The organism is Cupriavidus sp. C2SS-8b (assembly GCF_057073745.1).
The window spans coordinates 172,512-394,138 of record NZ_CP172716.1 but is presented as its reverse complement, the minus strand read 5'-3'; the positions used below and the strand labels follow the sequence as shown (position 1 = coordinate 394,138).

Annotated in this window: 225 protein-coding genes, 2 tRNA genes, 1 pseudogene and 2 riboswitches (2 of these 230 cut by a window edge); of the genes and pseudogenes, 79 read left to right on the top strand and 149 right to left on the bottom strand. The window is 66.2% G+C overall.

All coding sequences use genetic code 11. The features are described from left to right. The 6 genes from ispE to ACIGJB_RS01800 form a co-directional block, all read left to right on the top strand. On the top strand, positions 1–345 hold the 3' portion of the coding sequence (ispE, locus tag ACIGJB_RS01825; RefSeq protein WP_483731125.1) for a 4-(cytidine 5'-diphospho)-2-C-methyl-D-erythritol kinase. 534 nt of this gene lie to the left of the window's left edge; 345 of the gene's 879 nt are visible here — the last part of the coding sequence; its start codon lies beyond the left edge, outside the window; its stop codon occupies positions 343–345. A 59-nt stretch (positions 346–404) separates the two neighbouring features. Then, positions 405–481: transfer RNA gene (locus tag ACIGJB_RS01820), tRNA-Gln, on the top strand. Between the two features lie 94 nt (positions 482–575). Continuing rightward, the gene (locus tag ACIGJB_RS01815) at positions 576–1,529 is read left to right on the top strand and encodes a ribose-phosphate pyrophosphokinase (protein WP_483710328.1); all 954 of its coding nucleotides are present in this window, start codon (positions 576–578) and stop codon (positions 1,527–1,529) included. Between the two features lie 130 nt (positions 1,530–1,659). Then, positions 1,660–2,274: a 50S ribosomal protein L25/general stress protein Ctc gene (locus ACIGJB_RS01810; protein ID WP_483710327.1), complete on the top strand. Its 615-nt coding sequence runs from the start codon at positions 1,660–1,662 to the stop codon at positions 2,272–2,274. A 133-nt stretch (positions 2,275–2,407) separates the two neighbouring features. Further along, positions 2,408–3,004, top strand: coding sequence for an aminoacyl-tRNA hydrolase (gene pth / locus ACIGJB_RS01805; protein ID WP_483710326.1), 597 nt, complete (start codon positions 2,408–2,410; stop codon positions 3,002–3,004). A 225-nt stretch (positions 3,005–3,229) separates the two neighbouring features. Further along, complete coding sequence (locus tag ACIGJB_RS01800) at positions 3,230–5,083, top strand: PhoX family protein (protein WP_483731124.1); 1,854 nt, start codon at positions 3,230–3,232, stop codon at positions 5,081–5,083. 116 nt (positions 5,084–5,199) lie between these two features. Here the strand turns inward: ACIGJB_RS01800 and ACIGJB_RS01795 are convergent, their stop codons facing one another. The 5 genes from ACIGJB_RS01795 to ACIGJB_RS01775 all read right to left on the bottom strand — a co-directional run bounded on the left by ACIGJB_RS01795 (position 5,200) and on the right by ACIGJB_RS01775 (position 9,841). Further along, the gene (locus ACIGJB_RS01795) at positions 5,200–5,460 is read right to left on the bottom strand and encodes a YfhL family 4Fe-4S dicluster ferredoxin (protein WP_066739904.1); all 261 of its coding nucleotides are present in this window, start codon (positions 5,458–5,460) and stop codon (positions 5,200–5,202) included. Between the two features lie 69 nt (positions 5,461–5,529). Beyond that, positions 5,530–6,015 carry a pantetheine-phosphate adenylyltransferase gene (coaD, locus tag ACIGJB_RS01790; RefSeq protein WP_211947085.1) on the bottom strand — a complete coding sequence of 162 codons (486 nt, stop codon included), beginning with the start codon at positions 6,013–6,015 and terminating at the stop codon, positions 5,530–5,532. A 179-nt stretch (positions 6,016–6,194) separates the two neighbouring features. Continuing rightward, positions 6,195–6,839, bottom strand: a complete 645-nt coding sequence (gene rsmD, locus ACIGJB_RS01785; protein ID WP_483731123.1) for a 16S rRNA (guanine(966)-N(2))-methyltransferase RsmD — start codon at positions 6,837–6,839, stop codon at positions 6,195–6,197. A gap of 82 nt (positions 6,840–6,921) precedes the next feature. Next, positions 6,922–8,295, bottom strand: coding sequence for a M16 family metallopeptidase (locus tag ACIGJB_RS01780; protein ID WP_483732233.1), 1,374 nt, complete (start codon positions 8,293–8,295; stop codon positions 6,922–6,924). Between the two features lie 25 nt (positions 8,296–8,320). Next, positions 8,321–9,841 (bottom strand): M16 family metallopeptidase, encoded by a 1,521-nt coding sequence (locus ACIGJB_RS01775; protein WP_483731122.1) that lies wholly within the window; start codon positions 9,839–9,841, stop codon positions 8,321–8,323. A gap of 194 nt (positions 9,842–10,035) precedes the next feature. Here ACIGJB_RS01775 and ftsY point away from each other — a divergent pair, with 194 nt between their 5' ends. Then, positions 10,036–11,142, top strand: coding sequence for a signal recognition particle-docking protein FtsY (gene ftsY, locus ACIGJB_RS01770; RefSeq protein WP_483731121.1), 1,107 nt, complete (start codon positions 10,036–10,038; stop codon positions 11,140–11,142). A 65-nt stretch (positions 11,143–11,207) separates the two neighbouring features. Here ftsY and maiA read toward each other — a convergent pair whose 3' ends face one another. Together maiA and ACIGJB_RS01760 are read right to left on the bottom strand one after the other, a co-directional pair. Further along, positions 11,208–11,855 (bottom strand): maleylacetoacetate isomerase, encoded by a 648-nt coding sequence (maiA, locus tag ACIGJB_RS01765; RefSeq protein WP_483731120.1) that lies wholly within the window; start codon positions 11,853–11,855, stop codon positions 11,208–11,210. Positions 11,856–11,859: 4 nt separating this feature from the next. Next, positions 11,860–12,561: a fumarylacetoacetate hydrolase family protein gene (locus ACIGJB_RS01760; protein ID WP_483731119.1), complete on the bottom strand. Its 702-nt coding sequence runs from the start codon at positions 12,559–12,561 to the stop codon at positions 11,860–11,862. A 217-nt stretch (positions 12,562–12,778) separates the two neighbouring features. Here ACIGJB_RS01760 and ACIGJB_RS01755 point away from each other — a divergent pair, with 217 nt between their 5' ends. From ACIGJB_RS01755 to ybiB, 5 genes are all read left to right on the top strand, one after another. After that, entirely contained in the window at positions 12,779–13,432 is a 654-nt protein-coding gene (locus ACIGJB_RS01755) for an ANTAR domain-containing response regulator (RefSeq protein WP_483731118.1), read from the top strand. Positions 13,433–13,790: 358 nt separating this feature from the next. Next, positions 13,791–15,104 (top strand): CmpA/NrtA family ABC transporter substrate-binding protein, encoded by a 1,314-nt coding sequence (locus ACIGJB_RS01750; protein ID WP_483731117.1) that lies wholly within the window; start codon positions 13,791–13,793, stop codon positions 15,102–15,104. Positions 15,105–15,156: 52 nt separating this feature from the next. Next, positions 15,157–16,059, top strand: coding sequence for a nitrate ABC transporter permease (ntrB, locus tag ACIGJB_RS01745; RefSeq protein ID WP_483731116.1), 903 nt, complete (start codon positions 15,157–15,159; stop codon positions 16,057–16,059). A 32-nt stretch (positions 16,060–16,091) separates the two neighbouring features. Beyond that, entirely contained in the window at positions 16,092–16,895 is an 804-nt protein-coding gene (locus ACIGJB_RS01740; protein WP_483731115.1) for an ABC transporter ATP-binding protein, read from the top strand. Between the two features lie 87 nt (positions 16,896–16,982). Then, entirely contained in the window at positions 16,983–17,993 is a 1,011-nt protein-coding gene (gene ybiB, locus ACIGJB_RS01735; protein ID WP_483731114.1) for a DNA-binding protein YbiB, read from the top strand. Positions 17,994–18,005: 12 nt separating this feature from the next. On the opposite strand, the gene ACIGJB_RS01730 is transcribed toward ybiB, so the two are convergent. Further along, a complete protein-coding gene (locus ACIGJB_RS01730; RefSeq protein WP_483731113.1) occupies positions 18,006–18,881 on the bottom strand; it encodes a pirin family protein in 876 nt (291 codons plus the stop codon). 348 nt (positions 18,882–19,229) lie between these two features. Here ACIGJB_RS01730 and rpoH point away from each other — a divergent pair, with 348 nt between their 5' ends. Continuing rightward, positions 19,230–20,159 (top strand): RNA polymerase sigma factor RpoH, encoded by a 930-nt coding sequence (gene rpoH, locus ACIGJB_RS01725; protein ID WP_483731112.1) that lies wholly within the window; start codon positions 19,230–19,232, stop codon positions 20,157–20,159. An 83-nt stretch (positions 20,160–20,242) separates the two neighbouring features. On the opposite strand, the gene ACIGJB_RS01720 is transcribed toward rpoH, so the two are convergent. From ACIGJB_RS01720 to ACIGJB_RS01700, 5 genes are all read right to left on the bottom strand, one after another. Next, on the bottom strand, positions 20,243–20,863 hold the full coding sequence (locus ACIGJB_RS01720) for an SCO family protein (protein ID WP_483731111.1): 621 nt from the start codon (positions 20,861–20,863) through the stop codon (positions 20,243–20,245). Positions 20,864–20,998: 135 nt separating this feature from the next. Further along, positions 20,999–21,934, bottom strand: a complete 936-nt coding sequence (gene cyoE, locus ACIGJB_RS01715; protein WP_483731110.1) for a heme o synthase — start codon at positions 21,932–21,934, stop codon at positions 20,999–21,001. After that, positions 21,931–23,034 carry a COX15/CtaA family protein gene (locus tag ACIGJB_RS01710; RefSeq protein WP_483731109.1) on the bottom strand — a complete coding sequence of 368 codons (1,104 nt, stop codon included), beginning with the start codon at positions 23,032–23,034 and terminating at the stop codon, positions 21,931–21,933. The genes cyoE and ACIGJB_RS01710 overlap by 4 nt, the downstream gene beginning before the upstream one ends. A 12-nt stretch (positions 23,035–23,046) precedes the next feature. Then, positions 23,047–23,703, bottom strand: a complete 657-nt coding sequence (locus ACIGJB_RS01705; protein ID WP_483731108.1) for an SCO family protein — start codon at positions 23,701–23,703, stop codon at positions 23,047–23,049. A gap of 59 nt (positions 23,704–23,762) precedes the next feature. Next, positions 23,763–24,518: an SURF1 family protein gene (locus ACIGJB_RS01700; RefSeq protein ID WP_483731107.1), complete on the bottom strand. Its 756-nt coding sequence runs from the start codon at positions 24,516–24,518 to the stop codon at positions 23,763–23,765. Between the two features lie 126 nt (positions 24,519–24,644). Between ACIGJB_RS01700 and ACIGJB_RS01695 the strand changes: the two genes are divergently transcribed. After that, on the top strand, positions 24,645–24,854 hold the full coding sequence (locus tag ACIGJB_RS01695; protein ID WP_483731106.1) for a twin transmembrane helix small protein: 210 nt from the start codon (positions 24,645–24,647) through the stop codon (positions 24,852–24,854). A 127-nt stretch (positions 24,855–24,981) separates the two neighbouring features. Here the strand turns inward: ACIGJB_RS01695 and ACIGJB_RS01690 are convergent, their stop codons facing one another. The 8 genes from ACIGJB_RS01690 to ACIGJB_RS01655 all read right to left on the bottom strand — a co-directional run bounded on the left by ACIGJB_RS01690 (position 24,982) and on the right by ACIGJB_RS01655 (position 31,844). Continuing rightward, positions 24,982–25,842 carry a cytochrome c oxidase subunit 3 gene (locus ACIGJB_RS01690; RefSeq protein WP_483731105.1) on the bottom strand — a complete coding sequence of 287 codons (861 nt, stop codon included), beginning with the start codon at positions 25,840–25,842 and terminating at the stop codon, positions 24,982–24,984. A gap of 111 nt (positions 25,843–25,953) precedes the next feature. Next, positions 25,954–26,178, bottom strand: coding sequence for a DUF2970 domain-containing protein (locus tag ACIGJB_RS01685; protein WP_483731104.1), 225 nt, complete (start codon positions 26,176–26,178; stop codon positions 25,954–25,956). A gap of 16 nt (positions 26,179–26,194) precedes the next feature. After that, a complete protein-coding gene (locus ACIGJB_RS01680; RefSeq protein ID WP_483731103.1) occupies positions 26,195–26,821 on the bottom strand; it encodes a cytochrome c oxidase assembly protein in 627 nt (208 codons plus the stop codon). A gap of 25 nt (positions 26,822–26,846) precedes the next feature. After that, entirely contained in the window at positions 26,847–26,978 is a 132-nt protein-coding gene (locus tag ACIGJB_RS01675) for a cytochrome oxidase small assembly protein (protein WP_483711445.1), read from the bottom strand. Positions 26,979–27,049: 71 nt separating this feature from the next. After that, the gene (ctaD, locus tag ACIGJB_RS01670) at positions 27,050–28,666 is read right to left on the bottom strand and encodes a cytochrome c oxidase subunit I (protein ID WP_483731102.1); all 1,617 of its coding nucleotides are present in this window, start codon (positions 28,664–28,666) and stop codon (positions 27,050–27,052) included. Between the two features lie 38 nt (positions 28,667–28,704). Beyond that, the gene (gene coxB / locus ACIGJB_RS01665; RefSeq protein ID WP_483710303.1) at positions 28,705–29,970 is read right to left on the bottom strand and encodes a cytochrome c oxidase subunit II; all 1,266 of its coding nucleotides are present in this window, start codon (positions 29,968–29,970) and stop codon (positions 28,705–28,707) included. Between the two features lie 58 nt (positions 29,971–30,028). After that, a complete protein-coding gene (locus tag ACIGJB_RS01660) occupies positions 30,029–30,538 on the bottom strand; it encodes a DUF2244 domain-containing protein (RefSeq protein ID WP_483711444.1) in 510 nt (169 codons plus the stop codon). Between the two features lie 304 nt (positions 30,539–30,842). Beyond that, on the bottom strand, positions 30,843–31,844 hold the full coding sequence (locus ACIGJB_RS01655; protein WP_483731101.1) for a methyltransferase domain-containing protein: 1,002 nt from the start codon (positions 31,842–31,844) through the stop codon (positions 30,843–30,845). Between ACIGJB_RS01655 and ACIGJB_RS01650 the strand changes: the two genes are divergently transcribed. Both ACIGJB_RS01650 and trmL read left to right on the top strand, forming a co-directional pair. After that, positions 31,779–32,603 carry a phosphoribosyltransferase family protein gene (locus ACIGJB_RS01650; RefSeq protein WP_483731100.1) on the top strand — a complete coding sequence of 275 codons (825 nt, stop codon included), beginning with the start codon at positions 31,779–31,781 and terminating at the stop codon, positions 32,601–32,603. The genes ACIGJB_RS01655 and ACIGJB_RS01650 overlap by 66 nt on opposite strands. 84 nt (positions 32,604–32,687) lie before the next feature. Further along, positions 32,688–33,158 carry a tRNA (uridine(34)/cytosine(34)/5-carboxymethylaminomethyluridine(34)-2'-O)-methyltransferase TrmL gene (trmL, locus tag ACIGJB_RS01645; RefSeq protein WP_483731099.1) on the top strand — a complete coding sequence of 157 codons (471 nt, stop codon included), beginning with the start codon at positions 32,688–32,690 and terminating at the stop codon, positions 33,156–33,158. Between the two features lie 17 nt (positions 33,159–33,175). On the opposite strand, the gene ACIGJB_RS01640 is transcribed toward trmL, so the two are convergent. From ACIGJB_RS01640 to ACIGJB_RS01620, 5 genes are all read right to left on the bottom strand, one after another. Next, positions 33,176–34,153, bottom strand: a complete 978-nt coding sequence (locus ACIGJB_RS01640) for a Bug family tripartite tricarboxylate transporter substrate binding protein (protein WP_483731098.1) — start codon at positions 34,151–34,153, stop codon at positions 33,176–33,178. Between the two features lie 34 nt (positions 34,154–34,187). Beyond that, a complete protein-coding gene (locus ACIGJB_RS01635) occupies positions 34,188–35,204 on the bottom strand; it encodes an NAD(P)H-dependent glycerol-3-phosphate dehydrogenase (RefSeq protein WP_483731097.1) in 1,017 nt (338 codons plus the stop codon). Positions 35,205–35,314: 110 nt separating this feature from the next. Beyond that, positions 35,315–35,839: a protein-export chaperone SecB gene (secB, locus tag ACIGJB_RS01630; protein ID WP_483731096.1), complete on the bottom strand. Its 525-nt coding sequence runs from the start codon at positions 35,837–35,839 to the stop codon at positions 35,315–35,317. A gap of 130 nt (positions 35,840–35,969) precedes the next feature. Beyond that, entirely contained in the window at positions 35,970–36,227 is a 258-nt protein-coding gene (gene grxC / locus ACIGJB_RS01625; protein ID WP_483731095.1) for a glutaredoxin 3, read from the bottom strand. Between the two features lie 92 nt (positions 36,228–36,319). Next, the gene (locus tag ACIGJB_RS01620) at positions 36,320–36,733 is read right to left on the bottom strand and encodes a rhodanese-like domain-containing protein (protein WP_483731094.1); all 414 of its coding nucleotides are present in this window, start codon (positions 36,731–36,733) and stop codon (positions 36,320–36,322) included. A gap of 176 nt (positions 36,734–36,909) precedes the next feature. Here ACIGJB_RS01620 and gpmA point away from each other — a divergent pair, with 176 nt between their 5' ends. From gpmA to ACIGJB_RS01605, 3 genes are all read left to right on the top strand, one after another. Continuing rightward, the gene (gene gpmA, locus ACIGJB_RS01615; RefSeq protein WP_483731093.1) at positions 36,910–37,656 is read left to right on the top strand and encodes a 2,3-diphosphoglycerate-dependent phosphoglycerate mutase; all 747 of its coding nucleotides are present in this window, start codon (positions 36,910–36,912) and stop codon (positions 37,654–37,656) included. 171 nt (positions 37,657–37,827) lie between these two features. Further along, positions 37,828–39,426 carry a S41 family peptidase gene (locus ACIGJB_RS01610; RefSeq protein WP_483731092.1) on the top strand — a complete coding sequence of 533 codons (1,599 nt, stop codon included), beginning with the start codon at positions 37,828–37,830 and terminating at the stop codon, positions 39,424–39,426. Between the two features lie 96 nt (positions 39,427–39,522). Beyond that, positions 39,523–40,272, top strand: a complete 750-nt coding sequence (locus ACIGJB_RS01605) for a HesA/MoeB/ThiF family protein (RefSeq protein WP_483731091.1) — start codon at positions 39,523–39,525, stop codon at positions 40,270–40,272. Between the two features lie 18 nt (positions 40,273–40,290). Here the strand turns inward: ACIGJB_RS01605 and mnmH are convergent, their stop codons facing one another. From mnmH to ACIGJB_RS01545, 12 genes are all read right to left on the bottom strand, one after another. Continuing rightward, positions 40,291–41,391 carry a tRNA 2-selenouridine(34) synthase MnmH gene (gene mnmH, locus ACIGJB_RS01600; RefSeq protein WP_483731090.1) on the bottom strand — a complete coding sequence of 367 codons (1,101 nt, stop codon included), beginning with the start codon at positions 41,389–41,391 and terminating at the stop codon, positions 40,291–40,293. Continuing rightward, positions 41,384–41,533 (bottom strand): hypothetical protein, encoded by a 150-nt coding sequence (locus tag ACIGJB_RS01595; RefSeq protein WP_483732375.1) that lies wholly within the window; start codon positions 41,531–41,533, stop codon positions 41,384–41,386. Before ACIGJB_RS01595 ends, mnmH begins: the two co-directional genes overlap by 8 nt. 145 nt (positions 41,534–41,678) lie before the next feature. Then, on the bottom strand, positions 41,679–42,158 hold the full coding sequence (bfr, locus tag ACIGJB_RS01590; protein WP_224081290.1) for a bacterioferritin: 480 nt from the start codon (positions 42,156–42,158) through the stop codon (positions 41,679–41,681). A 121-nt stretch (positions 42,159–42,279) separates the two neighbouring features. Beyond that, the gene (locus tag ACIGJB_RS01585; protein ID WP_483731089.1) at positions 42,280–42,672 is read right to left on the bottom strand and encodes a (2Fe-2S)-binding protein; all 393 of its coding nucleotides are present in this window, start codon (positions 42,670–42,672) and stop codon (positions 42,280–42,282) included. A gap of 123 nt (positions 42,673–42,795) precedes the next feature. Then, entirely contained in the window at positions 42,796–44,556 is a 1,761-nt protein-coding gene (gene ptsP, locus ACIGJB_RS01580; protein ID WP_483731088.1) for a phosphoenolpyruvate--protein phosphotransferase, read from the bottom strand. Between the two features lie 49 nt (positions 44,557–44,605). Further along, positions 44,606–44,875: an HPr family phosphocarrier protein gene (locus tag ACIGJB_RS01575; RefSeq protein ID WP_483710288.1), complete on the bottom strand. Its 270-nt coding sequence runs from the start codon at positions 44,873–44,875 to the stop codon at positions 44,606–44,608. Further along, positions 44,844–45,299, bottom strand: coding sequence for a PTS sugar transporter subunit IIA (locus tag ACIGJB_RS01570; protein WP_483731087.1), 456 nt, complete (start codon positions 45,297–45,299; stop codon positions 44,844–44,846). The genes ACIGJB_RS01575 and ACIGJB_RS01570 overlap by 32 nt, the downstream gene beginning before the upstream one ends. 110 nt (positions 45,300–45,409) lie before the next feature. Then, on the bottom strand, positions 45,410–46,363 hold the full coding sequence (gene gshB / locus ACIGJB_RS01565; protein ID WP_483731086.1) for a glutathione synthase: 954 nt from the start codon (positions 46,361–46,363) through the stop codon (positions 45,410–45,412). Between the two features lie 9 nt (positions 46,364–46,372). Beyond that, entirely contained in the window at positions 46,373–47,668 is a 1,296-nt protein-coding gene (gene gshA / locus ACIGJB_RS01560) for a glutamate--cysteine ligase (RefSeq protein ID WP_483731085.1), read from the bottom strand. 437 nt (positions 47,669–48,105) lie between these two features. After that, entirely contained in the window at positions 48,106–49,629 is a 1,524-nt protein-coding gene (locus tag ACIGJB_RS01555) for an ammonium transporter (protein ID WP_483731084.1), read from the bottom strand. 26 nt (positions 49,630–49,655) lie between these two features. Further along, entirely contained in the window at positions 49,656–49,994 is a 339-nt protein-coding gene (locus ACIGJB_RS01550; RefSeq protein ID WP_483731083.1) for a P-II family nitrogen regulator, read from the bottom strand. A gap of 51 nt (positions 49,995–50,045) precedes the next feature. Beyond that, positions 50,046–50,843, bottom strand: coding sequence for a TorF family putative porin (locus ACIGJB_RS01545; RefSeq protein ID WP_483731082.1), 798 nt, complete (start codon positions 50,841–50,843; stop codon positions 50,046–50,048). Between the two features lie 379 nt (positions 50,844–51,222). Here ACIGJB_RS01545 and ACIGJB_RS01540 point away from each other — a divergent pair, with 379 nt between their 5' ends. Both ACIGJB_RS01540 and ACIGJB_RS01535 read left to right on the top strand, forming a co-directional pair. Then, positions 51,223–51,501 (top strand): accessory factor UbiK family protein, encoded by a 279-nt coding sequence (locus ACIGJB_RS01540; protein WP_483710282.1) that lies wholly within the window; start codon positions 51,223–51,225, stop codon positions 51,499–51,501. Between the two features lie 116 nt (positions 51,502–51,617). Next, positions 51,618–53,159: a YifB family Mg chelatase-like AAA ATPase gene (locus ACIGJB_RS01535; protein WP_483731081.1), complete on the top strand. Its 1,542-nt coding sequence runs from the start codon at positions 51,618–51,620 to the stop codon at positions 53,157–53,159. A gap of 15 nt (positions 53,160–53,174) precedes the next feature. Here the strand turns inward: ACIGJB_RS01535 and ACIGJB_RS01530 are convergent, their stop codons facing one another. From ACIGJB_RS01530 to ACIGJB_RS01520, 3 genes are all read right to left on the bottom strand, one after another. Continuing rightward, positions 53,175–53,345 carry a hypothetical protein gene (locus ACIGJB_RS01530; RefSeq protein WP_483731080.1) on the bottom strand — a complete coding sequence of 57 codons (171 nt, stop codon included), beginning with the start codon at positions 53,343–53,345 and terminating at the stop codon, positions 53,175–53,177. An 82-nt stretch (positions 53,346–53,427) separates the two neighbouring features. Then, positions 53,428–54,072, bottom strand: coding sequence for a LysE family transporter (locus ACIGJB_RS01525; protein WP_483731079.1), 645 nt, complete (start codon positions 54,070–54,072; stop codon positions 53,428–53,430). Between the two features lie 35 nt (positions 54,073–54,107). Next, on the bottom strand, positions 54,108–54,704 hold the full coding sequence (locus ACIGJB_RS01520; RefSeq protein ID WP_483731078.1) for a hypothetical protein: 597 nt from the start codon (positions 54,702–54,704) through the stop codon (positions 54,108–54,110). A 130-nt stretch (positions 54,705–54,834) separates the two neighbouring features. Between ACIGJB_RS01520 and ACIGJB_RS01515 the strand changes: the two genes are divergently transcribed. The 3 genes from ACIGJB_RS01515 (at position 54,835) to ACIGJB_RS01505 (ending at position 58,249) form a co-directional block, all read left to right on the top strand. Then, entirely contained in the window at positions 54,835–55,329 is a 495-nt protein-coding gene (locus tag ACIGJB_RS01515; RefSeq protein ID WP_483731077.1) for a thioredoxin fold domain-containing protein, read from the top strand. A gap of 116 nt (positions 55,330–55,445) precedes the next feature. After that, a complete protein-coding gene (locus ACIGJB_RS01510) occupies positions 55,446–55,982 on the top strand; it encodes a TlpA disulfide reductase family protein (RefSeq protein ID WP_483731076.1) in 537 nt (178 codons plus the stop codon). A 149-nt stretch (positions 55,983–56,131) separates the two neighbouring features. Further along, positions 56,132–58,249 (top strand): ATP-dependent helicase, encoded by a 2,118-nt coding sequence (locus tag ACIGJB_RS01505; protein ID WP_483731075.1) that lies wholly within the window; start codon positions 56,132–56,134, stop codon positions 58,247–58,249. Positions 58,250–58,270: 21 nt separating this feature from the next. Here the strand turns inward: ACIGJB_RS01505 and ACIGJB_RS01500 are convergent, their stop codons facing one another. The 5 genes from ACIGJB_RS01500 to ACIGJB_RS01480 all read right to left on the bottom strand — a co-directional run bounded on the left by ACIGJB_RS01500 (position 58,271) and on the right by ACIGJB_RS01480 (position 62,334). Next, a complete protein-coding gene (locus ACIGJB_RS01500) occupies positions 58,271–59,467 on the bottom strand; it encodes a class I SAM-dependent rRNA methyltransferase (RefSeq protein WP_483731074.1) in 1,197 nt (398 codons plus the stop codon). Between the two features lie 120 nt (positions 59,468–59,587). Beyond that, positions 59,588–59,893, bottom strand: a complete 306-nt coding sequence (locus ACIGJB_RS01495) for a YbeD family protein (protein WP_483731073.1) — start codon at positions 59,891–59,893, stop codon at positions 59,588–59,590. Between the two features lie 51 nt (positions 59,894–59,944). Next, positions 59,945–61,144: a D-alanyl-D-alanine carboxypeptidase family protein gene (locus ACIGJB_RS01490; protein WP_483710274.1), complete on the bottom strand. Its 1,200-nt coding sequence runs from the start codon at positions 61,142–61,144 to the stop codon at positions 59,945–59,947. Positions 61,145–61,226: 82 nt separating this feature from the next. Further along, positions 61,227–61,868, bottom strand: a complete 642-nt coding sequence (locus ACIGJB_RS01485) for an alpha/beta hydrolase (RefSeq protein WP_483731072.1) — start codon at positions 61,866–61,868, stop codon at positions 61,227–61,229. Between the two features lie 145 nt (positions 61,869–62,013). After that, positions 62,014–62,334 carry a (2Fe-2S) ferredoxin domain-containing protein gene (locus ACIGJB_RS01480; RefSeq protein WP_483731071.1) on the bottom strand — a complete coding sequence of 107 codons (321 nt, stop codon included), beginning with the start codon at positions 62,332–62,334 and terminating at the stop codon, positions 62,014–62,016. Positions 62,335–62,752: 418 nt separating this feature from the next. Here ACIGJB_RS01480 and ACIGJB_RS01475 point away from each other — a divergent pair, with 418 nt between their 5' ends. The 3 genes from ACIGJB_RS01475 (at position 62,753) to ACIGJB_RS01465 (ending at position 67,453) form a co-directional block, all read left to right on the top strand. Further along, on the top strand, positions 62,753–64,048 hold the full coding sequence (locus tag ACIGJB_RS01475) for a dicarboxylate/amino acid:cation symporter (protein WP_483731070.1): 1,296 nt from the start codon (positions 62,753–62,755) through the stop codon (positions 64,046–64,048). A 91-nt stretch (positions 64,049–64,139) separates the two neighbouring features. Then, entirely contained in the window at positions 64,140–66,119 is a 1,980-nt protein-coding gene (locus ACIGJB_RS01470) for a sensor histidine kinase (RefSeq protein ID WP_483731069.1), read from the top strand. 8 nt (positions 66,120–66,127) lie between these two features. Next, positions 66,128–67,453 carry a sigma-54-dependent transcriptional regulator gene (locus ACIGJB_RS01465; protein WP_483731068.1) on the top strand — a complete coding sequence of 442 codons (1,326 nt, stop codon included), beginning with the start codon at positions 66,128–66,130 and terminating at the stop codon, positions 67,451–67,453. A 628-nt stretch (positions 67,454–68,081) separates the two neighbouring features. Here ACIGJB_RS01465 and ACIGJB_RS01460 read toward each other — a convergent pair. Beyond that, entirely contained in the window at positions 68,082–69,080 is a 999-nt protein-coding gene (locus ACIGJB_RS01460) for a Bug family tripartite tricarboxylate transporter substrate binding protein (protein ID WP_483731067.1), read from the bottom strand. A gap of 223 nt (positions 69,081–69,303) precedes the next feature. Here ACIGJB_RS01460 and ACIGJB_RS01455 point away from each other — a divergent pair, with 223 nt between their 5' ends. Beyond that, complete coding sequence (locus ACIGJB_RS01455; protein ID WP_483710268.1) at positions 69,304–70,281, top strand: NAD(P)H-dependent flavin oxidoreductase; 978 nt, start codon at positions 69,304–69,306, stop codon at positions 70,279–70,281. A 100-nt stretch (positions 70,282–70,381) separates the two neighbouring features. Continuing rightward, positions 70,382–70,750 carry a YbaN family protein gene (locus ACIGJB_RS01450; RefSeq protein ID WP_483732232.1) on the top strand — a complete coding sequence of 123 codons (369 nt, stop codon included), beginning with the start codon at positions 70,382–70,384 and terminating at the stop codon, positions 70,748–70,750. A 138-nt stretch (positions 70,751–70,888) separates the two neighbouring features. Here the strand turns inward: ACIGJB_RS01450 and ACIGJB_RS01445 are convergent, their stop codons facing one another. From ACIGJB_RS01445 to ACIGJB_RS01415, 7 genes are all read right to left on the bottom strand, one after another. Further along, positions 70,889–72,139, bottom strand: coding sequence for a phenylacetate--CoA ligase family protein (locus ACIGJB_RS01445; protein WP_483731066.1), 1,251 nt, complete (start codon positions 72,137–72,139; stop codon positions 70,889–70,891). A gap of 77 nt (positions 72,140–72,216) precedes the next feature. Continuing rightward, on the bottom strand, positions 72,217–73,032 hold the full coding sequence (locus ACIGJB_RS01440; protein ID WP_483732231.1) for an ABC transporter ATP-binding protein: 816 nt from the start codon (positions 73,030–73,032) through the stop codon (positions 72,217–72,219). A 107-nt stretch (positions 73,033–73,139) separates the two neighbouring features. Further along, the gene (locus ACIGJB_RS01435; protein ID WP_483731065.1) at positions 73,140–74,477 is read right to left on the bottom strand and encodes an ABC transporter substrate-binding protein; all 1,338 of its coding nucleotides are present in this window, start codon (positions 74,475–74,477) and stop codon (positions 73,140–73,142) included. Positions 74,478–74,560: 83 nt separating this feature from the next. Beyond that, the gene (locus ACIGJB_RS01430) at positions 74,561–75,637 is read right to left on the bottom strand and encodes a branched-chain amino acid ABC transporter permease (RefSeq protein WP_483731064.1); all 1,077 of its coding nucleotides are present in this window, start codon (positions 75,635–75,637) and stop codon (positions 74,561–74,563) included. A gap of 26 nt (positions 75,638–75,663) precedes the next feature. Further along, complete coding sequence (locus tag ACIGJB_RS01425; protein WP_224081250.1) at positions 75,664–76,578, bottom strand: branched-chain amino acid ABC transporter permease; 915 nt, start codon at positions 76,576–76,578, stop codon at positions 75,664–75,666. 46 nt (positions 76,579–76,624) lie between these two features. Further along, positions 76,625–77,617, bottom strand: a complete 993-nt coding sequence (locus ACIGJB_RS01420; RefSeq protein ID WP_483731063.1) for an ABC transporter ATP-binding protein — start codon at positions 77,615–77,617, stop codon at positions 76,625–76,627. A gap of 16 nt (positions 77,618–77,633) precedes the next feature. Then, on the bottom strand, positions 77,634–79,592 hold the full coding sequence (locus ACIGJB_RS01415; RefSeq protein ID WP_483731062.1) for an AMP-dependent synthetase/ligase: 1,959 nt from the start codon (positions 79,590–79,592) through the stop codon (positions 77,634–77,636). A gap of 237 nt (positions 79,593–79,829) precedes the next feature. Here ACIGJB_RS01415 and ACIGJB_RS01410 point away from each other — a divergent pair, with 237 nt between their 5' ends. The 3 genes from ACIGJB_RS01410 (at position 79,830) to ACIGJB_RS01400 (ending at position 81,608) form a co-directional block, all read left to right on the top strand. After that, complete coding sequence (locus tag ACIGJB_RS01410) at positions 79,830–80,498, top strand: Crp/Fnr family transcriptional regulator (protein WP_483731061.1); 669 nt, start codon at positions 79,830–79,832, stop codon at positions 80,496–80,498. Between the two features lie 4 nt (positions 80,499–80,502). After that, positions 80,503–80,931 (top strand): DUF3293 domain-containing protein, encoded by a 429-nt coding sequence (locus ACIGJB_RS01405; RefSeq protein WP_483731060.1) that lies wholly within the window; start codon positions 80,503–80,505, stop codon positions 80,929–80,931. 95 nt (positions 80,932–81,026) lie between these two features. Next, entirely contained in the window at positions 81,027–81,608 is a 582-nt protein-coding gene (locus tag ACIGJB_RS01400; protein ID WP_483731059.1) for a DUF2459 domain-containing protein, read from the top strand. Between the two features lie 240 nt (positions 81,609–81,848). Here ACIGJB_RS01400 and ACIGJB_RS01395 read toward each other — a convergent pair whose 3' ends face one another. Further along, positions 81,849–82,247 carry a hypothetical protein gene (locus tag ACIGJB_RS01395; RefSeq protein ID WP_483731058.1) on the bottom strand — a complete coding sequence of 133 codons (399 nt, stop codon included), beginning with the start codon at positions 82,245–82,247 and terminating at the stop codon, positions 81,849–81,851. Between the two features lie 132 nt (positions 82,248–82,379). Between ACIGJB_RS01395 and ACIGJB_RS01390 the strand changes: the two genes are divergently transcribed. Beyond that, positions 82,380–82,775 carry a hypothetical protein gene (locus ACIGJB_RS01390; protein ID WP_483731057.1) on the top strand — a complete coding sequence of 132 codons (396 nt, stop codon included), beginning with the start codon at positions 82,380–82,382 and terminating at the stop codon, positions 82,773–82,775. Positions 82,776–83,237: 462 nt separating this feature from the next. On the opposite strand, the gene ACIGJB_RS01385 is transcribed toward ACIGJB_RS01390, so the two are convergent. From ACIGJB_RS01385 to icmF, 3 genes are all read right to left on the bottom strand, one after another. Then, positions 83,238–84,092, bottom strand: coding sequence for a 3-hydroxybutyryl-CoA dehydrogenase (locus ACIGJB_RS01385; protein WP_483731056.1), 855 nt, complete (start codon positions 84,090–84,092; stop codon positions 83,238–83,240). A 45-nt stretch (positions 84,093–84,137) separates the two neighbouring features. Continuing rightward, the gene (locus tag ACIGJB_RS01380) at positions 84,138–84,575 is read right to left on the bottom strand and encodes an HIT family protein (RefSeq protein ID WP_483732230.1); all 438 of its coding nucleotides are present in this window, start codon (positions 84,573–84,575) and stop codon (positions 84,138–84,140) included. A 120-nt stretch (positions 84,576–84,695) separates the two neighbouring features. Then, positions 84,696–87,977, bottom strand: a complete 3,282-nt coding sequence (gene icmF, locus ACIGJB_RS01375) for a fused isobutyryl-CoA mutase/GTPase IcmF (RefSeq protein WP_483731055.1) — start codon at positions 87,975–87,977, stop codon at positions 84,696–84,698. A 218-nt stretch (positions 87,978–88,195) separates the two neighbouring features. Here icmF and ACIGJB_RS01370 point away from each other — a divergent pair, with 218 nt between their 5' ends. Further along, positions 88,196–88,498 (top strand): HigA family addiction module antitoxin, encoded by a 303-nt coding sequence (locus ACIGJB_RS01370; RefSeq protein WP_483731054.1) that lies wholly within the window; start codon positions 88,196–88,198, stop codon positions 88,496–88,498. A gap of 55 nt (positions 88,499–88,553) precedes the next feature. Here the strand turns inward: ACIGJB_RS01370 and ACIGJB_RS01365 are convergent, their stop codons facing one another. Continuing rightward, on the bottom strand, positions 88,554–88,895 hold the full coding sequence (locus ACIGJB_RS01365) for a DUF2917 domain-containing protein (RefSeq protein WP_483731053.1): 342 nt from the start codon (positions 88,893–88,895) through the stop codon (positions 88,554–88,556). Between the two features lie 149 nt (positions 88,896–89,044). Between ACIGJB_RS01365 and ACIGJB_RS01360 the strand changes: the two genes are divergently transcribed. Further along, positions 89,045–90,448, top strand: a complete 1,404-nt coding sequence (locus ACIGJB_RS01360; protein ID WP_483731052.1) for an aminotransferase-like domain-containing protein — start codon at positions 89,045–89,047, stop codon at positions 90,446–90,448. A gap of 6 nt (positions 90,449–90,454) precedes the next feature. Here the strand turns inward: ACIGJB_RS01360 and bcaP are convergent, their stop codons facing one another. From bcaP to aptA, 3 genes are all read right to left on the bottom strand, one after another. Then, the gene (bcaP, locus tag ACIGJB_RS01355; RefSeq protein ID WP_483731051.1) at positions 90,455–91,852 is read right to left on the bottom strand and encodes a branched-chain amino acid transporter BcaP; all 1,398 of its coding nucleotides are present in this window, start codon (positions 91,850–91,852) and stop codon (positions 90,455–90,457) included. A 152-nt stretch (positions 91,853–92,004) separates the two neighbouring features. Next, entirely contained in the window at positions 92,005–93,522 is a 1,518-nt protein-coding gene (locus ACIGJB_RS01350) for a CoA-acylating methylmalonate-semialdehyde dehydrogenase (protein WP_483731050.1), read from the bottom strand. A gap of 14 nt (positions 93,523–93,536) precedes the next feature. After that, entirely contained in the window at positions 93,537–94,868 is a 1,332-nt protein-coding gene (gene aptA / locus ACIGJB_RS01345; protein WP_483731049.1) for an omega-aminotransferase AptA, read from the bottom strand. A 329-nt stretch (positions 94,869–95,197) separates the two neighbouring features. Here aptA and ACIGJB_RS01340 point away from each other — a divergent pair, with 329 nt between their 5' ends. Next, positions 95,198–96,646, top strand: coding sequence for an aminotransferase-like domain-containing protein (locus ACIGJB_RS01340; protein WP_483731048.1), 1,449 nt, complete (start codon positions 95,198–95,200; stop codon positions 96,644–96,646). 322 nt (positions 96,647–96,968) lie between these two features. Continuing rightward, complete coding sequence (gene dmeF, locus ACIGJB_RS01335) at positions 96,969–97,997, top strand: CDF family Co(II)/Ni(II) efflux transporter DmeF (protein ID WP_483731047.1); 1,029 nt, start codon at positions 96,969–96,971, stop codon at positions 97,995–97,997. Between the two features lie 90 nt (positions 97,998–98,087). Here dmeF and ACIGJB_RS01330 read toward each other — a convergent pair whose 3' ends face one another. From ACIGJB_RS01330 to bfr (ACIGJB_RS01320), 3 genes are all read right to left on the bottom strand, one after another. Continuing rightward, the gene (locus ACIGJB_RS01330) at positions 98,088–98,531 is read right to left on the bottom strand and encodes a GNAT family N-acetyltransferase (RefSeq protein ID WP_483731046.1); all 444 of its coding nucleotides are present in this window, start codon (positions 98,529–98,531) and stop codon (positions 98,088–98,090) included. Positions 98,532–98,814: 283 nt separating this feature from the next. Next, a tRNA-Cys gene (locus ACIGJB_RS01325) sits at positions 98,815–98,889 on the bottom strand. 89 nt (positions 98,890–98,978) lie between these two features. Continuing rightward, a complete protein-coding gene (bfr, locus tag ACIGJB_RS01320; protein ID WP_483731045.1) occupies positions 98,979–99,455 on the bottom strand; it encodes a bacterioferritin in 477 nt (158 codons plus the stop codon). 381 nt (positions 99,456–99,836) lie between these two features. Between bfr (ACIGJB_RS01320) and ACIGJB_RS01315 the strand changes: the two genes are divergently transcribed. Together ACIGJB_RS01315 and ACIGJB_RS01310 are read left to right on the top strand one after the other, a co-directional pair. Then, complete coding sequence (locus ACIGJB_RS01315) at positions 99,837–100,469, top strand: dihydrofolate reductase family protein (RefSeq protein WP_483731044.1); 633 nt, start codon at positions 99,837–99,839, stop codon at positions 100,467–100,469. A 176-nt stretch (positions 100,470–100,645) separates the two neighbouring features. Then, positions 100,646–100,948 (top strand): annotated as a pseudogene (locus ACIGJB_RS01310) (DUF6691 family protein); the annotation flags it as partial. Between the two features lie 113 nt (positions 100,949–101,061). On the opposite strand, the gene glmS reads toward ACIGJB_RS01310, so the two are convergent. Next, positions 101,062–102,900 carry a glutamine--fructose-6-phosphate transaminase (isomerizing) gene (gene glmS / locus ACIGJB_RS01305; protein WP_483731043.1) on the bottom strand — a complete coding sequence of 613 codons (1,839 nt, stop codon included), beginning with the start codon at positions 102,898–102,900 and terminating at the stop codon, positions 101,062–101,064. A gap of 142 nt (positions 102,901–103,042) precedes the next feature. Beyond that, on the bottom strand, positions 103,043–104,407 hold the full coding sequence (gene glmU, locus ACIGJB_RS01300) for a bifunctional UDP-N-acetylglucosamine diphosphorylase/glucosamine-1-phosphate N-acetyltransferase GlmU (RefSeq protein ID WP_483731042.1): 1,365 nt from the start codon (positions 104,405–104,407) through the stop codon (positions 103,043–103,045). A gap of 289 nt (positions 104,408–104,696) precedes the next feature. Between glmU and ACIGJB_RS01295 the strand changes: the two genes are divergently transcribed. After that, entirely contained in the window at positions 104,697–105,524 is an 828-nt protein-coding gene (locus ACIGJB_RS01295; RefSeq protein WP_483731041.1) for a DUF6279 family lipoprotein, read from the top strand. A 69-nt stretch (positions 105,525–105,593) separates the two neighbouring features. Here ACIGJB_RS01295 and ttcA read toward each other — a convergent pair whose 3' ends face one another. The 3 genes from ttcA to ACIGJB_RS01280 form a co-directional block, all read right to left on the bottom strand. Next, positions 105,594–106,520 (bottom strand): tRNA 2-thiocytidine(32) synthetase TtcA, encoded by a 927-nt coding sequence (gene ttcA / locus ACIGJB_RS01290; protein ID WP_483731040.1) that lies wholly within the window; start codon positions 106,518–106,520, stop codon positions 105,594–105,596. 79 nt (positions 106,521–106,599) lie between these two features. Continuing rightward, positions 106,600–107,001, bottom strand: coding sequence for a dihydroneopterin aldolase (locus tag ACIGJB_RS01285; protein WP_211946974.1), 402 nt, complete (start codon positions 106,999–107,001; stop codon positions 106,600–106,602). Between the two features lie 75 nt (positions 107,002–107,076). After that, on the bottom strand, positions 107,077–107,889 hold the full coding sequence (locus ACIGJB_RS01280; RefSeq protein ID WP_483732229.1) for an SDR family oxidoreductase: 813 nt from the start codon (positions 107,887–107,889) through the stop codon (positions 107,077–107,079). A gap of 54 nt (positions 107,890–107,943) precedes the next feature. On the opposite strand from ACIGJB_RS01280, the gene ACIGJB_RS01275 reads away from it, so the two are divergent. Both ACIGJB_RS01275 and ACIGJB_RS01270 read left to right on the top strand, forming a co-directional pair. After that, positions 107,944–109,146, top strand: coding sequence for a class I SAM-dependent methyltransferase (locus ACIGJB_RS01275; protein ID WP_483731039.1), 1,203 nt, complete (start codon positions 107,944–107,946; stop codon positions 109,144–109,146). A gap of 12 nt (positions 109,147–109,158) precedes the next feature. Next, on the top strand, positions 109,159–109,353 hold the full coding sequence (locus tag ACIGJB_RS01270; protein WP_483710206.1) for a DUF2905 domain-containing protein: 195 nt from the start codon (positions 109,159–109,161) through the stop codon (positions 109,351–109,353). Here the strand turns inward: ACIGJB_RS01270 and ACIGJB_RS01265 are convergent. The 4 genes from ACIGJB_RS01265 to ACIGJB_RS01250 all read right to left on the bottom strand — a co-directional run bounded on the left by ACIGJB_RS01265 (position 109,330) and on the right by ACIGJB_RS01250 (position 114,562). Further along, positions 109,330–110,577 (bottom strand): multifunctional CCA addition/repair protein, encoded by a 1,248-nt coding sequence (locus tag ACIGJB_RS01265; protein ID WP_483731038.1) that lies wholly within the window; start codon positions 110,575–110,577, stop codon positions 109,330–109,332. The two genes, ACIGJB_RS01270 and ACIGJB_RS01265, sit on opposite strands and share 24 nt — an antisense overlap. A 37-nt stretch (positions 110,578–110,614) precedes the next feature. After that, positions 110,615–111,304, bottom strand: coding sequence for a glutathione S-transferase family protein (locus ACIGJB_RS01260; RefSeq protein WP_483731037.1), 690 nt, complete (start codon positions 111,302–111,304; stop codon positions 110,615–110,617). A 195-nt stretch (positions 111,305–111,499) separates the two neighbouring features. Next, complete coding sequence (locus ACIGJB_RS01255) at positions 111,500–112,522, bottom strand: complex I NDUFA9 subunit family protein (protein WP_483731036.1); 1,023 nt, start codon at positions 112,520–112,522, stop codon at positions 111,500–111,502. Positions 112,523–112,603: 81 nt separating this feature from the next. Next, a complete protein-coding gene (locus tag ACIGJB_RS01250) occupies positions 112,604–114,562 on the bottom strand; it encodes a lytic transglycosylase domain-containing protein (protein WP_483731035.1) in 1,959 nt (652 codons plus the stop codon). A 113-nt stretch (positions 114,563–114,675) separates the two neighbouring features. Between ACIGJB_RS01250 and ACIGJB_RS01245 the strand changes: the two genes are divergently transcribed. Next, complete coding sequence (locus ACIGJB_RS01245) at positions 114,676–115,266, top strand: 5-formyltetrahydrofolate cyclo-ligase (protein WP_483731034.1); 591 nt, start codon at positions 114,676–114,678, stop codon at positions 115,264–115,266. Positions 115,267–115,298: 32 nt separating this feature from the next. Here the strand turns inward: ACIGJB_RS01245 and ACIGJB_RS01240 are convergent, their stop codons facing one another. From ACIGJB_RS01240 to ahcY, 5 genes are all read right to left on the bottom strand, one after another. Next, positions 115,299–116,051: a Mut7-C RNAse domain-containing protein gene (locus ACIGJB_RS01240; RefSeq protein ID WP_483731033.1), complete on the bottom strand. Its 753-nt coding sequence runs from the start codon at positions 116,049–116,051 to the stop codon at positions 115,299–115,301. Positions 116,052–116,088: 37 nt separating this feature from the next. Then, complete coding sequence (locus ACIGJB_RS01235) at positions 116,089–116,451, bottom strand: TfoX/Sxy family protein (RefSeq protein ID WP_483731032.1); 363 nt, start codon at positions 116,449–116,451, stop codon at positions 116,089–116,091. 2 nt (positions 116,452–116,453) lie between these two features. After that, positions 116,454–117,284, bottom strand: coding sequence for a methylenetetrahydrofolate reductase [NAD(P)H] (gene metF, locus ACIGJB_RS01230; RefSeq protein WP_483710198.1), 831 nt, complete (start codon positions 117,282–117,284; stop codon positions 116,454–116,456). A gap of 70 nt (positions 117,285–117,354) precedes the next feature. Beyond that, entirely contained in the window at positions 117,355–117,705 is a 351-nt protein-coding gene (locus ACIGJB_RS01225) for a phage holin family protein (RefSeq protein WP_011296404.1), read from the bottom strand. 77 nt (positions 117,706–117,782) lie between these two features. After that, a complete protein-coding gene (gene ahcY / locus ACIGJB_RS01220) occupies positions 117,783–119,216 on the bottom strand; it encodes an adenosylhomocysteinase (RefSeq protein WP_483731031.1) in 1,434 nt (477 codons plus the stop codon). 142 nt (positions 119,217–119,358) lie between these two features. Continuing rightward, positions 119,359–119,440, bottom strand: a riboswitch (S-adenosyl-L-homocysteine riboswitch). A 70-nt stretch (positions 119,441–119,510) separates the two neighbouring features. Here ahcY and thiD point away from each other — a divergent pair. After that, complete coding sequence (gene thiD / locus ACIGJB_RS01215) at positions 119,511–120,347, top strand: bifunctional hydroxymethylpyrimidine kinase/phosphomethylpyrimidine kinase (RefSeq protein ID WP_483731030.1); 837 nt, start codon at positions 119,511–119,513, stop codon at positions 120,345–120,347. 11 nt (positions 120,348–120,358) lie between these two features. Beyond that, positions 120,359–120,793: a PGDYG domain-containing protein gene (locus ACIGJB_RS01210; protein WP_483731029.1), complete on the top strand. Its 435-nt coding sequence runs from the start codon at positions 120,359–120,361 to the stop codon at positions 120,791–120,793. 1 nt (position 120,794) lies between these two features. On the opposite strand, the gene ACIGJB_RS01205 is transcribed toward ACIGJB_RS01210, so the two are convergent. From ACIGJB_RS01205 to thiC, 7 genes are all read right to left on the bottom strand, one after another. Next, positions 120,795–121,241, bottom strand: coding sequence for a PaaI family thioesterase (locus ACIGJB_RS01205; protein WP_483731028.1), 447 nt, complete (start codon positions 121,239–121,241; stop codon positions 120,795–120,797). A 108-nt stretch (positions 121,242–121,349) separates the two neighbouring features. Then, complete coding sequence (relB, locus tag ACIGJB_RS01200; RefSeq protein WP_483731027.1) at positions 121,350–121,574, bottom strand: type II toxin-antitoxin system RelB family antitoxin; 225 nt, start codon at positions 121,572–121,574, stop codon at positions 121,350–121,352. Positions 121,575–121,640: 66 nt separating this feature from the next. Continuing rightward, positions 121,641–122,777, bottom strand: coding sequence for a thiamine phosphate synthase (locus tag ACIGJB_RS01195; protein WP_483731026.1), 1,137 nt, complete (start codon positions 122,775–122,777; stop codon positions 121,641–121,643). Beyond that, positions 122,774–123,610: a thiazole synthase gene (locus tag ACIGJB_RS01190; RefSeq protein ID WP_483731025.1), complete on the bottom strand. Its 837-nt coding sequence runs from the start codon at positions 123,608–123,610 to the stop codon at positions 122,774–122,776. Before ACIGJB_RS01190 ends, ACIGJB_RS01195 begins: the two co-directional genes overlap by 4 nt. A gap of 4 nt (positions 123,611–123,614) precedes the next feature. Continuing rightward, the gene (gene thiS / locus ACIGJB_RS01185) at positions 123,615–123,812 is read right to left on the bottom strand and encodes a sulfur carrier protein ThiS (RefSeq protein ID WP_483731024.1); all 198 of its coding nucleotides are present in this window, start codon (positions 123,810–123,812) and stop codon (positions 123,615–123,617) included. Positions 123,813–123,822: 10 nt separating this feature from the next. Further along, positions 123,823–125,031, bottom strand: coding sequence for an FAD-dependent oxidoreductase (locus tag ACIGJB_RS01180; protein ID WP_483731023.1), 1,209 nt, complete (start codon positions 125,029–125,031; stop codon positions 123,823–123,825). A 129-nt stretch (positions 125,032–125,160) separates the two neighbouring features. Then, the gene (gene thiC, locus ACIGJB_RS01175; RefSeq protein ID WP_483731022.1) at positions 125,161–127,050 is read right to left on the bottom strand and encodes a phosphomethylpyrimidine synthase ThiC; all 1,890 of its coding nucleotides are present in this window, start codon (positions 127,048–127,050) and stop codon (positions 125,161–125,163) included. Positions 127,051–127,150: 100 nt separating this feature from the next. Continuing rightward, positions 127,151–127,253, bottom strand: a riboswitch (TPP riboswitch). A gap of 196 nt (positions 127,254–127,449) precedes the next feature. Here thiC and ACIGJB_RS01170 point away from each other — a divergent pair. Further along, a complete protein-coding gene (locus tag ACIGJB_RS01170; protein ID WP_483731021.1) occupies positions 127,450–129,108 on the top strand; it encodes an acyl-CoA dehydrogenase family protein in 1,659 nt (552 codons plus the stop codon). A gap of 15 nt (positions 129,109–129,123) precedes the next feature. Here ACIGJB_RS01170 and ACIGJB_RS01165 read toward each other — a convergent pair whose 3' ends face one another. From ACIGJB_RS01165 to metK, 3 genes are all read right to left on the bottom strand, one after another. Further along, entirely contained in the window at positions 129,124–130,803 is a 1,680-nt protein-coding gene (locus ACIGJB_RS01165) for a GMC family oxidoreductase (RefSeq protein ID WP_483731020.1), read from the bottom strand. A 155-nt stretch (positions 130,804–130,958) separates the two neighbouring features. Then, complete coding sequence (gene kdoO / locus ACIGJB_RS01160; RefSeq protein ID WP_483731019.1) at positions 130,959–131,867, bottom strand: Kdo hydroxylase KdoO; 909 nt, start codon at positions 131,865–131,867, stop codon at positions 130,959–130,961. Positions 131,868–132,015: 148 nt separating this feature from the next. Beyond that, positions 132,016–133,179 carry a methionine adenosyltransferase gene (gene metK, locus ACIGJB_RS01155; protein WP_483731018.1) on the bottom strand — a complete coding sequence of 388 codons (1,164 nt, stop codon included), beginning with the start codon at positions 133,177–133,179 and terminating at the stop codon, positions 132,016–132,018. Between the two features lie 310 nt (positions 133,180–133,489). Between metK and ACIGJB_RS01150 the strand changes: the two genes are divergently transcribed. From ACIGJB_RS01150 to ACIGJB_RS01135, 4 genes are all read left to right on the top strand, one after another. Next, positions 133,490–134,374, top strand: a complete 885-nt coding sequence (locus ACIGJB_RS01150; RefSeq protein WP_483731017.1) for a lysophospholipid acyltransferase family protein — start codon at positions 133,490–133,492, stop codon at positions 134,372–134,374. Next, entirely contained in the window at positions 134,371–135,264 is an 894-nt protein-coding gene (locus tag ACIGJB_RS01145; RefSeq protein WP_483731016.1) for a lipid A biosynthesis lauroyl acyltransferase, read from the top strand. The genes ACIGJB_RS01150 and ACIGJB_RS01145 overlap by 4 nt, the downstream gene beginning before the upstream one ends. A gap of 43 nt (positions 135,265–135,307) precedes the next feature. After that, complete coding sequence (dapF, locus tag ACIGJB_RS01140; RefSeq protein WP_483731015.1) at positions 135,308–136,174, top strand: diaminopimelate epimerase; 867 nt, start codon at positions 135,308–135,310, stop codon at positions 136,172–136,174. An 80-nt stretch (positions 136,175–136,254) separates the two neighbouring features. After that, a complete protein-coding gene (locus ACIGJB_RS01135) occupies positions 136,255–137,064 on the top strand; it encodes a polyphosphate kinase 2 family protein (protein ID WP_483731014.1) in 810 nt (269 codons plus the stop codon). A 30-nt stretch (positions 137,065–137,094) separates the two neighbouring features. Here the strand turns inward: ACIGJB_RS01135 and ACIGJB_RS01130 are convergent, their stop codons facing one another. Together ACIGJB_RS01130 and pyrE are read right to left on the bottom strand one after the other, a co-directional pair. Next, the gene (locus ACIGJB_RS01130) at positions 137,095–138,276 is read right to left on the bottom strand and encodes a patatin-like phospholipase family protein (RefSeq protein WP_483732371.1); all 1,182 of its coding nucleotides are present in this window, start codon (positions 138,274–138,276) and stop codon (positions 137,095–137,097) included. 187 nt (positions 138,277–138,463) lie between these two features. Next, positions 138,464–139,165, bottom strand: coding sequence for an orotate phosphoribosyltransferase (pyrE, locus tag ACIGJB_RS01125; protein ID WP_211946943.1), 702 nt, complete (start codon positions 139,163–139,165; stop codon positions 138,464–138,466). 30 nt (positions 139,166–139,195) lie between these two features. On the opposite strand from pyrE, the gene ACIGJB_RS01120 reads away from it, so the two are divergent. After that, positions 139,196–139,972, top strand: coding sequence for an exodeoxyribonuclease III (locus tag ACIGJB_RS01120; protein WP_483731013.1), 777 nt, complete (start codon positions 139,196–139,198; stop codon positions 139,970–139,972). 9 nt (positions 139,973–139,981) lie between these two features. On the opposite strand, the gene ACIGJB_RS01115 is transcribed toward ACIGJB_RS01120, so the two are convergent. Together ACIGJB_RS01115 and ACIGJB_RS01110 are read right to left on the bottom strand one after the other, a co-directional pair. After that, positions 139,982–140,383: a type II TA system antitoxin MqsA family protein gene (locus ACIGJB_RS01115; protein ID WP_483731012.1), complete on the bottom strand. Its 402-nt coding sequence runs from the start codon at positions 140,381–140,383 to the stop codon at positions 139,982–139,984. A 31-nt stretch (positions 140,384–140,414) separates the two neighbouring features. Then, positions 140,415–140,711, bottom strand: a complete 297-nt coding sequence (locus tag ACIGJB_RS01110; RefSeq protein ID WP_483731011.1) for a type II toxin-antitoxin system MqsR family toxin — start codon at positions 140,709–140,711, stop codon at positions 140,415–140,417. 172 nt (positions 140,712–140,883) lie between these two features. On the opposite strand from ACIGJB_RS01110, the gene argC reads away from it, so the two are divergent. Then, the gene (gene argC / locus ACIGJB_RS01105) at positions 140,884–141,831 is read left to right on the top strand and encodes an N-acetyl-gamma-glutamyl-phosphate reductase (RefSeq protein ID WP_483731010.1); all 948 of its coding nucleotides are present in this window, start codon (positions 140,884–140,886) and stop codon (positions 141,829–141,831) included. Between the two features lie 63 nt (positions 141,832–141,894). Here argC and ACIGJB_RS01100 read toward each other — a convergent pair whose 3' ends face one another. After that, the gene (locus tag ACIGJB_RS01100; RefSeq protein WP_483731009.1) at positions 141,895–142,854 is read right to left on the bottom strand and encodes a M48 family metallopeptidase; all 960 of its coding nucleotides are present in this window, start codon (positions 142,852–142,854) and stop codon (positions 141,895–141,897) included. Positions 142,855–142,975: 121 nt separating this feature from the next. On the opposite strand from ACIGJB_RS01100, the gene ACIGJB_RS01095 reads away from it, so the two are divergent. Next, positions 142,976–144,235: a muropeptide transporter gene (locus ACIGJB_RS01095; RefSeq protein ID WP_483731008.1), complete on the top strand. Its 1,260-nt coding sequence runs from the start codon at positions 142,976–142,978 to the stop codon at positions 144,233–144,235. A 16-nt stretch (positions 144,236–144,251) separates the two neighbouring features. On the opposite strand, the gene ACIGJB_RS01090 is transcribed toward ACIGJB_RS01095, so the two are convergent. The 3 genes from ACIGJB_RS01090 to metX form a co-directional block, all read right to left on the bottom strand. Continuing rightward, the gene (locus ACIGJB_RS01090) at positions 144,252–145,103 is read right to left on the bottom strand and encodes an acyl-CoA thioesterase (protein WP_483731007.1); all 852 of its coding nucleotides are present in this window, start codon (positions 145,101–145,103) and stop codon (positions 144,252–144,254) included. 106 nt (positions 145,104–145,209) lie between these two features. Next, entirely contained in the window at positions 145,210–145,821 is a 612-nt protein-coding gene (gene metW / locus ACIGJB_RS01085) for a methionine biosynthesis protein MetW (protein ID WP_483731006.1), read from the bottom strand. Continuing rightward, positions 145,818–146,990 carry a homoserine O-succinyltransferase MetX gene (gene metX / locus ACIGJB_RS01080; protein WP_483731005.1) on the bottom strand — a complete coding sequence of 391 codons (1,173 nt, stop codon included), beginning with the start codon at positions 146,988–146,990 and terminating at the stop codon, positions 145,818–145,820. Before metX ends, metW begins: the two co-directional genes overlap by 4 nt. Before the next feature lie 334 nt (positions 146,991–147,324). On the opposite strand from metX, the gene creB reads away from it, so the two are divergent. From creB to creD, 3 genes are all read left to right on the top strand, one after another. Further along, the gene (gene creB, locus ACIGJB_RS01075) at positions 147,325–148,029 is read left to right on the top strand and encodes a two-component system response regulator CreB (RefSeq protein ID WP_483731004.1); all 705 of its coding nucleotides are present in this window, start codon (positions 147,325–147,327) and stop codon (positions 148,027–148,029) included. Between the two features lie 18 nt (positions 148,030–148,047). After that, on the top strand, positions 148,048–149,496 hold the full coding sequence (gene creC, locus ACIGJB_RS01070; protein WP_483731003.1) for a two-component system sensor histidine kinase CreC: 1,449 nt from the start codon (positions 148,048–148,050) through the stop codon (positions 149,494–149,496). A gap of 108 nt (positions 149,497–149,604) precedes the next feature. Beyond that, positions 149,605–151,017 carry a cell envelope integrity protein CreD gene (creD, locus tag ACIGJB_RS01065; protein ID WP_483731002.1) on the top strand — a complete coding sequence of 471 codons (1,413 nt, stop codon included), beginning with the start codon at positions 149,605–149,607 and terminating at the stop codon, positions 151,015–151,017. Here the strand turns inward: creD and slmA are convergent. The 3 genes from slmA to argB all read right to left on the bottom strand — a co-directional run bounded on the left by slmA (position 151,014) and on the right by argB (position 153,648). Continuing rightward, positions 151,014–151,679: a nucleoid occlusion factor SlmA gene (gene slmA / locus ACIGJB_RS01060; RefSeq protein ID WP_483731001.1), complete on the bottom strand. Its 666-nt coding sequence runs from the start codon at positions 151,677–151,679 to the stop codon at positions 151,014–151,016. The two genes, creD and slmA, sit on opposite strands and share 4 nt — an antisense overlap. Next, positions 151,676–152,641 (bottom strand): pyrimidine 5'-nucleotidase, encoded by a 966-nt coding sequence (locus ACIGJB_RS01055; RefSeq protein WP_483731000.1) that lies wholly within the window; start codon positions 152,639–152,641, stop codon positions 151,676–151,678. Before ACIGJB_RS01055 ends, slmA begins: the two co-directional genes overlap by 4 nt. Positions 152,642–152,718: 77 nt before the next feature. Continuing rightward, the gene (argB, locus tag ACIGJB_RS01050; RefSeq protein WP_483710169.1) at positions 152,719–153,648 is read right to left on the bottom strand and encodes an acetylglutamate kinase; all 930 of its coding nucleotides are present in this window, start codon (positions 153,646–153,648) and stop codon (positions 152,719–152,721) included. 236 nt (positions 153,649–153,884) lie between these two features. Between argB and ACIGJB_RS01045 the strand changes: the two genes are divergently transcribed. The 3 genes from ACIGJB_RS01045 to ACIGJB_RS01035 are packed head-to-tail and all read left to right on the top strand — an operon-like array spanning position 153,885 to position 154,953. Next, entirely contained in the window at positions 153,885–154,478 is a 594-nt protein-coding gene (locus tag ACIGJB_RS01045) for a sigma-70 family RNA polymerase sigma factor (RefSeq protein ID WP_483730999.1), read from the top strand. A 29-nt stretch (positions 154,479–154,507) separates the two neighbouring features. After that, positions 154,508–154,738 (top strand): zf-HC2 domain-containing protein, encoded by a 231-nt coding sequence (locus tag ACIGJB_RS01040; protein WP_483730998.1) that lies wholly within the window; start codon positions 154,508–154,510, stop codon positions 154,736–154,738. Beyond that, entirely contained in the window at positions 154,735–154,953 is a 219-nt protein-coding gene (locus tag ACIGJB_RS01035) for a cysteine-rich CWC family protein (protein ID WP_483730997.1), read from the top strand. The genes ACIGJB_RS01040 and ACIGJB_RS01035 overlap by 4 nt, the downstream gene beginning before the upstream one ends. Here the strand turns inward: ACIGJB_RS01035 and ACIGJB_RS01030 are convergent. After that, a complete protein-coding gene (locus ACIGJB_RS01030; RefSeq protein ID WP_483730996.1) occupies positions 154,938–155,456 on the bottom strand; it encodes a DMT family transporter in 519 nt (172 codons plus the stop codon). The genes ACIGJB_RS01035 and ACIGJB_RS01030 overlap by 16 nt on opposite strands. 94 nt (positions 155,457–155,550) lie before the next feature. Between ACIGJB_RS01030 and ACIGJB_RS01025 the strand changes: the two genes are divergently transcribed. Next, positions 155,551–156,486: a LysR family transcriptional regulator gene (locus tag ACIGJB_RS01025; protein ID WP_483730995.1), complete on the top strand. Its 936-nt coding sequence runs from the start codon at positions 155,551–155,553 to the stop codon at positions 156,484–156,486. On the opposite strand, the gene ACIGJB_RS01020 is transcribed toward ACIGJB_RS01025, so the two are convergent. Beyond that, the gene (locus ACIGJB_RS01020) at positions 156,450–156,632 is read right to left on the bottom strand and encodes a hypothetical protein (protein ID WP_483730994.1); all 183 of its coding nucleotides are present in this window, start codon (positions 156,630–156,632) and stop codon (positions 156,450–156,452) included. The two genes, ACIGJB_RS01025 and ACIGJB_RS01020, sit on opposite strands and share 37 nt — an antisense overlap. Before the next feature lie 24 nt (positions 156,633–156,656). Further along, on the bottom strand, positions 156,657–157,133 hold the full coding sequence (locus ACIGJB_RS01015) for a copper chaperone PCu(A)C (RefSeq protein ID WP_483730993.1): 477 nt from the start codon (positions 157,131–157,133) through the stop codon (positions 156,657–156,659). A 158-nt stretch (positions 157,134–157,291) separates the two neighbouring features. Here ACIGJB_RS01015 and ACIGJB_RS01010 point away from each other — a divergent pair, with 158 nt between their 5' ends. Together ACIGJB_RS01010 and ACIGJB_RS01005 are read left to right on the top strand one after the other, a co-directional pair. Next, positions 157,292–158,647 (top strand): ATP-binding protein, encoded by a 1,356-nt coding sequence (locus ACIGJB_RS01010; protein ID WP_483730992.1) that lies wholly within the window; start codon positions 157,292–157,294, stop codon positions 158,645–158,647. Beyond that, positions 158,644–159,255, top strand: coding sequence for a response regulator transcription factor (locus ACIGJB_RS01005; protein ID WP_483730991.1), 612 nt, complete (start codon positions 158,644–158,646; stop codon positions 159,253–159,255). The genes ACIGJB_RS01010 and ACIGJB_RS01005 overlap by 4 nt, the downstream gene beginning before the upstream one ends. A gap of 31 nt (positions 159,256–159,286) precedes the next feature. Here the strand turns inward: ACIGJB_RS01005 and ACIGJB_RS01000 are convergent, their stop codons facing one another. Next, the gene (locus ACIGJB_RS01000) at positions 159,287–159,583 is read right to left on the bottom strand and encodes a hypothetical protein (protein ID WP_483732370.1); all 297 of its coding nucleotides are present in this window, start codon (positions 159,581–159,583) and stop codon (positions 159,287–159,289) included. Positions 159,584–159,854: 271 nt separating this feature from the next. On the opposite strand from ACIGJB_RS01000, the gene ACIGJB_RS00995 reads away from it, so the two are divergent. Then, the gene (locus ACIGJB_RS00995) at positions 159,855–160,409 is read left to right on the top strand and encodes a YcnI family copper-binding membrane protein (RefSeq protein WP_483730990.1); all 555 of its coding nucleotides are present in this window, start codon (positions 159,855–159,857) and stop codon (positions 160,407–160,409) included. A gap of 65 nt (positions 160,410–160,474) precedes the next feature. Here the strand turns inward: ACIGJB_RS00995 and hslU are convergent, their stop codons facing one another. The 3 genes from hslU to ACIGJB_RS00980 all read right to left on the bottom strand — a co-directional run bounded on the left by hslU (position 160,475) and on the right by ACIGJB_RS00980 (position 163,623). After that, positions 160,475–161,806, bottom strand: coding sequence for an ATP-dependent protease ATPase subunit HslU (gene hslU, locus ACIGJB_RS00990; protein WP_483730989.1), 1,332 nt, complete (start codon positions 161,804–161,806; stop codon positions 160,475–160,477). A gap of 50 nt (positions 161,807–161,856) precedes the next feature. Continuing rightward, on the bottom strand, positions 161,857–162,393 hold the full coding sequence (gene hslV / locus ACIGJB_RS00985; RefSeq protein ID WP_483710158.1) for an ATP-dependent protease subunit HslV: 537 nt from the start codon (positions 162,391–162,393) through the stop codon (positions 161,857–161,859). A 243-nt stretch (positions 162,394–162,636) separates the two neighbouring features. After that, a complete protein-coding gene (locus tag ACIGJB_RS00980; RefSeq protein ID WP_483730988.1) occupies positions 162,637–163,623 on the bottom strand; it encodes a tripartite tricarboxylate transporter substrate-binding protein in 987 nt (328 codons plus the stop codon). A 320-nt stretch (positions 163,624–163,943) separates the two neighbouring features. Here ACIGJB_RS00980 and ACIGJB_RS00975 point away from each other — a divergent pair, with 320 nt between their 5' ends. The 6 genes from ACIGJB_RS00975 (at position 163,944) to ACIGJB_RS00950 (ending at position 170,635) form a co-directional block, all read left to right on the top strand. After that, on the top strand, positions 163,944–164,462 hold the full coding sequence (locus ACIGJB_RS00975) for a Fur family transcriptional regulator (protein ID WP_483730987.1): 519 nt from the start codon (positions 163,944–163,946) through the stop codon (positions 164,460–164,462). A 31-nt stretch (positions 164,463–164,493) separates the two neighbouring features. Next, a complete protein-coding gene (locus ACIGJB_RS00970; RefSeq protein ID WP_483730986.1) occupies positions 164,494–165,567 on the top strand; it encodes a CobW family GTP-binding protein in 1,074 nt (357 codons plus the stop codon). 582 nt (positions 165,568–166,149) lie between these two features. Beyond that, on the top strand, positions 166,150–166,569 hold the full coding sequence (gene dksA / locus ACIGJB_RS00965; protein ID WP_211947140.1) for an RNA polymerase-binding protein DksA: 420 nt from the start codon (positions 166,150–166,152) through the stop codon (positions 166,567–166,569). A 194-nt stretch (positions 166,570–166,763) separates the two neighbouring features. Beyond that, a complete protein-coding gene (locus tag ACIGJB_RS00960) occupies positions 166,764–167,951 on the top strand; it encodes a GTP-binding protein (protein WP_483732369.1) in 1,188 nt (395 codons plus the stop codon). Continuing rightward, on the top strand, positions 167,941–168,351 hold the full coding sequence (locus tag ACIGJB_RS00955) for a hypothetical protein (protein WP_483730985.1): 411 nt from the start codon (positions 167,941–167,943) through the stop codon (positions 168,349–168,351). Before ACIGJB_RS00960 ends, ACIGJB_RS00955 begins: the two co-directional genes overlap by 11 nt. Before the next feature lie 154 nt (positions 168,352–168,505). Continuing rightward, entirely contained in the window at positions 168,506–170,635 is a 2,130-nt protein-coding gene (locus tag ACIGJB_RS00950; protein ID WP_483730984.1) for a TonB-dependent receptor, read from the top strand. A 333-nt stretch (positions 170,636–170,968) separates the two neighbouring features. Here ACIGJB_RS00950 and ACIGJB_RS00945 read toward each other — a convergent pair whose 3' ends face one another. From ACIGJB_RS00945 to ACIGJB_RS00820, 26 genes are all read right to left on the bottom strand, one after another. After that, positions 170,969–171,898, bottom strand: a complete 930-nt coding sequence (locus tag ACIGJB_RS00945; RefSeq protein WP_483730983.1) for an MBL fold metallo-hydrolase — start codon at positions 171,896–171,898, stop codon at positions 170,969–170,971. A 12-nt stretch (positions 171,899–171,910) separates the two neighbouring features. Continuing rightward, positions 171,911–172,156 carry a DUF1289 domain-containing protein gene (locus ACIGJB_RS00940; RefSeq protein ID WP_483730982.1) on the bottom strand — a complete coding sequence of 82 codons (246 nt, stop codon included), beginning with the start codon at positions 172,154–172,156 and terminating at the stop codon, positions 171,911–171,913. Between the two features lie 4 nt (positions 172,157–172,160). Then, positions 172,161–172,589, bottom strand: a complete 429-nt coding sequence (locus tag ACIGJB_RS00935; protein ID WP_483730981.1) for a thioesterase family protein — start codon at positions 172,587–172,589, stop codon at positions 172,161–172,163. Next, a complete protein-coding gene (locus ACIGJB_RS00930; RefSeq protein ID WP_483730980.1) occupies positions 172,586–173,095 on the bottom strand; it encodes a YbaK/EbsC family protein in 510 nt (169 codons plus the stop codon). Before ACIGJB_RS00930 ends, ACIGJB_RS00935 begins: the two co-directional genes overlap by 4 nt. A gap of 30 nt (positions 173,096–173,125) precedes the next feature. Beyond that, on the bottom strand, positions 173,126–174,061 hold the full coding sequence (locus ACIGJB_RS00925; RefSeq protein ID WP_483730979.1) for a hydroxymethylglutaryl-CoA lyase: 936 nt from the start codon (positions 174,059–174,061) through the stop codon (positions 173,126–173,128). 42 nt (positions 174,062–174,103) lie between these two features. Then, complete coding sequence (locus ACIGJB_RS00920; protein ID WP_483730978.1) at positions 174,104–175,045, bottom strand: 2-hydroxyacid dehydrogenase; 942 nt, start codon at positions 175,043–175,045, stop codon at positions 174,104–174,106. A 104-nt stretch (positions 175,046–175,149) separates the two neighbouring features. After that, positions 175,150–177,180, bottom strand: coding sequence for an acetyl/propionyl/methylcrotonyl-CoA carboxylase subunit alpha (locus ACIGJB_RS00915; RefSeq protein WP_483730977.1), 2,031 nt, complete (start codon positions 177,178–177,180; stop codon positions 175,150–175,152). Between the two features lie 74 nt (positions 177,181–177,254). Further along, entirely contained in the window at positions 177,255–178,280 is a 1,026-nt protein-coding gene (gene bioB, locus ACIGJB_RS00910) for a biotin synthase BioB (protein WP_483730976.1), read from the bottom strand. An 18-nt stretch (positions 178,281–178,298) separates the two neighbouring features. Beyond that, positions 178,299–179,036: a dethiobiotin synthase gene (gene bioD / locus ACIGJB_RS00905; RefSeq protein ID WP_483730975.1), complete on the bottom strand. Its 738-nt coding sequence runs from the start codon at positions 179,034–179,036 to the stop codon at positions 178,299–178,301. After that, positions 179,033–180,259, bottom strand: a complete 1,227-nt coding sequence (gene bioF / locus ACIGJB_RS00900; RefSeq protein ID WP_483730974.1) for an 8-amino-7-oxononanoate synthase — start codon at positions 180,257–180,259, stop codon at positions 179,033–179,035. The genes bioD and bioF overlap by 4 nt, the downstream gene beginning before the upstream one ends. After that, positions 180,249–181,658, bottom strand: a complete 1,410-nt coding sequence (gene bioA, locus ACIGJB_RS00895) for an adenosylmethionine--8-amino-7-oxononanoate transaminase (RefSeq protein WP_483730973.1) — start codon at positions 181,656–181,658, stop codon at positions 180,249–180,251. Before bioA ends, bioF begins: the two co-directional genes overlap by 11 nt. 544 nt (positions 181,659–182,202) lie before the next feature. Continuing rightward, positions 182,203–182,991, bottom strand: a complete 789-nt coding sequence (locus tag ACIGJB_RS00890) for an enoyl-CoA hydratase/isomerase family protein (RefSeq protein ID WP_483730972.1) — start codon at positions 182,989–182,991, stop codon at positions 182,203–182,205. Positions 182,992–183,047: 56 nt separating this feature from the next. Next, the gene (locus tag ACIGJB_RS00885) at positions 183,048–183,953 is read right to left on the bottom strand and encodes a dienelactone hydrolase family protein (RefSeq protein WP_483730971.1); all 906 of its coding nucleotides are present in this window, start codon (positions 183,951–183,953) and stop codon (positions 183,048–183,050) included. A gap of 33 nt (positions 183,954–183,986) precedes the next feature. Next, positions 183,987–185,594, bottom strand: a complete 1,608-nt coding sequence (locus ACIGJB_RS00880) for a carboxyl transferase domain-containing protein (protein ID WP_483730970.1) — start codon at positions 185,592–185,594, stop codon at positions 183,987–183,989. Between the two features lie 71 nt (positions 185,595–185,665). Then, positions 185,666–186,352, bottom strand: coding sequence for a glutathione S-transferase family protein (locus tag ACIGJB_RS00875; protein ID WP_483730969.1), 687 nt, complete (start codon positions 186,350–186,352; stop codon positions 185,666–185,668). Continuing rightward, on the bottom strand, positions 186,349–186,780 hold the full coding sequence (locus ACIGJB_RS00870) for a YchJ family protein (protein ID WP_483730968.1): 432 nt from the start codon (positions 186,778–186,780) through the stop codon (positions 186,349–186,351). Before ACIGJB_RS00870 ends, ACIGJB_RS00875 begins: the two co-directional genes overlap by 4 nt. Next, a complete protein-coding gene (locus tag ACIGJB_RS00865) occupies positions 186,777–187,496 on the bottom strand; it encodes an HAD family hydrolase (protein WP_483730967.1) in 720 nt (239 codons plus the stop codon). The genes ACIGJB_RS00870 and ACIGJB_RS00865 overlap by 4 nt, the downstream gene beginning before the upstream one ends. Next, on the bottom strand, positions 187,493–188,152 hold the full coding sequence (locus ACIGJB_RS00860) for a DsbA family protein (protein ID WP_483730966.1): 660 nt from the start codon (positions 188,150–188,152) through the stop codon (positions 187,493–187,495). Before ACIGJB_RS00860 ends, ACIGJB_RS00865 begins: the two co-directional genes overlap by 4 nt. Before the next feature lie 107 nt (positions 188,153–188,259). Beyond that, entirely contained in the window at positions 188,260–189,390 is a 1,131-nt protein-coding gene (locus ACIGJB_RS00855) for an acyl-CoA dehydrogenase family protein (protein WP_483730965.1), read from the bottom strand. Positions 189,391–189,422: 32 nt separating this feature from the next. After that, positions 189,423–190,103 carry an SDR family oxidoreductase gene (locus tag ACIGJB_RS00850; RefSeq protein ID WP_483730964.1) on the bottom strand — a complete coding sequence of 227 codons (681 nt, stop codon included), beginning with the start codon at positions 190,101–190,103 and terminating at the stop codon, positions 189,423–189,425. Between the two features lie 105 nt (positions 190,104–190,208). Next, positions 190,209–191,390, bottom strand: coding sequence for an acetyl-CoA C-acetyltransferase (locus ACIGJB_RS00845; protein ID WP_483730963.1), 1,182 nt, complete (start codon positions 191,388–191,390; stop codon positions 190,209–190,211). Between the two features lie 53 nt (positions 191,391–191,443). Next, positions 191,444–192,115, bottom strand: a complete 672-nt coding sequence (gene can / locus ACIGJB_RS00840) for a carbonate dehydratase (RefSeq protein WP_211946889.1) — start codon at positions 192,113–192,115, stop codon at positions 191,444–191,446. Continuing rightward, entirely contained in the window at positions 192,112–193,935 is a 1,824-nt protein-coding gene (gene aceK / locus ACIGJB_RS00835) for a bifunctional isocitrate dehydrogenase kinase/phosphatase (RefSeq protein WP_483730962.1), read from the bottom strand. Before aceK ends, can begins: the two co-directional genes overlap by 4 nt. An 89-nt stretch (positions 193,936–194,024) precedes the next feature. Then, positions 194,025–195,206: an isovaleryl-CoA dehydrogenase gene (locus ACIGJB_RS00830; protein WP_483730961.1), complete on the bottom strand. Its 1,182-nt coding sequence runs from the start codon at positions 195,204–195,206 to the stop codon at positions 194,025–194,027. A 43-nt stretch (positions 195,207–195,249) separates the two neighbouring features. Continuing rightward, the gene (locus ACIGJB_RS00825; RefSeq protein WP_483730960.1) at positions 195,250–195,729 is read right to left on the bottom strand and encodes a PaaI family thioesterase; all 480 of its coding nucleotides are present in this window, start codon (positions 195,727–195,729) and stop codon (positions 195,250–195,252) included. A 93-nt stretch (positions 195,730–195,822) separates the two neighbouring features. Further along, positions 195,823–196,278, bottom strand: a complete 456-nt coding sequence (locus ACIGJB_RS00820; protein WP_483730959.1) for a MerR family transcriptional regulator — start codon at positions 196,276–196,278, stop codon at positions 195,823–195,825. A 211-nt stretch (positions 196,279–196,489) separates the two neighbouring features. Here ACIGJB_RS00820 and ACIGJB_RS00815 point away from each other — a divergent pair, with 211 nt between their 5' ends. Further along, the gene (locus ACIGJB_RS00815) at positions 196,490–197,566 is read left to right on the top strand and encodes an MBL fold metallo-hydrolase (protein ID WP_483730958.1); all 1,077 of its coding nucleotides are present in this window, start codon (positions 196,490–196,492) and stop codon (positions 197,564–197,566) included. 44 nt (positions 197,567–197,610) lie between these two features. Here ACIGJB_RS00815 and ACIGJB_RS00810 read toward each other — a convergent pair whose 3' ends face one another. The 5 genes from ACIGJB_RS00810 to argS form a co-directional block, all read right to left on the bottom strand. Next, the gene (locus ACIGJB_RS00810; RefSeq protein WP_483730957.1) at positions 197,611–198,438 is read right to left on the bottom strand and encodes a helical backbone metal receptor; all 828 of its coding nucleotides are present in this window, start codon (positions 198,436–198,438) and stop codon (positions 197,611–197,613) included. Positions 198,439–198,440: 2 nt separating this feature from the next. Next, positions 198,441–199,238: an SDR family oxidoreductase gene (locus ACIGJB_RS00805; protein ID WP_483730956.1), complete on the bottom strand. Its 798-nt coding sequence runs from the start codon at positions 199,236–199,238 to the stop codon at positions 198,441–198,443. 72 nt (positions 199,239–199,310) lie between these two features. Beyond that, entirely contained in the window at positions 199,311–199,946 is a 636-nt protein-coding gene (locus ACIGJB_RS00800; RefSeq protein ID WP_483730955.1) for a thiol:disulfide interchange protein DsbA/DsbL, read from the bottom strand. A gap of 92 nt (positions 199,947–200,038) precedes the next feature. Continuing rightward, complete coding sequence (locus tag ACIGJB_RS00795; RefSeq protein WP_483730954.1) at positions 200,039–200,794, bottom strand: SPOR domain-containing protein; 756 nt, start codon at positions 200,792–200,794, stop codon at positions 200,039–200,041. 130 nt (positions 200,795–200,924) lie between these two features. Beyond that, a complete protein-coding gene (gene argS, locus ACIGJB_RS00790; RefSeq protein WP_483730953.1) occupies positions 200,925–202,712 on the bottom strand; it encodes an arginine--tRNA ligase in 1,788 nt (595 codons plus the stop codon). Positions 202,713–202,998: 286 nt separating this feature from the next. On the opposite strand from argS, the gene ACIGJB_RS00785 reads away from it, so the two are divergent. Beyond that, complete coding sequence (locus tag ACIGJB_RS00785; protein ID WP_483710121.1) at positions 202,999–203,316, top strand: DUF1840 domain-containing protein; 318 nt, start codon at positions 202,999–203,001, stop codon at positions 203,314–203,316. 176 nt (positions 203,317–203,492) lie between these two features. Here ACIGJB_RS00785 and ACIGJB_RS00780 read toward each other — a convergent pair whose 3' ends face one another. Beyond that, on the bottom strand, positions 203,493–203,927 hold the full coding sequence (locus tag ACIGJB_RS00780; RefSeq protein WP_483730952.1) for an ElaB/YgaM/YqjD family protein: 435 nt from the start codon (positions 203,925–203,927) through the stop codon (positions 203,493–203,495). A gap of 46 nt (positions 203,928–203,973) precedes the next feature. Further along, the gene (locus ACIGJB_RS00775; protein WP_211946877.1) at positions 203,974–204,138 is read right to left on the bottom strand and encodes a DUF1328 domain-containing protein; all 165 of its coding nucleotides are present in this window, start codon (positions 204,136–204,138) and stop codon (positions 203,974–203,976) included. A gap of 300 nt (positions 204,139–204,438) precedes the next feature. Here ACIGJB_RS00775 and ACIGJB_RS00770 point away from each other — a divergent pair, with 300 nt between their 5' ends. Next, positions 204,439–205,845 carry a sensor histidine kinase gene (locus ACIGJB_RS00770; protein ID WP_483730951.1) on the top strand — a complete coding sequence of 469 codons (1,407 nt, stop codon included), beginning with the start codon at positions 204,439–204,441 and terminating at the stop codon, positions 205,843–205,845. A 68-nt stretch (positions 205,846–205,913) separates the two neighbouring features. Here the strand turns inward: ACIGJB_RS00770 and ACIGJB_RS00765 are convergent, their stop codons facing one another. The 5 genes from ACIGJB_RS00765 to ACIGJB_RS00745 form a co-directional block, all read right to left on the bottom strand. Then, positions 205,914–206,324, bottom strand: coding sequence for a response regulator (locus ACIGJB_RS00765; protein WP_483730950.1), 411 nt, complete (start codon positions 206,322–206,324; stop codon positions 205,914–205,916). Positions 206,325–206,399: 75 nt separating this feature from the next. After that, complete coding sequence (locus ACIGJB_RS00760) at positions 206,400–207,032, bottom strand: response regulator (RefSeq protein ID WP_011296311.1); 633 nt, start codon at positions 207,030–207,032, stop codon at positions 206,400–206,402. A 217-nt stretch (positions 207,033–207,249) separates the two neighbouring features. After that, positions 207,250–207,669, bottom strand: a complete 420-nt coding sequence (locus ACIGJB_RS00755) for a hypothetical protein (protein WP_483730949.1) — start codon at positions 207,667–207,669, stop codon at positions 207,250–207,252. Positions 207,670–207,930: 261 nt separating this feature from the next. After that, positions 207,931–210,678: a methionine synthase gene (gene metH / locus ACIGJB_RS00750; RefSeq protein ID WP_483730948.1), complete on the bottom strand. Its 2,748-nt coding sequence runs from the start codon at positions 210,676–210,678 to the stop codon at positions 207,931–207,933. Between the two features lie 17 nt (positions 210,679–210,695). Beyond that, positions 210,696–211,751, bottom strand: a complete 1,056-nt coding sequence (locus ACIGJB_RS00745) for a homocysteine S-methyltransferase family protein (RefSeq protein ID WP_483730947.1) — start codon at positions 211,749–211,751, stop codon at positions 210,696–210,698. Between the two features lie 197 nt (positions 211,752–211,948). On the opposite strand from ACIGJB_RS00745, the gene ACIGJB_RS00740 reads away from it, so the two are divergent. Further along, on the top strand, positions 211,949–212,341 hold the full coding sequence (locus ACIGJB_RS00740; protein WP_483730946.1) for a rhodanese-like domain-containing protein: 393 nt from the start codon (positions 211,949–211,951) through the stop codon (positions 212,339–212,341). A gap of 87 nt (positions 212,342–212,428) precedes the next feature. On the opposite strand, the gene ACIGJB_RS00735 is transcribed toward ACIGJB_RS00740, so the two are convergent. The 4 genes from ACIGJB_RS00735 to ACIGJB_RS00720 form a co-directional block, all read right to left on the bottom strand. Beyond that, positions 212,429–212,686, bottom strand: a complete 258-nt coding sequence (locus ACIGJB_RS00735; RefSeq protein ID WP_011296306.1) for a BTH_I0359 family protein — start codon at positions 212,684–212,686, stop codon at positions 212,429–212,431. 215 nt (positions 212,687–212,901) lie between these two features. Continuing rightward, entirely contained in the window at positions 212,902–213,750 is an 849-nt protein-coding gene (locus ACIGJB_RS00730; RefSeq protein ID WP_483730945.1) for an alpha/beta fold hydrolase, read from the bottom strand. A gap of 52 nt (positions 213,751–213,802) precedes the next feature. After that, positions 213,803–214,411 carry a DUF3108 domain-containing protein gene (locus tag ACIGJB_RS00725; RefSeq protein WP_483730944.1) on the bottom strand — a complete coding sequence of 203 codons (609 nt, stop codon included), beginning with the start codon at positions 214,409–214,411 and terminating at the stop codon, positions 213,803–213,805. A gap of 480 nt (positions 214,412–214,891) precedes the next feature. Continuing rightward, entirely contained in the window at positions 214,892–215,725 is an 834-nt protein-coding gene (locus ACIGJB_RS00720) for an IclR family transcriptional regulator (protein ID WP_483730943.1), read from the bottom strand. A 256-nt stretch (positions 215,726–215,981) separates the two neighbouring features. Here ACIGJB_RS00720 and ACIGJB_RS00715 point away from each other — a divergent pair, with 256 nt between their 5' ends. The 6 genes from ACIGJB_RS00715 to ACIGJB_RS00690 form a co-directional block, all read left to right on the top strand. After that, a complete protein-coding gene (locus tag ACIGJB_RS00715) occupies positions 215,982–216,980 on the top strand; it encodes a Bug family tripartite tricarboxylate transporter substrate binding protein (protein ID WP_483730942.1) in 999 nt (332 codons plus the stop codon). Between the two features lie 38 nt (positions 216,981–217,018). Continuing rightward, on the top strand, positions 217,019–217,999 hold the full coding sequence (locus tag ACIGJB_RS00710; RefSeq protein WP_483730941.1) for a fumarylacetoacetate hydrolase family protein: 981 nt from the start codon (positions 217,019–217,021) through the stop codon (positions 217,997–217,999). A gap of 118 nt (positions 218,000–218,117) precedes the next feature. Further along, positions 218,118–218,951 carry an enoyl-CoA hydratase/isomerase family protein gene (locus ACIGJB_RS00705; RefSeq protein ID WP_483730940.1) on the top strand — a complete coding sequence of 278 codons (834 nt, stop codon included), beginning with the start codon at positions 218,118–218,120 and terminating at the stop codon, positions 218,949–218,951. A 74-nt stretch (positions 218,952–219,025) separates the two neighbouring features. After that, on the top strand, positions 219,026–219,805 hold the full coding sequence (locus tag ACIGJB_RS00700; RefSeq protein ID WP_483730939.1) for a PhaM family polyhydroxyalkanoate granule multifunctional regulatory protein: 780 nt from the start codon (positions 219,026–219,028) through the stop codon (positions 219,803–219,805). 35 nt (positions 219,806–219,840) lie between these two features. Further along, a complete protein-coding gene (locus tag ACIGJB_RS00695; RefSeq protein WP_483730938.1) occupies positions 219,841–221,124 on the top strand; it encodes a patatin-like phospholipase family protein in 1,284 nt (427 codons plus the stop codon). Positions 221,125–221,317: 193 nt separating this feature from the next. Next, positions 221,318–221,627, top strand: the 5' end (the start) of a protein-coding gene (locus ACIGJB_RS00690; RefSeq protein ID WP_483710106.1) for a ferritin family protein. 548 nt of this gene lie beyond the right edge of the window; only the first 310 of its 858 coding nucleotides appear in the window; its start codon is at positions 221,318–221,320; the stop codon falls past the right edge of the window.

Here is a 221,627-nt window from a genome sequence, read left to right as displayed (position 1 = left end):
CCGAAACAACATGTGCCGACGTCTGAAATTTTTTCGGACGAGTGCTTGACAAGGGACACCCCCCTCTCCATAATTGCGGTCTTCGCTGCTTGCACAAACAAATTCTCTTTCGGTCGCAACGACCTGGAAGCGATAGCAACAGCGAAGTTCGGCGAAGTTGCCCGAGCCCTTGGATGGCTGAAGCAGTTCAATCAGCATGCAAGGATGACCGGTTCCGGAGCCTGCGTGTTTGCACGTTTTCCCGACGAGCAGACTGCGCAGCAGGTCTTGAATCGGTTGCCTCCTGAATGGGATGGCAGATGTGTGCGCAGTTTGGCACATCATCCGCTCGCAGCGTTCGCATAGCAAGTTATGGTTCGGCGCGGTACAGCAGTCAGGTATCACGACGAGCAGCAAGGTTGTGTAGGGGAGTCGCCAAGTTGGTCAAGGCACCGGATTTTGATTCCGGCATTCGAAGGTTCGAATCCTTCTTCCCCTGCCATTACATTCCTATAGTGTCCTCACGGACCCTCAGTATCAGTCACCGGCCTTGCCGGTGACTACAAGCTCCCCCAGCAGCAAGACAGGTGCCCCGAATGAGCAGCGAAGGCTTGATGGTATTTACCGGCAACGCCAACCCCAAACTCGCGGAGGCTGTCGTACAGCACCTCGGCATTCCTCTGGGCAAGGCGCTCGTTGGCCGTTTCTCAGACGGCGAAGTTCAGGTTGATATCCAGGAAAACGTGCGCGGCAAGCACGTCATCGTGCTGCAGTCCACCTGCGCGCCGACCAACGACAACCTGATGGAACTGATGGTGATGGTCGATGCGCTCAAGCGCGCCTCGGCACGCAGCATCACCGCCGCCATGCCCTACTTCGGCTATGCCCGCCAGGACCGCCGCCCGCGCTCGGCGCGCGTTGCGATCTCGGCCAAGGTCGTGGCCAACATGCTCGAAGTCGCCGGTGTCGAGCGCGTGCTGACGATGGACCTGCACGCCGACCAGATCCAGGGCTTCTTCGATATCCCCGTCGACAACATCTACGCATCCCCGGTACTCCTGGGCGACCTGCGCGAGAAGAACTACGGTGACCTGCTGGTCGTGTCGCCGGACGTCGGCGGCGTGGTCCGCGCCCGTGCGCTGGCCAAGGAACTGAACTGCGACCTGGCGATCATCGACAAGCGTCGTCCCAAGGCCAACGTGGCCGAGGTGATGAACATCATCGGTGAAGTCGACGGCCGCAACTGCGTGATCATGGACGACATGATCGACACCGGCGGCACGCTCTGCAAGGCGGCCCAGGTGCTGAAGGAGCGCGGCGCGCTGAAGGTTTTCGCCTATTGCACGCACCCGGTGCTGTCCGGCGGCGCGGCTGCCCGCATCGCGGACTCGGCACTGGACGAAGTGGTGGTGTGCGACACCATCCCGCTGTCGGAAGAAGCTGCCAAATGCAGCAAGATCCGCCAGCTGTCGACCGCCCCGCTGCTCGCCGAAACGTTCACGCGTATCGTCAAGGGCGACTCGATCATGTCGCTGTTCGCGGGTTCCTGATAGAATTTTCGGCTTTGCCGCGCTGATTGCGGTTTTCCGACAATCAGCGCGTGTGACCGGCGCATCAGTTTCGATTGCGCCACAACAGGGCTGTCTGGTCGCGGACAGCCTTCTTTACTTTGGAGTCATCATGAAAGTAGTCGCTTTCGAGCGTAGCGTACAGGGAACGGGTGCGAGCCGCCGCCTGCGCAATTCGGGCAAGACCCCCGGCATCATCTACGGCGGCGCTGCCGATCCGAAGATGATCGAACTGGATCACAACGCGCTGTGGCACGCCCTGAAGAAGGAAGCCTTCCACTCGTCGATCCTGGACCTGGAAGTTGCCGGCAAGTCGGAAAAGGCCCTGCTGCGCGCATTCCAGATGCACCCGTTCAAGCCGATGGTGCTGCACGTCGATTTCCAGCGCGTGTCGGCCAGCGAAAAGATTCACGTCAAGGTGCCCCTGCACTTCATGAACCAGGAAACCGCTCCTGGCGTGAAGCTGGGCCACGGCCTGGTCAACCACATCGTGAACGACCTGGAAGTGTCGTGCCTGCCGGCCGACCTGCCCGAGTTCATCGAAGTGGACGTCGGCACGATGGAACTGGGCCAGACCCTGCACCTGGCTGACCTGAAGCTGCCGAAGGGCGTGACCGTCGTGACCCACGGCGACGAAAACCCGGCCATCGCCAGCATCTCGCTGCCGGCTGGTGCCGCTTCGGCTGCCGAAGGCGCTGAAGGCGAAGGCGAAACGCCGGCTGCCTAAGCTGCCTACCCGGCATTGCGGCCTGGCCGCAAGACGGAAAAAAACCGCCGGTCCTGCCGGCGGTTTTTTTTGGCGTATGCTTGGCGGCTGCGGTTCGACATGAACCCCGCCGCCATCCTATCCAGTTCATCGCATGATCAAGCTCATCGTCGGCCTAGGTAATCCCGGCGCGGAATACGAGGCGACCCGCCACAACGCCGGCTTCTGGCTGGTGGACCAGCTGGCCCGCATGGGCGGCACCACGCTGCGCGTGGAAGGCCGTTTCCACGGCCTGGCCGGACGTGCCCGCCTGTGGGACCAGGACATCTGGCTGCTCAAGCCGTCCACGTTCATGAACCGCTCTGGCCTGGCCGTGGTCTCGCTGGCCCGCTTCTACAAGATCCTGCCCGACGAGATCGTCGTCGCGCATGACGAGATGGACCTGCCGCCGGGCGCCGCCAAGCTCAAGCGCGGCGGCGGCGCGGGCGGCCACAACGGCCTGAAGGACATTGCCGCCCACCTGACCACGCAGGAATTCTGGCGCCTGCGCCTGGGCGTGGGGCATCCGCGCAACCTGCCCGGCGGCGCCGGCGCGGGCCGTGAGGATGTCGTCAACTTCGTGCTCAAGCCGCCGCGCAAGGAAGAGCAGCAGGCCATCGACGAAGCCATCGACCGCTGCGTCGACCCGCTCGGCCTGCTGGCCAGGGGAGATGCGGAGCGCGCCATGGCGCAGCTGCATACCGCGCGTTGATCCAGCCGGCGCAGGCATGGCTCTGCGACCACTACGTGAAACCGAATGACAACGGGCCGCCATCAGCGGCCCGTTGTCATTTCGATATCCGTTTCGCATCCGGTCTCTTGTAGCAGACATCTTGTCATCAGCATTACACGGACAGCACCTACATTGCGGGCTCAGCAAGCGGGCCGGCATTACAGGATGGCGGCCGCACATGACAAACCCCACAGGAGAGAGTCCATGTCGTACCTGACCGACGCAGCGCGCGCCGCCAGCCGTGCCGCCAAGCCCGATGTTGACGTGCCCGGCCAGAGGCTGGAGGACATCGTCGCCGCCAATCCGGCCCGCCGCCGCGTGCTGCGCGGCGGTCTGGGCTTGTCGCTGGCCACTGCTTTTGGCAGCGGCATGCTGGCCGCATGCGGCGGCGGCGACGATCCGGTAGCGGCACCTGCAGCGGCGCCTACCCCCGCGCCGGTCACACCAGACGCCGTCCCCTTGAGCTACGAAGTCACCTTCGAACCTGTGGCCAGGTCGACCGCCGATACCGTGGTCGTGCCCAAAGGCTACAACGTCGACGTGCTGTTCTCCGCAGGCGATCCGGTCGAGGCCGGCTCCCCCGGCTATGCCGGCACCTTCCAGTCCTCGGCCGAAACCGAGCGCCACGCAGGCGGCAACCACGACGGCATGCACTACTTCGCGCTGCCCGGCGTCGATCCGCAGAAAGGCGGCCTGCTCGCGATCAACCACGAGCTGCCCGACTACAACATCCTGTTTGCCAGCGGCACCTACAACGCCGGCACCGCCACGCCCGAGGAAAAGCGCATCGCGCTTTCGGCCGTCGGCATCTCGGTGATCGAGGTGGAATTGGCCGCAAGCGGCAACTGGCAAGTCAAGCGCGGCTCCGCCTACAACAAGCGCCACACCGGCAACTCGCTGTATCGCGTGAGCGGCCCGGCCGCGTCCGCAGTGGGCTCGACCGTGGTCGGCATGCTCAACAACTGCTCCAGCGGCTACACGCCGTGGGGCACGTACCTGACCTGCGAAGAAAGCACGGACAATTACCTCGACCCGACCCAGGACGAGAAGGGTTACGGATGGGTCGTCGAAATCGATCCGTACAGCACGCTCGGCGCGCCGGCCAAGCGCACCGCCATGGGTCGCTTCGACCATGAGAACGTCGCCTTCCTGGCCGATGCCGGCAACAACGTCGCCTTCTACATGGGCGACGACGGCACGCCAGGCTGCATCTACAAATTCGTGCCGACCAAGGCGTTCGACCCGGACAACCGCGCCGCCAACGCCAATCTGCTGGACAACGGCACGCTATTCGTCGCCAGGTTCAACGCCGATGGCAGCGGCCAGTGGGTGGAGCTGACGCAGGGCAAGAACGGCCTGACCGTCGGCGCTTCCGACCCGGGCAACTGGACCCAGTTCGCCACATCACCGGCCCCGGCCACGGTCGACTTCACCAGCCAGGCCGACGTGCTGGTCAACACCAAGGCGGCCGCGCGCGTAGCCGGCGGCACGCTGATGGACCGCCCCGAGTGGATCACGGTGGCGCCGGACAAGTCCATCTATTGCACGCTGACTAACAACAGCGGACGCAAGCAGACCGACGCCGCCAACCCGCGCACGAGCAATCTGCATGGGCACATCATCCAGTGGCGGGAAGCCGGCGGCTCGCCGCTGGCCACCACGTTCACCTGGAGCATCCTGCTGCTGGCCGGCGACCCCTCGCTGGCTACCGCCAACCTCAAGGGCAATATCAACGGCGACACGTTCTCGAGCCCGGACGGGCTGCGCGTGGATCCCAAGGGCCGCATGTGGGTCGAAACCGACTCGAGCACCAGCGCCAGCTACATCAACACCTTCGGCAACAACAGCATGTACTACATCTCGCCGACCGGTCAGTCAAAGCGCTTCCTGACCGGCCCGACCGGGTGCGAGATTACCGGCATTGCGTACACGCCGGACCTGACCACCTGTTTCATCAATATCCAGCATCCCACCGGCAAGTGGCCGGATGCAGCCAAGCCGCCGCGCTCGTCCACCATCGTGGTACGCCGCCCCGACGGCAAGCCGATGGGCGCCTGACCGCGCAGTGTTGCAGGCAGTACCGTAGTAACTGGGGAAAATTAAACCCCCGCCACCTTGCGGTGGCGGGGGCTTTTTTGTGCCGTATCGACCTGTCGCCCGTATGGGACGGCAATTCAGGCAGCGTGCTTGGCGGCCGTCAGCAGGCGGTAGCGCTGCATCAGCACCTCGTGGGTCTCGATCCGGTTCGGATCCTTGGGGATGCAGGCGACCGGGCAAACCTGCTGGCATTGCGGTTCGTCGAAATGCCCGACGCATTCGGTGCACTTGTTGGGGTCGATTTCATAGATCTCGGGCCCCATCGAAATGGCTTCGTTCGGGCACTCGGGTTCACAAACGTCGCAGTTGATGCAGTCGTCGGTGATCAGTAGCGCCATGGTGTTTCCTTCCAGCTGACACGCCCGCGCCCGAACTGGCCGCGAATCGACGCGTCTGAAACCGGTATTTTATTCCGGTTTGGCGATTTTCTCTTGCAGCCAGCGCTCCACCGACGGGAACACGAACTTGCTGACATCGCCGCCAAGCACCGCAATCTCGCGCACGAAGGTGCCGGAGATGAACTGGTACTGGTCGGACGGCGTCAGGAACATGGTTTCCACGTCCGGCAGCAGGTAGCGGTTCATGCCCGCCATCTGGAACTCGTACTCGAAATCCGACACGGCGCGCAGGCCGCGCACGATCACGCGTGCGTTGTTCTTGCGGACAAAATCCTTGAGCAGTCCGGCAAAACCTTCGACACGCACATTGGGATAGTGGCCCAGCACTTCACGAGCGATGCTGATGCGCTCTTCGAGCGAGAAAAACGGGCGCTTATTGGGGCTGTGCGCCACGCCAACCACCAGCTCGTCGAAAATATTCGACGCACGGCGGACCAGATCCTCGTGCCCCCGGGTCATGGGATCAAACGTACCGGGGTAGACCGCGATGGCCATACTTCCTCCTTGATCTGCCCGCTGCCGGCCCTTTTCCGGACCGCCCTGACCTACCGGCCGCGCCGGGTGGTTGATGCGTCGCGAGCGTTATAACAGCGGCGTAGTGTAACGCTAATTCCGTGAATTGGAAGTCGTCAACGTGTGCTTTTGCCGCATCGCACCGTGCGCCGCCGCATGCATCAAGCCGCACCGTTCCCGGCGCTGCGGTGCTGCAGCAGGTGGAAATGCACCGCGCCGGCGCGTGCCTGGCGGACGATTTCCAGCGAGGCGGGGACCGGCGCATCCGCACCGGTCAGCGAACGGTCCGTTTCCACGTACACGGCGCCGCCAGGGCTCAGGAGCCGCGCCGCATGTTCCAGTGCGGGCCGCAGCCAGTCCTCGGCAAAGGGCGGATCCAGGAAGATCACATCGAAGCTGGCGTCCGGCATCTGCGAGGCAATCGCAAATGCGTCGCCTTGCATCACGCGGATCTGGGGGGCATCGAGCCGGTACTGGTTGTCGCGCAACTGCTTGGCCACGCGCGGGTTGAATTCGACCAGCGTGACGCCCTGTGCACCGCGCGACGCCGCTTCGAAACCGAGCGCACCGGAGCCGGCGAACAGGTCCAGGCAGTTCAGGCCGGCGAGGTCCTGCCCCAGCCAGTTGAACAGGGTCTCGCGCACGCGGTCGGGCGTGGGCCGCAGCCCTTGCGCTTCAGGCACGGGCAGCATCGTGCGCTTCCAGCGGCCACCGATGATACGGACCTGGGACGGCGCCTGGCGGGGCGCCGGAGAAGACGATCGCCCGCTCGCGGCGGGCGAAGGAGATCGGGAACGCGAATTCATCCCGTGATTGTAGGGCCTGTCGGCGCTTCGGCTATCAGTTGTCGTTGCACACCGGGTGCGGCAGGCCGAAGAGGACGAGGGCTCACTCCGGACCGCCGACGATCACCGTGGCCATGGCATTCGGGTGGACATGGCGCCCGAAGGCCGCCTTCACCTGCTGGCTGGTGACCTTGCCGACCTGCGCCGTCCACGTGTCCAGGTAGTCGAGCGGCAGGCCGTACCAGCCGATATTGGCTACGTTGGTCAGCAGCTTGCGATTGCTGTCGATGCGCAGCGGAAAGCCATTGATCAGATTGTCCTTGGCGGCCTTGAGTTCGGCGTCGGTCGGGCCTTCGGCGACGAAGCGGGCCAGCACCTGCCGTACCAGCGCCAGCGCCTCGTTGGTTTGCTCTTTCTTGGTCTGCAGGCTGATGCCGAACGGACCCGGCTGCTTGGACGGCGCAAAGTAGCTGTCCACGCCGTAGGTGAGTCCGCGCTTCTCTCGCACCTCATCGGTCAGGCGCGAGCTGAAGCCGCCGCCGCCAAGCACGTAGTTGCCGACCAGCAGCGCGAAGTAATCCGGATCGCCGCGCGCTATCGACGGCTGGCCAGTCACCACCGCCGCCTGCTGCGCGGGATGCGGCACGCGCTGCTCGCTGGCCGGGATGGTCATCTGTACCTGCGGCATGGCCGGCGGCGCACTGCCCTGCGGCAGGCCGCTGGTCAGCTTCTCGGCGATCGCTTCGGCCTGCTTGCGGTCGACCGCGCCGATCAGCGTGACCACCGCGCGCGACGCGCCGTAGTTGTCGCGCCAGAACTTGGCGATGTCATCGCGCGTGATCGACTCGACCGAGGCCGCTGTGGCCGACACGCCGTACGGATGGCCCGGATACATCGCCTTGGCCAGCGCCTTGTCGGCGATCACGCCCGGCTTGGCGTCGGCCTCGCGGATGGCGCTGATCAGGCGCTGTTTTTCGCGGCCCACCACGGCATCCGGATAAGTGGGCGCCTGGATAAGTTGCATGGCCAGCGCCACGGACTGGTCGAGCTCCGGCTGCGCGGTCAGCGTGCGCATGCCGATGCCGCCGCGGTCACCGCCCGCGGCGCCGCCGAAGACGGCCCCGGTATCGGCAAAGGCGTCGGCAATCTGCGCCTCGTCGCGCGCGGGCTGGCCGTTGCGCGCGGCCGCGCCCTTGTCGAGCAGCGCCGCAGTCAGCGTGGCAAGCCCGGCCTTGCCCGCAGGGTCATAGCGGCTGCCGGCGTCGAAATCGACATTGACGTCCAGCATCGGGATCGACGGGCTGTGCACGTAGAACACCTGCGCGCCGGTGGAGGCGGTCCAGTGTTCGATCGGAATGGCGGCCAGCGCGCCTTGCGCAAGCAGCAGCGCCAGCGCGCCCAGCGCCGCGCCAGCCAGCCGGCGCAGCGCGCGCGGCGAAGGAATAGTCGACTCGCTCATCGCGCTCATCTCGCTCATCTCAGATAAGGACATGCGTGGATTCTCAGTGGCGCAGGCCTTCAGGGGCCTTGGCCTTGGGCTTGTTCGGATCAATCGGCTGCGGCAACAACGTGGCTACGGTCAGGTTGTCGTCGTTGAAGTACTTCGCGGCCACGGCCTGCACCTGGGCCGGGGTGACTTCCTTGATCTTGTCGAGGATGCGATCGATGTTGCGCCAGGAAATGCCGGAGATCTCCGCGACACCGATTTCCATGCCCTGCCCGAACACCGAATCGCGCTTGTAGATCTGGCTGGCGACGACCTGCGCCTTGACGCGCTTGAGTTCCTCCGGCGACACGCCGCTCTTGGCGATGCGCTGGATTTCCTCGCGCAGCGCCGCCTCGATCTGGTCGGTGGTGTGGCCATCGGCCGGCGTGCCGTCGAGGACGAACAGGGAATTGCCGCGGTTGATGCTGTCGTAGCCGACGTTGACGTCGTCGGCCAGGCGCTGCTCGCGCACCAGCTCGCGCGTCAGGCGCGCGTTGTCGTAGCCGTTGAGCACGGCGGCCAGCACTTCCAGCGCATACGGGTCGACATCCTTTTCCACGTCGCGCAGGCGCGGCACCTTGTAGGCCATCACCATGTACGGGTTCTCGGCCGGCGCCTTCACCCAGACGCGCTTGATGCCGATCTGCGGCGGATCGACCTGCTCCTTGCGCAGTGGCAGCGTGCGCGGCTTGAGCTTGCCGTAATAGCGTTCGGCCATGGCACGCACCTCGGCCGGCTTGACGTCGCCGGTAACGATCACCGTGGCGTTGTTGGGCACGTACCAGCTGCGGTACCAGGCCTGGACATCGTCCAGGCGCATGTTGACCAGGTCGTCCATCCAGCCGATCACCGGGTGCCGGTAAGGCGCGGCGACATAGACCGCGGCGAGCAGCTGCTCGTAGACCGTGCCGCGCGCCGAGTCGTCGGTGCGCAGGCGGCGCTCCTCCATCACGACCTTCATCTCGCGCTCGAACTCGCCCTGGTTGAAGATCAGGTTGGCCATGCGGTCAGCCTCCAGCTCCATCATCCGTGGCAGGTATTGCTTGCTGATCTGCTGGTAATAGAGCGTGAAGTCGCGGTTGGTCATGGCGTTCTCGCGCCCCCCGAGCGCCGCGACTTGCTTGGAGAACTCGCCCACGCCGACCTTGGGCGTGCCCTTGAACATCATGTGCTCGAGCATGTGGGCGACGCCGGTGGTGCCGCTGACCTCGTCGACGCCGCCGACGCGATACCAGATCTGGTGCGCCACCGTGGGCGCGCGATGGTCTTCCTTGACGATCAGGCGCAGGCCGTTGGACAAGCGGTATTCGGTGGTGCCCTGCGCCGTGGCGCCGACCGGGGCCGTCTGTCCGGACGGCATGGGCGAGGCGACCGTGCGCTGCGCCTCGGCGCCGGCCGACCACGGCAACACGGCCAGCAGCAGCACGGGTAGTGCCCGCCTGGCCAGGCGTTGCAGCGACGCCCGGCCCGCGGCACGGGCGGGGAAGGGTTCAGGGCGGGCGGCGCCCGTTCCGGTCAAGACTGTGCAATGGTCCATGCAACCCCGTCTGCTAGAATTTTGCCGATCGATTCATGTATCCATGAATCCGCTGTGTTACGAACTATACGCAAAAGCAGGCGCGCACCACAACGAGAGGCTGGTGGGGTGCCGGGATAATGCGTAAGGCCTGATTGATTAACGACGCCGCCGGACGGCGGCCGATCCTGACGGGGTATTGACCCCTTTCCCCAATGTTTAGTTTCTGGAAGAAGCGCAAGGCCGAGCCGGCCCCAGCGCCGGCAGAACAGCCCGCCGCCACGCCGGCTCCCACTCCGGAGCCCTCTCCTGTCGCCAGCCCGGCACAGTCCTATGCCCCATCCCCCGCGCCCATTGCACCGGTCGAGCCGGTCGCGCTCGAAGAGCTGGAACTGACCCCGGCGCCGGCGCAGACGGCCGAAGCCCGCCGCGGCTGGGTGCAGCGCCTGCGCACCGGCCTGTCGAAGACCAGCCGCAATATCAGCACGCTCTTTGTCGGCATGAAGGTCGACGAAGCCCTGTTCGAGGAGTTGGAAACCGCCCTGCTGATGGCTGACGCCGGCGTCGAGGCGACCGAATACCTGCTTGGTGAACTGCGCAAGCGCGTCCGCAACGACCGCATCGAGACCGCCGAGGGCGTCAAGGCCGCACTGCGCGACCTGCTGATCCAGCTGCTGCGCCCACTCGAAAAAACCATGGCGCTGGGCCGCGAACAGCCGCTGGTGATGATGATCGCGGGCGTCAACGGCGCCGGCAAGACCACCAGCATCGGCAAGCTGTGCAAGCATTTCCAGCACTACGGCCAATCCGTGCTGCTGGCCGCCGGCGATACCTTCCGCGCCGCCGCGCGCGAACAGCTGACCATTTGGGGCGAGCGCAACAACGTGACCGTGGTGGCGCAGGAAAGCGGCGACCCGGCCGCCGTGATCTTCGATGCCGTCAATGCGGCGCGCGCGCGGGGCATCGACATCGTGATGGCCGACACCGCCGGGCGCCTGCCCACGCAGCTGCACCTGATGGAAGAGCTCAAGAAGGTCAAGCGCGTGATCAGCAAGGCCATGCCCACGGCCCCGCACGAGGTCCTGCTGGTGATCGACGCCAACACTGGCCAGAACGCCCTGGCGCAGACGCGCGCGTTCGACGATGCGCTCGGCCTGACCGGCCTGATCGTGACCAAGCTCGATGGAACCGCCAAGGGCGGCATCCTGGCGGCCATCGCGCGCCAGCGGCCGGTGCCGGTCTACTTCATCGGCGTCGGCGAGAAGGTCGAGGACCTGCAGCCGTTCAAGGCTGAAGAGTTCGCCGACGCGCTGCTCGGCTGATCACGCCACCCGAATGAAAAACGCCCCGGCATGACCGGGGCGTTTTTCATGGCCGGGCCGGCGCATCACTCCGCGTCGGGCTGTTCCTTCGGCTGCGCCTTCTGGAACGCCGGCAGCGCCATGCATGCTTGCTCGATCCGCGCGATGGTCGGGTAACGGCTCACGTCGATATTGAAGCGCTGCGCGTTGAAGACCTGCGGCACCAGGCAGATATCGGCCAGCGTCGGCGTATCGCCAAAGCAGAAGCGGCCGGCCTTTCCCTGGCGCTCCAGGTTGGCCTCGACCGAGGCAAAGCCCAGTTCGATCCAGTGCCGGTACCACGCGTCCTTGGCCTCGTCGGCAACGCCCAGCGTGCGCTTGATGTACTTGAGCACGCGCAGGTTGTTCAGCGGATGGATCTCGCAGGCTACCTCCAGCGCCAGGCCGCGCACATAGGCGCGGTCCAGTGCGGTGCCGGGCAGCAGCTTCGGCTCGGGATGGATCTCGTCCAGGTACTCGATCATGGCCACCGACTGCTGCAGCACCTTGCCGTCGTCTAGCACGAGCGCGGGCACCAGGCCGTCCGGGTTCAGCGCCCGGAACTCGGGCAGCAGCTGCTGCCCCCCGTCCTTGAGCAGGTGCACCGGCATGTAGTCGTACGGCAGGCCCTTCAGCTCCAGCGCGATACGCACGCGATAGGACGCGGAGCTCCGGAAATAGCTGTAGAGCTTCATCGGATCAGACCACCTTGATGGTCAGGTTGCCCACGCCGCCGACATGGCACTGCATCACGTCGCCCTTGACCACCGGGCCCACGCCCTCGGGCGTGCCGCTGAAGATCACGTCGCCGGGCTGCAGTTCGAACAGCTTCGACAGGTACGACACCATTTCCGGCACCGACCAGATCAGGTCGGCCAGGTCGCCGCGCTGCTTTTCCACGCCGTTGACGGACAGCGTCACCTCGCCCTTTTCCGGATGGCCGATGGCCGATGCCGGCACGATCGGGCCGATCGGCGCCGAATGGTCGAAGGCCTTGCCGGTCTCCCAGGGGCGGCCCGTCTTCTTCGATTCGTTCTGCAAGTCGCGGCGCGTCATGTCGAGGCCCACGGCGTAGCCGAACACGTGGCTGGCGGCCTGCTCGACCGGGATGTCCTTGCCGCCCTTGCCGATCGCCACGACCATTTCCACTTCATAGTGGACGTTGCTGGTGCCCGGCGGGTACGGGAAGGTGCCCTCGGCGCCGTCCGCCACGTAGCTGACCGCGTCCGACGGCTTGCAGAAGAAGAACGGCGGTTCGCGGTCCGGGTCCGAGCCCATTTCGCGGGCGTGGGCGGCGTAGTTGCGGCCGACGCAGTACACGCGGCGCACCGGGAAACTTGCGTTGCTGCCGCGCACCGGCACGCCAACGGGTGCCGGCGGGGCAAAAACGAATTCGGTCATGCATCTCTCCAGGCTTGTTCTGATATTCCTGCGCACGAGTGAGCGGCGTCGCCAGCAGACACCCCCGCGCGCAGCAGGGCAACAGCATACACCTTGCCCACGGGGCTGCGTACGACGGCATACAGTGGATGGGGGAAAGCCCCCGATGTACCGGCGGACGTGCCGCAGCGGGTTCCCGGCGCGGATCTTGCATAACGCGAGGCAACCCAGAATACCCATGACTCGCCACCCTGCGCCCCCCTCGCCAAACCAGTCCAGCGCCTCCTCGCACGGCAGCGCACCGGCCACGCGCACGTTGCGCATCCTGCTGGTGCGCGACCCGCATGACGTCGACCCGCTCAATGTCGAGACCATCCGGGGCGGGCTGATCAGCACGGGATTTACGGACATCGAGACGGTGGACGCCGACCTGCGCCTGCCCGATGTCATCGCGGCCAGGCAACCGGACTTGATCATCATTGCTTCCGAGTCCGCCGCGCGCGACACGGTGGAGCATGTGTGTGTGTCCACGCAGCATGCGCCGCGCCCGATCGTGCTGTTCACCGACAACGACGACGCCCAGCGCATCAAGGCCGCGCTGTCGGCCGGCATCACGGCCTATATTGTCGACGGCCTGCGCGCCGAGCGCGTCAAGACCGTGCTGGACGTGGCCTACGCCCGCTTCGAACTCGACCAGCAACTGCGCGCCGAACTCGACGCCACGCGCCTGAAGCTGGCCGAGCGCAAGGTGGTGGAACGCGCCAAGGGCCTGCTGATGCAGGCGCGCGGCCTCAGCGAGGATGACGCCTACAAGCGCCTGCGCAGCATGGCCATGGAACGCGGGCTGAAGCTCGTGGAGGCAGCCCAGCGCGTCATCGACGTGATGGGCTGAGTCCGCGCGTGCGGTGCGGCCGCGGCACGCGGCTGGTGCAATGCACAAAACTGGCGCCGATCCATGACCGTCGCGCCTCCGCCCTGGACCCGGCTCGCGCAGCTGGCGGGCATGCCTGTCCCCAAACTCTGCTTTTGTCCCGCTCTCGGCCGTCGGACGGCCTCTCCACCCACCGCAACGCCCTGGCACAGCCATTGCGTTATCCGCACATCGGCCAACGAGGGTCGATCACAACTCAGGCGGGCATGGCCAACGCGGGCCGCGCTACGCCACGGACAACGGCGTCCTGCGCTGCACCCTGTCTTCTGGCAAATGCGGGGTTGCGGATCGGGATGCTTTTTTTTCTTGGAGCCAAGCAATGCCCTCTCGCCTCAGGATTACCAGGCCGCAGCACGCCGCGGTCGACGCCAGCCTCGCCACCGCCGACGCGGCACCGGCCAGCAGCGGCCGCCGCCGCGCGCTGGCCACCATGGCCGGGGCCAGCGTGATGACGCTGGTGGATCCGCTGGTGCGCGCCGGCGCTTGGGCGGCGGGTTCGGACGCGCCCGAGAAACCCGAGGTGCGCATCGGCTTTATTCCGCTGACGGACTGCGCCTCGGTGGTCATGGCTTCGACGCTCGGGCTGGACAAGAAGTACGGCATCAGGATCACGCCGACCAAGGAGGCTTCCTGGGCCGGCGTGCGTGACAAGCTGGTCAACGGCGAACTTGACGCCGCGCATGTGCTGTATGGGCTGATCTATGGCGTGCAGCTCGGCATCGGCGGCCCGAAGAAGGACATGGCGGTGCTCATGAGCCTGAACCACAACGGTCAGGCCATCACGCTGTCGTCCAAGCTGGCCGAGAAAGGCGTAAGGGACGGCGCCAGCCTTAGGGCGCTGATGGCCAGGGAAAAGCGCGACTACACCTTCGCGCAGACCTTCCCGACCGGCACGCATGCGATGTGGCTCTATTACTGGCTGGCCGCCAACGGCATCAACCCGATGCAGGACGCCAAGGCCATCACCGTGCCGCCGCCGCAGATGGTGGCGAATATGCGGGTGGGCAATATGGATGGCTTCTGCGTGGGCGAGCCATGGGGCGCGCGCGCCATTGCCGACAAGATCGGCTTCACGGTCGAGACCACGCAGGCGATCTGGAAGGACCACCCCGAGAAGACGCTCGGCACCACCGCCGAATTCGTGCAGAAGTATCCGAACACGGCGCGCGCGATGGTGGCGGCAATCCTCGAAGCCTCCAGGTTCATCGACGCATCGGCCTCGAACCGCCGCAAGACGGCCGAGACCATTGCCGCGAAGTCCTACGTCAATACCGACATGGACATCATCCTGGACCGCATGCTGGGCCGCTACAGCAATGGCCTGGGCAAGACCTGGGATGATCCGGACTCGATGAAGTTCTACCAGGACGGCCTGGCCAACTTCCCGTTCCTGTCGGACGGCATGTGGTTCCTCACGCAGCACAAGCGCTGGGGCCTGCTCAAGACCCACCCCGACTATCTCGCGGTGGCGAAGCAGGTCAACCGCATCGACGTCTACAAGCAGGCCGCCACGGCGGCGCAGGTGCCGCTGCCCAAGAGCGACTTCCGCACCGCGAAGCTGATCGACGGCGTGGTGTGGGATGCCACCAAGGATCCGAAGGCCTACGCCGACGGCTTCAAGATCGATGCCTGACGTGCAGGTCATCGACATCGTTTCGGATTGCCCCTGAACCAAGGAGCCAGACGTGAATGCCATAGCCAGACCCGCGCCGGAAGGCGCCACCGGCTTGCAGGCCGACCCTGATGCGAGCGAACGCGCGCGGCGTCGCGCGCTGGAAATCGAAACCCAGGCACGGCGCGCCGAACGCCGCGAGGCGCTGCGCGCCGCCCTGCTCGGATGCATGCCGCCACTGCTGGGCTTCGCGCTGTTCGTGCTGGCCTGGCACGGCATCGCCACGTTGATCCCCGCGCTGCCAACGCCGGGCGCCACCTGGCATGCCGCCGTGCCGCTGTTCACCGACCCGTTCTATCGCAATGGCCCCAATGACCAGGGTATCGGCTGGAACGTGCTGGCATCGCTCGCGCGCGTGGGGGCGGGCTTCGGGCTGGCGGCACTGGTTGGCATTCCGGCCGGCTTCATCCTCGGGCGCTTCGCCTTCCTGAATGCGATGGCGTCGCCCGTGATCAGCCTGCTGCGGCCGGTGTCGCCGCTGGCGTGGCTGCCGATCGGGCTGCTGCTGTTCAAGGCCGCCAACCCGGCCGCGATCTGGGCCATCTTCATCTGCTCGATCTGGCCGATGGTGATCAATACCGCCGTGGGCGTCACGCGGGTGCCGCAGGACTACCTGAACGTGGCGCGCGTGCTGGACCTGTCCGAATGGAAGGTGTTCACGCGCGTGCTGTTCCCGGCGGTGCTGCCATACATGCTGACTGGCGTGCGGCTGTCGATCGGCACCGCGTGGCTCGTCATCGTCGCCGCGGAAATGCTGACCGGCGGCACCGGCATCGGCTTCTGGCTGTGGGACGAGTGGAACAACCTGAAGGTCGAGCACATCGTCATCGCCATCTTCGTGATCGGCGTGATCGGGCTGCTGCTGGAACACGCGCTGCTCGCGCTGGCCCGGCGCTTCAGCTACGGCAACCCCTGACTGCACCGCGCGCAAACCCAACGGAAATCCCCATGAAAAAGTTCGTCAGCATCGAAAACGTCGGGCAGACCTTCAAGACGCGCAAGGGGCCGTTCGTGGCGCTGCGCGACATCGACCTGCAGATCGCGCAGGGTGAGTTCATCACGCTGATCGGCCACTCAGGCTGTGGCAAGTCCACGCTGCTGAACCTGGTCGCGGGCCTGGCCACGCCGACCACCGGGACGCTGATCTGCGCGGGCCGGGAAATCGCCGGCCCGGGACCCGAGCGAGCGGTGGTGTTCCAGAACCACTCGCTGCTGCCGTGGATGACCTGCTTCGACAACGTCCACCTTGGCGTGGAACGCGTGTTCGGTGGCAGCGAGAGCAAGGCGCAGCTCAGGGCGCGTACCCAGGACACGCTGGCGCTGGTGGGCCTGACCCACGCGGAAGGCAAGTTCCCGCACGAGATCTCGGGCGGCATGAAGCAGCGCGTGGGCATTGCGCGCGCGCTCGCCATGGCGCCCAAGGTGCTGCTGATGGACGAGCCCTTCGGCGCGCTCGACGCCCTGACGCGCGCCCATCTGCAGGATGCCTTGCTGAAGATCGTGGAGCAGAGCCGCAGCACCGTGGTCATGGTCACGCACGACGTGGACGAGGCCGTGCTGCTGGCCGACCGCATCGTGATGCTGACCAACGGCCCGGCGGCCACGATCGGCGAAATCCTCAGCGTCGGCCTGCCGCGTCCGCGCGACCGCGTGGCGCTGGCCGAGGACAAGGACTACCACGCCTGCCGCACGGCGGTGCTGGATTTCCTCTACCGCAAGCAGCGCAACCCGGCCCTTCAGGAAGCGGCGTGAACGGCCACGGACGCGCCCGCCGCCATGGGCGTGGCGGCGACGCTCCGCTATCATGAAGCGAAACACCAAACCCCACGCTGCCCGCCCATGACTACATCCACCGCCACACCTGCCACGGGCCCGTTTTCAGCGGCCCGCTACATCAAGGAAATCGGTCGCGGCGTGAACGGCGCCCGCGCACTGCCGCGCGAAGACGCGCAAACCCTGTTCGACGCCATGCTGGCCGGGCGCGTATCCGACCTGGAACTGGGTGCCGTGCTGATGGCCTATCGCATCAAGGGCGAAGCCCCGCACGAACTGGCCGGCATGCTCGAGGCCGCGCACGCGCACTGCCAGCCGCTGGCCGCGCCGGGCGATCGACAGGTGGTAGTCATCCCAAGCTACAACGGCGCGCGCAAGCAGCCCAACCTCGTACCCTTGCTGGCCCTGTTGCTGGCTCGCGAGAATATTCCGGTGCTGGTGCACGGTTCGCGCGAGTTCCAGGGCCGCGTGACCAGCCTGGCCCTGTTCGAGGCGCTGGGCGTACCGCTGTGCGCCACCACCGACGAGGCCACTGCGCGCCTGCGCGATGGCGATGGGGCGAATGGGCCGCTGGCGGTGGTGCCCGTGGATGTGCTCTCGCCGGGCCTGTCGCAGTTGCTGGACCGGCGCATGGTCATCGGCCTGCGCAATTCGTCGCACACCGTGGCCAAGATGCTGCAGCCGGTCGGCTCGCATTCGCCGGCCGAGGCCTTGCGCCTGTACAGCTACACGCACCCGGAATACCGAGAAACGCTGACGGACTATTTCTCGCACGAGCCCGCCAATGTGCTGCTGGCCCGCGGCACCGAAGGCGAGGTGGTGGCCGATGCGCGCCGCGGCAGCCGCATCGACTGGCTGCATGACGGGCACCAGCAGACGCTGGTTGACCCGACCAGCGGATCGATTGCCGATGTGCCCGAGCTGCCCCAGGGCAGCGACGTGGCCGACACGGCGGCCTGGACGCGCAAGGTGCTGGACGGAGCAGTGCCGGTGCCCGCGCCGATCGCAACGCAGGTGCGCGCCATCCAGGAATGCCTGCGTCAGGGCACGCGCGTGGCCTGGGCCAGTCCGCTCTGACCCGCAGGCGCTTCAGGTCTTGCGCGGCGGCAGCGGAATGCGTTCGGTCTCGCCGGGGACATGAGGAAAGCCGTCATCCTCCCAGCGCTGCGAAGCCGCCTCGATCGCTTCCTTGCTGCTGGCGACGAAGTTCCAGAAGATAAAGCGGTGACCGTCGGTCGGATCTCCGCCCAGCAGCATCACGCGCGACGGCGCGGTGGCCGTCAGGGTGGCAGCCTGGCCAGGCGTCAGCACGACCATATGCTCGGCCGGCAGCGCTTCGCCGTCGAGCGCCACGCTGCCGTCGACCGGATAGATGCCCCGCTCGGCATGCTCCGGCGGAATCTCCACGCTCGCGCCGGCATCGAGTTCAATCGCCACGTACAGCGTGCGGCTGAATACCTTGACTGGCGATGTCTTGCCAAAGGCATCTCCGGCAATCACCGTCATGCGCACGCCCGGCTGTTCGATCTTCGGCAGCGTGGCACCGGGATGATGGAAGAACGACGGCGCCACGGTCTCATGGTCCTTCGGTAATGCCACCCAGGTCTGGATGCCATGCAGGCGCGCGCCGGCTTCGCGCACGGTCTCGGGCGAACGCTCCGAATGGACAATGCCGTTGCCGGCGGTCATCCAGTTGACGTCGCCGGGGCGAATGAGCTGCTCGCTGCCAAGGCTGTCGCGGTGCATGATCTCGCCGTCGAACAGGTAAGTCACCGTGGCCAGGCCGATATGCGGATGCGGCCGCACATCGGCACCGTGGCCAGGCGGCAGCGTCACCGGACCCATATGGTCGAAGAAGATGAACGGGCCGACGGTCTGGGCGGCAGCGGCTGGCAGCAGGCGACGCACGGTGAAATCGCCCAGGTCCCGCACATGGGGCTTGAGCAGGTGTTCGATGGCAGACATAGCTCCTCCGGATCTTGAAGCAGGCTCTTGTGCACGCCGTGACGGTGCTCGTGACAGCACTGTCAGTGTAGCGGCTGGCGCAATACTGTATCCCGCCGGCGAGTGCGAACCGAGGGCCCGCGCGGCCCTCTAACTCAGGATATCCGAGCACCGGATATGCAGTCTGAGTATCTTGTTGCGCATAACACTATCTGAACATAGATGACAATCATCAGGAACTATCAGGCCGTTAGGGACTCCAATTAGCACTCACCCGGCTTGAGTGCTAAGATGTGTTGCAATGCTGTGCCTTCCCATCCGGAGCGGCACACCGGCAACCGAACCGCCGGATGCGAAAGGAGTAATTGAGTGAACGCAGTCTTGCCTGCCGACCAAACCGTGCTGAACAGCCGTCTGCCGACGGCGCCCAAGCTGGCTGGAAGCTTTGCATTGACCTTCCCGGCCACCGTGGGCAACCTGGAAAGCTATATCCAGGCCATCCACCGCATTCCCCTGCTGACCGCCGAGGAAGAGCAGCGTCTCGCGCGCGAACTGCGCGACCATGATTCCGTTGATGCCGCACGCCAGCTGGTGATGTCCCACCTGCGCCTGGTGGTGTCGATCGCACGCCAGTACCTCGGGTATGGCCTGCCGCACGCCGACCTGATCCAGGAAGGCAATATCGGCCTGATGAAGGCCGTGAAGCGCTTCAACCCGGACCAGGGCGTGCGCCTGGTGTCGTATGCGATGCACTGGATCAAGGCCGAGATCCACGAGTATGTGCTGAAGAACTGGCGCATGGTCAAGGTGGCGACCACCAAGGCCCAGCGCAAGCTGTTCTTCAACCTGCGCAGCCACAAGAAGGGCGCCCATACCTTCACGCCGGAGCAGATCGAAGCCGTTGCGCGCGAGCTCAACGTCAAGCCGGAAGAAGTGATGGAGATGGAAACCCGCCTGTCGGGTGGCGATCTCGCGCTGGAAGGGCAAATCGAAGACGGCGAGGAAGACTTCGCCCCGATCGCCTACCTGGCGGACAACCACAACGAGCCCACGCGCGTGCTGGAAGCCAAGCGTCACGACCGCATGCAGGTCGAGGGGCTGGAAGAAGCGCTGACGCGCCTGGACGACCGCAGCCGCCGCATCATCGAGGCGCGCTGGCTAAACGTCGAGGATGATGGCTCGGGTGGCGCCACGCTGCATGAGCTGGCCGATGAATTCGGCGTATCGGCCGAACGGATTCGCCAGATCGAGGCGGCCGCCATGAAGAAGATGAAGGGCGCACTGCAGGCATTTGCCTGATCGCCGCCGCGCCCCGGGCAACCGCTGGCGCCATGCAAAAGGCCGGTCCACTGGACCGGCCTTTTTTCATTCCCGCGCTGCGCTCAGGACAGCAGCTGCTTGATATCGTGAGCGATCGGCTCCGGCCCCTGCCCGTGGCGGATGAACAGCCGCAGCCGCCCTTCCGGGTCGAACACGTAGCTGCCGGCCGAGTGATCCATCGTGTAGTTGTTCGGCGAAGAACCCGGCACCTTCGCGTAGTACACCTTGAAATCCTTGGCGACCTTCTGCAGCGCCGCCTCGTCGGCCGGCCGCATGCCCAGGAAGCGCGGATCGAACGCCGGCACGTACTGCGCCAGCAGCGCCTGCGTATCGCGCTCCGGATCGACCGTGACGAACAGCACCTGCACCTTGTCGGCGTCCGGGCCGAGCTGCTCCATCACCGCCTTGAGTTCGGCCATGGTGGTCGGGCAGACGTCGGGACAATGCGTGTAGCCGAAGAACATCACCACGACCTTGCCCTTGAAGTCGGCGATCGTGCGGACCTTGCCGTTGTGGTCGGTCAGCGAAAAATCCTTGCCGAAGTCAGCGCCGCCGCTGATGTCGACGTTGCGGAACGAGGCCTTCTGCTGGCCGCAGGCGGCAAGCGCCAGCGCCAGGAGGGCCAGCGCGGCAAAACGGCGGAACGAGGCGAGGAGCCCGGAAGATTGGCTTGGCTTGTTCATGCGAGATTGGAAGTCGGGGCGCCGGCAAGACTGCGGTGGCGCGCGATGGCGAGGGCAGCACACAGTATCGCCCATCCGCGCCGTGCGGCACGGCGGCCGCGACAAGATGCCGCAGGCCGCGAACAATGGTGCCGCTCAGATCTGCGGCACGAACTTGAAGTAGTGATCGACGAGCAAAGCCGCGAACAGGATCGACAGGTACAGGATCGAGAAGCGGAAGGTGCGCTGCGCCAGTTCGTCGGAGTAATTGCGGTACAGCGTCCACGAGTACTTCAGGAACCAGACACCCAGTACCAGCGCGCTGGCCAGGTAGATATAGCCGCACATGCCATACACAAAAGGCAGCAGCGTCGCGGCGATCATGACCAGCGTGTACAGCAGGATATTGAGCAGCGTGTACTTCTCGCCGTGCGTGATCGGCAGCATCGGCAGGCCCGACTTGGCGTAGTCGGCGCGGCGGTACAAGGCCAGCGCCCAGAAATGCGGCGGGGTCCAGGTGAAGATGATCAGCACCAGGAACCAGGCCTCGGCCGGCACGTCGTTGGCCACGGCCGCCCAGCCCAGCGCCGGCGGCATGGCGCCCGACAGGCCGCCGATGACGATGTTCTGCGGCGTGGCCGGCTTGAGCAGGATGGTGTAGACGACGGCATAGCCAAGGAAGGTGGCGAAGGTCAGCCACATCGTCAGGTCGTTGGCGAACACATGCAGCAGCCACATGCCGGCGCCGCCCAGCACGGCCGAGAAGATCAGCGTCTGGGTGGTGGTGATCTCGCCGGTGGCCGACGGGCGCCAGGCGGTGCGGCGCATCAGCGCGTCAATCTTCTGCTCGACCAGGCAATTGATCGCGAACGCGGCCCCGGCCAGCAGCCAGATGCCTGCGGCGCCGCCGATCAGCACGCGCCAGGGCACCATGCCCGGCGTGGCCAGGAACATGCCGATAATGGCGCAGAACACCGCGAGCTGCGTGACGCGCGGCTTGGTCAGGGCGGCATATTGGCGAGCCAGGTGACGCAGCCGGCCCACGGGATGGGGTTGTGTTGCAGTAACCACGGGAGGGAGTTTGTCTTTCATGTGGCGCGAGCGGCAGCCGGCACGCTGGAGGCAGCGTCGGCGCGTCGGGTCGCGAGCCCTATATTGTAGTTGAGTCGCACCAGCAGCAGCAGGAGCACCGCCGCGCCGCCGTTGTGGAGCACGGCGGCCACCAGCGGCCAGTCGAGCACGATGTTCGAGAGTCCGGTCGCCAGTTGCAGCGCCAGCGCGGCCAGCAGCCAGCGCGACGTGCCGCCCAGCCCTTCAAGCCTGCGTGCGCGCAGGCCGAACCACGCCAGGTAGCCCAGCACGACCACGGCGAAGCAGCGGTGCACCCAGTGGATCGCCACCAGCGCCGCATGCGGTATGTAGTCGCCATCAGCCGTCATGCCGAGCTGCCGCCATAGCGTGAAGCCGTGCGTGAAATCCATCTCGGGCACCAGCTGGCCGTTGCACAGCGGGAAATCGGTGCACGCCATCACCGCGTAGTTGGTACTGACCCAGCCGCCCAGGAAGATCTGGATTATCAGCAGCAGCAGCGCCACGCGCGCGGGCCAGCGCAACGCCCCGGCCTGCGGCGCGACAGCATGCGGCGGATCATTGCGCGAGCCGAGCCAGATCAGCGCCGCCAGCAGGCTCATGCCGAGCAGCAGGTGCGTCACGACGATGATCGGCTGCAGCTTCATCGTCACCGTGAAGGCGCCGAACGCGCCCTGCACGCACACCAGCAGCAGCACACTGGTGGCGAACCACGGCGACTGCTTCAGTTCCTTGCGCTTGACCCACGCCAGCACCATCAGCGTGATGATCAGCACGCCCACCGCCATGGCGAAATAGCGGTGGATCATCTCGATCCACGCCTTGGCCAGCGTCACCGGGCCGCTGGGCAGCGCGGTCTGGGCAGCGTGGATCGGCTCCATCGCCGCGTGCGGGTTGGAATGGCCGTAGCAGCCCGGCCAGTCCGGGCAGCCGAGGCCGGAATCGGTCAGCCGCGTGAAGCTGCCGAACATGATCAGGTCAAGCGTCAGGAACGCGGTGATCCAGACCAGCTTGCGGTACTTGTTGCGGTCGCCGCGGACCAGCACGTAAGAGATCGGGAACAGCGCGATCAGGACGCCGATGATGGCGAGTTGAAGCAGCATGCCAGTCGTCCCTCAGCCGATGCGCGAGACCCGAAGCAGCTTCTTGAGGTCGCCGCTCATCTTCTTGGGGTCGGGGTCTTTCGGGAAGCGCATCATCAGGTTGCCGAGCGGGTCGACCAGGAAGATGGTGTCTTCGATATGCCCGCCCTCGGCCGCGGGCAGCCATTGGCGCGCCACGTCAGGCGCGATGCGCAGGAAGCGCACGCCGGCATACGGCTCGTTGTAGGCGGCCGACAGGCGTTCGTCGACGGCACCCTCATCCGTGATCAGCCAGACCGGCACGATCCGTTCGCGGTCCTGGCCCTGGCCAGCGCGGATCTGGCGGATGGTGAACAGCTTCTTTGCGCACGCTTCGCCGCAGGCGGACGGATCGGTCGTTACCAGCAGCCACTTGCCGCGGAAACTTTCGAGCGGCACGGCTTCGGCGCGCTCGTTGGCGACGCGCACGGCCGGCATCGGACGCTGCGGATCGATCAGCGCGCCATAGTTGGTGGCGCCGCCGGCCGGCTTGAAGACGTAGAACGTCAGGTAGGACGCGATCACCGGCGAGGCGCACACCAGCAACAGCATCAGCATCTGGATGCGGCCGCGGCGGGTGCGGGCGTCGATGCGCGAGTCCGGCGCCGGTGCCGTGCCGGCCGGAGCCGGGGCGGAGTCTTGGTGTGGCATGCGTACGTCTGTCGTTCGTTGGTCGTGGCGCCCGCCCGATGGCGCGCGCCTGTTGTTCGTCAAGTGGGTCCTGCCACGGCAAGCCGGCGCGCGCGGCGCCAGCCCAGCGCTACCACCAGCACCAGTGTCAGCGCGGCCAGGCCGAACCACTGGAAGGCGTAGCCGTAGTGCCGGTCGGCCCCCAGGTCAGCCGGCGCCCAGTCGCGCGCGAGGCCATCGCCGGTATCGGTGCGCTGCTCGATCACAATCGGCTGCAACGCCACGCCGGTCTCGGCCGCGTAGGCAGCCAGGTCCACGTTCTGTCGAATCCGTTGTCCGGCTTCGGCGCTTGCGGGCTGGCCCAGGCTATAGACCTTGGGCACGGCAGCAAGTGCCGTGCCTTCGATGGTGACTTCACCGGCTGGCGTCGGGAATGGCGCAATGCGCGTGCGGTCCTGGACATCTCGTGGGAGCCAGCCCCGCAGCACCAGCACGCTGCGGGCGGCGGCGCCATCACTCCGGATCTGCAGGGGCGTCAGCACCAGGAAGCCGGCGCGGCTGTCGGCGCCATTGCCGTGGGGGCGATTATCCAACAAGACGGACCGGTTCGCTTCAAAGCGCCCGGTGACGCGCACGGTGCGGTCCGCCAGGCCGCCCGGAGCGGGCGCGGTGGTCAGCGTCACCGGCGGCTGTGCGGCCAGTGCCTGCAGCCGTTCGGCACGCGCGATCTTCTCGTGCGCGCGATTGAGCTGCCAGTTGCCGAGCGCGCAGGTCGCCGCGATCACCGCTGCGGCCGCGACAGTCGGCACCGGACTCAGGGCGCGCCACAGCTTCATCGGGCCGCTCCCGTCGCATACGGCGACATGCCGGCGGTGCGATAATGACACTTTCCGCCCCCGAGCCCGCGGCACGTATCGTACCTGTCGTACGTATCGTACGTATCGCGGCCAGCCTGCCCCGCCATGCGCTTTGTCATCATCGTCGCCTTTCTCCTGATCATCGGCAGCCTGGCCTCGGCCCTCTTCTTCATGATGCGCGACCGCGGCAGGACGCCGAACATGATGCGCTCGCTGATGCTGCGCGTGGGCTTCTCGGTGGCGCTGTTCCTGTTCATCCTGTTCTCGAACTGGATGGGCTGGATCCACAGCACCGGCATCCGCATGAGTCCCTAGACGCCGCGTCTTCCGATACCGCAAAAAACAAGCGCCGCAGGCTGGGTTTCCCTCCTGCGGCGCTTCTGTTTTGTGGTCCCGCAGCGGAAGGCGCTTCAGGCCTTCCGCCGGTACGACAAATTGCTGCTTACAGCCAGTACACCACGATGTAGAGGAACAGCCACACCACGTCAACGAAGTGCCAGTACCATGCGGCGCCTTCGAACGCGAAGTGATGGTCGGGCGTGAAATGGCCCTTGAGCACGCGGATCAGCACCACGGTCAGCATGATCGCGCCCATGGTCACGTGGAAGCCGTGGAAGCCGGTCAGCAGGAAGAACGTGGAACCGTACACACCCGAGGTGAGCTTCAGGTTCAGTTCCGAGTAGGCGTGCATGTACTCGTACGCCTGGAAGCACATGAAGATTGCGCCGAGCATGATGGTCAGCACCAGGCCCTGGATCAGCTGGCTGCGCTTGCCGGCCAGCAGCGCGTGGTGCGCCCAGGTCAGCGTCACGCCCGACATCAGCAGCAGTGCCGTGTTGATGGTCGGGATCGGCCACGGGCCCATGGTCTGGAAGGTCTCGACCACGCCGGCCGGGCCGGTGTTGGGCCAGACGGCGGCGAAGTCGGGCCACAGGATCTTGTTGTCGAGGTCGCCCAGCCACGGCATGGCGATGGTGCGGGCGTAGAACAGCGCGCCGAAGAAGGCCGCGAAGAACATCACCTCGGAGAAGATGAACCAGCCCATCGACCAGCGGAACGACAGGTCGATGTTCTTGCCGTACATGCCCCCTTCGGATTCACCGATGGCGTCGCTGAACCAGCTCTTGAGCACGAACAGGAACCACAGCAGGCCGAAGCCGCACAGGTACGGCGCCCAGTGCTGTCCGTTCACCCAGCCGGCAGCGCCGGCGCCGGTCATCAGCAGGCCGATGGCTGCCGTGATCGGGTGGCGCGACGGTCCCGGTACGAAGTAGTACGGAGCGTTTGCGCGATTCGCACTCATTCTTTTATCTCCAGCTCAGAGTCTTGGTTCAATCGTTATATCGGCGCATCCGGCGGCTTTGTCTCCCTGGCCGCCGGCGGCACTGCTTTTCTGTCTACCCTACCTGCCCTGCTAGGCCGCGGCGGAACTGACCACGACCCGTACGATCATGATCAGGATCGCGATGAACACCGCCGCCGCGATCACCCCGGCAATGACCACATGCACCGGGTTCAGCCTGGCCATGTCGCTCTCGTGCTCCGCGCCCTTGCGCAGGCCGATGAACGACCACAACACCGCACGCATGGTCTGCGCGAACGACATCTTGCGCTTGACCGCGTCCTTCATTTCACCCACGGCGCTTCCTCCTGCCTCAACCGCCGCTGCGCGCCGCGGGCGGGCTTTCCAGCGCGCCCTGCGGTGCCTGCGCCACCGGCGTACCGACTTCAAAGAAGGTGTACGACAGCGTGATGTTCTTCACGTCCTTCGGCAGCTTCGGATCGATCACGAACACCACCGGCATCTCGCGCGCTTCCTTGGCCTTGAGCGTCTGCTGCTTGAAGCAGAAGCACTCGAGCTTCTTGAAGTACTCGGTCGCCTGCTTGGGCGCGTAGCTCGGGATCGCCTGCGCCGAGATATCGCGCGACTGCCCGTTGGCCACCTCGTAGACGATCGTCACCATCTCGCCCGGATGCACTTCCATGCTGTTCTTCACCGGACGGAAGGCGAACAGGCCGCGCGCGTTCGAATCGAACTCCACCGTGACGATGCGGCTCGTGTCGACCTGCGTGTTCTTGAGCGAGCCGCCATACAGCTCGCGCGTGGTCACCACGTTCAGCCCGGTGAGGTCGCAGATCTTCTTGTACAGCGGCACCAGCGCGTAGCCAAAGCCGAACATCACGCCAACGATCACGACCAGCCGCAGCATCATGCCGCGGTTGAACCGCTTGTCGGCTTCCCTGCCCTGACCTTGCTGCTGCTCCTGCTGATCGACGCTCATCCCGCTTCCCCGCTACTCCGCAGCTTCAGCCAAGGAACACCATCTTGGCGAAGAACCCCAGAAAGAAAACCACCACGATGGAAAACAGGATCAGCCCCAGGCGCCGGTTGGCGGCTTTCTGGCCTGCTTGCGATGGTTTTTTTTGTGGAGCCTGCATCTTCTGCATCTTGTATTACCTGCCGGCACGGAAGGCGGCTGGCGCCCTCCGTGCCTTGTTGCGTTCAGTGCTTAGCGAACTTGCGGCGGCACTTCAAAGGTGTGGAACGGCGCCGGCGACGGCACGGTCCACTCCAGGCCCTCGGCACCATCCCAGGGCTTGTCCGCGGCCTTCTCGCCTCCACGGTAGGACGGCAGCACCACGAAGAAGAAGAAATACACCTGCATCAGGCCGAAGCCCAGTGCCCCGATCGATGCGATCGCGTTGAAGTCCGCGAACTGGGTCGGGTAGTCGGCATAGCGACGCGGCATGCCGGCCAGGCCCAGGAAGTGCATCGGGAAGAAGGTCACGTTGAAGAAGATCAGCGAACCCCAGAAGTGGATCTGGCCGCGGGTTTCGTTGTACATGAAACCGCTCCACTTCGGACCCCAGTAGTAGAAGCCCGCGAACAGCGCGAACAGCGAGCCGGCCACCAGCACATAGTGGAAGTGCGCCACGATGAAGTAGGTGTCCTGCAACTGGATGTCGATCGGGGCCACCGCCGGCATCAGGCCGGTGAAGCCGCCGATGGTGAACACGAAGATAAAGCCGATCGCGAACAGCATCGGGGTCTCGAAGGTCATCGAGCCGCGCCACATCGTCGCGATCCAGTTGAAGATCTTCACGGCCGTCGGCACCGCGATCAGCATGGTCGCGTACATGAAGAACAGCTGGCCCGTCACCGGCATGCCGGTCGTGAACATGTGGTGCGCCCACACGATGAACGACAGGATGGCGATCGAAGCCGTGGCGTACACCATCGAGCTGTAGCCGAACAGGCGCTTGCGGGCGAAGGCCGGCACCACGTGCGAGATGATCCCGAAAGCCGGCAGGATCATGATGTACACCTCGGGGTGGCCGAAGAACCAGAAGATGTGCTGGTACATGACCGGGTCGCCACCGCCGGCGGCCGAGAAGAAGCTCGTACCGAAGTGCCGGTCGGTCAGCACCATGGTGATGGCGCCAGCCAGCACGGGCATCACGGCGATCAGCAGGTAGGCGGTGATCAGCCACGTCCAGCAGAACATCGGCATCTTCATCAGCGTCATGCCCGGGGCGCGCATGTTGAGGATGGTCACGATGATGTTGATCGAGCCCATGATCGACGACGCGCCCATGATGTGCATGGCGAAGATGGCCATGTCCATGCCCGGACCCATCTGGACCGACAGCGGCGCATACAGCGTCCAGCCGGCGGCCGTGGCGCCGCCCGGCGCGAAGAACGAGCCGGCCAGCAGCAGCGCGGCCGGCGGCATCAGCCAGAAGCTGAAGTTGTTCATGCGCGCGAACGCCATGTCGGACGCGCCAATCTGCAGCGGGATCATCCAGTTGGCGAATCCCACAAAGGCCGGCATGATCGCGCCGAACACCATCACCAGGCCGTGCATGGTGGTGAACTGGTTGAACAGTTCGGGGCGGAAGAACTGCAGGCCCGGCTCGAACAGCTCCAGGCGGATCAGCAGCGCCAGCACGCCGCCAGACAGCAGCATGGTGAACGAAAACAGCAGGTACAGCGTGCCGATGTCCTTGTGGTTGGTCGCGAACAACCAGCGGCGCCAGCCATGCGGGTGATCGTGCGCGTGGTCATGTTCATGATCGTGCGCGTGATCGTGCGGATGGCCGATTGCGTCGTGGGTAGCAGTACTCATCGCAAATGCTCCTCTAATCCTGTCCTGTCTTCAGCCGGTCAGCCCGCGCTGCGGTTGCCCGCGATGCTGGCCTGCTTGCTACCCTGGTCCTTGGCGGGCTTGGCGTCCGCCTTCGGTGCCTCGCCGCCCGCGGCGCCGCCGCCTTCGGGGAACTTGCCGGCGCGGGCATTCACGAAGTCGCTGGGCTGGATCACTTCGCCGGTCTTGTTGCTCCAGCTGTTGCGCACGTAGGTCATCGCAGCGGCCAGTTCGGTATCGGACAGCTGCTTCCACGACGGCATGGCGTTCTTGCCTTCCAGCATGATGTGCATCTGGCCGGCCTTCGGGCCGTTCACGATCTTGGAGCCGTCCAGCGCCGGGAATGCGCCGCCGCCCTTGCCGTTGGGCTGGTGGCAGACCGCGCAGTTGGCGGTGTAGACCTTCTCGCCGCGGACCTTCATTTCGTCCAGCGTCCAGGTCTTGTTCGGATCATCGGCCTTGGCGGCCATTTCCTTCTTCTTGCCGTCGACCCACTTGGTGTAGTCGGCATCGGACACGACGCGCACGACGATTGGCATGAAGGCGTGTTCCTTGCCGCAGAGCTCGGCGCACTGGCCGCGGTAGACGCCGATCTTCTCGGCCTTGAACCAGGTGTCGCGCACGAAGCCGGGGATCGCATCCTGCTTGACGCCGAAGGCCGGGATCATCCACGCGTGGATCACGTCATTGGCCGTGGTGACGATGCGCACCTTCTTGTTGACGGGCACCACCAGTTCGTTGTCCACCTCCATCAGGTAGGTGTTGGACTTCGGCGCTTCGTTGTTGATCTGCTCGCGCGGGGTGGTCAGGGTCGACACGAAGGAGATGCCTTCGCCCTCGCCCTTCAGGTAGTCGTAGCCCCACTTCCACTGGTAGCCGGTGGCCTTGATGGTGACGTCGGAATTGGTGGTGTCCTTCATGGCCACGACGGTCTTCGTCGCCGGCAGGGCCATGGCGATCACGATCAGGAACGGGACGATGGTCCAGACCACTTCGACCGTGATGCTTTCGTGGAAGGAGGCGGACTTGGCACCCTTGGCCTTGCGGTGCGTGAAGATGGAATAGAACATCACGCCGAACACGGCGACGAAGATCACCGTGCAGATGATCAGCATCATCCAGTTCAGCCAGTGAATCTGCTCGGCGATCTTGGTGACCGGCTCGGTCAGGTTCAGCTGACGCACGGCGGGACCGCCGGGCATGTCACTGACCGCCAGGGCCGCCTGGCTGGCAAGCAGGGATGCGCTCGCCAGACAAACTGCGGATGCCTTCTTCCACATTTTCATTTGTTATCTACCCAATTTACAGATTCAAATCTGCCCCCGCCTCCGCCCCTGCCACCTCTCAGAGGCGGCGCAGGGCCGCTGCGAGCTCCTGGGCGAACTTGCGCCGCCTGTGCAGGTCCAGATAGCACCCCACCTGCACATCGCGCCCGCCCGAGCGCAGCGTTACCAGCGCGCGGGGCGATTCCCCCAGTTCGACCCGCACCCAGTGCGGGTTGAATTCCTCGCGCGTCAACCGCTGCGCGCTGGCTGTCTCCACGACCAGCACGCCATCGTTGATGCTGACACGCTCATAGTCCGTCGCATGACGTGCGTACACAAGCAGAGCAATCCCCAGTCCGAGCAGGTCCAGGCCGGCAAATGGCAGCACGAGCCAAGACCCTTGCACCGCGAAAAACAACGCGATGGCAAGCGAGACAGTGAAGATCGAGAGGTAAAACCAGCCGACCTGGCGTGGAGAGAGCGAGCAATTCCGCTTCATCAGCCAGTCGTGGGGCGCGGGAGGAGGTCCGTCGAGATTTCCGCCGGAGTCACCACTTGCCGTCTGGAATGCGATACCCAAGTCTTGCATCGCCAACCACTCTGCATTTGGATGCACACCCGGGACGATTGCGCCAGGAGTGCACCTTGCGAGTGCAACTCCAGGACGTTCTTGTGCCAGGGGACCACTGCGACAAACTGGCGCATTATAGGGCGCTTCGCATACACGGACAAGGCCGCACATTGACCAAAGCGCTTGCGCGCCGTAAGGATTTATGCTTAGACGCTATCAATCGGACTACCCGTAAAGCCAATGCCAGCGCGGCTTTGCGGGCGATCGGCACATCGTGCCGCTACACGAAAGTCAATACAGTCGTAACCGCTCGGCGCCGCGTTCAGCGACGCGGTCTTGCCCGGCCAATCTTGTCCAGCGGCACCACGGCGTGGCCCTCGTCATCGAGCTGCTGCGCACCACGCGGGGGCAGTTTCCACGCGTGGCCATAGACGATCTCGAAGCTCAGCGGGATCACACCATCGGCGTTGCGCCGGCGCGCCAGCGCCGCGCAGACCGCCTCGTGCCAGCGCCGGCCATGCAGGCCGGCGTGGCGCGCGTCCGGGTGCGCACGCAAGCCACCGAAGGCCTGGACCTCGCGCAGCAGCGTCTCGGGCGATTCGTAGGTCACGGTCAGCGTTTCCATGTCCATCACCGGCGTGGACCAGCCGCTGTGGACCAGCATGTCGCCGATGTCGTGCATGTCGACAAAGCGCAACGTATGGGGCGCGGTATCGACCTCGGCGAAGGCCGCGCGCAGCTCGCGCAGCGTATCGGGCCCGAACAGCGAAAACATCACCAGGCCGTCGTCCTGCGTCACGCGATGCCATTCGGGGAACACGCGGTGCGGCTCCGGATGCCAGTGCAGCGCCAGGTTGGACCACAGCAGGTCGAAGCTGCCGGGCGCAAAAGGCAATGTGGCAAGATCGCCCTGGACCAGATCGAACAGCGGGCGCTTGCCGAGCAGGCGGCCGACCCAGCCGGGCCGCCGCTGCGGATCGCGTTGCCCCGCTTCGGCCAGCATCGCGCCGGAAATATCGAGGCCGGCGATCTGCGCATCGGGAAAGCGCGCCCGCAGGCCCGCCAGCCCCTGGCCATGCCCGCAGCCAAGATCCAGCGCGCGCTGCGGCGCCAGGCGCACGACTTCCATGCGCTCCTGCATGCGGCGGCCGATCTCGCCGAGCAGGAAGTCGAGCTGGCCGAACGCGGCGCTGCGCCGGTCGAAGGCCAGCCGGGTCAGGCGCGTGGGCGGCAGGAAGGCATCGGGGGAATCGGCGGCATGCAGGGACACGGGAAAACCAGGCAACAGGAAGACGGGGAAGTCGCGGCAGCAGACGCCGCGCATGGCGGCCGCGCGCGTTGGCGGGCGGCTGGACGGCAAGTATACGCGCGCACCGCGAAAGCCGCCGGGCACGTGCGCGGGCTGGCGCGTGCGCTGTTGCCGTGCGCCTGTGCGCTCTGCGGCGTGGTGCAGGACGAAGTGGTCTGCCGTGACTGCGTCAGCGACCTGCTCTACCCGGTGTCGCGCTGCCCGGTCTGCGCGATGGGCCGGGCGCCCGGCGATCCGTGCCCGGCCTGTGCCGAGCACCGCCCCGCATTCGACCAGGCCGTCACGCTGGGCGACTACGCGTTCCCTCAGGATTCGCTGGTGTTGGCACTGAAGTACGGCAAGGTACTGCCGCTGGCCAGCTGGCTTGCCGCCGCGCTGGCTGAGCGGATGGAGCGCGGGTTGCGCACCGGCGCGCTACTGCTGGACCTGCTCGCACCGATACCGCTGTCGCCGCAACGGCTGGCCGAACGCGGCTTCAACCAGGCCTGGGAGATCGCCCGGCCGCTTGCGCGCCACCTCGGCGTGCCCGGCGACCCGGTACTGCTCGAGCGCCCGCGCGACATCGCTACCCAGCACCTGCTGGACCTGGCGCATCGGCAGTTGAACGTGCGCGGCGCGTTCCGCCTGGCCCGCCCGCAGTCGCTGGCGGGCAGGCACATCGGTCTGGTCGATGACGTGATGACCACGGGCGCCACGCTGGATGAAGCGGCGCGCACGCTCAAAGCGCACGGTGCGGCGCGGGTCAGCGTGATCGTGGCGCTGCGCACGCCCTGAGCGGATGACAGCGCGGATGACAGCGCCGCGGTCGCGCGGTAAGCTGCGCACCGTTTTCGATGCCCCCTTTGCAAGGAAGTCCCCATGTTCAACGTCGTCCTGGTCGAACCGGAGATCCCGCCCAACACCGGCAATGTGATCCGCCTGTGCGCCAACACCGGCGCGCAATTGCACCTCGTCAAGCCGTTGGGTTTTCCACTGGAAGACGCCCGCATGCGGCGCGCGGGACTCGATTATCACGAGTACGCGACCATGCGCGTGCATGACAACTGGGACGCGCTGATGGCCAGCGAACAGCCCGACCCGTCCCGCATGTTCGCGCTCACCACGCATGGCTCGACGCCGTTCGGGCAAGTCAGTTTCCAGCCTGGCGACTGGTTCGTGTTCGGTTCGGAGACACGCGGGCTCGCGCCGGAACGGCGCGAAGGGTTCCCGGCGTCGCAGCGCATCCGCCTGCCGATGCGGCCCAATAACCGCAGCCTGAACCTGTCGAACACCGTGGCGGTGGTCGTCTTCGAAGCCTGGCGCCAGAACGGCTTTGCCGGCGGCGCCTGAGCGAGCCTTTGTGACCGTTATTCGGGCTGCACGCCCGCGGCGCGGATCACCTTGTCCCAGCGCACTTTCTCGCTCGCCATGGTCTGGCGCAGCGATGCCGGCGCCGTACCCGCCGGCACGAAATACTGGGCGCGCATCTTCTCGCGCACGTCGGCGCTGCCGATGATGGCGACCAGTTCGCGGTAGAGCCGGTCGATGATGGCCGGTGGCGTGCCCGCCGGCGCCAGCACCGCCTGCCAGGAAATCGCTTCGAATCCCGGATAACCCGATTCCGCGACGGTCGGCACCGAAGGCAACACGCCCGTGCGTCCCGTGGTGGTGACTGCGAGGATGCGCAGCTTGCCCGCATTGACCAGCGGCATCGCAATCGCGGGCACCATGAAGCCGGCCTGGATCTGCCCGCCGACCATGGCGGTGGTGACCTGCGGGAAGCCCGGATAGGGCACATGCTGCAGCTCGATGCCGGCCATGGCCTTGAGCTGTTCCATCGCCAGGTGCGCGGCGCTGCCATTGCCGACCGAGCCGTAGTTCAGCGCGCCGGCCTTGGATTTCGCCAGCGCCACGAACTCGCGCACGTTATGCACGGGCAGGTTGGCATCGACCACCAGCACATTGGGCGACGTCGCCACCAGCGTGACGGGAGCCAGCTGGCGGAACGGGTCATAGTTCAGGTTGCGCGACAGCGATGGCGCCGTCACCAGGGGCCCGTTGATCGTGAACAGCAGCGTGTAGCCGTCCGGCGCCGCCTTCGCCACCATGCCGGTGCCGATGTTTCCCCCGGCGCCAGGGCGGTTTTCCACCACCACTGGCTGGCCCAGCGTGGCCGCCAGCTTTTCCGTGAGGATGCGCGCGATCAGGTCCGGCGATGATCCCGCCGGGAACGGCACGACCATGCGCAGCGGCCGCGACGGCCAGGTATCGGCCCAGGCCGGGGAAGCAGCGCCGGCGGCGCAGGCGCAGGCAAGCGCGATCAGCGCGCGGCGACGGGAAGTCATGCGATGTCGAGTCGAAAAAAAAACTGGAAGGAGGCTATTCGTCGCGCGCGTCGCGCTGCAGCAGTTGCGCCACGGCATCGGCGGCGCTCAGGCCTTCGAACAGCACGGCGCACACCGCACGCGTAATCGGCATCTCGACCTTGTGGACAGCGGCCAGCGCCGCCACTGCCTGCGCGCAACGCACGCCTTCGGCGACATGCCCGAGTCCGGCAAGGACCTGCTCCAGGGTCTGCCCGGCCGCGAGTTGCTGGCCGACCTTGCGGTTGCGCGACAGGTCGCCGGTAGCGGTCAGGATCAGGTCGCCCACGCCGGCAAGGCCCATGAAAGTCTCTACGCGGCCGCCGAGCGCCAGGCCCAGCCGCGTCATTTCAGCCAGGCCGCGCGTCACCAGCGCGGCGCGAGCGTTCAGCCCCAGGCCCAGGCCATCGCTGGCGCCAGTGGCAATCGCCAGCACGTTCTTCACTGCGCCGCCGACCTCGACACCGGTCAAGTCGTCGCTGCCGTAGATGCGCATGGCGTGGTGATGAAAGGCGGCCTGCGCGCAATCGGCGAGGTCGGGGACGCTGCACGCCACCGTCAGCGCGCACGGCAAACCCAGCGCGACTTCGCGGGCAAAGCTCGGCCCGGTCAGCACGCCGTAGTCGAATCCGCTGGTACGGCCGGCGGCATCGAGCTCCTCGCGCACCATCTGGTGCGGCAGCGCGTGCGTGCCGGCTTCGAAGCCCTTGCACAGCCACAGCATGCGGACATGGCCCTGGCCGCGCGTGGCCAGCCTTCGGGTCATCTCGCGCAGGCCCGAGACCGGCGTGGCGACCACCACGAGACCGCCCGGATCGTCGGCGGCATGCGCAACCGCCTGCTCGAAATCGGCCTCGACGCGCAGCCGCTCAGAGAGCCGCACACCCGGCAGATAGGCATCGTTGCTGCCGCTGGCCCCGATCGCGGCAAGCTGGGCAGGATCGCGCCCCCACAGGATCACGTCATGGTTGACGGCGGCATGGCTGGCGAGTGCGGTACCCCAGGCACCCGCACCGAGGAAGGTCAGTTTCATGGCGGCTCGAACGGTGGATCGGCGCAATCGATGGTAATCCGGTGCGCGTGGCCCGGAAAGGCAAAACGGGGCCGCAGCCCCGTTTCGTCAGGCAGTGCGGGACTGCCGGATCAGTGGCGAGCCTGGCTGCCGTCGGGCATCACGATGCCGCTGTTGCCGTTGCCGCCGCCGGCGGCCTGGGCTTCTTCCATGGCGGCCTGCAGGCGCTGCTCGTACAGGGCCTGGAAGTTGATTTCCGACAGGTGGATGGCCTGGAAGCCGGCGCGCGTGATCACGTCGGCGATATTGCCGCGCAGGTACGGATACAGGATCGTCGGGCAGGCAATGCCCAGCAGCGGGTCGAGCTGCTCGACCGGCACGTTGCGGATGTCGAAGATGCCGGCCTGGTGCGCTTCCACGAGGAAGGCGACCTTTTCCTGGACCTTGGTCGTCACGGTGCCCGTCACCACCACTTCGAAGATGCCTTCCTGCAGCTGCGAAGCGGCCACGTTGACCTGCACTTCGACCGACGGCGCTTCCGATTCCAGGAAGATGCCCGGCGAGTTCGGCTGCTCGAGCGACATGTCCTTGAGATACACGCGCTGGATGTTGAAGAAGGGTTGGTCTTCCTGCTGGGTGTTTTGCTGGTCGCTCATGAAAGGCTTCCGGGATGGGCGTTGGGCGTGGCGGCCGGTATCGGCACGAGCCTGCGCCCGGTTGGAAAACGCATATGGTACATGACGCGGGTGGCAATATCACCCGCGCCGGGCCGGCCGTGCGGCGGGCTCAGGCAGCCAGCAGCGGCGACAGGCCGCCCTGGCGGTCGAGCGCGGAGAGATCGTCGAAACCGCCAACATGGGTGTCGTCGATATAGATCTGCGGCACGGTACGGCGGCCGGTGCGCGACATCATTTCTTCGCGCTTGCCGGGTTCGCGGTCGATCAGGATCTTCTCGATCGTCTCCACGCCCTTGGCCTTGAGCAGGCGCTCGGCCATCACACAATAGGGACACACCATCGTGCTGTACATGACGACGCGGGCCATGCTGAATCTCCTTCGATACTCAAACGCCACGGCCCTGCGAGATGCGAGGTCCGGCGCGATGTGACGGACAGGCCGGGCCAGTCGGGCGCGGCTTACTTGATGACCGGAAGACCGGCCTGCTGCCAGGCGGCGAGGCCGCCTTCGAGCGCATAGGTCTCACTGTACCCGGCTTCCTTCAGCGCTGCCTGAGCCTTGCCGAGGCCCTGGCCAGTCTGGGATACCACGATGATGGGGACGGCCTTGTCCTTTGCAAGACCGGCCGCGCGCGAGGCCAGGTCGGCCAGCGGGGCGCTCTTGGCCTGCGGCAGGTGGCCCTTGGCATACTCGGCCGCATCACGGATGTCGACCACCACGGCGCCGCGCTTGTTGATCAGCTGCGTGGCGGCCACCGTATTGACGGCTTTTCCGCCGGTGCCGCGGGCGATCGTGGGCCAGGCGAGCAGTCCGCCGGAGACCACTGCAAGGGCGATCAGGGCAAGGTTGTTATAGTCGGCGAAGAAATTCACGTTGGCGTTCCGTTGGGTTGGGTCGGCGGCATTATAAAATACGCGGTTTGGTGTCCGGGCCTCCGCTGTCAGGCCACAGCGGCCATTGTCGCCTCATTGTTGCCTGGCTGGCACATGGCGACGCTGATGAGGCGATACCGGCGCACGCAGGTTACCTACACTCTGGAAGCAGCAGCATGTACAAGCTAGTCCTTATCCGCCACGGCGAATCGACGTGGAATCTCGAAAACCGCTTCACCGGCTGGGTCGATGTCGACCTGACCGACACCGGCGCCGCCCAAGCCCGCCTGGCCGGTCAGCTGCTTAAGGAAGCCGGCTTCGCCTTCGACGTGGCCTATACCTCGGTGCTCAAGCGCGCGATCCGCACGCTGTGGCATGTGCAGGACGAAATGGACCAGATGTGGATTCCGGTGCGCAACGAGTGGCGCCTGAACGAACGCCACTACGGTGCGCTTGCCGGCCTGAACAAGGCGGAAACCGCCGCGAAGTTCGGCGACGAGCAGGTGCTGGTGTGGCGCCGCAGCTACGACACCCCGCCGCCGGCGCTGGAACCGAGCGATCCGCGTGCCTCTTACGATGATCCGCGCTACGCAAACGTGCCGCGCGAACAAATTCCGCTGACCGAATGTCTGAAGGACACCGTGGCCCGCGTGCTGCCGCTGTGGAACGAATCCATCGCCCCCGACATCAAATCGGGCAAGCGCGTGGTCATAGCCGCTCACGGCAACAGCATCCGCGCCCTCGTGAAATACCTGGATCAGATCTCGGATGACGATATCGTCGGCCTCAACATCCCCAATGGCACCCCGCTCGTCTATGAGCTGGACGCCAACCTGCGCCCCCTGCGCCACTACTACCTGGGCGACCAGGAAGCCATCGCCGCCTCGCTGGCGGCCGTGGCCAGCCAGGGCAAGGCGCGCTGAAAGCCCGCCGGGCGGTCTGCACCAGCCATGGTGCGGCCGCCCACCGACCGCCGGTACGTGACAGGCCTTTTTCTTCACACCCACTTATACTGTCGGACAAACCGACCCGCGCCCCACGCGCGGCGGCTGCAGCCGGCATAATCCCCCTACGTACACGTTCAGGCAGCCCTCATGCGTAAGACGCTCAAGAACATCAGTCTCGTTTCGGTCGGACTTGTCGCCGGCGTGCTGGCCACGCTGCAGATTTCCGCAACCGCGCAGAATTCTTCCGGCCCGTTGCCGCTGGACCAGCTGCGGCTGATGGCCGACATCTTCGGGCAGATCAAGCGCGAATATGTGGAGCCGGTCGATGACAAGAAGCTGCTGACCGAAGCCATCAAGGGCATGGTCGCCAGCCTCGACCCGCACTCGGCCTACCTGGACGAGAAGGACTTCAAGGAACTGCAGGAAGGCACGCGCGGCCGCTTCGCCGGCCTGGGCATCGAGATCTCGCAGGAAGAAGGCCTGGTCAAGGTCATCAACCCGATCGAGGATACGCCCGCGTTCCGCGCCGGCATCCAGCCCGGCGACCTGATCACCCGTATCGACGACAAGCCCGTGCGCGGCCTGCCGCTCGAGCAGGCGGTCAAGCGCATGCGTGGCGAACCGGGCACCAAGGTTACGCTGACGATCTATCGCAAGAGCGAGGAACGGACCTTCCCGGTTTCGATCACCCGCGCCGAGATCCGCGTCCAGTCGGTCAAGACCAAGATGCTGGACAACAACACCATCGGCTGGGTGCGCCTGACCAGCTTCCAGGAACGCACGGTGGCGGACCTGGGCCGCAGGCTGAACGACATGGCGCAGAAGAACCCGGGCCTGAAGGGCATCGTCCTGGACCTGCGCAACAACGGCGGCGGCGTGCTGCAAGGCGCGGTCGGCGTGGCCGCGGCGTTCCTGCCGGAAGACTCGACCGTGGTCTCCACCAACGGCCAGGTTCCCGACGCCAAGCGCGTGTACAAGGCGACCTTCAACAACTACCGCCTGTCGTCGATCGAGGACGATCCGCTCAAGGACCTGCCCGCGCTGTACAAGAAGATCCCGATGGTCGTGCTGACCAACGCCTATTCGGCGTCGGCGTCCGAGATCGTGGCCGGCGCGCTGCAGGATCACCACCGCGCGCTGATCATGGGCAAGACCACGTTCGGCAAGGGTTCGGTGCAGACCGTGCGGCCGCTGACCAATGACACCGGCATCAAGCTGACCATCGCGTACTACTACACGCCGACGGGCAAGTCGATCCAGGCCAAGGGCATCCGCCCGGACATCCCGGTCGACCAGAACGCTGACGGGGATCCGGACGACGCGCTGATCACCCGCGAGATCGACACCGAGCGCCACCTGCACAACAAGCAGGAATCGGAAGAGCCGGAAATGAACGAGCGCGAACAGCGCCGCGTGGAAGAATTGCGCCGCCTCGAAGAGGAAAACGCGAAGAAGACGCCGGAAGAGCGCGAGAAGGATCGCCGCAAGAAGCCGATCGAATTCGGCTCGGCCGACGACTTCATGCTGCAGCAGGCCATCGCCCAGCTCGACGGCCAGCCGGTCAAGCGTTCCAAGTCGAAGCTCGAAACCAACCCGCCCGCCGACAAGCCGGCCAAGGCCGCGCCAGCGAAGAAGAGCAGCGCTCCGGCGGCCAAGCCTGCGCCGGCCCCGGCCAAGCAGCCGCCGGCCAGCGCGCCAATCGGCCAACCGCTGGGCACGCCGACCGGCAAGGCGCCCTCGCCCTGAGCGGCACCCTGACCAGAAGCGGCCCCGCGGGGCCGCTTTTACATTGCACGCCCTGCCCTGAGCGCTGTCTCCGGGCCCTGTCCTGAGCCTGATGCCATGAACGACGATCAACTGCTGCGCTACTCGCGCCATATCCTGCTCGATGAACTGGGCATCGAAGGCCAGGAACGCCTGCTGGGCGCCCACGCGCTGGTGATCGGCGCCGGCGGCCTCGGCGCCGCGGCCCTGCCCTACCTGGCGTCGGCCGGCGTCGGGCGAATCAGCGTGGTCGACAACGACCATGTGGACCTGACCAACCTGCAGCGCCAGATCATCCACACCACGGAAAACGTCGGCCGACTGAAGGTGGAATCGGCGCGCGAAGGCATGCTGCGCATCAACCCCGGCGTGCAGGTGGAAATCATCGCGACCCGCGTCGGCGATGCGGAGCTGGACCAGCTCGTGGCGCAGGCCGATGTGGTGCTCGATTGCTGCGACAACTTTGCCACGCGCCAGGCTGTCAACCGGGCCTGCGTGCGGCACCGCGTGCCGCTGGTATCCGGTGCGGCGCTGCGCTTTGATGGCCAGATCAGTGTGTTCGACCGGCGCCGCGATGACGCGCCGTGCTACGCCTGCCTTTTCCCGCCGTCAGAGCCAGCGCCCGAAGTCGCCTGCGCCACCATGGGCGTGTTCGCGCCGCTGGTGGGCATGGTCGGCACCGTGCAGGCGGCCGAAGCGCTCAAGCTGCTGAGCGGCGTGGGCCAGAGCCTGGCCGGCCGGCTGCTGATGGTCAATGCGATGACGATGGAGTGGACCACGATGCAGCTCGCACGGACGCCGGACTGCCCGGTCTGCGCGGGACAGTAGCGCGACGCCGGGCCAACCTCAGCGCGCGGAGCGCTCCCGCAGCCACTCGGTCACCGCGGCGCGGTCGCCGCGGAACACGATGCGCGCCGCGCGGTTCTGCTTCTGGTAGGCGTACATCGGATCGTAGTAATCGCGCAGCAGCACTTCGATCCAGCCGCGATGCAGGCCGGTATCGCCTTGCTCCGACTGGCGGACCAGCGCCTGTTCGAGCAGCGTCGACAGCAGTGCGTAGCGCTCGCCGCCCAGGCGCGGGGAGATTGCCGTCATGGCGTCACGCAGACGCGCCGCATACGCTTCGAACCCGGCCTCCGGACCGAGCTGGTCGATGTGCTCGGCAGCCAGGCCCAGCACATAGTCGCGCAATACGCGTTCGACCCGCTCGTCGAATGACGCCTCCAGCCACACCAGCGGGCTTGCCTGCATGCGTTGCCACAGCACCTTGGGCAGGTCGCGGCCGCCGATGAAGCGGCCCTCGTCCTCGACCACCAGCGCGCGGTAGCCGGCATCGGCCCGCCGCAGCAGGTCGATGGCCAGCGCATTCTCGAAATCGACCTGCGGCGGCTGCGCCTGCGCGCGGCGGCCAAACGCGGAGCCGCGGTGACGGGCCAGCCCCTCAAGGTCCACGGCCGCCGGCACCTCGTCGATAACGTCGGTCTTGCCGGTACCGGTCATGCCGCCCAGCACGAGAATATCCCGCGTGGCCGCGGCCTGCTCCGTCACGTCGATCAGGAAGCTGCGCATGGCTTTGTAGCCGCCGGTCACGCGCGGGTATTCGATGCCTGCCTCGTCGCGTAGCCACCGCTGCACGATCTGCGAGCGCAGCCCGCCACGGAAGCAGTACAGGTAGCCGTCCGGATGCGCGCGGGCAAACGCCGCCCATTGCGCGAGCCGCGCGGCCTTGATATCGCCCGACACCAGGCGATGACCGAGTTCGATCGCCGCGTCCTGCCCCTGCTGCGCATAGCAAAGGCCGACCTGATGCCGCTCCTCGTCGTCCATCAGCGGCAAGCTGACGGTGCCTGGGAAAGCGCCGCGCGCAAACTCCAGTGGCGCCCGCACATCCATCATCGGCGCGCCGCTCAGAAACAGCTGCCGGAAGTCGCCGGTGTCCTCACGCATCAGACCACCTCCGGCGCACGGCGAGTTCGACGACAGGGGCAAGCTCCGCACCGGCGCGGCTTACGTCGGGCACATTGGGGGCAATGTTGCAGCCACAGCCGGCCCCGTGGCTGTACTGCGTCAGGCGAATGAATTCGGCCATGGTCATGGCTCCTGTACGGCGGTCTGGATGGAGAGAATTGGAATGAGAAGGGTTACTGCAGGCGGGCAAACAAGTCGGCGGCGCCCGGATGCGCCACGCGGGGATGCCGGCCGCCCGAAAAGGCAGCCCGGCAGGAACTGGCGGCTTACTGCTCGCCCGGCTCCATTTGCGACTGCAGGTAGTTCTGCAGGCCGACCTTGTCGATCAGGTCCAGCTGCGTCTCCAGGTATTCGATGTGCTCCTCGGTGTCGGTGAGGATATCGACCAGGATCTCGCGGCTGACATAGTCGCCAACGGATTCACAGTAGGCAATCCCTTCCTTCACAGTGGCATGCGCGCCTTGCTCCAGCTTCAGGTCGCACTTGAGCATCTCCGGCGTGTCTTCGCCGAGCAGCAGCTTGTGCAGGTCCTGCAGGTTGGGCAGGCCGTCGAGCATCAGGATGCGCTCGATCAGCCGGTCGGCGTGCTTCATTTCGCCGATCGATTCCTTGTACTCCACGTCGCCGAGCTTCTTCAGGCCCCAGTGGCGATACATGCGTGCGTGCAGGAAATACTGGTTGATCGCGGTCAGCTCGTTCTTGAGCTGGGCATTCAGATGCTGGATGACCTTCTTGTCACCTTTCATGGGTGGCTCCTGTTGCATCGGGCCCGCGCCAAAACACGAACGGCGCCAGAGGCGCCGTTTGCAGTCGAATCAAGAATGCGCGAAAACGCGCCGTGAACCGCGTTTCAGTTCATGGGCGCATTCAAGCCACCAGCGCCTGACGCTGGTCGTTCGCGACTGCCGGGTCCCGAGTGTCCATTATGGTACATGTGCTGGACACCGAACAGGTAGAAATCTCCACAACCGGAATGCTCCCGATCGTGGCCGCGGTCACATTGCGCACGGCAGCTACGCCTTCCTGCAGCACCTCGCGGGCGCACTCGCGGCACCGGCCGCAACAAGTCCCGACGCCAAGCGTCTCGGCCAGTTCGTCGAGGGTCTCGACGCCCAGAAGAGCGGCTCCATGGATTTCGCGATCGGTAATCTGGTTGCAGATGCAGACGTACACAACTCCCTCCTTGGGGGCTGGCGGCACCGGCATGCCGCTCGAATGAACGTCAGAATACCAAAGATCGAAAATGATAACAATTCCCATTAAGCCACATGTGCGAAGGTGGGATTTGCGTCACGTCCAGGCGCGCAACAAGCAATTTCTGGCGCACATTCGCCGTAAAAAGTGACGGTTATGCGCAAAACTTGCAGAAAAACCCTTTGACTTCTAGGGCTTAGCGAGTTGCCGCAGCGCGGCTTCCTGCTCCTCGGGATCGTAGGCGCAGAGCACCTGCTCGACGAGCGGCTCGAGACGGGTGCAATCGGCGTGCAGGACTTCCTGCTTGACTCGCAGCAGTTGCGCCGGATGCATCGAGAATTCGCGCAGCCCCATGCCCAGCAGCAGACGCGTCATGCCCGGATCACCGGCCATCTCGCCGCAGACCGCCACCGGCACGCCGGCCCGGTTGGCTTCGCGGATGGTCCGGGCAATTAATTGCAGCACGGCGGGGTGCATCGGATCGAACAGGTGTGCCACGGCATTGTCGGCACGGTCGATGGCGAGCGTGTATTGCGTCAGGTCGTTGGTGCCGATCGACAGGAAATCCATGCGCTTCAGGAACAGCGGCAACATCAGCACCGCCGCAGGGATCTCGATCATGGCGCCAACCTTCAGGCCGGGATCATAGGGCACGCCGCAGTCGTCGAGCTGGCGCTTGGCCTGCGCGAGCAGCTCCAGGGTCTGGTCGATCTCGCGCGCATGCGACAGCATCGGCACCAGCAGCCGCACCGGCCCGAAGGCTGAGGCGCGCAGCAAGGCACGCAGTTGCGTCAGGAACATGGTCGGCTCCGACAGCGACCAGCGGATCGCACGCAGCCCGAGCGCCGGATTGAGCGCGGTCTCGAAATCGTCGCCGCGTCCGTCCAGCGGCTTGTCGGCACCGACGTCGATGGTACGGATGGTCACCGGCAGGCCATGCATGGCTTCGACCGCGCGGCGGTAGGCGGCAAACTGCTCGTCCTCGTCGGGCAACTCGCCGCGCCGGTTCATGAACAGGAATTCCGAGCGGAACAGGCCGACCCCCACGGCGCCTGCCGCCAGCGCGGCGCCGGCGTCCTCTGCCATTTCGATATTGGCCAGCAGGTCGATCTCCTGGCCGTCCAGCGTGACCGCGGGCGTATGCCGCAAGCGCTGCAGGCGCTTCTTTTCGAGCGCGCGCTCGCTCTGGCGGTGGCGGTATTCCTCGAGAATGATGGCCGACGGATCGACGATCACCAGCCCGGCGTCACCGTCGATGATGATCCAGTCGTCCTGGCGGATCAGCTCGCTGGCGCTCTGCACGCCGACCGCCGCCGGGATGTCCAGGCTGCGCGCGACGATGGCCGTGTGCGAGGTGCGCCCGCCCATGTCCGTCACAAAGCCGTGGAAGACGGTGTGGCGGAACTGCAGCATGTCGGCCGGCGCGATGTCGTGGGCCACCACGATCACGCCCGGCGCCGGCTCTCCGTCGGCGGCCAGGGCGGGCACAGGCGCGGGCGCCAGCACCGGCGCGCCGGCCAGCACCTTCAGGATCCGCTCCACCACTTGCTGGATGTCGGCCTTGCGCTCGCGCAGGTATTCGTCTTCGATCTCGTCGAACTGGCGCATCAGCTCTTCGAGCCGCGTGGTCAGCGCCCACTCCGCGTTGTAGCGGCGCCCGCGAATCAGGGCTTCCGGCTCGCGCGACAAGGCCTCGTCATCGAGGATCATCGCGTGCACGTCCAGGAACGCCCCCATTTCCTCGGGGGCTTCGCGCGGCAGGTCGCGCTTGAGCGCGGACAGTTCGGCCCGCACGGCGGCGCGGGCCGAACGCAGGCGCTCGACCTCGTCGTCGAGCCGGTCTTCATCCACCAGGTAGTGCGAGACGTCCAGCGCCGCGGGCGCCAGCAAATGGGCGCGGCCAATGGCGACGCCGCGGGAGACCGGGATGCCGTGCAGGGCAAATGACATGTGCCGCTCCGTCAGGAACGTTCAGGGAAGCGTCGTGGCGCGGCGGACCTCACTCGCCCTCGCCAAAGCGATTGGCGATCAGCGCCAGCAGCGCGTCCATCGCCGCCTGCTCGTCCGGCCCGTCGGTCTCGATGGTCACCGTGGAGCCGATGCCCGCCGCGAGCATCATCACGCCCATGATGCTCTTGGCATCGACCTGGCGCCCGTTGCGGGACATCTTGACCTGACTGGCAAAGCTGCCGGCCAGCTGGGTCAGCTTGGCCGATGCGCGGGCATGCAGCCCGAGCTTATTGATTATGGTGGTGTCCCTCTGCAGCATATCGGTCGGGATGGTTGGCTGTTTGGTTTTGTACGGTTGTTGTGCCGACCTGCAGCACGCCCTGCGATCCGCCGGCAAGCGCCTTGGCCACCAGCTGGTCGAGCTTTTCCCCGCGATAGCAGATGGCGCGCACCAGCATCGGCAAGTTGACGCCGGCCAGCACCCGGACACGCCCCGGTTCCGCCAGCCGCGCCGCAATATTGGCCGGCGTGGCCCCGAAGATGTCGGTCAGCACCAGCGCGCCGTTGTCTTCGCAGACGGCGTCGAGCCGTTGCCGGGCTTCGGCAAGGACGGCAGCAGGATCCGCGTCAGGAAGAACGTCGATGGCCTCCAGCCGCTGCGGCTGGCCACAGTAGACATGGGTGGCGCAATCGCGCAAGGCCGAAGCCAGGGGAGTGTGCGCGATGATCAGAATTCCTGCCATGGTGTGAATCCGTTGGACTGGCCCGATTGTAGCAGGCGCCTTCCCCGGTCTTTTCGCGCTCCTGACCCCATTCCGCCCGCTTTCGGACTCCTCCTACCGGCAAGCTGCGCTCAGGCCCCAGGCGCCTCTACCGCATGTTCGAGCGCGTCGATGAACATCGCGGCCACCTGGAATCCGGTCTGCTGGGTGATCTCCTGGAAACAGGTCGGGCTCGTCACATTGACTTCCGTGAGGTAATCACCAATCACATCGAGCCCCACCAGCAGCAAGCCTTTCTCCCACAACCCCGGCGCCAGCGCCTCGGCAATCTCGCGGTCGCGCACGCTCAACTCCTGCGCGCGGCCCGTGCCGCCTGCCGCCAGGTTGCCGCGCACTTCGCCGGCCATCGGCACCCGCGCCAGCGAGTACGGTACCGGCACCCCGCCGATCAGCAGGATGCGCTTGTCGCCGTCCTTGATCGCCGGGATATAGCGCTGGATCATCAGCGTGCGGCGGCCGTCCTCGCCCAGCGTTTCGACGATGGCACCGAGGTTCATGCCGTCCGCGCCCACCCGGAACACGCCCATGCCGCCCATGCCGTCGAGCGGCTTGATGATGATGTCGCGGTGTTCTGCGTGGAAGTCGCGAATGCGCGCGATGTCGCGCGTCACCAGCGTCGGCGTGATGAATTCCGGAAACTGGTTGATCGCCAGCTTCTCCGAGTGGTCGCGGATGGCGCCCGGCTTGTTGAACACGCGCGCGCCCTGGGACTCGGCCAGTTCCAGCAGCCAGGTGCTGGTGACGTACTCCATGTCGAACGGCGGATCCTTGCGCATCAGCACCGCGTCGAAGTCCTTCAGCGATGTGAGCGCCGGCGTGCCTTCGCGGAACCAGTCATGGCTGTCGCCCGTGAGTTGCAGCGGCGTCGCCACCGTCTCGACCTGGTCGCCGAACAGTGACAACTGCGACTGCAGGCTCCAGAACAGCTGGTGGCCGCGCGCGGCGGCCTCCGTCATCATGGCGTAGGTGGAGTCCTTGTAGGTCTTGAAGGTCTCCAGCGGATCGGTGATGAAGAGGATGCGCATGGCGGCTCGTCAGAGAATCGGATTCGGGTCGGTCTTTTCGAGTTCGAGCGAGGCCGCCAGCAGGGCCAGCCGCGCCACCACGCCGTACATGTAGAAGCGGTTCGGCACCGCCGCGCCCGGCTTGGCGTGGCTGTCCGGGATGCCGTTGGGCGCGAACGCCAGCGGCACGAAGTGCATGCCAGGGGCGTTCAGGTTCTCGTCGTTGCCGCGGCCGGTGTGCACGCGATAAAAGCCGCCGACCACGTAGCGGTCGATCATGTAGACCACCGGCTCGGCCACGGCCTCGTTGACCTTCTCGAAGGTATGGACGCCTTCCTGGATGATGACGTCGCTGACCTCCAGGCCTTCCTTCACGACGCTCATCTTGTTGCGTTCCTTGCGGTTCAGGCCCTTGACCTCGGACGGGTCGCGCACGGTCATGATGCCCATGCCGTAGGTGCCCGCATCGGCCTTGACCACCACGTAAGGCGTTTCCTTGATGCCGTATTCGCGATACTTCTTGGCCACCTTCTTGAGCACGGCCTCGACCGAGTCGGCCAGCGCTTCCTCGCCGATGCGCTCGTGGAAATTCACGCCCGAACAGCGCGCAAAATACGGGTTGACCATCCACTGGTCGATGTCGATCAGCTTGGCAAACTTCTTGGCGACCTCGTCATAGGCGGCGAAGTGGCTGGTCTTGCGGCGCGTCGACCAGCCCGCATGCAGCGGCGGCAGCAGGTACTGTTCGTTGATGTTCTCGAGGATCGGCGGAATGCCGGCCGAGAGGTCGTTGTTCAGCAGGATCGAGCAGGGATCGAAATCCTTCAGCCCGAGGCGGCGGTCCTTGGTGCCGAGGCGTGCCAGCGGCTCCACCACCAGGGTCTGCCCGTCGGGCAGTTCGATCGGCGTCGGCTCCGTGATTTCCTCGGACAGCGATCCGAGGCGCACATTGAGGCCCGCCTGGCGCATGATCAGCGACAGCCGCGCTACGTTCTGCAGGTAGAACATGTTGCGGGTATGGCGCTCGGGAATCAGCAGCAGGTTCTTGGCGTCCGGGCAGATCTTCTCGATCGCGGCCATGGCGGCCTGGACCGCCAGCGGCAGCATTTCGGGCGCCAGGTTGTTGAAGCCGCCCGGGAACAGGTTGGTGTCGACCGGCGCCAGCTTGAAACCGGCATTGCGCAGGTCCACCGAACAATAGAACGGAGGCGTATGTTCCTGCCATTCCAGCCTGAACCAGCGCTCGATGGACGGCGTGGCGTCCAGGATTTTCTTCTCCAGTTCGAGCAGCGGACCGTTCAGCGCGGTGATGAGATGCGGGACCATATCCATCCTGTTGATCTATTGGTCGTCTTAATCGTTCGCCCAGATTGTAGAGGAACGGCCAATTGGCTGCTGGCACGCCCTTTATAAGGATATGCCCGGCGCAGCATAAGGGATGTGGATATGGGGACGTCCGCGCAGATGTAAACCCCGGCGTCGGCACAAAAAAAGAAGCGCGGCATTGCCGCGCCTTCAAATGGCCTGACAGATACGGGGAGCGTTCTGCAGGTGGAGGAAACTGCCTCACTGGCAATGTATGTGCGCTACCCCCCAAATACAATTGAAGCTTTTTAAGATCGGATTTAAGCACCCGGCGAAATCAGCCCGCTTCCGCGCCACGCCGGGCCGGGCGGCGCAAATGAAAAAAGCCCGGCACGCGGCCGGGCAAAACTCCTGAGAGTCGATTCCCAAATCAGCTCTCCAGCACAACACCTTTGCGATCAGACCTCATAAGCGGTTTCACCGTGCGAGGTGATATCCAGGCCCTCGCGCTCTTCTTCTTCCGGCACCCGCAGGCCGATCAGCATGTCCACCAGCTTGTAGGCCACGAAGGCCACCACGCCTGACCACACGATGGTGGTCAGCACGCCCTCGAACTGGATCCAGACCTGGCCGGCGATCGAGTAGTCGTCCGCCACCTTGTTGGCCACGTAGTCGTAGATGCCCGTGCCGCCCAGGCTCGGTGCGGCGAATACGCCGGTCAGCAGCGCACCCATGATGCCGCCGACACCGTGCACGCCGAACACGTCGAGCGAGTCGTCCATGCCGAGCATGCGCTTCAGGCCGGTCACGCCCCACAGGCACAGCAGGCCAGCCAGCAGCCCCATCGCGATCGAGCCCATCGGGCCGACGAATCCGGCCGCCGGGGTGATGGCCACCAGGCCGGCCACCGCACCCGAAGCACCGCCAAGCATCGACGGCTTGCCCTTGCCGATCCACTCGCCGAAGGTCCATGACAGCACCGCGGCGCAGGTCGCCAGCAGCGTGTTGACGAAGGCCAGCGCGGCCGAGCCGTTGGCTTCCAGGGCCGAGCCGGCGTTGAAGCCGAACCAGCCGAACCACAGCAGCGAGGCACCAACCATGGTGAAGGTCAGGCTGTGCGGACGGATCGCCTCGCGACCGAAGCCGATGCGCTTGCCGAACAGGAAGGCACCCACCAGGCCCGCCACGGCGGCGTTGATGTGCACCACGGTGCCGCCGGCGAAGTCGAGCGCGCCCTTCTGGAACAGCCAGCCGGACTTGCCGGTTGCAGCCGTACCCGCGGCGGCATCGGTGAAGGCGTCAGGGCCGGGCCAGAACCAGACCATGTGGGCCATCGGGATGTAGGCGAAGGTGAACCACAGCACCACGAACACCAGCACGGCCGAGAACTTGGCGCGCTCGGCGAAGGCACCGATGATCAGGCTGCAGGTGATGCAGGCAAAGGCGCACTGGAAGGCGAAGTAGCCCAGTTCCGGCACGACCACGCCCTTGCTGAAGGTCGCGGCCACGGCATCGACCGTGAGCCCCTTCATGAACAGCCGGTCGGTGCCGCCGAAGAACGCATTGCCCTCGGTAAAGGCGAAGCTGTAGCCATAGATGGCCCACAGCAGCGCCACCACCGAGAAGATCACCAGGCACTGCATCAGCACCGACAGCATGTTCTTGGAGCGCACCAGGCCGCCATAGAACAGCGCCAGGCCTGGCAGCGTCATCAGGATCACGAAAGCCGTGCTGACCAGCAGCCAGGCGGTGTCGCCCTTGTTGGGCACGGGGGCAGCCGGTGCGGCAGTCGCTTCCGCCGGCGCAGCGGCGGCGGCGGCGGCGGCAGGGGCCGCCGCGGGCGCCACGGATGCGGCTGGCGCGGAGGCTTCGGCCGCCGGCTTGTCCTGCGCGACGGCATGGGTGGACAGGCCGACACCGGCCGTGCCGATGGCCAGCGCCATCGCGCCCGCCGTCAGGATTCGCTTGAACCAGGTTTTCATTTGCTTACCCTCTTGTCGTTGTGCTGTCACAGGGCATCGCTGCCGGTCTCGCCGGTGCGGATGCGGATGACCTGCTCGATCGGCGCGACGAAAATCTTGCCGTCGCCGATCTTCCCGGTGCGGGCGGATTTCTCGACGGCTTCGATGGCGCGTTCGACCACGTCGTCGGGAACGGCCACTTCGATCTTCACCTTGGGCAGGAAGTCGACGATGTACTCCGCGCCGCGATACAGCTCGGTGTGGCCCTTCTGGCGGCCGAAGCCCTTCACTTCCGTGACGGTGATGCCGGATACGCCCACGTCCGACAGTGCCTCGCGCACTTCGTCGAGCTTGAACGGCTTGATGACTGCGATGATCAGTTTCATCGATTTCTCCTGTGGGCACGACCGCTGCGGCGTGCCCGGACTGACGCTCGATTAGAAGGTCTTGGAAAGCGACACCCACCCCGTGTTGTTGCCGACGTTGTGGTTATAGCTGTTGGTGTAGAAAGAGTCCTTCGCGTTGGTGCCGATATAGGCCACCGCCACGGCGAAGCCCTTGCCCAGGTCCTTGGTCAGGCCGAGCTTCCAGTCCAGGTAGGACGCGGCGCTGATGTGCTGGACGTTCTGGTAGCCGACATGCGCGTTCAGCGTCAGGTCCCACACATTCAGCGGGTAATTGAAGCTCAGGTCGATGTAGCTGCTGTACTGGCTGTTGGCGATGCCGAACAGGTTGGTCAGCGCCTGGGAGTACTTCAGGAATACCGGGCCATAGCCAATGCCGGCATACACCTCGGTGGTGTAGGGACGCGGCTGGCTGTAGCCGCCCGGATAGAAGTACTGCAGCACGCCGACGTCATAGTTGAATTCGAGGTCGCTGGCCTTGAAGGTGTTCTTGAAGCCGCCGTAGAAATCCATCTCGACCGGTGCCGACACCGACTTGTCGGCATCCGAGATCCAGCTGATGCTGGAGTTCCAGTTGCCGAGATAGAAGCCGCTTTCGTGCGCGTAGTCGAAGCCGCCCTGGATGGCCGGACGCCGGTTGGTCTGGCTGAGACCGCGATAGCGGTAGTCCGATACCAGCGCGACGTTGGCCGTGAACGTATGGGGCGATGCGGGCTCGGCGGCAGCGGCAGCCGGGGCTGGCGCTGCCGCATCCGTGGCGCTCTGGGCGAATGCGGTGGCAGCGGAACTACAGAGAACGACCGCGCTGACTGCAAGGGCCAACTTCCTCATGGATTCCTACTCCTTTTCCTTATCTGGCTCGGATTTCGTTTATTTGCTTATCGGTGATCTTGCGAACCCACTACTGCAACAGCCGTGCCAGCTACGCGAGAGACGAGCATCCGGGGAGGCCGGTCATGTGAACGGTGATCCGGACGAGGCGTCAATCTGGCTTGCAACAAGGCCAGAATCGCGTCAAAAGGTGTGAACAGCGACGCGGCACACTTTCACCCACGTGCCTGAAGGGCGATAATCGAAGCCTGAAGATGACTGGCCGACACGGCAGCGAGCACGTCGCCCGCGACAGGCGCGCCCAATTGCTGTGCGAAAGCGAGGCATGCGGCAGGTCGTCCCCGGCATTGGCACCACCACGGTGCGCGAAGGAGAAACCATGAAACCGACCGATCTCTTCAACGACCTGCAGAACAAGGTCAACGAGGCACTGCGCAACTCGCCGGCAAGGGACATCGAAAAAAATGTGCGCAGCATGATGACCCAGGGCTTCGCCAAGCTTGACCTGGTCACGCGCGAGGAATTCGATGTGCAGTCGCAGGTGCTGGCCCGCACGCGCGCGCGCCTGGAGGAACTGGAAGAACGCGTGGCCGAGCTCGAGCGCCGCGCCGGCATTCCGCCCGGCCCTGGTGCCGTGGACAGCACCGGGGGCGCATGACGCCCAGGCCGCTGGCCCGACCCGTTGCCGAAAGGCCGCCGTTTCACGGCGGCCTTTTTCGTTAACGTTTCCAACAAGCTTCCATCACAACCGCGTCACAACGACGTTCGAGACACATGAGCCTTGCCGTCCTGCACAGCCGCGCGCTCACCGGCATCGAGGCGCCGCCCGTGCGTGTCGAAGCCCACCTGGCCAATGGCCTGCCAGTCTTCACCATCGTCGGCCTGGCCGACACCGGCGTGCGCGAAAGCCGCGAGCGCGTGCGCGCCGCCATCCTGAACAGCGGCTTCGAGTTCCCGAACCGCCGGATCACCGTCAACCTGGCGCCGGCGGACCTGCCGAAGGAGTCGGGCCGCTTCGACCTGGCCATCGCACTAGGCATCCTGGCGGCCAGCGGGCAGATACCGTCGGCGGAGTTCGACCAATACGAGTTCGCCGCCGAGCTATCGCTGTCGGGCGATCTGCGGCCGGTGCGCGGCGCGCTGGCGATGGCCATGCGCCTGGCGCGCGAGAACGCCGTGCGGCAGGCCTGCGGCGACGCCCCGCGCGCATTCCTGGTGGCAGCGGGCAACGCTGCCGAGGCGGCACTGATCGAAGACCTGGCCGTCCATGGCGCCGCCACGCTGCGAGAGGTCTGTGGCCACTTCGCGCCGCCGCTCGACCAGCGCATTGCCCGCGCGGTCCCGGCCGCGCTCGCGCGGGTGCCGGAGCCTGGGCCGGACTTGCGCGACGTGCGCGGCCAGGCGCAGGCGCGGCGGGCGCTGGAAGTGGCCGCCGCTGGCCAGCACTCCGCGCTGCTGGTGGGTCCGCCCGGCACGGGCAAATCGATGCTGGCCCAGCGCCTGCCCGGACTGCTGCCACCGATGTCGCTCGACGAGGCACTGGAATCGGCCGCCGTGCTGAGCCTGACGCCCGGCGGCTTCAAGCCGTCGCGGTGGGGCGTGCGGCCGTGCCGGTCGCCCCATCACACCGCGTCCGGGCCGGCCATGGTCGGCGGCGGCGGCAATCCACGCCCTGGCGAAATCTCGCTGGCGCATCACGGCGTTCTGTTCCTGGACGAACTCCCCGAGTTCGACCGCAAGGTGCTGGAGGTGCTGCGCGAGCCGCTGGAATCGGGCCGCATCACCATTGCGCGCGCCGCGGGCCATGCCGACTTTCCGGCCTGCTTCCAGTTCGTGGCCGCCATGAACCCCTGCCCTTGCGGCTATCTTGGCCATCCGGAGCGCGCATGCCGCTGCACGCCCGATCAAGTCCGGCGCTACCAGTCGAAGATTTCCGGGCCGCTGCTCGACCGGATCGACCTGCAGATCGAGGTGCCGGCGCAGGATCAGGGCGAGATGCTGGATGGTCCCGCCGGCGAACCGAGCGAAGTCGTGCGCGCCCGCGTGCTCGCAGCGCGCGAACGCCAGCTGGCGCGGCAAGGCAAGCCCAACAGCGACCTGGCCGGACGCGAGATCGAGCACCACTGCCCGCTCGAGCCGACCGCCCAGGCGTTGCTGCGCGGCGCCATGGCTCGGCTGGCATGGTCGGCACGATCGTACTTCCGGGTGCTCAAGGTGGCACGGACGATCGCCGACCTCGAGGGCGCCGGGAACCTGACCACGGCGCACATCGGCGAGGCCATCCAGTATCGGCGTGCATTGCGCACGCCTGGTTGATATCGCACGATGGATTCAGCGCCGCGGCGGTACGCCTACAGGCGGTTCCACGGGTGGCGGGACCGGATCGTCTTCCGGCGGCAGGGGCAGGTCGGGCGGGACCCCCGGCGGCGTGGGATCGTCGACGGGCGGGACGGTATGCGCGGGGCGCGCGGTCGTACCGGCGGGCAAAAGGAAAGTCGGCATCAGGGGATCTCCGCGACGAAGGTCTCCCCTCATTGAAGCAAACGGGACCGCTTATCGCCAGCAGCGACCAGGCAAGCCGCCTTCAGGCGTGCTGGCGGCGCACGAAGAACAGCGCCGCGCCGACGGCCATCAGCACGCTGCCGAAGAAGCGGTTCTGCCAGCGCACAGCGCGCGCATTGCGGAACAGGCCCTGCATGCGCGAGGCCAGCAGCGCATAGCCATGCATGACGACCAGATCGACGCCGCACATCGTCGCCGCGAGGATAGCCAGCTGCGGCCCGAGCGGATGCGCGGGATCGATGAACTGCGGCAGCACCGCGACCATGAAGATGATCCCCTTCGGGTTGGTCACGTTGGTCAGCAGGCCGGTGGCGAAGCGCCGGCGCGGGCTCATCGGCGTCACGCGCACGGCACCGCTGCCATTCGCTGCCGTGCCTTCTTCGACCCGCGCGCGCCATTGCTGCAGGCCCAGGTAGATCAGGTACATGGCGCCCACGGTCTTGACCGCGGCGAACGCATGCTCCGACGCCAGCAGCAGCGCCCCGAGCCCGCCGCCGGCGACCAGCAGGATGATGACCAGCCCGGCCTGCAAGCCGAAGATGGTGGTCGACGTCCTGCGCACGCCGTACGACAGGCCGTGGCTCATCGACAGTACCGCGCCCGAACCGGGCGACACGGCAATGACCCAGCACGCGGCGAAATAGGCCAGCCAGACTTCCCAACGCATCACTTCTCTCCTTCAGATAAGACTTTGTCGGCGGATCAATACGGATGGAATCCGCCCAGGAACTGTTCCACCTGCTCGGCGTGGCGCTGGTCGCGAGCGCCCTCGCCCGACTCCAGCACCACCGCCTGGTAAGCGCGCGGGCCCACGGCCACGAGCCGCGCGGTCAGGCGGCGCGGCGCTTTGTCCTGCGGCGACACGCCGCTGACTTCGACTTCGATGCCGTCGAGCGGCCGCGCCGGCTGGTCGGCGGACTGGATCGTCACCGCACGCGTGCGCACGGGCTCGCCGGCATGCACGCCAAGGTTGGCCAGCAGGCCGGATTGCATGGCAGCCAGCGCCTCGCGGCGCAGGGCGGCATCGTCGGCCGGCAGCGTGACCACGCCGACGGCGAACAGCATCTCGTCGACGCGCGCCGCCTGCATGGTCATCGGCAGCTTGTGCCCGGCAATGGCCACGTCGCGCGCGGCGCTGGTCGGCTTGCCCGGATAGAGCGCGGCATAGCCGCCCTCGCCCGACTGGATCGTGCGCCAGTCATAGCGCGGCGAACACGCGCAGAGCCAGGCCACGGCAAGCATGGCCGGCAACGCCAGGCGAAGCCGGGAGAACCACTGACAGACCTGAGGAGGGGGCATCGGGGGCGTGGCCGCTACGTTGCGGCGCGGATTGTCGGGGCCGGGACGGCGGCGGGCAGAGGCCTCGCCGCCGGGCGGAAACCGGTATTATCCGGGAAGCCGCCAGCCCGTGCTTGCTGCGCTTCACACCATGCCCCCGTTGATCCCGACCCGTCGCTCCTCCGTTCGTCTTGCGGCAGCCGCGCTGCTGGCATTCGCCACGCTCGTCGGCCCCGCCAGCGCGGGCACGCCACATTTGCCGCGCGCGACTGACCTTGCCGCCCACGCCGCCGAAGCGGCTCGTCGCGGCGAGCCGCTCGTGGTGCTGGTCTCGCTGCCCGATTGCGGCTACTGCGACACCGTGCGCAAGAGCTATCTCGGCCCACAGGCGGCAGCCGGCGAAATCGCCGTGCGCGAAGTCGACATGACCGCCGACACCCCGATGCGCGACACCAATGGCTCGATGACCACGGCACGCGCGTGGGCCAAGGCCCATCAGGTGCGCGTTGCGCCGACCGTACTGTTCCTCGATCGCGACGGACGGCAGGCCGCCGCCCCGCTACGCGGCCTCCAGCCCGATTTCTACGGCGCCTACCTGGAACAGTCGCTGGGCCAGGCGCGTGCAGCTGTCGCCACCGCACGCTGACCCACCCGCCACTGCGGCGGATTGACGCACGCGACGGATTGCAGCACCACGCCGCGCCCGGGTTTAGAATGGCCTGTTGACAGTTGAACGGCCCCCCCCTGCCGGACCGCATTGCCATGACAAACGCCGCCTCCACCACTTCCCGACCCCGCAAGCTTTGGCCCATCGCCGTGGTCGTCGTCGTACTCGCCGCGCTGGGCTGGTTCGGCTACCGCGCGCTGTCGCCGTCGAGCCAGGTGCCCGCCGCCACCTTCACGCTGCTCTCTGGCGAAAAAGTCAGCACGGGCGACCTCAAGGGCAAGGTCTACCTGGTCAACTTCTGGGCCACGAGCTGCGCAACCTGCGTCAAGGAAATGCCGGACATGGTCCGCACCTATGAGCAGTACAAGGACAAGGGCCTGGAATTCGTGGCCGTGGCCATGAACTACGATCCGCCGATGTACGTGATGAACTACGCCAAGACGCGCGGCCTGCCGTTCAAGGTCGCGATGGACTCGGATGGCACCGCATCGAAAGCCTTCGGCAATGTGCAGCTCACGCCCACCACCTTCGTCGTCGACAAGGACGGCCGCATCCTGAAGCGCTATGTCGGCGAGCCCGAATGGGACGCGCTGCACAAGCTGCTCGACGGCGCGCTGGCCAAGGCGGCCTGACGAATTTCCGGCAACGGCTGCAAAACAGCGATAAAAGGTGCTCATCGAGCACCTTTTTTGTTGGGCTGGTGCCGCGCCCGCTTCAAGCGGCTTGCGCCGGGGGCCTGTATGGATATACAGTTTGCGCCAGTCTTCCTGCCCGCCCTCCCGTGTCACTGGATCTTGCCCCCCTCGCGGAATCGCCTTCCGCCCTTGCCGAACAAGCCTCGCCGGACGCTGATGTCCCCGCCTACCTTGCGCGGCTCAATCCGGAACAGCGGACGGCGGTCGAGCACCCCAGCGAAGGTCCGCTGCTGATCATCGCGGGCGCGGGCTCGGGCAAGACCAATACGCTCGCCCATCGTGTCGCGCACCTGGTGCTCAAGGGTGCCGATCCGCGCCGCATCCTGCTCCTGACGTTTTCACGCCGTGCGGCGGCCGAGATGGGCCGGCGCGTGGAGCGCATCGTCGACCAGGCGCTCGGCATCAGTACCGGTGCCGGCCGTGCCGCGCTGCAGTGGTCGGGCACCTTCCACGCGATCGGCGCACGGCTGCTGCGCGAATACGCGGAAACGCTGGGCTTGTCGCCGGCTTTCACGATCTGCGACCGCGGCGACGCGGCCGACCTGATGCACGTGGTGCGGCATGACCTGGACCTGTCCGAGCAGGCCAGCCGCTTCCCGAAAAAGGAAACCTGCCTGTCGATCTATTCGCGCGTGGTCAACACGCAGGCCCCGCTCGAGGACGTGCTCAAGCGCTGGTTCCCGCGCTACACCATGTGGGTCGATGCACTGCGCGCGCTGTTCGCAGGCTATGTCGAAGCCAAGCAGAAGCAGCAGGTGCTCGACTATGACGACCTGCTGCTGTACTGGGCGCAGGCGCTGACCGAGCCCGCGATCGCACAGGACATGGGTGCGCGCTTCGACCATGTGCTGGTCGACGAATACCAGGACACCAACGCGCTGCAGGCGTCGATCCTGCTGGCGCTGCGGCCCGATGGCCACGGCCTCACGGTGGTCGGCGACGACGCGCAGTCGATCTACGCGTTCCGCGGCGCCACCGTGCGCAATATCCTCGATTTCCCCGCGCAGTTCACGCCGCCCGCGCGGCAGGTCACGCTGTCGCAGAACTACCGTTCGACGCAGCCGATCCTGCAGGCCGCCAACGCGGTGATCGGGCTTGCGTCCGAGCGTTACACCAAGGATCTATGGTCCGAGCGCACCTCGGCCGAGAAGCCGGGCGTGGTCGTGGTCAACGATGAAGCCGACCAGGCCCGCTTCGTGGTCGAGCGCGTGCTGGAGCGTCGCGAGGCTGGCCTGGCCCTGATGGCGCAGGCGGTGCTGTTCCGCGCCGCCGACCACAGCGCGCAGCTGGAGATCGAGCTGGCCCGGCGCAATATCCCGTTCGTGAAGTTCGGCGGCCTCAAGTTCCTCGAATCCACGCACGTGAAGGACGCGATGGCCGTGGTGCGCTGGCTGCAGAATCCGCTCGACCGCATCGCGGGTTTCCGCACACTGCAGCTGCTGCCCGGCATCGGACCCAAGACCGCCGCGCGCGTGCTCGACGCACTAGCAGTCGCCACCGAGCCGCTGTTCGCGCTGGAATCGTTCGAGGCGCCGCCGGCCGCCGCGCCGGCCTGGACCGACCTGCTGGCGCTGGCCCGCACGCTGCTGGGCCCGGCGTCGCCGTGGCCATCGGAGTTCGAGCAGGTGGTCGCCTGGTACCAGCCGCACCTGGAGCGCATCCACGACGATGCCGCCGCGCGCATGGCCGACCTGCAGCAGCTGGAGCGCATTGCCGCGACCTATGCCTCGCGTGAGCGCTTCCTGACTGAACTGACGCTGGACCCGCCCAGTGCATCGAGCGATGAATCGGGCGTGCCGCTGCGCGACGAGGATTTCCTGATCCTGTCGACGATCCACTCGGCCAAGGGCCAGGAATGGAAGGCGGTGTACGTGCTAAATGCCGTAGACGGCTGCATGCCGTCGGACCTGGCGACGGGCACTACGGAAGAGATCGAAGAGGAAAGGCGGCTGCTGTACGTGGCCATGACGCGCGCCAAGGACCATCTGGATGTCGTGGTGCCGCAGCGTTTTTATGTGCACCAGCAGCCGGGGTTCGGCGATCGCCATGTCTACGCATCACGCACGCGTTTCCTGCCAAACCGGGTGATGCCGAATTTCTATAGCAGGTCGTGGCCGCCTGCGCCGATGCCGGGGGAGACGCCGTCGAAGGCGACGCTGGCGCCGGTGGATCTGGCCAGCCGCATGCGCAATATGTGGCGCTGAGCGCGGCCGGCTCCGCCGTCGTCAGGCCACTTTCTCCAGCAGTAGACCCTTCAGGTACTCCCCTTCCGGGAATGCCGACAGCATCGGATGATCCGTGCCCGCCGACAGCCGTCGCAGGATCCGCGCATCGGCACGCGCATCGGTCACCGCGCCAGCCACGATCTTCTGGAACAGCTCCATGCTGATCGCCCCCGAGCACGAGTACGTGAACAGCAGGCCGCCCGGACGCAGCAGCTGCGTGCCGACCAGATTGATTTCCTTGTAGGCGCGGGCGGCACGGTCAATATGCTGGGCCGACGGCGCGAACTTCGGCGGGTCGAGCACGATCAGGTCGAACTGGCGGCCTTCCGCGCGGAATTCGCGCAGCGTCTTGAACACGTCGGCATCGAGCCAGGTCGCACGGTTCTCGTCGAAGCCATTGAGCGCGACGTTGCCCGCGGCAATCTTCAGCGCCTCGCCCGAGGAATCGATCGACGTCACCGACGTGGCACCGCCACGCAGCGCCGCCAGCGAAAAGCCGCCGGTGTAGCAGAAGCAGTTCAGCACCTCGCGCCCGGCGGCGAGGTCGCCGACCAGCTTGCGGTTGTCGCGCTGGTCGACATAGAAGCCGGTCTTGTGGCCGTTGCGCACGTCCACGTAGTAGCGCACGCCATGCTCGGTCACCGAGAGCGCGGGATCGGGCTCGGCTCCGGCAAGCACGCCAGTCACCAGCTCCAGCCCCTCGCGCTGGCGCACGGCGGCGTCGGAACGCTCGTACACGTTCGGGCAGCCGGTCTCCTTGACCAGCGCCTGCACGATGGCGGTCTTCCAGTGCTCCACGCCGGCGGAATTGAACTGGCACACCAGCTGGCCATTGGCACCGTTGCCGTAGTAGTCGACGATCAGGCCCGGCAGGCGGTCGGATTCGCCGAAGATCAGGCGCACCGCATCGCTGTCCTTCACCCATTGGCGGCGATAGGCGATCGCCGCCGCCACGCGGCGCTTGAACAGCGCGTGGTCGACCGGCTCGTTTTCGTCGAAGGTCCACACGCGCGCGCGGATCTGCGATTCCGGGCTGTAGGCCGCCTTGGCCAGGAAACGGCCATCGGCGGCGCGCACGATGACGGTCGCGCCGGGCTCGCAGCGGCCTTCCGTGGTGGCAATGCCGGTGGCGTAGATCCACGGGTGACGGCGCAGCAGGGACTTTTCCTTGCCGGGCTTGAGGGTGATGGTGTTCATGTTGGTATGGAAATACAGCAGAGTCCGGGGCGTCAAAACCGCGGATATGCAAGCCGGAGGGCTCCCCTCTCCCACGAGCGGGAGAGGGAGAAAACAAGCGGTGTTCTGTGAGTCGATGCCTTACAGCACCACCTTCACCATCGGGTGCGCCGTCAGCGCGCGATAAAGATCGTCAAGCTGTTCGCGGCTGGTGACCCACACCGTGACCGTCAGGCCAAGATAGTTGCCCTTGCTCGACGGACGCATTTCCATCTTCCCGGCGTGAAAGCCCGGGTCGAACTCCTGCACCAGCGTCACGATGGCTTCGGCAAAGCCATCCTGCATCGCACCCATCACCTTGATGGGGAAATCACTGGGATACTCGATCAGCGACTGCTCGGGCGGGATATCGCCCGGCTTGCCGCCGCCATTGCTGTCGGTTGCCATTTCAGTTTCTCCAGCAACCCGGCGCGCATGGCGTGCCGGGCCGCTTCATCATCACTTGCGCTTGAACCACAGGCGGATGGTGTCCCACAGGCGGCCGAAGAAGCCGGCCTCGGGCACTTCTTCCAGCGCCACCACGGGGAACTCCGCCACCTTGGTGGTGCCGTCCATCAGTTTCACCGTGCCCACCTGCTGGCCTGCCGCGATCGGGGCGATCATCAGTTCCTGGCGCTCCAGCACCGGCTTCAGGCGACCGCCCGTGCCCTTGGGCACGGTGACGAAGGTCTCGTTCTGCACGCCGATCTTGACCGTGCCGGCCTTGCCCTTGTAGATGTCAGGCGTGGCCAGTACCTGGCCCTTGTCGTACAGGCGCAGCGTGTCGAAGAACTGGAAGCCGTAGTTCAGGATCTTCAGGCTTTCCTGCGTGCGGATCTGCTCGGTGGCCGTGCCGATCACGATCGACACCAGGCGGCGCGAGCCATTCGGCACGTTGGCCAGCGGGCGCTGGGCCGACGAGATCAGGCAGTAGCCGGCGGACTTGGTATGGCCGGTCTTCAGGCCGTCCACGGTCGGGTCGATGTACAGCAGGCGGTTGCGGTTGGGCTGCCTGATCTTGTTATAGGTGAACTCCTTCTGCGAGTACATTCCGTAGTACTCGGGGAAGTCCTTGATCAGGCGCGTGGACAGCGTGGCCAGGTCCACGGCCGTGGTGTAGTGGTTCGGATCGGGCACGCCATCGGTGTTGGTGAAGTGCGTGCCCTTCATGCCCATGCGCTGGGCTTCGCGGTTCATCATCGCGACGAAGCCTTCTTCCGAGCCGCCCACGGCTTCGGCCAGCGCCAGCGAGGCGTCGTTGCCGGACTGCACGATCAGGCCCATCAGCAGGTCGTTCACGCTGACCGGCTTGCCGGCTTCGATGAACATGCGCGATTCATCGCTTTTGACCTTGCGCACGATCTCGGTCGGCGTAATGGTCTGGTCCAGCGTCAGGCGCTTTTCCTTGAGCGCCTCGAACACCAGGTAGGCGGTCATCAGCTTGGTCAGCGAAGCGGGCTCGATGCGCAGGTCGGCATTCTGCGACGCCAGGGCCTGGCCGCTGGTCACGTCGTACAGCATCCAGGACTTGGCCGCCACCTGCGGCATCGGCACACCCTGTGCCAGCACGGCGGCGGGCGCGGCGGCAAGCGTGACGGCCGCGACGAGTGCGGCGGGGGCAAAGACGGACGCAAGGCGCGGCGTGGCTCTGTTCAGCATGTTTCAGTTTCCGACAAGATAAGTTTCGCGAAGAACGGTTGCGGGCACCGGCATGGCGCCTGGGACGGCGTGCCGACTGGCCTCACCGGTCCCACGCATTGACGACGAGCTGCTTGATCAAGTGCAGCTTGCGGTGAAAGAAATGATCGGCGCCGGGGATGACAATGACCGGCAACTCCTGCGGGCGGGCCCAGTCGAACACGCTCTGCAGCGGCACGGTGTCGTCCTGCTCGCCATGGATGACGATGGTATCGGCCGGCACGTCGGCGACTTCCCAGCGGCTCGCGGCGGTGCCGACCAGCGCCAGGCGCTGCGCGGGCGTGCTGGCATCGGCCAGGCGCTTCGCGACGTGCGTGATCACGAAGCTGCCGAACGAGAAGCCGCCCAGGGCCAGCGGCAGCGTGGCGGCATCGGGCGACCACGCGGTCTGTTCGCGCATCCACGCGACCACGGCCAGCAGGTCGTCCTGCTCTCCCACGCCGTTGTCATGCACGCCGGCGCTGTTGCCGACGCCGCGGAAGTTCGGACGCACCGTGGCGTAGCCCAGCTGCACGAAGCAGCGCGCCAGGGTCTGCGCCACCTTGTTGTCCTTGGTGCCGCCGAACAGCGGGTGCGGGTGCGCCACCAGCGCCAGGCCGCGCGGCGCCGCTTGCGGCAGGTCGACCGAGAGGTCGATCGCGCCGGCCGGGCCGGCAATGGTCAGTACCTGGGTATGCGCGTTCATGATGGCAATGGACGATGCAACAACAACTGGGGGCAAGGGAAACGCTGCCGCTACGCTTGCGCTGAAGCGGCACTGCTACGGGAACAACCGGAATACCTTGGGGACATCCTCGACGCCGGCGCTGCCGCACCGGCAGGCGTCGCCATCAGTGGTCAACCATCAGCCGCTCGACCGGCTTGCCGTGCAGCAGATGGCTGTCGATGATCTCGTCGATATCGTGCTCGTCGACGTAGGTGTACCAGACGGCCTCGGGGTAGACCACCAGCACCGGTCCGAGTTCACACCGGTTCAGGCAGCCGGCCTTGTTGATGCGCACGCGGCCTTCGCCGCCGGCGATGCCCAGCTCCTTGCAGCGCTTCTTGGCGTATTCCTGCATGGCCTTGGCGTTGTGCTGGGCGCAGCAGTTCTCGCCGTCCTCGCGCTGGTTGAGGCAGAAAAAAACGTGGTGCTGGTAGTAGCTGCTCATGCGTGCTGGGGAAAAAAGGCGAAAACCGCGGTGGCACCGGCTCGGGCTCCGATGCGTCCGGCGGCATTGATGGAAGCTCGGAATTATACGGTGTGTCGGCGGCCAGACTAAGGCAATCCGGCCCGCCATCGGCATCGCCGGCACGCCCCGCGCCCAAACCTGGCCGCGGATGTGCCATATCGGCCACCCCAGGCATCGCCGCCATTCCGGATCCCCGGAGCCGGCGATTCCGAAATTCCGGAAATCCGGAGTGCCGGACCCTGCGCGTGATGCCACGCTCCGTTTCAAATCAACGGGTTAGCCGATCCCCACACGCTGGCATATCGATTGCAATTCCTGAGTCCGAGACGCGCTGCATTCCGTGACGGCGTGCGCCCGCCACGCCGATGGGCATGGTCAAAAAACCGAGGACGACATCATGAGGAAACCCTTCTACAAGATCCTGTACGTGCAGGTGCTGTTCGCCATCTTCGTCGGCATCCTGCTGGGCCATTTCTGGCCCGAAACCGGCGTGGCCATGAAGCCGCTGGGCGATGGCTTCATCAAGCTGATCAAGATGATCATCGGCCCGATCATCTTCTGTACCGTGGTGACCGGCATTGCCGGCATGAGCGACATGAAGAAGGTCGGCCGCGTCGGCGGCAAGGCGCTGCTGTACTTCGAAATCGTCTCGACCTTCGCGCTGCTGATCGGCCTGGGCGCCGCGCATCTGCTCAAGCCGGGCGTGGGCTTCAACATCGACCCGTCCACGCTCGACACCGCGTCGATCTCGCAATACGTGTCCAAGGCGCACGGCCAGAGCACGGTCGAGTTCCTGATGCACATCATTCCGGAAACGATCTTCAGCGCGTTCTCCAACGGCGATATCCTGCAGATCCTGCTGGTCTCGCTGTTCTTCGGCGCGGCCCTGTCCGCCATCGGCGAGCGCGCGCGCATCGTCGTGCAGCTGATCGAGCAGGTGTCGAAGGTGTTCTTCCACATCGTGCACGTCATCACCAAGGTGGCACCGATCGGCGCGTTCGGCGCGATGGCCTTCACCATCGGCAAGTACGGCCTGGGCTCGCTGGTGCCGCTGCTCAAGCTGATCGGCACGTTCTACTTCACGGCCATCATCTTCGTGGTGTTCGTGCTCGGCACGATCGCGCGCCTGACCGGCTTCAACATCCTGCGCTTCATCGCGTTCATCAAGGAAGAGCTGCTGATCGTGCTGGGCACCAGTTCGTCCGAAGCCGCGCTGCCGCACCTGATGGAAAAGCTGGAGAAGCTGGGCTGCTCCAAGTCCGTGGTGGGCCTGGTGGTTCCGACCGGCTACTCGTTCAACCTGGACGGCACCAACATCTACATGACCATGGCGGTGATCTTCATCGCGCAGGCGACCGGCATCGAACTGACGCTGATGCAGCAGCTCACCATCCTGGGCGTGGCGATGCTCACCTCCAAGGGCGCCAGCGGCGTGACCGGCGCGGGCTTCATCACGCTGGCCGCGACGCTGGCGGTGGTGCCGACCATTCCGGTGGCCGGCATGGTGCTGATCCTTGGCATCGACCGCTTCATGAGCGAGTGCCGTGCGCTGACCAACATCATCGGCAACGGCGTGGCCACCGTGGTGGTCTCGGCCTGGGAACGCGAGCTTGACCGCGTCAAGCTGCGCCGTGCGCTGAAGCAGAGCACTGACGATGAGGCAGAACTCGCCGACGCCGGCCAGAACGTCTGAGGCCGCGCGCGGGGCTGGCCGGCCTGATGTGCCCGATGGGCCGGCCGCCCCGCAGCGAGTATCATCGGCGCGACAGCCTCCGCGCGCGCCGATGCCCCATTCCGACGACTTCCTCGCCGTACATGACCCCGCCGCCGCCCAGGCGGCGCACGAGCCCGGCAGCGAGAACCGCCGCTGGTGGGGCTTTGCCGTGGCGCTGGGCGTCGGGCTGGTGCTGCTGTGCGCGCTCACCTGGCTGGTATCGGTGCAGCGCGGCCTGGCGACCCTGCAGGAATCCACCGCCACGCGCGCCGACCGCTACGCCGCCACGCTCGAAAGCACGCTCGACCGCTACGAATTCCTGCCCGCGCTGGTATCGCTGCACCCGTTCGTGCGCGGCCTGCTGCAGGCCCCCGGCGACCCGGCCCGCGTGGCCGCGGCCAACCACTACCTGGCCGAGGTCAACCGGCGCTCGCACGCGTCGGCCACCTACGTGATCGCCGCCAACGGCATCGCGCTTGCCGCCAGCAATGCCGGCGAACCCGGCAGCTTCGTCGGCACCGACTACCGCTTCCGACCCTATTTCCAGATTGCCGCACGCGGCGAGATGGGACGCTTCTACGCCATCGGCATCACCAGCGACGAACCTGGCTACTACATCGCCCAGCCCGTGGAGTCAGGCGGCAAGGTGATCGGCGTGACCGTGGTCAAGCTCAACCTGGAGTGGTTCCAGCGCGCCGGCGGCGGCAGCGCCGAGCCGCTCATGGTCAGCGACGCCCACGGGGTGATCTTCCTGTCTTCCGTGCCGGGCTGGCAGTACCGCACGCTGGGTCCGCTGCCGCCCGAACTGCGCGACGAACTCGGCAAGACGCGCCAGTACCACGACCGCGACGTGACACCGCTGCCGCTGGAACCGCTGACTTCGCCGGTAACCGCGTGGCTGGCCGCCACCGCGCTGGACCCGGGCGCGCGCCTGGTGCGCGTGCGGGCCAACGGCACCAATCCCGACGGCAGCGAGCGTGCCGACCGCTACCTCGAGGTCGGCCGCAAGGTGGGTCCGGCGAACTGGACCATGCAGGTGATGGCGCCGCTCGACCCCGTGCTGGCCAATGCGCGCAACGCCACCGTGGCCGCGGCGCTGGCCTATGCCTGCATCTGCCTGCTGCTGGTCAACTGGCGCCAGCGCCGCCAGCGCGCGCGCGACATGCAGTACAGCCGCCGCCTGCTCGAAGCGGCCTATGACGAGCTGGAGCGGCGCGTGGAAGCGCGCACCGCCGACCTGATGGCCATCAACGAAAAGCTGGAGGACGAAGTCGCCGAACGCACCCGCGCCGAAAGCGAACTGCGCGCGGCGCAGGACGAACTCGTGCAGGCCAGCAAGCTGGCCGCGCTCGGGCAGATGGCGGCCGGCATCACGCATGAGCTGAACCAGCCGCTGGCCGCGTTGCGCACGTTCTCGGACAACACACGCGTACTGCTGGAGCGCGGCCAGCTCGGCGCGGCCGAAGGCAACCTGTCGGCCATTGCCGACCTGACCGAACGCATGGGCAAGATCACCGGGCAGCTCAAGCTGTTTGCCGGCAAGGCGCGGCCGCCGAGGCGCTCGGTGCAGGTGCGCGCCGCGCTTGAACATGTGGTGGCCTTGCTGGCACCTCGGTTGTCCGCCGTGACGTTGCATGTGGATGGCCTGGACGCGCTGCCCGGCATCGCCGTGCGCGCCGACGAACTCAAGCTCGAGCAGGTGCTGCTCAACCTGATCGGCAATGCGCTCGACGCCATCGCCAGCGCCGCGCCCGCGCAGGGCCGCATCGACGTGTCCGTGCGCGCCAAGGCTGGCGCCGTGATGATCGAGGTGCGTGACAATGGCACCGGCATCCCGCCGGAAGACCTGCCGCGCCTGTTCGAGCCGTTCTTCACGACCAAGGAAACCGGCCAGGGACTGGGGCTGGGCCTGGCCATCACGTCGTCGATCGTGCGCGAATTCGGCGGACAGCTGAGCGCCGCCAATGCCGATGGCGGCGGCGCGGTATTCACCATCGTGCTGACGCGCGCCCCGGCGGAAGCCGGCGCGCCGGCCAGCCAGACACATTGAGGCATCCGATGCAAGACGGTTTGCGCGTCCTGTTCGTCGAAGATGAACCACTGGTGCGCCAGGCCACCGCACAGAGCCTGGAGCTGGCCGGCTTCTCCGTGCTGGCACTGCCCTCGGCCGAGGCCGCCCTGCCCCACCTGAGCGCCGATTTCCCCGGCGTGCTGGTCACCGACGTGCGCCTGCCCGGCGCCAGCGGGCTGGACCTGCTGCACCATTGCCGCAACGCCGCGCCCGGTATCCCGGTGATCCTGGTGACCGGGCATGGCGACATCACGATGGCCGTGCAGGCGATGCGCGAAGGCGCGTATGACTTCATCGAGAAGCCCTTCGGTGCCGACCGCCTGACCGACACGGTGCGGCGCGCCATCGAACGGCGCGGCCTTGAGCTGGAAAACCAGGCGTTGCGGCGGGAACTGGCGGGCTCGGCGGCCGGCACGCGCATTATTGGCCGCTCGCATGCGATCGACCAGGTGCGCGGGCTGGTGGCCAACGTCGCGGCCACCGACGTGCCGGTGATGATCAATGGCGAGACCGGCACGGGCAAGGAGCTGGTGGCGCGCAGCCTGCATGCGCTGTCCAACCGCGCCGACGGGCCGTTCATCGCGCTTAACTGCGGCGCCGTGCCGGAGTCGATCTTCGAAAGCGAGATGTTCGGCCACGAAGCCGGCGCGTTCACCGGCGCCGGCAAGCGGCGCATCGGCAAGCTCGAGCACGCCTCGGGTGGCACGCTGTTCCTCGACGAGATCGAAAGCATGCCGCTGGCGTTGCAGGTCAAGCTGCTGCGGGTCTTGCAGGAAGGGATGCTGGAGCGGCTGGGGTCCAATGCATCGGTGAAAATCGACGTGCGCATCGTGGCGGCCGCCAAAGGCGACATGGATGCGCTGGTCGCGCAGGGCGTGTTCCGGCAGGATCTCTACTACCGCCTCAACGTCGTCACCATTGCGCTGCCGCCGCTGCGCGAGCGGCGCGAGGACATCGTGCCGCTGTTCGAGCATTTCATGCTGATCTCGGCGGTGCGGTACCAGCGGCCGGCCCCCATCCTGTCGGAGTCGCAACGCCAGGCGCTGGCGCAGCGGCCGTGGCCGGGCAATGTGCGGGAGCTGCGCAATGCGGCGGACCGGCTGGTACTGGGCGTGCCCGAAGGTGGCCAGGCCGGCGCGGCCACGGCTGCGCCCGACGAGACCGCGCCGCTGCGCGAACGGATGGAGCATTTCGAACGCGCTGTTATCGCCGATGCGCTGGCGCGCACCGGCGGCGCCGTCAGCCAGGCGGCGGACCTGCTGCAGGTGGGGAAGGCGACCTTGTATGACAAGATCAAGCGATATGGGTTATAGGCTATAGGCAACGCGCTGCATAACGTGCCTCGGGGTTTTCACTACGCTGCCATGGCAACGTCACAATCGACGACTATATTTCGTGTGCGGTTGCGGCATTGGCAGGTGCCCTGGCTGCTTGCTTCTTTTATCAGTCTTCGTGGTAATTGGTGCCCCGCTTGTGCGGGGCGTTTTTTTGGCTCTTCGGCGAATTGCAGGGCGGAGTTCTTGGCAGGCGCCGCTGTTTCGCAGGCGTAGCCTGCGAGTCACTTTTTGTCCGAGCGACAAAAAGTAACCAAAAAACGCGTTGACTTGTCCTAGCGGACGAATATTGATCGTAGTGTGCGAAGAATTTCGTACGGGTACTCGCTTCAGAGCGTGCCCCGCTGCCTGCCGCGTGGAGCGCGTCCACCTGCAGGCTCTCCGACAATGATTGAACCAGCCCCGAAACTGTCCGTGGCCCGACACTGCCAACGTTATCGCATCATCGCCTTCGGCTGCTGCGCGGCTCAGTAGTGGGTCGGTCGGTGCCATCAACGACGCCGGCGCCTGCTTCCCTTTCCCCTCTGCCATTCCCCTCCGGTTTTCTGGTGAGTGCGCGCAGCGCAGCCGTAGGCGTCCTACTGATGGCGTGTTTTGGGAGTCGGCATCAATCCGCCCGAATGCCGTTGTCCTCGATCACCTTCCCCCACTTCCGATACTCTTCCCGCATGCGCGCAGCGAACTGCTCGGGCGGCATGTAGGCCGCCAATGTTCCGGCGCCCTGCAGCTTCTCCTGCACGACGGGATCGGCCAGCACGCGCTTCAGGTCGCCAGTGAGCTTGGCAACGATCTCAGGTGGCGTGCCTGCCGGCGCCACGATGCCCGCCCACGACGTCGCATCGAAACCCGGGAAGCCCTGTTCCGCGATCGTCTTCACATCCGGCGCAAAGCTGACGCGCCGCGCCGAACCCACCGCGAGCGGCCGCAGCTTGCCAGCCTTGATGTGCGGCAGCGCCGCGATCATGTCCGAGAACATCATCGGCACCTGTCCGGCCAGCACATCCGCCATGGCTGGCGCGCTGCCTTTGTAGGGCACGTGCTGTGCATCGAAATGACCCAGGCTCTTGAGCAGCTCCGTCGAGATATGGCCGAAACTGCCATTGCTGGCGCTGGTGTAGTTGTTGGCGCCCGGGTGCGCCTTGGCGTAGGCGATGTACTGCGGCAGCGTGGTCACATCCGGCATGGTCTTTGGGTTGACCACCATGACGATGGGCAGGTCATAGGCCGACGCCACCGGCGTGAAATCCTTGAACAGGTCGTAGCTCTTGCGGTGCGTCAGGCGCGGCGCCAGCAGCGTCGGGTTGGTCATGACCAGCAGCGTGTAGCCGTCCGGCGCACTGCGCGCGACCGATTCGGCACCAATGGTGCCGGAGGCCCCGGGACGATTGTCGATCACCACGGGCTGGCCCAGCGCCTCGCCCAGCTTCTGGCCGATGATGCGCGACGCGGTATCAGTCGGCCCGCCAGGCGGGTACGGCACCACCAGGCGCACTGGTCTCGCGGGATAGCTGCCTGCTGATTGCGCGCCGGCGATGCAAGGCAGCATGCCGGCAAGACAGAGGGCACTCAATTGGACGGCGAATCCACGACGGCTTTTTGCGGGCATGACTGTCTCCATGAGGTGTCGGACCGCCGTGCAAAGCGGCAGCCGCTTGCGTGTCCTAAGCGATTCTTGCGGTCGACTCATCCCGCAGGCTTCGTCGGAAGCGACGATTCCCCGAATTGGCGTAGATTGACGCTTCTAGCCTCCCCAATCTGAAAATCCCTATAATCGAACGACCGTTCATTTCAGGGTGCCACCGGCGCCCGCACGTGGTTCAGGAGACTCCATGCCCGCCGCCCGACAATTGCCTCAGGTGCTGCAAAACCTGGCTCTTCCCGTCATCGCCTCGCCGATGTTCATCGTCAGTTATCCGGAACTGGTGCTGGCGCAGTGCAAGGCCGGCATCGTCGGCTCGTTCCCGGCGCTGAATGCTCGCCCGGCGGAACTGCTCGACGAATGGCTGACGCAAATGCAGGAAGAGCTGGCCAGTTTCCAGGCGGCCAATCCCGGCAAGCCGGTTGGCCCGATCGCGGTGAACCAGATCGTGCATGCTTCGAACGCGCGGCTCGAACATGACATCAAGGTCTGCGTGGACCACAAGGTGCCGATCTTCATCACCTCGCTGCGCGCGCCGATGAAGGAGATGATCGATGCCGTGCACAGCTACGGCGGCATCGTGCTGCACGACGTCATCAGCCTGCGCCATGCCGAAAAGGCACTGGAAGCCGGCGTGGACGGCCTGATCCTGGTAGCCGCCGGCGCCGGCGGACATGCCGGCATGCTGTCGCCGTTCGCGCTGGTCGGAGAAGTCCGCAAGATTTTCGACGGCCCGATTGCGCTGTCGGGTTCGATCGCCACCGGCGATGCCGTGCTGGCCGCGCAAGCCATGGGCGCCGACTTCGCCTACGTCGGCACGCGCTTCATCGCGTCGCAGGAAGCGCACGCGAACGAGTCGTACAAGCAGTCGATCACCGGCTCGGCCGCCGCCGACATCATCTACACCAACCTGTTCACCGGCGTGCACGGCAACTACATCCGCGAGAGCATCGTGGGGGCCGGCCTCGACCCGGAGAACCTGCCCGTGGCCGACAAGAGCAAGATGGATTTTTCCAGCGGCAGCTCCAAGGCCAAGGCATGGAAAGACATCTGGGGCGCCGGCCAGGGCGTGGGCCAGATCCACGATATCCCGCCCGCCGGCGAGATCATCGCGCGCATGAAGGCGGAGTACGACGCCGCCAAGGCGCGTCTCGGTATTGCGCGCTAAGCACGGATCACGCTTGTCTCCTTTGACGTCCCTGCACCGCGATACTTCGAAGCCTGCCGCCACGGCCGGACTAAGCCGCCGGCAGCGGCTGGTGCGCGCGATGTGGGTGACATTGGGGGCGATCAGTCTTTTGCTGGGCATCATCGGCATCTTCCTGCCGGTGCTGCCGACCACGCCGTTCGTGCTGCTCGCGGCGGCTTGCTTCGCGCGCGGCTCCGAACGCTTCCACGGCTGGCTGCTGGCGCATCCGCGCTTCGGCCCACTGGTCCGCGACTGGCAGCGCCACCACAGCATTCCACCGCGCGCCAAGTGCCTGGCACTGGTGATGATGTGGACGTCGATGGGCGCCACGGCCTGGTTCATGCGCGCCCGGCCGATGGCGTCGGCCGCGCTGATTGCGTGTGCGGCGGCGGTGAGCATATGGATGCTGCGCTTGCCGACACGGCCGCCGAGCGGGCACGATCGCTAACGCTCGTTCAATTGGCTGCATGCCGCGGCGCGTAGGGCCGCACAGGATGCTGCTATTGCGAGCGCCGGCCCTCTCCCCCAGCCCCTCTCCCGCAAGCGGGAGAGGGGAGCAAACCGGCGGTCATTTGGATGGCGCTGGTTAGTCGTAGCGGCGGGCGTCCTCGATCACCTTGCCGTCCTGCGGCAGCGATCCCGCTGGCACGAATGTCACCTCGCCGCGCAGGCGCATCACTTCACGCAGCGACTCCGCGACAGCCTGGCGCAACGCATCGTCGTCGCGCGCGGCATCGCAATGCAGAGTCATCACATCCGAGCCCATGGTGCCCGTCACGATCAGTCTCGCAGAGCGGATTTCCGGATGCCGGCGCAGCACGTCGGCCACCTGGCCCGGATGCACGAACATGCCCTTGACCTTGGTGGTCTGGTCCGCACGGCCCAGCCACCCCTTCAGGCGGATATTGGTGCGGCCGCACGGGCTCGCATGGTGCGAGGAATCGGCGACCATCGCCGACAGGTCGCCCGTGCCAAAGCGGATCAGCGGATAGTCCCCGTTGCCGAGCACCGTGACCACCACCTCGCCGGTTTCGCCTTCCGGCATCGGCCGCGTGCCGCCCGGCTCGACGATCTCGACCAGCACGCCTTCGTCCACCACCCAGCCATCGCCGCCCTCGGTTTCATAGGCGATCAGGCCGAGATCGGCCGTGCCATACATCTGTTGCACGCGGATGCCGCGCTCCTGGAACCAGCCGCGCAGCGAAGGCGGCAGCGCCTCGCCCGATACCAGCGCCTTGGACAGGCTGTGGCATGGCGTGCCCATTTCCTCGCCGCGTTCGAGCAGCAGTTTGAGGAACGATGGCGTACCCGCGTAGGCGGAAGGCTGGAGGCTGGCCAGCGCCTGCACCTGCGACTCGGTTTGGCCGACACCCGCGGGGAACACGCAGCAGCCGAGCTTGTGCGCACCGGTTTCCATCATCATGCCGGCCGGCGTGAAATGGTAGGAGAAGGTGTTGTAGACCAGCTCGCCCGAGCGGAATCCCGCCGCGAACATGGCGCGCGCGATGCGCCACCAGTCGGCGCCATGTCCGTCCGGCTCATGGATCGGGCCAGGTGACTGGAAGATATGGCGCAGGCCGCCGATTGGCGTGGCATTGAGTCCGCCCAGCGGCGGCATGGCCTTCTGCCGTGCGCTCAAGTCCGATTTGCGCGTCACCGGCAACGCGGCCAGTGCGTCGCGCGAGGTCAGCGCGGCAGGGTCCACGTCGCGCAGCGCTTCGGTGAAGTAAGGCGCGTGCGCTTTGGCATGGGCGACCTGGCGCGAGAGCGCGGCCAGGAGCGCCTGCTCGCGAATTTCCGGCGCGCGGGTTTCCAGCGAATCGAAGTATTCGGACATGGTGTGGTGCTACGGATTAGGTTAATACGGCGGCATCCCTCTCCCTCTGAGGGGAGAGGGAAAACAATCGGGATGCGCTACGCCAGCCAACGCTTTCTTCGCCGGTAGCTCTTTACGTCGCGGAACGACTTGCGCTCCGCGCCATCGGCATCATTGGCGGCCACGCCAAGGTAGAACTCCTTGACGTCCTCGTTGGTGCGCAGCGACTCGGCGTCGCCATCCATCACCACGCGGCCGTTCTCGAGGATGTAGCCATAGTCGGCATAGCGCAGCGCCACCATGGTGTTCTGCTCGGCCAGCAGGAAGCTGACCTTCTCGCGCGTGTTCAGGTCCCGCACGATCTCGAAGATCTCTTCGACAATTTGCGGCGCCAGACCCATCGACGGTTCATCGAGCAGGATCATCGCGGGCTTGGCCATCATGGCCCGGCCGATCGCGCACATCTGCTGCTCGCCGCCTGACGTGTAGCCCGCCTGCGACTTGCGGCGCGTCTTCAGGCGTGGGAAATAGTTGTAGATCTTCTCCAGCTCGTCACGGGTCTCGCCACGCGACAGGCCGCGCGTGTAGGCGCCGGTTAGCAGGTTTTCCTCGATGGTGAGGTGGGCGAAACAGTGCCGGCCCTCCATCACCTGGATCACGCCGCGCCGGACGAGATCGTTCGGCGTGAGCTGGTCGACGCGGTCGCCGCGGTATTCGACCGAGCCCTTGGTGACATCGCCGCGCTCCGCATGCAGCAGGTTGGAGATGGCCTTGAGCGTCGTGGTCTTGCCCGCGCCGTTGGCCCCAAGCAGGGCGACGATCTTGCCCTCCGGCACTTCGAGCGACACGCCCTTGAGCACCAGGATCACGTGATCGTAGATGACTTCGATATTGTTGACGCAGAGAAGGGTCATGGTACGGCTCGAATTGGCGTTGCGATAACTCTGGACCTTGCGTTCCATTCGGCTGTCTCCCCTCTCCCTCAGGAAGAGGGGAGACAACCATCAGAACGCGTATGGCATCACGACTTCATGCACCCCGGCGTGATCCCCTTCTCCTTCGCGTATTGCGCCGCGGTCGCCTTGAACAGCGGATGGATCAGGTTCTTGTTGCCTTCGATCCAGTCGGACACCACGACCCACTTGGTGCCATCCCACTGCTGGATCTTCACCTTGCCCGAACCTTCGTGGTTGTCGCAGCTGGTCTTGATTTCCGGCAGCAGGCCGGTCGCGCCAAGCTGCTGCAGGCGCGCGTTGGTCAGGTTCAGGTTCTCGAAGGCCCAGCGCATCTGATCGCCGGTCATCGGCTTGCCCTTGCCGAACTTCTCCTGCGCCACGCGGATCGCTTCAACCGTCACCACGGCCGCCGAAACCCCACGGTTGTAGAGCACCGAGCCAACCTTGTTCTTGTCCTGCATATTGCCCTTGCCCGCGCCATAGACCACCTTGTCGATGTCGGCGATCAGCGGCACGCCGCGGCCGGCCACGTTCCACGTCGCGCTCATATAGCCCTTCGCGGCTTCGCCGGCCGGCACGGTGTCTTCTTCCGAGCCCGCCCACCACGAGCCGATCATCTTGTCGCGCGGGAAGCCCACCTTCTGCGCGGCCTTCAGCGCGGTCTGGTTCATCACGCCCCAGCCCCAGAAGATCACGTAGTCGGGGTTCTCCTGGCGGATCTTCAGCCATTGCGCGCCCTGCTCGTTGCCAGGGTGCGCCACGGGGATCTCCACCAGGTTGAACTTGCCCAGCCTGGCTTCCGCCTGCAGCGCGACGATCGGCTCCTTGCCATAGGCCGAGTCGTGGTACAGGTAGACGATCTTCTTGCCGGCAAGCGAGCCGCCATTCTTGCTCGCCAGGTATTTCACGATGGCCGACACCTGCATCTGGTAGGTCGTCACCAGCGGGAAGGCATAGGGGAACACCGAGCCATCGACCGCATCGGTGCGGCCGTAGCCCATCATCACCAGCGGCACCTTGTCGGCGGCGGTCTTGTCGACCAGCGCGTACGAGATGCCCGTCGACATCGAGTGATACGCGGTGCCCTTGGTGGTGGCGTTCTTCGCCTTCAGGCGTTCATAGCACTCCACGCCCTTGGCGTTGTTGTATTCGGTCTCGCACTCTTCCCAGCTCAGCTTGACGCCATTGACGCCACCGTCCTTCATGTTGACGTAGTTCAGGTAATCGACGAAGCCGCCATACCAGGACTGCCCGTTGGCGCCATACGGGCCCACGCGGTAGCTCGGCAGCGCCACGAACTGCTCGTTGGTCTGCGCCAGCGCCGTTGCAGCCGGCACCATCAGCGCCGCGGCGGCGCTCGCGGCCAGCACGGCACGCTGCACATTGCGAATCAGGGTTGTCATGACAGTCTCCTTCACCTTGGCAGGTGCGTTTGTTATGGGGTACCCGTTTGATGGAACGCTACGTCAGAAAGCAGGGACTACGATCAGTGCGGGAACGGCCACAGCCTCAGCTTCTCCTTGGCGATCTGCCACAGCCGCGCAAGGCCGTGCGGCTCGACGATCAGGAAGAAGATGATCAGGCCGCCGAACACCATCAGCTGGATGTGCGACACCGTGGCATTCGTGAACGGCAGGTGCAGCAGCGATGCCAGCGGCGGCAGCACGTTGTCCAGGAAGATCGGCAGCAGCAGGATGAACGCCGCGCCCAGGAACGAGCCCAGGATGCTGCCCACGCCGCCGATGATGATCATGAACAGCACGCGGAACGACAGGTCCAGCGAGAAGCCGTCGGGCTCCACCGAGCCGAGGTAGCAGAACGCGTACAGCGCGCCGGCCACGCCGCAGTAGAACGAGCTGACGGCGAAGGCCAGCAGCTTGGTGCGCATCAGCGGAATGCCGATCACCTCGGCCGCCACGTCCATGTCGCGCACCGACATCCACGCGCGGCCCGTGGCCGAGCGCACCAGGTTCTTGGCGATGAACGCCAGCACGGTGACGATCGCCAGCACGAACAGGTACTTCTTCACCGGCGTGTCGATGGCCATGCCGAACAGGTCCAGCCGCTGCGCGGTAATCACACCCGACGAACTGTTGTTGGAGAACCAGGGAAACTTGGTCAGCGCCCACACCACGAAGAACTGCGCGGCGAGCGTGGCCACCGCCAGGTAGAAGCCCTTGATGCGCAGCGACGGCAGGCCGAACGCCACACCGACCAGCGCAGCGGACAGGCCCGCGAGGATGAACGTCAACAGCACCGGCAGGCCTTCCACGCGCAGCTGGAAGTTATAGGCCGCATAAGCGCCCACCGCCATGAAGGCCGCCGTGCCCAGCGACAGTTGCCCGGCATAGCCGGTGAGGATGTTCAGGCCCAGCGCCGCGAGCGCGAAAATCAGGAACGGGATCAGGATGGCCGAGAACCAGTATTCCGAGCCAACGAACGGAATCACCAGGAAGGCCACCGCCATCAGCACGGCAAAGCCGATGCGGTCCTGGCGGATGGGGAAGATCTGGCTGTCGGAGACGTAGCTCGTCTTGAACTGGCCGGCTTCACGATAGAACATGGAAAATCTCCTGGAGCGAAGTCGGTTCAGACGCGGTCGATATGCTTCTCGCCGAACAGGCCTTCGGGCCTGACCAGCAGGAACAGCAGCGCGAACACATACGGGAACCAGCCCTCGATGCCACCGAAGTTGCCGCCGAACGCCGACTGGAACACCGGGGGGATATAGATCTCGGCGAGCTTCTCCGAGGCACCGATGATCAGGCCGCCGACAATGGCGCCCGGCACCGAGGTAAAGCCGCCGAGGATCAGCACCGGCAGCGCCTTCAGCGCCGTCAGCGTCAGCGCGAACTGCACGCCATTGCGCGAGCCCCACAGCATGCCGGCCACCAGCGCGACAAAGCCGGCCACGCCCCACACGATCGCCCAGATATGCTGCAGCGGAATGCCCAGCGACAGCGCGGCCTGGTGGTCGTCAGCCACTGCGCGAAGTGCGCGGCCTACCTTGGTGTACTGGAAGAACAGCGCGAGCGAACCGACCAGCACGCCGGCGATCGCGGCGGCGGCAATGTCGAACTTGGAGAGCACGATGTTGAAGCGTGTGAGGATCGCTTCGATCGGCTCGTCGACGATGCCGAGGTTGATCGGGCGCACTTCATTGCCGAACAGCAGCGGCCCCAGGCCTTCGAGGAAGAACGACAGGCCGATGGTCGCCATGAACAGCGTGATGGGCGGCTGGTTGACCAGCTTGCGCAGCACAAAGCGCTCGGTGCTCATGCCGACAATGATCATCACGACAAAGGCGCCAATCACGGCGGCCCACATCGGCAGGCCCTTGTCCATCAGGCCGACCACGGCGAGCGCGGCGAAGTAGACCATCGCGCCCTGCGCGAAGTTGAACACGCCCGAGGCCTTGTAGATCAGCACGAAGCCCAGCGCCACCAGCGAGTACATCAGGCCCGACAGCAAGCCGCCGAGCAGGATTTCTATGAAGAACGTCATGGCTGCGTTCCGGTGGAATCAGTTGAGTGGAAAGCCACGTGCGGGCTCAGTGCGACGTGCCGAGGTAGGCCTTGATGACATCCGGATTGGCCTTCACCTCTTCCGGTGTCCCGTCGCCAATCTTCTTGCCGTAGTCCAGCACGACCACGCGATCCGAGATATCCATGACCACGCCCATGTCGTGCTCGATCAGCACGATGGTGGTGCCGAACTGCCGGTTCACGTCGAGGATGAAGCGGCACATGTCCTGCTTCTCTTCCACGTTCATGCCGGCCATCGGTTCATCGAGCAGCAGCATCGACGGCTCGGCCGCGAGCGCGCGCGCCAGCTCCACGCGCTTCTGCAGCCCGTAGGGCAGGCGCCCCACCGGTGTCTTGCGGATCGACTGGATCTCCAGGAAGTCGATGACCTCCTCGACCTTCTGCCGATGCCGCATCTCTTCATTGCGCGCCGGGCCCCACCACAACGCGTGAGCGAGAAAGCCCGTGCGGAACTGCGTGTTGCGGCCGGTCATGATGTTGTCGAGCACCGTCATGCCCTTGAACAGCGCGATGTTCTGGAACGTGCGCGCAATGCCCTGGCGCGCCGCCGCGGTCGGATGCATCTGGCGGCGTTCTTCGCCGCGGAACACGATGCGACCCTGCTGCGGGTGGTACACGCCGTTGATCACGTTCAGCATCGAACTCTTGCCCGCGCCGTTCGGGCCGATGATGGCGCGGATCTCGTGCTCGCACACATCGAACGAGATATCGGTCAGCGCCTTCACGCCGCCGAATGACAGCGAGATGTGCTGCAGGTCCAGAATCACCTCGCCACCGGTACGCGCCTGCTCATGCGTCTGCTGCGACCGCTGTGCGCCGGTCTGCAGGCCAGCATCGGCCAGCGGCGCACCGGGCACCATCGGGCCGGCCGGCGCGATGGCGCCGCCGCCGGGGATGGCGCCCGATGCATCCGTGCGCGCCATGCCATTCCATTCCGCTTGTCCGCCGCGCTGTCCTGCGCTCGCGCGGTCCGATCCTTGCCAGGCCACTTGCGTCATGCTCTTGCTCCCCTGCTCACGCCGCGCGTGCCGACGGCGGCAGGCGTTTGGCATCCACCAGCTTCAGCGTGGCGGACACGCTGCCCTCGCGCCCGTCCTCGAACTTCACGCGCGTCTCGATGAACTGCTCGCTCTTGCCCGCATACAGCCCTTCGATCAGCACCGCATATTTCTCGGCGATAAAGCCGCGCCGCACCTTGCGCGTGCGAGTCAGCTCGTCGTCGTCCGGGTCCAGTTCCTTGTGCAGGATCAGGAAGCGCGAGATCTGCGAGCCGGCCAGCATGGCATCGTTGGCCAGGTCCGCGTTCACCTGGTCCACGCATTCGCCGATCATCGCGATCACATCCGGCTGGGCGGCCAGGTCGACGTAGCCGGCATACGGCAGGTGGCGGCGCTCGGCCCAGTTGCCCACCGCATCGAAGTCGATGTTGATGAAAGCGCAGACCTGGTCGCGGCCGGTGCCGAAGGCCACCGCTTCCTTGATGTAGGGGAAGAACTTCAGCTTGTTCTCGATGTACTTGGGCGCGAACATCGAGCCATCGGCCAGCTTGCCCACGTCCTTGGCGCGGTCGATGATCTTGAGGTGCCCGTCGGCATCGATCACACCAGCGTCGCCGGTCATGAAATAGCCTTCGTCGTTGATGGCCTCGCGCGTGGCGTCATCGCGCTTGTAGTAGGACTTGAGCAGGCCCACGCCGCGCACCAGCACTTCGCCGTTGTCAGCGATGCGGATTTCCATGCCGGGCGCCGCCGGTCCGACGGAATCGAACTTGACCTGCCCGTCCGGCTGCAGGCAGACATAGGCGCAGGTTTCGGTCTGGCCGTAGAACTGCTTGAGGTTCACGCCGATCGAGCGGTAGAAGCGGAACAGGTCCGGGCCGATCGCCTCGCCGGCGGTATAGCCGACGCGGATGCGGCTCATGCCGAGCACGTTGCGCAGCGGGCCGTAGACCAGAAACTCACCGGCGGCATAGCGCATGCGGTCGGCCAATCCGACGGGCTTGCCGTCGAGGATGTCGGCACCGCAGCGGCGCGCGACATCCATGGCCCAGTGGAACAGCTTGCGCTTGATCCAGCCCGCGTCTTCCATGCGGATCATCACTTGCGTGAGCAGTCCTTCATAGATGCGCGGCGGTGCGAAGTAATAGGTCGGCCCGATCTCGCGCAGGTCCGTCATGACGGTCTCGCGCGATTCCGGACAGTTCACGGTGAAGCCCGCCACCATGGCCTGTGCGTAAGAGAAGAGGTTGTCGCCGACCCATGCCATCGGCAGGTAGGACAGCACGTCGTCCTTCTCAGTGAGGCCGTCGAAACCGCAACCGTTCTGCGCCGATCCGATCAAACCGCGGTGCGCGTGGCACACGCCCTTGGGCTTGCCGGTGGTGCCCGACGTATAGAGGATGATGGCCGTGTCTTCCGGCTCGCCCGCGGCAATCGCCTCGTCATAGAAACCCGGATGCGCCCGGTCATAGTCGCGGCCGATCTCCTGCAGGCGCTGGTACGACATCAGCGACGGATGATCGTAGTCGCGCAGCCCGCGCGGGTCTTCGTAGATGACATGGCGCACGCTGCGGCCGGAGGCGGCCAGTTGCTCTTCGACTTCGAGCAGCTTGTCCACTTGCTCCTGGTCTTCGACGATGGCGAAATCGATCTCCGCATCGTTGAGGACGTAGACCATTTCATTGGCAATGGCGTCCTGGTACAGCGGCACCGGCACGCCGCCAAGCGCCTGCGCCGCGGTCATGGCCCAGTACAGGCGCGGACGGTTGTCGCCCACCACAGCCAGGTTCATGCCGCGCGTAAAGCCCAGTGCCGCGAGGCCGCATGCCAGTGCGCGGACTTCCTGCGCGGCCTGTGCCCAGCTGTATGTCTGCCAGATGCCGAGATCCTTTTCGCGATACGCCGGATGCGCGGGCCGTTGCCGGGCGTGCTCCAGCAGCAATCGCGGAAAGGTCGTCGCCGACGATTCCTGCATCGCTGTCTCCTGTCCCTCCGTCGTGGGGATCCACGCGCGGTGTCAAGCGCCGGTCCGGGTCGTTATACTTGGCCTGTTTTGCCTGGCGGCCGTCATGCCGCAGCGCATCAAGCCCGTCGTGCCTTGTCTTCTGGCACTTGCCGGCTCCGTAGTGATCGTAAGATAGCCGATGCCTTCCCCCCCGGTTGTCACGCCGGTGACAATTCCGGGTTAATCCCTACAGGACCTTTCCAGGCCATGCTGAACGATTTCGTCGACCGCTGCGTATGGGCCGCGGACCTCAGTCCGGAGCAGCGCGAACGCGTGCGCCGCGCGATGTTCGTGCGCGAGTACGCGCAAGGCGACTACGTCTGTCACAAGGGTGAAATCGCCGAGCACTGGCTCGGCGTGCTCGAAGGCATCGTCAAGATCACTACCGTGTCGCCATCGGGCAAGTCCGTCACCTTCACCGGCGTGCCGACCGGCGGCTGGTTTGGCGAAGGCGCGGTGCTCAAATCCGAGATCCGCAAGTACGACGTGATGGCGCTGCGCCGCTCGTCGATTGCCTTCCTGCCGCGCGAGACTTTTCAGTGGCTGCTGGATACCAGCCTGCCGTTTACACGCTTCCTGCTCACGCAGTTCAACGAGCGGCTGGGCCAGTTCATCGCCGCGGTGGAATACGAGCGCCTGCTCGACATCGATTCGCGCGTGGCGCGCGCGGTGTCGTCGCTGTTCAATGAGCATCTCTATCCGGGCATCGGCAACACGCTGGAGATCTCGCAGGAAGAGATCGGCCTGCTCGCCGGCATTTCGCGCCAGCGCGCCAACCAGGCGCTCAAGGTGCTCGAGCAGCAGGGCCTGGTGCGCGTGGACTACGGCGTGATCGAAGTGCTGGACCTGGACGGGCTGCGCCAGTACGGCGAGTGACACCATGCCTGCGCGCACCGCGATCGACGAGGGCACGCTGCGGGCTTATCGCGAGACCGAGTACTGCGTGCATGGCGATGCGCCGCTGGTGCTGAAGATCGACCAGCCAAGCGCACCGCTGGCTGCCTTGCATGCACGCCTGCAGGTAGCGTCGAGCGCGTTCATCACCGCGGCGAATCCGTTCAGCCAGACTTTTGATCCATTGCGCAACGACGTGCGGCAGCAGGCATTGGCCGACGAACTCGCGCGGCTTGGTTTTGCTGCCATCCCGGGCATCGGCCAGCATCCGGACAACGGCTGGCCCGGCGAACCGAGCTTCCTGGTGCCAGGGATATCGCTCGACGCCGCGCGCGCGCTCGGAACGAAGCACGGCCAGAACGCCATCGTCTGGAGTGGTGCCGATGCCGTGCCGCAGCTGATCCTGCTGCGCTGAGCGTGCAGCGAACCGTTTCATTGACCCGCCGCCTGCTGACCTGCGCGACCGCATGCGCTGCCGCCGCCTGCGCGCCACTGCCGCCGGCACCATCCATGACGCCAGTGGTTCCGGCCGCTGCAATGATCGACGTGGTAGCGCGCGACTGGCACACCGATGTCTGCCTGCGCAGCGAGGACGCGGACCCTGGCGTGCGCAGCCTCGGGGCCGGATTCGAGGATGTGCGCTACCTCTGCTTCGGCTTCGGGGACCGTTCTTACGTGATGCGGGGCAACCACGGTGTCGTGACCATGCTGCTGGCACTGGTGCCGGGACGCGGCGTGGTGCTGATGACCGCGCTGCGGGCGCCGCCATCCGAGGCGTTCGGCGCTGCGAACGTGGTCGGCCTGGCGGTCAGCCGGCCGGGGCTCGAGGGATTGCGCAACTATCTTCGGGGCGCAGTGCAGAGGAATCCGGACGATTCCCCCATCAGGCTTGGTGCCGGCCCTTATGAAGGCGGCGCTTACTTGTCGGCTACCGCCGCCTACAGCCTGCTCTACACGTGCAATACGTGGACGGCAGACGCGCTGCGTCACGCCGGGTTGCCACTGGCACCCATTGCGGTATTCGCGGACGACGTCATGATGCAGGTCAGGCGGATCGCCTCGGAACAGTCAGGCGCAGGACTGGCGCCCTGAAAGCTGCCAGGCGGCTAGTAGCACGGCAGCTGCGTACACGTGAGGGTGGTGCCGGAGGACGGCCTTGCTGCCGCATTGTTGGCCGGAGGATTGGGGTCGCTGCTGCTGACCGAGATACAGCCGGTCAGCGACAAAGCGAGGAGCAGGACAGCCAGACAGGTTCTTTGCATTGCCGTCTCCGGTGGTGGGCTGGGCGATTTCAGTTATAGGCGAAATCAGGCCCTGCCCCCGGAGGGCGGGCTACCAGCGGTCATGTCCACGTCCGTGGCCGTGACCGTGACCATGGCCACGGTCATCATCCCAATCGCGGTCACGATGGCCGCGGTGGCCGTACCACTGCTCGCGTCCCCACCAGCGGCGGCCGTCCCAATAGCGGTCACCATGCCAGCCCATCACGATGGCCGGCGCAACGACGACCGGCGCCGGGCCATATGCCACGGGCGGCGGGCCATAGACGACTGGAGGCGGAGGCGCCACATAGACCGGCGGCGGGGGAGCGACATAGACGGGGGCCGGCTCGACGTACACCGGTGCAGGCACGCCGATGCTGACGCCAACATCGACACGTGCCATGGCGGGACTGGCTGCCGCCAGCGACAACGCGCCAAGCGTAAAAGCGGCAAGGAGGGGGCGGATCATTTGAGTCCTTCTTTGTCTTGAATCTATCATTCACTCTAACGCGACAGTCGCGTAACGAGTGAGGTGGAATTGTTTCTGCATGTGAAACCATGTAAGCGGCTTTCGCGGCGCGCGGCGGGGCCGTGATTTCACGTGGAAAAGCAAACCGGCCGCCTCAATGGCGGCCGGCGGTTACTGCACATTCGGCGTTGTCGGGTGGCAACGCCCGGCGACCTCAGGCGACGCGATTATGTATCATTTCTGGCACCTCCCTTTCGCGCCTTCCAGACCTTGGCGCTCAAGCTGCTCCTCTATCCGATTCAGCAGACCGGCGTCCTTGACATCTGTGGAGCATGGTCTGGTAGTTCTTGCCATCAGCCGGCAGTTGTAAAAGATTGTTTTACAACTGAAATTTCGGTCACCGCGCCCTCCGCCAAGCCCTTCCTACCCCGACATCGGTATGACGCCTACGGCTGCGGCTGCGCGCACTCAGTGAAAACCGAGGGAAGAGAAGAGAAGAAACGGAAGCACCAGCATCTGCGCCGTTGATGCCCCTGACTCACCGACTTGTGAGCCGCGCAGCAGCCGTAGGCGATGATGCGATAGCGCTGGCAGTGTCGGGCCACGGACAGGTTCGGGGCTGGTTCAATCATTGCTGGAGAGCCTGCAGGCGGACGCGCACCACGCGGCAGGCAGCCGGGCACGCTCTGAAGCGAATACCCGTACAACACTCGCAGCACACTACGATCAATATTCGCCCGTTAGGGCAAGTAAACGCGTTTTTTGGTTACTTTTTGTCGCTCGGACAAAAAGTGACTCGCAGGCTACGCCTGCGAAACAGCCGCGCATGCCAAGAGCGAAGACCAAGTCACAACCACAACCCCCAAGGGCCCGCCTGCCAACCACGACGCCCCCCAATTCCCCGAAGATCCATAAAAAAGGCCGGCGACTGACCGCAGGTCCAAGTCGCCGGCGCTTGCTCGTCCCGCACGGGGTCAGGCCAAACTCAAATCACTTGCTATACACGTACACCCCACGCCCAGTCTTGCGGCCCAGATACCCCGCAGCCACCATCTCGCGCATCAGCATGGCCGGACGGTACTTCGGATCGGCAAACTCGGTGTACAGCACTTCCATCACGGCCAGCATGGTGTCCAGGCCGATCATGTCGGCCAGCGCCAGCGGCCCGATCGGATGATTGCAGCCGAGCTTCATGCCTTCGTCGATTTCTTCCGGCGAGGCCAGGCCTTCGCCCAGCACGCAGAAAGCCTCGTTGATCATCGGGCAAAGAATCCGGTTGACCACGAAGCCCGGGCTGTTCTTCACGGTGATCGGGTACTTGCCCAGTTCCTTGGCCAGCGCGTCGACATCGGCGTGGGTGGCGTCGCTGGTCTGCAGGCCGCGGATCAGTTCGACCAGCGCCATCACCGGCACCGGGTTGAAGAAGTGCATGCCGATAAAGCGGTCGGCGCGGCTGGTCACGGCGGCCAGCTTGGTGATCGAGATCGACGAGGTGTTCGACGCGATGATCACTTCCGGGCCGACGATGCCGTCGATCTGCTTGAGGATCTTGACCTTCAGGTCATAGTTTTCGGTGGCGGCCTCGATCACGATGTCGGCCTTCTTCAGGTCTTCATACGCGGTCGAGCCGTGGATGCGCGCCAGCGCGGCGGCCTTGTCGGCCTCGCTGATCTTGTCCTTCTTGATCAGGCGGTCCAGGCTGCCGGCGACGGTGGCGACGCCCTTCTGCACCGCTGCGTCGCTGATATCCACCATCACCACGTCAAGGCCAACTACCGCGCAGGCCTGTGCAATGCCGTTGCCCATGGTGCCGGCACCGACGATGCCCACTGTCCTGATTGCCATCTCTCTCTTCCTTTTGCTGGTTATGTATTCGTTGTCCGCGACCGCTCAGGCCGCCTGTTCGCGCAGCGCGGCGATGACACGCTGCGCGTGGGCCTCGAGCACGTCCGGGGTCTGCGTGTCGCGCGCGTGGCCGCGCAAGGACTGATCCGAATAGCGCGGCACGATATGGAAATGCACGTGCGGCACGGTCTGGCCGGCAGCGGCGCCATTGAACTGGCCGATCGACAACCCGTCCGGATTGAATGCCTGGCGCACTGCGCGCGCGACGCGCTGCGTGGTGCGGATCGCGGCTTCCGCGCCGGCTTCCGACAGGTCGAACAGGTTGACCGCGGCTTCCTTCGGCACCACCAGGGTATGGCCGTCGGATTGCGGCATGATGTCCATGAAGGCGATGGTGTCGGCATCTTCATAGACCTTGATGCACGGCAGTTCGCCACGCAGGATCTTCGCAAAAATGTTATTCGTGTCGTACGGGCTGTTCATGGTCGGGTGCGGCATGGTTCCGGGATCCGGCGAACTGCCGAGTTTAACGCACAGGGGCGGCCGTGGCCGTGACAGCCCCCCGCCGCCCCCAGATTTCCGTGCGGTTTTCTGCCTCTTGTTTCACATATTGCGGCGGTACTGGCCTCCGACCTCGAACAGCGCGTGCGAAATCTGCCCCAGCGAGCACACGCGCACTGCGTCCATCAGTACGGCAAACACATTCTGGTTGTCGATCACGGCCTCGCGCAGGCGCTGCAGCATGGCGGGCGCCGCGTCGGCATGGGCATGCTGGAATGCGGCCAGGCGTTCGAGCTGGCTTTGCTTCTCGGCTTCGCTCGAGCGTGCCAGTTCCAGCTTCTGCGGTGTCGGGTCGCCGTCCGGATTGCGGAACGTGTTCACGCCGATGATGGGCAGCGTGCCGTCATGCTTCATCTGCTCGTAGTACAGCGACTCCTCCTGGATCTTGCCGCGCTGGTAGCCGGTCTCCATCGCGCCGAGCACGCCGCCGCGCTCGGCAATGCGCTCGAACTCCTGCAGCACCGCCTCTTCGACCAGGTCGGTCAGCTCCTCGATCAGGAAGCTGCCCTGGTTGGGGTTTTCGCATTTCGCCACGCCCCATTCGCGGTTGATGATCAGCTGGATTGCCAGCGCGCGGCGCACCGATTCGCCGGTGGGCGTGGTGATGGCCTCGTCGTACGCGTTGGTGTGGAGCGAGTTGCAGTTGTCGTAGATCGCGATCAGCGCCTGCAGCGTGGTGCGGATATCGTTGAAGTCGATCTCCTGCGCGTGCAGCGAGCGGCCCGAGGTCTGGATGTGGTACTTGAGCTTCTGGCTGCGCTCGTTGGCGCCGTACTTGTCGCGCATCGTCACCGCCCAGATGCGGCGCGCCACGCGGCCCAGCACGCTGTACTCCGGGTCCATGCCGTTCGAGAAGAAGAACGACAGGTTGGGCGCGAAGTCGTCGATATGCATGCCGCGCGCCAGATACGCCTCGACATAGGTGAAGCCGTTGGCGAGCGTGAAGGCAAGCTGCGAGATCGGGTTCGCGCCGGCCTCGGCAATGTGATAGCCCGAGATCGACACCGAGTAGAAATTGCGCACCTGGTGGTGCACGAAGTATTCGGCGATATCGCCCATCACCTTGAGCGAGAACTCGGTCGAGAAGATGCAGGTGTTCTGGCCCTGGTCTTCCTTGAGGATGTCGGCCTGCACCGTGCCGCGCACGTTCTGCAGCACCCACGCGCGGATCTTCGCCTCTTCGTCGGCGCTCGGCTCGCGGCCGTTGTCGGCGCGGAACTTGTCGAGGTTCTGGTCGATGGCGGTGTTCATGAACATCGCCAGGATGGTCGGCGCCGGGCCGTTGATCGTCATCGACACCGACGTGCCCGGGCTGGTCAGGTCGAAGCCGTCATAGAGCACCTTCATGTCGTCGAGCGTGGCGATCGACACGCCGGAATTGCCGACCTTGCCGTAGATGTCCGGACGCACGTGCGGGTCCTCACCGTACAGCGTGACCGAGTCGAATGCGGTGGAAAGCCGCTTGGCCTCCATGCCCTCCGACACCAGCTTGAAGCGCCGGTTGGTGCGGAACGCATCGCCCTCGCCGGCAAACATGCGCGTGGGATCTTCGTTCTCGCGCTTGAATGCGAACACGCCGGCGGTGTAGGGGAAGCTGCCGGGCACATTCTCGCGCATCAGCCACTTCAACACTTCGCCCTCGTCTTCGAAGCGCGGCAGCACGACCTTGCGTATCTTCGTGCCCGACAGCGTGGTGCTTACGAGCCGCGTACGCAGTTCCTTGTCGCGGATCTTCACCACGTAGTCGTCACCGCTGTAGGCCTGCTGCATCTGCGGCCACATGTCCAGCAGCTTGCGTTCGAGCTCGCCAAGCGCTGCGTCGCGCTCCGCGGCGAGGTTGTCCAGTGCGGCAACGCCTTCGCCCTGCGCTTGCGCGAGCATGCGGCTCGACGCGCGCAGTTGCTGGCGCTCACGCGCAATGCGGCTCTGCTCCGCCACGCGCCGATGGTAGCCGCGCAGCGTATCGGCCAGTTCCGCCAGGTAGCGGCTGCGCTGCGGCGGAACGATGACGTTCTGTCCGGTCGAAATGCGGCCGGCCAGCACGGGCAGCGTGCCCGGCTGCAACCTGAGTCCCTTCGCGGCCAGTGCTTCGCGCAGGCCCTGGTACAGCATGGTCACGCCGTCGTCGTTGAAGCGCGATGCCTGGGTGCCGTACACGGGCATGTCCTCGGGCTTGCCATGCCATTGCTCGCGGTTGCGCTGCACTTGCTTGGCCACATCGCGCCAGGCATCCTGCGCGCCCTTGCGGTCGAACTTGTTGATCGCGACGAAATCGGCGAAGTCGAGCATGTCGATCTTCTCGAGCTGGCTCGCGGCGCCGAACTCGGGCGTCATCACGTAGAGCGACACGTCCACATGCGGCACGATGGCCGCATCGCCCTGGCCGATGCCCGAGGTCTCGACCACGACCAGATCAAACCCGGCCACCTTGCAAGCGGCGATGACATCGGGCAGTGCCTGCGAGATCTCGCTGCCTGCTTCACGTGTGGCCAGCGAGCGCATGAAGATGTTCGGATGATTGATCGCATTCATGCGGATGCGGTCGCCCAACAGCGCGCCACCGGACTTGCGCCGCGACGGGTCGATCGAGATCATCGCGATGCGCAGCGTGTCCTGCTGGTCCAGGCGGATGCGACGGATCAGTTCGTCCGTCAGCGATGACTTGCCTGCGCCACCGGTCCCGGTGATGCCGAGCACGGGCACCGTGGCCTTCTCCGCCTTCTCGTGCAGTTCTTTTACGAGCGCAGGATCCGCCTTGCCATTTTCCAGCGCGGTGATGAGCTGCGCCAGCGCGCGGCGGTCGCCTGCGGCCACCGCATCGAGCGTTGTGGGCGCGTAACGGCTCAGGTCGATGTCGCAGCGCTGCACCATGTCGGCAATCATGCCGGCCAGGCCCATGCGCTGGCCGTCCTCGGGGCTGTAGATGCGCGCCACGCCGTAGGCCTGCAGTTCGCGGATTTCATCGGACACGATCACGCCGCCGCCGCCGCCGAACACCTGCACGTGCTCGCCGCCCTTCTCGCGCAGCAAATCCACCATGTACTTGAAGTACTCGACGTGGCCGCCCTGATAGCTGGAGATGGCAATGCCCTGCGCGTCTTCCTGCAGCGCTGCGGTCACCACTTCATCGACGGAGCGATTGTGGCCGAGGTGGATCACCTCGCAGCCGTGGGACTGCAGGATGCGCCGCATGATGTTGATCGATGCGTCGTGCCCGTCGAACAGCGAAGCCGCCGTGACGAAGCGCACCTTGTTGACGGGGCCGCGCGCCTGCGCCTGGGGCGCATCGCGACGAACATCGCGCACATCGGAAAGATCGGTCATGGTCTCCACCGCTGGCTGGGATTGGCTGGCGGCCGCTTGCCAGCCTGTGCGCCGATCGGATGTCGGCTTGGCCGTGCATGCGGACTGCCCCCCGATGCGGCGGGGGCCTGTCGATTATATGACGTTAACGTTAACGTAAGGCAAGTCGGAAGCCGTTGTGGCCGCAAGGCCGTCCGATCACACTCACCTTCTGGCGTGAACATTGAAAGGAGCGATCGATGGTTCGCGAAGTACCACTGTCTACCGCGGGTGAGATTCTTAAGAGGGAGTGGCTCGAGCCACATGGCATTTCGCGGAGAGCCCTGGCAAAAGCCATCGACGTGCCGCCGCGCCGCATCAACGAAATCGTCAAGGGCGAACGCGCAATCACCGCAGACACAGCGGTGCGCCTGGCCGCCTTCTTCGGCACCGACGCACAAAGCTGGATGAATCTGCAGACCTACTACGACACCGAAATGGCGAAAGAAAAAATCGGTGCCGACAAGCTGGCGGAGATCAAGCGGCATTCGGTCGCGGCCTGAGGTGCAGAATGGATAAGGCCGCCCAGAGGCGGCCTTCGTTCCACAGACATCTCCATCACCGCACGCTCAACCGCGGGCATTCGCCAAACGCATCCGTCTTCCACTCGCACCAGCGGTGCGCCAGCACGCGCAGCCACCCGGCCAGCCGCGCCCACGACAACGGCGCGGATACTGCTGCCAGCGCAAATCGCGCCGGGCCGCCCTCGCCCGACAGCCAGAAGCGCTCGCCCTCGGCCAGCGCAAAAACGTCGCCAGGCTGCAGCCAGAAGTCGGCCACGCAGCCTTCCACCGTGACCCATACCCGGCCCTCGATCACCTTCACGCTTTGCCCGTAGCCCGCGCGCAGGCTCACCGGCTGCCCCGGTTCATCCAGTTCAAATACCCTCAGTTCACGCATGTCGCACTCCTTGCAGCGCGGCGGCACCGATCTCCGCCATGCTTCCATTATTCGTATCCCCGACTAGAATCCCATGTACAGTTGTGAACAGTTTTCCATGAACTGTTCAGTAGTTTTTCCTGACAGTTCGACGATAGGTCGACGCCACCATGAAGCTGATCATTGATCCCACCACGGGCATTCCCCTGACCGAGCAGATCATCCAGGGCGTGAAGGCATGGATCAGCTCCAGCGAGGCGCGCCCCGGCGCGCGGCTGCCTTCGATCCGGCAACTGGCGCTGAACAACGGCATCAGCCGCTTCCCGGTGATCGAGGCCTACGACCGCCTGGTATCGCAAGGGCTGCTGGATTCGCGACACGGGTCGGGCTTCTATGTGGCGGAGAGCCCGCTGGCCACCCGGTCGGCGCGCGGCTGGTCGGACCCGAGCCTGGCCGAGGACCTGTCCGGCCACATCATGGAGCAGTTCAACCACCCGAGCGGCGCGCTCAAGCTGGCCGGCGGCTTCGTACCCGAGACCTGGCGCGATGTGGAGGGGCTGACGCAGGCCATCCGCGCGGTGTCGCGCAACGACATCGACAGCGTGATCCACTACGCCACGCCTATGGGCCACCCGGAACTGCGCCGGCAGGTGCTGCTGCGCGTGCGCCAGCTAGGCATTGCGGCCGAGCTGCCCCAGGTGCTGATCACCACCGGCGCCAGCCAGGCACTGGACCTGGTGGTACGCCACCTGCTCAAGCCGGGCGACACGGTGTTTGTCGAAGATCCCGGCTACTACAACCTGTTCGGCCTGCTGCGCCTGCACGGCGTGCAGCTCGTGGGCGTGCCGCACACGCCGTCCGGCCCCGACCCCGAGACCACCGAGGCATTGCTGCGCGAGCACAAGCCCAAGCTGTTCTTCACGAACAGCGTGCTGCAGAACCCCACGGGCTCGACCCTGGCGCCGCCGGTTGCCTTCCGGCTGCTGGAACTCGCGCGCCGCCATGGCTTCCGCTTTGTCGAGGACGATATCTTCTCGGACTTCCAGACGCACTTCACCGACCGGCTCGCCACGCTCGACCAACTGGAGCACGTGATCTACATCGGCGGGTTCTCGAAGACAGTGTCGGCCTCGCTGCGCACCGGCTACCTGGTGGCGGACAAGGCGCTGGTGAAGGACCTCGTCGATGTGAAAGTGCTCACCAGCGTGGCCGGCTCGCACTTCGCCGAGGCGGTCACCGCCTCGCTGCTGGAACGCGGCGCCTATCGCAAGTACGTGGAACGGCTGCGCCTGCGCGTGCGCGAGTCCTCGGCCAACGCGGTGCGCCAGCTCGCGGCATGCGGCTGGGAAGTTTTCTGCGAACCCGCGGGCGGCAACTTCCTGTGGGCGCGGCCGCCGGGCATCAAGGACTCGCGCGAGCTGGTCGCGCTGGGCGAGAAATACGGCGTGATGCTCGCGCCCGGCAACTATTTCCGGCCGGGCGGCGAGACCTCGGCGTGGATCCGCGTCAATACCGCGTATGCCAACGAACCGCGCTCGGTGGCGTTCATGCGAGAGGCCGCCGCGAAAGGCTGAGAGGCTTCAGCCGCCGTGGTTGTGCAGCACGGCATTGCGCCGCGCGTAGAGGAAATACACCGCTAGGCCGATCGCCAGCCACACCAGGAAGGCAATCCACGTGAGTGCCTGCAGGTGGGCCATCAGGAACAGGCAGAAGCCCGCGGACAGCAGCGGCACCACGGGCACGCCGGGGCAGCGGAACGCGCGCGGCAGGTCCGGGCGCGTGCGGCGCAACACCAGCACGGCAATCGAGATCAGCGTGAAGGCCGCGAGCGTGCCGATATTGATCAGCTCGGCCAGCACATTGAGCGGCACGAAGCCGGCAATGATGGCGAACACGATGCCCACGGTCCACGTGGCGAAGTACGGCGTGGCATGCACGGGATGCACCGACGAGAGCCGCTCGGGCAACAGGCCATCGCGCGACATGGCAAAGATGATGCGGGTCTGGCCGTAGGTCATCACCAGGATCACCGTGGTCATGCCGAGGATGGCACCCAGGTCGACAAAGCCAGCCACCCAGTTCTGCCCGGCGAACTGCAGCGCCAGCGACACGGGATGATCCACGCCCTCGAATTTGGCGAAGGGCACGATGCCGGTCATGATCGCCGCCACCACCACGTACAGCACGGTGCAGACCGCGAGCGAGCCGATGATGCCAACGGGCAGGTCGCGGCTCGGGTTGCGCACCTCCTCCGCTGCCGAGGTCACGGCGTCGAAGCCGATAAACGCAAAGAAGACCAGCGCCGCCGCATTGAACACGCCGGTCATGCCGAACGGCGCGAACGGCTGCCAGTTCACCGGCTTCACGTGCCACACGCCCACGGCGATGAACAGCAGCACGACGCTGATCTTGATCGCCACCATCACATTGTTCAGCCGCGCGGATTCCTTCACGCCGTACGACACCACCCACGTGATCGCCAGCATGATCAGCACGGCCGGCAGGTTCACCATGGTCGCGACGCCTGGCACCGCGCCTGGCGCTGCCGTGAGTGCCGCCGGCAACTTCACGCCGAAGCCGGCGACGAGCGACTGGAAATAGCCCGACCAGCCCACCGACACCGCCGACGTGGCCAGCCCGTATTCGAGCAGCAGGTCCCAGCCGATCATCCACGCGACGATTTCGCCGAGCGTGGCATAGCTGTAGGTATAGATCGATCCCGATACGGGAATGGCGGAGGCGAACTCGGCATAGCAGAGCGCGGCAAACCCGCACGCCATGGCGGCAATCACGAACGACACCGTCAGCGCGGGCCCGGCCGTCAGCGCGCCGGTGCCGGTCAGCACGAAGATGCCGGTGCCGATGATGGCGCCGATGCCCATCATCACGAGGTCGATCGGCCCGAGCACTTTCTTCAGGCCGTCGTGATCCGCCACGGCGAGCATGGCGTCGATATTCTTGGTGCGGAACAGACTCATCAGAACAACTCCCGCGAATGCCGTCTTGTGGACAGCTTCGCCCTTTCCTGGAAAGGACGGGAGTTTACTCTTGTGAGCGTGCGCCAAAAGCCACTAGGCGCCGGGCGGGATGATCCACGTCACGCGTCGCGCAGATCATCCCTGCGGGGATGCTACTTCGCGACCGGCATCGTGAACTCTGCACCCTTGGCAATCGAGTCCGGCCAGCGCTGCATCACGCTCTTGTAGCGCGTGTAGAAGCGCACGCCCTCTTCGCCGTAGGCGTGATGGTCGCCGAACAGCGAGCGCTTCCAGCCACCGAACGAATGCCACGCCATTGGCACCGGAATCGGCACGTTGATGCCGACCATGCCTACCTGGATCTGCCGCGCGAACGCGCGCGCAATGCCGCCGTCGCTGGTGTAGCAGGACACGCCGTTGCCGTATTCATGCGCGTTGATCAGCGCCACCGCTTCGGCAAAGTCATGCACGCGCACCACCGACAGCACCGGGCCGAAGATCTCTTCCTTGTAGATCGTCATGTCCGGCGTGACGTTGTCGAACAGCGTGCCGCCGACATAGAAGCCGTTCTCATGGCCCTCGACCTTGTGGCCACGGCCATCGGTCACGAGCTTTGCTCCTTCCTGCACGCCCTTCTCGATATAGCCTTCGACTTTCGCCTTGTGCGCGCCGGTCACCAGCGGCCCCATTTCGGCGTCGGCTTCCATGCCGTTGCGGATCTTCAGCGTTGCGGCGCGATCGGCCAGACGCGGCACCAGCTTGTCGGCCACGTCGCCCACGGCCACCGCAACGGAGATCGCCATGCAGCGCTCGCCGGCCGAACCGTAGGCCGCGCCGACCAGTGCATCGACGGCCTGGTCGAGGTCCGCGTCGGGCATCACCACCAGATGGTTCTTCGCGCCGCCCAGCGCCTGCACGCGCTTGCCGTGCTTCGTGCCTTCGGTGTAGATGTATTCGGCGATCGGCGTCGAGCCGACGAACGACAGCGCCTGCACGTCCGGATGCGCAAGCAGCGCATCGACGGCCACCTTGTCGCCCTGCACGACGTTGAACACGCCGTCGGGCAAGCCAGCCTGCTTGAGCAGGTCGGCAATCAGCAGGCTTGGCGACGGATCGCGCTCGGATGGCTTGAGCACGAAGGTATTGCCGCACGCGAGCGCCACCGGGAACATCCACATCGGCACCATCACGGGGAAGTTGAACGGCGTGATGCCGGCCACCACGCCCAGCGGCTGGCGCAGGTTCCAGTTGTCGATGCCGCCGCCGACGTTGTCGGTGAAATCGGTCTTGAGCAGGTTCGGAATGCCGCAGGCAAACTCGACCACCTCGATGCCGCGCGTGACTTCGCCCTTGGCATCGCTGAACACCTTGCCGTGCTCGCGCGTGATCAGCGCGGCCAGGTCGTCGTGGTGCTTGTCCAGCAACTCCTTGAACTTGAACAGGATGCGCGCGCGGCGCAGCGGCGGCGTGTCGGCCCATGCCGGGAACGCGGCCTTGGCGGCCGCGACGGCATCGGACACATCCTGCGCGGTGCCAAGCGTCACGTGCGCGGCCACCTCGCCGGTGGCCGGGTTAAAGACATCGGCAAAGCGCGCGGACGCGCCTTGCCGGACCGTGCCACCGATGTAATGGTGGATTTCGGCGATCTGCCGGTTCTCTGCAATGTTCACTTCGGTGTCCCTCGTTACTGCACTTCGCGCAGCGCCTGCTTGACGGTATCGAACAGCTCGGCGATCTGCGCCTCGCTGATGATCAGCGGCGGCGAGAACGCCAGGATGTCGCCGGTATAGCGCACCAGCACGCCGCGCTCCAGGCACTTGAGGAAGGCCTCATACGCGCGCGCCCCCGGCTGGCCCGGACGCGGCTCCAGCTCGATGCCGGCCACCATGCCAAGGTTGCGGATGTCCTTCACATGCGGCGCTTCTCGCACGCTGTGCACGGCGGCTTCGAACACTGGCGACAGTTCGGCGGCACGGCCGAACAGGTTCTCGCGCTGGTACAGGTCCAGCGTCGCGATCGCGGCCGCGGCGGCCAGCGGGTGGCCCGAATAGGTGTAGCCGTGCGCCAGCTCGATCGCGCCCGGCGCGGCCGAGTTGACCACCGTGTCGTGCACTTCGCGGCGCACGGCCACGGCGCCCATCGGCACGGCGGCGTTGTTGATGGCCTTGGCCATCGTGATCAGGTCCGGCGTGACCTTGAAGCGCTCCGCCGCGGTGGCGGTGCCCAGGCGGCCGAATGCGGTGATGACCTCGTCGAAGATCAGCAGGATGCCGTGCTTGCTGGTGATCGCGCGCAGCTTGTCCAGGTAGCCGACCGGCGGCACCAGCACGCCGGCCGAGCCAGCCAGCGGCTCGACGATGACCGCGGCAATGGTCGACGGATCATGCAGCGCTACGATGCGCTCCAGCTCGTCGGCCAGGTGTGCGCCCCACTGCGGCTGGCCCTTGGAGAACGCCGCTTCGGCGATGTTCAGCGTGGCCGGAAGATGGTCGGTGCCGGGCATCAGGTTGGCCGAGAACGCCTTGCGGTTCGGCCCGATGCCGCCCACGGCCATGCCGCCGAAGCCCACGCCGTGGTAGCCGCGCTCGCGCCCGATAAAGCGCGTGCGCTGGCCCTCGCCGCGCGCGCGGTGGTAGGCCAGGGCAATCTTCAGCGCGGTGTCGACCGACTCCGATCCGGAGTTCGTGAAGAAGATGCGGTCCAGGCCCTGCGGCATGATGGCGGCCACCTTGGTGGCGGCCTCGAACGAGAGCGGATGACCCATCTGGAACGGCGGCGCGTAGTCCAGCGTAGCGGCCTGGCGCGCCACGGCCTCGGCAATTTCCTTGCGGCAGTGGCCGGCGGCCACGCACCAGAGGCCCGCGCAACCGTCCAGGATCTGGCGTCCGTCGTGGGTGGTGTAGTACATGCCGCTGGCGGAGGCCAGCAGGCGCGGCGCCGCCTTGTACTGGCGGTTCGCGGTAAAGGGCATCCACAGGGCATCGAGATCGGGAATCACGGTCTTGGCGGCGTCCATACGTCCTCCTCTGGCAAGCGGGTTGGCGCGCGCTGTCACGGCGAAGTGCGTGCAGCGGCAGGGATGTCGGCCACTCTACCGGCGGCCCAGGGGCGACAAAATATACAGTCCGGACAACGTCGCCTTACCGTACAGTTTAGGCAAGGCAAACCGTACAGGATTGTGCCGCTGCAGCAGCGACGCCGGGTCACGCCAACGGGACCCGCCATGCGGTGCCGCACGGCGCCACACATTGCAGTGCGTCATTTTTGACGTGGATACCGGCGCGTTGGCCAGACGCCTTCGTGCTGCCGCTAAACTGTACAGGTAGCTTCCCTCTAAAGTGCCGCATGCTGACCCTTGACCTGACCCGCAGCCGCCGCGGCGGCGAAACCCTGACCGAACAGATCGTGGCTGGCATCGCCGCGCTGGTGGACCGCCGCGCGCTGCGCGCCGGCTCCGCGCTGCCGTCGGTACGCCGCTTTGCGCAGCAGCATGGCGTCAGCACCTTCACGGTGGCCGAGGCCTACGGCCGGCTCACCGCGCTGGGCTACCTTGCCGCGCGCGCAGGTTCCGGCTACACCGTGGCCCACCGCCATGCGCCGGCGGGCGGCGCGCGTGCGCCGCGCTGGGAAGCGCCCGGGCTCAATGCGGCGTGGCTGCTGTCGGATGTGTTCGCCGATCATTCCGTGCCGATCAAGGCCGGCGCCGGCTGGCTGCCGGGCGACTGGCTCAACGAGGAAGGCCTGCACCAGGCCATGCGCGCCGCCGCGCGCGTGCCGGCCGCGCAGGTGTCGGGCTACGGCCAGCCTTACGGCTATGCGCCGCTGCGCGAGCATATCGCCGCCGGGCTCGGCCAGTACGGGATTCCGATGCAGGCGCAACAGGTGGTGCTGACGCAGGGCGCCACGCAGGCGCTGGACCTGGTGGTGCGCACGCTGCTGCGCAACGGCGACACCGTGCTGGTCGAGGCGCCCTGCTACTGCAACCTGCTGCAGATCCTGCGGCTCGCCGGCCTGCGCGTAGTGGGCGTGCCGCGCACCGCGGCCGGGCTCGATACCGATGCACTGGAAGATGCCATCCGCACGCACGCGCCGCGGGCGCTGTTCGTCAACACCGTGCTGCAGAACCCGACCGGCGCCAGCCTCACCAGCATGAACGCGTTCCGCGTGCTGCAACTGGCCGAGCAGCACCGCCTGCTGGTAGTCGAAGACGATATCTACCGAGAACTCGCGCCGGCGGGTTCGCCCATGCTGGCCGCGATGGACGGGCTGTCGCAGGTGGTCTACGTCAATGGCTTTTCCAAGACCATCACGCCGTCGCTGCGTGTCGGCTATCTCGCCGCCAGCGCGGACCTCGCCAAGGCCTTCGCGCGGACCAAGATGGCAGTCGGGCTGACCTCGTCGGAAGTGACGGAGCGGCTGGTGTATTCGGTCCTGACCAGCGGCCACTACGGCCGCCACGTCGCGGCGCTGGCCGAACGGCTGCGCGCCCAGCAGGACCGCGTGACGGAGAAGATGGAAGCGCACGGCCTGGAGGTGCTGCTGCGCCCGGAAGGCGGGATGTTCGCCTGGGCCCGCGTGCGCGACGCGCTAGCCGACGGCATGCCGATGACCGGCAACCGGCTCGCTACGCTGGCGCTCGAACATGGCATCTGGCTGGCGCCAGGATCCTATTTCGAGCCGGAGGAAACGGATTCGCCATGGATCCGCTTCAATGTGGCAACCGGTGACGCGCCGCCGTTATGGGACTTCCTGGACAGCCTGTCGGACCGGGGGCACGCCGTGCGCGCTGCCTGAACCGGCCCGCTGCCGGCTCAGCTCCAGAGGCGCTCGACCACCATGCCAGCGGTCGCGCAAATGCCAATCCAGACCGCCATGCAGACGGCAATGAAACGGTAGCTCATATCGAAATCGACAACAAATGTGGGGATGGAATGTGAATATTTTTTGAAATTATACATGCATACGTGAATGTATGTATGTATAAACGCGAGAAGATCACACCGCATGCGGCCCTCTGCGCATTCCCGCTCCGGCCACAGGGGCGGCCCGGGTTCGCGCACGGGCAGTCTGCTACCCTACCCGCTCGCTTCCTGCTCCGTCCGACGGATCGCCCTCCATGCACACCGAAAATCTTTCTACGTGGACCCACAGCCACGTGTTCGACACTGGCAACCATGCGGCCGAGCGCAGCACCCGGCTGGTGATGATGATCACGGCCGTCACCATGGGTGTGGAAATTGCTGCCGGCTGGTGGTTCAACTCCATGGCATTGCTGGCCGATGGCTGGCACATGAGTTCGCACGCCCTGGCGATCGGCATGACGGCTTTTGCCTACGCGGCCGCGCGGCGCTACGCGTCGGATGCGCGCTTTGCCTTCGGCACCTGGAAGATCGAAGTGCTCGCTGGCTTCGCCAGCGCCGTGTTCCTGATCGGCGTGGCGGCACTGATGGCGATCGGCTCGGTGGAGCGGTTGTTCAGCCCGCAGGCCATCCACTATCGCGAAGCCATGGCCATCACGGCGCTCGGCCTGCTGGTGAACCTCGGCTGCGCGCTGATCCTCGGCGGCGCGCACCATGGCCATGACCATCATGGGCACGGGCACCACCACGACGACCATCACCACCACGATCATGCCCATGCGCACGGGCATGGGCACCATCACGACATCAACCTGCGCTCCGCCTACCTGCATGTGGTGGCGGATGCCGCAACGTCGGTGCTGGCCATCGTCGCGCTGGCTGGCGGCTGGTGGCTCGGCTGGAGCTGGCTGGACCCGGTGATGGGCCTGGTCGGCGCGGTGCTGGTCGGCCGCTGGGCGTTGGGGCTGCTGCGCCAGAGCGGCACCGTGCTGCTGGATCGCGAGATGGACCACCCGGTGGTCGGTGAAGTGCGCGAGGTACTGGCCGCATTCGAGCACGCCGACGACGACCGCGATGCCACGCGCGCGACCGACCTCCATGTCTGGCGCGTCGGCAAGCAGCAGTTTGCCTGCATCGTCTGCCTGGTCACGCATGACACCACGCTGACACCGCAGCGCGTGCGCGAGGCGTTGTCCGTGCATGAAGAGCTCGTGCATGTGACGGTGGAGATTAGCATCTGCCGCGACGAAAACCATCCGGGCGTGCGCGCCGCGCGGCACGCCTGACGGATCCTGCTGCCGGTTATCCGTCGACGGCTGCGAAGACTCGATTATTTCCGCTTGCGGGAAAATATGCCTGCGCTTACGCGCACGGCTTCAGGTCAGCTCGCAGCACATGCACAGCGGCGGCGTGTCGGTATGGCGATGGAATTCACTGGAGGACAGCACCTCGGCCGGCAGGCTCGAGGCAGAGATCAGCGAAAAGCCGTAGCGCGCGAAATAGCTCGGGCAGGTCGGGGTCAGCAGCACGGCGCGCTTGGCCCCGTTGGCACGCGCGCGCATCAGCACCGCGCGTACCACGTGGGTGGCGATGCCCTGGTCGCGGTATTCCGGCAGCACCGCGACCGAGCGGATCACCACGGTCTCGCCAAAACGCTCGCCAGCCCCGCAGCCAACCACCTGCGATTCGTGCACGGCAACGTGGAAGTGCTCCAGCATGCGGATTACATCATCGGTTGGCAGGCTGCAGCGCTCCAGCACCGCGCCGACCGCTGGCGCATCCGGAGGTACCGCTGCCCGGATTCGCAGATCTTTAATCATCGGGAGCCTCTTAATCTTGCGTCACTACGGGAACACCACGGAAGCCCTGCATGGTCGTCACGTGCGCAAGCGCCGGATGCACCTGCACCAACGCATTGCCGCGTCAACACACTACCGCAAAGAGCGCCGTTGTTCCAGACGGTAACAACGCGTAAACAACGCTCACGGTACAGCATGAGACCGGTTGGTTCCACGCCCGTACGGGTGATATGCGAAGAGACAAGCAGGGATCGTGCCGCTCAGGGCACCGCAGGCATCCCGCGCGATGCGCGCGGAAGGAAACTGGAGGCGGAGATACGGAATCGAACCGTCGTAAACGGCTTTGCAGGCCGTCGCATCACCACTCTGCCACCCCGCCGTGGACGAAAGGTCCGGGGACAAATCGTGTTGCGGGGCGCAGTGTAGCGGTAAATCGGAAAGTCTGCAGGCGCCGTACTCGCGGCGGGGTTATTCGACCCCGCCCATGCCGGACTGGATGTAGTTCTGGATGCCAACCTTGCCGATCAGTTCGATCTGCGACTCGATCCAGTCGATATGTTCTTCGGTCGCTTCCAGGATGTCGACGACGACTTCGCGCGATACGTAGTCTCCCACCGATTCGAAATACTTGATCGCCTCCTTGCAACTGGCCTGGGAAACCTGCTCGAGCTTCAAGTCGCAAGCCAGCATTTCACCGGTGTTTTCGCCGAGCAGCAATTTATCGAGGTCCTGCAGGTTCGGCAGGCCGTCGAGCAGCAGGATGCGCTCGATCAGCTTGTCGGCATGCTTCATTTCCTCGATCGATTCCTCGTATTCGTGCTTGCCCAGCGCGTTGATGCCCCAATGCCGGTACATGCGCGCGTGCAGGAAATACTGGTTGATCGCGGTCAGTTCGTGCTTGAGCTGGGCATTGAGGAGCTGGATGACCTTCTTGTCAGATTTCATGGCATATCCCCTTCCCCCGGGGCAGAAAATCCTGTTTCTCCTTGTTTGATCCGGTCCGGCTTTTGCGCCGGTCAATTTTCATGGTAGCCCTGATTGGCGCGACATCAAGCGAGACGGCAAAATGCGCGGGAAATCATCGCCTGCGGTGCGCTGGATCGAGAATGCGTATGGTTTTGATTTTCGCCGCGATTATCAGTCCCGCGTAAAAATGCCAGGAATGCGGTAATTGCCTATCCGGAAGAAAAAGCGCGGCGCCCATTGCCCGTGAAAAAGATGGAGTGGGATACCCGCTCTTTCCTATGCTCGGGGGAACCGATCGCGTGCTGAACCGTTCGACTGGAGTGGACCATGAATCTCTCGTAGCCAGTATCCCGACTCAGGGTGAACTGTTTTTCGTTGTCGCTTGACGGCTATGGCGCCGGCCCGAACCAGAGCCTCGCCAATCCGCTCGGCGTCGGCGGCATGTCACTGCACGAATGGGTATTCCCTACACGGCGCTTCCAGGCCATGCTCGGCAGCGAAGGCGGGAGCACCGGCGTCGACAATGACTTTGCCGAACGCGGCTTCGAGAATCTGGGCGCGTGGATCCTCGGCCGCAATATGTTCGGCCCCGTGCGTGGGCCGTGGCCCGATGACGACTGGAAAGGCTGGTGGGGCAACAACCCGCCCTATCACGTGCCGGTGTTCGTGCTGACGCACCACGCGCGGCCATCGATCGAGATGGAGGGCGGCACGACCTTCCACTTCGTCACCGATGGCATCCACGCGGCGCTGGCGCGCGCACGCGAAGCCGCGCAGGGCCGCGATATTCGCGTGGGCGGTGGCGTGGCGACGATCCGCCAGTACCTGCAGGCCGGCCTGATCGACGAGATGCATCTCGCCATGGCGCCGACGCTGCTCGGCAGCGGCGAGTCGCTGCTTGCCGGCATTGACCTGCCAGCGCTCGGCTATGCCTGCACCGAACACGCGAGCACGTCCGCCGCGCTGCACGTCGTTCTGACGAAGCGGGCGTAGCGCCGGCCCATTCGCGCGCTCGACGTCCGGCAGCTTCCACGCTCTTGTCGAGGAACGGCTTCTCGGGGCCATAAAGCCCCCCATTCGCCCAACATTATATTTTTTTATATAATATACGGGACAATACTGTAGCTGTCCCATGAACAAGCCCGACCCCGACATCGTGTGATGGTGGGATGGTGGGTGCCATCGCCATCGGCACAATCGCCTTCCTGTTTGCCCGTAGCCGCAGCTCGTTGCTCGGGCTGCCCATGCAGTTGCCCGCCAGCACAACAGTCACACTGCGCCTGGTGCTTGGCAGCGCGGCTTTTGGCGTTGGATGGGGAATCGCCCGGTTTTGCCCGGGCCCGGCGCTCGTGGCGCTCGTGGCGCTTGGGGCTGGCTATCCAAAGGCGGTTGGCATTGTGGCCGCCATGGTAGCGGGGATGGCGGTGTTCGAGATCCTCGAGCGCGCAGCATCGGGCATGCGCCGCGCCTGAGCGCGGCAGCGCTCCGCCGACTGGATAGCGAAAAAGCCGCATATCGCGGCTTTTCCCATTTCAATGCATCGAACGTTCGGCCGAAGATCTCGCCGCTGAACGTCCCAAACGTCCTACTCCACCGTCACCGACTTCGCCAGGTTCCGCGGCTTGTCCACGTCAGTCCCCCGCGCGCATGCCGTGTGATACGCCAGCAACTGCAGCGGCACCACGTGCAGAATCGGCGACAGATCGCCGTAATGCTCGGGCATGCGGATCACCTGGATGCCGTCCGTCGACTGGATGTGCGTGTCGCTGTCGGCAAACACGTACAGGCGTCCGCCACGCGCCCGCACTTCCTGGATGTTGGACTTGAGCTTTTCCAGCAGCGTGTCGTTCGGGGCGACGGTCACCACCGGCATGGCCTCCGTCACGAGCGCGAGCGGGCCGTGCTTGAGTTCGCCGGCCGGGTAGGCTTCGGCGTGGATGTACGAGATTTCCTTGAGCTTGAGCGCGCCTTCGAGGGCGATCGGGTAGTGCTTGCCGCGCCCCAGGAACAGCGCGTTCTCGCGGCGTGCGAACTCTTCCGACCACGCGATGATCTGCGGCTCGAGCGCCAGCACGCCATGCAGCGCGGCGGGCAGGTGGCGCAGGTTGGCCATGTCTTTCGCCTCGGCGTCTTCCGACAGGTGGCCGCGCACCTTGGCCAGCGCCAGCGTCAGCATGTACAGCGCGGCGAGCTGGGTGGTGAAGGCCTTGGTCGACGCCACGCCGATCTCGGTGCCGGCGCGCGTGAGGAAGCGCATCTCGGTCTCGCGCACCATGGCGCTGGTGGCCACGTTGCAGATCGAGAGCGTGTGAGTGTGGCCCAGCGCGCGCGCGTGGCGCAGCGCGGCCATGGTATCGGCGGTCTCGCCGGACTGCGAGATCACCACCACCAGCGCGCGCGGATTCGGCACGGTCTCGCGATAGCGGTATTCGCTCGCCACTTCGACCTGCGTCGGGATCCTGGCAATGCTTTCAAGCCAGTACTTGGCCGTGCAGCCCGAGTAGTAGCTGGTGCCGCAGGCCAGGATCAGCACGCTGTCGATCTCGGGGAAGACCTCGGCCGCACGCTCGCCAAACAGCTCCGGCGAAATGCCGTCGATGCCCTCGAGCGTGTCGCCTAGCGCACGCGGCTGCTCGAAGATTTCCTTCTGCATGAAATGGCGGTACGGGCCCAGGTCCACCGTGGCGGCGTGCGCTTCGACCACGCGTGCCTCGCGCTCGACCAGATGATCGTGGCCATCGCGGATGGTCACGCCGTCACGCGTGACTTCCACCACATCGCCCTCTTCCAGGTAGATGATGCGGTTGGCGGTGCCGGCCACGGCCAGCGCGTCGGAAGCCAGGAAAGCCTCGCCGTCGCCGAGCGCCACCACCAGCGGCGAGCCGGCGCGCGCGCCGACCACGCGCTCGGGCTGGTCCTTGGCGAACACGGCGATCGCATAGGCGCCATGCAGGCGCTTGGTCACGGCGCGCACCGACGCGAACAGGTCGCCGCGCGTGGCGCTGCTCGGGTAGCTGTAGGCCTGGTGGATCAGGTGGGCCACGACCTCGGTGTCGGTCTGCGACTCGAAGCCGTAGCCGGCCGCGCGCAGTTCCTCGCGCAGCGGCTCGTAGTTCTCGATGATGCCGTTGTGCACCAGCGCGATGGTCTCGCCGGACAGGTGCGGGTGGGCGTTGACGGTATCGGGCTTGCCATGCGTGGCCCAGCGCGTGTGCGCCACGCCCGTGGTGCCGGCCAGGCCCGAAGCCTGGGTCTGGGCGTCCAGATCGGCCACGCGCGACACCGTGCGCGCACGCTCGACGGCAGCATCGCGCACCACGGCCACGCCGCAGGAGTCATAGCCGCGATATTCGAGGCGGCGCAGGCCTTCAATCAGGACCGGAACGATATTGCGCGTGGAAACCGCGCCGACGATGCCACACATGCTGAACTCCTGTGGTCGGCGCCGACACCGGCGCCCGTTTTCAATGACGGCAACGGCCATTGTGCCGCGCCGGTACGGCCGCAATCGCTGCGGCGGCCGTGTTGTATTGCCCGATGGCCACCGCGGGCGGCGGCCGTACTGCTTACGGCTTCGGCTGCTTGACCGGCCGCTGCCACGCGGCGACGGTCATCTGCTTGGCGCGCGACAGCGTCAATTGGTCGGCCGGCGCTTCCTTGGTCAGCGTGGTGCCCGCCCCGATGGTCGCGCCGCGACGCACCGTCACCGGCGCCACCAGCTGCGTATCGGAGCCAATGAAAACATCATCCTCGATCACCGTGCGGAACTTGTTCGCCCCGTCATAGTTGCAGGTGATGGTGCCGGCACCAATGTTCACGCGCGAGCCGACCGTGGCGTCGCCCACATAGGCCAGGTGATTGGCCTTGCTGTGCGCCGCGACCTGCGAGTTCTTCACTTCGACGAAGTTGCCGATATGCACGTCCTCGCCCAGCTCGGTGCCCGGGCGCAGCCGCGCGTACGGGCCGATGCGGCCCTGCGCGCCGATCTTCGCGCTGTCGATATGGCAGAACGGCTGCACTTGCGCGCCGGCGTCGATGGTGGCGTTGCGGATCACGCAGTTGGCGCCGATCTGCACGCCATCGCCCAGATGCACGCGGCCCTCGAACACGCAGCCGATATCGATGCTGACATCGCGCCCGCAGGTCAGCTCGCCGCGCACGTCGATGCGCGCCGGGTCGGCCAGCGTCACGCCGGCCTCGAGCAGGCGCTGGGCCTGGTTGCGCTGGTGGATGCGCTCCACTTCGGCAAGCTGGACCTTGCTGTTGACGCCAAGCGTTTCCCACACCGCCGCGGGCTGGGCCGAGACGATCTCGACGCCGTCGGCCACCGCGCGCTCGACGGTATCGGTCAGGTAGTACTCGCCCTGGGCGTTGTCGTTGCGCAGCGTGGACAGCCAGCGGCGCAGGTGGCCGGTCGGGCACACGATGATGCCGGTATTGATTTCGCGGATTGCGCGGACGGCTTCGCTAGCGTCCTTCTGCTCGACGATCCGGACGATGCTGCCCGCGGCATCGCGCACGATGCGGCCGTAGCCGCTCGGGTCCGGCATCTCCACCGTCAGGACGCCGAACCGGCTCTCGCCGGCGGCTTCGACCAGTGACTTCAACGTCGCCGCAGTGGTCAGCGGCACGTCGCCGTAGAGAACCAATGTGGGCTGGCTGTCGTCCAACTGAGGAAGTGCCTGCGCCACCGCATGTCCGGTGCCCAGCTGCTGGGGCTGCTCCGCAAAGGTGACGTCATCGGCGGCCACGGCCGTGCGCACATGTTCGGCACCGTGGCCGACCACGACCACCAGGCGCGAAGGGGACAGCGTACGTGCCGTGTCGAGGACATGCGCAAGCAGGGGACGCCCGGCGACGGGGTGCAGGACCTTGGGCAAATCGGAATGCATCCGCTTGCCCATGCCAGCGGCGAGAATGACGATATTCACAAGGAGACCCCTTGGCGCGTGTATCAGGAAATATATTCTTTAAAGCACGAGCCGTGTGTTCGACACCCGGCGTTCGTAAGCCCTGCGGTGGTGGCTTTCGCCTTCCTGGAGCCGCCAGAACCCATTGCCAGGACTGGTTTTGCGGGCAATCAGGCAACCCTGCAAGATGCGCGGCGATTTTAACATGACGATTTCTGCCCAATACGCTCCTGTTTCCGATTTTCACAATCGCTGGCTGCGCCGGATATTGGCGATATTCGCGGCGGCCGTCCTGTGCGGATGCAGTGCGATGAAGACTGGCTACCAGCAGGGCGACCGCCTGGCTTATTGGTGGATCGACCATTATGTCGACGTCAGCGACGCCCAGGAGCCGCCCACGCGCGACGCCATTGCCCGCTTCTTTGCATGGCATCGGCAGTCCCAGCTTCCCGAAATTTCGGCGCTGCTGACCAAGGCGCGCAACCAGGTCCAGCAACCGGTCAATGCCGCGGCCATTGCACAGTTCCAGGAATCGAGCCAGCGGCTGGCACGGCAGTCGTTCAACCAGGCCATCCCGGACGTGGCCGACCTGCTGCTCACGCTGACCCCCGCGCAGATCGACCGCATGGAAAAGAAGTTCGACGAAGGCAACACCAAATACCGCAAGAAATTCCTGAGCGGGAACGCCTCGGACCGCGAATCGGCGCGCTTCGACAAGGTGATGGACTACGCGAAGCTGATCTACGGCAGCTTCTCCGATGAGCAGGAAAAGGCCATCCATGCCGCCATGGGCCCGCTGATGCAAGGCGTACAGGCGCGCTACGCGGAGCGGCTGCGGCGCCAGGAGGAATGGCTGGCGCTGGCGCGGCAGGTCCAGCAGACGCATCCGCCCAAGGCGCAGGTGGTCGAGCTGCTGCGCCGCTACGCGGACCACTGGCAGCACCCGCCAGGCGAGACCCGCGCCGCAAGCTACGATGCCAACAACCAGGCCGGCGTGGCGCTGGCCACGACCATCGCAAACCTGACCACGCCGACGCAGAAAGCACATGCCGTGGAACGCTTCCAGAAATGGATCGACGACACGCGCAGCCTGATGCGCGAGCGCCAGGGCAACACTGCTCAGGCGGCAAACCAGTAGCGATCGCCAGACGCCCAAAGCAAGACGCCCGCGTGACCACGCGGGCGTCTGGTTTTCCGGCCGGCCGGCCTACTCGGCGCTAGCCTGCGGTGCGGCCGCTGGGCGCTCGAAACGCACGAACTCCATGCGGTTCTCGTCGCTGCTGCCGGCAAACACCAGCGGCTGCTGCGTGAACGTCGTTTCGCCGAACAGAGAAGCTTCATCCACCTTGGCCAGGCCCGTTGCCAGTCCGGTGAACGGGAACAGTTCGGTGTCGGCCAGGTGCGACGGCACCACGTTGCGCAGGGACGCGAAGATGTTGTCGATGCGGCCGGGGTTCTCGCGCTCCCAGCCCTGCAGCATCTCGCTGACCTTCTTGCGCTGCAGGTTTTCCTGCGAGCCGCACAGGTTGCAAGGGATGATCGGGAATTCCATCGCGCGCGCATAGGCGGCGATGTCCTTCTCCGCGCAGTACGCCAGCGGCCGGATCACGACGTGCGCGCCATCATCCGTAGCCAGCTTCGGCGGCATGGCCTTCATCTTGCCGCCGAAGAACATGTTCAGGAAGAAAGTGTTGACGATGTCGTCGCGGTGGTGGCCCAGCGCAATCTTGTTGGCGCCCAGCTCCTTGGCCGTGCGGTAGATCACGCCGCGGCGCAGGCGCGAGCACAGCGAGCAGGTGGTCTTGCCCTCGGGCACCTTCTCCTTGACGATCGAGTAGGTATCGGCCTCGACGATCACATATTCCACGCCGGTTGCCTTCAGGTACTCCGGCAGCACATGTTCCGGAAAACCGGGCTGCTTCTGGTCCAGGTTCATCGCGATCAGCTTGAACTTGATGGGCGCGCGCTTCTGCAGCGCCATCAGGACCGACAGCATGGTGTATGAGTCCTTGCCGCCACTCATGCAGACCAGCACGGTGTCGCCGTCCTCGATCATGCCGAAGTCGCCGATGGCCTTGCCGGTTTGCGATTGCAGCCTCGTTTCGAGGCGGTAGAAGTTATTGGAGTGGGTCATGTGGCATACCGGATCGTTGCGGCCGCCCGGATGAAATGGCCGGACGGCTCGGAAGGGGCGAGATTTTACCCGGGACCGATCAGTCCTGCTTGATGTGGAAGACTTCCACGCCCACCGAATCGCAATCCGGGTAGACGTCCGGCTTCTCGGTGGAGACGCGTACGGCGCGCACCTTCGGGTGCTTGAGCATGGCGCGGGCCACGTCGTCGCACAGCGTCTCCTGCAGGTGCACATGGCCCAGCGCCATGCGCTCGGCCACGGTGTTGCGCATGAAATCGTAGTCGACCACTTCCTCGAGCTTGTCGGCCTGCGGCGTGCTGGCGGCCAGCGGCACGAACAGGTCGATATTGATCAGCACGCGCTGCTCGCCCTTCTTCTCGAATTCGTGCACGCCGATATTGATCTGGACTTCATAGTTGCGCAGGAACATGCGGCGGCAGTCTTGCAGGCTGGGATGGGTAAGGGCGGCGAGCATGGTCATGGCAAGCGGGGAAAGGTAATTCGGGAAGGGATCTGGCGTGCCGCACCCGGAAGGCGGCGCGGCACGCGGGTCACATCATTCGGTCAGGAACATCACGTCGCGCGACAGCGGCATCAGGTGCTGTCCGCCGTCGACGTACAGCGTAGTGCCGGTCACGGCGTTGGCGCGCGCCAGGTAGGCCACGGCCTGGGCAATGTCTTCCGGCGTGGACGACTTGCCCAGCGGCGTGACGCGGTGCGCGCGGCGGAAGCTCTGCTCCGACTGCTCGCCCGACACCAGCGTGATGCCGGGTGCGACGCCCACCACCCGCAGCCGCGGCGCAAACGCTTGCGCCAGCTGCACGGTTGCAGTCTGCAGCGCGGCCTTGGAGAGCGTGTATGACAGGAAATCCGGGTTCAGGTTATCGAGCTTCTGGTCGAGCAGGTTGATCACCACGCCGCGCGGATCGGCTGCGTCCGTGTCGGCGCTCAGTGCCTTGTACATCTCGCGCGCCAGCAGCAAGGGCGCCGCCACGTTGGTCCGCATATGCGTGTCCAGCGACGCATACGAAAAGCTCGTGGCCACGTCGTACTGGAACAGCGAGGCGTTGTTGACCAGGCAGGTCGGCACGCCAAGCTCGGCCGTGCAGGCGGCGATCAGCGTCGCGGTGGAGGCTTCGTCGGCCAGGTCGGCCTGCAGCACCGCGGCACGGCGGCCGAGGGCGCGGATGTTGACGGCCAGTGCCTCGGCTTCGTCGCGCGAGCGATGGCAGTGCACGGCCACGTCCCAGCCCTGTCCGGCCAGTTCGAGCGCAATGGCGCGGCCAAGCCGGCGCGCGCCGCCGGTGACGATGGCCACGCCGCGCGCCGCGGCGGCTTGCGTCCGGGCCGGCTGCATCTGGGCCGGCATCTGGACCGGCGTGCCGGCAGGTTGATTCGATTCGGGCATTGCTACAATCGAGGCATGCAGAAAGCCGTTAGTTTACCCCTTCCCTCCGCCAATGCGCTGGCCGCTTCCGACTCGCTGGCCACGCTGATCGGCGAAACCATCGATGCGGCCGGTGGCTGGATCGGCTTCGACCGCTACATGTCGCTGGCGCTGTACGCGCCCGGGCTGGGCTACTACAGCGGCGGCGCCGCCAAGTTCGGGCGCGATGCGCGCGACGGCAGCGATTTCATCACCGCCCCGGAACTGAGCCCGTTCTTCGCCCGCACGCTGGCGCGCCAGTTCGCGCCGCTGCTGGCGCAAGGCCTGCCGCGCCTGCTCGAATTCGGCGCCGGCACCGGCCGCCTGGCGGCTGACCTGCTGCTGGCGCTGGAACAGGAAGGGCAACTGCCCGAGTCCTACGGCATCGTCGAGCTGTCCGGCGAACTGCGCGCCCGCCAGCAGGACACGCTGTCGCAGCGCGCGCCGCACCTGGCTGGGCGCGTGCAGTGGCTGGACACGCTGCCCGAGCGCTTCGAGGGCATCATCGTCGGCAATGAAGTGCTGGACGCCATGCCGGTGCGCCTGTTCGCGCGCACGGGCGGCCGCTGGCATGAACGCGGCGTGGCCCGCTCCGTCACGGGCGATGACAGCACCGCCGCGCACGCCTTCGCGTTCGAGGACCGCCTGGTCCCGTCTCATGCCGTCCCCGATGCACTGCACGCCATGCCGGGCGACCATGACATCGTCACCGAGACCCATGCCGAGGCCGACGGCTTCGCGCGCGCGGTCGGCGCCATGCTGGCGCGCGGGGCCGCATTCTTCATCGACTACGGCTTCCCGTCCGGCGAGTACTACCACCCGCAGCGCAGCGGCGGCACGCTGATGTGCCACTACCGCCATCACGCGCATCCCGATCCGTTCCTGTACCCGGGGCTGCAGGACATCACGGCGCACGTCAATTTCAGCGGCATCGCGCATGCCGCCGTCGATGCCGGCCTGGACGTGTCGGGCTTCACCTCGCAGGCGCGCTTCCTGATGAATGCCGGCATCACCGACCTGCTGATGACCCTGGACCCGTCGGATACGCGCGCCTTCCTGCCCGCCGCCAATGCGGTGCAGAAGCTGCTGTCCGAAGCCGAGATGGGCGAGCTGTTCAAGGTGATCGCGCTGACCCGCGGCCTGGATGGCAGCGAGCCGCTCGCCGGCTTTGCGCGCGGCGACCGCTGCCACACGCTCTGAGCCACTGCCGCCATGCTGCGCTGGACCCTCACCATCTTCCTGTGCGTGGTCGTGCTGTCAGCCGCCCTGCCCTGGCTGCAGAAGCTCGGCATCGGCCGGTTGCCCGGCGATGTGCGCTTCCGCCTGTTCGGGCGCGAGTACATGCTGCCGTTCGCGTCGACGATCCTGCTGTCGTTGCTCGCGCTAGTGATCGGGAAACTGATCTAGGCGAGCCTCGACGGCCTGCACGCGCGCCGCGTGCACACGTTCCCGGATCTGGCTGACATCATCGGCCGACGCCTTCGCGATGGCACCGGCGTCGACGCCGGCGGCTGCCTCCAGCGCGGCCAGCAACCGTGCACGCTGCGGGTAGGCGTCCGACTCGAAGCCCTTGCGGCCGCGCTTGTCCGCCTCGCACGCAAGCAGCGCATCGGCAAAGCGGCCGGGCTTGCGCAGGGCATCGCAGCGTTCTAGCAGCCGTGTAATCGCGGCAGCGCCAAATGCCATGCAGCGGTGGATATTGCCATGCTCGCGCGCCACCACCACCCCCAGGTCGCGGCAGTCATTGGGCACGCGCAGGCGCTTGCAGACGTCTTCGAGCAGCTCGACACTGCGGCCTTCGTGGCCCAGATGGCGTGGCAGCACGTCTTCGGGCGTGGTCCCCTTGCCCAGGTCATGGACCAGCGCGGCAAAGCGCACGGCAAGCGGCGCATGCATGGCCGCGGCGCAGTCGATCACCATCATCACATGGATGCCGGTATCGACTTCGGGATGGTAGTCGGCGCGTTGCGGCACGCCCCACAGCCGATCCAGCTCGGGCAGCAGGCGCGCAAGCGCGCCGCACTGGCGCAGCACCTCGAACATGCGCGACGGACGCGCCTCCATCAGTCCGCGCGCGAGTTCCTGCCAGACCCGCTCGGCCACCAGCGCGTCGACCTCGCCGGCGTCCACCATCTTGCGCATCAGCGCCACGGTCTCGGGCGCGACGGTGAATTCATGGAAGCGCGCGGCAAAACGCGCCACGCGCAGGATGCGCACCGGGTCTTCGGCAAACGCGTCGGAGACATGGCGGAACTGCCGCGCGGCCAGGTCGCGCTGGCCGCCGTGCGGATCGATGACGGGGCCGGTCAGGTTGCCCTCGGCATCGACCGCGCGCGCCATGGCGTTGATGGTCAGGTCGCGCCGGACCAGGTCGTCATCGAGCGTGACATCGGGCTCGCAATAGAACGCAAAGCCCTTGTAGCCCATGGCGGTCTTGCGCTCGGTGCGCGCCAGCGCGTATTCCTCTTTCGTGCGCGGATGCAGGAAGACCGGGAAATCCTTGCCGACCGGCTTGTAGCCGGCGGCTTCCATCTCGGCGGGGGTGGCGCCGACCACGACATAGTCGCGGTCCTGGCTTGGCTTGCCCAGCAATTCGTCGCGGATGGCACCGCCGACGGCGTACACCTGCATGGTCTTGTCTCGCTATGGCGCGCCGCCGACGCAGCGCTCAGTGGCCGATGATAATCGCATTGCCCTGGTCGGGCGCCAGGCGATACGGCTCGTCGTCGGCCAGGAAATCGCGCTCTTCGCGCGCGCCGGCGATCCACTCCTGCATGGCCGGCAACTCGAGGATGAAGTCCGCATACGCTTTGGCCGCATCGGGAAGGTGGATGCCATACGTCGCGAAGCGGCTGACCACCGGCGCGAAATACGCGTCGGCAATGGTAAAGGCGCCGAACAGGAACGGCCCCGCATCGCCATGGCGCGCACGCAGGTCAGTCCAGATCTGCGCGATCCGGTCCACGTCGCGCTGCACCGCCACGTTCCAGCCGCGGCCAGGGAGCACCGCGGTGGCGTTCATCGGCAGCTGATTGCGCAGGTTGACGAAGCCGGCATGCATCTCGGCGCAGACCGAACGGGCATAGGCACGCTCGGCGCGGCCGGCGGGCCAGAGCGCCTTTTCGGGAAAGCGCTCGGCCAGGTATTCTGCGATCGACAGCGTGTCCCACACCGAGATGTCGCCGTCCACCAGCACCGGCACCTTGCCGGCCGGCGAATACTGCGCGACCTCGGCGGCGAAGCTGTCGACGAACAGCCGTACCTTCACTTCTTCGAAATCAATGCCGGGATGGCGCATCAGCAGCCAGGGGCGCAGCGACCAGGACGAGTAATTCTTGTTGCCGATGACGAGCTTCATCGCAGGATCCTTGGGGGCGGGATAGGGGAAGGCCACCGGACACACGCAGCATTCCTGCCCGGAGACCCGCGCGCCCGCATGCAGCCGGCGGGCGCGCCGAACCAGTCATTCTGCCAGCGCCACGACGCCCCTCAAAGTCAAAAGCACTCGCAACCGCTGTGAATCCTGGTCACAAGCGCGCGGAAAGAGAGCGGACTATCGGTGTACGCTTGCCCGCATGACCGTGAGCTGCGCATCGCGGTTGCGGCCGGACAGGACGTCGGTCATCACGGCTTCCAGTCCGACCGGCTGCAGGCCAAGCTCGCCAGCCATGGGGCCGTGCAACACGTTGTCGAGCTGCATCGAATCGAGGTTGTCGCGCGACAGCATCGTTTCGCCTGGCATGTGCTCCATCACCGCGGCCTGCACGCGCGCCAGCGCGTCGGGCAGCGCAATCACCGGGCGCGGGTGGCCCGACGCCCGCCCGGCAAAGCGCACCAGTTCCTCCAGCGTGTACACCTGCGGACCGCCCAGGTCATAGCCCCGTCCGATGGTCGCGGGCGTGACCATGGCGTTGACGATGGCCTGCACCACGTCCTGCACGTAGATCGGCTGGAAGCGCGCATGCGCGCAGGCCAGCGGCACCACGGGGGCCATCTCCTGCATATGGGCGAACAGGTTGAGGAAGTGATCGTCGGGGCCGAACACCACGGAGGGCCGCAGGATGGTCCAGTCCAGGCCGCTACTGCGCACGATGCGTTCGCCGTCGCCCTTGCTGCGCAGGTACATCGACGGCCCACTGCTGTCGGCGCCGAGCGCGCTGATATGCACCAGGCGCCGGACGCCGGTACTCAGGCACGAGGCCACGATCTGCCTCACCATCTCCACATGGGCCGCGGCAAATTCGGAACCATAGGGATCGCCGCGCTCGCCGTGCAGCACGCCGACCAGGTTGACGACGATGCCATCCGTGCCGAGCGGGCCGATCGCATCGTCGAGCGCCGCATTGTCGGCCAGCCCCAGTTCCGCGACCTCGACACGCGGCAGCAGCAGCAGGTGCTGCGCATGCTCCACGTTGCGGGCGCCGATCACGATGCGGTCGGGCGCAATGGGGGAATCAGGATTGGCGCCGGGCTCCAGCGGCGCACCGGACGCCGAGGCGGCGCCGGCCAGCCGGGAAGCCAGATGGCTGCCGATAAACCCGGCGCCGCCGACGATGAGGACATTGCTGGACTGCATGGATGCCTCCGTGCGATGGAAACGGCACGCGGCGGCAAGCCAGTCCGGGAAGCGCCCCGCAGAGCGGAGCGCGCTCTCACCTCAGGGCAGGCTGGTGGTGGTCACCGCCGACGGTGCAACCTGGCCCAGCCGATACTTCAGCGACTGGGGCTGGCCGCTCATCAATGCAGCATAGTACGTAGCGTTGGAAAGCACATTCTTCACGTACGTACGCGTTTCGTTGAACGGAATGGTCTCGGCGAAAATCGCGCCTTCGACCGGGCGCGACAGCGTGCTGCGCCAGGCCTTGGGCCGTCCCGGCCCGGCGTTGTAGGCCGCCGACGCCAGCGTCCAGGAGCTGTCCAGGTCGGTCAGCACCATGCTCAGGTAGTTGGTGCCGAGCACGATGTTGATGTTGGGATCTCCCATCATCGACGGCGAGAAGTCCGCCATGCCGATCTTGCGCGCGACGTACTTGGCCGTGGCCGGCATCACCTGCATCAGGCCATGCGCGCCGGCCGACGAGCGCGCGCTCATGATGAAGCGCGATTCCTGGCGGATCAGGCCATAGGCCCACGCCATGTCGAGGCCGACGTCGTCGGTGGCCCGCTGCATGAGGTCGCGGTAGGGCATTGGGAAGCGCAGCGAGAAATCATGCTCGGCGCGCGTGCGGTCCGCGGTATTGACGGTGCGGTCCAGCAGCTCGATCCGCCGCGCATACTCGGCTGCGGCCAGCAGCTCGCGGTCGTTCATGCCGCGCAGTTCCCAGTTCCATTCACGGGTGCCCTCGAAGCGCAAGTTCAGGTTGTAGAACTTCTGCGCGCGCTGGAAGCCGGCGCGGCTGCGCATGGCCATGGCTTCGGCATCGGTCACGGTGGTGCGCACCGGCAGCGTGATGCGGTTGCCCAGCTCTTCGGTGGCCAGCTGGCCGTAGAAGTTGAACTGGCCGGCGATCTGCTGGAACTGCTGCTGGGCCTCGGCATCGCGCCCATCGGCCTTCAGCGAGCGGCCGTACCAGTAGGTCCAGGCCGGATCCTTGGCGCGCAGCTGGGGACGCATCATCTCGATGGCCTGCCGCACCTGCTTCCAGTCGCCCTGGCGCAGCGCCGCACGCACGCGCCATTCCTGGCTTTCGTCGGAGAGCCACTGGTTGCCGCCCAGGTCCATCTGGCGGCGGTAGTAGCCGGCGGCATCCGGCAAAAGCTTCTTGGCGGCATACTGCCCCACCACGCCCCACGCCGCGCCCTGTTCGTCGCGCGACAGGCCGCCGGCGCTGGCGGTCAGGTAGGCCGCGGCCTGCGATGGGTCATTGCGCGCCATCTTGACGATGGTGGCCAGCGTGTCGCTGTCCATGCGCGCATCGGGCACCGTGGCCGCGATCCTGGCGGCCAACGAAGTCAGGTTCTGTTCCAGCGCCTGGCGCGTCTGGAAGGCAACATCGCTGCGCTGGATCTGCTGGCTCTGCACCAGGTAGCTGATCAGGTCGACGCAGCCTTCGCCGTAGTAGCGCACATCGCTCAGCACGTTGCGCGTGTCGGCCGCCACGTTCTGGCCCTTGAGCGCGCGCGACAGCAGCGCGTAGCACTCGACCTGCGTGTCGTCCTTGAGCACGAACTGCGGATACTCCGCGTCGAAGTTGGCCCAGTCGCGCTTCTTGCCGAGCACCAGCAGCCAGTCGTTGCGCATGCGGTCGGCAATGGCTTCGCCCTTGTAGCGCTGCAGGAAGGCGCGCACCTGGTCATCCGGTGCATCGATGCGCGCCAGGCCGCTGCCGTCGAACATCTGCGGCTTGATGCGGAAGTACTCGACGTATGACGGGATCGGATAGTCCACCAGCGTCGCCGAGATCGCATAGGCGCGGTCCGCGTCGTTCTTGCGGGCCGCTTCGCGCAGCGCGGTGAAGGCATCATCCGGGTCGGACGGGATGACCGGCGGCTGGGGCGCGCGCACGGCCGCTGCCTGCGGGCGCTTTTGCGCCAGCGCGGGGGTGGCAAGCAAGGCACACGCCACGGCGACCCATGCGGCCCGGCCAGCACGCCGCAGATATACTCCCTTCAGCATTCTTTGCTTCCTTGTTATTGACGCCAGGCCGCGCCGCCCATGCCGGGGACATCGCCCCGCAATCCGCGCAGCCGCCGTCAGTGTTGGTTTGTTCGCAGACATTATCCCACGCCATGTCAGCCGCCCATCCGCCTTCGCCGCCACCCGGCAACGGCGCAGAAGAAGATCGCCGCGCCCTGCGCACGCGCCTGCTCGCGCAGCGCGCCGCCGTACCCGATCGCGCCGTCGCCGAAGCCCGCATCGCCGCCAGCCTGGCGCCGCTGCTCGAACGGCTTGCGATCCGCTGCCTCGGTTTTTACTGGCCCATCCAGCAGGAATTCGATGCGCGCGCCGTCGTGGCTGGGTGGCTCGCCGCGGACGCCAGCCGCCATGCCGCGCTGCCCGCCGTCAGCCGCCCCGGCGTGCCGCTCGACTTCCATCTCTGGACCCCGCAGACGCCGATGACTAAGGGCCACTACGGCATTCCGGTACCGGACGGCACGGACGCGGCGCAGCCCGATGCCCTGCTGATTCCCTGTGTCGGGTACAGCCCCGACAAGTTCCGTCTCGGTTACGGCGGCGGTTTTTACGACCGCACGCTGGCCGCCATGCCGACGCCGCCGGTCGCCATCGGCATCGGCTTCGAGGCCTGCCGCATCGCGCTGCAGGCCCAGGCGCATGATCTGCCGATGGACTGGATCGTCAGCGAAGCCGGCGTGTTCTGACGCCAGCACTAACGGTGAAATAGCGCGAGGCTTTAGGACTCGGTCGGTGCTGGGATCAACTCGTCGACGAGCGTGCGCATGCAGCGCCAGTGCGAGCCTTCCCAGAACACGCGCCGGCAGTGATCGCACGTGACGAAGCGCTCATGGCGCTCCAGCACCGCGGGCGGCACGCGCCCTGCCACGGCTTCGCGCGCTACGTGCTGCAGCGGTACGTTGCAATCGAGGCACAGCGAGAACGGCCGCGCGCTGCGGGCCAGGTCGAGCCGGCTGAAGACCTCGCGCACCTGCGGCGTGGACTTGATCGCGCGCACGTAGCAGCCATGCGTGATGCCGCGGCGCTTGAGCAGCTCGCGGTCGCGCGTCAGCACGACACGACCCTCCTGCACGGCGATGCGCTCGATCTCGCTGTCTTCGAAGTGGTTGTCGTAGAGGGTGTCGAAGCCCATCATGCGCAACAGGTGCGCCAGGCCACCGAGGTGCGCGTCGGCGACAAAGCGCATGACGCGCAGCGGGTGGGCGCGTACCCGCAGCAGCGGGGTGACATCGAGGCATTCGAATTTGGGATAGACCGCAACGCGGTCGCCATCGGCGAGCATACGGTCGAAGACGGACGACTCGCCATTCACGAGAATCAGTTCGACCTCGGTATGCGGCACGCCCAGTGCCTCGATCATGTGCTTGACCGTGGCGGCGCGCGCGCATGGGCAGGACAGGTCACGCCCGCGCTGGTCCGGCGCAAGGAAGTCGTTCAGCTCTTCGTAAAAGCGGAAAGTGGCGGTGACCATGGCGCTGAGTATGACACCGTTGGCGCGGTGTCTGCCCTCATCCCTTCTGGTTCGCCAGCCGTAGCGCCGCTTCCACCGCCCCCTGCGCCCACGGCGTCATCGCCGCGGGCGATTCCAGGCATTCCGGCGGCAGCGTCAGGTAATGGCGCAACGTCACCTCGCCCCTTGACGAGGCATATCGAAACGCATGGCTGCCCTGGGCCTCGAACTGCGCCAGGGTCTTGCCATCGGCCTTGAGATAACACTGCCCGCCGCTGACCAGCGCGAACATCAGCCCGTCATAGAACAGGCCGTGCCCGCCGAACATGCGGCGCGCGGAGATCGCCCCGATGCGCGCCGCCAAGGGCCCCATCAGTTCGAGCAGGTGCTCGATGAAGGGATCGGGTCGGCGCGCGGCCACGCTCAGAGCTTCAGGCGCTGCCAGATCGCCTTGGTGGCGCCGGCTGCGTTGAGCGTATAGAAATGCAGGCCCGGCACGCCGCCAGCCAGCAGCCGTTCGCACAGCGCCGTGACCACGTCCAGTCCGAACGCGCGGATCGACTCGCGGTCGTCGCCGAAGCCTTCGAGCCGCTTGGCCACCCAGCGCGGCACTTCGGAGCCGCACATCTCGGAGAAGCGCATCAGCTGCGAGTAGTTCGTGATCGGCATGATGCCCGGCACGATCGGCACGTCCACGCCCATCGCGCGCGCGTCATCGACGAAGCGGAAGTACGCGTCGGCGTTGAAGAAATATTGCGTGATGGCGGAGTTGGCGCCGGCCTTCACCTTGCGCACGAAGTTCTCCAGGTCATGGCGCGGCGACTTGGCCTGCGGATGGTATTCCGGGTAGGCCGCCACTTCGATCTGGAACCAGTCGCCGGTCTCGGCGCGAATGAACTCCACCAGCTCGTTGGCGTAGCGGAATTCGCCGATCTCGCCCATGCCCGACGGCATGTCGCCGCGCAGCGCGACGATATGGCGGATGCCGCCGTCGCGGTACTGCTGCAGGATCGCGCGGATGCTCTCGCGCGAAGAACCGACGCACGACAGGTGCGGCGCGGCCTCGATGCCTTCGCGCTGGATTTCCAGCACGGTGTCGAGCGTACCCTGCTGCGTGGTGCCGCCTGCGCCGAACGTCACCGAGATGTACTTCGGGTTCAGCGGAGCGAGCTGCGCGCGCGTGTTGCGCAGCTTCTCGGCGCCCTCCGCCGTCTTGGGCGGGAAGAATTCAAAGCTGTAGTAGCGGTCTTGCATGATAGTGGCGCGCCGCGTTGGCGCGGCGCGCTTGGTAGGACCCGCGAGGACCCGCGGCAGTGCGTGGCCGTCAGGCTGCGCGTTCGCCCAGCAGCAGGCTGGACAGCAGCCACGAGATCACGCTGTACAGGATGGAGCCCAGCAGGGCCGCCCCGAAGCCGCCGACCGAGAAGCCCGACAGCAGGTTGCCGACGAACAGGAACAGCAGCGCGTTGATCACGAAGATGAAGAGCCCGAGCGTCAGCACCGTCACCGGCAGCGTCAGGATCACCAGGATCGGCCGTATCAGCGTATTGACCAGGCCCAGCACCAGCGCGGCCAGCATCGCCGAGCCGAAGCTCTTGAGGTGGATCGACGGCAGGATGTACGGCAGCACGAACAGCGACACGGCGTTGATGATCCAGACGATCAGCAGTCTCATGACGGCTCCTTTAATAACATCGGTGGCTGGGTTGCTCCCCTCTTCCATTCATGGGAGAGGGGAGCCCACCCTTCAGATCAATAACGGTAGTGATCAGCCTTGTACGGGCCTTGCTTCTGAACGCCGATGTAGGCCGCCTGCTGCTCGGTCAGTTCCGTCAGCTGCGCGTTCAGCTTCTTGAGCTGCAGGCGGGCGACCTTCTCGTCCAGGTGCTTGGGCAGCGTGTAGACGCCCACCGGGTACTTGCCGCTGTCGCGTTCCTGCCAGAGTTCGATCTGCGCGATGGTCTGGTTGGCGAACGAGCTGCTCATCACGTACGACGGGTGGCCCGTGGCGCAACCCAGGTTCACCAGGCGGCCCTTGGCCAGGATGATCAGCTTCTTGCTCGGTTTGTCGCCAACTGCGGGGAACTTGACGTGGTCGACCTGCGGCTTGATCTCGTCCCATTCGTACTTCTCGATCGAAGCGATGTCGATCTCGTTGTCGAAGTGGCCAATGTTGCAGACGATGGCCTGGTCCTTCATTTTGGCCATATGGTCATGCGTGATGACGTGGTAGTTGCCAGTGCATGTGACGAAGATATCGCCGTGTTCTGCGGCGTAGTCCATGGTGACCACGCGGTAGCCTTCCATCGCGGCCTGCAGTGCGCAGATCGGGTCGATTTCGGTGACCCACACCTGTGCCGACAGCGCACGCAGTGCTTGTGCGCTGCCCTTGCCCACGTCGCCATAGCCCGCGACCACGGCGACCTTGCCGGCGATCATCACATCGGTGGCGCGCTTGATGCCGTCCACCAGCGATTCGCGGCAGCCGTACAGGTTGTCGAACTTGCTCTTGGTGACCGAGTCGTTGACGTTGATGGCCGGGAACTTCAGGTCGCCCTTCTGCGCCATCTGGTACAGGCGGTGCACGCCGGTGGTGGTTTCCTCGGTCACGCCGCGGATGGCGGCCAGGTTGCGGCTGTACCAGCTCGGGTCCTTGGCCAGCTTTTCCTTGATCGCGGCGAACAGGAAGGTCTCTTCCTCGCTGCCCGGATTGGCGATCAGCGAAGCGTCCTTCTCGGCCTTGGCGCCCAGGTGCAGCAGCAGCGTGGCATCGCCGCCGTCGTCCAGGATCATGTTCGGGGTGCCGCCGTCGGCCCAGTCGAAGATGCGGTGCGTGAAGTCCCAGTACTCCTTCAGCGACTCGCCCTTGAACGCGAACACCGGGGTGCCGCCCGCGGCGATCGCGGCAGCGGCGTGGTCCTGCGTCGAGAAGATGTTGCACGAAGCCCAGCGCACATCGGCGCCCAGTGCCGCCAGCGTCTCGATCAACACGGCGGTCTGGATGGTCATGTGCAGCGAACCGGCGATGCGCGCGCCCTTGAGCGGCTGCGCGGCGGCGAATTCGTCGCGGATCGCCATCAGGCCCGGCATTTCGGTTTCGGCGATGGCGATTTCCTTGCGGCCCCAGCCGGCCAGGCCGATGTCGGCCACGAGGTAATCTTGCTTGAGGTCGGTCACAGCGTTCATGTTTCACTCCCGGTGAAGAGTGGACGACGGTGACGGGCGGGGAAATCAGGCCGCGCTTCGTGGAGGCACGAAACGCGATGCGTAACGTGCGCAACACCAATGAAGCGGGCGGATAGGTCGACTCGCCACCGTGCGAACCACGGATCAGCGAGCGCCGTTTGAGACAGTCCGAGCCTGGCGGAGGGCATGTTACGCCACGATCCGTTGCAACGCTCCTCGGAGTGGCGGTATTGTAGCCTGCCGGCGTGAACCCGTGCAAAATGCCGCCGGCTTTTTTCCGCTCACTTCCCTGACATGACCCCGACACCACCCCGCACCCTCACCATCGCAGGCTCCGACTCGGGCGGCGGCGCCGGCATCCAGGCCGACCTCAAGACGTTCTCCGCGCTGGGCTGCTTCGGCATGAGCGCCATCACCGCCATCACCGCGCAGAACACGCTCGGCGTCACCGGCGTGCATGCGATTCCCGCCGACATGGTGGCGGCGCAGATCGACGCGGTGGCCAGCGACATCGGCGTCGATGCAGCCAAGACCGGCATGCTGGGCACCGCGGCCATCGTCGAGGCCGTGGCCGCGGCGGCGGACCGCCACGGCATCCGCAAGCTAGTGGTCGACCCGGTGATGATTTCCACCTCCGGCGCAACGCTTTCCGATGACGCCACCAGCCAGGCCATGGTGCGCCTGCTGTTCCCGCGCGCGGTGCTGGTGACGCCCAACCTGCCCGAGGCCTCCTACCTGCTCGGCCGCACGATCACGCGCCGCGCCGACATGGAGCAAGCCGCCGCCGACCTCATCGCGATGGGCTGTCCCGCCGTGCTGCTCAAGGGCGGCCACCTCGACGACGATGGCCCCGCGAGCGCAAGCGGCGCGCTGGATGACCTGCTGATGCTGGCCGACGGCACCGTACGCGTGTTCACGCATCCGCGCATCGACACGAAGAACCTGCACGGCACCGGCTGCACGCTGGCTGCCGCCATCGCTGCGCAACTGGCACGCGGCGACACACTGGAAGTCGCGGCGGGCAAGGGGCTGGACTATGTGGCGCAGGCGATTGCCGCCGGCGCTGGACTGAGACTGGGTGCGGGCAATGGCCCGCTCAACCACGCCTTCGCACCGCGCGTGCTGGGCTGAACGGAGCCGATATGCAGCCACTGAACGATATCGACCTGCGCGACGACCCCGCTGCCGCGCGCTACGTCAAGGAAGAGCAGGTGCAGGTGATGTTTGCAGCGAAAGCCGGCGAACTGGAGAGCCGCGAAGGCCCCAACCGCTACGGCGTCGGCGATGCCATTGTCACCGGCGCGACCGGCGACCGCTGGGTCGTCTCGCGCGAGCGCTTTGATCCGAAGTACGTGGCCCTGGAGCCCTCGGCACACGGTGAGGACGGCCCTTACCGCAACAAGCCGGTACCCGTGCTGGCCCGGCGCATGGAAGAGGCCTTCAGCATCGCGCGCTCCGACGGCGGCGATGTACTGCACGGCAAGCCGGGCGACTGGCTGATGCAATACGCGCCTGGCGACTACGGCATCACCGAGCAGGCGCGTTTTGCGGCGGTGTACCGCCGCCTGCCCGACTGAATCAGTTGCCGCCGCTGGACAGCGGCACCAGCTTGAACGCCGCGCGTGCGACGCACACCACCGTGCCCGAGGCGTCCTTGACCTCGCCATCGCAGAAGGCGATACGGGCGCCCCGGCGCATGCAGCGGGCTTCGAGCGTCAGCTCGCCCCGCGCCGCGGCCAGGAAATGTGTGGACATATCGATCGTGATGACGCCGGTCTCCGTGGGCGCATGCGAGCGTGCCGCGCCGCTCAGCGTGAAGTCCAGCGCGGCCATCAGCGTACCGCCGTGCACGTCGCCGCGGCTGTTCACGAGTTGCGGGTGCGCCGGCAGGCGCGTGCGGCAATAGTCCGCTTCGATCAGCTCCGGCTGCAGGCCGAAATAGCGCATCAGCGGGACGTCGATGCCGAAGTACGGCTTTTCGGGCGTGCCGGGGGCGGCGGGGACGATTTCGATCGGGCTGGACATGTTGGGAAACGCTCGGTGAGTGGCCGGGGATGCGGCACGACATGATAGCGGCGGGGTCAGATTCGGCTCCCAAGGCTGGGCGAATGTCGCACAAATCTTGGCCTGACTTCAATCCGCGAGGCCAAGCCGATCCTCCAGCTCATCAAGCGTTACTGTGGACTCGCTCCCCGCGCGGACACGTCGGACAGTATTGTCTGCCAGATACAGATCTTCGAGATATCCCAAGCGTTGCATGATGGCTTCGCGTGCATGGGACGTCTTCGTGCGACCTGTCCGCTTGGCTAAGGCTTCCAGGCGTTCCTCAATGTCGGCAGGTAATCGGATGGCAAGCATGACGGGCTCCATAGCGCGCATGGTATCCCGTCAAAGCTCGGGCCGCCTCGCTCTACTGTATGAGGCTTAGCCCGTGGGAAACAGGTTGACCAGATGCGCCACGGCTGCGGGGACGTTATCGGCTTCCGTGATCGCCCGCACAACCGCAGCGCTGCCAACGCCAACCGCGAGCACTTGCTGCATATTGGATGCATTAACCCCGCCAATGCCGACCAGGGACGGAATCACCGGCTGCATCAGCTTCACATACGCCTGGAAACGCCCCATCCCCTGCGGCGCCGTCGGCATGACCTTGGTGGTGGTCGGGAAGATTGCACCCAGAGCCAGATAGCTCGGCCGGATCGCCGCCACGCGCACCATTTCGGCATAGCCGTGCGTGGACACGCCCAAGCGCAGACCTGACGCACGCAAGGCGTCGAGATCGGCCTCGTCCAGGTCTTCCTGCCCGAGGTGGATGCCGTAGATGCCGCTGTCGCCGCCGCTGGCGGCATGCAGTTCGACCGCAATCCGCCAGTGGTCATTGATAAACAACCGCGACTGCGACCCCTTCGCGGCCTGCGCTGCACGCGCGACTTCCGCACGCACCGCAGCGGGATCCTCCGATTTGAAACGCAACTGCACAGTAGGCACACCCAGCGGCACCAGCTTCTCAATCCATTCGGCGCTCGGCACCACGGCGTAAAGGCCGAGCGCCGGCGGGCACGGCGCAAAAGCCGGCACGGTAGCCTCGGGCGCCACCAGGGCGGCATGGCGCACACGCGGGAAGCGTTCGAACTCCGTCGGCCATTCCGCCGATCCCGGACGCCACGCACGTGCCAGGCACAGCGCGTCATGCGCGGGGAAATGCAGCGACAGGCTGGCCAGCAGCACCGCGACGAACGCCGGCGAGTGCGCATGGTCATCGTCCGCGCGAGCGGAAAGCACCCACGTGCCCATCGGCGAACGCACGGTGTCGATCCAGTGGCCGCCTTCGCGATCGGTCTCGATCAGCGTTGCGCCCGCCGCGGCCACGCGTGCGATCACGTCGGCATCGGCTTCGCCATCCGACAACAGCACGTCGTGCACGCCAGGGCTGGCGGGCGCGTCGGCGAGTCGCCATGCCTGCCACGGGTGATCGGACACGCCAAACGTTTCGCCGTAGTGCTCCAGCACGGCCTGGCGCAGCGGGCCGTCGCTGGCGGCATGGATCGCGTGGCGGGTCATGCGCGATGCTCCGCGCCTTCGGCGTGCCAGAACGGCATGCCGACCACCGGGGTGCTGGCCTGCGCGACTTCGCGCTCGGGCATCGGCCCCGCCAGGTAGGCAATGCGGCCCGCTTCCACGGCCTGCGCGAACGCGCGCGCCATGTTGACCGGATAGGCGGCCTGCGCCACGGCGGTATTCAGCAGCACGCCGTCATAACCCCACTCCAGCACCTGCGCCGCGTGCGACGGCAGGCCCAGGCCCGCGTCGACGATCAGCGGCGTGTCCGGCAGGCGCTCGCGCAGCACGCGCATCGCGTGCGGGTTGACGGCGCCGCGGCCGGTGCCGATCGGCGCGGCCCACGGCATCAGCGCCTGGCAGCCCACATCGAGCAGGCGGCGGCACAGCACCAGGTCTTCCGTGCAGTACGGCAGCACCTTGAAGCCCTCCTTGATCAGCGTTTCCGCCACCGCGGGCAGGTTCAGCGTGTCGGGCTGCAGCGTGTAGTCATCGCCGATCAGCTCCAGCTTGATCCAGTCGGTCTCGAACACCTCGCGCGCCATCATGGCGGTGGTGATGACCTCTTGCGGCGCAAAGCAGCCGGCGGTGTTGGGCAGCACGGGCACACCCAGCGCCTTCAGCATCTGCCAGAAGGCCTGGCCGCCCTCGCCTTCGCCCACCGCGCCCTGGCGGCGCAGCGCCACGGTCACCATGGCCGGGCGCGAGATTTCCACGGCCGCCTGCAGCGTGGCCGGCGACGGATAGCGGGCCGTGCCCAGCAGCAGGCGCGAGTCGAAGGACTCGCCATAAAGCACGAATGGGTCGCGCAGGGTTTCTGTTGGTTCGAATGTCATGGGGTCAGCCTCCCGTCACGGGTTGGACGAGGTCGATGCGGTCGCCGGCCGCGAGGAGCGTGGCCGCGTGCGCCGCGCGCGGCACGAACTGGCCGTTGACCGCCGCGGCGAACGGCGGGGCAATCTTGGCCGCGACCACCGCGTCCGCCAGCGTGGCGGCGTCGGCGACAGCGAGGGGGCGGCCATTCAGCAGGATATCCATGGGTTCAGCTTCAGTGCAGCAGGCCGGTGCGGCCTACGGGGGCCTCGGCGAGTGCGGGTGTTTCCGTCACGGCCTCGATCATGCCTGGCCAGCGCAGGGCGGCCGGCACCGCATGCGCGGCCGGGTCATCGTTGAGCAGCGCGTTCACCACCTCGCACGCCGCCTCGGTCACTGCCGGTGCGATCAGGAAACCGTGCCGGTACAGCCCGTTCACGCGCACCACGCGCGCCTGCTGGTCCACGCGGATCGCGGGCAGGTGGTCGGGGCGCGTAGGGCGGCGCTGCACGTTCAGTTCAAGCACGCGCGCCTCCCCAAATGCCGGATGCAGAGAATGCGCCGCCGACAACAGCTCCAGCGCGGAACGCACGCTCATCGGCGAATCGTCCTCGCTTTCCAGCTCGGTGGCGCCGATCACGTACAGGTCATTGGGCTTGGGCGCGATATAGATCGGATAGCGTGGATGCAGCAGGCGCACCGGGCGGTGCAGCTTCACGTCGGGCGCATGCACGCGCACGACTTCGCCACGCAGCCCGCGCAGGCCCGGCATCGCGCTTCGACCGTCCTTGCCCGGCTCGGCGGGCCATGCCGCGCGCGCACCAAGGCCGCGGCAGTCGAGCACTACGCGTGCGCGAATGCCAAGCGATGGCAGCATTGCGACGTCTACATCTCCGGCTTCCCACACGCAATGCACGCCGTCGCTGACCGCGCACGACAGCAGCGCGCGCAGCGCCCCGCGATTGTCGAGCTGGCCTTCGCCGGACAGCAGCAAGCCTTGGGGAAAACGTCCCGCCAGCGCGGGCTCGATCTCGGCCACGCCTTTGCCGTCCAGCGCGCGCATGCGCTGCGCCACCAGTTCCGGCGGCGCTACGGCACGCACCCTGCTCGTGAACAGGGACATTTCGCCGCGGTCGCGCGCATGCCATACCACGAGCGTACCGTCCTCCTGGAAGAACACGGGCTCGCGCAGCTGCATGAGCCAGGCGCGCCAGAGGCCGACGCTGGCGATGCCGAGATCGACGATACGTCGCTCGGCAATCGCCGACTCCGCGAGCGGCGCCAGCATGGCGGCCGCGACGTGCGCGGCCGACCCGGAGCCGTCCGGGCTGCCGCGCTCGACCAGCGCCACGCGCACGCCCTGGCGCTCGAGAAGCCAGGCGGCCAGCCGCCCGGCCAGGCCGGCACCGAGGATGGCGACATCAAAGGACTGCACTGCTGTCATGGATGTGTGCCGGCTACCAGCGCAATCGACGCGGCTTCCGGCCTCCTTTTACGGATAGCCCGCCGCGCGGGGCGCTGCGCGACAGGCGGAACGAACGGGGGCACGGTTGCGAACCGTGCCCGTACTGCCTTACGAGTAGATCTTGCTGCCCTTCTTCAGGAACTCGATCGACTTCTCTTCCATGCCCTGCTGCGCTTCCTTCGCCTCCTTCGGCAATGAGGCCGCGTAGTCGCGCACTTCCTGCGTGATCTTCATCGAGCAGAACTTCGGCCCGCACATCGAGCAGAAGTGGGCGATCTTGGCGCCTTCGGCCGGCAGCGTGGCGTCGTGGTACGAGCGCGCGCGTTCCGGGTCCAGGCCCAGGTTGAACTGGTCTTCCCAGCGGAACTCGAAACGTGCCTTGGACAGCGCGTTGTCGCGCAGCTGCGCGCCGGGCCAGCCCTTGGCCAGGTCGGCGGCGTGGGCAGCGATCTTGTAGGTGATGATGCCTTCGCGCACGTCTTCCTTGTCCGGCAGGCCCAGGTGCTCCTTCGGCGTCACGTAGCACAGCATGGCGGTGCCCATCCAGCCGATATTGGCCGCGCCGATGCCGCTGGTGATGTGGTCGTAGCCCGGGGCGATGTCGGTCACGAGCGGTCCGAGCGTGTAGAACGGCGCTTCGTAGCAGTGCTTCAGCTCTTCATCCATATTGGCCTGGATGCGCTGCAGCGGCACGTGGCCCGGGCCTTCGATCATGACCTGCACGTCGTGCTTCCACGCCTTGGCGGTCAGCTCGCCGAGCGTGCGCAGTTCGCCGAACTGGGCGTCGTCGTTCGAGTCGGCGATGCAACCCGGACGCAGGCCGTCGCCGAGGCTGAACGACACGTCGTAGGCCTTCATGATTTCGCAGATCTCGTCGAAGTGCGTGTACAGGAAGTTTTCCTTGTGGTGCGCCAGGCACCACTTGGCCATGATCGAGCCGCCGCGCGAGACGATGCCCGTCACGCGGTCCGCCGTCAGCGGCACGTAGCGCAGCAGCACGCCGGCGTGGATCGTGAAGTAGTCCACGCCCTGCTCGGCCTGCTCGATCAGCGTGTCGCGGAACATCTCCCAGGTCAGGTCCTCTGCGATGCCACCGGTCTTGTCGAGCGCCTGGTAGATCGGCACCGTGCCGATGGGCACCGGCGAGTTGCGCAGGATCCATTCACGGGTTTCGTGGATGTGCTTGCCGGTCGAGAGGTCCATGATGGTGTCGGCGCCCCAGCGGATCGACCACACCATCTTTTCCACTTCCTCGGCCAGCGACGACGTCACCGCGGAGTTGCCCAGGTTGCCGTTGATCTTGACGCGGAAATTGCGCCCGATCGCCATCGGCTCCAGCTCGGTGTGGTTGATGTTGGCGGGGATGATCGCGCGGCCCGTGGCGATCTCGTTGCGCACGAATTCCGGCGTGATGTCTTCCGGACGCAGCGGCAGGCCCGCGCCCAGCGCGTTGCCCGGGTGCTGGCGCAGCAGCGCCTTGTATTCCGGCTTGTCGTACAGCGCCTGCAGGTTCAGCGACTCGCGCAGCGCCACGTATTCCATTTCCGGCGTGATGATGCCCTTGCGCGCATAGTGCATCTGCGACACGTTGGCGCCGGCCTTGGCGCGGCGCGGGTTGGTCAGCTGGGCGAAGCGCAGGTGCGCGGTGGCGGGGTCGTTGGCGCGGTCACGGCCGTATTCCGACGACAGGCCCTTGAGAATTTCAGTGTCGCCGCGCTCATCGATCCACTTCGCGCGCAGCGCCGGCAGGCCGGCCTTCAGGTCGATATGCACGTCCGGGTCGCTGTACGGGCCCGAGGTGTCGTAGACGGGGATCGGCGGGTTGGGCATATCGCCCTTCTCGGTACGCGTGGACGTCTGCAGGATGGTACGCAGCGGCACGCGGATGTCCGGGCGGCTGCCGGTCAGGTAGGTCTTGCTGGAAGCCGGGTAGGCGAATTTCTGGTCGAGATCGCTTTCGAGCGATTCGAAGGAAGCAGCGGGGGCAGTACGGGCCATGGGTGTCGTCCTCTCTCTTGCGGGGTGGACGAAACCAGGAGCCCTGTGAGCGCCGCCGGGGCCTGAGGCCTGGAGGCGAGTCCCGGAGGGACAAGAGCGTTTGGTCTTGCTAGAAACTTCCCACGCCGGCATTAACCGGATCGGGTTCGAAGGGACTCTCTCAGCTCGCACGGCCCATCCGTACGGCACCCCTGTTTCATCCAACGGGGTGAATTTAAGCACAAGCCCCCGGCCGGCGCCAGTGCCAGTTCCCACTCATTCGTGGTGCCACAGCTGTGCGCAGGAGTATCGAATTGCCGATGTTGCACCGCAAGAATCGACGACAGGGGCACAACGGCGCACTCTTGTGGCGGCTACGTGCTCTACCATTCAATCAAACGGCCCGATCCAGGAGACATCATGACCGACGCCGCCACGCATCGCGTCTTCAACCAGGTGCCGGATCTCGTGCACTACAACCTCTTTGGCTGCGATCCAATCGTCAGCGACGCTCTGGAGCGACTTGGCGGCGGCTGGCATAGCGCGGCGCTGGCCGGCTATGGCGCGCGCCTGGGCGAGCCAGAGGTGCAGGCCTGGGCCGCCGATGCCAACCGGTACGCGCCCGAACTGCATACGCACAGCCGCACCGGCGAACGCATCGACCAAGTCACTTTCCACCCGAGCTGGCATGCGCTGCTGTCGCTGCTGCGCAGCCAGCAACTGCAGGCGCTGCCGTTTGCCGAACCGCGCGCGGGCGCCTGGATAGCGCGCACGGCGGGCTATTTCCTGCAGGCGCAGGTCGAGTCGGGGTCGCTGTGCCCGACCACGATGACGTTCGCGAGCATTCCCGTGCTGCGTAAGGAAACCGCGCTGATCGCCGAGCTCGAACCGCGCCTGTATGCGAAGGACCATGATGCGCGCGACCTGCCGTGGCGCGACAAGACCGCCATCATGATCGGCATGGGCATGACCGAGAAACAGGGCGGCTCGGACGTGCGCGCCAATTCCACCGTGGCCCGCCCCGTGCGCGGCGAAGGCCGTGGCGCCGAATACCTGCTGACGGGCCACAAGTGGTTCTTCTCGGCGCCGATGTGCGATGCGCACCTTGTGGTCGCGCGCATGGGCGCCGAAGACGGGCCGCTGTCGTGCTTCTCCGTGCCGCGCTTTCGCGACGACGGCAGCAAGAACCCGATCCTGATCCAGCGCCTGAAGGACAAGCTCGGCAACCGCTCCAACAGCAGCAGCGAAGTCGAGTTCCGCGAGGCCAGCGGCATCCTAATCGGCGAGGAAGGCCGCGGCATCCCGACCATCATCGAGATGGCGACCAGCACGCGGCTCGACTGCGTGATCGGCAGCGCCGCGATCCTGCGCGCCGCCTACGTCCAGGCGCTGCACCACACGCGCCACCGCAGCGCGTTCGGCCGCCTGCTGGCCGACCAGCCGCTGATGCGCAACGTCCTGGCCGACCTTGCGCTCGAAAGCGAGGCCGCCACGCTGCTGATGATGGAACTGGCCCATGCGTTCGAGCACGCCGACAACCCGCTTGCCGCGGCGTGGAAACGCGTGGTGACGCCCGCAGCCAAGTTCTGGATCTGCAAGCGCGCGATCGAGGCGACCGGCGAGGCCATGGAAGTCTGGGGCGGCAACGGCTATGTCGAGGACGGCCCGATGGCGCGCCTCTATCGCGAAGCGCCGGTCAATTCGATCTGGGAGGGCTCGGGCAATATCATGTGCCTGGACGTGCTGCGCGCGATCCAGCGCACGCCCGATGACGCGGCGCTGCTGCTGCAGGACCTGTCGCGCCGCGCCACGTCCCACCCGGCCGTGCGCGCGGAGCTGGATTCGCTCCAGGCCATGCTGCGCGAGCCGGCGGATCAACTGGAAGCGAATGCCCGCCGCTTTGCACAGGGACTGGTGCTGGCCGCACAGGCCGCCTTGATGCTCGAACATGCCGACGCCGAAAACGCCGAAGCGTTTATCGCGAGCCGGCTGGGCCGGCAGCATGGGCGCGTGTTCGGCACGCTCGACCTCGATGCCGAGGCCCTGAAGCGGGTGTTCGAGCGCGGCTGGAGCGCCTGAAGCCGGTACCGTGCCTCAGGCTTCCATGGGCTCGCGGATGCGCAGCAGCACGCGCGGCGCATAGCGGATCAGGTCGTGCGCGCGCTCGCCGATCATGATGGCGGGCGCGTTGGTGTTGCCGCCGACCAGCGTCGGCATGATCGAGGCGTCGACCACGCGCAGGCCTTCGACCCCGCGCACGCGCAGTTGCGGATCGACCACGGCCAGCGCGTCCATGCCCATGCGGCACGTGCCCACCGGATGATAGATCGTGTCGGCGCGTTCGCGAATCATCTCGCGCACGGCCGCATCGTCGCTGCCGTCAGCATGCAGGTGCGCGGAATACAACTCGCGGCCGCCAAAGCACGCAAGCTGCGGCTGGGCAAAGATCTGCCGCACGATTTTCACGCCGGCGACCATGTCGTCGAGATCGCGCGGATCGGAAAGATAGCCGGGATCGATGCGCGGCGCGCGCCGCATGTCGGGCGATGCGAGCCGCACTTCGCCGCGGCTGCGCGGGCGCAGCACGCACACATGGCAGGAATAGCCATGGCCAAAGCGGATCGTGCGCATATGGTCGTCGGCCATGCCCACCACGAAATGCAGCTGCAGGTCGGGCTCGGCCAGCTCGGGACGGCTGCGCAGGAACGCGCCGGCCTCGGCAAAGTTCGAACTCATCATGCCCGCACGCTCGCGCCGGTAGCGCAGCATCTCGGACAGCATGTGCATGGCGCCGCCCAGCGACAGGCCGAACAGTTCGGGCGCGGCCACGCGCTTGTGCAGGATGATGTCGAGATGGTCCTGCAGGTTGCCGCCCACGCCGGGCAGGTCATGCACCACCGGTATGCCATGTTCTCGCAGGTGCGCCGCAGGCCCAACGCCGGAGGCCATCAGCAGCTGTGGCGAGCCGAAGGTGCCGGCCGACAGGATCACGTCGCGGCGCGCGCGCAGCAGGTGCTGGCGGCCGTTGCGCACAGCCAGTACGCCCACCGCATGCCTGCCCTCGAACACAATGCGCAGCACCTGCATGCCGGTCAGCACGTGCAGGCCGGCACGTCCGCCGTTACAGGCCTTGTCGCGTGCGTTGCCGCCATGCAGGTAGGCACGCGCTGCGTTCCAGCGCTCGCCCTCATGCTGCGTGACCTGGTACCAGCCGACACCTTCCTGCTCCTCGCCGTTGAAGTCGTCGTTGCGCACATAGCCGGCCTGCTGCGCGGCGTCGATGAAATGCTGGCCGAATGGATTCGGCGTGCGCAGGTCCGACACATGGAGCGGCCCCGTGCCGCCATGCAGCGGATCGTCGTCGCTGCCCGCCACGCGCGCATTGCACTCGGCGCGGCGGAAGTACGGCAGCACGTCGTCCCAGGACCAGCCGTCGCAACCCATGGCGGCCCAGTCGTCGTAATCCGCCGGACGGCCGCGCGTGTAGATCATGGCGTTGATCGACGAACTGCCGCCCAGCCCGCGTCCTCGCGGCTGGAAGCCGCGCCTGCCGTTCAGGCCCGGCTGGGGCACGGTCTCGTAGGCATAGTTGCGCGCGCCGGCGCGCGGCAGCAATGCTGCGGCGCCCGCGGGTGTGCGCACCAGCACATGGTGGTCGTGATGGCCTGCTTCGATCAGCGCGATACTGTCGCTGCCGCTGTCGGCCAGGCGCCCGGCCAGCGCGCATCCGGCCGAACCCGCGCCGACAATGACATAGTCATACGTGGTTTCCATCTGTCTCCCCGCGACCCCGGAGATTGCGGCGGGGCGTGCGCCCTCTGCCCGCCCCGGAGGATGGCAAGCCATGAAGACCAGTGTAGGCGCTGGCGTAGCGCGAAGTGAAGGCCGGTGGCTACGCGCCTTGCAGCGTCGCAGGGCGCGCGGGACGGTCAGGAAACCAGCATCGGCCGGCTCAGCATGCGCGACAGCACGGCTTCCGGCGAGTGGGTATGGTCCGAGATGGCCTTCGGATCCAGGTAGATGGTCTGCTCCATCATCGCGCGGCCACGCATGGCCGCATGCAGCAACTGGTCGCTGAAGACGATCCAGGTCGATCCGGGCGGGAAGTGGAATTCCTGCTGCGGCACGCTGGCCTGATAGTCCAGGTCCGCCTTGGCCAGATCGTGCAGCTGCAGCATGCGATGGTCATATTCGGAACGCGTGCGCTTGGTGATGTGAAGCAGCTTCATCAGCGCCGCCTGCCCGGGCCACATGCCGCGGGTCTTCGGCACGAAGCGCTGCGCAAAATCGGCAAACGGCTCGCCCACGCGCCACACGCGCGGCGCTTCCGGATCGATGTTGTGGAACACGCGCAGCAGGCGCTTGCCGAGCAGCGGATTCGACGGGAAGGAATCGACGTGCAGGCGGGTGTCGTCCTTGCGCCAGCTGACGGCGCGGCCGGCAATCTGGCTCGGCCGCAGCGACGTGCCCGCGCGCGTCATGTACGGGCCGTACTCTGGGAACAGCGACAGCACCAGCTTTTCGCTGAATTCGGCATAGCGGTGGATCAGGCGGTACAGGTCGGCGAGGTCCTGTTCGGTGCCCTGCGCGCCGCGCACGGCGGTATCGGTGGCGCGCAGGTTGATGTTCTTCGACTTGCCGTCCGAATAGCGGCTGTCGAGAAAGCGTTCCTCGCCCGGCTCGAAGCGGAAGTGCAGGTCCGGGAAATACAGCACCGCGCCTTGCTCGAGTTGCCGGCGCAGGTCCGCCTGCGTCGCGGCATCCACCGCGGGCGACCAATCGGTGTATGGCTGCGGGCGGATCAGGTCGAGTTTTTCGGAAGAGGTAGCGGATGGCATGGGCTTTCTCGGTTTGCCGGATGGGCGGATTCTACCGCGCCATTTCTGCGTGATGATTTGATCACAACCATGCGCCGGCAAGTTACCCAATAAAAAACCCCGCTGACCGGCAGCCAGCGGGGTTTTTACCTCGGTACAGCGACCTTGCTTACAGGCCGGCCGCTGCGCGCAGCACCGCTGCCTTATCGGTCGCTTCCCACGAGAATTCCGGCTCTTCGCGGCCAAAATGGCCGTAAGCGGCGGTCTTCTCGTAGATCGGGCGCAGCAGGTCCAGCATCTGCACGATGCCCTTCGGGCGCAGGTCGAAATGTTCCTGCACCAGTTCGGCGATCTTGTCGTCAGGGATCTTGCCGGTGCCTTCGGTGTAGACGGTCACGTTGATCGGGCGCGCCACGCCAATGGCGTAGCTCACCTGCACCTGGCACTGGCGCGCCAGGCCGGCGGCGACCACGTTCTTGGCCACGTAGCGGGCGGCGTAGGCGGCCGAACGGTCGACCTTCGACGGATCCTTGCCCGAGAACGCGCCGCCGCCGTGCGGCGAGGCGCCGCCGTAGGTATCGACAATGATCTTGCGGCCGGTCAGGCCGCAATCGCCTTGCGGACCGCCGATCACAAAGCGCCCGGTCGGGTTCACCAGGTACTTGGTGTCCTTGAGCATCTCGGGCGGCAGCACCGGTTTGATGATTTCCTCGATCACGGCTTCGCGGATCTGCGCCTGGGTGATGTCCGGGGCATGCTGCGTCGACAAGACCACAGTGTCCACGCTGTGCGGACGGCCGTCGACATAGCGCACCGTGACCTGCGACTTGGCATCCGGACGCAGCCAGGGCAGGCGGCCGTCGCGGCGCAGTTGCGACTGGCGTTCGACCAGGCGGTGCGAATAATAGATCGGGAACGGCATCAGTTCCGGGGTCTCGTCGCAGGCGTAGCCAAACATCAGGCCCTGGTCGCCGGCACCCTGGTTCAGGTAGTCGTCGGAGGCGCGGTCCACGCCCTGGGCGATGTCGGGCGATTGCTTGTCGTACGCGACCAGCACCGCACAGCCCTTGTAGTCGATGCCGTAATCGGTGTTGTCGTAACCGATGCGCTTGATGGTGTCGCGTGCGACCTGGATGTAGTCGACGTTGGCCGTAGTGGTGATTTCCCCGGCCAGCACGACCAGCCCGGTGTTGCAGAGCGTCTCGGCAGCCACGCGCGCGTACTTGTCCTGTGCCAGGATGGCGTCCAGGACCGCGTCGGAAATCTGGTCTGCGACCTTGTCGGGATGGCCTTCGGAGACGGACTCCGAAGTGAAAAGGAAGTCGTTTGCCACGAACTTGTTCTCCAGGGTTGGCTATTGCGTGCCTGCCTGTCGGGTCATGGCGGCGACGCTTTAGCGGTATTTTCAGGCCGCCCGGTTAGAGCGGTATCGCCCCGCAAGTTGTCAGTTAACTCGGCGATACACGCTATTATACGCGCCTGCCGGCACAATGCAGGCAGTGGCCCCGGGGCCACCGTGCGCCGGCATACGCCGGTGCGATCCATGGTTAGCGGCAGGAATCGCCGGGATCCTGAGCCCTGCATGAATATTTGAGGCTGCTTCGCAGATCGGCTCCCGCCGGGAGCCCCCACCGCCACGTTCGATGACTTTCCTGTTCTGGCTGATTTCCCGCCTTCCGCTGCGCCTGCTCCAGGCGATCGGCGGTACGCTCGGACTGCTGGCCGCCCGCCTGCCGGGCCGCTACGGAAGTCGGCTGCGGGAGAACTTTCTGCTTGCCTACCCGGACGCAACCGAATCGATGATCGCCGACGCAGCGCGCTCGGCCGGGTGCATGGCGCTGGAAATGCCCTACTTCTGGAGCCGCAAGAAGATTGGCGCCAAGTTGTATGGCTTCGACGATTACCTCTGGCCGGAACTGGAAAGGCTGCAGGCGCGCGGCCACGGCCTCATTATCCTGACGCCTCATCTCGGCTGCTTCGAAGTGCTGCCGCAATCGCACGCCTTGTTGCGCCCGGTGACGGCATTGTTCAAGCCGCCTCACCAGGTCTGGCTGCGCGACTGGATCGAACGCATGCGCACCCGGCCAAACCTGGCAATGGCCCCCGCCACGCCGCGCGGCGTGCGCATGCTGGTCAAGGCGCTCAAGCGCGGACAGGCCGTAGGCATCCTGCCGGATCAGGTGCCAAGCGGCGGCGAGGGCCACTGGGCACCGTTTTTTGGCAAACCCGCCTACACCATGGCGCTGGTGCATCGCCTGCAGCAACTGACGCGCGCCCCGGTGGCCGCCATCTTCGGCGAACGCCTGCCGCGCGGCGCCGGCTATCGCGGCCATCTTCGCATCATCAACGATGGCGGCATGTTGCCCGAAGATCCGGCTGAAGCCGCCGCCGTTATCAACCGCACCATCGAGGAACTCGTGGCGATTGCCCCCACGCAGTACCTCTGGAGCTACAACCGTTACAAGACCCCGTCCGGCATGGAGCGTCCGCCCCACGCGCTGCCGGCCACCGAATCCTCCCACTCATGAGCCGTATCTTTACGTGGCTTGGCATTGGTCTGCTGACCGTGCTGGGCAAATTGCCTTATCCACTGGTGGCCCGTTTTGGCGAAGGGCTGGGCAGCCTGCTTTACCGCGTGCCCAGCAGCCGGCGCCGCATCGTGCAGGCCAACCTGCGCACCGCTTTTCCTGACAAAGGCGAGGCCGAGATCGACGCGCTGTCGCGCGAGTCATTTCGCACCGTGTTCCGCAGCTTTGCCGAGCGCGGCATTTTCTGGACCGGCAGCGAAGCCCAGATGCGCCGCTGGGTGCAGATCGACGACCAGGCCGATCTCGTCGCCATGGACGGAACGCCGCACATCCTCGTCACGCTGCATCTGTCCGGCGTAGAGGCCGGCGCGATCCGCCTGACCATCCACCTGCGCGACCATGTAGGCCGCTCGGGCGCGTCGCTGTACACGACGCAGAAGAACACGCTGTTCGACGGCTTCCTCAAGCATGCGCGCGGCCGCTTCGGCGCCAAGATGATCTCGCGCGGCGACAGCGCGCGCGACATCCTGCGCTGCCTGAAGAAAGGCGAGGCGCTGCAGCTGATCGCCGACATGGACTTCGGCGAACGTGATTCGGAATATGTCGAGTTCTTCGGCGTGCAGGCGCTGACGCTGACTTCCGTGTCGCGCCTGGCCCGCATGACGGGGGCCAAGGTGGTGCCCATCTACACGGAGATGCTGCCCGACTACCAGGGCTACGTGCTGCGCATCCTGCCGGCCTGGGAAAACTATCCCGGCGACAGCGTGGCCGAGGACACGCGCCGCATGAACGCCTTCTTCGAGGACTGCATCCGACCGCGCGTGGCCGAGTACTACTGGGTCCACAAGCGCTTCAAGAACCGCCCGGCCGGCGAACCGTCGATCTACTGACCGCGGCCGGCAGGCCCGGCCTTGCACGACTACAATTCGCACCATGAAACTCCAGTTCACCAAGATGCACGGTGCCGGCAACGACTTCGTCGTGCTCGACGGCATCCACCAGCAACTCGACCTGACCACCGGGCAGTGGCGCGCGCTCGCCAGCCGGCATTTCGGCGTGGGCGCCGACCAGATGTTGGTGGTGGAAAAGCCGACCCGCGACGATGTCGATTTCCGCTACCGCATCTTCAATGCCGACGGCAGCGAGGTGGAGCACTGCGGCAACGGCGCGCGCTGCTTCGTGCGCTTTGTCACCGACAAGGGCATGACCGACAAGCGCTCGGTGCGCGTCGAGGTCATGAACGGCATCATCACGCTGACGCTGCAAGATGACGGCCAGGTCACGGTGGACATGGGCGCACCCGAACTGGAACCGGCCCGCGTGCCGTTCCGCGCCGAAGGCCTGCCCACGCGCGCGCAGGGCGAAGACACCCTCTACGGGCTGGAGGTCAACGGCCGCACGGCGTGGATATCGGCGGTGTCGATGGGCAATCCGCACGCCGTGCAGGTGGTCGACCATGTCGAGGACTTCCCGGTGCTCCAGGACGGCCCGATCGTGGAAAACCACCCCACTTTCCCGAACCGCGTCAATGCCGGCTTCCTGGAAGTGGTCGACCGCCATACCGCCCGCCTGCGCGTGTACGAACGCGGCGCCGGCGAAACCCTGGCATGCGGCACCGGCGCCTGCGCGGCGGTCGTCGCCGGCATCCGCCGGGGGCTGCTGGACTCGCCGGTCAAGGTACACACGCACGGCGGCGACCTGAGCATAGCCTGGGACGGCGCCGCCACGCCCGTGCGCATGACCGGCCCCGCTACCACGGTGTTCGAAGGCACGATTGACCTGGCCGCCCTGCCAGCGTGACCATAGGGGCCTGTGCGCCCCGCTCCGCTTCATCGCTGCGTGACTGCGGCGGGGCTTCCGAACGAAACGATGGAGCCCCTATGCCGCTGGACGACTACCGCATCACCTCGGGCAAGCGCTTCAGCCTTGCCGGCTTCGACCCCGGAAGCAAGCCATTTTCACTAGGCGGCAAGCAGGAAGACCAGGCGCGCATCGCGCAGATCAGCGAGGAACTGGATCTCGAACAGGACATCTTCTACGCCGAGCACCGGCGCAAGATCCTGGTCGTGCTGCAAGGCATGGACACCAGCGGCAAGGATGGCACCGTGCGTTCGGTGTTCCGCAGCTTCGATCCGCTTGGCATCCGCGTGGTCAGTTTCAAGGCCCCGACCGCGGAAGAGCTTGCGCGCGACTACCTTTGGCGCGTCCACCTGCAAGTACCCAAATCCAGCGAGATCGTACTGTTCAACCGCAGCCACTACGAAGACGTGCTGATCACGCGCGTGCATGGCTGGATCAATGATGACGAATGCGAGCGGCGCTACCGGCAGATCCGCGCATTCGAGACGCTGCTGACCGAGACCGGCACCACCATTGTGAAATGCTTCCTGCACATCTCGAAGGACGAGCAGAAGTCGCGCCTGGAAGCTCGCCTGGCCGATCCGCAGAAGCAGTGGAAATTCGATCCGACCGACCTGGCCGAGCGCAAGCACTGGAAGGCCTACATGAACGCCTACGAGTCAGCCATTGCCGCCACCAGCACGCCGGAGTGCCCGTGGTACGTCGTGCCGGCGGACTCCAAGACCCACCGCAACCTGATGGTGGCCGAAATCCTGTCCGAGGTGTTCCGCCAGCTCAAGCCGGCTTATCCGCCGCCGCAGCCCGATCTGGACAAGGTCAAGATCGAGTAGCGCGATCGCGGCAGCGGCACCGCTGCCGCGTCACTCGTTGTCGCCGTTGCCGCGATGCACGTCGTGGGTCATGAACGGGTGCTCCCGGCTGGGCATCGCCAGCCATTTCGGATGGCGCAGCGTGTCGCGGATATCGTCGAGCCCGCTGGACCAGTGCTCCTGCATCGCGAGCAAGCCGAACTGGTAGTCCTTGGCGCTGTTCTCGAACGACTTGTCGCGGTAGATCAGCTGGATCACGTTGCGGCGCGCATCGCACGCATGCTCGGCCGCGCGGCGATACCAGTCGCTGTCGCGCTTGGACGGCGGCACCAGCGCCATCACTTCGCTGAGCATGCGCCGGAAATTCTGCTGCTCGCGCATGTAGTCGGTGATCGTGCGCGTACGGCTGGAGTACTGGATGTCCTTCTGCCGCTCGGCCACTTCGCTGAGGTCATGCGGCAGCTTGCCGCGCGCGCTCCACAGGTCCACCTGGAAGATCAGCGCATCGCGGCGCGGCTGGGCGGCGAGCACTTCGGCCAGCGGCGTGTTCGAAACCAGCCCGCCGTCCCAGTAGTACTCGCCCTCGATCTCCACCGCGGGGAACCCCGGCGGCAGCGCGCCGGAAGCCATGAAGTGCTCGGGAAGCAGCGTGTCGCGCGTATTGTCGAAATAGGCGAAGTTGCCGGTCCGGACATTGACCGCGCCCACCGACACCCGCATCTCCTTGGGCCGGTTGATCAGGTCGAAGTCGGCAAAACGCTCGAGCGTGGCCTTGAGCGGCGTGGTGTCGTAGTAGCTGGCGCGCGTCGGGTCGGTATAGCGCGTGACCAGTTCCAGCCAGTTGCGCGGCATGAAGAAGCCGCGCTGGCCTTCGAACATCGCGCGCGCGGCGTGCAGGCCGTCGAACCAGACGCGCAGCGGTTCGGGCCAGGACTCCGCATTCTCGAACATGTTCGAATGCGCAAGGCTGGGGAGCCACGGCTGCGCGCAGATGTATTCCCAGAACGCGCGCAACTGCTCCACGCGCCGCTCGGGCGGATTGCCGGCGATGATCGCTGCATTCAGCGCCCCGATGGAGATGCCGGCGACCCAGTTCGGGTAGATGCCGCCTTCCGTCAGGCCCTGGTAGACGCCAGCCTGGTAAGCACCGAGCGCGCCGCCACCCTGCAGCACCAGCGCGCGCACGGCGTAGGCCTCGTGGGGTGGGCGTCCCGGTTCGGGGCCCTTGGGCAAGTCCTCCGCGGGCCCGCACGGATCTACCTGTGCCTTGCGCTTGCGCGCGGGCTTTGCTCGTGCTCCAGCTTCCTGCGTTTCCTGCCGCTCTTTGCCCGCCACGCCATGCTCCTTGCCAAGTGAAGAGTCCTGCTACGGCGCCGCCCGCCCGGGACCGTTCCCGGGTGGCGATGCGCCGGGATTCCGGTCAGACGCCGTAGCGCTGCCGGTAAGCAGCCACCGCCTCGCGCGAAGCCGACAGCGACGGATTGTTGGAGGCATCCAGGTAGGCCAGCAGGTCCTTCAGGCTGGCAATCGCGATCACCGGCACGCCGTATTCGCGCTGTACGTCCTGCACGGCCGAATGCGTGCCGATCTGCTCGGCGGTGCCGCTCTTCTCCATGCGGTCCAGCGCGATCAGGACGGCGGCGGGTTCGGCGCCCGCGGCGCGGATCAGCTGCATCGACTCGCGCACCGAGGTGCCCGCGGAGATCACGTCATCGATGATGACGACCTTGCCCTGGAGCTTCGCGCCAACCAGCGTGCCGCCTTCGCCGTGGTCCTTGGCTTCCTTGCGGTTGTAGGCAAAGCCGACATCGCGGCCCATGCCGGCCAGCGCCACAGCGGTGGCCGAGGCCAGGGTGATGCCCTTGTAGGCCGGCCCGAACAGCACGTCGAACTGCACGCCCGAGGCCAGCAGGGTTTTCGCATAGAATTGCGCCACCTGGCCCAGCATGGCGCCCTGGTTGAACAAGCCGGCATTGAAGAAGTAGGGCGACTTCCGGCCCGCCTTGGTGACGAACTCGCCAAAGGACAGCACGCCGGCATCCAGCGCGAAGCGGATAAAGGTCTGGCTGAGGTCCGGCTGGCCGGCCTGCTGCGCGGTGGAAGGCGTCGTCTGCTGCGTCATCTTTTCTCTCTGAATTCAAAAATTTCCCGCATGTTACGGATTATCAGCGCCAACCTCAACGGCATCCGCTCCGCGTCCAAGAAGGGCTTTTTCGAGTGGATGGGCAAGCAGGACGCGGACATGGTCTGTGTACAGGAACTCAAGGCACAGGCTGCCGACATGACCGAGGCGTTCCTGGCGCCACATGGTTACCACGGATATTTCCACTACGCCGAGAAGAAGGGCTACAGCGGTGTCGGGCTCTACACACGGCACAAGCCCGAGCGCGTGGTCACCGGCTTCGGCAACCCGGAATTCGACGGCGAAGGCCGTTACGTGGAAGTGCAGTATCCCCATCTCGCGGTGATCTCGGTCTACGTGCCATCAGGCTCGAGTTCGGAGGAGCGCCAGCAGGCAAAGTTCCGCTTCATGGAGGCCTTCCTTCCGCACTTGTTGCAACTGAAGGCCAGCGGGCGGGAAATCGTGCTGTGCGGCGATGTGAACATCGCGCACAAGGAAATCGATATCAAGAACTGGAAGGGCAACCTGAAGAACTCTGGATTCCTGCCGGAAGAGCGCGCGTGGATCGGTGCCCTGTTCGATACCCACGGCTATGTGGACGTGTTCCGCCAACTCGATTCGCGGCCCGAGCAGTACACCTGGTGGAGCAACCGCGGCCAGGCCTACGCCAAGAACGTCGGGTGGCGTATCGATTACCACCTGGCGACGCCAAAGATCGCCACCACGGCGCATGTGTGTTCGATCTACAAGGACGAGAAGTTCAGCGACCACGCGCCGCTGTCGATCGATTACGACTACCCGCTCTGAGCGCGGGCTTTACGCCGCCCGGACTTCTGCAAGCAGCTCCGGGTGACGGTCCAGCAGCTTGAGGAGCTGGATCAGCGCCAGCGGTGGTTTAGTCTTGCCCGTTTCGTAGCGGGAGAACGCGTTGACGCCGCCGCCGAAAATATCTGCGGCCTGCCGCTGGTCAAGGCAAAGTTTCTTGCGGACGGCGGTGATATATGTAGGATCCACGAGTGACGCATTGACCTGTTTATTGAAGGCCAGCATTGACTCACTAACTCTGTCGCCGTCATTGATGTCCAGTACACCGTCGCCGCATTCCTGACACCACTCCCCCTGCACATCGCAGATTACGGTGGTTTCTCCGCGATACGTATAAGGCATGTCACGCATACCTTTCACCAATTCCGCACCACCACAAACAGGACACCTCATCCGCAACTCCTTAGTCAGCCCGGATCGTTGGTTATCGGGGCTTGAACGACACCACGAGCACCTTATCCGTCATTGTCAGCTTTACGTAGAGGCCACCATATGGTGTGGCAGGGCGGTAGACGTCCTGCCACACCCGATGATCCTCGTAAGCAGTCATGCTTTTATAGAAATCCGCCGGTTCAAGGCCCAGCAGGATGTCACGCACCCCGTGCCAGTCCAGTTTCATTAGCGCCGCTCCGGCATACGCGGCGTAAGTCATTTTCATCTGGCCTGCCGCCAGCATGACCTTCACATGCCGCAGCTTGTAATGCGCCGTGCCCTTCTCCATGCAAATTAACCTACTAGGTTAAATCCCGCAAGCCTCGAACCACGCCAGACCGCAATAATCCAATCGGTACAAACCCCTGCGACTGACCCCCAAGCCCGTTACAATGCAGGTTCGCCCCTGCGCCCGGCAGGAGATGTTTCGCATTCCCCGCATTTCAAAGAGCGAGTCCGCCATGGTTTTCAAAGTGTTCGTCGATGGTCAGGAAGGCACGACCGGTCTCCGGTTGCTTGACTATCTTTCCGGTCGTTCCGATGTGGAGCTGCTGCGCATTGCAGAAGACAAGCGCAAGGATCCGGCTGAGCGAGCACGCTTCCTGAACGCCGCGGATGTCGCTTTCCTGTGCCTGCCGGACGTGGCCTCGCGCGAGGCCGTGTCGCTGGTGACCAACCCGAATACCTGCGTGATCGACGCCAGCACCGCGTTCCGTACCGACAACAACTGGGCCTACGGCCTGCCGGAACTGGTGCGTGGCCAGCGCGAGAAGATCCGCGCGAGCAAGCGCATCGCGGTGCCGGGCTGCCACGCCAGCGCCTTCGTGCTGGCGGTGCGCCCGCTGGTGGATGCCGGCGTGCTGCCGCGCGACTACCCAGTGTCGGCGTTCTCGCTGACCGGCTACAGCGGCGGCGGCAAGAAGATGATTGCCGAGTTCGAAGCCGGCGGTAACCCGAAGCTGCATAGCCCGCGCAAATACGCGCTGGGCCTGCAGCACAAGCACCTGCCCGAGATGCGCGTGCAGGGTGGGCTGGCGTCGGAACCGATCTTCAACCCGATCGTCGGCAACTTCCTGAAGGGCCTGGCGGTGACGGTGCCGGTGTTCGCGGATCGCCTGGCGCGCAAGGTGAGCCCCGAGCAGATCGTCGACATCTACCGCAAGCACTATGAAGGCGAGCAGTTCGTACGCGTGATGCCTTACAACAGCGACGACAACCTCGACGACGGCTTCTTCGACGTGCAGGCCAACAACGACACCAACCGGGTCGACCTGTTCGTGTTCGGCACGCCCGAGCGCCTGAACCTGGTCGCGCGCCTGGACAACCTCGGCAAGGGCGCAGCCGGCGCAGCGGTGCAATGCATGAACGTGCATGTGGGCGCCGACGAGGCGACGGGCCTGCAAGCCTGACCGCTCTCCACGCTCAAGCAAAAAGGCCGGCATTGCCGGCTTTTTTGTTTCCCGCGGGGGCGATCAGCGTTTCAGCGGCCGCTGGCGATCGTCATCGCCGGAATCGACCGGCGCATCGCCGAGATTGGCCATATTGGCGCGATACGGCGGCAGGCGGTCCACCGTGGTGTTCATGGCGCGCGCGTAAAGCGGCAGCACCTCCGGCATGTGTTTCTCGAGATCGGCGATGCGGCTGCGCCCCGACGGGTGCGTCGATAGGAACTCCGAACCCGACTGCGTGACCTTGGCCATCTTCTGCCACAGCGTTACGGCCGCGCGCGGGTCATAGGCGGCGCGCGCGGCGATGTCCATGCCGATCAGGTCGGCCTCGCTTTCATCGGCGCGCGAGAAGCGCAGCGTCAGCAGGTGCGCGCCGGTCCCCAGCGCCATATTGCCGAGATTGCCGAAGCCGAACAGCTGCGAAACGACATTGGCGCCAAGGTTTGTGATCTCCGACTTGGCGGCGCGCTCGCGCGCATGTTCCTGCAACGCGTGCGCGATCTCGTGGCCCATGGCCATGGCGATCTCGTCGTCGGTCAGCTTGAGCTGGTCGAGCAGACCGGTGTAGAACGCGATCTTGCCGCCCGGCATGCAGAAGGCATTGACCTGCTTCGAGCCGATCAGGTTGATTTCCCACTGCCACTGGCGCGCGCGCTCGTTCCAGCGCGCGGTTTCCGGCAGCAGCCGCTTGCCGATGGCGCGCAGGCGCTGCAGCTGCGGATTGCTGTCGCCGGCAAGCGCACGCTTGGCGATCGCCTCCTGCTTGATCTGCTCGTATTCCTGCGCGGCCTGTTGCTCGATGACCTCGACCGGCACGATATTTCGTACTGCAGAGCCGCCGCGCTGCAAGCGGATGCCATCTTCCTGGTCGCCGTCCTGCTGGGCCAGCGCCAGCGGCGCCACCGTGATCGCCGCGCCCAGGGCCAGCACGCAGGCCATGCGGGACAGCACAGGACGCGAAACACCTGGAAGGTGGCGGGACATGTTCGGTTCCTTGGGGGCGATAGGGAAAGCCGGTGGCAGTCGGACACAAAGCGGGCAAACGGGTGATGCAATAATACACGGCGCCCACGCAGCCGCGCGGCGCCATCCGCCCACGCCATCCATGACTTTCCAGGACTATCTCGACATCTTCCGCAACCGCCGCATCGGCGCCATGCTGGCGCTTGGCTTCGCTTCCGGGCTGCCGCTGGCGCTGACGTCCGGCACGCTGCAGGCCTGGATGACGGTGGAAGGACTCGACATCAAGACCATCGGCTTCTTCTCGCTGGTGGGCCAGGCCTATATCTTCAAGTTCCTGTGGGCGCCGCTGATGGACCGCTACACACCGCCGCTCCTGGGCCGGCGCAAGGGCTGGCTGCTGGTCACGCAGCTCGGGCTGGTGGCGGGCATCGCCGCCATGGCGTTCTGCCCGCCGCGCGAAGCGCTCTGGACGCTGGCGGCACTGGCCACGCTGGTGGCCTTCCTGTCGGCGTCGCAGGACATCGTGTTCGACGCCTACAGCACCGACGTGCTGCGCCCGGCCGAGCGCGGCGTGGGCGCGGCCGTCAAGGTGCTGGGCTACCGGCTGGCGATGCTGGTCTCCGGCGGGCTCGCTCTGTGGCTGGCGGACCGCGTCCTGGGCTGGTCGCAGATGTACCTGCTGATGGCCGCGCTGATGAGCATTGGCATCGTCACGCTGCTGTGGGCCCCCGAGCCCGACGTGCCGGCGCGCGCGCCGCGCTCGCTCGAGGAAGCCATCGTGGGCCCGCTGCGCGATTTCTTCTCGCGCCCCGGTGCGTGGTGGCTGCTGCTGCTGATCGTGCTCTACAAGCTTGGCGATGCCTTTGCGGGCAGCCTGTCCACGACGTTCCTGATCCGCGGCGTCGGCTTCTCCGCCGGCGAAGTCGGCATCGTCAATAAAACGCTGGGGCTGGCCGCGACCATCGTCGGCGCGCTGTTCGGCGGCACGCTGATGGTGCGCCTGGGGCTGTACCGGTCGCTGATGCTGTTCGGCTTGCTGCAGGCGGTGTCCAACCTGGGCTACTGGATCCTGTCGGTGACGCCGCCGCACCTGTGGTCGATGGGCGCCACCATCGCGATCGAGAACCTGTGCGGCGGCATGGGCACGGCAGCGTTCGTGGCGCTGCTGATGACGCTGTGCAACCGCTCGTTCTCGGCCACCCAGTACGCGCTGCTGTCGGCGCTGGCTTCGGTTGGCCGGGTCTATGTCGGGCCGACCTCCGGCTACATGGTGGAGGCGTGGGGCTGGGCGCCCTTCTACCTCGGCACGGTGCTGGTGGCGCTGCCCGGCGTGCTGCTGCTCTGGGCCATGCGCCACACCGTCCATCGCTACGAAGCCCAGGCGCGCGAGGCGATCGCCTGAGCCTCCAGGAGCGGCCTTACTCCTTGTAGTACACGATCTGGTGCGACGTGGCGAGCAGCTCGCCACCCGCGCTCCAGACCTGCGCACTCTGGTCGAAGAAACCCTGGCGGAACACCTGGGCCCGCGCGCTGCATAGCACGTGGCTGTCGCCGAGCGCGGCCAGCGTGGCGGCATCGGCGTGGAAATACGTGGTCAGCGACACCGTGCCCGCCGGCACGAAACCCGCGCGCTTGAGGAAGATGCGCGGGTAGAAGCTGTCGCACCATGCGGCCATGGCCGGGAAGTCCGGCGTGCGGGCCGGCTCGTCGCGCAGCCAGAATTGCGTCAGGCTGTCCGGGTGTTCCGTGCCCGGCTCCGTGGTCGGCTTGGCGCCGCGGAACGGGCGCATGTCATAGGACTTGAGCCAGCGCACCGGCGCAAATCCGGCCATGGCCGGCACGTCTTTCGCCGCTGGGGCCTCGGGCCGCACCGCCTCCCCGCACGACCATGTCTCGCGCCGCAGCGAAAACACAGCGGTGGCCGTCGTGGCCACCGCATCGCCCTGGCGCAGTTCGATCTGCCAGTGCTGGGTCGAGCGATTAGTGCGCGTGGGGCGTGCCTCGATCTCGAACGGCCCTTCGGCGATCGGCCCCGCGAAGTTGACCGTCAGCGAGAGCGGATCGCCCAGGCGCTGCGGGTGCAGCAGCGCCGCTTGCAGCAGCGTCGCTGCGGTAATGCCGCCGAACGGCCCGATCATGTTCCAGTAGGCCGGCGTAGTGCGGCCCAGGAAGCGATGCTCGCCGGCTGGCTCCAGCACGAGCGCATCGTCAAAGGGATGAAGCAGCGTGCCGGCGGCAGCGGCGGTAACGGTTTGGGGCGCGAAGGTCATGGCAAATAGCACGGTCGTTCGATACCTGCCTACATTAGCCGTAGTCAGGGTTCACGTCAACGCCGATCGCCATCCCACACGGGTCAGGTTGCTGACACTGCAGCGTTCAGGCGGAGCAGACCCGGTACACCGCCAGGCTGCCGCGCCAGTTCTCGCCCCAGTTCACGGTGATGCCTTCGTGCATGACCACCCGGTCGAGCACGCGCAGGCCCACCTTGGGCGCCAGCGCCTCGAAATCGCTGATGGTCAGCACGCGCACGTTCGGCGTGTTGTACCACTGGTACGGCAGCGATTCCGACACCGGCATGCGCCCGCGGAACACCGACAGGCGGTGCGGCCAGTAGCCGAAGTTCGGGAACGAGACAATGCACTCGCGCCCGACGCGCAGCGTGTCGCGCAGCACCTGCGCGGTGTTGTGGATGGTCTGCAGCGTCTGCGACAGGATCACCGTGTCGAAGCTCTTGTCCTCGAAAAGCGCCAGGCCGCCTTCCAGGTTCTGCTGGATCACATGGACGCCCTTCTGCGCACAGGCCAGCACGCCTTCGTCGCGGATCTCGATGCCGTAGGCCTGCACTTCCAGTTCGTCCTGCAGCACGCGCAGCAGGCTGCCGTCGCCGCAGCCGAGGTCGAGCACGGTGGACTCGGGTTCGACCCAGCGGGCGATCGCGCGGAAGTCCGGGCGCAAGGCGAGGATATTGGGATTGGCGAGGGCGTTCATGCGCCGATCTCCTCTGCGATGCGCTCGTAATAGGCGCGCATCAGGTTGTGGTAGCGCGGATCGTCGAGCAGGAACGCGTCATGGCCGTGCGGCGCGTCGATCTCGGCGTACGAGACCGGGCGCTTGTTGTCGAGCAGCGCCTTGACCAGCTCGCGGCTGCGGTTCGGCGCGAAACGCCAGTCGGTGCTGAAGCTCGCCACGAGAAAGCTCGCCTGCGTCTGCGCCATCGCGCGCGTCAGGTCGCCGCCGTAGGCCAGCGCCGGATCGAAGTAGTCCAGCGCGCGCGTGATCAGCAGGTAGGTGTTGGCGTCGAAGTACTCGGCAAACTTGTCGCCCTGGTAGCGCAGGTAGCTCTCGACCTGGAATTCGACATCGAACGAGAAGCGGATGTCCTCGGACTTCAGCTCGCGGCCGAATTTCTCGGCCATGTCCTCGTCCGACAAATAGGTGATATGGCCGATCATGCGCGCCACGCGCAGGCCGCGCTTGGGCTTCACGCCATGCGCGTAGTAGTTGCCGCCGTGGAAATCGGGGTCGGACAGGATCGAGCTGCGCGCCACCTCGTTGAACGCGATGTTCTGCGCGGACAGCTTGGGCGTGGACGCGACCACGATGCAGTGGCGCAGGCGCTCTGGGTACATCAGGCTCCAGGCCACCGCCTGCATGCCGCCCAGGCTGCCGCCCATGACCGCGGCGAACTGCGCGATGCCGAAGACATCGGCCACGCGCGCCTGCGCGTTGACCCAGTCCTCCACCGTCACCACCGGGAACATCGCGCCATAGGGCTCGCCCGTGGCCGGGTTGGTGCTCATCGGCCCGGTGGAACCAAAGCACGAACCCAGGTTGTTCACGCCGATGACGAAGAAGCGGTTGGTGTCGAGCGGCTTGCCCGGGCCCACCATGTTGTCCCACCAGCCCACATCGCGCGGATCCTCGGCGTAGACGCCGGCCACGTGATGCGAAGCATTGAGCGCGTGGCAGACCAGCACGGCATTGGAACGGTCGGCGTTGAGCGTGCCGTAGGTCTCGACCATCAGGTCGTAGGCGGCGATCGACGAGCCGTTGCGCAGCTTCAGCGGCTCCTGGAAATGCATGCGCTGCGGCGTGACCACGCCGACGGAATCATTCGGCAGCGTGAGCGCGGCAGGCGGCAAGGCGACATCTGTCATGGAATCGGCCCGCCTAAAGCAGGCATAAAAAACGCAGGCATAAAAAAACCCGACCGGCAGTGCGTATAAAGCGTCGCAGCCAAGTCGGGTATTCGCGGTGTCCCGCGTGCCGGCGTGATTCCCGAACCTGCCTTGGGGGCGCCGACCCAACTTCTTTAGCCGCATTTATATTCGCAGACAGAGATCCCAGGTTTTCCAGGGCCATCCGGCTGCCGCGCGCCCGCAAGCCAGTCATCAAATCGGCGCGACGGCTTATTATAGTGCAATCCGCCGGACGCGCCGCATCGGGCGCGAACCTGCCGCACGCGGCATGGTCCGGCACCGACGAATCGCCATGCACAAGCCGAACATCCTGGTCATCGAAGATGAATCCGCCATTGCCGACACCATCGTCTATGCGCTGTCCACCGACGGCATGGCGGTGGAACACTGCGCGCTGGGCGGCGCCGGCCTGGAGCGCCTGCGCGCGCAGGCGTATGACCTGGTGATCCTGGACGTCGGCCTGCCCGACGTGAGCGGCTTCGAGGTCTGCCGCACGCTGCGCACGTTCACGGATGTGCCGGTCATCTTCCTGACGGCGCGGCATGACGAGATCGATCGCGTGGTCGGCCTGGAGATCGGCGCGGACGATTATGTCGTAAAGCCGTTCTCGCCGCGCGAGTTGGCCGCGCGCGTGCGGGTGATCCTGCGTCGAGCGAACCGCCAGTCCTCAGCCGAAGGCGCTTGCCACGCCGCGCCCACTCCATCTCGCCAGAGCGCCTTCACGGTCGATGCCGACGGCGCGCGCGTTGCCTACCAAGGCCACTGGCTCGAACTGACGCGCTACGAGTACCGTCTGCTGGCACTGATGCTGCGGCACCCCGGCCACATCTATTCGCGCGCGCAGCTCATGGATGCGGTCTGGCACGACGCGCCGGACACCATCGACCGCACCGTCGATACCCATATCAAGACCGTGCGCGCCAAGCTGCGCACGCTCGATGCCGACAGCGACCCGATCCGCACGCATCGCGGCATGGGGTATTCCATCGAGCCGTAACGGCCGACGGTCCTGCGCATGCATATCGGGCTTCGCATCTTCTTCGGCTTCTTCGTGATCGTCGGCCTGGCGGCCTTCCTCACACTGCGCGTGTTCGTGCAGGAGGTGAAGCCCGGCGTGCGCCAGGCCATGGAAGACACGCTGGTCGATACCGCCAACGTGCTGGCCGCGCTGGCCGCCGACGACATGAAGCAGGGCCGCATCGCCGACGGCGCGTTTGCGCAGCGCCTGGCGCGGGCGCAGGACACGCCGGTGGACGCGAATGTGTGGGGCCTGCGCAAGCAGTCGGTGGGCTACCGCATCTACATCACCGATACACATGGCATCGTTCGCTTCGACACCACCGGCAGCGCGGTGGGCAGCGACTATTCGCGCTGGAACGATGTCTACCTGACGCTGCAGGGCAAGTACGGCGCGCGCAGCACGCGCGCCAACCCCGACGACGAGAACAGCACCGTCATGCATGTGGCCGCGCCGATCCGCGACCCCATCGACGGCAAGACGCTGGGCGTTCTGACCGTGGCCAAGCCTAACCTGGCCATGACGCCGTTCATCGAGCGCAGCCAGCGCAAGATCCTGCTGCACGGGCTGCTGCTGATGGGCGTGGCCTTTGTGATCGGGCTGGCCTGCACGCTGTGGCTGGTGTACGGGCTGCGCCAGTTGCAGCGCTATGCGCGCGCAGTGGCAGCCGGCGAACGCGCGCAGATGCCGCTGCACGGCGCCAGCGAGCTGGCGGAGCTCGGCCGCGCCGTGGAAACCATGCGGCTTCGGCTCGAGGGCAAGCAGTATGTCGAGCACTACATCCACACGCTCACGCACGAAATGAAGAGCCCGCTCGCGGCGATCAGCGGCGCCGCGGAGTTGCTGCAGGAGGACATGCCGGCCACCGACCGCCAGCGCTTCGTCGCCAATATTCGCGGCCAGTCCGAGCGACTCGCGCAGATGATCCGCAAGCTGCTGGCGCTGGCCGCGGTGGAGCAGCAGCAGCGGCTCGACACCACCGAGCGCGTGGAACTGCTGCCGTTGCTTGGTACGCTCGTGAACGAACTGGAACCGCGTGCGCGCCAGCGCGGCGTAACGCTTGCAATCGAGCCAGGCATCGGGCCTGTGCCATCCGTCCCGGGCGACCCGTTCCTGCTGCGCCAGGCGCTGGCCAACCTGCTCGAGAACGCCCTCGATTTCGCGCCGGCTGGCAGCACCGTGCAGGTCGGCGTGACCGGCAACGGCACCGCCGGCCAGGTGTCGATCGAGGTGGCCGACCGCGGCCCCGGCATCCCCGACTATGCGCTGCCTCGCCTGTTCGAGCGCTTCTACTCGCTGCCGCGGCCCGGCGGCCAGGACAAGAGCACCGGCCTCGGGCTGTGCTTCGTGCGCGAAGTCGCCAACCTGCACAAGGGCGAGATCGTCCTTGCCAACCGCGACGGCGGCGGCGCCCTCGCCACGCTGACACTGCCGGCCGCGGCCTGACCAACCTGCCCGCTTCACAAAAGGCACACAGAGACTTCACACGGGCTCCACCGTGCGCGCACAGGCCGTGGCTAAGCTGGCCGGCACCATCACCACCGGGCCCGTGCCATGAACAAGATCCTGCTATACAAATCCCTGATCACCGGCGTCCTGATCGTGCTGATCCTGATCCCGCTCAGCCTCGTGGGCCATCTGGTCCAGGAGCGCAAGGCCTACGGCCAGGAAGCCGAGCAGAGCATCTGGAAAAGCTATGCCGGCCCGCAGACGCTGACCGGCCCCGTGATCGTCGTGCCGTACAAGGAAGTCACCTCCGTCACCGAGCGCCCCGATCCGAAGCAGCCGCCGGCCATCACGCACAACGTCGAAGCCCGACAGCTGCTGGTGTTTCCGCAGGCGCTGCGCGTGCAAGCCAGCGTTACGCCGGGCGAGCGCTACCGCGGCATCCACAAGACGCTAGTGTATGAAATGCAGAGCCGCTGGGAGGGCAGCATCACGCTGCCCACGCCGGATGACCTGACCCGCTCGCCGGGCCATGTGCGCTTCGAAGTCGGCCAGCCTTTCGTGGCACTGGGCATCACCGATACGCGCGGCCTGATGAGCGCGCCGACGCTGGAACTGGATGGCCGCAAACTTCCGCTGCAGCAGGGCGCGAAGCTGTCCACGCTGCCGCAGGGACTGCATGCGGAGCTGGACCTGCCCGCATTCAAGCCCGCGGCGGCCCAGCCGCGCACCGAGGGACGCACCGTGCCGTTCTCGCTGACACTGCCGCTGCTCGGCGCGCAGTCGCTCGCCGTGGTGCCGCTGGCTGCGCAGAACGATATCGCCATCGATTCACCGTGGCCGCATCCGAGCTTTGACGGGGAGTTCCTGCCGCGCACGCGATCCGTCGATGCAACCGGCTTCCGCGCGAAGTGGAGTGTCACGGCATTCAATACCAAGGCACGCGAACAGCTGTCGGGTTCGCGCGGCATGGCGCTGGATACGGTCTCGGTCAAGCTGATCGAGCCGGTCAACATCTACCTGCAGACCGAGCGCGCTACCAAGTACGGCATCCTGTTCGTACTGCTGACCTTCGCCGGCTTCTTCTTGTTCGAGCTGATCAAGCAACTGCGCATCCACCCGGTGCAGTACCTTCTGGTAGGACTGGCGCTGGCACTGTTCTTCCTGCTGTTGCTGAGCCTGTCAGAGCATATCGCCTTCGCGCTGGCCTACCTGGCGGCAAGCGGCGCCTGCATCGGCCTGCTCGGCTTCTACCTGTCGTTCGTGCTGCGCAGCTGGAAACGCGGTCTGGGCTTCGCCACGCTGCTGACCACGCTGTATGGCGCGCTCTATGTGCTGCTGCGATCGGAGGACAACGCGCTGGCGCTTGGCTCGCTGCTGCTGTTTCTGCTGCTCGCCGCGATCATGGTGGTGACGCGCAAGGTCGACTGGTACGCGGCCGGTGCTGCCCTGCAGCCGCAGCGTGAACAGGCGGCGGCCGCAATGGTTGCGGATACGGGTTCGGAAGACGCGACGGCCTAGCCGAGCAGCACGCGCAGCTGCGCTTCCGCGCGCTCGCCAGGCGACTTGCGGAAGCCGCTCTTGGCGTAGCGGTGCCACTGGCCCTGAACGTAGGCCATGATCAGCGCGGCGCGCAGCGCGACGTCGGCATCGGCCGGAAACGCGCCCTGCGTCACGGCGATCTTCAGGCACTGGCGCAGCGACGCCTCGATGCGGTCGACCATCTGGTTGATGCGCTCCTGCAGACGCTCGTGCTCGCCCACGAGCGCCTCGCCCGTCAGTACGCGCGTCATGCCGGGGTTCTTCTCGGCGAACGACAGCAGCATGCGCACGATGGCCTGGGCCTGTCGCACGCCGTGCTCTTCGTTGGTCGTGATCTGGTTGATCAGGCCGAATACGGTCTGCTCGATAAAGGCGATCAGCCCTTCGAACATCTGCGCCTTGCTGGCGAAATGACGGTACAGCGCCGCCTCCGACACGCTCAGGCGCCCCGCCAGCGCGGCGGTGGTGATCTTTTCCCCCCGCGGGTGCTCCAGCATGGCCGCCAGCGTCTGCAGGATCTGGACGCGGCGCTCGCCCGGGCGCGGGCGCTTGCGCGCCGGCGGCGCGTTCTCGCTCGCCGGCGCGTCGTCCTGCCCTTCCGGCAGGACCGCCTCCGGCGGGGTTCCGTTGCTTTCCATCATGACCCGGTTCTCCGCATTCTTCGTTGTAGTTGATGCATGGATTGTACTTTTATGTCCACATACGCCGGCCGGTTCGGCACGCGTGCCCGCACGCGCGGCGCGTCGGGCTGCGACTGCGGCGACAGCGCGGCGGCCCCGGCAGCGGGCGGCACCTGGGATTCCGCCGCGACCAGCGTCACCGAATGCTCCTGCGCGGCATGGCTGGCGTGCTGGCGGTCTTCGGCATCGAGCGTGGAGCGCACCGCGGCATCGCGGCGGCTGCCGGCCGTCTCCGGCGCGGCCACCACGTGCGGGCGCGAGGGCGCAATCGTGCGCAGGTAGCCGGTCACCCACGCCGTGCGGATGCCCAGGCCGGCGTAGCGCTTGAGGTGTGACAGCGTGTCTTCCACCAGCACCGCGCGATGCGGCGCAATGCCGGTCTGCGCCAGCAGGCGGCGCAGCATGCGCCGGTCAGGCTTGGGGCGCAGGTGTCCGTGCACCCACATGTGCTCGATGGCCACCACGCGTTCGAAGCAATGGCTGATGCCGGCAATATCGAGCACCGCGCGCGCATAGTCATGCGGCGCGTTGGTGACGATGATCTTGCGCCCCGGCAGCCGGCGCAGGTGCGCCGCCAGCCCGCGCCGCACGCGCACCATCCCGGACAAGTCCGGGAACTCGTGCGCGGCGCGCAGGAAATCCGCCGGGTCCACGCCGTGGTGGCGGATCATGCCGAGCAGCGTCGCCCCGTAGCGCTGCCAGTAGTCGACGCGCACGCGGCTCGCGATGGCGTCGTCGCAGCCGAGCACGCGCGCCACGTAGGCGGTCATCAGCCGGTTGATCGCCGGGAAGATCGCGTGCGAGGCGTCGTGCAGCGTGTTGTCCAGGTCGAACAGCCACACCGTGTCGCCGGACTGGTCGCCGGCCGGCCGGCGGCGCAGGCGCGCCCGCACGCGGCGCGAAGTGGAATGACTGGAAGGCACGCCGGACGATTGGAATTGCAAAGGGGGAAGAAGACAGCGGGCAGCGCGCCAGGCGGGCGCTGCCCCGTGGATGCCGCTCAGTGCGAGCGGATCATCGTGCCGAAGGCCTGCTCGGTCAGGATTTCCAGCAGCAGCGAATGCTCGATGCGTCCGTCGATGATGTGCACCGAATGCACGCCGCTCTTGGCGGCGTCGAGCGCCGACGAGATCTTGGGCAGCATGCCGCCCGAGATGGTGCCGTCGGCGAACAGTTCCTCGATCTCGCGCGCGGACAGGTCGGTCAGCAGGTTGCCCTTCTTGTCCATCACGCCCGGGATGTTAGTCATCATCACCAGCTTCTCGGCCTTGAGGATCTCGGCCATCTTGCCGGCGACCACGTCGGCGTTGATGTTGTAGGCCTGTCCGTCGTCGGAGAAGCCGATCGGCGAGATCACCGGGATAAAGGCGTCGTCCTGCAGCGCCTTGACCACGGCCGGGTTGATCGCCTCGATATCGCCCACGTAGCCGATGTCGATAAAGGCGCCCGGGTTCTCGCGGTCCGGCATCTGCAGGCGCTTGGCGCGGATCAGGCCGCCGTCCTTGCCGGTCAGGCCCACGGCCTGGCCGCCGTACTGGTTGATCAGCATCACGATGTCCTGCTGGACTTCGCCGCCGAGCACCCACTCGACCACTTCCATGGTCTCTTCGTCGGTCACGCGCATGCCCTGCACGAAGGTGCCGACCTTGCCGACCTTCTTGAGCGCCTCATCGATCTGCGGGCCGCCGCCGTGCACCACCACCGGGTTCATGCCGACCAGCTTCAGCAGGATCACGTCGCGCGCGAAGCCGTGCTTGAGCTTTTCCTCGGTCATGGCATTGCCGCCGTACTTGACCACGATGGTCTTGCCATGAAACTTGCGGATATAGGGCAGCGCCTCGGCGAGAATCTCGGCTTTGAGGGCGGGGGCAATAGCGGCCACCGCAGTCGCGGCAGCTCCGGGGTGGTCGGCGTTCATGGCTTGGGACATCCGTGAGATTCAACAGGTATGATGGCAAATCGGCCGCAGACCTGGCGGGGAACTCGCGGGGATCACCCGAAAGTGCACCATAGGGCCACGGCAGGCGCCGATTTTACAAGAATCCGCGAGGAGCGCGGGCAGCCGGCCCCATAGGCCCGGTACAAGCCGTCCCGATGCGCCGCGTGGCGCACGACGCGGCGCGCCGGCGTCATCTTTGCGCAACAGGTATCACCCTCGCCGCCCCGATGCCTCACGACACCGCCGACCTGGAGTCCCTGCGCCCCCACCTGCTGCGCTTCGCCCGGCTCCAGTTGCGCGACGAGACCCTGGCCGAGGACGCCGTGTCCGACACCCTGCTCGCCGCGCTGGAACACCCGGAGCGCTTTACCGGCCAGTCGGCACTGAAGACCTACCTGATCGGCATCCTCAAGCACAAGATCATCGACTTGCTGCGCAGCGGCCGGCGCGAAGTGCGGCTGGCCCTGGCCACCGACGACGACGGCGAGACCCACTCCGAACAGGACGCCTTCGACGTGCTCTTCACCCGCAACGGCCACTACCAGGACATGCCATCCGACTGGGGCGATCCCGACCGGACGCTGGAGCGGCGCGAGTTCTTCGAGGTGCTGCAGGCCTGCGTCGACCGCCTGCCGGCGCAGACCGCGCGCGTGTTCATGATGCGCGAGTGGCTGGAGCTCGAGACCGAAGAAATCTGTCAGGATCTGCAGCTCAGCGCGACCAATGTCTGGGTGATCCTGTACCGCGCCCGCATGCGCCTGCGCGAATGCCTGGAGCTGAACTGGTTCGGGCTGCCGCCCGGCGCCCGCAAGGCACGCTGACCCGCCCGCAAGGATCCCGACACGATTCCATGCCCGACTCGCCACGCCCTCACCGCCTACTGCCCGACTGCGAGGAAATCCACCACCTCACCATGAAGGCCATGGACCGCCCGCTCGGCTGGACCGAGCGCTTGCGCCTGCGCGGCCATCTGCTGATCTGCGCGGCCTGCACGCGCTTCGACGCGCAGATGCGGCTGATGCGCTCGGCCATGCACCGCATGGGCCAGGATGGCGAGGAGCCGCCGCGGAGCCGGCCATGACCGATCCGTCCACCGTCCTCACGGGGCAGCTGCGCCCGGTCGAACACTGCAGCGAATGCGGCGCAGGCTTCGTATGCGGCTATGCGGCCGGTCTGCCCGAGTGCTGGTGCGCCAGCCAGCCGCTGCTGCCCGCGCGCAGGATCGTGCCGGACCAGCATTGCCTGTGCCCCGCTTGCCTGAAAAAGAGGCAGGCGCCAACTCAGGCGCCGGACTGAAGCGGTGGCGCGGCGTGGGGCCGTGCCTCTTGCGCCGAACTCCACTGCATCACCACCATGCCGGCGGCGATCAGCGCCGCGCCGGCGAGGCGCCCCGGCGTCAGCGCGCGCACCGCGAAGCCAGCCAGCCCGAACTGATCGACCAGCAACGCCGCCACGACCTGGCCCGCAACGACAGCGGCGATAAAGCCGCCGGCGCCCAGACGCGGTGCCACGAGCAGCGCCGCCGTGATATAGAACACGCCAAGGACCCCGCCAATCCACATCCACGCCGGCGCACGACCCGCCGCCCGGAGCGTGGGCAACGGAACCTTCAGCAGCCACAGCAGCGGCACGATGACGGCAAGGCTGACCAGCAGCGACACCACGGTGGCCCATAGCGGATGCCCGAGCGCCCGGCCCAGCGTGGCATTGGCACCGGCCTGGAATGGGATCGCGGCACCGGCCAGCATGGCGGTGGCAAGGGGGAGAAGCAGGTTCGCGGGCAGGGTCGTGCCGGACATGGCGCACTCCGCAAGGCAATATTCGATACCCGCCAGTGTGAAATATCGCAGAATGAATTTCCAATTCTGCTTTCATACGTTTAACATTCGCGGAATGAATACCTTACGCGGAATCGACCTGAACCTGCTGGTGGTGCTGGAAGCACTGCTGGCCGAACGCCATATCTCGCGCGCAGCGCTGCGCCTGCACCTGAGCCAGCCCGCCGTCAGTCACGCACTGGGACGCCTGCGCCAACTGCTCGACGACCCCATCCTGGTACGCGGCAAGGGCGGTCTGGTGCCGAGTGCCCGCGCCCATGAAATCTCCGGACCCCTGGCCGAAGCGCTGGCGCAGGTGCGCATCCTGCTCGGTCCGGGCGGCTTCCAGCCGTCAACGGCGCGCCGCAGCTTCCGCCTCGCCATGTCCGACTACGGCGCGCTGGTGGTGCTGCCGCGGCTGCTGCGCGCGGTGCGCAAGGCCGCGCCGAATATCGACCTGGTGGTGACCCAGGCCAGCCGCGAAGCCATGACGGCGCAAGTGGCCGATGGCGAGATCGACATGGCGCTGGGCGTCTTCTCGCATCAGCCTGAAGACGTGCATGCGGTCGCCCTGTTCGAGGAAAGCTACGCTTGCGCGGTCGATGCGGCCACGGTGCGCGATGCGGGCCGGCTGGATCAGGTCGCCTACCTGGCGCGTTCGCACGTGCTGGTCGCGACGCACAGCGAGCGTGTGGATGCCATCGACGCGGCCGTGGCAAAAATTGGCGGGCGTCGCAAGATCGCCTGCGTGGTGCCGCACTGGAGCGTGGCGCCGGCGCTGATCGCGGGGACCAACCTGGTCCTGACCACTGCACGCCGCAGCCTGGCCGCGCTGGAGGCGGACCCGCGCTACGCGGTGTTCGATCCGCCGTTCGCGCTCGATAACTTCACCTTCAGCATGATCTGGCACGACCGCACGGACGCCGATCCGGGGCATACCTGGCTGCGCGAGCGCGTGCAGGCCGCCGCGGCCACTCAGGAATCGGACGAACCGATCAGCTTGCGCGGCTGACGCCGCACCGGCGACTTGCCTGCCGCGTTGCCGGTCTGCGGCGGACCTGGCTTGCGGCCGGCGCCCTTGTCACGCGGCGGCGGCGGCGCGCCCGTGCCGCCGCGGAACACCATCTTCTGGCGGGTGCCGAGCTGCTTGTTGGCCATGGCTGCCCCGCGGTCCAGTCAGATTCAGTGCTTGTGATCGCCGTGGCCAGCCGGGCTGGCGGCACTCGCGGTCATATCGCGCACTTCGGCGTTCACCTTTTGCTCGATGACTTTGCCGCCCTGCTCGATCTTGAGCGTAATAGGCACCGTGTCGCCTTTCTTGAGCTGGCCTTTCAGGTCCATCAGCATCACGTGGTAGCCGCCGGGCTTGAGTTCCACGTTCTGCATCTTCGGCAGGTCCAGCGACTGCACCTGGCGCATGCGCATGACGTTGCCTTCCATCTTCATCTCGTGCAACTCGGCCGCCGCGACCGGCGACGACACGCCGACCAGCTTTGCATTCTCATGCGCGTGCAGCACCATGAAGGCGCCCGACGCCGTCTGGGTCGGCACCGTGCCGCGCACCCAGGCGTTGCTGACATCGACCTGCGCCAGCGCGGCGCCCGAGGCCAGCATGGCGAACGAAGCGGCCAGCGTGGCCGCGCGGAATTTGGCTTGCATACAAGGCTCCCAGAAAGCAGACATTAGACCATGCGGCCGACGGCGGGTGCCGGCCCTGCGGATAACCCGATAGTCTGGCAGCGCCGCCCCCGCGCGACCAATGCGGCAAGGTGTCGCACTGGCCGGCGCCTGCGAGCCGCGTTGATACACTCGCGTGCATGCATGCCATCCCCGCCGTGACCCACCCGCCAGTCCTCAGTGCCTCGCCGCCGCTTCCAGCCGGCCCGGCCGCGCGCCCGAGCCTGGTGAGCCTGCGCCGGCTGTTCTGGCTGCGCTGGGCGCTGCTGGGGGGGCAGGCACTGGGCATGATGTCGTGCGAGCCGATTATCGGCGTCGCGCTGCCGACCAGCCCGCTGCTGGTGGTCTTCGCGCTGCAGGCGCTGTTCAACGTGCTGACCGGCCTGCGCCTGCGGCTGCACACCCGCCACGGCTCGGCGCCCGGCGAAGCCGAGCTGATGGGCCAGTTCCTCGTCGACCTGACCGCGCTGTCCGCGATCCTGTTCTATACCGGCGGCGCCACCAACCCCTTCGTCTCGTTCTACCTGCCGGGCCTGGCCATCGCCGCGGCCATCCTGCCGTGGCGGCAAGTGGTGGCGCTCGCCTGCTACGCGCTGGCCTGCTATACGGTGCTGCTGTTCGAGTACTTGCCGCTGGACCTGCACGACCCCGACAAGGCGGTGAACTACCACCTGGCCGGCATGTGGCTGAATTTCGTGGCCAGCGCGGTGATGATCGCCCTGTTCGTGGCACGGCTTTCCGGCGTGCTGCGACAGCGCGAGGCGCAACTGCACCTGGCCCGCGAGCAGTTGCTGCGTGAAGCGCGCGTGGAAGACCTCAATGCCCAGGCCGCGGCGGTCGCGCACGAGATCGGCACGCCGCTGGCGACGCTGGCGGTCATTGCGGGCGAACTGCGCGGCGACGCCTCGGACCGCGTCCGCGGCGCCACGCCGGTGGCCGACTACCTGCCGGACCTGCTCACCGTGGAGCAGCAGCTGGAACTGTGCCGCACGATCCTGGCGCGCCTGCGCGAAGATCCGGCCACGCTGGCTCCGCAGCGCATCGACGCGTGGCTGGGCAGCTTCGCCGAGCGCTGGCAACTGCGCCATCCCAATGCCACGCTGCAGGCCAGCGCTTCCCCGCAGGCGGGCGAACTCGCGATCGAGCCCGCCCGCGTGGGGCAGATCCTGACCATCCTGCTCGACAACGCCGCACGCAGCCAGCAATCGGCGGGACACGCGAAACTGCCGCTGCAGCTCGACATTGCGCTCGAGCACTGCGACCTGGCGTTTCGCGTGAGCGACCGCGGCGACGGCATTCCGCCCGCGCTGCGCGCGCAGCTGGGCGAAGCGCCCGTCGCCAGTCCGCATGGCGGCCAGGGCATCGGCCTGTACCTGGCGCAAAGCGGTGCGCGGCAAATGGGCGGCGGGCTCGCGTGGCAGGACCGCCCCGGCGGCGGCACCGTCGCCACGCTGCGCGTGCCGGCCTCTTCCACTGTTGCAGTGAATCCGTCATGACCGTTATCCACCATCCGGTTCCCGAGTCGATCGCGCCGGCAGGCTCGCCCTTCCTTGTCATCGACGACGATGCCGTGTTCTCCGGCACGCTGGCCCGCGCGCTGACACGCCGCGGCTACGCCGTGCAGGTCGCGCACAACACCAGCACGGCGCTGGCGCTGGCCGCGCGTACGGCGTTCGCCTACGTCACGCTGGACCTGCACCTGGGGCCGCCGCCCGAGGCTGGCAGCACGGCCGCCGCCGAATCGGGCCTGCAATTGGTGGGGCCGCTGCGCCAGGCGCTGCCGGAAGCGCGCATCCTGGTCCTGACCGGCTACGCGAGCATTGCCACGGCGGTCGCCGCGGTGAAGCAGGGGGCGGATGAATACCTGGCCAAACCCGCGAACGTGGATTCGATCCTCACCGCCCTGATGGCGGGCATCTCGGAAGATGCGGCGGAAGCCGCGCTGGAAGAGCCGGTGCCGCTATCGGTGGCCAGGCTCGAATGGGAACATATCCAGCGCGTGCTGAACGAACACGCCGGGAATATCTCGGCGACCGCGCGCGCGCTCAACATGCATCGGCGCACCTTGCAGCGCAAGCTGGGCAAGCGCCCGGTGTCGCGCTAAGCCAGCGGCGATCCAGGCCCGCGGCGATCTGTTACAGGCGAAGCTGAACGTAGTCCCACTCGAGCGCGTCGCCCGCGCCATCGGGGCCATCGCCCTGCGCGACGACGCGCAAGGCATCGCTCGCGTGGCGGTCCGCCAGCGTGAAAAGCTCTCCGGATTGCAGTGCCAGCGTGGCGGCGGCGACCGCGGCTGCGCCCAGGTTGCCGTGATGGGGGGCATGCGCGGCGGCGTTCGCCGGACGCATGCACAGGAATGCAGTGGCCGCCGCCAGCGTGGCCAGCAGGCCGGCGGTCGCGATCATGACGCGGCTGAATTGTGTCTTCACCAGGTTTTCCTCCTGCCAGTAGGTAGTTTGCAATGCGGTGGCTCCCGCATCTGCCATGGGGCTCAAGGTGCGCAAGCGTCTCATTGCGCGATAGGTGTGCGCCAGTGTGCTTACCAATGCTTACCAACCTTACCGACAGGTGGCACCCCGATACGCCCTGACAGGAAGCCTTGTCCTAGGAGGCCGCAGCCAAGGTGCGGCACTAAGCCGCATCGGGCGCCAGCGCGCGCCGCCGCGCGCAACGCTAGACTGGCGGGCTGACAAGGAGCACTTCATGCATTTCCCGCTTTCCCCGCGCCACGCGCGCCAGTGGCTGCTGCCGGCGGCGCTGATGGCGCTGTCCGCCACCGCATCGGCCCACGTCGTCTTCGAGCAGAAACAGGCGGAAGCCGGCAGCTATTACAAGGGCGCGCTGATGGTCGGCCATGGCTGCAACGGCAGCGCCACGCGCGCCATCACCGTCACCATTCCAGAAGGCGTGCAGGGCGCGCATCCGCAGCCCAAGGCCGGCTGGCAACTCGAGGTCAAGCGCGCGCCGCTGGCCAGGCCGGTGCAGTCGCACGGCAAGCTGATGACCGACGATGTGCGCACGCTGCGCTGGTTCGGCGGCACGCTGGCCGACGCGCATTTCGATGAATTCGTGATGCTGATGAAGTTGCCCGGGCAAGGCGGCAAGCTCTACTTCCCGGTGGTGCAGGAGTGCGAGAACGGCACGGCCGAATGGACACAGGTGCCGGCCGATGGGCAGACCACGCGCGACCTGAAATCGCCCGCCGCGGCACTGGACGTGCTGGCGCCCGAGGGGCACGCGCACGGACATTCGCACTGATCCGTCCATCTCGGACGCAAAAAAGGGCGCACCTGGTGCGCCCTTTTTGCTGGCCGTCAGCCGCCTTACAGCACGTAGCGCGACAGGTCTTCGTTCACCGCCAGATCGCCGAGCCGCTCGTTGACATAGGCGGCATCGACCGTCACCGTCTCGCCCGACGACTTGGTCGCGTGGAACGACAGGTCTTCCAGCAGCCGCTCCATCACCGTGTACAGCCGGCGCGCGCCGATGTTCTCGACCTTCTCGTTGACCGAGAACGCGATCTCGGCCAGCCGGCGGATGCCGTCCGGCGCGAACTGCAGCTCGACCGCTTCGGTCTTCAGCAGCGCCTGGTACTGCTTGGTCAGGCTCGCGTCGGTCTGCGTCAGGATGGCCTCGAAGTCCTGCACGGACAGCGAATCGAGCTCGACGCGGATCGGGAAGCGGCCCTGCAGTTCCGGAATCAGGTCGCTCGGCTTGGACAGGTGGAACGCACCCGAGGCGATAAACAGGATGTGGTCGGTCTTGATCATCCCGTACTTGGTGCTCACCGTGGTGCCTTCCACCAGCGGCAGCAGGTCGCGCTGCACGCCCTGGCGCGACACTTCGCCGCCGCCCATTTCGCTGCGGTTGGCAATCTTGTCGATTTCGTCCAGGAACACGATGCCGTTCTGCTCGACGTTGGTGATGGCCTTGTGCTTGAGCTCTTCGTCATTGACAAGCTTGGCGGCCTCTTCGTCGATCAGCAGCTTGAACGCTTCCTTGACCTTCATCTTGCGGCGATGCTTCTTGCCTTGCCCCATGCCGGCGAACATCGTGCGGATCTGCTCGGTCATTTCCTCCATGCCCGGCGGACCCATGATATCCATGCTCGGCAGGCCGGCGGCGACTTCCAGCTCGATGTCCTTGTCGTCGAGCTGGCCTTCGCGCAGCTTCTTGCGGAACACCTGGCGCGTGTTGGAATCCTTCTCTTCCGGCTGCGAGAAGCCGATGTCGCGCGGCGGCGGCAGCAGCACGTCGAGCAGGCGGTCCTCGGCCGCTTCTTCGGCCTTGGTGCGCACCTTCTTCATCTCGGACTCGCGCGTCTGCTTGATCGCCATCTCAGCCAGGTCGCGCACGATGGTGTCCACGTCGCGGCCGACGTAGCCGACTTCCGTGAACTTGGTCGCCTCGATCTTGATGAAGGGCGCATCCGCCAGCTTGGCCAGGCGGCGCGCGATCTCGGTCTTGCCGACGCCGGTCGGGCCGATCATCAAAATGTTCTTGGGCGTGATTTCCTGGCGCAGCGGGTCGGCCACCTGCTGGCGGCGCCAGCGATTGCGCAGCGCCACGGCCACGGCTTTCTTGGCCTTGTTCTGGCCGATGATGTGCTTGTCGAGTTCGGAAACGATTTCCGACGGGGTCATGGTATGCGACATGGTATCCGTTCAGTGGGGGCGTGCCGGCCCGTGCGCGGGCCGGGCGGCGCTTATTCCAGCGTTTCGATGACGAAGTTGGTGTTGGTGTAGATGCAGAGCTCGCCGGCGATGGTCAGCGCTTTCTCGACCACGTCCTTCGGCGCCAGCTCGGTGTTCTCCACCAGCGCCTTCGCGGCCGACTGCGCGTACGAGCCGCCCGAGCCGATCGCCGCGATGCCACCCTCGGGATCCAGCACGTCGCCGTTGCCGGTGATGACCAGCGTGGTGTCGCGGTCGGCGGTAATCAGCATGGCCTCCAGCCGGCGCAGCGCGCGGTCCGAACGCCAGTCCTTGGCGAGGTCGACCGCGGCGCGGGTCAGGTTGCCCTGGTACTTTTCCAGCTTGGCCTCGAAGCGGTCCAGCAGCGAAAACGCGTCGGCCGTGCTGCCGGCAAACCCCACCAGCACTTTGCCGTTGTAGATGCGGCGCACCTTGCGGGCGGTGCCCTTCATCACGATATTGCCGAGAGTGACCTGACCATCACCGCCGAGCGCGACCTGATTGCCGCGGCGGACGCTGACGATGGTAGTGCCGTGATACTGTTCCATGGTGGCTTCCGTGAATATGTCAGGACGGTAGGTGGCGACGCACCAGGCCGGTTTCAAGGGCCGCTGGGCGCAACGCCATCTGCAGGTGCGCAGTCGCATCCACGCAATCTGACAAATATAGGACGACGCCGCGCCCGGGACGGTTCGGTCGCCCGCAAAACAAAAAGGCCATGCGCAGTCGCATGGCCTTTTTGCTGGTTCGAGGCAGGCAGCACCAACGGGCGCCCCCGCCTCTCGCATCACTCAGTCGGCATAGACGCCGGCTTTCTTGATCACGGGGGTCCACTTGTTGATTTCCGCAGTCAGGTAAGTGCGCAGCGAATCCGGCGTGGCGCGCTGTGCCGGCACCGCCTCGGCACCCAGCTCGGCCATCTTGGCGCGGAAGACCGGGTCGGTCACGGACTTCTGCAGCGCGGCCGACAGCTTGTCGATCACCGGCTTCGGCGTGCCCTTGGGCGCGTACATGGCGTGCCAGACCTTGACTTCGACGCCCGGCATGCCCTGCTCCTGCGCGGTCGGCACATCCTTGAACGCTTCCACGCGGCGCGCCTGCATGGCCGCGTACGGCTTGACCGAACCGGCCTTGAGGTGGCCCGCCAGGTTGGTGGTCTGGTCGCACAGCAGGTTGACCTGGCCGCCCAGGATATCGGTCAGCGCCGGTGCGGCACCCTTGTACGGCACCGTGGTCAGCTCGGTCTGGATCGCGCTCTGGAACAGCAGGCCGCACAGGTGCGAGGCCGAACCGATGCCGGCATTGGCCAGCGACAGCTTGCTGGCATTGGCCTTGATGTACGGCAGCAGCTCCTTGAAGCTGTTCGGCGGCAACTGCTTGTTGCCGACCATGATCATCGGCACGTCGGCAATCTCGCCCACCATCTCGAAGTCCTTGAGCGGATCGAAGCCCAGGTTGCGATACAGCGCCGGGGCGGTGGCCATGCCGATATGGTGGATCAGGATCGTGTGGCCGTCGTTCTTGGCTTGCGCCACCTTCTTGGCCCCGATGGTGCCGCCGGCACCGCCCAGGTTCTCGATCACGACGGTCGAGCCCAGGTGCTTGGACATGATCGCGGTCAGCTCGCGCGCGACCTTGTCGGTCGGGCCGCCAGCCGAGAACGGCACCACCGCCGAGATCGGCTTGCCGCCCGGGAATTCCTGGGCCTGCGCGCCGGCATATGCGCCCATGGCGCCCACTGCCGCGATGGCGGCGACAAATTTTGCAACTCGTTTCATAGTGCTCTCCAATTCCTTCCGTCTGCAAAGCGCCGCCGGTGCCGGATGCCGCGCGTCATGACGCGGTCCGTGCGCAATCAGGCGGGGTAGTCCCGTTGCGCGATCGACCATGGCTGTTGGCAGCGCGGCCAGATTCGCCTGTATGGCGGCCGGGCCGGGCGTTGATGTTACCAACTGCAGACATCCGAACGGAATCAGGGCTAACCCGCTGCATCTTGATGCGACAGGCAGTGGGAACCTGCGAAGCCACTGCGGCCGGCCCACACGCTCCACACGCAACTGAATTGCAACAGCGCAGGGCCTATGGTTAAATCTTCCGCATGACCCGTCTGATCCCGAGCCAGCCCGACACCCCACCGGCGCCGGCCGTTTTCGAAGCAGCCCAGGAACGCTTGCGCCGGCTCGGCGCCCGCGTGACGCAGCCGCGGCTGTGCATCCTTGCCTGCCTCATCGCCAGCGACGAGGCGCTGACGCACCAGGCCGTGATCGACCGCCTGCCCGGAGCGGGCGAGGCCATCGATCGCGTCACGGTGTATCGCGTGCTGGACTGGCTGGTGGAACAGGGCGTGGCGCAGAAGCGCGCCGGCAACGACCGGGTGTTCCGCTTCAGCCTGATCGAGCACGAGGCCGCGCGCGCCGAGGTGCACCGCCAGCACAGCCACTTCCACTGCACGCGCTGCGACCGCACATTCTGCCTCGACGACGCCAGCCTCCCGGCACAGCCCGCTGCGCCGCGCGTGCCCAGCGGCTTTGCCATCGAACATGTCGAACTGACCGTGAACGGCGTGTGCGCCGACTGCGGCGCGCGCATGCCGCGGCCGCCGGGCTGCCCGTCCTGAGACGTCCCCTATTCCCCCGGAGAACCCACCCATGTCCAAACTGATCCCGGTCACGATCCTGACCGGCTTCCTCGGCAGCGGCAAGACCACCCTGCTCAAGCGCATCCTCACCGAGCAGCACGGCATGAAGATCGCCGTGATCGAGAACGAATTCGGCGAAGAAAACATCGACAACGAGATCCTGGTGCAGGACGGCCGCGAGCAGATCGTGCAGATGAGCAACGGCTGCATCTGCTGCACCATCCGGGGCGACCTGGTCCAGGCGCTGTCCGACCTGATGACCAAGCGCGACGCCGGCGAGTTCGACTTCGACCGCGTGGTCATCGAAACCACGGGCGTGGCCAATCCGGGCCCGGTGGCGCAGACCTTCTTCATGGACGACGAGATCGCCTCGCGCTACCTGCTGGACGCGGTGATCACGCTGGTCGACGCCAAGCATGCCCACCTGCAACTCGACAAGCAGGAAGAGGCCCAGCGCCAGGTCGGCTTTGCCGACGCCATCTTCATCACCAAATCGGATCTGGTCAGCGAAGCCGACGTGGCCGAGCTGCGCCACCGCCTGCTGCATATGAACCCGCGCGCGCCGATCCGCCAGGCAAACTTCGGCGACACGCCGATCGACACCATCTTCGACCTGCGCGGCTTCAACCTGAACGCCAAGCTGGAGATCGACCCGGAGTTCCTCAGCGCCGATGATCACGATCACGATCACGATCACGATCACGACCACAATCACGAGCACGGCGAGCACTGCGGCACGGAATGTGGCCATGACCACAGCCACGACCACCACCACCATCACCACCACACCGACCACATCGCGTCGTTCGTCTTCCGCAGCGACAAGCCGTTCCACTACGGCAAGCTCGAGGAATTCCTGTCCGGGATCCTGGCCGTCTATGGCGAAAAACTCTTGCGCTACAAGGGCGTACTATATATGGAGGGTGTGGACCGGAAAGTCGTGTTCCAGGGTGTCCACCAGTTGATGGGCAGCGACGTCGGCGCCAAGTGGGAGGACGAGACTCCCGGCACCAAGATGGTGTTCATCGGCGTGGACCTGCCCCGGGATGCGATTCTGAAAGGCCTGGCCAATTGCCTGGCCTGAGTGCGGCAGCCGCCTCATGGCGGCCCCTCGCTACGTGTCGTCCCTGGTACGCCCCCCCGTTCGGGGTACCGGGGAAACACCGAAGTTATGGCAAGGCCTTTTCCGTATCTTGGAAAATTTTGTTCAAGTACAATAGGCCGGATTTGATACCGACGGCGCACCTTTTTCCCGCCGCCGGTGTTGCAGGGCGGCGGTTGTCGTCAGCACGAGGCAGGCCGCCGGCAGGTGCGGTCGCAGGGCTTCGTGCGGAGACCGCCCTCCGCTTGGGGACCCGGCACGCGCCGTTCCATACCGACGCGAGAGAGAGGTGTCCCCATGACAGCCGCAACGAAGACGAAAGAAAGCCGCAGCAAGACAGGTAGTGCCGCGGCAGAGACGCTCAAGGCGCAGTCTGTGAAGGCTGCGCCGGCTCCCCGCGGCGGTACGGCCCACGCCGGCGCGGTCGAGACCAAGGGAGGCCCGCGAAGCAGCAAGACTGCAGCCAGCCAGAGTGAAACGTCCGCCCCGCGCAAGCACGCGGACACAGCACCCGAGCGGACCCAGACGCCGCCGGTCAGATCAACAAGAGAATCAGCAGCAACCATGAGCAGCAACAAACTTCTGACTGAAGCTGAAATCCTGAAGATGAGCGACAAGGATTACATGAACGAAGCGCAGCTCGCCTTCTTCAAGCATCGCCTTGAGCAGCTGCGCGACGAAATCCTGAAGAACGCTGATCAGACCACGGAACACCTGCGCGAAACGGTCATCGTGCCGGATCCGGCTGACCGCGCCACGATCGAGGAAGAGCACGCCCTGGAACTGCGCACGCGCGACCGCGAGCGCAAGCTGCTCAAGAAGGTCGAGCAGTCGCTGACCCGCATCGAGTCCGGCGATTACGGCTGGTGCGAGGAAACCGGCGAGCCGATCGGCGTGCCGCGCCTGCTGGCCCGTCCGACCGCCACGCTGTCGCTCGAAGCCCAGCAGCGCCGCGAACTGCGCCAGAAGCTGTTCGGCGACTGAGCCGCGCGCCCGCCTCTGAGCACCCCGACGGCCCGGATCTCCGGGCCGTTTTGCTTTGTCGCGGCGCGACGACGACATTACTATGGTGTAAGCCCGCCCGCCGGCTGTCGGCGGCAGGGCCTTTCTGGTACAGTCGCAACTTTGTTGCAATAACACCGGGTGCGCCGCGCGGCGCCCCTTTGCTCGTCCTTACCATGGCCAATCGCCTGCCCGTTACCGTGCTGTCCGGATTCACCGGCGCCGGCAAGTCCAGCTTGCTGCAGCATCTGCTTGCCGCCAATGCCGGCAAGCGCGTAGGCGTGGCCGGCAATTTGCCGGAGGCCACCGGGCTGGCGGGCAGCGGCAGTTTCGATCACCTGCTGCTTGAGGCCGAGGGAACGGACGATCCCATGGCCATCGCCGAGGCTGTGCTGTTCGAAGACGAGCACGGCGCGGGCACGGCCCTGCGCCTGGACACGCTGGTCACCGTGGTCGATGCCTCGACCTTCCTGCGCGACGTCAACGACGCCGAGTTCCTGCGTGATCGCGTCGCGCCGCCGGAGGATGACAGCGATGAGGACGACCGCACCGTGGTGGACGTGCTGATCGCCCAGGTGGAGTTCGCCGATGTCATCGTGTTGAACAAGGCGGACCTCGTCAGCGCGGATGCGATGGCACAACTCGAAGCCGTCCTGCGCGCGTTCAACCCGCGCGCGCAGATCATCCCGGCAAGCTTCGGCAAGATCCCTGCCGCAAGCGTGCTCGACACGCACCGCTTTGATTTCGAGGAAACCGCGAGCGCACCGGGCTGGCTGGCGCTGCAGCGCGGCGAGTCATTGCCCGAGTCCCATGGCGTCGGCGGCTTCGTCTACCGCCGCCGCCGGCCGTTTCATCCTGGCCGCTTTGCCGACCTGATCCATACCGAATGGATGCGCGAGCATGGCAACGTGCTGCGTTCGAAGGGCCTGTTCTGGCTGGCCAGCCGCATGGGCATCGCCGGTGACTGGGCCCAGGCTGGCGGCGTATGCCGTCCCGCCGCCGCTGGCGCATGGTGGGCCGCGCTCGATCCGTCCGAATGGCCGACCGATGCGGCGGATCGCGCGGCGCTCGACGCCGACATGCTCGAGGTCGGCCAGCCGGCGCCATATGGCGACCGCCGCCAGGAACTGGCGCTGGTCGGCGTGGGTCTCGACCGCAACGCGCTGGAAGCCTGCCTCGACGCCTGCCTGCTGACCGACGCCGAAATGGCGGCCGGCCCCGATGCCTGGGCCGCATATGCCGACCCGTTCCCCGCCTGGGAAGATGCCTTCGACGAGGAGGGCCACGATCACGACCATGGCCATCATCACGGCCATGACCACACGCACGGCGACTGCGACTGTGGCCACCTGCATGATCACTGAGATCACCCGGTCTCTCGTCCGCCTGCGCGCGCGTGGTCCCGGGCTGTGGCACGCCGTGTGGCTGGTGCTATGCCTGCTGGGCGCGCAGCATGCGGGCCTTGTGCACCGTGTGGCCCACGGTGGCCTGATGGGCGCGCCGCTGTCCGTCATGGCCGCCGAAGCGAGCGCCGCGGATCATGGAGACGCCAGTCCGTTCGCGCAGAAGCTGGCCGGGCACTCGTGCGTGCTGTTCGATGGCGCCACCGTCGCCGACAGCCATTTCTGCCATCTGCCGGCAATCACGCCGGCCTTTGGCAAACCGGTCAAGCCGGCCAACCTGGCCTGGCGCTGGCCCGATCTTCCCTCCGCCTACCCTTTCCGCTCGCGCGCGCCGCCGGCGCACACGCCCGCCTTCGCCTGATCCGGGCCGCGGCCTTGCCGCCTGCCCGCAGTACGAACGCGTGCGTCCATGCCGGCAGGCTTTGCGCCCGTCCCGCAATTGAGATTGCAGGGCTCGCGCAATTCGGCACCGGCACGGCCGTCCGCCCGATTGCCATCGCATCGAATCGCGAGCCATGTCTCATACCCTGCAACACCCCATGCTGCGGCGCACGCCGCTGGCAGCCATTGCTGCCCTGATTGTCTCTACCAGCGCGCTTGCCCAGACCGCCAGCGAACCTGCGCCCCCTACCGCGCCCGCTGCCGCCACCCTCAAGGAAGTGGTGGTCACCGCGAACCCGCTTGGCAGCGAGCTGAACGACATGGTCGCGCCAGTCTCCGCACTGAGCGGCGACGCGCTGTCGCTGCGCCAGAACAGCACCCTTGGTGAGACGCTGGACAAGCTGCCCGGCGTGTCGTCGAGCTACTTCGGCCCCAACGCGAGCCGGCCCATCATCCGCGGCCTCGATGGCGACCGCATCAAGGTGCTGCAGAACGGCGGCTCCACGGTCGATGCCTCGACGCTGTCCTATGACCACGCGGTGCCGGTCGATCCGCTCGTGGCCGAGCGCATCGAAGTCGTGCGCGGGCCGGCCGCGCTGATGTACGGCGGCAATGCCATCGGCGGCGTGGTCAACGTGATCGACAACCGCATTCCGAAGGAGCCGATCGAGGGCATCGGCGGCGCGGTCGACGCGAGCGCCACCGCCGGCGGCGATGCGGCGCGCAATGCCAGCGCGCTGGTCGAGGCCGGCAACGGGCAGTTCGCAATCCACGCCGACGCATTCGCGCGCAAGACCAGCGACCTGAAGATCCCGGGCTTCGCGCGCAGCGCACCCTTGCGCGCCAGCCAGCCGCTGCCCGAAGGCGAGACCGAGGCCAGCGGCCGCCTGCCCAACACCAGCGCGCAGCAGGACGGCGGCTCGCTGGGCGGCTCCTACACCTGGGCCGACGGCTTCGTCGGCGCCAACTACAGCGCGTACCGCAACGAATACGGCACGCCGGCCGAGGATGACGTGCGGCTGAAGATGCGGCAGGACCGCTTCGCGCTCGAAGGCGAGGCGCGCAACCTGCAAGGCAACAGCTCCGGCCTGATCGAATCGGTCAAGGGCAAGTTCAGCTACACGGACTACGAGCACAAGGAAATCGAGGCCGGCGAAACCGGTACCATCTTCAAGAACCAGGGCTGGGACGCGCGCTTCGAGGCCAGGCACGCGAAGATTGGCAGGATGGACGGCGTCATCGGCACGCAGTTCGGCCACACGCAGTTCTCCGCGCTCGGCGAGGAAGCGTTCGTGCCGAATACCAACACCGACAACGCCGCGCTGTTCGTCTTCGAGGAAATGCCGCTCGACAGCGCCGGCGACTTCAAGCTCAACGTCGGCGGCCGGCTCGACCACAGCAGCATCCGCGCCAGCGCCAATGGCAATGACCGCTTCACCGATGCCAACCGCAGCTTCAATGCCACCAGTGCCTCGGCGGGCCTGCTGTACAAGCTGAACGCGCTGTGGTCGCTGACCAGCAATGTCTCGTACACCGAGCGCGCGCCGACCTTTTACGAGCTGTACGCCAACGGGCCGCACGTGGCCACCGGTTCATGGGAGCTAGGCGACCCGAACGCCAACAAGGAGCGCGCCACCTCCGTCGATCTCGGCATGCGTTACAAATACGGCCCGCACAGCGCGAGCGTGTCGGGCTACTACAGCCGCTTCGCCAACTACCTGGCGCTGATGTCGACGGGCCGCGCGCGCGACGATGCGGGCGATGTCGTGGCCCCTGGCAGCCCAGGTTCGCTGCCTGAGTTCCAGTACCTGGGCGTACCGGCCACGCTGTACGGCTTCGAGGCCGAAGGCAAGGCGCGGTTGTTCCAGAAGATGCTGACGTCGAGCGATACGCTGGATTTCGAAGCCCGGGCGGATTACGTGCGCGGGGAGGATCGCAATACCGGTGAACCGCTGCCGAGACTCGCGCCGCTGCGGCTCGGTGGCGCGCTGGTCTATGGCGCGGGTCCGTGGGGCGCGCGCGTCGATGTCACCTATGCGGCAAAGCAGACCCGCGTGCCGACCAACGACACGCCAACCGACGCCTACACGCTGCTGAGCCTGGCGCTGACGTACAAGTTCAAGGCCTCCGGTACGCAGACGCTGGTCTATCTGCGCGGCGACAACCTGACCAACCAGGAAGCGCGCAATGCTTCCTCGATCCTCAGGGACATCGCGCCGATGCCGGGGCGGAGTGTGAAGGTGGGGTTCAGGACGATGTTTTAAGGCCCGGGCGACAACGAGGTTGTCGCCCTGCCATGCTGAGCCGCGCGCAGCGCAGCCGAAGGCGATGATGCGATATCGCGGCCAGTGTCGGGCCACGGACAGGTTCGGGGCTGGTTCAATCATTGTTGGAGAGCCTGCGGGCGGACGCGCTCCACGCGGCAGGCAGCCGGGCAGACTCTGAAGCGAGTACCCGTACAACACCCTCAGCACGCTACGATCAATATTGGCCGCTAGGCAAGTAAACGCGTTTTTTGGTTACTTCTTGTCGCTCGGACAAAAAGTGACTCGCAGGCTACGCCTGCGAAACAGCGGCGCCTGCCAAGAACGAATCCCTCAATCAAGATTCCAAACCATCTCCCCCTCAACCCTCAACGCCCGCCCCCCCGCCAACGCCCGCAGCGTCTGCGACAGAATCTCCTCCATCGACTGCGCGGCCATAAAGCGTTCGCGCATGGTCACCATCAGCGGCGCCTGCTCCATCCACGCCAGCAATGCATCGCGACGCATCGTCTGCGCTTCCAGCAGCTTGAACTTCACCAGCACCTTGAGCGCGTGGCTCGCATTGCGTTGCGGATCTCCACCGAGGTAAGCGAGCCGGCCACGCGCCCGCTCGAGGGCTCCGGCCACGTCGGCAAAGGGGCGGCCGTGGCCGGGAATCACCACGCGCACATCGAGTTCCGCAATGCGCTCCAGCACCGCGGCCTGTTCCACAAACCCGCTCTCCCCTTCCAGCTCCGGAAAAATCACCCCGAAGCCGTTTTCCCACAACGCATCGCCGGCAATCAGGATGCGCGGCTGCGGCGCGAACAACATCACCGCGTGAGGATCGTGCCCCGGCGCGGCGACCACCTGCCAGTCGATGCCGCCAAGGCGCAGCCTGTCGCCGTCATGCAGCAGCGCATCGAACGTGAAGCGGTCGCATTGCTGGCCCGTGGCCTTGTAGGTCAGTGCATAGACATCCCACGCCGAGACGGCTGCCGCTTCGGCGCCGGGAATCGACGTGTGCGGCTGCCAGCGCGCCTGCAGTGCGGCATTGCCGCCGCAATGGTCGGAATGCAGATGGGTATTGATAAGCCGCTTCAGCGAACGCCCCTGTAGCGCCGATTCGACCAGCGCCACGGTCTGCGGCGCGTGCGTGACGTAGCCGCTGTCGACCAGCGCGGTATCGTCGCCGTCGATGAACAGGATGTTGTTGGCCGACAGCCAGCCGCGCTCGAACACGCGCAAGGTGGCCGGCAACTGCGGGGGCGTGGTGTCGCTCAAGGCGAGGGTCTCCTATTCGTCCAGCCCGTCCAGCCAGGCGGCGCGCTGTGGCAATTGCGCCCAGACGCGGCGCTTGTCGTCCTCGGCCATGGCGGACCAGGCGGCAATCTCTTCGATGGTGCGCAGGCAGCCTTCGCAATAGCCGCTGGCCGCGTCCATGCGGCACACGTTGCGGCACGGCGACGGCACCGGCTGCTGGGTCTGCGCCGCACATGCCCGGCGCTTGATGTCCTTGATGAGGGAGACTGGTAGCGCCATCGTTTCAGCCGGCAACCCGGGCAGCCTTGGCGGCGATCTTCTGGTTGAAGCGCGCGGCATCGATCACGTGGCGCTCGTGCACGCCTTCCGTGATCTTGTCCTCGCCGTCCCAGGCGCTCACTTCGAAACGCAGCTTGCGCCCATCCACCTCCACCAGCCGGCCCTTGACCGTGATGGTCATGCCCGGCGGCGTGGCGGCCAGATGCGTAAAGCTGACCAGCGTGCCGAGGGTCTGCTCGCGCGGCCAGTCCAGGTGTTCGCGCAGGGCCTGCAGACAGGCGCACTCCATGATGCCGACCATGTATCCGGTGGCCAGTACGTCCGGCATCTCCGTGCACATCGGGATGTCATCGTAGAGCTGCGGCACGGAGGCCTTGCGCGGCACGACGTACTGCCACGAGAACTCAAGGCCGGGCCGCAGTTCGGGACTCATGCCGCCGCTCCCAGGGCGACATCCGCCACTTCCGCGCCCGTCATCTGCTGCAGCTGCTGCGGCGTCAGGTTGAACACCGCGTGCGGATGCCCGGCCGCGGCCCACAGGCTGTCATAGCGGAACAGGTCCTGGTCCAGCAGCATGACCGGAGGCACCGCATGGCCGATCGGGCAGACCCCGCCGATGGCATAGCCGGTCTTCTCGCGCACGAACCTCGCATCGGCCTTGCCCAGCGCGCCGACGCGCGCCGCCACCTTGGCCTCATCGACACGGTTGTTGCCGCTGGCGATCACCAGCACCGGCACATCGTCTTCCACGCGCCGGAAGATGATCGACTTGGCGATCTCCGCCACGCTGCAGCCCAGTCCAGCCGCGGCCTCGGCGGAGGTCTTGCCGGTGGCCGGCAGCATCACCACCGGCCGGTCATGGCCGAGTTCGGCCAGCAGGCCGGCGACGCGCTGGGCGGATTCCGGCAATTCGGCGATCGGATCGGCGGACTGGCTCATTCTTGCTCCTTCGTCATATCGTTCGTTGCGTCACGCGCACATCGGCGCCGCTTCGCTGGCGGCGGCCCACTTGGTCAGCAATGCGCGGCCCACGCGCGAGCTGTTGGCGCGGCCGATCGCCTGCGAGATGTAATCGCCCGTGCGCACCACGGCTTCCAGGTCGATACCGGTATGGATGCCCAGCCCGTGCAGCATGTACAACACGTCCTCGGTCGCCACGTTGCCGGTCGCACCCTTGGCGTACGGACAGCCGCCCAGGCCGGCCACCGATGCGTGGAAGATCGAGATGCCCACTTCCAGGCTGGCCAGGATGTTCGACAGCGCCTGGCCATAGGTGTCGTGGAAATGCCCCGACAGCCGGTCGAGCGCAAATTCCGCCGAGACCGCGCGCATCACGTCCTGCACCTTGCCCGGCGTGCCCACGCCGATGGTGTCGGCAATATCGATCTCGTCGCAGCCCAGCGCGCGCATGCGGCGCACCACGTCCACCACGGCGCTCACCGGCACCTCGCCCTGGTACGGGCAGCCCAGCGCGCACGAAATGCTGCCGCGCACGCGAATGTTCTTTTCTTTCGCGGCCGCTGCCACTGGCTCGAAGCGCGCGATCGATTCGGCGATCGAGCAATTGATGTTCTTCTGCGAGAACGCCTCGCTGGCGGCGCCGAAGATCACGACCTCATCGGCTCCCGCCGCCACCGCGCCCTCCAGCCCCTTCATATTGGGCGTGAGCACCGAATACAGCGTGCCCGGGCGGCGCTGGATGCGCGCCATCACGTCGGCGCCGTCGGCCATTTGCGGCACCCATTTCGGCGAGACAAAGGACGCGGCCTCGATATTGACGAAACCGGCCTCGGTCAGCTGGTTGATCAGCGCCACCTTGACGTCGGTCGGCACCATGGCCTTTTCGTTCTGCAAGCCGTCGCGCGGTCCGACCTCGACGATCTTTACGTAGTTGGGCAGGTTCATGGCTATCTCCAATGTCTGTGGTTGTCCGCGTGGCGGTGGCGTTCAGTAGCCGCGCTGCAAATCGACCACGCCCGCGATCGGCTGGCCCACCCGCAGCGCGCGGATCTTGCCGGCGATCTGCGCGATGCTGTCCTCGCGCAGCGTGAGCGCCGAGATATGCGGCGTGATGGTGATGCGCGGCTCCTGCCAGAACGGGTGCGCGGCCGGCAGCGGCTCGGTGCGGAACACATCCAGCGTCGCGCCGGCGATCTGCCCGGCCTGCACCGCCGCCAGCAGGTCATCCTCGGCCAAGTGCTGCCCACGCGCCACGTTGATCACGTAGGCGCCTTTGGCGAGCTTGCCGAACAGTTCGCCGTTCAGGATGTTTTCGGTTTGCGGCGTCAGCGGCAGGACGTTGACCAGCACGCGCAGGCCATTCAGGAACGGGGCGCGACCCGCATCGCCATGGAATCCCACCACGCCCTCGATCGCGCGCGCGGAGCGGCTCCAGCCGCGCACCGGAAAGCCGAAACCGGCCAGCGTGCTGGCGATATGCGTGCCCAGCGCGCCGACGCCCATCACGCCGATGGTGAAGTCCGCGCGGCGGTGTGGCTTCAGAAACTTCCAGTTGCCGGCCTGCTGCTGGGCAGCGTAGTCGTCCAGCCGGCGGAAATAGCGCAGCACGGCATGCGTGACGTACTCGGCCATCTGCGCGGCCATGCCAGCGTCGTCCAGACGCACGATGGGCACGCCAGCGGGCAACGCGTCGGGGTCCTGGTCACGCAGGCCCAGGATGCCGTCCACGCCGGCGCCCAGGTTGAACACCGCCTTCAGGTCGGTGCGGCCGCGCAGCATCTCCACGGGCGGGCGCCAGACCACGGCATAGTCGGCGGATTCGCCGCGGCTGTCCTCCCACTTGAGGCACTCGGCTTCGGGCAGCGCCTGCGCAAAACCTTCGATCCAGGGCTCATAGCGGCCGTCAGGCACATACAACTGCAACTTCATGGAGGGACTCCGGGTCTTCCGTGGCGGGATGGATCATTTTGGCAGAGGTTGCGGGACGGCGCCCGCCACTGGCCGGCAATCGCCCCGCGCCTGCCTGCCTCGGTTCAGGCTCGGGTTTCCCCGCTCGCGAACGCCAGCAACTGCGCCCCTTCCGCCACCTGCTCGCCCACGCTGTACAAGATCTCGCTCACGACTCCATCGGCCGGCGCGCTGATGGTGTGCTCCATCTTCATGGCTTCCATCACCAGCAGCGGCGTGCCCCGCGTCACCGTGCTGCCCGGTTCGACCATGACGGCGATGACCTTGCCCGGCATCGGCGCGGTCAGCTTGCCGCCCTCGCCCTCGGCTTCGCCCGCATGCGCGAGCGGGTCGAGCCAGCCGAGCACCGCGTGGCGCCCGGCGTTGAAGACGTGGAAATCGTTGCCCTCCACATGGACCTGGCCATGCGCGCGGCGCGTGCCGAGATCCACGCGGATATCGTCGGCCTGGCACGATGTGCGGAACGGCGCCGCCTGGTCGGCATAGATCAGCGTGCAGCCGCGCTCGTTCGCGGTCAGCATGACATCGAGCGTATGGCTGCCGTAAGCGAAACGCAGCGTGCGCGTGGCGCCGCCATTGAGCCGCCACGCGCCGGCATGCGTCCACGGCGAATGCTGGTCAGCCGCGTCGAGGCGGCGCTCGCGTGTTTCGCGGTCGAGCAGCGCGGCGGTTGCGAGCGCGATGATCTCCATGCCGACCGGCGCGGGCGCCGGGAACAGGGTGGCCTCGTTGCGTTCGATCAGGCCCGTGTCGAGATCGGCTGTGCGGAACGCTTCGGACTTCAACAGCCGCTGCAGGAATGCCACGTTGGTGGACAGGCCGACCACGTGATACGCCCCCAGCGCCTGGCGCATGCGCGCGAGGGCTTCATCGCGATCCTTCCCCCAGACGATCAGCTTGGCGATCATCGGGTCGTAGTAGGGGCTGATGGTGTCGCCTTCGCGCACGCCGGAGTCGATGCGAACACCAGCCGGGCCGTGGGCATCGCCGCCGCGCATGAACTGCACGGCGGGCGGTGTGCGCAGGAAACGCAGCGTGCCCGTGGAAGGCAGGAACTGCTTGTCGGGGTTCTCGGCGTAGATCCGCGCTTCGAGCGCGTGGCCGTCGATGCGGAGTTCTTCTTGCGTCAGTGGCAGGCGCTCGCCGGCCGCTACGCGCAGTTGCCACTCGACCAGGTCCTGCCCGGTGATCATCTCGGTGACCGGATGCTCGACCTGCAGGCGCGTGTTCATCTCCATGAAGTAGAACGAGCCGTCCTGGTTGGCGATGAATTCGACCGTGCCCGCGCCGACATAGCCGACAGCCTTGGCGGCGGCCACAGCAGCTTCGCCCATCGCGCGGCGACGTTCTTCCGTCATGCCCGGCGCGGGCGCTTCTTCCAGCACCTTCTGGTGGCGGCGCTGTACCGAGCAGTCGCGTTCGAACAGGTAGACGCAGTTGCCGTGCGTGTCGGCAAAAACCTGGATTTCGATATGACGTGGGCGAGTCAGGTACTTTTCGACCAGCACCTTGTCGTCGCCAAAGCTCGCCGACGCTTCGCGCTTGACCGAGGCGAGCGCCGCTTCGAAGGCATCGCCCGACTCCACCACGCGCATGCCCTTGCCGCCACCGCCGGCGCTGGCCTTGAGCAACACCGGGTAGCCGATGCGGTCGGCCTCGCTGCGCAGCAGGCCGGGATTCTGGTCTTCGCCGTGGTAACCGGGCACCAGCGGCACCGAGGCCGTTTCCATCAGCTGCTTGGCCGCGCTCTTGCTGCCCATCGCATGGATGGCCGAGGCCGGCGGGCCGATGAACACGAGTCCCGCCGCCGCACAGGCTTCGGCAAAGGCCTCGTTCTCAGAGAGGAAGCCGTAACCGGGGTGGATTGCCTGAGCCCCGGTTTCCTTCGCCATCTCGATGATGTGATCGGCGCGCAGGTAGCTGTCGCGCGCCGCGGCGCCGCCGATATGCACGGCCTCGTCGCAGAAGGCGACGTGGCGCGCATCGGCGTCGGCGTCCGAGTACACCGCGACGGTGCGAATGCCCAGCCGGCGGCAGGTGGCGGCGACGCGGCAGGCAATCTCGCCGCGGTTGGCGATCAGGATCTTGCTGAACATGAGCTCCCTCCGTTTTGACCCGGTTATCGGGATCTTACGGCGGCGAGCTCTCCGCGTGGTGATTTCTTAACTATTCAGCCTGCGTGGCCTTCGGCGCGGATGTCCAGGCGGGCCAGCAGCGCGCGATCCCGGTCCGCCTGCGGGTTGCCGGTGGTCAGCAGCTTGTCGCCGTAGAAGATGGAGTTGGCGCCGGCCATGAAGCACAGCGCCTGCAGGGCCTCTTCCATCGCCTCGCGCCCCGCCGACAGGCGCACCATCGCGCCCGGCATGGTGATGCGCGCCACGGCAATGGTGCGGACGAACTCGAACGGGTCAAGCGCATCGGTGCCGGCCAGCGGCGTGCCTTCCACCTGCACCAGGTTGTTGATGGGCACCGACTCGGGATACGGGTCCATGTTGGCGAGCTGCGCGATCAGACCGGCGCGCGCCTCGCGCGCTTCGCCCATGCCGACGATGCCGCCGCAGCAGACGTTGATGCCGGCATCGCGCACGTGGCCGATGGTGTCGAGCCGGTCCTGGTAGGTGCGCGTGGTGATGATCTTGCCGTAGAACTCGGGCGAGGTATCGAGGTTGTGGTTGTAGTAGTCCAGGCCCGCTTCCTTGAGCTGTTGCGCCTGTTCGGCCTTCAGCATGCCCAGCGTGACGCAGGTCTCCAGGCCCATGGCCTTGACCTCGCGCACCATGTCCATCACCGGCTCCAGGTGGCGGTCCTTCGGGCTGCGCCACGCGGCGCCCATGCAGAAACGCGTGGCGCCATTGGCCTTCGCCGTGCGGGCGGCTTCCAGCACTTCATCGAGCGCCATCAGCTTCTCGGCCTTGACGCCGGCATCATGGTGCGCGCTTTGCGGACAGTAGCCGCAATCCTCTTCGCAGCCGCCGGTCTTGATCGACAGCAGCGTGGACAGCTGCACAGTGTTGGCGTCGAAGTTCTCGCGATGCACCTGCTGCGCGCGGAACAGCAGGTCGTTGAACGGCAGCGCGAACAGCGCGGCGACGTCATCGACGCTCCAGCGCGCGTCTTCGGGGAGTGCATGGTTGCGCGCGGTCTGGCGCAGCGATTCGGCGGAAATGGTGGCGACGGTCTGAGTGGCTTGGGTCATGATCGGTTCGGTCTTATGTCAGGCAGCGAGGTCTTGGGCCTCGGACTGGTATTGGATGGAGTGCGCGAGCAGCGGTGAAAGGTCGAGGCGTGCGGCAGCATCGGCCGGCGCCACTTGCCACGGCAATTCGCCGAGGCACGGCGCATCGAGCGCGCCATGCAGCGTGGCGATGTTCTCGTCGGCCAGCAGCATGTCCGGATCGACGCGGTTGGCGATCCAGCCGGCCAACGTCAGCCCGCGCGCGCGGATGGCCTCGGCGGTCAGCACGGCATGGTTCAGGCAGCCCAGGCGGATGCCCACCACCAGGACCACCGGCAGCGCGAGCATCTCGGCAAGGTCCGCCGTGCTCCAGCGCACCGCGCCGGTATCGAGCGGCACATGAAAGCCGCCGACGCCTTCGACCACGACAGCATCGGCCTGCTGGCGCAGCGCATCGAAAGCATGGCGGATCGGTGCGCGCGTGATGCGCACGCCTTCCTGCGCAGCCGCCAGGTGCGGCGAGCACGGCGTGCGCAGCAGGAACGGACACGTCTGCGCCAGCGGCACCGTGACCGAGCTGGCATCACGCAGCGCGGCCACATCATCGTTATGCCAGTGGTCGCCGCGCCATTCGCTGCCGCTGGCCACGGGCTTCATGCCGACGGCGGCATAGCCAGCCGCATGCAACGCGTGCAGGAGCGTGGCGCTCGCGTGGGTCTTGCCCACGCCGGTATCGGTCCCGGTGACAAAGCACTGGAACTTCGCTGGCTGGCTCATGCGGCCTCCTGCTTCGCGTCGCGCATCACGGCGTCGGCCAGCACGCCGACCAGCCGCTGCACGTCCGCAGCCGTGTGCGAGGCGGACAGCGTGATGCGCAGCCGCGCGGTGCCCTCGGGCACGGTCGGCGGCCGGATGGCGCCGACGCGGATGCCGTCGGCTTCCAGCCGCGCCGACAGCGCGAGCGAGGTTGCGTTGTCGCCGACGATCAGCGGTTGCACGGCCGTCGCACTGTCGCCCAACTGCCAGCCCGCTGCCGCCGCCAGCGGCGCCAGGCCGGCGCGCAGGTCGGCAATCAGCTGGTTCAGGTTGGCGCGGCGTTGCCGGCCCTCCTCGCCCTCGATGATCGCGAGGCTCGCCAGCAGTGCGTGGGCCACCGCAGGTGGCGCGGCCGTGGTGTAGATGTAGGGGCGCGCGGTGTTGACGAGGTGCTCGATGATGGTCTCGTGCGCGGCCACGAAGGCGCCAGCCACGCCGGCGGCCTTGCCCAGCGTGCCGATGTAGATAAAACGCTCCGAGTTCAATCCGAGCGCCTGCAGCACGCCGTGGCCATCATCACCCAGCACGCCGAAGCCGTGCGCATCGTCGACGATGATCCACGCGTCATGGCGTTCGGCCAGCGCGAGCAGTTCGGCCAGCGGCGCCACGTCGCCGTCCATGCTGAACACGCTGTCGGTCACGATCAGCTTGAGCACGCTGGTGCTGGCGCCGAGCAGCGCGTCCAGCGCCGCGGCATCGCAATGCGGGTAGCGCTGCACGTCTGCGCGCGCAAGCCGGGCGCCGTCGATCAGCGAGGCATGGTTGAGCGACTCGCAGAACAGCGTCGCGCCCGCGGTCCCCAGCGCCGTCAGCACGGCCATGTTGGCCATGTAGCCCGTGCAGAAGTACAGCGTGCGGGCTTGCGGGATATACGGGGCAAACCAGCGCGCCAGTTCCTCTTCGAGGCGCGCGTGCGCCAGCGAATGGCCGCTGACCAGATGCGAGGCGCCGCTGCCGGCGCCATACAGCTGTGCGCCTTCGGCGAACGCGGCGACGACATCCGGATGACTGGCCATGCCCATGTAATCGTTGCTGCAGAATGTCAGCAACGACTGCGGAGCGGGCGTATCCGCAGGTCCGACGGACTGGTGCGGGGCGCAAGCCGTGTGCGCGATGCGGCGCCGGCGCGTGAGCGCGCGGGCCTGGCGTTCATCGGCTGCGCGGCGCAGTTGTTCAAGCAGCATGGCGGGCCTCCTTGCTGGCGTGGGTGGAACCGAGCACATCGTCCAGCGTGGCGAGCAGTTGCCCGGCCAGCCAGCGCGCCTGCGCGGCGTCGAAGACATAGGGCGGCATCACGTACAGCGTGTTGCCGATCGGCCGCACAAGCAGCTCGCGCGCTTGCGCAGCCTGGTGGAAGCGTCCGGCGAAGCCTTCGCCGGCAACCTCGTCGCGCACATCGACGGCCCAGATCAGGCCGCGCTGGCGCATGCGGTGCAGGCGCGCATCGTCGGCGAACCGCGCCATCGCGTCGGACAGCCACTGCGCACGGTCGCGGTTCTGCGCGATCACGTCGTCCTGCGCGAACACGTCGAGCGTGGCCAGCGCGGCGCGGCAGGCCAGCGGGTTGCCGGTATAGGAATGCGAATGCAGGAAGCTGCGCGCGAGATCGTCGGCGACGAAGGCGCGCTGGATCTCCGGGCGCGACAGCACCAGCGACAGCGGCAGGTAGCCGCCGCTGATGCCCTTGGACAGGCACAGGAAATCGGGCCAGGCATGCGCGGGCAGCGGCTGCTCGCCGTCACGGCATTGCTCCCATGCGAAGAAGGTGCCCGTGCGGCCGCAGCCGACGGCGATCTCGTCGGCGATCAGATGGACGCGGTAGCGGTCGCACAAGGCGCGCGCGCCTTCCAGGTAGGACGGGTCGTGCATGGCCATGCCGGCGGCGCCCTGCACCAGCGGCTCGACGATCAGCGCGGCGATCTGGCCGGCGCGTTCGCGCAGCAGCGTCTCGAGCGCGGCCAGCGCGCGCGTGGCGACGTCGGCGGCGGTCTCGTCCGCTGCGGCCTGGCGCGCGTCAGGCGACATCACGACGTGCGCGCGGCGGATCAGCGGGTCATAGGCATCGCGGAAGACGTCCAGGTCGGTCACGCCCAGCGCGCCCACGGTTTCGCCGTGGTAGCCATTGGCCAGGCAGACGAACTCGCGCTTGGCCGGCAGGCCGGTGTTGCGCCAGTAGTGGAAGCTCATCTTGAGCGCGATCTCCACGGCCGACGCGCCGTCCGAGGCGTAGAACGCGTGGCCGAGCGCGCCGCCGGTCAGCGCCGACAGGCGTTCGGCCAGTTCCACGGCCGGCGCATGGGTGCAGCCGGCCAGCATGACGTGCTCCAGCGTCTGCAGCTGGTCCGCCAGCGCGGCATTGATCTTCGGGTTGGCGTGGCCGAACAGGTTGACCCACCAGGAACTGGTGGCATCGAAGTAGCGCCGTCCATCGGCATCGTGAAGCCACGGACCTTCGCCGCGCACGATGGCCAGCGGCGTCACGTCGTCGTCAGGGCGCAGCCGCGTGCACGGGTGCCAGACCACGCGCTTGCTGCGCTGGCCAAGCGAATCGCCGGCCGGGGCATGCAGGGACTGTTGTTCCAAGGGAGTCCTCCTTTGTTGACCCTTCGCGTTGTGCGCCTGCGGCTGGGCCGGGCGATGGAAGGGTTCGGGAGGGCCATGTTAGGAATGTCTCGGCGGGATTGGCAATGATCCTGGATTTATTGAAATCGGCGTTAATTGGGGGAATTTAGGAGGATTTTTGCGTATGAAGCGCTAAGTTTCGCCGCTTCGTGCTGGGATCTTCACGCAAAAAGACTGAATGGGAATTTTTTAGGGGAGGTGCTTGGCAGGCGCTGCTGTTTCGCCGGCGTAGCCGGCGAGTCACTTTCTGTCCAAGCGACAGAAAGTAACCAAAGAACGCGTCGCTTGCCCTAACGGGCGAATATTGATCGTAGCGTGCGAAGAATTTCGTACGGGTATGGGCTTCATGGTTTGCCTGGCTGCCTGCCGCATGGTGCGCGTCCGTAAGCAGGCTCTCAGGCAATGATTGAACCAGCCCCGAACCTGTCCGTGGCCCGCCAGTGGCCGCGATATCGCATCATCGCCTACGGCTGCGCTACGCGCGGCTCAGACACCAAAACCCCGCTCACCCCACCCTCCAACCCGGCGAACGCTTCTCCAAGAACGACCTCACCCCCTCCTTCCCTTCCGCCGACGCCCGAACCTTCGCGATCCGGTCCGCCGTATCCGCCAGCAAGTCGTTATCGATCATCCGCCCCGCAACCTCCTGCACCAGCCGCTTGCTCTCACGCACGGCATTCGGACTGTTGGCAACCAGCGCCGATGCAATCTCGCCGATCTTGGCATCCAGGGCCTCGGCAGGCACCACGGCATGCACGAATCCGAGCCGAAGCGCTTCCGCCGCATCAAACCGCTCGGCGGTAATGAAGTAACGCCGCGACGCCTGCTCCCCCATGGCGCGAATCACGTACGGGCTGATCGTCGCCGGCAGCAGGCCAAGCCGCGCTTCGGAGAGGCAGAAATGCGCGTGCTCGGCCGCCACGGCGATATCACAGGCAGCGACCAGCCCCACGCCACCGGCATACGTATCCCCCTGAATCCGCGCAATGACCGGGCGCGGACACGACCAGATGGTATGCAGCATCTGCGCGAGCGTCAGCGCATCCGCCCGGTTCTCGTCCTCCGAGTAGCCGGCCATCTTCTTCATCCAGTTCAGGTCCGCACCGGCGCAGAATGCCGGCCCGTTGCCGGCAAGCACGATGGCCCGCACCCCGTCCATGTCGCCGAGCGCGCGAAAAGCGCCGGTCAGTTCGGCAATGACGGTTTCATTGAAGGCGTTGCGCACATCGGGCCGGTTCAGCGTGACGGTGGCGATGTGGCTGGCAACGTTGACGGTAAGCGTGGTGAAGTTCATGTTGCGCTCCGGATGGAATGAGGATGCCGACCCGCGCGGCAGCAGCCGGCGCCGGATCAGGAGCCGTTCTCGAACGGCAGGCCAAGCGATCGAAAGAAGGCGCCGACTTCCGGCAACCAGACAGGAATGCCCTCGCGCGAGCTGAACAGGCGGTGCGAATCGCCGGCGAACTCGCCCACGTCAATCATGCGCGCATCGGCTGCGGCCCCTTTCGCGTTGGCCTTGTAGGCGTTGAACATGCGGTCGGGCAGCGGTGCGGGCCAGTAGCTGTCGTTGTCGCCGTAGATCCACAGCGAAGGATAGCGCGCGTCCTTGCCATAGTCGCCGAACGTCTCGATCAGCTTGTCCTCCCAGTCCGGACAGCTCAGGTTGCGCAGGCCGCCCGCGAAATTGACCACGCCGAGCACGCCGGGATAGGAGATGGTGCTGAACGCCATGGTCGTCAGGCCGCCATGCGACTGGCCAATGACCACGATGCGGTCCTTGTCGACGTAAGGCTGGCTGACCATGTAATCCAGCGCGGCGACCACGTCCTCCGCCTGCTGCAGTCCGTTGATCTCGATATTGCAGCTACCGCCGATGTACGGCCCGCCCGAGCGTGCGAAGCCCTGGCGCATCGGCAGCACCACGACGTAGCCGCGGCGCAGGAACTCCACGGTCTGCGCCGGGAAGCGCGCACGCCCCTGGAAGACCGGCTTGCCGGGCGACTTGCCGTGGTTGATGACGACCAGTGGGAACGGCCCTTCGCCGGACGGACGGAATACCGTGGCTTCGAGGTCAACGCGGAACGGAGAAGCCGCCTTGGGCACCAGCACCACCTGCTCCGAAAAACGGACGCGCGTCGCCGGTGCGCTTTGCGCAGTGCCCGGCGGCTGGGCCTGCGCCACGGCCGGCGCATACAGCAGCAGCCCCAGCACTTGCAGTGCGGCGAGACATCGAAGCAAAAAGGCAGGACAACCCATGACAGTGACGTACGGCGCGTATGGCCAGCTCCCTTACATACGGAACACGCCGAACTTCATATCATCGATCGGCGCGTTCAGGCTGGCCGACAGGCCCAACCCGAGCACCGTGCGCGTCTGCGCCGGGTCGATCACGCCGTCATCCCACAGCCGCGCACTCGCGTAATACGGGTGGCCCTGGTGTTCGTACTGATCGCGGATCGGCTGCTTGAATGCCTCTTCGTCTTCCGCGCTCCACTGGCCGCCCCTCGATTCAATGCCGTCGCGGCGCACCGTGGCCAGCACGCTCGCCGCCTGCTCGCCGCCCATCACCGAGATGCGCGCGTTCGGCCACATCCACAGGAAGCGCGGCGAATATGCGCGGCCGCACATGCCGTAGTTGCCGGCGCCAAACGAGCCGCCGATGATCACCGTGAACTTTGGCACCTGCGCCGTCGCCACGGCCGTCACCATCTTGGCGCCGTTGCGGGCAATGCCTTCGTTCTCGTACTTGCGCCCCACCATGAAGCCGGTGATGTTCTGCAGGAACACCAGCGGAATCTTGCGCTGGCAGCACAGCTCGATAAAGTGCGCGCCCTTGAGCGCCGACTCCGAGAACAGGATGCCGTTGTTGGCGATGATGCCGACCGGGTAGCCCCAGATGCGCGCGAAACCGCAAATCAGCGTGGTGCCGTAGCGCGCCTTGAACTCATCGAACTCGGAGCCGTCGACGATGCGCGAGATCACTTCGTGCACGTCGAACGGCTTGCGCGTATCGGTCGGGATCACGCCGTACAACTCTTCCACCGGATACAGCGGTTCGGCCGGCTCATGCAGGCGGATCTGGTCGGGCTTGCGCCGGTTCAGGTGCCCCACGATATTGCGCGCCAGCGACAGCGCGTGATGATCGTTCTGCGCGAAATAGTCGGCCACGCCGGAGAGGCGCGTATGGACATCAGCACCGCCGAGGTCCTCGGCACTGACCACTTCACCCGTCGCGGCCTTCACCAGCGGCGGGCCGGCAAGGAAAATCGTGCCCTGGTTCTTGACGATGATCGACTCGTCGCTCATCGCTGGCACGTAGGCGCCGCCAGCCGTGCACGAGCCCATCACCACGGCGATCTGCGGGATGCCCTGTTTCGACAGGTTGGCCTGGTTGTAGAAGATGCGGCCGAAGTGGTCGCGGTCGGGGAACACTTCGTCCTGATTTGGCAGGTTGGCGCCGCCCGAGTCGACCAGGTAGATGCACGGCAGGTTGTTCTGCTCGGCGATCTCCTGCGCGCGCACATGCTTCTTGACCGTCATCGGGTAGTAGGTGCCGCCCTTGACGGTTGCGTCGTTGCAGACGATCACGCATTCCTGCCCGGCCACGCGACCGATGCCGGTGATGATGCCTGCGCCCGGCGCGGCATTGTCGTACATGTCATACGCCGCCAGCTGCGACAGCTCCAGGAACGGCGTGCCCGGGTCCAGCAGTTGCTGCACGCGGTCGCGCGGCAGCAACTTGCCGCGCGCCAGGTGCTTGTCGCGCGCGGCATCGCCGCCGCCTTCTGCCAGCTTCGCCACTTTGGCCTTGAGATCGGCCACCAGCGCCCGCATGGCTTCGGCGTTGGCCTTGAACGATTCGGAACGCGCGTTGAGTTTGGTTTCCAGCGTGGGCATGTTGAGGTCTCTTTCCGGTCTCTTGCCGCTTGGTTGCTCGAAATCTTTCGCGTCAGGATCGCCTGCCAGCGTCAGCCGCTGCGCTTGGGCAGCGGATGCCCGGGCATCAGGTCATACGGATGCTTCCATCCTGGCAGCGCGCGCATGCGTTCGGTCCACGCGTGGATATGCGGATACTCCTTGCGCCAGTGCACGCCGATCTCGTCGTCGAAGAACACATAGCCCGCGAGCGAGAAATCGGCGATGGTGGCATGTTCGCCGGTGACGAAGGCTCGACCGGCCAGCTGCGCGTTCAGCACGCTCCATGCGCCTTCGCAGCGCGTGCGGAAGAACTGCAGCACCGTCTGGTCCGGTGTCGCGGTGAAGGCGCGCAAGAAGCGATAGGTAGCGGTGTACGACGTGAACTTGTGGTTGTCGAATAACAGCCAGCGCAGGACTTCGGCGCGCTCGGCCTCGTTGGCGGCACCGTAGGCATCGAGGCGCGATGCCAGCGTTTCGAGGATCACGCCCGACTGGGACAGGCGTTGCCCGCCGAACTCCAGTACCGGCACCTCGCCCATGACATTGATGGCGCGGTACTCCGGCGTGCGCGTCTCGCCGTTGAAGTAATCGACAAAGCGCGGCTGCCACAACTGCCGGTCGCGTTGCGCGCTGACGGTCTCCAGCAGCAGTGCCACCTTGTAGGCATTGCCGGACTGGGCAAAGCAGTACAGCAGGTATTCCGGCGTTTCGCCGGATGCCTTCGATTCGATGCTCATGATGCCTCCCCGATCATGTCGCCATCCACATACAGCCACACCGGCGCCTCGCCGGCCGCGCGCGGCTCGCGCACGAACCGGCTGCGCTCATGCAGCCGCCAGGCGCGCCCGCCTACCTTGTAGCGCGCCACGAACTCCACTTCGGCATGCGTATCGTCCTGCTGGGAATGGGCCTTGATGGCGAGACCCAGCCAGCGCGTGCCCGTGTCCGGCGCCAGGTCGGCCGGGCAAGTGGACGGGTGCCAGGTCTGCCGCAACCAATCCATATTGCCCATGACATATGCGGTATAGCGCGAGCGCATCAGCGACTCGGCATTGGGCGGCACGGCTTCGCCGCGGTGATAGCGGCCGCAGCACGCGGCATAGTCCGCGCCGAGGCCACAGGGGCATGGCGCGGCGGTCGCGCGAGGCGGTCGCTTTGCGCTCATCCGAGCAACTCCGCCAGTTCTCGCATGTCAGTGAACAGATGGTGGGCGCCGGCTTCGCGCATCAGTGCAGGATCGTTGCGCGCCGCATAGCCGAAAACGGTCATGCCCGCTGCCACGCCGGCGGTGATGCCGGTCGGGCTGTCCTCCACCACCGCGCAGCGCGACGGCTCGACGCCCATGGTGCGGGCGGCGAGCAGGTACACGTCCGGTGCCGGCTTGCTGCGCTCCACTTCGGTGGCGGAAAAGATATGCTCGCGTTCGTCCTGCTGGAACAGCTCCACCAGGCCCGTGCGCGTGAGCTGCAGCTTGACCTTGACGCGGTCCGCGCCCGATGCCACGCACACCGGCATGCCGGTCGCGGCAATCGCGGATACCGCTTCGCGCACGTAGGGCACGCTCTGCACTTCGGCCTCCAGCACCTGGTTGCGCCGCACAAACCATTGCGACAGCCAGTTCTCCGGCAACGGCGCGCCGCGCCTGCGCTCGATATTGCCGAGCTCTTCGCGCACGGCACGCCCCAGGAACCACTTGGTCGAATCCTCGAACGAGATGGCAATGCCAAGCTCGTTGAGCATTTCGTTGAGCAAGCGGTTGACGATGGGTTCGCTGTCGACCAGCACGCCGTCGCAGTCGAAGATCACACAATCAAAACGCGACGATGGGCCGGAGGTTGGACCTGAAATTGGACCATTCACGGCCCGGTCTGCTGCAGTCATGCGGGTTTCTTTTCCTTGTTGCTGTCCACGCTGGTCACGGCGCGCAGCTCGGTCTGGCGGTCGCGCTTCAGGTGGTCTTCGATCTGGTTGAAACGGTCGAAGCCCCAGAACGGCTCGCCGTCGATGATGACGAATGGCGAGCCGAACACGCCCTTGGCCATGGCGACCTCGATCTCGGCCTTGAGCTGGTCCTTGATCTGGTAGCTGGTGGCGCCGGCGTCCATGGCATGCACGTCCACGCCAAGGGGTTCGGCCAGCTTCGAGATCTCGGCCGGCTCGGCGATGTTGATGTCGTCCACGAACAGCGCGTGGTACACCGACTTGGCAAATGCCGTGGCGACATCCGCGCCGTGGTGGTTCTGCAGCCACAGCATGGCACGCGCGGCATGCGTGGTCGGCAGCGGGAAGTGCGTCGGACGCTTGTATTCGATGCCGTGAAAGCGCGCGCTGCGCTCGAAGTCGCGCCAGCAGTATTCGCCCTTGAGCGGGATCTGCGGCAACGGCGAAGAGCCGGTGGTCTTGAACACCACCCCGAGCAGGATCGGATGCCAGGCCACGAAGCGACCGTACTTCTGCGCCAGCTCGTCGATACGCGTGCTGGCGAAGTAGCCATACGGCGACGAGAAATCAAAGTAGAAGTCGATCGCAGCGGTCATGGTCGGGGGCCCTTGGTCGTGGTGGATGGTCGGATGGCTTGGGGAAGCCTCCAGGACGCCTGGCCGTGCTTCCCAAGCCCCATGGTACGCGTGTCGGCGCGCCGCGGCTACGCCAGGGCGCGCGCGATCAGGATCTTCTGGATGTCGCTGGTGCCTTCGTAGATCTGGCACACGCGCACGTCGCGATAGATGCGCTCGACCGGGAAATCGCTGACGTAGCCATATCCGCCGAAGACCTGGATCGCATCCGAACAGACCTTCTCCGCGATCTCGCTGGCGAACAGCTTGGCCATGGCCGCTTCTTTCAGGCAGGGCCGGCCGGCGTCCTTGAGCGAGGCCGCGTGCCAGATCATCTGGCGGGCCACGTCGATGCGCGTGGCCATCTCGGCCAGGCGGAACTGCACGGCCTGGTGCTGGAACAGCGGCTGGCCGAAGCTCTCGCGCTCCTTGGAATAGGCCAGCGCCGCGTCGAACGCCGCGCGCGCCATGCCGATGCTCTGCGAGGCAATGCCGATGCGCCCGCCTTCCAGCCCCGACAGCGCCATCTTGTAGCCCGCGCCTTCGTCGCCGAGCAGGTTGGCGGCCGGCACGCGGCAGTCCTCGAACAGGATCTGCGCGGTGTCCGACGAATGCTGGCCGAGCTTGTCTTCGATGCGCGCCACCACATAGCCGGGGGTGCTGGTCGGCACCAGGAACGCGCTGATGCCGCGCTTGCCTGCGGCCTTGTCGGTCACGGCCATGACGATGGCCACGTCGGCATGCTTCCCGCTGGTGATGAACTGCTTGACGCCATTGAGCACGTAGTGATCGCCATCGCGCACGGCAGTGGTACGCAGCGCCGCGGCGTCCGAGCCCACGTGCGGCTCGGTCAGGCAGAACGCGCCGAGCATCTCGCCGCGCGCGAGTGGCACCAGCCATTGCTGCTTCTGCGCCTCATTGGCAAACGCCATCAGCATGCTGCAGACCGGGCAGTTGTTGACGCTGATGACGGTCGAGGTGCCGCCGTCGCCCGCGGCGATCTCCTCCAGGATCAGCGCCAGCGACAGGTAGTCGAGGCCGGCGCCGCCATACTGTTCCGGCACCGCCACGCCGTAGGCGCCCAGTGCTGCCAGTTCGCGATGCACGTCCTTGGGGAAGGTCTTGTCGCGGTCCCACTGCGCGGCCTGCGGCGCGATCACCTCTTGCGCGAACTGGCGCACGGCGTCGCGGATCATTTCCTGTTCGGATGTCAGCAGCATGTCGTTTCTGTATGAGTGAGTCCGGCCCGCGCTTACCAGGGGATGGGGGTGCCGTCGTAGTTGAAGAAGCTGCCGTTGTCGCGGCGTTTGGCCCCGGCCAGCAATTGGCGCATGCCCTTCACGCTCTGCTGCGGCGTGATGTCCGCCGCCTTGCCGCCCATGTCGGTCTGCACCCAGCCCGGATGCATCGCCACGCAGGTGGCATGGCGCGCGTCGAGCGATACCGACTTCAGCGCCGCGTTGACGCCGGCCTTGCTGACGCGGTACAGCCAGCTGCCGTTGCTGTCCATCGAGCCAAGGCTGCCCATGCGCGATGACAGCACGGCCAGCACGCCGCCATGGCCGCCCTGCCCGGTCTCGACATAGGGCAGCACCAGCGGCAACGCCATCATCGGGCCGAGCACGTTCACGTGCATCACGCGATCAAAGTCCTCGCGCGTGACGGGCTGCGCGCCTTCGGTGCGCGGTCCCAGCACGCCGGCGTTGTAGATGGCCACGTCGAGGGACTCGCCATCAAGCTTCCAGCCCAGGCCGGCCACGGCACCGGGGTCGGTCAGGTCGGCCTGGTGGGCTTCGGCGCCCAATGCCTTGAGCGCGGCAACGCCTTCAGGCGTGCGGGCGGCCGCGATGACGCGCCAGCCGTCGGCACGGTACTGGCGGACGAATTCAAGACCGATGCCGCGCGAGGCACCGAGGATGAGTGCGGTTGGCATGGCTGGGCTCCTTGGTCTGGATAGTCAGGTTCAGCGAACTACCTCGGGCTTACTCCCCTCTCCCGCAAGCGGGAGAGGGGAGAAAACCAGTGAATAGGGAGAACGTCAGACGATCTCGATCCCCACCGCCGTCGCCTCGCCACCGCCAATGCACAAACTGGCCACGCCGCGCTTGCCGCCGGTCTTGCGAAGCGCGCCGATCAGCGTCGTCATGATGCGTGCGCCCGAAGCGCCGATCGGGTGGCCCAGCGCGCAGGCGCCGCCGTGGATGTTGACCTTCTCGCGCGGGATCTTCAGGTCGTGCATGGCGGCCATCGGCACCACGGCAAAAGCCTCGTTGATCTCGAACAGGTCGACACTGTCGGTGGTCCAGTCGAGCTTGCGGTAAAGCTTGGCCATGGCCTCCACCGGCGCGGTGGTGAACCAGCCCGGCGCCTGCGCGTGCGTGGTGTGGCCCAGCATGCGCGCGATCGGCTGCAGGCCGAGCTTCTTCGCGGTGGATTCGCGCATCATCACCAGCGCCGAGGCGCCGTCGTTGATCGACGAGGACGAGGCTGCGGTGATGGTGCCGTCCTTGGCGAACGCGGGCTTCAGCGCGGGAATCTTGTCGAGCTTGATGCGGCGCGGGCCTTCATCGGTATCGATGACGGTGTCGCCGCCCTTGCCCGGCACGGTGACCGGGGCGATCTCCCAGCGGAAATCGCCCGACTCGGTGGCCTGCTGCGCGCGGCGCACGCTTTCGATCGCGAAGGTGTCCTGCTGCTCGCGCGTGAAACCGTACTTGGCGACGCAGTCCTCGCCGAAGGTGCCCATGGCGCGGCCCTTGTCGTAGGCGTCTTCGAGGCCGTCCAGCATCATGTGGTCATAGATCATGCCGTGGCCGATGCGATAGCCGCCACGGCCCTTCGGGATCAGGTACGGCGCATTGGTCATGCTTTCCATGCCGCCGGCAATGGCGATGTCGAACGAGCCGGCCACCAGGCCGTCATAAACGTTCATGGCCGCGCGCATGCCCGAGCCGCACATCTTGTTGACCGTGGTACAGCCCACGCCGAGCGGCAGGCCCGCGCCGAGTGCCGCCTGGCGCGCCGGGGCCTGGCCCTGGCCGGCTGGCAGCACGCAGCCGAACACCACTTCCTCGACCTGCTCCGGCTTGATGCCGGCGCGTTCGACCGCTGCGCGAATGGCAACGGCGCCGAGCTGCGGCGCGGTCAGCGACGCGAATTCACCCTGGAATGCCGCCATGGGGGTACGGGCGGCGGAAACGATGACGATGGGGTCTTGCATGTCTGTTCTCCTGGTATCGGTATGCGCGAATCGAGTTGTGTTGGTGGCCGCGATCAGCGGATCGACGCCTGCGGCGGGTCGCCGAACTGGCGATAGGCGGCGGCCAGCTGCTCGTGCAGCTCGTCGTTGTTGCTGGCGGCCATGCCGAGGTCACGCAGCAGGCCGTCGGACACGCCGTAGACCCAGCCGTGCACGGTCACGTCCTGGCCGCGCGCCCACGCGTCCTGCAGCACGGTGGTCTGGCATACGTTGTTGACCTGCTCGATCACGTTCAGCTCGCACAGGCGCGTGTGGGCGTCGTCCTCGCGCAGGATGGTGCCGAGGTAGGCCTCATGCTTGTCGGCCACGTCGCGCACATGGCGCAGCCAGTTGTCGGCCAGGCCGATGCGCTCGCGCTTGAGTGCGACCTTCACGCCGCCGCAGCCATAGTGGCCCACGACCGTGATGTGGCGCACCTTGAGCACTTCCACTGCGAACTGGATCACCGACAGCGCGTTCAGGTCGCTGTGCGCGATCACGTTGGCGATATTTCGATGGACGAACACCTCGCCCGGCGCCAGCCCCAGGATCTGGTTGGCGGGCACGCGCGAGTCGGAGCAGCCGATCCACAGGTATTCAGGCGCCTGCTGGTTGGCCAGGCGCATGAAGAAGGTCGGGTCTTCCGCATTGACGCGGTCGACCCAGTCGCGGTTGTTGCGGAACAGCTGGGCGATGGCGTCACTCATGCGACTCTCCTTGCGATACCGGCGACAGGCGCGCTGCGTCCGGAACCATAGCGGTGGATGAAGCGTTCGGAGATGGGATAGGCAAAGAAGTCATGAACTTGTCCGGCCAGCAGCCGGTCCTTGTGGCCCTGCCACATGGCAGGGTCGAATAAATCTTCGTGATGACGCAGGAATGGCTCGCGCACGCGCGGGTTGCCCAGCAGGAAGGTGCGGAAGGTCTCGGGGAAAATGTCGTGCGGACGCACGGTGTACCAGGGTTCGCCCGACATTTCCTCTTCTTCGTTGCGCGGCTCGGGCACGTGGCGCACGTTGCAGTCGGTGAAGTACTCGATCTCGTCGTAATCGTAGAACACCACGCGGCCATGGCGCGTGACGCCAAAGTTTTTATACAGCATATCGCCAGGAAAGATATTCGCGGCGATCAGTTCCTTGATGGCATTGCCGTACTCGACCACGCCGTGCTCCACCTGCTCGTCCGTGCCTTCCTGCAGCCACAGGTTCAGCGGCGTCATGCGGCGTTCGATATAGACGTGCCGCACCACGATTTCCTCGGCGCCGTCCTTGGCGCGCTGATACTCGATCATCGACGGCGCATGGTGTTCTAGTTCGCGCACCAGCTCGTCATCAAAGCGCGACAGCGGGAAAGCCACGTTCGAGTATTCCAGCGTATCGGCCATGCGGCCGACCCGGTCATGCTGCTTGACGAGCTGGTACTTGGACTGGACCAGCGCGCGCGTGGTCTCCTTCGGCGCCGGATAAAAGTCCTTGATCACCTTGAACACATACGGATACGACGGCAGCGTGAACACCAGCATCACCAAGCCCTTGATCCCCGGCGCGCTGGTGAACTTGTCCGAAGAGTGCTGCAGGTGATGCAGGAAATCCCGGTAGAACAGGTTCTTGCCCTGCTTCTGCAAACCCAGCGAGGTGTAGATCTCCGCGCGCGGCTTGCGCGGCATGATGTCGCGCAGGAAAGTCACGTAGGCCGACGGAATTTCCATGTCGACCATGAAGTACGAGTGCGTGAAGGAGAACAGGATCATCACCTGCAGCTTCTTCAACAGCACCGCATCGAGCACCAGCTTGCCCGACGCCCCGTGCACGATCGGGATCGCCAGCGGATAGGTGCGGTCGGCGTTCAGGATGCGGCCGATGATAAAGGCCGTCTTGTTGCGGAAGAACAGCGACGACAGCACGTGGATCTGGAAATTCGGCGCGATGCGCGCATCGCCGAAATGCTCCTCGACGGTGCTGACCACGTAGCCGATATCGCGCCGCAGGTCCTCGAACGGCCGCTCGAGCTGGTAGTTGTGCACGATGCGCTCGAAGCAGTCCGCCATGCCGTGGCGGCTGCCCGGATAGTACGCGCGGAACGTCGGCTTGATCGGCGACTCCTCGTTCTCGATGTACTCGGTCGAGATGGCCGGCCGCACGAAGATGAAGTCGTTGTTGAAGTACGATCGGTGCAGCAGGCGCGTGCAGACGGAGTTGAAGAAGGTCTCGGCCAGTTCGGGCTGGTGGTGGTTGGTCAGCAGCCCGATGTAGTGCAGCTTGATCTGCTGCCAGATCTCGTCCTCGATATTCTCGGCGTCGTACTCGTCTTCGAGCAACACGCTGGTCTCGCGCACGCGCTCGTTGTAGAAATCAATGCGGTCGCGCTGGATCTGCTGCAGGCCCAGCCAGTCGCCTTCCTCGAATTTCACCTTGGCCTGGTGGCTGACCTCCCGGAACAGCCGGTAATGCTTGTCGAACCCGTCCAGCATGGTCCGCGCCACGTCGAAGGCAATCTGCGAAGAGAGCAGTTTGGGGAAGTGGGACATGGGACGGGGTGGACGATGGGGCGGGGGCTGGTGGAATTGTAAATGGGTTTTAAGGCTCGATTTGGGGCGCGAGACGAGCGCCCCAAAAATCACATCGTCTCGGCAAACAACTCCCGACCGATCAGCATCCGCCGAATCTCCGAAGTCCCCGCACCGATCTCATACAGCTTGGCATCGCGCCACAGCCGCCCTGCCGGGTATTCGTTGATGTAGCCGTTGCCGCCCAGGATCTGCACGGTCTCGCCGGCCATCCACGTGGCTTTTTCAGCCGTGTAGAGGATCACCGCCGCGCAGTCCTTGCGAACCTGGCGCACGTGATCCACGCCGAGCGAATCAAGGTTCTTGCCGACCGTGTACAGGTAGCTGCGCGCGGCCTGCAGCGTGGTGTACATATCGGCCACCTTGCCCTGGATCAGCTGGAATTCTCCGATGCTCTGGCCGAACTGCTTGCGGTCGTGGATGTAGGGCGTCACCACGTCCATGCAGGCCTGCATGATGCCGACCGGCCCACCTGACAGTACGGCGCGCTCGTAGTCGAGGCCGCTCATCAGCACCTTGGCACCGCTGTTCTCGCCGCCGAGGATGTTTTCGACCGGCAGTTCCACGTCCTCGAACACCAGTTCGCCGGTATGCGAGCCGCGCATGCCGAGCTTGTCCAGCTTTTGCGCCACCGAGAAGCCCTTCATGCCCTTCTCGACGATGAAGGCGGTCATGCCGCGCGCGCCGAGATCCGGTTCGGTCTTGGCATAGACCACCAGCACATCGCAGTCCGGACCGTTGGTGATCCACATCTTGGTGCCGTTGAGCACGAAGCGGTCACCCTTGAAATCGGCGCGCAGCTTCATGCTGACGACGTCTGAGCCGGCATTGGGTTCGCTCATGGCCAGCGCCCCGATCCATTCGCCGGACACCAGCTTCGGCAGGTACTTCGCCTTCTGCGCGGCGCTGCCGTTGCGGTGGATCTGGTTCACGCACAGGTTCGAATGGGCGCCGTACGACAGGCCGACCGAAGCCGAGGCGCGGCTGATTTCCTCCATCGCCACCATGTGGGCCAGGTAGCCCATGTTGGCGCCACCGTATTCCTCCGCCACGGTGATGCCGAGCACGCCAAGGTCGCCCATCTTCTTCCAGGCGTCCATGGGGAACTGGTCGGTGCGGTCGATCTCGCCGGCGCGCGGGGCCAGTTCCGCCTGGGCCCAGTCGCGCACGGCGCCGCGCAGCATCTCGATGTCTTCGCCCAGGTCGAATTTCAGGCCAGGCAGTTCGGTCATGATGGTCTCCGGTTGGAATCTTGCTGGCGTCGCAATGTGCGCGTCAGACGTGTTCGAGCGTGCGTACCACGCAAAGCGTCATCAGCATGGTCGCCACGAGCTTGCGGCGGCCCTGCTGCTCGACGAAGACATCGCCCTGGGCCACGATCAGCGTGCGGCCGGGCTTGAGCACGCGCCCCACGGCGATCAGGCGTTCGCCCTGCGCCGGGGACAGCAGGTTGATCTTGTACTCGGCGGTCAGGCCGGCCTCGCCCTCGCCCACCATGGTGAGCGCCGCATAGCCGCACGCGCTGTCGGCCAGCGCACCGACGACGCCGCCATGGAAGAAGCCGTGCTGCTGGGTCACGCCCTCGGACCATGGCATGGCGATCTCGACCTCGCCGCGTTCGACGCGGGCCAGGGCGGCGCCAAAGGTGCGCATCAGTCCCTGGCGGGCAAAGCTGCCGGCAATGGTGTCGGCCCGGTCCGCAGACAGCAGTTCGGGCTGGACGGGGCTGGCGGCAGCATCAAGGTCCTGCGTCATGGCGACTCCCTGGTGAGATGGTTCGACGTATTCTATTGACGTTTACGTAAACGTCAATCCGAAGCGATACGAAGATGCACTTCAAGTGCGGCGTCAGGCAGTTTCATGGTTGGACGGTCCACCGGCAGGCGCCTGTTGTGCGTCCAACAGCGCCCTGCAATGCTTCTCATGCTGGTCGATCTCGGCCAGTTGCGCCTGCAGGTCTTCAAGCTGGCGTTCCAGTGCGGCCCGGTGGCCGGCCAGCGCGTCCAGGAAGCGTTCGAGTTGCGGTGCGCTGTCGCGCGGAGACTCGTAGAGATCAAGAATCTCGCGGATCTCGTTGAGAGTAAGCCCCAACCTCTTGCCGCGCAGCGTGAGCTTCAGGCGGGTACGTTCGCGCCCGTTGTACACGCGCGTGCGGCCACCCGGGCCGGCGCGCTCGGGCGCCAGCAGGCCCTGGTCCTCATAGAACCGGATGGCGCGCGGCGTGATATCGAACTCGCGCGCAAGGTCGGTGATCGTATAGGTGGCGGGACCGGGAGACGATCCGGAAACGGTGGTGGCTGCCATGGTGCGCCCAATGAAAGTGAACGGTCGTTCGTTGCGAAGTCAACTTTTGGCTTAAGATTGAGACGAGTCGCACGGATTGACGTTTACGTTAGCGTCAACCCACGCGACTGGCAACCGGCGTTGTCATGCCCGGTCGAATTGGCTCTGCATGACGGCAAACACGAGAAGGCCCCGCCTGCCCCGGCGCAGGGCTTCGACGACGAGACTCCTCATGAACGCACTCGAACACCAGCTCCAATACCCGTTCGCGGACACCATGCCCGAGCCCGGCACAAAGCAGGAAGTGGCGCCCGGCGTCTACTGGCTTCGCATGCCGCTGCCGTTCGCGCTGGACCACATCAACCTGTGGCTGCTGCGCGACCGGATCGACGGCCGCGACGGCTGGACCATCATCGATTGCGGCATCACCAACGACACCATCAAGGCGCACTGGGAAACCATCTTCGCCAACGAACTCGAAGGCCTGCCGGTGCTGCGCGTGCTGGTCACTCACAGCCACCCCGACCACGTTGGCCTGGCGCACTGGCTGTGCAAGCGCTTCGACGTGCGGCTGTGGATGAGCCTGGGCGACTATATGAGCGCCCGCGTGATGGGCAGCGGCACCGGCGCGGGCTCCAGCGCCGGCGGGGAACTCGCGGCCGAGCACTTCGCGCTCCATGGCCTGACCGACCCCGACAGCCAGGAAAAACTGCGCGCCCGCAAGACCTACTATCCGTCGCTGGTGCCGGACCTGCCCACGCGCTACCGCCGCCTGATGGACGGCGACACCGTTGCCATCGGCACCGATCCGGCCAACGCCGGCTGGCGCGTGATCACCGGCTTCGGCCATTCGCCCGAGCACGTGGCGCTGTACAACGCCGCCACCAACGTGCTGATCTCGGGCGATATGGTGCTGCCGCGCATCTCGACCAATGTCAGCGTGTTCGACATGGAGCCGGAAGCCAACTCGCTGCAGCTCTATCTCGATTCGCTCGGCAAGTACCAGGACCTGCCCGACGACGTGCTGATCCTGCCGTCGCACGGCCGCCCCTTCCGCAACCTGCATACGCGCATCACGCAGCTGCGCGAGCACCATGTGGACCGCCTGGCCGAAACGCTGGAAGCCTGCCGCGAAAAGCCGTGCAGCGCGCACGACATCGTCGGCGTGATCTTCAAGCGCCAGTTCGATATCCACCAGATGACCTTCGCCATGGGCGAGTCGCTGGCGCACCTGCATGCGCTGTGGCATCGCGGGGAACTGGTGCGGGAAGTTGGGGATGATGGGGTGATTCGGTTCCGGGCGGGGTGAGGCCGGGAGCAAACCAACGCGGAGCCAAAGGCCCCCGGTATCAGTCAGACGCTGCCAGCCAGCCGCGCCAAATATCGCACGCCCTCGATCGCCCGGCTGCCATACCACGACAGCATCTCCCCATCGACCAGCTGCACCGGCTTGCCGAGCTGCCGCTCCAGCGCATCGGCATGGTCTTCGGTGAAGCGGTAGGGTTCGGTGGACAGCAGCACCTCGTCGAGCCCGCGCACCAGCGCATCGCTCCAGCGGAAGCTCGGATAGCGTTCCCCCGCCGTGTTGGGACGGCTGCAGTCGCCGTCCGCACAGGCCTGCGGCACGTCTTCCGGCCAGGTCTGCCAGTTCACCAGCGCCAGCATGTGGCTGATATAGGTGCCACGCGACACCGTCATCCAAGGGTCCTGCCAGATGGCGTAGAGCACCTTGCGCGCCGGCCATGCGCGGGCGCGCACGGCATCCAGTTCCGCCTGCAGCGCGGCACACAGCGCCTGCGCCTGGGGCTGCCGTCCGAAAATGCCGCCCAGCAGACGGTACAACTCCAGATTGTCGTCCGGCGCGCACGGATGCGTGACGATCACGTTCGGCACGAAGCGGCGGATCTCGTCCACGGTTTCACGCCGGTTCTCGTCGATATTGACCACCACATGCGTCGGCGCTAGCGCGCGCAGGCGGTCGAGCTTCACGTCCTTGGTGCCGCCGACCTTGGCCACCGCGCGCACTTCCGGCTCGGGATGGATGCAGAAACCCGTGCGCGCCACCATCTGGCCGCCCAGTTCCAGCGCGAACAGCAGTTCGGTCACCGACGGCACCAGCGAGGCAATGCGGACATCGCCGCTGGCGGCGGCGTGTTGCTGGCCGATGGCGTCGCGCCACATGTCTAGTCTCCGTTGCCGCCGCGCGGTTTGCGGGGCGCCTTGGCGGCCAGCGCGTCGTAGAGCCAGCGCGGCATCACATGCATCAGCGACGCGACCACGCCCATTTGCCACGGAATCACCCGGAAACGGCTTCCCGCCGCAATCGCACGCACGGCCTTGCGGGCGAACACGTCGGCATCGGTCAGGAACGGCATGCGGTACGGATTGTGGGCCGTCATCGGCGTACGGATATAGCCGGGCGCGATGGTCACCACGCGGATGCCATGGCGCCGCTGCTCCAGCCGCAGGCTTTCCAGCAGCTTGATCACCGCCGACTTGGACGCGCTGTAGGCGCCGCCACCGGGCAGCCCGCGCACGCCCGCCACGCTGGCAATGCCCACCAGCGTGCCGCGCCAGCCGCCGGCGCCCGGTTCGCGGTCATGCATCGGCTGCAGGAACGGCTGGAACGTGGTCAGCACGCCGAACCAGTTGGTGTCCATGACCATGCGGAAGACCTCGAGGTCCTCGCGCTCGCTGGCCACGGTACCCACCGATACCCCGGCGTTGGCGATCACGACGTCGGGCACGCCGATGCGGTCCAGGAAATCCTGCGCGGCCCGCGCCATGGCGTCGGCGTCGCGCACGTCGGCGGCATAGACATGGACCGCGCCGGGATTGGGCAGGCTTTGCGCCAGGTCGCGCAAGGCGTCCTCGCGCCGCGCCACCAGGCCCAGGATGGCGCCTTGCCGCGCATACTCGCGTGCCAGCGCCTGGCCCAGGCCGCTGGAGGCGCCGGTAAGAAAGACTTTCAGGGGGCGCATCGGTCTATCTCTACCGGAGACTCAAATGAAAAAAGGCCGGTACGCAACCGTACCGGCCTTCGGGAATACCGCTCAGAGCTTCTTGTCGCGGACCTGCGTGACCAGGTAATCCATGGCCTGGATCGCGCCGGTCTTGGTGCCCGCGATGGACGGCGAGGTCTCGTACTTGCCCTGGACCACTACGGTCGGCACGCCATCGACCTTGTAGGCGTCGGCGATCTTGTTGGCGCGTTGCGCGTTGGTGGTCACCGAGAACGAGTTGTAGGCATCCAGGAACGCCTTGCGGTCGATGCCGTTCTTGGCCATGAAGTCGGCGATCTCGTTCGGGTCCAGCATGCGCTTGCGCTCGACGTGGATCGCATTGAAGACCTTGGCGTGCATGGCGTCCAGCTTGCCGAGGGACTCCAGCGCATAGAAGATCTTGGTGTGCGGCAGCAGGTCGTCGCGGAAGGCTACCGGCACGCGCTTGAACACGACGTCCTTGCCCTGCTTCTTGACCCAGGCCTCGAGTTCCGGCTCGAAGTCAAAGCAGTGCGGGCAGCCATACCAGAAAAACTCGGTAACCTCGATCTTGCCGGCCGGCACGGGCTGCGGCGCCTTCAGCACCTGGTATTCCTTGCCTTCGGTGGGCGCCGCCTGGGCGGGGGCGGTCATCAGCAGGCCGCCGACAGCGGCAAACGTGGCAATCAGTGCGGCGAGTTTCTTCATCTTGGAGCAGCCTTCCGGGTTGGGCGATGAGCGTATGACAGCGGCGGCGGCATGCGGTTCAGCGAGCCGCCGGCCCTGGGGGTTACAGCGCGTTACTGCTTGGTGAAGCGGATCACCGAGGCGTCGAAGCCGGCCGACTGCAGCCGGTCGCGCGCCTTGTTCATCTCCTCGATGCGGTTGTATGGACCGATCCGCACGCGGTACATCTTGACGCCGTTGACATCGCGGTCGGTAATCCTGGCCTCGAAGCCCTGCATGGCGAGATTGGCCTTCTGGCGGTCGGCGTCGTCCGACGAGCGGAACGCGCCCACCTGAAGCAAGTAGCCGACCTTGTTGGCATCGGCCTGGGCGATCTCGGCAATCGGGTCCGCCACCGGCTTCTCGACCGGCTTGTTCATGGCGAGCGGCTTCTCGGCAGGCCTTTCAGCCGGCTTTTCCGCAGGCTTCTCGGCCGGCTTTTCCGCCGGACGCGCCACGGCTACCGGCGGCTGCCGATCGCCGTTGCTGCGGTCGGGCGCCGCTTGCTGCGACGGCGCCTCGGGCACGGGCTGGCCGACCGGCTTGGCCGGGGTCTTGCTCCACAGCGGCTTGTTCGGGTCGGTCGGGCCTTCCTGCTGTGACTGGGATTGCGCGGGGCTGGGCAGCGTGCTGGCCACGTTGCCCGGCTCGGCAGCCGGCCGCGGCGCGTTCTTCTGCTGGAACGGCGCCGGGGACTTGGTGATGTACAGGGCGACCACCACGGCGATGGCCAGCCCGACGATCAGCCCGAGCACCAGGCCCAGGAACGTTCCACCGCGCTGCTGGCTGCGGCGGGCACTACGCGCATCGCGCTTGCGTTGCTGTTGCATAAGTCCTCTTAGGTGTTGCCGGGAGATTATAGTGCCAGCGCCGCCCGCGCAGGCACCGGCCGCGGCGCGCGCGGCCCTGTCCTCCCCGGCCTGGTCTTGCGGTCGCGTCGTGACCTACATGCTTACATGCTTACATGCGGCGGGGCGCCGAGACGCCGATCACCGCCAGGCCGTTGCGCAGCACCTGGCGCGTGGCCGCCAGCAGTGCCAGGCGCGCGCGCTTGACCGATTCGTCGTCGACCAGCACGCGGTCGGTGTTGTAGAACGCATGGAAGTCGCCCGCCAGGTCGCGCAGGTAGAACGCGACCGCGTGCGGCGCCAGTTCGCCCGCGGCGGCGGCCAGCATCTCGGGGAACTCGGCCAGGCGCTGGCCCAGTGCCAGTGCCTGCGGGCTGACGTCGGCGCCGGTGACGGCGGCCAGGTCGGTGCCCGCCAGTTCGGCCAGGCGGCTTTCCCACTCGGCGCCGCCCCACGATTCGAAGATCGAGCAGATGCGCGCATGGGCGTACTGCACGTAGTACACCGGGTTCTCGTCGTTCTGCTTGAGCGCCAGGTCCACGTCGAACACGAACTCGGTATCGGCCTTGCGCGACAGCAGGAAGAAGCGCACCGCGTCGCGTCCGCGCGTGAAGTGCGCGGGCCAGTCGGACACGCCCGCGTCCAGGCAGCCGCGGATGGTTTCGTCACCACCGTTGGACCATTCGATCAGGTCGCGCACGGTCACGTAGGAGCCGGCGCGCTTGGAGATCTTGACCTCCTCGCCGTTCTTCATCACGGTGACCATCTTGTGCAGCACGTAGTCGGGGTAGCCCTTGGGGATGCCGATGTCCAGGCCCTGCAGTCCGGCGCGCACGCGCGCGATGGTGCCGTGGTGGTCGCTGCCCTGCACGTTGATGACCTTGCCGAAGCCGCGCTCCCACTTGGTGGTGTGGTAGGCCACGTCCGGCACGAAGTAGGTGTAGGTACCGTCGGTCTTCTTCATGACCCGGTCCTTGTCGTCGCCGTCGTCGGTGGTGCGCAGCCACAGCGCCCCCTCGCTCTCGTACGTCTTGCCCTTGGCGACCAGGCCCTGCACCGCGGCTTCCACGCGGCCGTCGGTGTACAGCGACGACTCCAGGTAGTAGTGGTCGAACTTGACGCCGAAGGCCTGCAGGTCGATGTCCTGCTCGTTGCGCAGGTAGGTCACCGCGAACTTGCGGATCGAGTCGACATCCTCGGGATTGCCCGATGCGGTCACCGGCTGGCCGTCCGAGGCGCTCACGGTCTTGCCGGCCAGGAAGTCGGTGGCGATGTCGGCGATGTAGTCGCCGTTATAGGCGGCTTCCGGCCAGTTGGCGTCGCCGGGCTTGAAGCCGCGCGCACGCGCCTGGACCGACACGGCCAGGTTCTGGATCTGCACGCCTGCATCGTTGTAGTAGAACTCGCGGTGCACGTCGTAGCCCTGCCAGGACAGCAGGTTGGCGAGCGCATCGCCGAGCGCGGCCTGGCGGCCGTGGCCGACGTGCAGCGGGCCGGTCGGGTTGGCCGAGACAAACTCGACCAGCACGTTGCCATGCATGCCACGTTCCTGCGCGCCGTACCGGTCGCCCTGGTTCAGCACCGCGCGCAGCACGTCGGCCTTGGCCGCCGGCGTCAGGCGCAGGTTGATAAAGCCGGGGCCGGCGATTTCCATGGCCGCGACCAGGCCGGCCGCGCGCGCATCGGCCTGGACCGCCGCCACGATGCGCTGCGCCAGTTCGCGCGGATTGCTCTTGAGCGCGCGTGCCACCTGCATGGCGATGTTGCACGCCAGGTCGCCGTGGGCGGCGGCCTTGGGCCGCTCGAAGGTCACGGCCGGCAGGGCCGCGTCGGCCGGAGCGAGCGCGCGCACCGCATCGGTGAACGCAGCGGCAAGATTGGAGGTCTGAACAGGCAGCATGGATGTCAAAGCCCTGGTGGGCAGTAAGTCTGGCAGGCGTCGCGACGCGCCCGTGAGCCGAGCCGGCAAGGCCGGCGTAAAGCCACGGGCAAGGCGCCGCGGAGTCGAACGAGGCGGCGCGCAAGTGAACGCCGCGCCGCGTGACCGGCAAAGGAATTCGGAAACGCGGAATTTTATCAGGTGCTATGCTGACATCATGCGCGCGGCTCGCAAGAGCCACAATCCGCGCGGCCGCTCCCGCCCCCGGGAGACCGCGTCATGCGTGTCCGTAAAAGGAAACAACATCATGCTGATCACCTTTAAATCCCACGCCGCGCAAGACCTGATCATGATGAGGGATCTGGCCGTGACGCTCCTGGGCATCATCGGCAAGCATCTCGGAGAGCGGGGGGTGATCACCACGGAAGAGATGCCACGCGCGATCCAGAAGCTGGAAGCCGCCGTGAGCGACGCCAAGCGCAATCACCCCGCGGAAACCGCCGTCAACGAAGACAAGCATGACGATGAGGACGAACCGCTGCATCTCGGCCAGCGTGCCTACCCGTTCCTCGACATGCTGCGCGCCTCGCAGAAAGAAGGCGTGGATGTGCTCTGGGGCGTCTGACGGCAATCAGGGCGGCGCCACGGCGGAAGGCGGCATCGTAACGACGGCTGTGGCCAACAAAAAAAACACCTGGCGCCGCCTCAGCGGGGCCAGGCTTCCGGAACGTGGATGTCTTCCGGACAAGGGGGGAACGTTGCCACCGGCCGTCGCGCCTGCCCGCGGACGGCCGCAGCGAGCTACTCCCGGCTACTCCCGCTACTCCCGTTACGCGTTGCCAGCAACAGGCCGATCAGCGCACCGATCGCGGCGGCCAGGCCGACTGCCTTGAGCGGGGACTCGGCCACGCGCTGCTGTGCCTGCACGACCGCACCATCCATGCGCTCGCGAACGTGCGTCACACTGTCGCCGGCCTGCGCGCGCAGGCGATCGGTCATTTCGCTGGCCCGTTCGCGCAGGCGGCGCCCGGCGCTCAGGCTCTGCTCGGATCCTTCGGTGGCCAGCACTTCGATGGTGTGCTGAAGTTGCGCGATCAGGGATTTCACTTCGTCCGAGATCGGGCCGGCGGCATCGCGCGTGTCGCGTGCCGCGTGCCGGATGCGGCGAATCGTACTGTCGGCACTGTCGGCGAGGTGGGTGATTTCCTTCCGGACTTTCGGGTTCTGCGTCAGCATAGGGCTACTCCTAAGTCTCAGGGCACGGTTCGGGACACGTTACGCGTCACCGCCTGCGGACCAGACCCATCACGGCGGCGACCAGGGCCACGATCAGGAAGATGAAGAACAGGATCTTGGCGATCTCCACGGCGCCGGCAGCAATACCGCCAAAGCCGAACACCGCGGCGATCAGCGCGATTACGAAAAAGACGAGTGCATATTGCAGCATGACTGGACTCCCGATGGTGGCGACAGCTGCCCGCCGGACGGGCAGCATCGCCGGTTAGGACTTGCGCGGTGACGTGCAAGCTCATAGCCTCATCGTAGGAAGCCGCCCCCGGCACAGACACCGAAAGCGGGCCGATTCCGCTGTCAGCCAAGTCCTACAGTGCCGTCCGCGACCGTATTTCCGGCCTCGCCGAAAGTCCTTCGAGACGTGGCCGGGGACACAGTCGCAGGTTGACCTCGCCGTGAGTATGTGATCCCATGGCCGCTCCCGGCGGCAAGCGCCCCACCGAGGAATTGCCTCATGCTCAAGCAGTTCAAGCAGTCCTTCCTGCCCCATACCCTGCTGCTCGCCGGCGGCATCCTGCTGACCCTGGCGGTACTGGTCGCCTCCGAAACCGGCAATATCCGCCTGCGCGAGAGCTACAACGATGTCATCCGCTCGCAGCGCCTGCAGACGCATCTGGCCGCACTCCATGGCGAGCTGGTCAATGCGGAGGCCGGCGAGCGCGGCTTCCTGCTGACCGGCAAGGACACATATCTGGAGCCCTACTACAAGGCTCTGCCGCGCATCGCCGACCTGACGGCGAGCATCCGCGCTGACTACGCCACTGACGAAGAAGGCCTCAGGCTGTTCGGCGACACATCCAAGCAGATCAGCAGCAAGCTCAATGAAATGGCGCTGACGCTGCTGTACGGCAAGCGCGACCTGATGGTGGCGCTGGACCTGGTGCGCACCGACTACGGCAAGCAGACCATGGACAACGCGCGCCGCGGCCTCGACCAGCTCCAGGCGCGCGAAGCGGAGACCGTCGCCCATCGGCTGGTGGGCGCGGAGCGCGACGTGCAGTTGTCGCGTTACGGCATCGGCCTGCTGACGGCCATCAATATCGTGCTGCTGATCGCGGTGGGGCTGGGCCACGCCAAGCGCCTGACCATGTCCGAAGCCGCGCGCTCGCAGGCGGAAGAGGAAGGCCTGCGGCTCGACCGCAAGGTGCGCGCGCGCACGCGACAGCTGTCGGCGCTTGCCGGTCACCTGCAGCGCGTGACGGAAGACGAGAAGACGCGCCTGGCGCGCGAACTGCACGACGAACTCGGCGCCATCCTCACCGCCATCAAGCTGGACCTGCACTGGGTCCGCCGGCGCGTGCAGGAGAGCCACCCGGAAGCCGCGGACAAGCTGACGCGCGTGATGCTCCACGTGGACCAGGGCATCCAGATCAAGCGCCGCCTTATTGAAGACTTGCGGCCGACCGTGCTGCTCAACCTGGGGCTGCGGGCGGCGCTGTGCCAGCTGGTCGAGGACGTCGCCGGGCGCAATCACTGGGAGTCAGAAGTCAGCATTCCCGACGACCTCCCGCGCCTGCGCGACGATGCCGCGATTGCGCTCTATCGGATCGCCCAGGAATCGTTCACCAATGCCAGCAAGTATTCGGAGGCGACCCATATCCGCCTGTCGCTGGGCCACACGGAGACGCAGCTCACGCTGACGATCCACGACGATGGCAAGGGCCTGCCGCCCGACTTCGATGCCGGCAGCACGGCCGGACACCACGGCCTGCTTGGCATGGAGCAGCGCGTGACGGCGCTCGGCGGCAGCATGGAGATCGTGTCGTCGCCCAATACGGGCGTCAGCATCCGCGTGGAGGTGCCGCTCACCGCGTCGGTGCTGGCACCGGCGGAGGAGCCGGCCGAGACCCAGCCGGAATAGCCACTCAGCGCAAGTGGCAAAGAAGGGCGAGGCAGGCGGGACGCCCTGGGAAGCAGGTCTGGCAGGGGTCAGGCAGCGCCCGCCGCGTGTTCCTCGATCACGCGGAACACCTGCTCGAGTTCGAGCGACTTGTCGAAGAAATAGTCGGCCCCGGCCTCGGCGCACTGGCGCCGGTACATGGAGACCTGCGCATGGTTGGTGTACACGATGCGCATGCCGGGCAAGCCCTTGCTCTTCATGGCGCTCAGCACATTGATGCCATTGCCCTGGCGCAGCTGCAGGTCGACGATCACCACGTCATACGGCTGGCCGTTGGCGAGCATGCGCAGTGCCATGGACTCGGTATCGGCCCAGTCGACGCTCTGCACATATTGAAAGTCGCTGAGGTACTCCAGGAGCATGCCGCGCAGCACTGCCGAGTCCTCGATCAGAAGAACGCGCAGTGCCCGGTATGGGGGGTTCGAAGCCTGCTCCGACATTCGTCAACTACGTCCGGTGGTGGGGTTGCCCCATCGCGCCAGCCAGCCCTGCGCGACGAGATCGCCTGATCTGATCTATTCGACCAGGCCGTTCTTGATGGCGTAGTAGGTCAGATCCGCGTTGGTCTTCATGCCCATTTTCTCCAGAATGCGTGAACGGTAAGTGCTGACGGTCTTCACGCTCAGGAAGAGTTCGTCCGCGATCACCGATACCGACTGGCCGCGCGACAGCTTGCAGAAAATCTGGAATTCGCGCTCGGACAACATCTGGTGCACCGGCTGCTCGGTCGGCTTGTCGAGGCCGCCGATCAACAGGTCCGCCACGGCCGCGCTGACGTAGCGCCGGCCTTGTGCCACGGTGCGGATAGCCTTGACCAGGTCATCCGGCGCGCTTTCCTTGGTCAGGTAGCCCGAAGCCCCGGCGCGAATCAGGTTGATCGCGTACTGGTCTTCGGGATAGGTAGACAGGATCAGCACCGGCAGGTCCGGCTTGCGCTGGCGAATCAGCTTGAGCACGTCGATGCCATTGCGTTCGGGCATCGAGATGTCGAGCACCAGCACGTCGAATTCGCCATCGCGCAATTGCGCCATGACTTCGTCGCCGCTACCGGCCTCTCCGGTGACCTGGATATCAGGTTCATCAGCAAGGAACTGGCGCAGCCCTGCGCGAACAATCTCGTGATCATCAGCGATCAGGACGCGGATCATCATGGCTCCACTGTTGGGGCTTTCGCCTAAAGACGGGTGCAGGCGGAACCGCTTGCTGTGTAAGCATTGTAGTGCCGCAACGCGCTGCGGACTGTCAGTGTCAGGCTGACATTGCGCCGCGTGACAACCGCACGCACCAAAGCAGAGCGGGACGGCTGGAGGTCCGTCCCGCTCTGCTGCGTTGCATCAAGCCGGCTGGGCCGGCCTGCGCTTTGGCTTACTGGGTCTTGGCACCCGCTTCGGCGCCCGCGCTGGCCCCGAGGGAGGCGTCCGACTTGTCCTTCTTGTGCGACTTGGCGCTGTGCTTTGACTTGCCTTTGCCGGTATCGGCCTTGGCCGGCTCAGCCGGCTCGGCCGGGGTTGCAGGCGTGGCACGTGTGGCGGATGTGGCGGATGTGGCAGGCGTTGCGGGAGTGGCCGGTGTGGCCGGTGTGGCGGCGGTGCCCTTGTCCAGCGAAGTCGACGCGCCCACGCCCGCATGCGCGCCGCCGGTCGTCGGAGCGGGCGCGTTCACGGCGGCACCGACGTCGGCCCTGACGCCAGCGTTCCCCGTGGTGGTACTGGTGCCTTGCGCCATGGCCAGCGACGAAGCCGCAGCGATCGACAGGGCGGACAGGGAGATCAGCAGTTTCTTCATGGAAGGGCTCCTTTCAGGTGATCCGCTGCGAAACATTCGCCGCGGCATCCACGCTGTTGTTCACGTGAACTTGGAACCCAGTCTAGGGACGCATCCGCCCGCGGTCTGTGAGCGATTGCAATGCAGTGTAAGGAGTTGTGAAGCGGCGCGAACGCCGCCTTCGAAAGGCAGATGCTGCGATGCAAGGAAAATTCCCTGCTGCATCAGCGACCTGCGCGCGTTGGGCACCGCACGTTTGCGGTGCCCACGCGACGCATGCCGTTACAGGTTGGGCGCGAGCGCGCGCGCCACGGCGTTGCGGTCCTCGTGGCGGCGGGCCGCCATGTCGTCGAGCTGGTCCTGGCCGATCTTGCCGATCGTGAAGTAGGTCGAGTCCGGATGCGACAGGTAGAAGCCGCTGACCGAGGCCGCCGGCGTCATCGCCAGCGCCTCGGTAATGCCCATGCCGATCTCGGCGCAGTCGAGGAAGCTGAACATCGGCCCCTTGACGGTGTGCTCCGGGCAGGCCGGGTAGCCGGGCGCCGGGCGGATGCCGCGGTACTTCTCGGCAATCAGGTCGTCGTTGCTCAGGTGCTCGTCGGCGTCGTAGCCCCAAAGGTCCGTGCGCACACGCTGGTGCAGGCATTCGGCAAAGCCTTCGGCGAAGCGGTCGGCCAGCGCCTTCAGCATGATGGCGCTGTAGTCGTCGTGGTCGGCTTCGAACTGGGCTTCCTTCTTGTCGACGCCGATACCGGCCGTCACCGCGAACAGCCCGATGTAGTCCGCGACGCCCGAGGCCTTGGGCGCGATGAAATCGGACAGGCAGCGGTTGGGACGGCGTACGCCGTCCACCACCGGACGCTCGCTCTGCTGGCGCACGTTGTGCCACGTGAGGGCAACCTTGCTGCGGGTCTCGTCGGTGTAGATCTCGATATCGTCGTCGTTGACGGTATTGGCCGGCAGCAGCGCCATCACGCCATTGGCGGTCAGCCAGCGGCCCTGGATCAGGCGCGACAGCATGGCCTTGCCATCCGAGTAGACCTTGCGCGCGGACTCGCCGACGATCTCGTCGTTGAGGATGTCCGGGAATTTGCCGGCCAGGTCCCAGGTCTGGAAGAACGGGCCCCAGTCGATGAATTTGGCCAGTTCCGCGAGGTCGTAGTTGCGGAACACGCGCCGGCCGATGAACTTCGGCTTGGGCGGCACGTAGCTGCTCCAGTCGATCGGCGTCTTGTTGGCACGGGCCTCGGCCAGCGTCACCATCGGCAATGCCTTCTTGCCGGCGTGCTGCGCGCGGATGCGGTCGTAGTCGGTCTTCAGTTCGTCCAGGTACTTCGTCGCGCCTTCGTCCGACAGCAGGCTCGATGCCACGCTGACCGAGCGCGAAGCGTCCGGCACGTACACCACCGGGCCTTCGTAGTTCGGCGCGATCTTCACCGCCGTATGCACGCGCGACGTGGTTGCGCCGCCGATCAGCAGCGGGATCTTCTTCACGCGGAAGTAATCGTCGCGCTGCATTTCCGAGGCCACGTAGGCCATCTCTTCCAGCGACGGCGTGATCAGCCCCGACAGGCCGACGATGTCCGCGCCCTCGACCTTGGCCTTGGCCAGGATCTCGTTGCACGGGACCATCACGCCCATGTTGACCACTTCGAAGTTATTGCACTGGAGCACCACCGACACGATGTTCTTGCCGATGTCGTGCACATCGCCCTTCACGGTGGCGATGACGATCTTGCCGCGCGAGCGCACATCGCCGCCGGCGTCGGCCAGCTTGCGCTTCTCCTCCTCGATGAACGGCAGCAGGTGGGCCACCGCCTGCTTCATCACGCGCGCGCTCTTGACCACCTGCGGCAAGAACATCTTGCCCGCGCCGAACAGGTCGCCGACGATGTTCATGCCATCCATCAGCGGGCCTTCGATCACCTCGATCGGACGTCCGCCACGCGCGGCGATCTGCTGGCGGGCTTCTTCCGTGTCGTCGACGATGAAATTGGTGATGCCGTGCACCAGCGCGTGCGCCAGGCGCTCGCCCACCGGCACCGGCGCCTCGGGCGTGCCGCGCCAGGCCAGGTTCTCTTCACGCTTGGCACCGCCCCCCTTGAAGCGATCGGCGATTTCCAGCAGGCGGTCGGTGGCGTCATCGCGGCGGTTGAGCACCACGTCTTCCACGCGCTCGCGCAGTTCCGGATCGAGCTGGTCGTACACGCCGAGCTGGCCGGCGTTGACGATGCCCATGTCCATGCCGGCCTTGACGGCGTGGTACAGGAACACGGTGTGGATCGCCTCGCGCACCAGGTCGTTGCCGCGGAACGAGAACGACACGTTCGACACGCCGCCGCTCACCTTGGCATACGGCAGGTTCTGCTTGATCCAGGCCGTGGCTTCGATGAAGTCCACCGCGTAGTTGTTGTGTTCCTCGATACCCGTCGCCACCGCGAAGATATTCGGGTCGAAGATGATGTCCTCGGGCGGGAAGCCGACTTCGTTCACCAGGAAGTCATAGCTGCGCTTGCAGATCTCGGTCTTGCGCGCGAACGTGTCGGCCTGGCCCTGCTCGTCGAAGGCCATCACCACGGTGGCGGCGCCGTAGCGGCGGATCAGCTCGGCGTGGTGGCGGAACTGCTCCTCGCCTTCCTTCAGCGAGATCGAGTTCACCACGGGCTTGCCCTGCACGCACTGGAGGCCGGCCTCGATCACTTCCCACTTGGAGGAGTCGATCATGATCGGCACGCGCGCGATGTCGGGCTCGGAGGCGATCAGGTTCAGGAAGCGGACCATCGCCGCTTTCGAATCCAGCATCGCCTCGTCCATGTTGATGTCGATGATCTGCGCGCCGTTCTCGACCTGCTGGCGGGCCACCGCCAGCGCCTCGTCGAACTGGCCGTTCAGGATCATGCGAGCGAAGGCTTTGGAGCCCGTGACGTTGGTCCGTTCGCCGACGTTGACGAAGAGCGTGTCGTCGTCGATCGTGAACGGCTCCAGGCCGGACAGGCGCATCGGGCGCGGGGGCAGTTGGTTCGTGCTCATGGGTTGTTCTCGCTGGCTCAGGCGGCTTCGCTGTACTGGCCCGGCCAGGTGCGCGGGGTCTTGTTGGCCACGCGCTGGGCGATCGCGGCAATGTGTTCGGGCGTGGTGCCGCAGCAGCCGCCCACCAGGTTCACCAGGCCGGAGGCGGCAAATTCTTCCACCAGCGACGAAGTCACTTCCGGCGTTTCGTCGAAGCCGGTGTCGCTCATCGGGTTGGGCAGGCCGGCGTTCGGGTAGCAGGAAATCGCCACGTCGCACACCTTCGCCAGCTCGGCGATATACGGACGCATCAGCGTCGCGCCCAACGCGCAGTTCAGGCCGAAGGTGACGGGCTTCACGTGGCGCAGGCTGTTCCAGAACGCTTCCACGGTCTGGCCCGAAAGGATGCGTCCCGACGCATCGGTCACGGTGCCGGAGATCATCACGGGCAGTCGTTCGCCGGTGTCCTCGAACAGCTGGTCGATCGCAAACAGGCAGGCCTTGGCGTTGAGCGTGTCGAAGATGGTTTCGACCAGGAATACGTCTGCGCCGCCTTCGAGCAAACCCTTGCCCTGCTCGTAATAGGACTCGCGCAGTTGCTCGAAGGTGACATTGCGCGCGCCCGGGTCATTCACGTCGGGCGAGATGCTCGCGGTCTTCGGCGTGGGGCCGAACGCGCCGGCAACGAAGCGCGGCTTGTCCGGCGTGCTGTACTTGTCGCAGGCCGCGCGCGCGAGCTTTGCCGCCTCGACGTTCATCTCGTAGGCCAGCTCGGCCATCTTGTAGTCTTCCTGCGCCACGCTGGTGGCACCGAAAGTATTGGTCTCGATGATGTCCGCGCCGGCAGCGAGGTACTGCTCGTGGATCTCGCTGATGACCTGCGGGCGCGTGAGCAGCAGCAATTCGTTGTTGCCCTTCACGTCCACCTTGTGTTCCGTGAAGCGGGCGCCGCGGTAGTCGGCTTCGGTGAGCTTGTAGCGCTGGATCATGGTGCCCATGGCGCCGTCCAGGATCAGGATGCGCTCGCGCAGCAGCCGGGGCAGGTTGGCAGCCCGGGTAAAGGGACGCACGGAGGGTTGGTCAGGGGCACTCATGGCGGAGACAGTGAAAGGCGGGACGAATCGTCAAGAGGGCGATTTTATCAGGTGTATCAAGGCCTTGCGGGTGCAGGAGGTTGCCTGTGCGACGGCTGCGGACCTACACTGAGAGGCGTAATGGTCACCACCGAGTCACCACCGAGTCACCATCGGATCCCCATCGCCGGCATTCCTGCCGGCTCCCGCGCCCTGCCATGGAACATCTCAGCCCCGCCGACGCCCAGAACTTGCTGCTGGAATCCCCCGACACGCTGTTTATCGATTGCCGCAGCGAAATGGAATACCTGTTCGTCGGCCACCCCAAAGGTGCGCACAACGTACCGTGGAACGACGGGCCGGACTGGGAAGTGAATCCGCATTTCGTGCAGGTCGTGAAAAAGCTGGCAGGCCACGTTTCAGCGCGGCCCGTGCTGCTGATCTGCCGCAGCGGCAATCGCTCCACGGCCGCGGCGCGCGCGCTTGAGGGCGCGGGCTTCTCAAGCGTCTATAACGTGCTGCACGGATTCGAAGGCGATCTCGATGCGCAGCGGCATCGGAATACGGTGAACGGATGGCGGTATGAAGGGTTGGACTGGGAGCAGTATTGACGTATTGGCGCCTGAAGACGCTTAAAAAAACAAAAACGCCCGCGCAAGCGCGGGCGTTACCACCACCAGACGCGATTCGTTCGAGCGTCAGTGCATCACCAGCGGATGCGTCATGACCGTATCGAACTTCCCGAGAAAATCGTCAACCTCTTCAACCGACGGCTCGCTCTCGATCAGCCGTTGCACATCAGCCCTGAAGTTCTCGGCCAGCTTGCCGCCGAGGAAAATCTCGCGCTTCATGTTCTTGTCGACGATTTCATAACCACCGAATTCGAGAGGCGCTTGCTCGACATCCGCACCAAATTCCACGATGCAGTAGTTGTCGCTGTTGTAGATCATTTGCATGGCACACCTCCTCGCGTCATGGTTGGCGGCGGGCCCTTTCATTGTTGCAAATTGAGCGGGGGCGCCGCGTTCTTACCTCCAAGCTAGGGGCGGCCACGCCGATTTCAAGTTTTGCGTGAGAGCCGCCGTACGGATACAACGTTTTCTGCCTTTATAAGTTGGGCAACGGCAACACCAACAAGTTTCTTGAGAATAGGGCACCACTGCGTTGTGCGTTATGGAACGTCGCATTGGCCGCCGCAGGCGGCATTGCCAAGGAAGGCGTCAAGGGCGGCGTGAAAGCGCTCGGCCTGCTCGACCGACACCAGATGCGCCGCCGGCAAGACTTCGAGCCGCGCGCCGGGAATGGCCTCGGCGATGGACTGCGCCATCGCCACCGTCGCGCCCTGGTCGTGTTCGCCCGCGACCAGCAGCGTCGGGCAGTGGATGCGGGACAGCGCGCTGCGCACGTCGAACGCCATGATGGCCTGCCCCACGCCGACATAGCCGCGCACCGGCGTGGCCAGCAGCATGGCGCGGATGCGCGCGACCTCGTCCCCATGCGCCTGGCGGTACGGCTCGGTCAGCCAGCGCTCCAGCGTGGCATCGACCAGTCCGGACATGCCGTGCGCCTCGACCTGCCCGATGCGGTTATGCCACATCGGGTGCGCGTCGAGCGGCGTGTGGCTGATGGTGGCCGCGAGCGTCAGCGACAGCATCCGCTCGGCATGGCGCACGCCCAGTGTCTGGCCGATCATGCCGCCCACCGAGATGCCGCAGAAATGTGCCTGCGGGATCTGCAGCGCGTCCATGATGGCCGCGACGTCGTCGGCCAGGCGCATCATGGTGTAGGGGCCGACCGGGGCATCGCTTTCGCCATGCCCGCGCATGTCCGGGCGCACCACGCGATAGCGTGTGGACAGGTGGCGCGCGGTCGCATCCCAGAGCGTATGGTTGGCACCGAGTGCATGCGCAAGAATCACCCAGGGGCCATCGGCGCCGTCCACGCGAACGTGCAGGCCGACGCCTTCGACCTGGATGCGGTGCGTCTCGCCGGAGGCAGTGGCTACGGTGCTGGCGGTCATGGCGGAACTCCTTGAAAGGGTTGGCGTGTGAACGCGGGCAGCGCCGCAGCCATTACTGGCCTTCGGTACTGCGGTAGACGAGGTCGATCTGCGTGCCGTCCGGCTCGGTCTGGCGCAGCCTGACCGGCATCCATCCAAGCGCCTGCGCCAGCCAGATTTCCACGCGGCGCTTGTCGCCGGCGTGCCGCTGGAGCCGCACAAAGTGCTTGGCGCGCACCATGCCGCGGCCAGTATCTATCTCCTCTTCTCCAACATACTGCACTTGCATCGGTTGCATGTCGCGCGTATCGGCCACCTGGAACGTTTCGGTGACGCCCGGCGACGCATAGCGCTGCGGATTGCCGCGTACCCGCCCCACCAGTTGCAGGAAGACGCTGAACCGGTCCTGTGCGCCCGGCGGCAACGCTGCCTGCGTACCCGGCGAAAACGCCACGGTGCCACCGGCCTGGTCGAAACGCGCGGCCTCGGACTTGCCGCGCCGGTTTTCCTCGTAGCGTTCGGGCAGCAGACCGTTCTCCGTCATCGCGCCGCTGCTCTGAAAAGCAAAGCGGAACCACAGCACGCGCGTCTCGACCGATAGCCGATAGTGCTTGCCATCCTGCTGCCAGCGGATCAGCCCATCCGGGTTCTGCACGCCGTTGACGAAGCTGGCGTAATGCATGGTGGCCGACGGCGGCGCGAGGTACTTCTCGCCCTCCTGCGCGGGCGGGCCGGGGGCGCCGGCGGTGCCGGCGTCGGGGCGGCGGCGGGCGCGACACCGCTGCCGCCGGGGCCGGTCACGGTTTCCGTGACGCCACGATCGGACGTCGCCACGGCGGGTGCAGGCGGCTCGGGCGGCGTTTCAACGACTTTCGGTGCCGGTTGAGGGGGCGCCGGTTGCGGCGGTGCCGGTTGCGGCGGGGCCGGGCGCGGTTTCGCCTCCGGCTGGGGGATCGGGGGCGGCGGGCGTACCGGTTTCGGCGGCGGCAGCAGCACCGCTTCGAGCGACGGTGTCTCGCTCACATCAAGCGGAATCAGTGGCCCGGGCATGCGCAGGAAGCCGATCACGGCCAGCATGTGCACGAGCACCACCAGCAGAATGACGAGGATCCAGCGCCGCCGCCGCCATGCGCGCGGGTCGGCGCCGGCACGGGCGCGGGAATCAGGATTGGCCGGTCCGTCCGGCCGTTTGGGCGGCGCCAAGATAGCCGAGTTCCGATGAAAGCTGTTGGGCGATCTCACGCACGCGGCGATCGACCGTACCACCCCATTCTGCATCGAATATGCTTTGCGCGCCCAGCACGATCAAACCCATGGCGAGGTGGCCATTGGCGTCGAACACCGGCATCGAGAACGCATTGATGCCGGGCAGCACGCCGCCACGCGTGCGCGCCGCGCCATGGGCGCGCACCTCGGCACAGATCGCGTCGTAGTCGGCGGCGCTGGCCGGAATGTCTGGCACGTCGTCCTGCCCGCGGGCGGCCAGTTCGCGCTCGATCAGCGGCTGGGTCTGCTTGCGCGACAGGTAGGCGCCGTACAGGCGGCCGGTGGCCGAGTTCAGCATCGGCATCACATCGCCGAGCCGCAGGCTGACGGTGACCGGATGGCTCGATTCCTCCCAGTGCACGATGGTTGGCCCGTGGTTGCCCCACACGGCGATGCCGGCGGTCAGGTCGATCTCGTCGCGCAGCTGCGACAGGATCGGCCGCGCCTTCTTGACAGGATCCAGCCGGTTCAGGCCGGCCAGCCCGAGCTGCAGGGCAAACGGCCCCAGGTCATAGCGCCCGCTCACCGGGTCCTGCGCCACCGCGCCCAGGCGCAAGAAGCTGACCAGGTAGCGGTGCGCCTTGGCCGGGTTCATCTCGGCGGCGGCGGCGAGGTCGCGCAGCATCATCGCGCGCGGCGAGGCGGCCAGCGCCTGCAGCAGCTTGAAACCCACCTCGATGGACTGGATACCGGAGCGCAGCTTGGCGTCGTCTTCGTCAAGTTCGGTCATGCGCGGCGAGGGTTGGGCACCGTGAGTGGAAAGATTGGCGTGAGTCAGCGAACAACAGCAGGATTGTGGGGGATTCGCCGCCGCCAGCACAGGGCCTCGGGCGAAATCCTTACGTGAATTTACTATAGCGAAATCGATTTACCAATTTTTAAACGGTGAGTAGACTTTCGCGACAGACCCGGTGCACCGGCCGGTCCGCCATGGACCACGGTGCCGCCAAGCAAGCCGGGCTGAGGACACCAGACGGAGACAACCTGTGACGCCCTTCCGCCCTTCGCGCGCCGCGCTGCGCGCCGCCTGCTGCGCCCTTGCCACCACCCTTGCCGCCTTTGCCGCCCCCGCCAGTGCGGCGGATGCATGGCCGTCGCAGCCGATCCGCTGGGTCGTGCCCTATCCGGCCGGCGGCGGCACCGACGTGGTGGCGCGCACGCTGGGCCAGGCCATCTCGCCCGCGCTGGGCAAGCAGGTGGTGGTCGACAACCGGCCTGGCGCGGCGACCATCGTCGGCGCCGACGCGGTCGCCCACGCCAAGCCCGACGGCTACACGGTGCTGACTGCCGACACGGCCACGCTGGCCGCTAACCCGTCGCTGTACAAGAAGCTGCCCTACAACGCCGAGAAGGACTTCGTCCACGTCGGCATGGTGGCGCGTTTCCCGCTGGTGCTGGTGGCCGCGCCGAACTTCCCGGCCAAGACGCTCAAGGAAGCCATCGAGTACGCGCAGCACAACCCCGGCAAGGTCAACTTTGCCTCGCCGGGCGCGGGCAGCCCGCACCACCTGGCCATGGAACTGTTCATGGACCAGGCCCACATCAAGATGACCCACGTGCCCTACAAGGGCGCCGCGCCGGCCGTGCAGGACCTGCTGGCCGGGCAGGTGGACCTGATGTTCGTGGACCTGGCATCGGGCCAGCAGAACATCACCGGCGGCAAGCTGCGCGCGCTCGGCACGGCCACGCCCAAACGCCTGGCCGTGCTGCCCAATGTGCCGACCGTGGCCGAAGGCGGCATTGCCGGCTTCGAGGCCTACGCGTGGCAAGGGGTGGTGGCGCCGGCCGGCACGCCCAAGCCGATCGTCACCCGGCTCAACGCCGAACTGGTCAAGGCACTGAAGAGCCCCGAGGTGCAGAAGCGCATGGAAGGCGTCGGCGTCGAACCGGTTTCCAGCACGCCGGAAGAGTTCGCGCAATACGCGCACGCCGAGGCCGAGCGCTGGGGCAAGCTGATCAAGGCCAAAGGCATCACGGTAGACTGACGGCCGACTCATCAAGCCAAGGCTTTCCTTTACCGACCATGAAACTCGCCACCCTCAAGGATGGCTCGCGCGACGGCCAGCTGGTGGTCGTCTCGCGCGACCTGAAGACCGCCCATTACGCCACCGATGTCGCCGGCCGCCTGCAGACCGTGCTGGACGACTGGGCGTTCTTTGCGCCGCAGCTCCAGGATCTCTCCGACGCCCTCAATGCGGGCCGCGCGCGCCACCCGTTCCCGTTCGATCCCAAGCACTGCATGGCGCCGTTGCCGCGCGCCTACCAGTGGGCCGACGGCTCTGCCTACGTCAATCACGTCGAACTCGTGCGCAAGGCGCGCGGCGCCGAGATGCCGCCCGAGTTCTGGACCGATCCGCTGATGTACCAGGGCGGCTCCGACGATTTCCTGGGGCCGTACGACGACATCGTGTGCGCCAGCGAAACCTTCGGCATCGACTTCGAGGCCGAAGTCGCCGTCATCACCGGCGACGTGAAGATGGGCGCCACGCCCGCACAGGCGGCCGAGGGCATCCGCCTGGTGCTGCTGGCCAACGATGTGTCGCTGCGCAACCTGATCCCGGCGGAGCTGGGCAAGGGCTTCGGCTTCTTCCAGAGCAAGCCGGCCACGGCGTTCTCGCCGGTGGCGGTCACGCCCGATGAACTCGGCGATGCCTGGCGCGAGCGCAAGGTGCACCTGCCGATGACCGTGCACTGGAACAGCAAGAAGGTGGGCCAGCCCGACTGCGGCACCGACATGGTGTTCGACTTCGGCCAGCTCATCGCGCATATCTGCAAGACGCGCAACGTGCGCGCCGGCAGCATCGTCGGCTCCGGCACCATCTCGAATGTCGACCGCAAGAAGGGCTACTGCTGCATCGCCGAGAAGCGCATGCTGGAAACCATCGAGGACGGCAAGCCGTCGACCGAGTTCATGAAGTTCGGCGACGCGGTGAAGATCGAGATGTTCGACGCCCAGGGCCATTCGGTGTTCGGCGCCATCGACCAGCTCGTGGCCCAACCCTGACGGCAAGAGCGCAGGCCGGACAGGGCCGTGTCGGATGTGCATATAATTTACCGACCGGCCGGTTGGTGAATGAATCCATGCACCCGGCACGGCCCTTTTTCCATTGCACAGGCCTGCCATGACGACCCCGACCCCAGCCCCCACGCCGCCCTCTTCCCGCTACGAACGTTATCGCGCACTCACGCTGCGCCAGCATGGCCCGATTCTGGAGATCATCATGGGCGCGGCGCAGTCGGCCAACCAGAAGCTGGCCACCGCGGATGCCAGCATGCACCGCGAACTGGCCGAGATCTGGCGCGATGTGTCGGCCGACCCGGACGTGCGCGTGGCGCTGATCCGCGGCGAGGGCAAGGGCTTTTCCGCCGGCGGCGACCTGTCGTTGGTGGAGGCCATGGCCACGGATTTCGAGACGCGCACGCGCGTCTGGCACGAGGCGCGCGACCTCGTCTACAACGTCATCAACTGCGACAAGCCGGTGGTCTCGGCCATGCACGGCCCCGCCGTCGGCGCCGGCCTGGTGGCCGGGCTGCTGGCCGATATCTCGATCGCCGCCAAGACCGCGCGCATCGTCGACGGGCACACGCGCCTGGGCGTGGCAGCCGGCGACCATGCCGCGATCGTATGGCCCCTGCTGTGCGGAATGGCCAAGGCCAAGTACTATCTGATGCTGTGCGAGTCGGTCAGCGGCGAGGAAGCCGAGCGGATCGGCCTGGTCTCGCTGGCGGTGGATGAAGACGAACTGGTCGAGCGCGCATTTGACGTCGCCAACCGGCTGGCAGCCGGTTCGCAGACGGCGATCCGCTGGACCAAGTACGCGCTCAACAACTGGCTGCGGATGGCCGGTCCCGCCTTCGATTCCTCGCTGGCGCTCGAATTCATGGGCTTTGCCGGCCCCGACGTGCACGAAGGCATGGCGAGCCTGCGCCAGAAGCGGCCGCCTGAGTTCAAGTAGTCCAACCCGATTGGACGGAGACAGACCGCGGCGCCCCTTGCCTGCCCGGCTGGCTCCATGACGGAGCGCATGACATGTTCGGACAGATTCCCGATTTCACCAACGGCTTCGAATTCATGCGCAAGCTGTGGGGCAGCGGCGCCGGCTTGCCCGGCAGCCTGATGCCCGGCCTGCAGGCGGCCATGACGCCGCCCATGAACCTTGAAGAGCTCGACAAGCGCATCCACGACCTGAAGGCCGTGGAAAGCTGGCTGCAGCTCAACACCAACCTGCTGCACACCACCATCCAGGGCCTGGAGGTGCAGCGCGCCACGCTGGTGGCGCTGCAGACCTTCGGCAACGCGCTGTCGCCGGAGGCCATGCAGAACGCCATGGAAACCGTGGCACGCGCGGCCAACACGCCAGGCACCACGCCCTCGCAGCGTCCTGCCGCCAGTGAAAAGCCTGCCCAGGAAGCCGCACCGGAACCCGCCGCGCAGGCCGACGCCTCGGCCGAGGCAGGCGCCGGCAAGGCCGCTGAAGAGGCGCTGCCGCCCAACGCATCGCTGTGGTGGGACATGCTGCAGCAGCAGTTCAACCAGATCGCCAGCGGCGCGGCGGCAGCCAGCATTGCGCCGTTCGGCATGAGCGGCTTTGGCGCCGGTACACCGGCCACGGCGGCAAAGCCTGAAGAAAAACCGGGCGACAAGCCGGCCGCCAAGCCAGCCGCCACGGACAAGTCGGCGGCCAGCCCCGCGCGCAACGCCGACACCGCACCGAAGGGGGCCACGAAGGACGCGGCCAGGAGCACGGCCGCGCGCAAGAAGCCGTCGGGCGCTGGCAAGACGGCCAAGCCTGCCAACGGCGACAAGTAACGCCGCTGGCGCCTACGGCCTGCCCGGCTTGCCGCATGCATCGAGACAATTTCACCCACCACGCCACCACGCCGCGCCACGGACACCACGGCGGCGTGCAACGCAACGCCACCGCGCTGATCATGATGGGCGGCGGCGCGCGCGCGGCCTACCAGGCCGGCGTGCTCAGCGGCGTGGCGCGCATCGCAGCCGAGCATGGGCATGCCCATGAGCCGATACCGTTCGGCATCCTCGCCGGCACCTCGGCAGGCGCCATCAACGGTGCGGGGCTGGCGATCCAGGCGGCGGACTTCCAGGCCGCCGCGGACAGCCTCTCGGCACTCTGGCACGGCATCCACACCGACGACGTCTACCGCACCGACGTGCTGCGCGCGGGGGTGTCCGGCGCGCGCTGGCTGTCGGCGCTGGCGTTCGGCTGGGTCACGCAGCGGCGCGCGCCGCGCGCGCTGCTCGACAACGCGCCGCTGGGCAGCATGCTGGGCGAACTGTTCGACGGCCAGCGCGTGCAGGCGAGCCTCGATGCCGGCTTGCTGCAGGCGTTCGCGGTCACGGCACTGTCCTACAGCACCGGCCGGCACGTGACGTTCTACCAGTCGCACCGGCGCATCCACCCGTGGCACCGCAGCCAGCGCATTGCGGTGCCCGCGCAGATCACGGTGGACCACCTGCTGGCGTCGTCGTCGATCCCGTTCCTGTTCCCGGCCATGGCGCTGGAACTCGATGGCCATCACGAGTGGTTCGGCGACGGCACCATGCGCCAGATGTCGCCGCTGTCACCGGCCATCCACTTGGGCGCCGCGCGCGTGCTGGCCATCGGATCGGCTTCGCGGCAGCGTCCCGGCTGGTTCGACACGGTGCCGTCCGGCGGGTATCCGTCGCTGGCCCAGGTCGGCGGGCAGGCGTTGGCAAGCATCTTCCTGGACGGGCTTTCGGCCGACCTGGAGCGCCTGCTCCACATCAACCGCCTGCTGGCGCGCATGCCGGAACTGGCTGGCGATGCCGAAGGCTGGCGCCCCGTGCAGGTCATGACAATCTCGCCGAGCGAGCCGATCGAGGCCATTGCCGCCGAACACCTGCAGCAGTTGCCGCGCACCGTGCGCGCGCTGCTCAGTCCGCTGGGCGGCACCGAAGCGCGCGGGGCCGCGTTCGCGAGCTACTTGCTGTTCGAGCCCGAGTTCACCCAGGCCCTGATCGCGCTCGGCGAACGGGACGCCGCGGCCCAGGCCGATGAACTGGCGGCCTTCCTGTATGGCATCATCCCGGGCACACCGTCGGGCCACGCAGGCGCCGCGCAGATCACCCATGCACACGTCGTATAAAGACAGGCTCCCAGCCGACAAGCGCCGCCATTGGCACATGGCTGCACGAGCGTGTCGCTAATCGCCCAAATATGGCGCCGAATCCGCCCGAACCACTGAGATAGTCGTTGCATTTGCGGCGATCCGCCCTAAAAAAGGGAATAGAGAATAATTCGCATCTGGTAGAATCCGCCCGTAATTTCAAAGGCTTACCATGCTCTACCCCGAACTGTTCAAATCGTTGGAAGCGGTCCGCTGGCACATGGACAAGGACATCCCCTGGGATACGTTCGACGCCAGCCTGCTGACGGACGACCAGGCCAAGACCATCCGCATGAACGCCATCACGGAATGGTCGGCCCTGCCGGCAACCGAGATGTTCCTGCGCGACAACCGCCACGACTCCGACTTTTCGGCCTTCATGAGCATCTGGTTCTTCGAAGAGCAGAAGCATTCGCTGGTGCTGATGGAGTACCTGCGCCGCTTCCGCCCGGACCTGGTGCCGACCGAGGAAGAACTGCACG

Bases quoted from the DNA above. Each gene is read 5' to 3' on its own strand.
- ACIGJB_RS00815 (WP_483730958.1), top strand. From the start codon at position 196,490: ATGAACGCACTCGAACACCAGCTCCAATACCCGTTCGCGGACACCATG.
- ACIGJB_RS01650 (WP_483731100.1), top strand. From the start codon at position 31,779: ATGCAGGGACACGGGAAAACCAGGCAACAGGAAGACGGGGAAGTCGCG.
- ACIGJB_RS01525 (WP_483731079.1), bottom strand. From the start codon at position 54,072: ATGCGTTGGGAAGTCTGGCTGGCCTATTTCGCCGCGTGCTGGGTCATT.
- ACIGJB_RS00770 (WP_483730951.1), top strand. From the start codon at position 204,439: ATGCTCAAGCAGTTCAAGCAGTCCTTCCTGCCCCATACCCTGCTGCTC.
- ACIGJB_RS01180 (WP_483731023.1), bottom strand. From the start codon at position 125,031: ATGACAGCAGTGCAGTCCTTTGATGTCGCCATCCTCGGTGCCGGCCTG.
- ACIGJB_RS00780 (WP_483730952.1), bottom strand. From the start codon at position 203,927: ATGCTGACGCAGAACCCGAAAGTCCGGAAGGAAATCACCCACCTCGCC.
- ACIGJB_RS00995 (WP_483730990.1), top strand. From the start codon at position 159,855: ATGCATTTCCCGCTTTCCCCGCGCCACGCGCGCCAGTGGCTGCTGCCG.
- ACIGJB_RS01440 (WP_483732231.1), bottom strand. From the start codon at position 73,032: ATGACCCTTCTCTGCGTCAACAATATCGAAGTCATCTACGATCACGTG.
- argC (WP_483731010.1), top strand. From the start codon at position 140,884: ATGGTTTTCAAAGTGTTCGTCGATGGTCAGGAAGGCACGACCGGTCTC.
- ACIGJB_RS01570 (WP_483731087.1), bottom strand. From the start codon at position 45,299: ATGGCAGGAATTCTGATCATCGCGCACACTCCCCTGGCTTCGGCCTTG.
- ACIGJB_RS01760 (WP_483731119.1), bottom strand. From the start codon at position 12,561: ATGACCGAATTCGTTTTTGCCCCGCCGGCACCCGTTGGCGTGCCGGTG.
- ACIGJB_RS01025 (WP_483730995.1), top strand. From the start codon at position 155,551: ATGAATACCTTACGCGGAATCGACCTGAACCTGCTGGTGGTGCTGGAA.
- ACIGJB_RS01270 (WP_483710206.1), top strand. From the start codon at position 109,159: ATGCTGCGCTGGACCCTCACCATCTTCCTGTGCGTGGTCGTGCTGTCA.
- ctaD (WP_483731102.1), bottom strand. From the start codon at position 28,666: ATGAGTACTGCTACCCACGACGCAATCGGCCATCCGCACGATCACGCG.
- hslU (WP_483730989.1), bottom strand. From the start codon at position 161,806: ATGTCGCATACCATGACCCCGTCGGAAATCGTTTCCGAACTCGACAAG.
- ACIGJB_RS01190 (WP_483731025.1), bottom strand. From the start codon at position 123,610: ATGACATTCGAACCAACAGAAACCCTGCGCGACCCATTCGTGCTTTAT.
- cyoE (WP_483731110.1), bottom strand. From the start codon at position 21,934: ATGAAAGACAAACTCCCTCCCGTGGTTACTGCAACACAACCCCATCCC.
- aceK (WP_483730962.1), bottom strand. From the start codon at position 193,935: ATGTCCCACTTCCCCAAACTGCTCTCTTCGCAGATTGCCTTCGACGTG.
- ACIGJB_RS01225 (WP_011296404.1), bottom strand. From the start codon at position 117,705: ATGAGACTGCTGATCGTCTGGATCATCAACGCCGTGTCGCTGTTCGTG.
- ACIGJB_RS00785 (WP_483710121.1), top strand. From the start codon at position 202,999: ATGCTGATCACCTTTAAATCCCACGCCGCGCAAGACCTGATCATGATG.
- grxC (WP_483731095.1), bottom strand. From the start codon at position 36,227: ATGGCCCGCGTCGTCATGTACAGCACGATGGTGTGTCCCTATTGTGTG.
- ACIGJB_RS01285 (WP_211946974.1), bottom strand. From the start codon at position 107,001: ATGACCATGCTCGCCGCCCTTACCCATCCCAGCCTGCAAGACTGCCGC.
- ACIGJB_RS01245 (WP_483731034.1), top strand. From the start codon at position 114,676: ATGTCAGCCGCCCATCCGCCTTCGCCGCCACCCGGCAACGGCGCAGAA.
- ACIGJB_RS00800 (WP_483730955.1), bottom strand. From the start codon at position 199,946: ATGAAGAAACTCGCCGCACTGATTGCCACGTTTGCCGCTGTCGGCGGC.
- ACIGJB_RS01330 (WP_483731046.1), bottom strand. From the start codon at position 98,531: ATGATTAAAGATCTGCGAATCCGGGCAGCGGTACCTCCGGATGCGCCA.
- kdoO (WP_483731019.1), bottom strand. From the start codon at position 131,867: ATGCCATCCGCTACCTCTTCCGAAAAACTCGACCTGATCCGCCCGCAG.
- ACIGJB_RS01500 (WP_483731074.1), bottom strand. From the start codon at position 59,467: ATGAACACCATCACCCTCAAGCCCGGCAAGGAAAAGTCCCTGCTGCGC.
- ACIGJB_RS00925 (WP_483730979.1), bottom strand. From the start codon at position 174,061: ATGAACCTGCCCAACTACGTAAAGATCGTCGAGGTCGGACCGCGCGAC.
- ACIGJB_RS01420 (WP_483731063.1), bottom strand. From the start codon at position 77,617: ATGACGCAAGTGGCCTGGCAAGGATCGGACCGCGCGAGCGCAGGACAG.
- ACIGJB_RS00850 (WP_483730964.1), bottom strand. From the start codon at position 190,103: ATGCCAACCGCACTCATCCTCGGTGCCTCGCGCGGCATCGGTCTTGAA.
- ACIGJB_RS01700 (WP_483731107.1), bottom strand. From the start codon at position 24,518: ATGAAGCTGTGGCGCGCCCTGAGTCCGGTGCCGACTGTCGCGGCCGCA.
- dmeF (WP_483731047.1), top strand. From the start codon at position 96,969: ATGCACACCGAAAATCTTTCTACGTGGACCCACAGCCACGTGTTCGAC.
- ACIGJB_RS01520 (WP_483731078.1), bottom strand. From the start codon at position 54,704: ATGCCCCCTCCTCAGGTCTGTCAGTGGTTCTCCCGGCTTCGCCTGGCG.
- ACIGJB_RS01405 (WP_483731060.1), top strand. From the start codon at position 80,503: ATGCCTGCGCGCACCGCGATCGACGAGGGCACGCTGCGGGCTTATCGC.
- ACIGJB_RS01595 (WP_483732375.1), bottom strand. From the start codon at position 41,533: ATGGCCGAATTCATTCGCCTGACGCAGTACAGCCACGGGGCCGGCTGT.
- ACIGJB_RS01655 (WP_483731101.1), bottom strand. From the start codon at position 31,844: ATGCGCGGCGTCTGCTGCCGCGACTTCCCCGTCTTCCTGTTGCCTGGT.
- bioB (WP_483730976.1), bottom strand. From the start codon at position 178,280: ATGACCCAAGCCACTCAGACCGTCGCCACCATTTCCGCCGAATCGCTG.
- ACIGJB_RS01430 (WP_483731064.1), bottom strand. From the start codon at position 75,637: ATGTTCTATCGTGAAGCCGGCCAGTTCAAGACGAGCTACGTCTCCGAC.
- ACIGJB_RS01490 (WP_483710274.1), bottom strand. From the start codon at position 61,144: ATGCTGAACAGAGCCACGCCGCGCCTTGCGTCCGTCTTTGCCCCCGCC.
- ACIGJB_RS01780 (WP_483732233.1), bottom strand. From the start codon at position 8,295: ATGAGCGAGATGAGCGCGATGAGCGAGTCGACTATTCCTTCGCCGCGC.
- ACIGJB_RS01265 (WP_483731038.1), bottom strand. From the start codon at position 110,577: ATGCAGGTGTACGCCGTCGGCGGTGCCATCCGCGACGAATTGCTGGGC.
- ACIGJB_RS00795 (WP_483730954.1), bottom strand. From the start codon at position 200,794: ATGCAACAGCAACGCAAGCGCGATGCGCGTAGTGCCCGCCGCAGCCAG.
- ACIGJB_RS01510 (WP_483731076.1), top strand. From the start codon at position 55,446: ATGACAAACGCCGCCTCCACCACTTCCCGACCCCGCAAGCTTTGGCCC.
- ACIGJB_RS01810 (WP_483710327.1), top strand. From the start codon at position 1,660: ATGAAAGTAGTCGCTTTCGAGCGTAGCGTACAGGGAACGGGTGCGAGC.
- ACIGJB_RS01535 (WP_483731081.1), top strand. From the start codon at position 51,618: ATGAGCCTTGCCGTCCTGCACAGCCGCGCGCTCACCGGCATCGAGGCG.
- relB (WP_483731027.1), bottom strand. From the start codon at position 121,574: ATGCTTGCCATCCGATTACCTGCCGACATTGAGGAACGCCTGGAAGCC.
- ACIGJB_RS01660 (WP_483711444.1), bottom strand. From the start codon at position 30,538: ATGCAAGACTTGGGTATCGCATTCCAGACGGCAAGTGGTGACTCCGGC.
- ACIGJB_RS00720 (WP_483730943.1), bottom strand. From the start codon at position 215,725: ATGACCGAACTTGACGAAGACGACGCCAAGCTGCGCTCCGGTATCCAG.
- ahcY (WP_483731031.1), bottom strand. From the start codon at position 119,216: ATGAACGCTGTGACCGACCTCAAGCAAGATTACCTCGTGGCCGACATC.
- ACIGJB_RS00845 (WP_483730963.1), bottom strand. From the start codon at position 191,390: ATGCAAGACCCCATCGTCATCGTTTCCGCCGCCCGTACCCCCATGGCG.
- trmL (WP_483731099.1), top strand. From the start codon at position 32,688: ATGTTCAACGTCGTCCTGGTCGAACCGGAGATCCCGCCCAACACCGGC.
- ACIGJB_RS01365 (WP_483731053.1), bottom strand. From the start codon at position 88,895: ATGCGTGAACTGAGGGTATTTGAACTGGATGAACCGGGGCAGCCGGTG.
- ACIGJB_RS01260 (WP_483731037.1), bottom strand. From the start codon at position 111,304: ATGAAGCTCGTCATCGGCAACAAGAATTACTCGTCCTGGTCGCTGCGC.
- ACIGJB_RS00860 (WP_483730966.1), bottom strand. From the start codon at position 188,152: ATGACCGCTGCGATCGACTTCTACTTTGATTTCTCGTCGCCGTATGGC.
- creD (WP_483731002.1), top strand. From the start codon at position 149,605: ATGAACAAGATCCTGCTATACAAATCCCTGATCACCGGCGTCCTGATC.
- ACIGJB_RS01690 (WP_483731105.1), bottom strand. From the start codon at position 25,842: ATGAGTGCGAATCGCGCAAACGCTCCGTACTACTTCGTACCGGGACCG.
- ACIGJB_RS00740 (WP_483730946.1), top strand. From the start codon at position 211,949: ATGGAACATCTCAGCCCCGCCGACGCCCAGAACTTGCTGCTGGAATCC.
- ACIGJB_RS01205 (WP_483731028.1), bottom strand. From the start codon at position 121,241: ATGTCCAGCCCGATCGAAATCGTCCCCGCCGCCCCCGGCACGCCCGAA.
- ACIGJB_RS01635 (WP_483731097.1), bottom strand. From the start codon at position 35,204: ATGAAACTGACCTTCCTCGGTGCGGGTGCCTGGGGTACCGCACTCGCC.
- ACIGJB_RS01095 (WP_483731008.1), top strand. From the start codon at position 142,976: ATGACTTTCCAGGACTATCTCGACATCTTCCGCAACCGCCGCATCGGC.
- ACIGJB_RS01480 (WP_483731071.1), bottom strand. From the start codon at position 62,334: ATGAGCAGCTACTACCAGCACCACGTTTTTTTCTGCCTCAACCAGCGC.
- ptsP (WP_483731088.1), bottom strand. From the start codon at position 44,556: ATGTCATTTGCCCTGCACGGCATCCCGGTCTCCCGCGGCGTCGCCATT.
- ACIGJB_RS00880 (WP_483730970.1), bottom strand. From the start codon at position 185,594: ATGCCCACGCTGGAAACCAAACTCAACGCGCGTTCCGAATCGTTCAAG.
- ACIGJB_RS01575 (WP_483710288.1), bottom strand. From the start codon at position 44,875: ATGCTGCAGAGGGACACCACCATAATCAATAAGCTCGGGCTGCATGCC.
- ACIGJB_RS01145 (WP_483731016.1), top strand. From the start codon at position 134,371: ATGAGCCGTATCTTTACGTGGCTTGGCATTGGTCTGCTGACCGTGCTG.
- ACIGJB_RS01585 (WP_483731089.1), bottom strand. From the start codon at position 42,672: ATGGGAATTGTTATCATTTTCGATCTTTGGTATTCTGACGTTCATTCG.
- ACIGJB_RS01410 (WP_483731061.1), top strand. From the start codon at position 79,830: ATGCTGAACGATTTCGTCGACCGCTGCGTATGGGCCGCGGACCTCAGT.
- pth (WP_483710326.1), top strand. From the start codon at position 2,408: ATGATCAAGCTCATCGTCGGCCTAGGTAATCCCGGCGCGGAATACGAG.
- pyrE (WP_211946943.1), bottom strand. From the start codon at position 139,165: ATGACGCAGCAGACGACGCCTTCCACCGCGCAGCAGGCCGGCCAGCCG.
- ACIGJB_RS01470 (WP_483731069.1), top strand. From the start codon at position 64,140: ATGCCCCATTCCGACGACTTCCTCGCCGTACATGACCCCGCCGCCGCC.
- ACIGJB_RS00930 (WP_483730980.1), bottom strand. From the start codon at position 173,095: ATGAGCCAGTCCGCCGATCCGATCGCCGAATTGCCGGAATCCGCCCAG.
- ACIGJB_RS00765 (WP_483730950.1), bottom strand. From the start codon at position 206,324: ATGTCGGAGCAGGCTTCGAACCCCCCATACCGGGCACTGCGCGTTCTT.
- ACIGJB_RS01370 (WP_483731054.1), top strand. From the start codon at position 88,196: ATGGTTCGCGAAGTACCACTGTCTACCGCGGGTGAGATTCTTAAGAGG.
- ACIGJB_RS01040 (WP_483730998.1), top strand. From the start codon at position 154,508: ATGCCCGACTCGCCACGCCCTCACCGCCTACTGCCCGACTGCGAGGAA.
- ACIGJB_RS00885 (WP_483730971.1), bottom strand. From the start codon at position 183,953: ATGGGTTGTCCTGCCTTTTTGCTTCGATGTCTCGCCGCACTGCAAGTG.
- ACIGJB_RS00935 (WP_483730981.1), bottom strand. From the start codon at position 172,589: ATGAGTCCCGAACTGCGGCCCGGCCTTGAGTTCTCGTGGCAGTACGTC.
- bioF (WP_483730974.1), bottom strand. From the start codon at position 180,259: ATGCTGCTTGAACAACTGCGCCGCGCAGCCGATGAACGCCAGGCCCGC.
- ACIGJB_RS01195 (WP_483731026.1), bottom strand. From the start codon at position 122,777: ATGACCCGCCACGCGATCCATGCCGCCAGCGACGGCCCGCTGCGCCAG.
- ACIGJB_RS01530 (WP_483731080.1), bottom strand. From the start codon at position 53,345: ATGCCGACTTTCCTTTTGCCCGCCGGTACGACCGCGCGCCCCGCGCAT.
- ACIGJB_RS01755 (WP_483731118.1), top strand. From the start codon at position 12,779: ATGACTCGCCACCCTGCGCCCCCCTCGCCAAACCAGTCCAGCGCCTCC.
- ACIGJB_RS01255 (WP_483731036.1), bottom strand. From the start codon at position 112,522: ATGCAGTCCAGCAATGTCCTCATCGTCGGCGGCGCCGGGTTTATCGGC.
- ACIGJB_RS00825 (WP_483730960.1), bottom strand. From the start codon at position 195,729: ATGACGCAGGACCTTGATGCTGCCGCCAGCCCCGTCCAGCCCGAACTG.
- ACIGJB_RS00745 (WP_483730947.1), bottom strand. From the start codon at position 211,751: ATGAGTGCCCCTGACCAACCCTCCGTGCGTCCCTTTACCCGGGCTGCC.
- ACIGJB_RS01295 (WP_483731041.1), top strand. From the start codon at position 104,697: ATGAAGACTGGCTACCAGCAGGGCGACCGCCTGGCTTATTGGTGGATC.
- ACIGJB_RS00980 (WP_483730988.1), bottom strand. From the start codon at position 163,623: ATGAAACGAGTTGCAAAATTTGTCGCCGCCATCGCGGCAGTGGGCGCC.
- ACIGJB_RS01275 (WP_483731039.1), top strand. From the start codon at position 107,944: ATGCAGAAAGCCGTTAGTTTACCCCTTCCCTCCGCCAATGCGCTGGCC.
- bioD (WP_483730975.1), bottom strand. From the start codon at position 179,036: ATGAGCCAGCCAGCGAAGTTCCAGTGCTTTGTCACCGGGACCGATACC.
- ACIGJB_RS01135 (WP_483731014.1), top strand. From the start codon at position 136,255: ATGCCGCTGGACGACTACCGCATCACCTCGGGCAAGCGCTTCAGCCTT.
- ACIGJB_RS00820 (WP_483730959.1), bottom strand. From the start codon at position 196,278: ATGGCAGCCACCACCGTTTCCGGATCGTCTCCCGGTCCCGCCACCTAT.
- ACIGJB_RS01555 (WP_483731084.1), bottom strand. From the start codon at position 49,629: ATGAAAACCTGGTTCAAGCGAATCCTGACGGCGGGCGCGATGGCGCTG.
- ACIGJB_RS00755 (WP_483730949.1), bottom strand. From the start codon at position 207,669: ATGAAGAAACTGCTGATCTCCCTGTCCGCCCTGTCGATCGCTGCGGCT.
- icmF (WP_483731055.1), bottom strand. From the start codon at position 87,977: ATGACCGATCTTTCCGATGTGCGCGATGTTCGTCGCGATGCGCCCCAG.
- ttcA (WP_483731040.1), bottom strand. From the start codon at position 106,520: ATGACCCACTCCAATAACTTCTACCGCCTCGAAACGAGGCTGCAATCG.
- ACIGJB_RS00890 (WP_483730972.1), bottom strand. From the start codon at position 182,991: ATGAACTTCACCACGCTTACCGTCAACGTTGCCAGCCACATCGCCACC.
- ACIGJB_RS01730 (WP_483731113.1), bottom strand. From the start codon at position 18,881: ATGTCTGCCATCGAACACCTGCTCAAGCCCCATGTGCGGGACCTGGGC.
- metF (WP_483710198.1), bottom strand. From the start codon at position 117,284: ATGCAAGACCGCTACTACAGCTTTGAATTCTTCCCGCCCAAGACGGCG.
- ACIGJB_RS01695 (WP_483731106.1), top strand. From the start codon at position 24,645: ATGCGCTTTGTCATCATCGTCGCCTTTCTCCTGATCATCGGCAGCCTG.
- ACIGJB_RS01210 (WP_483731029.1), top strand. From the start codon at position 120,359: ATGCAGCCACTGAACGATATCGACCTGCGCGACGACCCCGCTGCCGCG.
- hslV (WP_483710158.1), bottom strand. From the start codon at position 162,393: ATGGAACAGTATCACGGCACTACCATCGTCAGCGTCCGCCGCGGCAAT.
- creC (WP_483731003.1), top strand. From the start codon at position 148,048: ATGCATATCGGGCTTCGCATCTTCTTCGGCTTCTTCGTGATCGTCGGC.
- ACIGJB_RS00915 (WP_483730977.1), bottom strand. From the start codon at position 177,180: ATGTTCAGCAAGATCCTGATCGCCAACCGCGGCGAGATTGCCTGCCGC.
- ACIGJB_RS01385 (WP_483731056.1), bottom strand. From the start codon at position 84,092: ATGGCAATCAGGACAGTGGGCATCGTCGGTGCCGGCACCATGGGCAAC.
- ACIGJB_RS00810 (WP_483730957.1), bottom strand. From the start codon at position 198,438: ATGTGGCGCGACGCCATCGGCCAGCAACACGCCGCCGCCAGCGGCGAT.
- ACIGJB_RS01240 (WP_483731033.1), bottom strand. From the start codon at position 116,051: ATGGTCACCGCCACTTTCCGCTTTTACGAAGAGCTGAACGACTTCCTT.
- bcaP (WP_483731051.1), bottom strand. From the start codon at position 91,852: ATGAGTCTGTTCCGCACCAAGAATATCGACGCCATGCTCGCCGTGGCG.
- bfr (WP_483731045.1), bottom strand. From the start codon at position 99,455: ATGAAATCTGACAAGAAGGTCATCCAGCTCCTCAATGCCCAGCTCAAG.
- ACIGJB_RS01740 (WP_483731115.1), top strand. From the start codon at position 16,092: ATGAAAAAGTTCGTCAGCATCGAAAACGTCGGGCAGACCTTCAAGACG.
- ACIGJB_RS01465 (WP_483731068.1), top strand. From the start codon at position 66,128: ATGCAAGACGGTTTGCGCGTCCTGTTCGTCGAAGATGAACCACTGGTG.
- ACIGJB_RS01550 (WP_483731083.1), bottom strand. From the start codon at position 49,994: ATGAAACTGATCATCGCAGTCATCAAGCCGTTCAAGCTCGACGAAGTG.
- coxB (WP_483710303.1), bottom strand. From the start codon at position 29,970: ATGAAAATGTGGAAGAAGGCATCCGCAGTTTGTCTGGCGAGCGCATCC.
- ACIGJB_RS01045 (WP_483730999.1), top strand. From the start codon at position 153,885: ATGCCTCACGACACCGCCGACCTGGAGTCCCTGCGCCCCCACCTGCTG.
- ACIGJB_RS00695 (WP_483730938.1), top strand. From the start codon at position 219,841: ATGCATCGAGACAATTTCACCCACCACGCCACCACGCCGCGCCACGGA.
- ACIGJB_RS00735 (WP_011296306.1), bottom strand. From the start codon at position 212,686: ATGCAAATGATCTACAACAGCGACAACTACTGCATCGTGGAATTTGGT.
- maiA (WP_483731120.1), bottom strand. From the start codon at position 11,855: ATGAAGCTCTACAGCTATTTCCGGAGCTCCGCGTCCTATCGCGTGCGT.
- thiD (WP_483731030.1), top strand. From the start codon at position 119,511: ATGACCCCGACACCACCCCGCACCCTCACCATCGCAGGCTCCGACTCG.
- ACIGJB_RS01675 (WP_483711445.1), bottom strand. From the start codon at position 26,978: ATGCAGGCTCCACAAAAAAAACCATCGCAAGCAGGCCAGAAAGCCGCC.
- ACIGJB_RS00830 (WP_483730961.1), bottom strand. From the start codon at position 195,206: ATGACCGAACTGCCTGGCCTGAAATTCGACCTGGGCGAAGACATCGAG.
- ACIGJB_RS01395 (WP_483731058.1), bottom strand. From the start codon at position 82,247: ATGATCCGCCCCCTCCTTGCCGCTTTTACGCTTGGCGCGTTGTCGCTG.
- ACIGJB_RS00970 (WP_483730986.1), top strand. From the start codon at position 164,494: ATGTCCAAACTGATCCCGGTCACGATCCTGACCGGCTTCCTCGGCAGC.
- slmA (WP_483731001.1), bottom strand. From the start codon at position 151,679: ATGATGGAAAGCAACGGAACCCCGCCGGAGGCGGTCCTGCCGGAAGGG.
- ACIGJB_RS01800 (WP_483731124.1), top strand. From the start codon at position 3,230: ATGTCGTACCTGACCGACGCAGCGCGCGCCGCCAGCCGTGCCGCCAAG.
- ACIGJB_RS01705 (WP_483731108.1), bottom strand. From the start codon at position 23,703: ATGCCACACCAAGACTCCGCCCCGGCTCCGGCCGGCACGGCACCGGCG.
- ACIGJB_RS00775 (WP_211946877.1), bottom strand. From the start codon at position 204,138: ATGCTGCAATATGCACTCGTCTTTTTCGTAATCGCGCTGATCGCCGCG.
- ACIGJB_RS01540 (WP_483710282.1), top strand. From the start codon at position 51,223: ATGAAACCGACCGATCTCTTCAACGACCTGCAGAACAAGGTCAACGAG.
- ACIGJB_RS01495 (WP_483731073.1), bottom strand. From the start codon at position 59,893: ATGGCAACCGACAGCAATGGCGGCGGCAAGCCGGGCGATATCCCGCCC.
- ACIGJB_RS00805 (WP_483730956.1), bottom strand. From the start codon at position 199,238: ATGCGCCCCCTGAAAGTCTTTCTTACCGGCGCCTCCAGCGGCCTGGGC.
- metH (WP_483730948.1), bottom strand. From the start codon at position 210,678: ATGAGCACGAACCAACTGCCCCCGCGCCCGATGCGCCTGTCCGGCCTG.
- can (WP_211946889.1), bottom strand. From the start codon at position 192,115: ATGAGTGACGCCATCGCCCAGCTGTTCCGCAACAACCGCGACTGGGTC.
- ACIGJB_RS00955 (WP_483730985.1), top strand. From the start codon at position 167,941: ATGATCACTGAGATCACCCGGTCTCTCGTCCGCCTGCGCGCGCGTGGT.
- ACIGJB_RS00700 (WP_483730939.1), top strand. From the start codon at position 219,026: ATGTTCGGACAGATTCCCGATTTCACCAACGGCTTCGAATTCATGCGC.
- ACIGJB_RS01680 (WP_483731103.1), bottom strand. From the start codon at position 26,821: ATGAGCGTCGATCAGCAGGAGCAGCAGCAAGGTCAGGGCAGGGAAGCC.
- ACIGJB_RS01720 (WP_483731111.1), bottom strand. From the start codon at position 20,863: ATGAACAAGCCAAGCCAATCTTCCGGGCTCCTCGCCTCGTTCCGCCGT.
- ACIGJB_RS00710 (WP_483730941.1), top strand. From the start codon at position 217,019: ATGAAACTCGCCACCCTCAAGGATGGCTCGCGCGACGGCCAGCTGGTG.
- ACIGJB_RS01425 (WP_224081250.1), bottom strand. From the start codon at position 76,578: ATGACGTTCTTCATAGAAATCCTGCTCGGCGGCTTGCTGTCGGGCCTG.
- ACIGJB_RS01640 (WP_483731098.1), bottom strand. From the start codon at position 34,153: ATGACTTCCCGTCGCCGCGCGCTGATCGCGCTTGCCTGCGCCTGCGCC.
- ACIGJB_RS01005 (WP_483730991.1), top strand. From the start codon at position 158,644: ATGACCGTTATCCACCATCCGGTTCCCGAGTCGATCGCGCCGGCAGGC.
- ACIGJB_RS00865 (WP_483730967.1), bottom strand. From the start codon at position 187,496: ATGACTGCAGCAGACCGGGCCGTGAATGGTCCAATTTCAGGTCCAACC.
- ACIGJB_RS01775 (WP_483731122.1), bottom strand. From the start codon at position 9,841: ATGGACCATTGCACAGTCTTGACCGGAACGGGCGCCGCCCGCCCTGAA.
- ACIGJB_RS01360 (WP_483731052.1), top strand. From the start codon at position 89,045: ATGAAGCTGATCATTGATCCCACCACGGGCATTCCCCTGACCGAGCAG.
- ACIGJB_RS01120 (WP_483731013.1), top strand. From the start codon at position 139,196: ATGTTACGGATTATCAGCGCCAACCTCAACGGCATCCGCTCCGCGTCC.
- ACIGJB_RS01415 (WP_483731062.1), bottom strand. From the start codon at position 79,592: ATGCAGGAATCGTCGGCGACGACCTTTCCGCGATTGCTGCTGGAGCAC.
- creB (WP_483731004.1), top strand. From the start codon at position 147,325: ATGCACAAGCCGAACATCCTGGTCATCGAAGATGAATCCGCCATTGCC.
- ACIGJB_RS01450 (WP_483732232.1), top strand. From the start codon at position 70,382: ATGTGGGTGACATTGGGGGCGATCAGTCTTTTGCTGGGCATCATCGGC.
- ACIGJB_RS01795 (WP_066739904.1), bottom strand. From the start codon at position 5,460: ATGGCGCTACTGATCACCGACGACTGCATCAACTGCGACGTTTGTGAA.
- metW (WP_483731006.1), bottom strand. From the start codon at position 145,821: ATGAACGCCCTCGCCAATCCCAATATCCTCGCCTTGCGCCCGGACTTC.
- argS (WP_483730953.1), bottom strand. From the start codon at position 202,712: ATGCTGCCTGTTCAGACCTCCAATCTTGCCGCTGCGTTCACCGATGCG.
- ACIGJB_RS00875 (WP_483730969.1), bottom strand. From the start codon at position 186,352: ATGAGCATCGAATCGAAGGCATCCGGCGAAACGCCGGAATACCTGCTG.
- mnmH (WP_483731090.1), bottom strand. From the start codon at position 41,391: ATGCGTGAGGACACCGGCGACTTCCGGCAGCTGTTTCTGAGCGGCGCG.
- secB (WP_483731096.1), bottom strand. From the start codon at position 35,839: ATGAGCGACCAGCAAAACACCCAGCAGGAAGACCAACCCTTCTTCAAC.
- ACIGJB_RS01750 (WP_483731117.1), top strand. From the start codon at position 13,791: ATGCCCTCTCGCCTCAGGATTACCAGGCCGCAGCACGCCGCGGTCGAC.
- ACIGJB_RS01380 (WP_483732230.1), bottom strand. From the start codon at position 84,575: ATGAACAGCCCGTACGACACGAATAACATTTTTGCGAAGATCCTGCGT.
- ACIGJB_RS01165 (WP_483731020.1), bottom strand. From the start codon at position 130,803: ATGGAAACCACGTATGACTATGTCATTGTCGGCGCGGGTTCGGCCGGA.
- thiS (WP_483731024.1), bottom strand. From the start codon at position 123,812: ATGGATATCCTGCTGAATGGCCGCCCCCTCGCTGTCGCCGACGCCGCC.
- ACIGJB_RS00730 (WP_483730945.1), bottom strand. From the start codon at position 213,750: ATGACCGCCAGCACCGTAGCCACTGCCTCCGGCGAGACGCACCGCATC.
- ACIGJB_RS01115 (WP_483731012.1), bottom strand. From the start codon at position 140,383: ATGAGGTGTCCTGTTTGTGGTGGTGCGGAATTGGTGAAAGGTATGCGT.
- ACIGJB_RS01610 (WP_483731092.1), top strand. From the start codon at position 37,828: ATGCGTAAGACGCTCAAGAACATCAGTCTCGTTTCGGTCGGACTTGTC.
- ACIGJB_RS01030 (WP_483730996.1), bottom strand. From the start codon at position 155,456: ATGTCCGGCACGACCCTGCCCGCGAACCTGCTTCTCCCCCTTGCCACC.
- ACIGJB_RS01170 (WP_483731021.1), top strand. From the start codon at position 127,450: ATGACCGACGCCGCCACGCATCGCGTCTTCAACCAGGTGCCGGATCTC.
- ACIGJB_RS01445 (WP_483731066.1), bottom strand. From the start codon at position 72,139: ATGTCCGAATACTTCGATTCGCTGGAAACCCGCGCGCCGGAAATTCGC.
- ACIGJB_RS00920 (WP_483730978.1), bottom strand. From the start codon at position 175,045: ATGAAGTTGCAGTTGTATGTGCCTGACGGCCGCTATGAGCCCTGGATC.
- ACIGJB_RS01110 (WP_483731011.1), bottom strand. From the start codon at position 140,711: ATGGAGAAGGGCACGGCGCATTACAAGCTGCGGCATGTGAAGGTCATG.
- gpmA (WP_483731093.1), top strand. From the start codon at position 36,910: ATGTACAAGCTAGTCCTTATCCGCCACGGCGAATCGACGTGGAATCTC.
- ACIGJB_RS00950 (WP_483730984.1), top strand. From the start codon at position 168,506: ATGTCTCATACCCTGCAACACCCCATGCTGCGGCGCACGCCGCTGGCA.
- ACIGJB_RS01475 (WP_483731070.1), top strand. From the start codon at position 62,753: ATGAGGAAACCCTTCTACAAGATCCTGTACGTGCAGGTGCTGTTCGCC.
- dksA (WP_211947140.1), top strand. From the start codon at position 166,150: ATGAGCAGCAACAAACTTCTGACTGAAGCTGAAATCCTGAAGATGAGC.
- ACIGJB_RS01035 (WP_483730997.1), top strand. From the start codon at position 154,735: ATGACCGATCCGTCCACCGTCCTCACGGGGCAGCTGCGCCCGGTCGAA.
- gshB (WP_483731086.1), bottom strand. From the start codon at position 46,363: ATGCGCATCCTCTTCATCACCGATCCGCTGGAGACCTTCAAGACCTAC.
- ACIGJB_RS01015 (WP_483730993.1), bottom strand. From the start codon at position 157,133: ATGCAAGCCAAATTCCGCGCGGCCACGCTGGCCGCTTCGTTCGCCATG.
- ACIGJB_RS00975 (WP_483730987.1), top strand. From the start codon at position 163,944: ATGACCCGTCTGATCCCGAGCCAGCCCGACACCCCACCGGCGCCGGCC.
- ACIGJB_RS01485 (WP_483731072.1), bottom strand. From the start codon at position 61,868: ATGAACGCGCATACCCAGGTACTGACCATTGCCGGCCCGGCCGGCGCG.
- coaD (WP_211947085.1), bottom strand. From the start codon at position 6,015: ATGGCCATCGCGGTCTACCCCGGTACGTTTGATCCCATGACCCGGGGG.
- bfr (WP_224081290.1), bottom strand. From the start codon at position 42,158: ATGAAAGGTGACAAGAAGGTCATCCAGCATCTGAATGCCCAGCTCAAG.
- thiC (WP_483731022.1), bottom strand. From the start codon at position 127,050: ATGGCCCGTACTGCCCCCGCTGCTTCCTTCGAATCGCTCGAAAGCGAT.
- ACIGJB_RS01090 (WP_483731007.1), bottom strand. From the start codon at position 145,103: ATGACCTTCGCGCCCCAAACCGTTACCGCCGCTGCCGCCGGCACGCTG.
- ACIGJB_RS01815 (WP_483710328.1), top strand. From the start codon at position 576: ATGAGCAGCGAAGGCTTGATGGTATTTACCGGCAACGCCAACCCCAAA.
- ACIGJB_RS00870 (WP_483730968.1), bottom strand. From the start codon at position 186,780: ATGAGCGCAAAGCGACCGCCTCGCGCGACCGCCGCGCCATGCCCCTGT.
- ACIGJB_RS01340 (WP_483731048.1), top strand. From the start codon at position 95,198: ATGCTGACCCTTGACCTGACCCGCAGCCGCCGCGGCGGCGAAACCCTG.
- gshA (WP_483731085.1), bottom strand. From the start codon at position 47,668: ATGGTCCCGCATCTCATCACCGCGCTGAACGGTCCGCTGCTCGAACTG.
- ACIGJB_RS01250 (WP_483731035.1), bottom strand. From the start codon at position 114,562: ATGCTGAAGGGAGTATATCTGCGGCGTGCTGGCCGGGCCGCATGGGTC.
- ACIGJB_RS00760 (WP_011296311.1), bottom strand. From the start codon at position 207,032: ATGATCCGCGTCCTGATCGCTGATGATCACGAGATTGTTCGCGCAGGG.
- ACIGJB_RS00855 (WP_483730965.1), bottom strand. From the start codon at position 189,390: ATGCTGCTGACATCCGAACAGGAAATGATCCGCGACGCCGTGCGCCAG.
- aptA (WP_483731049.1), bottom strand. From the start codon at position 94,868: ATGGACGCCGCCAAGACCGTGATTCCCGATCTCGATGCCCTGTGGATG.
- ACIGJB_RS01400 (WP_483731059.1), top strand. From the start codon at position 81,027: ATGACGCCAGTGGTTCCGGCCGCTGCAATGATCGACGTGGTAGCGCGC.
- ACIGJB_RS01280 (WP_483732229.1), bottom strand. From the start codon at position 107,889: ATGCCGGCCCAGATGCAGCCGGCCCGGACGCAAGCCGCCGCGGCGCGC.
- ACIGJB_RS01605 (WP_483731091.1), top strand. From the start codon at position 39,523: ATGAACGACGATCAACTGCTGCGCTACTCGCGCCATATCCTGCTCGAT.
- rsmD (WP_483731123.1), bottom strand. From the start codon at position 6,839: ATGAATTCGCGTTCCCGATCTCCTTCGCCCGCCGCGAGCGGGCGATCG.
- argB (WP_483710169.1), bottom strand. From the start codon at position 153,648: ATGTCCCAAGCCATGAACGCCGACCACCCCGGAGCTGCCGCGACTGCG.
- ACIGJB_RS01100 (WP_483731009.1), bottom strand. From the start codon at position 142,854: ATGTCCCGCCACCTTCCAGGTGTTTCGCGTCCTGTGCTGTCCCGCATG.
- ACIGJB_RS01515 (WP_483731077.1), top strand. From the start codon at position 54,835: ATGCCCCCGTTGATCCCGACCCGTCGCTCCTCCGTTCGTCTTGCGGCA.
- ACIGJB_RS01455 (WP_483710268.1), top strand. From the start codon at position 69,304: ATGCCCGCCGCCCGACAATTGCCTCAGGTGCTGCAAAACCTGGCTCTT.
- ACIGJB_RS01010 (WP_483730992.1), top strand. From the start codon at position 157,292: ATGCATGCCATCCCCGCCGTGACCCACCCGCCAGTCCTCAGTGCCTCG.
- ACIGJB_RS00725 (WP_483730944.1), bottom strand. From the start codon at position 214,411: ATGCATTACGCCAGCTTCGTCAACGGCGTGCAGAACCCGGATGGGCTG.
- dapF (WP_483731015.1), top strand. From the start codon at position 135,308: ATGAAACTCCAGTTCACCAAGATGCACGGTGCCGGCAACGACTTCGTC.
- ybiB (WP_483731114.1), top strand. From the start codon at position 16,983: ATGACTACATCCACCGCCACACCTGCCACGGGCCCGTTTTCAGCGGCC.
- ACIGJB_RS01545 (WP_483731082.1), bottom strand. From the start codon at position 50,843: ATGAGGAAGTTGGCCCTTGCAGTCAGCGCGGTCGTTCTCTGTAGTTCC.
- ACIGJB_RS01435 (WP_483731065.1), bottom strand. From the start codon at position 74,477: ATGACAACCCTGATTCGCAATGTGCAGCGTGCCGTGCTGGCCGCGAGC.
- ACIGJB_RS01710 (WP_483731109.1), bottom strand. From the start codon at position 23,034: ATGCTGCTTCAACTCGCCATCATCGGCGTCCTGATCGCGCTGTTCCCG.
- glmS (WP_483731043.1), bottom strand. From the start codon at position 102,900: ATGTGTGGCATCGTCGGCGCGGTTTCCACGCGCAATATCGTTCCGGTC.
- metX (WP_483731005.1), bottom strand. From the start codon at position 146,990: ATGACAGATGTCGCCTTGCCGCCTGCCGCGCTCACGCTGCCGAATGAT.
- ACIGJB_RS00705 (WP_483730940.1), top strand. From the start codon at position 218,118: ATGACGACCCCGACCCCAGCCCCCACGCCGCCCTCTTCCCGCTACGAA.
- ftsY (WP_483731121.1), top strand. From the start codon at position 10,036: ATGTTTAGTTTCTGGAAGAAGCGCAAGGCCGAGCCGGCCCCAGCGCCG.
- ACIGJB_RS01150 (WP_483731017.1), top strand. From the start codon at position 133,490: ATGACTTTCCTGTTCTGGCTGATTTCCCGCCTTCCGCTGCGCCTGCTC.
- ACIGJB_RS00940 (WP_483730982.1), bottom strand. From the start codon at position 172,156: ATGGCGCTACCAGTCTCCCTCATCAAGGACATCAAGCGCCGGGCATGT.
- ACIGJB_RS01020 (WP_483730994.1), bottom strand. From the start codon at position 156,632: ATGGCCAACAAGCAGCTCGGCACCCGCCAGAAGATGGTGTTCCGCGGC.
- ACIGJB_RS00960 (WP_483732369.1), top strand. From the start codon at position 166,764: ATGGCCAATCGCCTGCCCGTTACCGTGCTGTCCGGATTCACCGGCGCC.
- ACIGJB_RS01460 (WP_483731067.1), bottom strand. From the start codon at position 69,080: ATGCCCGCAAAAAGCCGTCGTGGATTCGCCGTCCAATTGAGTGCCCTC.